207 protein-coding genes, 5 tRNA genes, 7 pseudogenes and 2 riboswitches (1 of these 221 cut by a window edge) are annotated in these 230,686 nt (G+C 58.6%); of the genes and pseudogenes, 108 read left to right on the forward strand and 111 right to left on the reverse strand.

Annotated elements, in window-relative coordinates; all coding sequences use genetic code 11:
* Positions 1-21: 21 nt before the first annotated feature.
* From NAV33_RS03495 to NAV33_RS03520, 6 genes are all read left to right on the forward strand, one after another.
* Positions 22-489, forward strand: a complete 468-nt coding sequence (locus NAV33_RS03495; RefSeq protein WP_255977032.1) for a hypothetical protein — start codon at positions 22-24, stop codon at positions 487-489.
* Between the two features lie 82 nt (positions 490-571).
* Positions 572-1,192 (forward strand): hypothetical protein, encoded by a 621-nt coding sequence (locus NAV33_RS03500; protein WP_255977034.1) that lies wholly within the window; start codon positions 572-574, stop codon positions 1,190-1,192.
* A gap of 82 nt (positions 1,193-1,274) precedes the next feature.
* Positions 1,275-1,628, forward strand: a complete 354-nt coding sequence (locus NAV33_RS03505; protein ID WP_255977036.1) for a GNAT family N-acetyltransferase — start codon at positions 1,275-1,277, stop codon at positions 1,626-1,628.
* Between the two features lie 257 nt (positions 1,629-1,885).
* Complete coding sequence (locus tag NAV33_RS03510) at positions 1,886-2,440, forward strand: YdeI/OmpD-associated family protein (protein WP_255978139.1); 555 nt, start codon at positions 1,886-1,888, stop codon at positions 2,438-2,440.
* A gap of 316 nt (positions 2,441-2,756) precedes the next feature.
* Positions 2,757-3,206 carry a DUF2231 domain-containing protein gene (locus NAV33_RS03515; protein ID WP_423836626.1) on the forward strand — a complete coding sequence of 150 codons (450 nt, stop codon included), beginning with the start codon at positions 2,757-2,759 and terminating at the stop codon, positions 3,204-3,206.
* Positions 3,203-4,498, forward strand: coding sequence for a PQQ-dependent sugar dehydrogenase (locus NAV33_RS03520; protein ID WP_255977038.1), 1,296 nt, complete (start codon positions 3,203-3,205; stop codon positions 4,496-4,498). Before NAV33_RS03515 ends, NAV33_RS03520 begins: the two co-directional genes overlap by 4 nt.
* A gap of 349 nt (positions 4,499-4,847) precedes the next feature.
* Here NAV33_RS03520 and NAV33_RS03530 read toward each other — a convergent pair whose 3' ends face one another.
* Together NAV33_RS03530 and NAV33_RS03535 are read right to left on the reverse strand one after the other, a co-directional pair.
* Entirely contained in the window at positions 4,848-5,165 is a 318-nt protein-coding gene (locus tag NAV33_RS03530; RefSeq protein WP_255977040.1) for a CcdB family protein, read from the reverse strand.
* On the reverse strand, positions 5,165-5,407 hold the full coding sequence (locus NAV33_RS03535; RefSeq protein WP_255977042.1) for a type II toxin-antitoxin system CcdA family antitoxin: 243 nt from the start codon (positions 5,405-5,407) through the stop codon (positions 5,165-5,167). The genes NAV33_RS03530 and NAV33_RS03535 overlap by 1 nt, the downstream gene beginning before the upstream one ends.
* A gap of 346 nt (positions 5,408-5,753) precedes the next feature.
* On the opposite strand from NAV33_RS03535, the gene NAV33_RS03540 reads away from it, so the two are divergent.
* From NAV33_RS03540 to zigA, 6 genes and pseudogenes are all read left to right on the forward strand, one after another.
* A complete protein-coding gene (locus NAV33_RS03540) occupies positions 5,754-6,872 on the forward strand; it encodes a PQQ-dependent sugar dehydrogenase (RefSeq protein ID WP_255977044.1) in 1,119 nt (372 codons plus the stop codon).
* 254 nt (positions 6,873-7,126) lie between these two features.
* Entirely contained in the window at positions 7,127-7,525 is a 399-nt protein-coding gene (locus NAV33_RS03545; RefSeq protein WP_255977046.1) for a GFA family protein, read from the forward strand.
* A gap of 870 nt (positions 7,526-8,395) precedes the next feature.
* Positions 8,396-9,385, forward strand: a complete 990-nt coding sequence (locus NAV33_RS03550; protein ID WP_255977048.1) for a GlxA family transcriptional regulator — start codon at positions 8,396-8,398, stop codon at positions 9,383-9,385.
* Positions 9,386-9,479: 94 nt separating this feature from the next.
* Entirely contained in the window at positions 9,480-10,676 is a 1,197-nt protein-coding gene (locus tag NAV33_RS03555) for an MFS transporter (protein ID WP_255977050.1), read from the forward strand.
* 370 nt (positions 10,677-11,046) lie between these two features.
* Entirely contained in the window at positions 11,047-11,451 is a 405-nt protein-coding gene (dksA, locus tag NAV33_RS03560) for an RNA polymerase-binding protein DksA (protein ID WP_255977052.1), read from the forward strand.
* A 9-nt stretch (positions 11,452-11,460) separates the two neighbouring features.
* Positions 11,461-12,656, forward strand: a pseudogene (gene zigA, locus NAV33_RS03565) (zinc metallochaperone GTPase ZigA).
* Positions 12,657-12,768: 112 nt separating this feature from the next.
* Here the strand turns inward: zigA and NAV33_RS03570 are convergent.
* The gene (locus NAV33_RS03570; protein ID WP_255977055.1) at positions 12,769-13,098 is read right to left on the reverse strand and encodes a four-helix bundle copper-binding protein; all 330 of its coding nucleotides are present in this window, start codon (positions 13,096-13,098) and stop codon (positions 12,769-12,771) included.
* Between the two features lie 181 nt (positions 13,099-13,279).
* Between NAV33_RS03570 and NAV33_RS03575 the strand changes: the two genes are divergently transcribed.
* The 3 genes from NAV33_RS03575 (at position 13,280) to NAV33_RS03585 (ending at position 15,742) form a co-directional block, all read left to right on the forward strand.
* A complete protein-coding gene (locus NAV33_RS03575; RefSeq protein WP_255977057.1) occupies positions 13,280-13,870 on the forward strand; it encodes an IMPACT family protein in 591 nt (196 codons plus the stop codon).
* Between the two features lie 139 nt (positions 13,871-14,009).
* The gene (locus tag NAV33_RS03580; RefSeq protein WP_255977059.1) at positions 14,010-14,285 is read left to right on the forward strand and encodes a hypothetical protein; all 276 of its coding nucleotides are present in this window, start codon (positions 14,010-14,012) and stop codon (positions 14,283-14,285) included.
* A 506-nt stretch (positions 14,286-14,791) separates the two neighbouring features.
* Positions 14,792-15,742, forward strand: coding sequence for an adenosine deaminase (locus NAV33_RS03585; protein ID WP_255977061.1), 951 nt, complete (start codon positions 14,792-14,794; stop codon positions 15,740-15,742).
* 30 nt (positions 15,743-15,772) lie between these two features.
* Here the strand turns inward: NAV33_RS03585 and NAV33_RS03590 are convergent, their stop codons facing one another.
* Positions 15,773-16,690: a LysR family transcriptional regulator gene (locus tag NAV33_RS03590; protein WP_255977063.1), complete on the reverse strand. Its 918-nt coding sequence runs from the start codon at positions 16,688-16,690 to the stop codon at positions 15,773-15,775.
* Positions 16,691-16,792: 102 nt separating this feature from the next.
* Between NAV33_RS03590 and NAV33_RS03595 the strand changes: the two genes are divergently transcribed.
* Positions 16,793-17,806 (forward strand): zinc-binding alcohol dehydrogenase family protein, encoded by a 1,014-nt coding sequence (locus NAV33_RS03595; protein ID WP_255977065.1) that lies wholly within the window; start codon positions 16,793-16,795, stop codon positions 17,804-17,806.
* A 21-nt stretch (positions 17,807-17,827) separates the two neighbouring features.
* Here the strand turns inward: NAV33_RS03595 and NAV33_RS03600 are convergent, their stop codons facing one another.
* Complete coding sequence (locus NAV33_RS03600; RefSeq protein WP_255977067.1) at positions 17,828-19,033, reverse strand: Bcr/CflA family multidrug efflux MFS transporter; 1,206 nt, start codon at positions 19,031-19,033, stop codon at positions 17,828-17,830.
* Between the two features lie 204 nt (positions 19,034-19,237).
* On the opposite strand from NAV33_RS03600, the gene NAV33_RS03605 reads away from it, so the two are divergent.
* The 3 genes from NAV33_RS03605 to cueR all read left to right on the forward strand — a co-directional run bounded on the left by NAV33_RS03605 (position 19,238) and on the right by cueR (position 23,095).
* Positions 19,238-19,867 (forward strand): TetR family transcriptional regulator, encoded by a 630-nt coding sequence (locus NAV33_RS03605; RefSeq protein ID WP_255977070.1) that lies wholly within the window; start codon positions 19,238-19,240, stop codon positions 19,865-19,867.
* A 373-nt stretch (positions 19,868-20,240) separates the two neighbouring features.
* On the forward strand, positions 20,241-22,622 hold the full coding sequence (locus NAV33_RS03610; protein ID WP_255977073.1) for a heavy metal translocating P-type ATPase: 2,382 nt from the start codon (positions 20,241-20,243) through the stop codon (positions 22,620-22,622).
* Positions 22,623-22,696: 74 nt separating this feature from the next.
* A complete protein-coding gene (gene cueR, locus NAV33_RS03615; protein ID WP_255977075.1) occupies positions 22,697-23,095 on the forward strand; it encodes a Cu(I)-responsive transcriptional regulator in 399 nt (132 codons plus the stop codon).
* 81 nt (positions 23,096-23,176) lie between these two features.
* Here cueR and bfr read toward each other — a convergent pair whose 3' ends face one another.
* Together bfr and NAV33_RS03625 are read right to left on the reverse strand one after the other, a co-directional pair.
* Entirely contained in the window at positions 23,177-23,641 is a 465-nt protein-coding gene (gene bfr, locus NAV33_RS03620; RefSeq protein ID WP_255977077.1) for a bacterioferritin, read from the reverse strand.
* A 156-nt stretch (positions 23,642-23,797) separates the two neighbouring features.
* On the reverse strand, positions 23,798-24,688 hold the full coding sequence (locus NAV33_RS03625; RefSeq protein WP_255977079.1) for a PA4780 family RIO1-like protein kinase: 891 nt from the start codon (positions 24,686-24,688) through the stop codon (positions 23,798-23,800).
* A 158-nt stretch (positions 24,689-24,846) separates the two neighbouring features.
* Between NAV33_RS03625 and ada the strand changes: the two genes are divergently transcribed.
* The 3 genes from ada to NAV33_RS03640 are packed head-to-tail and all read left to right on the forward strand — an operon-like array spanning position 24,847 to position 27,018.
* Entirely contained in the window at positions 24,847-25,884 is a 1,038-nt protein-coding gene (ada, locus tag NAV33_RS03630; protein WP_255977082.1) for a bifunctional DNA-binding transcriptional regulator/O6-methylguanine-DNA methyltransferase Ada, read from the forward strand.
* A 56-nt stretch (positions 25,885-25,940) separates the two neighbouring features.
* Positions 25,941-26,186: a hypothetical protein gene (locus tag NAV33_RS03635; RefSeq protein ID WP_255977084.1), complete on the forward strand. Its 246-nt coding sequence runs from the start codon at positions 25,941-25,943 to the stop codon at positions 26,184-26,186.
* Positions 26,187-26,238: 52 nt separating this feature from the next.
* Positions 26,239-27,018 (forward strand): TatD family hydrolase, encoded by a 780-nt coding sequence (locus tag NAV33_RS03640; protein ID WP_255977086.1) that lies wholly within the window; start codon positions 26,239-26,241, stop codon positions 27,016-27,018.
* A 136-nt stretch (positions 27,019-27,154) separates the two neighbouring features.
* Here NAV33_RS03640 and NAV33_RS03645 read toward each other — a convergent pair whose 3' ends face one another.
* The 5 genes from NAV33_RS03645 to nfi form a co-directional block, all read right to left on the reverse strand.
* Positions 27,155-27,391: a DUF3140 domain-containing protein gene (locus NAV33_RS03645; RefSeq protein WP_255977088.1), complete on the reverse strand. Its 237-nt coding sequence runs from the start codon at positions 27,389-27,391 to the stop codon at positions 27,155-27,157.
* Positions 27,392-27,636: 245 nt separating this feature from the next.
* A complete protein-coding gene (locus tag NAV33_RS03650) occupies positions 27,637-29,667 on the reverse strand; it encodes a methyl-accepting chemotaxis protein (RefSeq protein ID WP_255977090.1) in 2,031 nt (676 codons plus the stop codon).
* A gap of 259 nt (positions 29,668-29,926) precedes the next feature.
* Complete coding sequence (ampE, locus tag NAV33_RS03655) at positions 29,927-30,763, reverse strand: regulatory signaling modulator protein AmpE (RefSeq protein ID WP_255977092.1); 837 nt, start codon at positions 30,761-30,763, stop codon at positions 29,927-29,929.
* Positions 30,764-31,339: a 1,6-anhydro-N-acetylmuramyl-L-alanine amidase AmpD gene (gene ampD, locus NAV33_RS03660; RefSeq protein WP_255977094.1), complete on the reverse strand. Its 576-nt coding sequence runs from the start codon at positions 31,337-31,339 to the stop codon at positions 30,764-30,766.
* A gap of 71 nt (positions 31,340-31,410) precedes the next feature.
* Positions 31,411-32,139: a deoxyribonuclease V gene (nfi, locus tag NAV33_RS03665; RefSeq protein WP_255977096.1), complete on the reverse strand. Its 729-nt coding sequence runs from the start codon at positions 32,137-32,139 to the stop codon at positions 31,411-31,413.
* A gap of 172 nt (positions 32,140-32,311) precedes the next feature.
* Here nfi and NAV33_RS03670 point away from each other — a divergent pair, with 172 nt between their 5' ends.
* Complete coding sequence (locus NAV33_RS03670; protein ID WP_255977098.1) at positions 32,312-33,313, forward strand: GlxA family transcriptional regulator; 1,002 nt, start codon at positions 32,312-32,314, stop codon at positions 33,311-33,313.
* A gap of 62 nt (positions 33,314-33,375) precedes the next feature.
* Here the strand turns inward: NAV33_RS03670 and zapE are convergent, their stop codons facing one another.
* The 3 genes from zapE to NAV33_RS03685 all read right to left on the reverse strand — a co-directional run bounded on the left by zapE (position 33,376) and on the right by NAV33_RS03685 (position 36,650).
* On the reverse strand, positions 33,376-34,470 hold the full coding sequence (zapE, locus tag NAV33_RS03675) for a cell division protein ZapE (RefSeq protein ID WP_255977100.1): 1,095 nt from the start codon (positions 34,468-34,470) through the stop codon (positions 33,376-33,378).
* 155 nt (positions 34,471-34,625) lie between these two features.
* Complete coding sequence (locus NAV33_RS03680; protein WP_255977102.1) at positions 34,626-35,984, reverse strand: tryptophan--tRNA ligase; 1,359 nt, start codon at positions 35,982-35,984, stop codon at positions 34,626-34,628.
* A gap of 39 nt (positions 35,985-36,023) precedes the next feature.
* Entirely contained in the window at positions 36,024-36,650 is a 627-nt protein-coding gene (locus NAV33_RS03685; RefSeq protein WP_255977104.1) for an alpha/beta hydrolase, read from the reverse strand.
* A gap of 251 nt (positions 36,651-36,901) precedes the next feature.
* Between NAV33_RS03685 and NAV33_RS03690 the strand changes: the two genes are divergently transcribed.
* A complete protein-coding gene (locus tag NAV33_RS03690; RefSeq protein WP_255977106.1) occupies positions 36,902-37,333 on the forward strand; it encodes a YhcB family protein in 432 nt (143 codons plus the stop codon).
* Positions 37,334-37,369: 36 nt separating this feature from the next.
* On the opposite strand, the gene nadC is transcribed toward NAV33_RS03690, so the two are convergent.
* Positions 37,370-38,218 carry a carboxylating nicotinate-nucleotide diphosphorylase gene (gene nadC, locus NAV33_RS03695; protein WP_255977108.1) on the reverse strand — a complete coding sequence of 283 codons (849 nt, stop codon included), beginning with the start codon at positions 38,216-38,218 and terminating at the stop codon, positions 37,370-37,372.
* A gap of 346 nt (positions 38,219-38,564) precedes the next feature.
* Here nadC and NAV33_RS03700 point away from each other — a divergent pair, with 346 nt between their 5' ends.
* The 3 genes from NAV33_RS03700 (at position 38,565) to NAV33_RS03710 (ending at position 42,534) form a co-directional block, all read left to right on the forward strand.
* A complete protein-coding gene (locus NAV33_RS03700) occupies positions 38,565-40,847 on the forward strand; it encodes a DUF1631 domain-containing protein (protein ID WP_255977110.1) in 2,283 nt (760 codons plus the stop codon).
* A 158-nt stretch (positions 40,848-41,005) separates the two neighbouring features.
* Positions 41,006-41,179 carry a DUF3094 family protein gene (locus NAV33_RS03705; RefSeq protein ID WP_255977112.1) on the forward strand — a complete coding sequence of 58 codons (174 nt, stop codon included), beginning with the start codon at positions 41,006-41,008 and terminating at the stop codon, positions 41,177-41,179.
* Positions 41,180-41,238: 59 nt separating this feature from the next.
* Positions 41,239-42,534, forward strand: coding sequence for an NAD(P)/FAD-dependent oxidoreductase (locus NAV33_RS03710; RefSeq protein ID WP_255977114.1), 1,296 nt, complete (start codon positions 41,239-41,241; stop codon positions 42,532-42,534).
* 171 nt (positions 42,535-42,705) lie between these two features.
* Here NAV33_RS03710 and NAV33_RS03715 read toward each other — a convergent pair.
* From NAV33_RS03715 to rluD, 6 genes are all read right to left on the reverse strand, one after another.
* A tRNA-Lys gene (locus tag NAV33_RS03715) sits at positions 42,706-42,781 on the reverse strand.
* Between the two features lie 5 nt (positions 42,782-42,786).
* Positions 42,787-42,863: transfer RNA gene (locus NAV33_RS03720), tRNA-Pro, on the reverse strand.
* Positions 42,864-42,872: 9 nt separating this feature from the next.
* Positions 42,873-42,948, reverse strand: a tRNA-Asn gene (locus NAV33_RS03725).
* Between the two features lie 217 nt (positions 42,949-43,165).
* Positions 43,166-45,736, reverse strand: coding sequence for an ATP-dependent chaperone ClpB (gene clpB, locus NAV33_RS03730; protein ID WP_255977116.1), 2,571 nt, complete (start codon positions 45,734-45,736; stop codon positions 43,166-43,168).
* A gap of 243 nt (positions 45,737-45,979) precedes the next feature.
* Positions 45,980-46,753 carry a peptidoglycan editing factor PgeF gene (gene pgeF / locus NAV33_RS03735; protein WP_255977118.1) on the reverse strand — a complete coding sequence of 258 codons (774 nt, stop codon included), beginning with the start codon at positions 46,751-46,753 and terminating at the stop codon, positions 45,980-45,982.
* The gene (gene rluD / locus NAV33_RS03740) at positions 46,750-47,724 is read right to left on the reverse strand and encodes a 23S rRNA pseudouridine(1911/1915/1917) synthase RluD (RefSeq protein ID WP_255977120.1); all 975 of its coding nucleotides are present in this window, start codon (positions 47,722-47,724) and stop codon (positions 46,750-46,752) included. Before rluD ends, pgeF begins: the two co-directional genes overlap by 4 nt.
* 383 nt (positions 47,725-48,107) lie before the next feature.
* Between rluD and NAV33_RS03745 the strand changes: the two genes are divergently transcribed.
* The 4 genes from NAV33_RS03745 (at position 48,108) to NAV33_RS03760 (ending at position 52,478) form a co-directional block, all read left to right on the forward strand.
* Positions 48,108-49,121 (forward strand): outer membrane protein assembly factor BamD, encoded by a 1,014-nt coding sequence (locus NAV33_RS03745; protein WP_255977122.1) that lies wholly within the window; start codon positions 48,108-48,110, stop codon positions 49,119-49,121.
* 85 nt (positions 49,122-49,206) lie between these two features.
* Positions 49,207-49,443 carry a PP0621 family protein gene (locus NAV33_RS03750; protein WP_255977124.1) on the forward strand — a complete coding sequence of 79 codons (237 nt, stop codon included), beginning with the start codon at positions 49,207-49,209 and terminating at the stop codon, positions 49,441-49,443.
* A complete protein-coding gene (locus NAV33_RS03755) occupies positions 49,433-51,025 on the forward strand; it encodes a sensor histidine kinase (RefSeq protein ID WP_255977126.1) in 1,593 nt (530 codons plus the stop codon). The genes NAV33_RS03750 and NAV33_RS03755 overlap by 11 nt, the downstream gene beginning before the upstream one ends.
* Positions 51,026-51,137: 112 nt before the next feature.
* Positions 51,138-52,478 carry a sigma-54-dependent transcriptional regulator gene (locus NAV33_RS03760; RefSeq protein ID WP_255977128.1) on the forward strand — a complete coding sequence of 447 codons (1,341 nt, stop codon included), beginning with the start codon at positions 51,138-51,140 and terminating at the stop codon, positions 52,476-52,478.
* A gap of 95 nt (positions 52,479-52,573) precedes the next feature.
* Here NAV33_RS03760 and NAV33_RS03765 read toward each other — a convergent pair whose 3' ends face one another.
* Positions 52,574-53,629, reverse strand: coding sequence for a DUF2333 family protein (locus tag NAV33_RS03765; protein WP_255977130.1), 1,056 nt, complete (start codon positions 53,627-53,629; stop codon positions 52,574-52,576).
* A gap of 220 nt (positions 53,630-53,849) precedes the next feature.
* On the opposite strand from NAV33_RS03765, the gene NAV33_RS03770 reads away from it, so the two are divergent.
* Both NAV33_RS03770 and NAV33_RS03775 read left to right on the forward strand, forming a co-directional pair.
* Positions 53,850-55,463, forward strand: coding sequence for a response regulator (locus NAV33_RS03770; RefSeq protein WP_255977132.1), 1,614 nt, complete (start codon positions 53,850-53,852; stop codon positions 55,461-55,463).
* 48 nt (positions 55,464-55,511) lie between these two features.
* Positions 55,512-57,476, forward strand: coding sequence for a methyl-accepting chemotaxis protein (locus tag NAV33_RS03775; RefSeq protein WP_255977134.1), 1,965 nt, complete (start codon positions 55,512-55,514; stop codon positions 57,474-57,476).
* Positions 57,477-57,527: 51 nt separating this feature from the next.
* Here NAV33_RS03775 and NAV33_RS03780 read toward each other — a convergent pair whose 3' ends face one another.
* The 10 genes from NAV33_RS03780 to rnr all read right to left on the reverse strand — a co-directional run bounded on the left by NAV33_RS03780 (position 57,528) and on the right by rnr (position 70,494).
* Positions 57,528-59,813, reverse strand: a complete 2,286-nt coding sequence (locus NAV33_RS03780) for a YgiQ family radical SAM protein (RefSeq protein WP_255977136.1) — start codon at positions 59,811-59,813, stop codon at positions 57,528-57,530.
* Between the two features lie 110 nt (positions 59,814-59,923).
* Positions 59,924-61,003 (reverse strand): alanine racemase, encoded by a 1,080-nt coding sequence (gene alr, locus NAV33_RS03785; RefSeq protein ID WP_255977138.1) that lies wholly within the window; start codon positions 61,001-61,003, stop codon positions 59,924-59,926.
* Between the two features lie 81 nt (positions 61,004-61,084).
* Positions 61,085-62,479, reverse strand: a complete 1,395-nt coding sequence (gene dnaB / locus NAV33_RS03790; protein ID WP_255978143.1) for a replicative DNA helicase — start codon at positions 62,477-62,479, stop codon at positions 61,085-61,087.
* Positions 62,480-62,587: 108 nt separating this feature from the next.
* Positions 62,588-63,034, reverse strand: coding sequence for a 50S ribosomal protein L9 (rplI, locus tag NAV33_RS03795; RefSeq protein WP_021206774.1), 447 nt, complete (start codon positions 63,032-63,034; stop codon positions 62,588-62,590).
* A 20-nt stretch (positions 63,035-63,054) separates the two neighbouring features.
* Entirely contained in the window at positions 63,055-63,948 is an 894-nt protein-coding gene (locus NAV33_RS03800; RefSeq protein WP_255977141.1) for a hypothetical protein, read from the reverse strand.
* Positions 63,949-63,982: 34 nt separating this feature from the next.
* On the reverse strand, positions 63,983-64,213 hold the full coding sequence (gene rpsR / locus NAV33_RS03805; protein WP_019340128.1) for a 30S ribosomal protein S18: 231 nt from the start codon (positions 64,211-64,213) through the stop codon (positions 63,983-63,985).
* 28 nt (positions 64,214-64,241) lie between these two features.
* Positions 64,242-64,661, reverse strand: coding sequence for a 30S ribosomal protein S6 (gene rpsF / locus NAV33_RS03810; RefSeq protein WP_255977143.1), 420 nt, complete (start codon positions 64,659-64,661; stop codon positions 64,242-64,244).
* A 178-nt stretch (positions 64,662-64,839) separates the two neighbouring features.
* On the reverse strand, positions 64,840-67,011 hold the full coding sequence (locus NAV33_RS03815) for a PAS domain-containing protein (protein ID WP_255977146.1): 2,172 nt from the start codon (positions 67,009-67,011) through the stop codon (positions 64,840-64,842).
* Positions 67,012-67,207: 196 nt separating this feature from the next.
* Complete coding sequence (gene rlmB / locus NAV33_RS03820; protein WP_255977149.1) at positions 67,208-67,963, reverse strand: 23S rRNA (guanosine(2251)-2'-O)-methyltransferase RlmB; 756 nt, start codon at positions 67,961-67,963, stop codon at positions 67,208-67,210.
* A complete protein-coding gene (gene rnr, locus NAV33_RS03825; RefSeq protein ID WP_255977151.1) occupies positions 67,960-70,494 on the reverse strand; it encodes a ribonuclease R in 2,535 nt (844 codons plus the stop codon). The genes rlmB and rnr overlap by 4 nt, the downstream gene beginning before the upstream one ends.
* Before the next feature lie 204 nt (positions 70,495-70,698).
* Here rnr and NAV33_RS03830 point away from each other — a divergent pair.
* A tRNA-Leu gene (locus NAV33_RS03830) sits at positions 70,699-70,785 on the forward strand.
* 100 nt (positions 70,786-70,885) lie between these two features.
* Positions 70,886-70,972: transfer RNA gene (locus NAV33_RS03835), tRNA-Leu, on the forward strand.
* 189 nt (positions 70,973-71,161) lie between these two features.
* Here the strand turns inward: NAV33_RS03835 and NAV33_RS03840 are convergent.
* The 11 genes from NAV33_RS03840 to NAV33_RS03890 all read right to left on the reverse strand — a co-directional run bounded on the left by NAV33_RS03840 (position 71,162) and on the right by NAV33_RS03890 (position 84,175).
* Positions 71,162-72,457 (reverse strand): adenylosuccinate synthase, encoded by a 1,296-nt coding sequence (locus NAV33_RS03840; RefSeq protein ID WP_255977153.1) that lies wholly within the window; start codon positions 72,455-72,457, stop codon positions 71,162-71,164.
* 87 nt (positions 72,458-72,544) lie between these two features.
* Positions 72,545-73,732, reverse strand: coding sequence for an ATP phosphoribosyltransferase regulatory subunit (locus NAV33_RS03845; protein WP_255977155.1), 1,188 nt, complete (start codon positions 73,730-73,732; stop codon positions 72,545-72,547).
* Positions 73,733-74,015: 283 nt separating this feature from the next.
* Positions 74,016-74,888, reverse strand: coding sequence for a protease modulator HflC (gene hflC, locus NAV33_RS03850; RefSeq protein ID WP_255977158.1), 873 nt, complete (start codon positions 74,886-74,888; stop codon positions 74,016-74,018).
* Positions 74,888-76,066, reverse strand: coding sequence for an FtsH protease activity modulator HflK (hflK, locus tag NAV33_RS03855; protein ID WP_255977161.1), 1,179 nt, complete (start codon positions 76,064-76,066; stop codon positions 74,888-74,890). The genes hflC and hflK overlap by 1 nt, the downstream gene beginning before the upstream one ends.
* Before the next feature lie 97 nt (positions 76,067-76,163).
* A complete protein-coding gene (hflX, locus tag NAV33_RS03860) occupies positions 76,164-77,465 on the reverse strand; it encodes a ribosome rescue GTPase HflX (RefSeq protein ID WP_255977163.1) in 1,302 nt (433 codons plus the stop codon).
* Between the two features lie 13 nt (positions 77,466-77,478).
* A complete protein-coding gene (gene hfq / locus NAV33_RS03865; RefSeq protein ID WP_168425119.1) occupies positions 77,479-77,733 on the reverse strand; it encodes an RNA chaperone Hfq in 255 nt (84 codons plus the stop codon).
* Between the two features lie 84 nt (positions 77,734-77,817).
* Positions 77,818-78,789: a tRNA (adenosine(37)-N6)-dimethylallyltransferase MiaA gene (miaA, locus tag NAV33_RS03870; protein ID WP_255977166.1), complete on the reverse strand. Its 972-nt coding sequence runs from the start codon at positions 78,787-78,789 to the stop codon at positions 77,818-77,820.
* A gap of 112 nt (positions 78,790-78,901) precedes the next feature.
* Positions 78,902-80,785, reverse strand: a complete 1,884-nt coding sequence (gene mutL, locus NAV33_RS03875) for a DNA mismatch repair endonuclease MutL (protein ID WP_255977168.1) — start codon at positions 80,783-80,785, stop codon at positions 78,902-78,904.
* On the reverse strand, positions 80,782-82,200 hold the full coding sequence (locus NAV33_RS03880; RefSeq protein WP_423836627.1) for an N-acetylmuramoyl-L-alanine amidase: 1,419 nt from the start codon (positions 82,198-82,200) through the stop codon (positions 80,782-80,784). Before NAV33_RS03880 ends, mutL begins: the two co-directional genes overlap by 4 nt.
* A gap of 17 nt (positions 82,201-82,217) precedes the next feature.
* Positions 82,218-82,688, reverse strand: a complete 471-nt coding sequence (gene tsaE / locus NAV33_RS03885) for a tRNA (adenosine(37)-N6)-threonylcarbamoyltransferase complex ATPase subunit type 1 TsaE (protein WP_255977170.1) — start codon at positions 82,686-82,688, stop codon at positions 82,218-82,220.
* Positions 82,676-84,175, reverse strand: a complete 1,500-nt coding sequence (locus NAV33_RS03890; RefSeq protein WP_255977172.1) for an NAD(P)H-hydrate dehydratase — start codon at positions 84,173-84,175, stop codon at positions 82,676-82,678. Before NAV33_RS03890 ends, tsaE begins: the two co-directional genes overlap by 13 nt.
* Positions 84,176-84,348: 173 nt before the next feature.
* On the opposite strand from NAV33_RS03890, the gene queG reads away from it, so the two are divergent.
* Together queG and NAV33_RS03900 are read left to right on the forward strand one after the other, a co-directional pair.
* On the forward strand, positions 84,349-85,422 hold the full coding sequence (gene queG / locus NAV33_RS03895; RefSeq protein WP_255977174.1) for a tRNA epoxyqueuosine(34) reductase QueG: 1,074 nt from the start codon (positions 84,349-84,351) through the stop codon (positions 85,420-85,422).
* 177 nt (positions 85,423-85,599) lie between these two features.
* The gene (locus NAV33_RS03900; protein WP_255977176.1) at positions 85,600-86,748 is read left to right on the forward strand and encodes an aldose epimerase family protein; all 1,149 of its coding nucleotides are present in this window, start codon (positions 85,600-85,602) and stop codon (positions 86,746-86,748) included.
* Between the two features lie 228 nt (positions 86,749-86,976).
* On the opposite strand, the gene dgoD is transcribed toward NAV33_RS03900, so the two are convergent.
* The 11 genes from dgoD to mpl all read right to left on the reverse strand — a co-directional run bounded on the left by dgoD (position 86,977) and on the right by mpl (position 98,387).
* Positions 86,977-88,125, reverse strand: a complete 1,149-nt coding sequence (gene dgoD / locus NAV33_RS03905) for a galactonate dehydratase (RefSeq protein ID WP_255977178.1) — start codon at positions 88,123-88,125, stop codon at positions 86,977-86,979.
* Positions 88,126-88,155: 30 nt separating this feature from the next.
* Positions 88,156-89,136 carry a 2-dehydro-3-deoxygalactonokinase gene (locus tag NAV33_RS03910; RefSeq protein ID WP_255977180.1) on the reverse strand — a complete coding sequence of 327 codons (981 nt, stop codon included), beginning with the start codon at positions 89,134-89,136 and terminating at the stop codon, positions 88,156-88,158.
* A 36-nt stretch (positions 89,137-89,172) separates the two neighbouring features.
* Positions 89,173-90,141, reverse strand: a complete 969-nt coding sequence (araH, locus tag NAV33_RS03915) for an L-arabinose ABC transporter permease AraH (RefSeq protein ID WP_272887218.1) — start codon at positions 90,139-90,141, stop codon at positions 89,173-89,175.
* A 21-nt stretch (positions 90,142-90,162) separates the two neighbouring features.
* A complete protein-coding gene (gene araG / locus NAV33_RS03920; RefSeq protein ID WP_255977182.1) occupies positions 90,163-91,677 on the reverse strand; it encodes an L-arabinose ABC transporter ATP-binding protein AraG in 1,515 nt (504 codons plus the stop codon).
* Between the two features lie 85 nt (positions 91,678-91,762).
* Positions 91,763-92,767: a substrate-binding domain-containing protein gene (locus tag NAV33_RS03925; protein ID WP_255977184.1), complete on the reverse strand. Its 1,005-nt coding sequence runs from the start codon at positions 92,765-92,767 to the stop codon at positions 91,763-91,765.
* A gap of 138 nt (positions 92,768-92,905) precedes the next feature.
* A complete protein-coding gene (locus NAV33_RS03930; protein WP_255977186.1) occupies positions 92,906-93,724 on the reverse strand; it encodes an SDR family oxidoreductase in 819 nt (272 codons plus the stop codon).
* A gap of 51 nt (positions 93,725-93,775) precedes the next feature.
* On the reverse strand, positions 93,776-94,654 hold the full coding sequence (locus tag NAV33_RS03935) for an SMP-30/gluconolactonase/LRE family protein (RefSeq protein WP_255977188.1): 879 nt from the start codon (positions 94,652-94,654) through the stop codon (positions 93,776-93,778).
* Between the two features lie 21 nt (positions 94,655-94,675).
* Positions 94,676-95,401: a FadR/GntR family transcriptional regulator gene (locus tag NAV33_RS03940; RefSeq protein ID WP_255977190.1), complete on the reverse strand. Its 726-nt coding sequence runs from the start codon at positions 95,399-95,401 to the stop codon at positions 94,676-94,678.
* 504 nt (positions 95,402-95,905) lie between these two features.
* Positions 95,906-96,190: a YceK/YidQ family lipoprotein gene (locus tag NAV33_RS03945; RefSeq protein WP_255978149.1), complete on the reverse strand. Its 285-nt coding sequence runs from the start codon at positions 96,188-96,190 to the stop codon at positions 95,906-95,908.
* 89 nt (positions 96,191-96,279) lie between these two features.
* The gene (ubiX, locus tag NAV33_RS03950; protein WP_255977192.1) at positions 96,280-96,909 is read right to left on the reverse strand and encodes a flavin prenyltransferase UbiX; all 630 of its coding nucleotides are present in this window, start codon (positions 96,907-96,909) and stop codon (positions 96,280-96,282) included.
* A gap of 128 nt (positions 96,910-97,037) precedes the next feature.
* Entirely contained in the window at positions 97,038-98,387 is a 1,350-nt protein-coding gene (gene mpl / locus NAV33_RS03955) for a UDP-N-acetylmuramate:L-alanyl-gamma-D-glutamyl-meso-diaminopimelate ligase (RefSeq protein ID WP_255977194.1), read from the reverse strand.
* 215 nt (positions 98,388-98,602) lie between these two features.
* On the opposite strand from mpl, the gene exaC reads away from it, so the two are divergent.
* The 8 genes from exaC (at position 98,603) to NAV33_RS03995 (ending at position 108,197) form a co-directional block, all read left to right on the forward strand.
* On the forward strand, positions 98,603-100,123 hold the full coding sequence (gene exaC / locus NAV33_RS03960) for an acetaldehyde dehydrogenase ExaC (protein WP_255977197.1): 1,521 nt from the start codon (positions 98,603-98,605) through the stop codon (positions 100,121-100,123).
* Positions 100,124-100,291: 168 nt separating this feature from the next.
* Complete coding sequence (gene eat / locus NAV33_RS03965) at positions 100,292-101,740, forward strand: ethanolamine permease (RefSeq protein ID WP_255977199.1); 1,449 nt, start codon at positions 100,292-100,294, stop codon at positions 101,738-101,740.
* A gap of 209 nt (positions 101,741-101,949) precedes the next feature.
* On the forward strand, positions 101,950-103,344 hold the full coding sequence (locus NAV33_RS03970) for an ethanolamine ammonia-lyase subunit EutB (protein WP_255977201.1): 1,395 nt from the start codon (positions 101,950-101,952) through the stop codon (positions 103,342-103,344).
* A 134-nt stretch (positions 103,345-103,478) separates the two neighbouring features.
* Positions 103,479-104,282, forward strand: coding sequence for an ethanolamine ammonia-lyase subunit EutC (eutC, locus tag NAV33_RS03975; RefSeq protein WP_255977203.1), 804 nt, complete (start codon positions 103,479-103,481; stop codon positions 104,280-104,282).
* 175 nt (positions 104,283-104,457) lie between these two features.
* Positions 104,458-105,270, forward strand: coding sequence for a zinc-dependent peptidase (locus tag NAV33_RS03980; protein WP_255977205.1), 813 nt, complete (start codon positions 104,458-104,460; stop codon positions 105,268-105,270).
* 139 nt (positions 105,271-105,409) lie between these two features.
* Entirely contained in the window at positions 105,410-105,937 is a 528-nt protein-coding gene (gene ppa / locus NAV33_RS03985; protein WP_255977207.1) for an inorganic diphosphatase, read from the forward strand.
* Between the two features lie 214 nt (positions 105,938-106,151).
* On the forward strand, positions 106,152-107,363 hold the full coding sequence (locus NAV33_RS03990) for a tyrosine-type recombinase/integrase (protein WP_255977209.1): 1,212 nt from the start codon (positions 106,152-106,154) through the stop codon (positions 107,361-107,363).
* A 51-nt stretch (positions 107,364-107,414) separates the two neighbouring features.
* Positions 107,415-108,197, forward strand: coding sequence for a hypothetical protein (locus NAV33_RS03995; protein WP_255977212.1), 783 nt, complete (start codon positions 107,415-107,417; stop codon positions 108,195-108,197).
* Between the two features lie 83 nt (positions 108,198-108,280).
* Here NAV33_RS03995 and NAV33_RS04000 read toward each other — a convergent pair whose 3' ends face one another.
* Positions 108,281-109,339 carry a YagK/YfjJ domain-containing protein gene (locus NAV33_RS04000; RefSeq protein WP_255977214.1) on the reverse strand — a complete coding sequence of 353 codons (1,059 nt, stop codon included), beginning with the start codon at positions 109,337-109,339 and terminating at the stop codon, positions 108,281-108,283.
* A gap of 249 nt (positions 109,340-109,588) precedes the next feature.
* A complete protein-coding gene (locus NAV33_RS04005; RefSeq protein ID WP_255977216.1) occupies positions 109,589-109,816 on the reverse strand; it encodes a helix-turn-helix transcriptional regulator in 228 nt (75 codons plus the stop codon).
* 333 nt (positions 109,817-110,149) lie between these two features.
* Here NAV33_RS04005 and NAV33_RS04010 point away from each other — a divergent pair, with 333 nt between their 5' ends.
* From NAV33_RS04010 to NAV33_RS04025, 4 genes are all read left to right on the forward strand, one after another.
* The gene (locus tag NAV33_RS04010; protein WP_255977218.1) at positions 110,150-110,479 is read left to right on the forward strand and encodes a hypothetical protein; all 330 of its coding nucleotides are present in this window, start codon (positions 110,150-110,152) and stop codon (positions 110,477-110,479) included.
* A gap of 96 nt (positions 110,480-110,575) precedes the next feature.
* Positions 110,576-111,544: a DUF932 domain-containing protein gene (locus NAV33_RS04015; RefSeq protein ID WP_255977220.1), complete on the forward strand. Its 969-nt coding sequence runs from the start codon at positions 110,576-110,578 to the stop codon at positions 111,542-111,544.
* Positions 111,545-111,620: 76 nt separating this feature from the next.
* Positions 111,621-112,664 (forward strand): YqaJ viral recombinase family protein, encoded by a 1,044-nt coding sequence (locus tag NAV33_RS04020; protein ID WP_255977222.1) that lies wholly within the window; start codon positions 111,621-111,623, stop codon positions 112,662-112,664.
* 12 nt (positions 112,665-112,676) lie between these two features.
* On the forward strand, positions 112,677-112,862 hold the full coding sequence (locus NAV33_RS04025; protein ID WP_255977224.1) for a hypothetical protein: 186 nt from the start codon (positions 112,677-112,679) through the stop codon (positions 112,860-112,862).
* Between the two features lie 2 nt (positions 112,863-112,864).
* Here NAV33_RS04025 and NAV33_RS04030 read toward each other — a convergent pair whose 3' ends face one another.
* Positions 112,865-113,110: a helix-turn-helix domain-containing protein gene (locus NAV33_RS04030; protein ID WP_255977226.1), complete on the reverse strand. Its 246-nt coding sequence runs from the start codon at positions 113,108-113,110 to the stop codon at positions 112,865-112,867.
* 150 nt (positions 113,111-113,260) lie between these two features.
* On the opposite strand from NAV33_RS04030, the gene NAV33_RS04035 reads away from it, so the two are divergent.
* The 9 genes from NAV33_RS04035 (at position 113,261) to NAV33_RS04075 (ending at position 127,598) form a co-directional block, all read left to right on the forward strand.
* Positions 113,261-114,715 carry a hypothetical protein gene (locus NAV33_RS04035; RefSeq protein ID WP_255977228.1) on the forward strand — a complete coding sequence of 485 codons (1,455 nt, stop codon included), beginning with the start codon at positions 113,261-113,263 and terminating at the stop codon, positions 114,713-114,715.
* Between the two features lie 108 nt (positions 114,716-114,823).
* Positions 114,824-115,303, forward strand: a complete 480-nt coding sequence (locus NAV33_RS04040; protein ID WP_255977229.1) for a hypothetical protein — start codon at positions 114,824-114,826, stop codon at positions 115,301-115,303.
* 90 nt (positions 115,304-115,393) lie between these two features.
* A complete protein-coding gene (locus NAV33_RS04045) occupies positions 115,394-116,545 on the forward strand; it encodes a hypothetical protein (RefSeq protein WP_255977231.1) in 1,152 nt (383 codons plus the stop codon).
* A 104-nt stretch (positions 116,546-116,649) separates the two neighbouring features.
* Positions 116,650-119,838, forward strand: coding sequence for a helicase-related protein (locus NAV33_RS04050; protein ID WP_255977233.1), 3,189 nt, complete (start codon positions 116,650-116,652; stop codon positions 119,836-119,838).
* 3 nt (positions 119,839-119,841) lie between these two features.
* Positions 119,842-120,597 (forward strand): DUF4391 domain-containing protein, encoded by a 756-nt coding sequence (locus NAV33_RS04055; RefSeq protein ID WP_255977235.1) that lies wholly within the window; start codon positions 119,842-119,844, stop codon positions 120,595-120,597.
* Between the two features lie 133 nt (positions 120,598-120,730).
* On the forward strand, positions 120,731-122,761 hold the full coding sequence (locus tag NAV33_RS04060; RefSeq protein ID WP_255977238.1) for a site-specific DNA-methyltransferase: 2,031 nt from the start codon (positions 120,731-120,733) through the stop codon (positions 122,759-122,761).
* 1 nt (position 122,762) lies between these two features.
* Entirely contained in the window at positions 122,763-123,398 is a 636-nt protein-coding gene (gene darT, locus NAV33_RS04065; RefSeq protein WP_255977241.1) for a type II toxin-antitoxin system toxin DNA ADP-ribosyl transferase DarT, read from the forward strand.
* Positions 123,399-123,412: 14 nt separating this feature from the next.
* Positions 123,413-124,471: a type II toxin-antitoxin system antitoxin DNA ADP-ribosyl glycohydrolase DarG gene (gene darG / locus NAV33_RS04070; protein ID WP_255977244.1), complete on the forward strand. Its 1,059-nt coding sequence runs from the start codon at positions 123,413-123,415 to the stop codon at positions 124,469-124,471.
* A 112-nt stretch (positions 124,472-124,583) separates the two neighbouring features.
* Positions 124,584-127,598 carry a type III restriction-modification system endonuclease gene (locus NAV33_RS04075; RefSeq protein ID WP_255977246.1) on the forward strand — a complete coding sequence of 1,005 codons (3,015 nt, stop codon included), beginning with the start codon at positions 124,584-124,586 and terminating at the stop codon, positions 127,596-127,598.
* 74 nt (positions 127,599-127,672) lie between these two features.
* Here NAV33_RS04075 and NAV33_RS04080 read toward each other — a convergent pair whose 3' ends face one another.
* The 3 genes from NAV33_RS04080 to NAV33_RS04085 are packed head-to-tail and all read right to left on the reverse strand — an operon-like array spanning position 127,673 to position 131,051.
* On the reverse strand, positions 127,673-129,499 hold the full coding sequence (locus tag NAV33_RS04080; protein WP_255977248.1) for an AAA family ATPase: 1,827 nt from the start codon (positions 129,497-129,499) through the stop codon (positions 127,673-127,675).
* Complete coding sequence (locus NAV33_RS21505; protein ID WP_423836628.1) at positions 129,490-129,993, reverse strand: ABC-three component system middle component 2; 504 nt, start codon at positions 129,991-129,993, stop codon at positions 129,490-129,492. The genes NAV33_RS04080 and NAV33_RS21505 overlap by 10 nt, the downstream gene beginning before the upstream one ends.
* Positions 129,981-131,051: an ABC-three component system protein gene (locus NAV33_RS04085; protein WP_255977250.1), complete on the reverse strand. Its 1,071-nt coding sequence runs from the start codon at positions 131,049-131,051 to the stop codon at positions 129,981-129,983. The genes NAV33_RS21505 and NAV33_RS04085 overlap by 13 nt, the downstream gene beginning before the upstream one ends.
* A gap of 571 nt (positions 131,052-131,622) precedes the next feature.
* On the opposite strand from NAV33_RS04085, the gene NAV33_RS04090 reads away from it, so the two are divergent.
* Entirely contained in the window at positions 131,623-133,896 is a 2,274-nt protein-coding gene (locus tag NAV33_RS04090) for an MHYT domain-containing protein (protein ID WP_255977252.1), read from the forward strand.
* Between the two features lie 143 nt (positions 133,897-134,039).
* On the opposite strand, the gene NAV33_RS04095 is transcribed toward NAV33_RS04090, so the two are convergent.
* Positions 134,040-134,927, reverse strand: a complete 888-nt coding sequence (locus NAV33_RS04095) for a manganese catalase family protein (protein WP_255977254.1) — start codon at positions 134,925-134,927, stop codon at positions 134,040-134,042.
* Positions 134,928-135,257: 330 nt separating this feature from the next.
* On the opposite strand from NAV33_RS04095, the gene NAV33_RS04100 reads away from it, so the two are divergent.
* The 3 genes from NAV33_RS04100 to NAV33_RS04110 all read left to right on the forward strand — a co-directional run bounded on the left by NAV33_RS04100 (position 135,258) and on the right by NAV33_RS04110 (position 138,460).
* Complete coding sequence (locus NAV33_RS04100) at positions 135,258-135,752, forward strand: ATP-dependent zinc protease (RefSeq protein WP_255977256.1); 495 nt, start codon at positions 135,258-135,260, stop codon at positions 135,750-135,752.
* 225 nt (positions 135,753-135,977) lie between these two features.
* On the forward strand, positions 135,978-137,438 hold the full coding sequence (locus NAV33_RS04105) for a vitamin K epoxide reductase family protein (protein ID WP_255977258.1): 1,461 nt from the start codon (positions 135,978-135,980) through the stop codon (positions 137,436-137,438).
* A gap of 23 nt (positions 137,439-137,461) precedes the next feature.
* Positions 137,462-138,460 (forward strand): SDR family oxidoreductase, encoded by a 999-nt coding sequence (locus NAV33_RS04110; RefSeq protein WP_255977260.1) that lies wholly within the window; start codon positions 137,462-137,464, stop codon positions 138,458-138,460.
* A 6-nt stretch (positions 138,461-138,466) separates the two neighbouring features.
* Here NAV33_RS04110 and NAV33_RS04115 read toward each other — a convergent pair whose 3' ends face one another.
* The gene (locus tag NAV33_RS04115) at positions 138,467-139,084 is read right to left on the reverse strand and encodes a cation transporter (RefSeq protein ID WP_255977262.1); all 618 of its coding nucleotides are present in this window, start codon (positions 139,082-139,084) and stop codon (positions 138,467-138,469) included.
* A 107-nt stretch (positions 139,085-139,191) separates the two neighbouring features.
* Between NAV33_RS04115 and NAV33_RS04120 the strand changes: the two genes are divergently transcribed.
* The 6 genes from NAV33_RS04120 to NAV33_RS04145 all read left to right on the forward strand — a co-directional run bounded on the left by NAV33_RS04120 (position 139,192) and on the right by NAV33_RS04145 (position 146,244).
* Positions 139,192-139,617, forward strand: coding sequence for a Cd(II)/Pb(II)-responsive transcriptional regulator (locus tag NAV33_RS04120; protein WP_255977264.1), 426 nt, complete (start codon positions 139,192-139,194; stop codon positions 139,615-139,617).
* A 65-nt stretch (positions 139,618-139,682) separates the two neighbouring features.
* Entirely contained in the window at positions 139,683-140,453 is a 771-nt protein-coding gene (locus tag NAV33_RS04125) for a sulfite exporter TauE/SafE family protein (protein WP_255977266.1), read from the forward strand.
* A gap of 97 nt (positions 140,454-140,550) precedes the next feature.
* The gene (locus NAV33_RS04130) at positions 140,551-140,793 is read left to right on the forward strand and encodes an exodeoxyribonuclease VII small subunit (RefSeq protein ID WP_102837024.1); all 243 of its coding nucleotides are present in this window, start codon (positions 140,551-140,553) and stop codon (positions 140,791-140,793) included.
* Positions 140,790-141,677, forward strand: coding sequence for a polyprenyl synthetase family protein (locus NAV33_RS04135; RefSeq protein WP_255977269.1), 888 nt, complete (start codon positions 140,790-140,792; stop codon positions 141,675-141,677). The genes NAV33_RS04130 and NAV33_RS04135 overlap by 4 nt, the downstream gene beginning before the upstream one ends.
* Positions 141,678-141,795: 118 nt before the next feature.
* Entirely contained in the window at positions 141,796-143,691 is a 1,896-nt protein-coding gene (gene dxs / locus NAV33_RS04140; RefSeq protein WP_255977271.1) for a 1-deoxy-D-xylulose-5-phosphate synthase, read from the forward strand.
* 364 nt (positions 143,692-144,055) lie between these two features.
* Positions 144,056-144,271, forward strand: a riboswitch (cobalamin riboswitch).
* A 104-nt stretch (positions 144,272-144,375) separates the two neighbouring features.
* Entirely contained in the window at positions 144,376-146,244 is a 1,869-nt protein-coding gene (locus NAV33_RS04145; protein ID WP_255977273.1) for a TonB-dependent receptor domain-containing protein, read from the forward strand.
* A gap of 40 nt (positions 146,245-146,284) precedes the next feature.
* Here NAV33_RS04145 and NAV33_RS04150 read toward each other — a convergent pair whose 3' ends face one another.
* The 10 genes from NAV33_RS04150 to NAV33_RS04195 all read right to left on the reverse strand — a co-directional run bounded on the left by NAV33_RS04150 (position 146,285) and on the right by NAV33_RS04195 (position 153,286).
* Complete coding sequence (locus tag NAV33_RS04150) at positions 146,285-147,088, reverse strand: cobalamin-binding protein (protein ID WP_255977275.1); 804 nt, start codon at positions 147,086-147,088, stop codon at positions 146,285-146,287.
* On the reverse strand, positions 147,085-147,504 hold the full coding sequence (locus tag NAV33_RS04155) for a hypothetical protein (protein WP_255977277.1): 420 nt from the start codon (positions 147,502-147,504) through the stop codon (positions 147,085-147,087). Before NAV33_RS04155 ends, NAV33_RS04150 begins: the two co-directional genes overlap by 4 nt.
* Positions 147,501-148,118: a GTP cyclohydrolase II gene (gene ribA / locus NAV33_RS04160; protein WP_255977279.1), complete on the reverse strand. Its 618-nt coding sequence runs from the start codon at positions 148,116-148,118 to the stop codon at positions 147,501-147,503. The genes NAV33_RS04155 and ribA overlap by 4 nt, the downstream gene beginning before the upstream one ends.
* A 147-nt stretch (positions 148,119-148,265) precedes the next feature.
* Complete coding sequence (locus NAV33_RS04165) at positions 148,266-148,913, reverse strand: retropepsin-like aspartic protease family protein (protein ID WP_255977281.1); 648 nt, start codon at positions 148,911-148,913, stop codon at positions 148,266-148,268.
* 87 nt (positions 148,914-149,000) lie between these two features.
* Positions 149,001-149,501: a phosphatidylglycerophosphatase A family protein gene (locus NAV33_RS04170; protein ID WP_255977282.1), complete on the reverse strand. Its 501-nt coding sequence runs from the start codon at positions 149,499-149,501 to the stop codon at positions 149,001-149,003.
* A gap of 39 nt (positions 149,502-149,540) precedes the next feature.
* A complete protein-coding gene (gene thiL, locus NAV33_RS04175; protein WP_255977284.1) occupies positions 149,541-150,500 on the reverse strand; it encodes a thiamine-phosphate kinase in 960 nt (319 codons plus the stop codon).
* A 13-nt stretch (positions 150,501-150,513) separates the two neighbouring features.
* A complete protein-coding gene (gene nusB / locus NAV33_RS04180) occupies positions 150,514-150,999 on the reverse strand; it encodes a transcription antitermination factor NusB (protein ID WP_255977286.1) in 486 nt (161 codons plus the stop codon).
* Complete coding sequence (ribE, locus tag NAV33_RS04185; RefSeq protein WP_255977288.1) at positions 150,996-151,472, reverse strand: 6,7-dimethyl-8-ribityllumazine synthase; 477 nt, start codon at positions 151,470-151,472, stop codon at positions 150,996-150,998. The genes nusB and ribE overlap by 4 nt, the downstream gene beginning before the upstream one ends.
* Before the next feature lie 58 nt (positions 151,473-151,530).
* The gene (gene ribBA, locus NAV33_RS04190; RefSeq protein ID WP_255977290.1) at positions 151,531-152,610 is read right to left on the reverse strand and encodes a bifunctional 3,4-dihydroxy-2-butanone-4-phosphate synthase/GTP cyclohydrolase II; all 1,080 of its coding nucleotides are present in this window, start codon (positions 152,608-152,610) and stop codon (positions 151,531-151,533) included.
* Between the two features lie 13 nt (positions 152,611-152,623).
* A complete protein-coding gene (locus tag NAV33_RS04195) occupies positions 152,624-153,286 on the reverse strand; it encodes a riboflavin synthase (protein ID WP_255977292.1) in 663 nt (220 codons plus the stop codon).
* Positions 153,287-153,404: 118 nt separating this feature from the next.
* Positions 153,405-153,550, reverse strand: a riboswitch (FMN riboswitch).
* 399 nt (positions 153,551-153,949) lie between these two features.
* Between NAV33_RS04195 and NAV33_RS04200 the strand changes: the two genes are divergently transcribed.
* A complete protein-coding gene (locus NAV33_RS04200; protein WP_255977293.1) occupies positions 153,950-154,693 on the forward strand; it encodes a hypothetical protein in 744 nt (247 codons plus the stop codon).
* Positions 154,694-154,732: 39 nt separating this feature from the next.
* On the opposite strand, the gene ribD is transcribed toward NAV33_RS04200, so the two are convergent.
* Together ribD and nrdR are read right to left on the reverse strand one after the other, a co-directional pair.
* On the reverse strand, positions 154,733-155,842 hold the full coding sequence (gene ribD, locus NAV33_RS04205) for a bifunctional diaminohydroxyphosphoribosylaminopyrimidine deaminase/5-amino-6-(5-phosphoribosylamino)uracil reductase RibD (protein WP_255977295.1): 1,110 nt from the start codon (positions 155,840-155,842) through the stop codon (positions 154,733-154,735).
* The gene (nrdR, locus tag NAV33_RS04210; protein WP_255977298.1) at positions 155,839-156,306 is read right to left on the reverse strand and encodes a transcriptional regulator NrdR; all 468 of its coding nucleotides are present in this window, start codon (positions 156,304-156,306) and stop codon (positions 155,839-155,841) included. Before nrdR ends, ribD begins: the two co-directional genes overlap by 4 nt.
* A 114-nt stretch (positions 156,307-156,420) precedes the next feature.
* Between nrdR and NAV33_RS04215 the strand changes: the two genes are divergently transcribed.
* The 4 genes from NAV33_RS04215 to trxA all read left to right on the forward strand — a co-directional run bounded on the left by NAV33_RS04215 (position 156,421) and on the right by trxA (position 159,085).
* Positions 156,421-156,849, forward strand: coding sequence for a YbaY family lipoprotein (locus NAV33_RS04215; RefSeq protein WP_255977300.1), 429 nt, complete (start codon positions 156,421-156,423; stop codon positions 156,847-156,849).
* Complete coding sequence (locus tag NAV33_RS04220) at positions 156,846-157,529, forward strand: class I SAM-dependent methyltransferase (RefSeq protein WP_255977302.1); 684 nt, start codon at positions 156,846-156,848, stop codon at positions 157,527-157,529. The genes NAV33_RS04215 and NAV33_RS04220 overlap by 4 nt, the downstream gene beginning before the upstream one ends.
* A gap of 66 nt (positions 157,530-157,595) precedes the next feature.
* Positions 157,596-158,126 (forward strand): RNA 2',3'-cyclic phosphodiesterase, encoded by a 531-nt coding sequence (gene thpR, locus NAV33_RS04225; protein ID WP_255977304.1) that lies wholly within the window; start codon positions 157,596-157,598, stop codon positions 158,124-158,126.
* An 89-nt stretch (positions 158,127-158,215) separates the two neighbouring features.
* Complete coding sequence (gene trxA, locus NAV33_RS04230; protein WP_255977306.1) at positions 158,216-159,085, forward strand: thioredoxin; 870 nt, start codon at positions 158,216-158,218, stop codon at positions 159,083-159,085.
* A 213-nt stretch (positions 159,086-159,298) separates the two neighbouring features.
* On the opposite strand, the gene NAV33_RS04235 is transcribed toward trxA, so the two are convergent.
* The 3 genes from NAV33_RS04235 to NAV33_RS04245 all read right to left on the reverse strand — a co-directional run bounded on the left by NAV33_RS04235 (position 159,299) and on the right by NAV33_RS04245 (position 161,398).
* A complete protein-coding gene (locus NAV33_RS04235; protein WP_272887239.1) occupies positions 159,299-159,856 on the reverse strand; it encodes an HAD family hydrolase in 558 nt (185 codons plus the stop codon).
* Between the two features lie 32 nt (positions 159,857-159,888).
* The gene (gene tesB / locus NAV33_RS04240; RefSeq protein ID WP_255977311.1) at positions 159,889-160,758 is read right to left on the reverse strand and encodes an acyl-CoA thioesterase II; all 870 of its coding nucleotides are present in this window, start codon (positions 160,756-160,758) and stop codon (positions 159,889-159,891) included.
* A 76-nt stretch (positions 160,759-160,834) separates the two neighbouring features.
* Positions 160,835-161,398 (reverse strand): GNAT family N-acetyltransferase, encoded by a 564-nt coding sequence (locus NAV33_RS04245; RefSeq protein WP_255978151.1) that lies wholly within the window; start codon positions 161,396-161,398, stop codon positions 160,835-160,837.
* A 78-nt stretch (positions 161,399-161,476) separates the two neighbouring features.
* Between NAV33_RS04245 and NAV33_RS04250 the strand changes: the two genes are divergently transcribed.
* Together NAV33_RS04250 and NAV33_RS04255 are read left to right on the forward strand one after the other, a co-directional pair.
* On the forward strand, positions 161,477-162,397 hold the full coding sequence (locus NAV33_RS04250) for a histone deacetylase family protein (protein ID WP_255977313.1): 921 nt from the start codon (positions 161,477-161,479) through the stop codon (positions 162,395-162,397).
* 46 nt (positions 162,398-162,443) lie between these two features.
* Positions 162,444-163,679: a TIGR03862 family flavoprotein gene (locus NAV33_RS04255; RefSeq protein WP_255977315.1), complete on the forward strand. Its 1,236-nt coding sequence runs from the start codon at positions 162,444-162,446 to the stop codon at positions 163,677-163,679.
* 96 nt (positions 163,680-163,775) lie between these two features.
* On the opposite strand, the gene NAV33_RS04260 is transcribed toward NAV33_RS04255, so the two are convergent.
* The 3 genes from NAV33_RS04260 to NAV33_RS04270 form a co-directional block, all read right to left on the reverse strand.
* Positions 163,776-164,081, reverse strand: a complete 306-nt coding sequence (locus NAV33_RS04260) for a DUF2845 domain-containing protein (RefSeq protein WP_255977318.1) — start codon at positions 164,079-164,081, stop codon at positions 163,776-163,778.
* A gap of 231 nt (positions 164,082-164,312) precedes the next feature.
* Entirely contained in the window at positions 164,313-165,638 is a 1,326-nt protein-coding gene (locus NAV33_RS04265) for a DEAD/DEAH box helicase (RefSeq protein ID WP_255977321.1), read from the reverse strand.
* A 232-nt stretch (positions 165,639-165,870) separates the two neighbouring features.
* Positions 165,871-166,347, reverse strand: coding sequence for an NYN domain-containing protein (locus NAV33_RS04270; protein WP_255977324.1), 477 nt, complete (start codon positions 166,345-166,347; stop codon positions 165,871-165,873).
* Positions 166,348-166,610: 263 nt separating this feature from the next.
* On the opposite strand from NAV33_RS04270, the gene NAV33_RS04275 reads away from it, so the two are divergent.
* A complete protein-coding gene (locus NAV33_RS04275) occupies positions 166,611-167,291 on the forward strand; it encodes a YciC family protein (protein WP_255977327.1) in 681 nt (226 codons plus the stop codon).
* A 66-nt stretch (positions 167,292-167,357) separates the two neighbouring features.
* Complete coding sequence (locus NAV33_RS04280) at positions 167,358-167,792, forward strand: VOC family protein (RefSeq protein WP_255977330.1); 435 nt, start codon at positions 167,358-167,360, stop codon at positions 167,790-167,792.
* A 20-nt stretch (positions 167,793-167,812) separates the two neighbouring features.
* Here the strand turns inward: NAV33_RS04280 and NAV33_RS04285 are convergent, their stop codons facing one another.
* Positions 167,813-168,631 carry an SDR family oxidoreductase gene (locus NAV33_RS04285; RefSeq protein ID WP_255977334.1) on the reverse strand — a complete coding sequence of 273 codons (819 nt, stop codon included), beginning with the start codon at positions 168,629-168,631 and terminating at the stop codon, positions 167,813-167,815.
* Between the two features lie 216 nt (positions 168,632-168,847).
* Between NAV33_RS04285 and NAV33_RS04290 the strand changes: the two genes are divergently transcribed.
* Entirely contained in the window at positions 168,848-169,591 is a 744-nt protein-coding gene (locus tag NAV33_RS04290) for a substrate-binding periplasmic protein (RefSeq protein ID WP_255977336.1), read from the forward strand.
* A 76-nt stretch (positions 169,592-169,667) separates the two neighbouring features.
* On the opposite strand, the pseudogene hrpB (NAV33_RS04295) reads toward NAV33_RS04290, so the two are convergent.
* Positions 169,668-171,806: pseudogene (gene hrpB / locus NAV33_RS04295) on the reverse strand (ATP-dependent helicase HrpB); the annotation flags it as partial.
* A gap of 90 nt (positions 171,807-171,896) precedes the next feature.
* Here hrpB (NAV33_RS04295) and NAV33_RS04300 point away from each other — a divergent pair.
* The 4 genes from NAV33_RS04300 to NAV33_RS04315 are packed head-to-tail and all read left to right on the forward strand — an operon-like array spanning position 171,897 to position 178,340.
* On the forward strand, positions 171,897-174,194 hold the full coding sequence (locus tag NAV33_RS04300) for a hypothetical protein (RefSeq protein WP_255977338.1): 2,298 nt from the start codon (positions 171,897-171,899) through the stop codon (positions 174,192-174,194).
* Entirely contained in the window at positions 174,178-176,283 is a 2,106-nt protein-coding gene (locus NAV33_RS04305) for an integrase (protein ID WP_100549882.1), read from the forward strand. Before NAV33_RS04300 ends, NAV33_RS04305 begins: the two co-directional genes overlap by 17 nt.
* Entirely contained in the window at positions 176,280-176,903 is a 624-nt protein-coding gene (locus NAV33_RS04310; RefSeq protein WP_100549883.1) for a hypothetical protein, read from the forward strand. The genes NAV33_RS04305 and NAV33_RS04310 overlap by 4 nt, the downstream gene beginning before the upstream one ends.
* Before the next feature lie 3 nt (positions 176,904-176,906).
* The gene (locus NAV33_RS04315) at positions 176,907-178,340 is read left to right on the forward strand and encodes a tyrosine-type recombinase/integrase (RefSeq protein ID WP_100549884.1); all 1,434 of its coding nucleotides are present in this window, start codon (positions 176,907-176,909) and stop codon (positions 178,338-178,340) included.
* Between the two features lie 207 nt (positions 178,341-178,547).
* Here the strand turns inward: NAV33_RS04315 and NAV33_RS21445 are convergent.
* A pseudogene (locus NAV33_RS21445) lies at positions 178,548-179,235 on the reverse strand (ATP-dependent helicase C-terminal domain-containing protein); the annotation flags it as partial.
* Positions 179,236-179,321: 86 nt separating this feature from the next.
* Between NAV33_RS21445 and NAV33_RS04325 the strand changes: the two are divergent.
* Positions 179,322-179,477: a hypothetical protein gene (locus NAV33_RS04325; RefSeq protein ID WP_177429592.1), complete on the forward strand. Its 156-nt coding sequence runs from the start codon at positions 179,322-179,324 to the stop codon at positions 179,475-179,477.
* Between the two features lie 57 nt (positions 179,478-179,534).
* On the opposite strand, the gene hrpB (NAV33_RS04330) is transcribed toward NAV33_RS04325, so the two are convergent.
* The 3 genes from hrpB (NAV33_RS04330) to NAV33_RS04340 form a co-directional block, all read right to left on the reverse strand.
* A complete protein-coding gene (gene hrpB, locus NAV33_RS04330) occupies positions 179,535-182,057 on the reverse strand; it encodes an ATP-dependent helicase HrpB (RefSeq protein WP_255977343.1) in 2,523 nt (840 codons plus the stop codon).
* A 158-nt stretch (positions 182,058-182,215) separates the two neighbouring features.
* Positions 182,216-182,800 (reverse strand): DUF6088 family protein, encoded by a 585-nt coding sequence (locus NAV33_RS04335; protein ID WP_036998750.1) that lies wholly within the window; start codon positions 182,798-182,800, stop codon positions 182,216-182,218.
* A gap of 166 nt (positions 182,801-182,966) precedes the next feature.
* Positions 182,967-183,257 (reverse strand): helix-turn-helix domain-containing protein, encoded by a 291-nt coding sequence (locus tag NAV33_RS04340; RefSeq protein WP_003298996.1) that lies wholly within the window; start codon positions 183,255-183,257, stop codon positions 182,967-182,969.
* A 104-nt stretch (positions 183,258-183,361) separates the two neighbouring features.
* On the opposite strand from NAV33_RS04340, the gene NAV33_RS04345 reads away from it, so the two are divergent.
* The 4 genes from NAV33_RS04345 (at position 183,362) to NAV33_RS04360 (ending at position 185,432) form a co-directional block, all read left to right on the forward strand.
* Positions 183,362-183,808, forward strand: a complete 447-nt coding sequence (locus NAV33_RS04345; RefSeq protein WP_003298997.1) for a hypothetical protein — start codon at positions 183,362-183,364, stop codon at positions 183,806-183,808.
* Between the two features lie 181 nt (positions 183,809-183,989).
* Positions 183,990-184,448 (forward strand): antitoxin Xre-like helix-turn-helix domain-containing protein, encoded by a 459-nt coding sequence (locus NAV33_RS04350; RefSeq protein ID WP_226930359.1) that lies wholly within the window; start codon positions 183,990-183,992, stop codon positions 184,446-184,448.
* A 128-nt stretch (positions 184,449-184,576) separates the two neighbouring features.
* Positions 184,577-184,810, forward strand: coding sequence for a hypothetical protein (locus NAV33_RS04355; protein ID WP_255977346.1), 234 nt, complete (start codon positions 184,577-184,579; stop codon positions 184,808-184,810).
* A gap of 340 nt (positions 184,811-185,150) precedes the next feature.
* Positions 185,151-185,432, forward strand: coding sequence for a hypothetical protein (locus NAV33_RS04360; protein ID WP_003298752.1), 282 nt, complete (start codon positions 185,151-185,153; stop codon positions 185,430-185,432).
* 521 nt (positions 185,433-185,953) lie between these two features.
* Here NAV33_RS04360 and NAV33_RS04365 read toward each other — a convergent pair.
* Positions 185,954-186,110, reverse strand: a pseudogene (locus NAV33_RS04365) (DUF4113 domain-containing protein); the annotation flags it as partial.
* Positions 186,111-186,449: 339 nt separating this feature from the next.
* Between NAV33_RS04365 and tcmP the strand changes: the two are divergent.
* Positions 186,450-187,163 (forward strand): annotated as a pseudogene (gene tcmP / locus NAV33_RS04370) (three-Cys-motif partner protein TcmP); the annotation flags it as partial.
* Between the two features lie 65 nt (positions 187,164-187,228).
* Here the strand turns inward: tcmP and NAV33_RS04375 are convergent.
* Entirely contained in the window at positions 187,229-187,909 is a 681-nt protein-coding gene (locus tag NAV33_RS04375; RefSeq protein ID WP_046164454.1) for a heavy metal response regulator transcription factor, read from the reverse strand.
* Positions 187,910-188,321: 412 nt separating this feature from the next.
* Between NAV33_RS04375 and NAV33_RS21455 the strand changes: the two genes are divergently transcribed.
* The 6 genes from NAV33_RS21455 (at position 188,322) to NAV33_RS04400 (ending at position 193,854) form a co-directional block, all read left to right on the forward strand.
* Entirely contained in the window at positions 188,322-188,531 is a 210-nt protein-coding gene (locus NAV33_RS21455; protein WP_046164453.1) for a co-regulatory protein PtrA N-terminal domain-containing protein, read from the forward strand.
* 542 nt (positions 188,532-189,073) lie between these two features.
* Entirely contained in the window at positions 189,074-190,927 is a 1,854-nt protein-coding gene (locus NAV33_RS04380) for a copper resistance system multicopper oxidase (protein ID WP_200598892.1), read from the forward strand.
* 24 nt (positions 190,928-190,951) lie between these two features.
* Positions 190,952-191,242: a hypothetical protein gene (locus NAV33_RS04385; RefSeq protein WP_255977349.1), complete on the forward strand. Its 291-nt coding sequence runs from the start codon at positions 190,952-190,954 to the stop codon at positions 191,240-191,242.
* Positions 191,232-192,230 carry a copper resistance protein B gene (locus NAV33_RS04390; protein ID WP_212618438.1) on the forward strand — a complete coding sequence of 333 codons (999 nt, stop codon included), beginning with the start codon at positions 191,232-191,234 and terminating at the stop codon, positions 192,228-192,230. Before NAV33_RS04385 ends, NAV33_RS04390 begins: the two co-directional genes overlap by 11 nt.
* Positions 192,231-192,239: 9 nt before the next feature.
* Positions 192,240-193,049 (forward strand): c-type cytochrome, encoded by an 810-nt coding sequence (locus tag NAV33_RS04395; protein WP_212618439.1) that lies wholly within the window; start codon positions 192,240-192,242, stop codon positions 193,047-193,049.
* 475 nt (positions 193,050-193,524) lie between these two features.
* Complete coding sequence (locus tag NAV33_RS04400) at positions 193,525-193,854, forward strand: four-helix bundle copper-binding protein (protein ID WP_100550038.1); 330 nt, start codon at positions 193,525-193,527, stop codon at positions 193,852-193,854.
* A 394-nt stretch (positions 193,855-194,248) separates the two neighbouring features.
* Here NAV33_RS04400 and NAV33_RS04405 read toward each other — a convergent pair whose 3' ends face one another.
* The 13 genes from NAV33_RS04405 to NAV33_RS04470 all read right to left on the reverse strand — a co-directional run bounded on the left by NAV33_RS04405 (position 194,249) and on the right by NAV33_RS04470 (position 209,579).
* Positions 194,249-194,824 (reverse strand): DUF6692 family protein, encoded by a 576-nt coding sequence (locus tag NAV33_RS04405; protein ID WP_221103347.1) that lies wholly within the window; start codon positions 194,822-194,824, stop codon positions 194,249-194,251.
* Positions 194,824-195,279 (reverse strand): DUF305 domain-containing protein, encoded by a 456-nt coding sequence (locus NAV33_RS04410; protein ID WP_100550036.1) that lies wholly within the window; start codon positions 195,277-195,279, stop codon positions 194,824-194,826. Before NAV33_RS04410 ends, NAV33_RS04405 begins: the two co-directional genes overlap by 1 nt.
* Before the next feature lie 14 nt (positions 195,280-195,293).
* Positions 195,294-195,782 carry a c-type cytochrome gene (locus tag NAV33_RS04415; RefSeq protein ID WP_226930360.1) on the reverse strand — a complete coding sequence of 163 codons (489 nt, stop codon included), beginning with the start codon at positions 195,780-195,782 and terminating at the stop codon, positions 195,294-195,296.
* Between the two features lie 393 nt (positions 195,783-196,175).
* A complete protein-coding gene (locus NAV33_RS04420) occupies positions 196,176-197,768 on the reverse strand; it encodes a hypothetical protein (RefSeq protein WP_255977356.1) in 1,593 nt (530 codons plus the stop codon).
* Between the two features lie 204 nt (positions 197,769-197,972).
* Complete coding sequence (locus NAV33_RS04425; protein ID WP_003292645.1) at positions 197,973-199,346, reverse strand: heavy metal sensor histidine kinase; 1,374 nt, start codon at positions 199,344-199,346, stop codon at positions 197,973-197,975.
* Between the two features lie 90 nt (positions 199,347-199,436).
* Complete coding sequence (locus tag NAV33_RS04430; protein WP_003292646.1) at positions 199,437-199,667, reverse strand: hypothetical protein; 231 nt, start codon at positions 199,665-199,667, stop codon at positions 199,437-199,439.
* Between the two features lie 313 nt (positions 199,668-199,980).
* Complete coding sequence (locus tag NAV33_RS04440) at positions 199,981-200,298, reverse strand: co-regulatory protein PtrA N-terminal domain-containing protein (RefSeq protein WP_003292648.1); 318 nt, start codon at positions 200,296-200,298, stop codon at positions 199,981-199,983.
* Between the two features lie 142 nt (positions 200,299-200,440).
* Complete coding sequence (locus tag NAV33_RS04445) at positions 200,441-200,797, reverse strand: copper-binding protein (RefSeq protein WP_102829505.1); 357 nt, start codon at positions 200,795-200,797, stop codon at positions 200,441-200,443.
* Positions 200,794-203,958, reverse strand: a complete 3,165-nt coding sequence (locus NAV33_RS04450; protein WP_003292650.1) for an efflux RND transporter permease subunit — start codon at positions 203,956-203,958, stop codon at positions 200,794-200,796. Before NAV33_RS04450 ends, NAV33_RS04445 begins: the two co-directional genes overlap by 4 nt.
* Positions 203,955-205,406 carry an efflux RND transporter periplasmic adaptor subunit gene (locus NAV33_RS04455; RefSeq protein WP_200597770.1) on the reverse strand — a complete coding sequence of 484 codons (1,452 nt, stop codon included), beginning with the start codon at positions 205,404-205,406 and terminating at the stop codon, positions 203,955-203,957. The genes NAV33_RS04450 and NAV33_RS04455 overlap by 4 nt, the downstream gene beginning before the upstream one ends.
* Positions 205,403-206,656 (reverse strand): TolC family protein, encoded by a 1,254-nt coding sequence (locus NAV33_RS04460; RefSeq protein ID WP_003292652.1) that lies wholly within the window; start codon positions 206,654-206,656, stop codon positions 205,403-205,405. Before NAV33_RS04460 ends, NAV33_RS04455 begins: the two co-directional genes overlap by 4 nt.
* Before the next feature lie 92 nt (positions 206,657-206,748).
* Positions 206,749-207,129 carry a hypothetical protein gene (locus NAV33_RS04465; RefSeq protein WP_255977363.1) on the reverse strand — a complete coding sequence of 127 codons (381 nt, stop codon included), beginning with the start codon at positions 207,127-207,129 and terminating at the stop codon, positions 206,749-206,751.
* Positions 207,130-207,215: 86 nt separating this feature from the next.
* The gene (locus NAV33_RS04470) at positions 207,216-209,579 is read right to left on the reverse strand and encodes a heavy metal translocating P-type ATPase (protein WP_255977365.1); all 2,364 of its coding nucleotides are present in this window, start codon (positions 209,577-209,579) and stop codon (positions 207,216-207,218) included.
* A gap of 307 nt (positions 209,580-209,886) precedes the next feature.
* Here NAV33_RS04470 and NAV33_RS04475 point away from each other — a divergent pair, with 307 nt between their 5' ends.
* Both NAV33_RS04475 and NAV33_RS04480 read left to right on the forward strand, forming a co-directional pair.
* Positions 209,887-210,519, forward strand: a complete 633-nt coding sequence (locus NAV33_RS04475) for an HAD family hydrolase (protein WP_036998676.1) — start codon at positions 209,887-209,889, stop codon at positions 210,517-210,519.
* 34 nt (positions 210,520-210,553) lie between these two features.
* Positions 210,554-210,679: pseudogene (locus tag NAV33_RS04480) on the forward strand (arsenic resistance protein); the annotation flags it as partial.
* A 193-nt stretch (positions 210,680-210,872) separates the two neighbouring features.
* Here the strand turns inward: NAV33_RS04480 and NAV33_RS04485 are convergent.
* The gene (locus tag NAV33_RS04485) at positions 210,873-211,763 is read right to left on the reverse strand and encodes a cation transporter (RefSeq protein ID WP_021210268.1); all 891 of its coding nucleotides are present in this window, start codon (positions 211,761-211,763) and stop codon (positions 210,873-210,875) included.
* 92 nt (positions 211,764-211,855) lie between these two features.
* On the opposite strand from NAV33_RS04485, the gene cadR reads away from it, so the two are divergent.
* Entirely contained in the window at positions 211,856-212,260 is a 405-nt protein-coding gene (gene cadR / locus NAV33_RS04490) for a Cd(II)/Pb(II)-responsive transcriptional regulator (protein ID WP_003292662.1), read from the forward strand.
* A 122-nt stretch (positions 212,261-212,382) separates the two neighbouring features.
* Here the strand turns inward: cadR and NAV33_RS04495 are convergent, their stop codons facing one another.
* The 3 genes from NAV33_RS04495 to NAV33_RS04505 form a co-directional block, all read right to left on the reverse strand.
* Complete coding sequence (locus NAV33_RS04495) at positions 212,383-213,756, reverse strand: heavy metal sensor histidine kinase (protein WP_003292663.1); 1,374 nt, start codon at positions 213,754-213,756, stop codon at positions 212,383-212,385.
* Complete coding sequence (locus NAV33_RS04500; RefSeq protein WP_008569962.1) at positions 213,753-214,427, reverse strand: heavy metal response regulator transcription factor; 675 nt, start codon at positions 214,425-214,427, stop codon at positions 213,753-213,755. Before NAV33_RS04500 ends, NAV33_RS04495 begins: the two co-directional genes overlap by 4 nt.
* A gap of 320 nt (positions 214,428-214,747) precedes the next feature.
* Positions 214,748-216,067: an OprD family porin gene (locus tag NAV33_RS04505; protein WP_014822255.1), complete on the reverse strand. Its 1,320-nt coding sequence runs from the start codon at positions 216,065-216,067 to the stop codon at positions 214,748-214,750.
* A gap of 839 nt (positions 216,068-216,906) precedes the next feature.
* Here NAV33_RS04505 and NAV33_RS04510 point away from each other — a divergent pair.
* The 4 genes from NAV33_RS04510 (at position 216,907) to NAV33_RS04525 (ending at position 223,116) form a co-directional block, all read left to right on the forward strand.
* Positions 216,907-218,214 (forward strand): TolC family protein, encoded by a 1,308-nt coding sequence (locus NAV33_RS04510; protein ID WP_008569960.1) that lies wholly within the window; start codon positions 216,907-216,909, stop codon positions 218,212-218,214.
* 8 nt (positions 218,215-218,222) lie between these two features.
* Positions 218,223-219,569, forward strand: coding sequence for an efflux RND transporter periplasmic adaptor subunit (locus NAV33_RS04515; protein WP_015275575.1), 1,347 nt, complete (start codon positions 218,223-218,225; stop codon positions 219,567-219,569).
* A gap of 17 nt (positions 219,570-219,586) precedes the next feature.
* Positions 219,587-222,757 (forward strand): CusA/CzcA family heavy metal efflux RND transporter, encoded by a 3,171-nt coding sequence (locus tag NAV33_RS04520; protein WP_015275576.1) that lies wholly within the window; start codon positions 219,587-219,589, stop codon positions 222,755-222,757.
* Between the two features lie 233 nt (positions 222,758-222,990).
* Complete coding sequence (locus NAV33_RS04525; protein WP_023444716.1) at positions 222,991-223,116, forward strand: hypothetical protein; 126 nt, start codon at positions 222,991-222,993, stop codon at positions 223,114-223,116.
* A gap of 279 nt (positions 223,117-223,395) precedes the next feature.
* On the opposite strand, the gene NAV33_RS04530 is transcribed toward NAV33_RS04525, so the two are convergent.
* Positions 223,396-223,725, reverse strand: a complete 330-nt coding sequence (locus tag NAV33_RS04530; RefSeq protein ID WP_023444715.1) for a hypothetical protein — start codon at positions 223,723-223,725, stop codon at positions 223,396-223,398.
* 377 nt (positions 223,726-224,102) lie between these two features.
* Here NAV33_RS04530 and NAV33_RS04535 point away from each other — a divergent pair, with 377 nt between their 5' ends.
* Positions 224,103-225,023, forward strand: coding sequence for a cation diffusion facilitator family transporter (locus NAV33_RS04535; RefSeq protein WP_008569956.1), 921 nt, complete (start codon positions 224,103-224,105; stop codon positions 225,021-225,023).
* A gap of 214 nt (positions 225,024-225,237) precedes the next feature.
* Here NAV33_RS04535 and NAV33_RS04540 read toward each other — a convergent pair whose 3' ends face one another.
* The 4 genes from NAV33_RS04540 to merR are packed head-to-tail and all read right to left on the reverse strand — an operon-like array spanning position 225,238 to position 227,291.
* Positions 225,238-225,699 carry a methyltransferase family protein gene (locus NAV33_RS04540; RefSeq protein WP_017246351.1) on the reverse strand — a complete coding sequence of 154 codons (462 nt, stop codon included), beginning with the start codon at positions 225,697-225,699 and terminating at the stop codon, positions 225,238-225,240.
* Between the two features lie 4 nt (positions 225,700-225,703).
* Complete coding sequence (locus tag NAV33_RS04545) at positions 225,704-226,384, reverse strand: DsbA family protein (RefSeq protein ID WP_102853253.1); 681 nt, start codon at positions 226,382-226,384, stop codon at positions 225,704-225,706.
* The gene (locus NAV33_RS04550) at positions 226,381-226,815 is read right to left on the reverse strand and encodes a disulfide bond formation protein B (protein ID WP_255977370.1); all 435 of its coding nucleotides are present in this window, start codon (positions 226,813-226,815) and stop codon (positions 226,381-226,383) included. Before NAV33_RS04550 ends, NAV33_RS04545 begins: the two co-directional genes overlap by 4 nt.
* Before the next feature lie 41 nt (positions 226,816-226,856).
* On the reverse strand, positions 226,857-227,291 hold the full coding sequence (gene merR / locus NAV33_RS04555) for an Hg(II)-responsive transcriptional regulator (RefSeq protein ID WP_005303925.1): 435 nt from the start codon (positions 227,289-227,291) through the stop codon (positions 226,857-226,859).
* A gap of 71 nt (positions 227,292-227,362) precedes the next feature.
* Between merR and NAV33_RS04560 the strand changes: the two genes are divergently transcribed.
* The 6 genes and pseudogenes from NAV33_RS04560 to merE all read left to right on the forward strand — a co-directional run.
* Entirely contained in the window at positions 227,363-227,713 is a 351-nt protein-coding gene (locus NAV33_RS04560) for a mercuric transport protein MerT (RefSeq protein ID WP_001294663.1), read from the forward strand.
* A 13-nt stretch (positions 227,714-227,726) separates the two neighbouring features.
* Complete coding sequence (gene merP / locus NAV33_RS04565) at positions 227,727-228,002, forward strand: mercury resistance system periplasmic binding protein MerP (RefSeq protein WP_000732292.1); 276 nt, start codon at positions 227,727-227,729, stop codon at positions 228,000-228,002.
* A 35-nt stretch (positions 228,003-228,037) separates the two neighbouring features.
* A pseudogene (merC, locus tag NAV33_RS04570) lies at positions 228,038-228,459 on the forward strand (organomercurial transporter MerC).
* A 51-nt stretch (positions 228,460-228,510) separates the two neighbouring features.
* The gene (merA, locus tag NAV33_RS04575) at positions 228,511-230,205 is read left to right on the forward strand and encodes a mercury(II) reductase (RefSeq protein WP_255977372.1); all 1,695 of its coding nucleotides are present in this window, start codon (positions 228,511-228,513) and stop codon (positions 230,203-230,205) included.
* Positions 230,206-230,222: 17 nt separating this feature from the next.
* On the forward strand, positions 230,223-230,585 hold the full coding sequence (merD, locus tag NAV33_RS04580) for a mercury resistance co-regulator MerD (protein WP_001277456.1): 363 nt from the start codon (positions 230,223-230,225) through the stop codon (positions 230,583-230,585).
* Positions 230,582-230,686: the beginning of a broad-spectrum mercury transporter MerE gene (gene merE / locus NAV33_RS04585; RefSeq protein WP_000993386.1), read on the forward strand. The gene runs 132 nt beyond the window's last position; 105 of the gene's 237 nt are visible here — the first part of the coding sequence; its start codon is at positions 230,582-230,584; the stop codon falls past the right edge of the window. Before merD ends, merE begins: the two co-directional genes overlap by 4 nt.

The raw sequence follows: 230,686 nt of genomic DNA on the forward strand, positions 1-230,686 counted from the left end.
CGTTAGGTATCAAGGAACCTCATGGAAGAAATAATAGAAGCTATTACCGACTGGCCAGTTATCGCACAAGCAGTTTTCGGGTCAGCGCTGTTCTGGATAATTATTCAAAGTGGCCAAAAAGTAACAGAAAAAATTTCACAGTCGTTATCAAAATCCTCAAGAGAAATGCGCATAAGCTGGCTAGTAAGTCAGCAAGCAAAATACGTCGCAGCTACAACTACTGACACCGATATGCTCACTATAAAAATGAGCGTTCTTATATATCGATCTCTAAGACAACTTGTTAAAGCGTTCATCTGGCTGACACTAGGCCTAGCCCTGAACTCAATCGCAGGTCTTTCCGGAATCATTGGCTTCATGGGCTGCCTTTACCATCTATTTCGAGCCTACGAAATAATATCGCCAATCAAAGACGTTAACGATGATGAGGGCAATATTGAAAAGCTGAACAAAATAAGACAAGAGCTATCTAGCATCGAGAAAACCTAACAAGGCATTCAAAATCGTTCGCTTTGCTCACTTGGACCGGCGTACCGCCGGCCCCTTAATTTCGCGTTAGCTAGAGGTAAGGATGCCGAACATTGCATTTGGAGATATCGCTACATGGATAGCAACCCTAGTTGCAATTGCATCAGCCGTTGCTGCCGCAAAGTCCTCGAAGGCAGCAGAGAAACAACAAAAAGAAGCCACGCGCCAAGCCATATTTAATGCTGAAGTCCTTGAAAAAGAGCACGACCTAAAACTTCGCGAATGGACAGACCAATATTTTAATTCTGCGCGGATCTGGGCCGAGGAAGTATGTTCCGCCATCTCTGAAGCCAAACATATCTCAGAGCACCCAGAACTGAACGGAGAACTCAAGATGCCAATACTTATTAAGTTAAGTGCCCTCGTCGACACTGGTCGCTGGTATTTTCCAAATCAATGGGCAGATGACTACGGCACACACAAAGAGCCAGCATACCGCGGGGTACGTCAACCAGTTTTAGATTGTGTTGTTGCCGCATACGATGCACTAAATGAGTCAGGCCCCAAGTACGACGCAAAATCAGAGTTAGCAATGTGCCAGCGCGAATTTGTGAGCCATATTCAAGAAGTTCTAGATCCAAGAAAACGGGAACAAGAAATAAAGAAAATACTTATCGAGTTTGAGATTTCAGAGCGCCTTAGAATGGCTCCGGGTAAGCGCTAACAAATGGTTCAAATCGTTCGCTTCGCTCACTGGGACGGGCTAAAGCCCGCCCCTTAACCAAACGTTAGGCCATGGAGTAAAGATGATCCGCATTCGAGATGAACTTCCCTCGGACCCTGCCGCCATCGAGGCCACAATTAACTCCGGCTCGCCCGGTTGGTACGGGCTCGGTCCGGTTTCGGTTGTTCCAGATCAGCAAGGAAAGGGTATCGGCACGATGCTGATCACCCAGGCCTTGGCAAAGCTTCGTACATCGGGAGCGGTCGGCTGCGTTGTGCTCGGTGAGCCCGGTTACTACTCACGCTTCGGTTTCAAGGTGGATCCAAGGCTTGTGCTGCCGGATGTTCCGGCCGAGTACTTCCAGGCCATCGTATTCAACGGCACATTCCCGGCTGGTGAGGTTGCTTACCATGCGTCTTTCGAGGCTACGGCGTGAGTTCAACCTTGAAGTGCAGCAAAGTATCAAGCGCTTAACCCTGTGTTGCAGCCAACGGCTCCGCCGCGGCTGAGCTTTTTCGTTAAAGCCCCAAATGACTGAGCCGCAACGAATACTTGTTTGGTCGTGGTACGGAGGCGAATGCAAGGACGAAACTGCAGTTCTATTCGCGCTTGGGGACGCGCTTTCCAAGTGAAAGGGAACAGATGCATTTTTCCCTTTCCGTCTTCCTTAGGCACATCCGTACGGGTGATGAAATGACGCAAGCGGACACACGATCCCAGTTCAATGCACGATTGCTTCGCCCCAAACAGCCGGGGAGCGGCAGCTCATGGGGGTTCGTGATCCTGCCTAGAGAGGCGAGCGCGAAGCTGCCGAGGCGCGGTCGGGCAACAGTGGACGGGACTATTAATGGACAAGGCTTCAGGGCGTTGCTCGAGCCGGATGGTCAAAAAAGCCATTGGCTGCGGATCGATGAGGACCTAATCGAAGCTTCAGGCGCCGATTTTGGTGACACCGCACGATTCGACATTGTGTCCGTAGAGCTGGAGCCTGAACCGGACGTTCCCGCTGATTTGCTTGAGGCTTTGAATGCCTCCCCCGGGGCTCGGGCCACCTGGGATGGCACGACCACTATTGCCCGCCTCGACTGGATTCATTGGGTTATTTCCGCTAAGCAGGCAAAGACGCGCAACAAGCGGATCAACGATGCCTGTGACATGCTTGCCTCAGGAAAGAAGAGGGTTTGCTGTTTTGATCCGTCGGGATACTACAGTAAGGCCTTCAGTGCGCCGCAAATTGCAGATGAGTAGTCGAACTGCGATTGCGTAGCTCATCGAAACCAGGCTGATTGCCTTAACAAATCTGTATCCCATCTTTGCCCGCAGGCACGTCCTCTTCGAATTATTCGGAGCCAGTATTAACGTGCAACTTTTGGTTTTCGATAACGGAGTCACTGCCGACTTGGAGGCTCTGAGCATTCCGTTCCCGGTGGCTAGGCACATAGACGAGAGTGAACTAATTCCCCAGCGGTACGATCCCCTCTTATGCACATTCAGAGCGAACCCGGCGGGCTAGCGCATCCGCAACGGCATCAGGCCAGGGTCGCCCAGCGATGAGGAAGCCTCCGTGACCGTTATCACCCACAGCACTCACCACACGACGCACAGCATCTCCCGCCACGTACCGAACCCACTGCACGCGACACTGCTCGCCGGTACCGTCCCCCTCTTTCTCGGCGCCATGCTGAGTGATATTGCCTACTACCGCACGTACGAGATTCAGTGGAGCAATTTCTCCTCCTGGCTGATTGCGGGGGGCCTGGTTTTCTGCGGGCTGGCGATACTGTTCGCGCTGGTCAATCTGGCCCGAGCGACGGAGAAAAAGGGTCGGCCGCTGGTTTACCTTCTGCTCCTGCTGGCCACTTGGGTGCTGGGCTTCATCAATGCACTCCAGCACGCCAAGGACGCCTGGGCAGCGATGCCCTCAGGCCTGGTTCTATCGGTGATAGTCACCGTGCTGGCCTGCGTGGCGACCTGGATCGGCCTCACCAATCTGCGTGCAGGAGGTGAAGCATGAAACATACGAGCCCACTAACCGTCCTGACCGTGGCGTTGCTTTTGAGTGCATGCGGTGGCGAGGATCAGAATATCGCTCAATCGCTCGGCGCCAACCCCAAGCTCCCCGAGCCCCAGCGAGGTCTGCTGCCCAGCATGACGATCGCTGATCCGGCTAACTGGGGCGACGAGAAGCCGACGGTGCCGGAGGGTTACGCCGTCACGGCCATTGCTACCGATCTGAAGATCCCGCGCCAAACGCTCGTCTTGCCCAATGGCGACATCCTCGTGGCGGAAGGCCGGGGAGGCAACGCCGCGAAGCTCAAGCCGAAGGATGTGATCGCCGGCTATATCAAGGCGCAGGGCAACACCTCGGTCAAAAGTGGCAACCGTCTGACTTTGTTGCGAGATGCCGATGGCGACGGTACCTATGAGCTACAGACCGTGTTTGCAGAGAACCTCAACGCGCCCTACGGGCTGGCCCTGTTCGAGGGCAACCTGTATGTGGCCAATCAGGACGCGTTGGTACGCTTCGATTATCAGGAGGGCCAGACCGAGGCCAGCGGCCCGCCGACCAAAGTCACCGATCTTCCGTCCGAGATCAACCATCACTGGACCAAGTCACTGGCCGTCAGCCCCGATGGACGCTTTCTTTACGTCGGCATCGGTTCCAACAGCAATATCACCGAGCGCGGAATGGAGGCCGAAGTCGACCGCGCCCTGGTCTGGCAGATAGACGCCGAGACGGGTGCCCACAAGCCCTACGCAACCGGCCTGCGTAACCCGACCGCGCTGGCGATACAGCCCGGGTCCGACCAACTATGGGCGGTGGTGAACGAGCGGGACGAACTGGGGCCGAACCTCGTTCCCGACTACCTGACATCGGTACGCGAAGGTGCCTTCTACGGCTGGCCCTACAGCTACTGGGGTCAGAACGTCGATGATCGTGTGCGACCGCAGAACCCTGACCTGGTTGCCGCGGCGATAAAGCCGGACTACGCGCTAGGGCCCCACGTCGCCGCGCTCGGCCTGGACTTCTCCTCGCCGGTCATGGGCGAGCAGTTTGCTGAAGGCGTGTTCGTCGGTGAGCACGGTAGCTGGAACCGCGAGAGCCCGTCCGGCTACAAGGTCGTCTTCGTGCCGTTCAGCAACGGTCGGCCATCCGGGGAGCCGGTGGACTTCGTGACGGGCTTTCAGACCTCAGACGCGAAGACTCGTGGTCGGCCGGTCGGTGTAACCGTCGACCCAAGCGGTGCGCTGATCGTGGCCGACGATCTGGCGAATACTGTGTGGCGGGTGACCCGAACTCAGTGATGTTCGACTGACGCTCGAAGCGGCCAACGATCCACGTGATCGGCTGCTTCGGCATATTACCCGGCAGGTTACTCGCTACGAAATACGGCTCGAAAGCCGATCAAGCGGCTCAAGCAAATCGGTGGCGAAGCTGTGCCTGAAAGTATCGGGGTGCAAGCTTAGCCACGCCGGATGTAGCAACCGCACGTTTGAACGCGCGCTGTATGCGCTTCTCGTCCAAGTGATGACGACGTACTGATCCATTGCGTGGGTCGACAGAAATGCAGGAAACACAACTGGTTCAAACCGTTCTTTGCGATCACTGGGACGGGCTAAAGCCCGCCCCTTAACCAAACGTTGAACGCTTCTATCAGATGCCGGTGATAAGCAAATCAAGTGCAGCAATTATTTCATTGCGTTGTGCTGAGAGGTCGGCAACTTGGGTACCGAGTTGTTTTCTCGCAATACCGGCCAGTTGCGGGGTCACCATCACGTATAGCTTGTCGTCAATTTCAAACGTTGGAGTGAGGGTTCTGAGAGTTTTCCCCTTCATGGCAGTAGCCGTGTAGAGAGGCACTACGACCCGCGTGCCGAGTTCGGCAATTAAGTCGCTTTGCACATCGAGCAGGAAGGGCACGGCAGTCTTGGTGGCTGCGTTGGTGTTCTTGTGAACGGCGAACTGAGGCATCAGAAGCTCCGTAGGTCGTCACTGAACACCCCGTGGGCTTCCACGTGTTCGTTGTAGGCATTTATGGCTTTTCGGTTTTCTGCCAGCCATTGCTCGCGCTGTTTCTTCCTCAGGGCCTCGGCCAGAGCCTGCTCCAATGTCGCGGAGAGGTTGATATCCAAATCCTTGGCTTTATTGAGTAGGTCTCCGTTAACGCTGAGGTTGGCAGCCCGCTTGGGCGCATTGGGGTTGTAGGCGAGCATGAGGGTTTCCTTCCGGGCCTTGACGCGCATATGGTATGCGCATACCAGCATGCGATCAAAGGCGCGTCTAGCAGTTGGTTCAAATCGTTCACCTCGCTCACTGGGACGGGCCAAAGCCCGTTTCTTAACCAAACGTTAGGTCGCGCAATATGGAACGGTCTAACCTTCCAAGACACCGGATCCGGTGATAACGACGTTGTGCTGCGCTTCATGGGTCTTGACGATCTGCGGACCAGCTAGCACAGGCATGGACCACTTCCGCTGACGCCTCAGGTAACAAAATTGGAGTCATTTTCCTGGGCAGTGCGCAGTAAGGTCGAAGGTCTGATTCGACGGGAGGACAGTCATGAAGAGTTATCCGCTCAGCGCACTCGCACTAGGGTTCGCCTCGCTCGCCAGCTACGCAGCGCCTGAGGCCATTGACAGGGCTCAATGGCCATTCAGCGCAACACCTCGCGCCACCTTCTCCGAACCCTGGGCCATGACTTTTCTTCCGGACGGCACGGCGCTCGTCACGGAAAAACGCGGCGTGCTCAAGCACGTCGATGTGAAAACGGGCGAAACGCGTGAGATAGACGGCGTACCCGACGTGGCGTATGGCGGCCAGGGTGGGCTTGGCGACGTCATCCTTCACCCGGACTATGCGCAGAATCGTGTCGTTTACATCAGCTACGCCGAAAAAGGTGACGGCGGCAACCGTGGCGCGGCCGTCGCGCGCGCAACGCTTGAGCTGGGCGCTGACCGCGGCTCGCTTTCCGATCTGAAAGTGATCTGGCGGCAGACGCCCAAGGTGGCCGGCGGCGGGCATTATGGGCATCGCCTCGCGTTCGGCCCGGACGGCAAGCTCTGGATTTCCTCTGGCGAGCGGCAAAAGTTCACGCCGGCACAGGACATGAAAAGCACCCTCGGCAAGATCATCCGCCTGAACGAGGATGGCAGTGTGCCGTCCGACAATCCGTTTGCCGATCAGGGCGGCGTGACGGCGCAGATCTGGTCACTGGGGCATCGCAATCCACTCGGGATTGCGTTCGACGCCCAAGGTCGCTTGTGGGAGCACGAAATGGGACCGGAAGGCGGCGACGAGCTCAACCTGATCCAGAAGGGCGGCAACTACGGTTATCCAGAGGTTTCCAACGGCGATCATTACGGTGGCAAGCCCATCCCCGATCACGACACGCGCCCTGAATTCATCGCGCCCAAGATTGCCTGGACGCCGGTGATCTCCCCTGCCGGACTCGTGATCTACAGCGGTGAGCGGTTCGCCGATTGGAGAGGCGACGCATTCATTGGCGGCCTTTCAGCCAGGGGCCTGCTGCGCATCACCTTGGATGGCGAAGAAGCCACCGAGGCGGCACGCTACGACATGGACGCACGCATACGCGAAGTCGAACAAGGCCCGGACGGCAGCCTCTGGCTGCTGGAAGACGGGGACGGCGGTCGTCTGCTCGAACTTCAACCGAAGTAGAGCCAGCGCCCTGTACACGGGGAAAGGTTATTTAGCCGGTGAAGCGACGCGCTATATCCGCTCCCTTTGGCCTCCAACCTCCCCTCGACAGGCTCGACCCGCTCCTGTACATATCGCCGAAAACCATGCGGATCGAGCCCGCTTGCAGCGGTCTACACAGCCGCCATGGACACCTCGGCACGTACCATGGCTGCCCTGTTTGCAGTTCGAATGCACAGGCTGATTGACCAATCGTTATCAAGGAAGGCGAATCAATGAAGCAAGCAGGCAGTTGTCTCTGCGGCGGCATCCGATACGAGATACATGGTCCACTCACGGACGTTCTGAACTGTCATTGTTCAATGTGCCGAAAGCTGCATGCTTCTGCTTTCAGAACTCGCGCCAAGGTGCGCTCGGCGGACTGGAAGACCATCACCGGCCAAGAGCTGATCAAGTTCTATGAGTCATCCCCAGGCGAGTACAAAGGGTTCTGCTCGAACTGCGGCTCTAGCCTGTACACAAAATTCGACGCCCACCCCGAGGTGTACGGTTTTCCACTCGGAACGCTCGATACCGACCCAGGGGTAAAAGCGCAGCGCCACGTATTTGTCGACAGCAAAGCGCCGTGGTTTCAGATCACGGATGATTTGCCTCAGCATGCTGAGTACGACTGAGACAGGCTGACCGATGACCAGGCAGTGAGGCACCGCATCTTTTGGATTTGGCTCGCCAGCTGCCTTCTACATGGCTTGATGTTGGCGCTTGCGGTGTTCACGACAGCGTTTCAAGGGACGCCACTCGAGGCCTTCGGTATCACCGCGGTCATGGTCCCGTATCTCCTGCATCAAGCCGGTTTGCCTGTTTTGCAGAATGGCGGTTTAAGCGGCTGGGGAATGTCATCGCCCAATTTCCTGGGTTGGCTTCTCTCGGCCTTGGCCTGGTTTGCAGTCTATTGGCTTGTTGCCACGGGCCTTGAGCGACTCGCCCGGCGTTAAGCGAATACGCAGCACGATCACCTCGTCTAAGCGCGGCCCAGCATCCCGTCACTCGCACGTAACATCCCCGCCTAGCGTGTTTTGGCTAACCCCCAAATACGATGCCGAGGCCCGCATAAGAACACCGACCCGCCTGACCCGCACGGACGGCGTGGAAGACGCCAGCGGCGAACGCGCTTCATACGGCTTGGGACGATAAAGCGTTGAGGCGCTTCGCTAGCATCCAAAGGCATACGCCGCTTCTGTTAAGAGAAAGCGAACGCCGGCCCCCCTGTTGCCCCGTAGGAGTTAGCTTGCTGACGAAGCTTTTAAAGCTTTCGCCCGCAAGCTCGCTCCTACCCGGGTGGCGCATCGGGCCGGTGAGCATGGCGCAGGTATGCGGTTACGCCGACCAGACTCACTTCATCCGTGTTCGGCATGGCGCGTAGGTGACCGGCACATAATGCGGCAGAAGCGAACGTCAGCAGTGGCAAGATCTGTGCGAACCTTGTCATTGTGACAATGGCACCGCCGTCGCACACTGCACTCACTTTCCAGTTGAGGTGCACCATGGACGCCACCCGCACCATCGCCTGCCTGATTTATTCGGATGTCATGAGCCTTGATGTCACCGGCCCGATGCAGGTGTTCGCATCGGCCAATGTCGAGCGCCAACGACAAGGTCTGCCGCCCTGTTACGAACTTCTGCTGATTGGCGAAGAGCCCGGCCCCTGCTCGACCTCCGCGGGGCTGAAGCTGGTCGCCGACGTCGAGTGGGCCAGTACCGATCCAGTCGCGCTGGATACGCTGCTGATACCGGGAGGCAGGGGCGTCGAGCTGCAGATGCGCAACCGGCCATTGCTTGACTGGTTGCGCCGCGCCGAACCGAATGTGCGACGCCTGGGATCGGTGTGTTCCGGCGCCTTGATTCTGGCCGAAGCTGGACTGCTCGATGGGCGCAAGGCGACCACCCATTGGGCCGATATCCAGGCCCTTGGTGAATACCCGGCCGTGGAGGTGCAAGGTGACAGGTTGCACACCTATGACCCGGCGGATCCAGAAGCGGCTCACCTGTTCAGCTCTGCAGGTGTCACCGCCGGCATCGATCTCGCGCTGGCGTTGGTCGAGGCGGATCTGGGCCGCGCACTCGCTCTCTCGGTCGCCCAGCGGCTAGTGATGTTTCTCCGTCGACCGGGCGGCCAGACGCAATTCAGTCCCCTGCTGGCCGCACCGACCGGCGCCGTGGCCCGTCTCGCCGCGCTGCTCGAATGGATACCGGGTCATCTGGGCGACGATCTTTCCATCGAGGTCTTGGCCGACCAGACGCACATGACGCCGCGCACCCTGTGCCGCCTGTTCAACCAGGAAGTGGGCATGGGACCGGGGCAATATATCGAGCGAGTGCGGCTGGAGGCCGCTCGTAGCCTGCTTTTAAGTGCGCAGGCGTCGATCGCGACGGTGGCGCGCTTAACCGGTTTCGGCCACCCGGAAAATCTCAGACGCACCTTCCAGAAACACCTTTCGGTGAGCCCTCGGGACTTTTTCCAGCGTTTCGGCTGACCGAAATCCCAGCCGGACATCACTTCTCGACCACAGGCCCGGCGTCAAGCCGGGCGCGGCTGTGCCTGCTTTCTCATGACACGGGATTGACCTTATGTATCTTTTATTCAGCAACGCCCAGGTTTTCCGCTTGTTCGTCGCCCAGGCGCTGTTCTGGTCCTGCGCAATGACCGGCATCATCCTCACCTCGATCGTCGGCCTTCGCCTGGCACCTTCAGCGGGCTTGGCGACCCTGCCACTCGCGCTGCTGATGCTCGGCGGCCTGCTCGCCTTACAGCCCATCGCCTGGCTCATGCAGCGGCGCGGCCGCAAGGTCGGCTTTCTATTCGGAGCCCTGGCCGGCGTGACGGGCGGTCTTGTCAGCGCACTATCGCTCTGGTTCGACAGCTTTACCTTGCTCTGCCTCGGCGCGCTGCCGATCGGCGCCTATCAGGCCTCGGCGATGTATTACCGTTTTGCCGCCCTGGAAGCGGTGGGCGAAGCCTTCAAGGGCCGGGCTACGGCATGCGTGATCGGCGGTGGCGTGGTCGCCGCACTGGTGGCACCGACGCTCGGCACGGCAGCACGCAGCCTGGTATCCGTACCGTTCGCCGGCGCCTACTTACTGATCGCCGCGCTGGCTGCGACGGGGCTCGTCGTTCTTGCTGGGCTGAAGTCAGGCAGTGGAACAGCCGCCTCGCAACTTGCATCTTCGGCGGCGGCCCCTTCGACGGTGTCGTGGCGTGAGCTTCTCGCGCGGCCCACCGTCAGGGCAGCGGTGCTGACCACCGCTGCCGGCCATGGCCTGATGGTGCTAGTGATGAACGCGACGCCATTGGCGATGCATGGCGAAGGCCTGAATCTGCACGCCAGCGGCCAGGTGATCCAGTGGCACATGCTCGGAATGTTCCTGCCGGCGTTCGTTGCCGGACCGTTGGTGGACAGGCTGGGCAGTCGGCTGGTGGCCTGCCTTGGCGGTGGCTTGCTCATATCGAGCGCCATGGTTGCCCTGCTTGGCGTCAGCCACTGGCACTTCATGGCCAGCAGTTGCCTGCTCGGTATCGGCTGGAACCTCATGCTGGTAGCAGGCACTACCCAACTGGGCCACGGCCATGCGCCGCAAGAACGAGCTCGTGCACAAGGCCTCATGGAACTCAGCAACGGCAGCGTCGCCGCAGTGATGTCGTTCGCCTCGGGCGCGCTCATCGCTCAGGCGGGTTGGGCCGCAGTCAACATCGGACTCTTGCCGATCGTGACGCTTGTCGTGCTTGTCCAGATTGCAGAGGCCCACCGGCAGCGCCAGCCGGCGTAAACCAACGCAGGCGTTACGGGGAACAAGCGGCGTAACGCCAACACCCGGCTGGCACGGCATCACTGTCACGGTCGGCCAACGGTTGGTGTAGCGCTTCTGCGCAACGCGTTGACGACAGCCGAAGTGCGCCGGTATGACTTGCATGTAGGGTGGGCTTTAGCCCACCGGAGCGGTGCCATTGTGCGGTGGGCTGATCACTAACATCCTCACGGAACATGATCCTGCGCCCTCGCTACACCAAATTCGCGTAGCTGCAGTGCGAGTACTCCTTTCAGTCCCTATCAAGCTGCCTGCCTTCGAGATGAAGTCTTGCGCGGACAGCTAATTGTTATGTTATAACTATTATATAACCACTGTCCGCAAGCACCCCATGACCGAAGCCGAACTCCTCGCCCAACCCGCCGACGCTTATATGAACGAAGCCCAGCAAGCTTTCTTCCGCGACCTGCTGCTGCGCCAGCGTGCGGAGTTGCAGGCACGTATCGCCGAGGAATTCCAGCTGCTGCGCGAGCAGGAGCCCAGCAGCGACCCATCCGATATCGGCACCGCCGAGGAACAGCGCCAGTGGCAGCTGCGCTTGCTGGAACGTGAGAAAAAGTTGCTCGACAAGATTGACGACTCGCTCGATGGCATTGCGCGCGGTGAGTACGGCTGGTGCGCTGAAACCGGCGAGCCCATCGGCCTGAAGCGGCTACTGCTACGCCCCACCACGACGTTGTGCATCGAAGCGAAAGAACGTCAGGAACAACGCAAAAAACATCAACGAACCGCCTGAGAGATCACCATGAACCGCATCCCTGTAACCGTGCTGTCCGGCTTCCTCGGTGCCGGAAAAAGCACTCTGCTCAACCACGTCCTGAAGAATCGCGAAAGCCGTCGCGTGGCGGTGATCGTCAACGACATGAGCGAAATCAACATCGATGGCGGCGAGGTCCAGCGCGATGTCAGCCTCAACCGCGCCGAAGAAAAGTTGGTGGAAATGAGCAACGGCTGCATCTGCTGCACATTGCGTGAGGATCTGCTGGAGGAGGTCGGCAAGCTGGCCCGCGAAGGGCGTTTCGACTATTTGCTGATCGAATCCACCGGTATATCCGAGCCCTTACCAGTGGCCGAAACCTTCACCTTCCGCGACGACCAGGGCGAGAGCCTCTCAGACCTGGCGCGGCTGGACACCATGGTCACAGTGGTCGACGGGGTGAACTTTCTTCGCGACTTTCATGAAGCGGAAAGCCTGGCGAGCCGCGGCGAAACCCTCGGTGACGATGACCAGCGCTCGATCACTGACTTGCTGATCGAGCAGGTGGAATTCGCCGATGTCATCCTGATCAGCAAAGTCGATCTGATCTCCAGCGCCGAATGCGAAGAGCTCACCGCCATCCTTGGTCGTTTGAACACCCATGCCGAGATTCTGCCGATGAGTATGGGTAGCGTGCCGCTGGTGAAGATCCTCGACACCGGCCGCTTTGACTTCGAGCGTGCTGCCGAGGCGCCGGGTTGGCTCAGGGAAATGCGTGGCGAGCATGCGCCAGAAACCGAGGAATACGGCATCGCGTCCACCGCTTATCTGGCGCGACGGCCCTTTCATCCGCAACGCTTCCACGCGTTCCTCAACCGTGAGTGGAGCAATGGCCGGCTGCTGCGCTCGAAGGGTTACTTCTGGCTGGCGAGCCGCCCGCAAGAAGCAGGTAGCTGGTCACAGGCCGGCGGGCTGATGCGTTACGACTACGCCGGCCGCTGGTGGCGCTTCACTCCCGAAGCACAATGGCCGGACGACGACGATAGTCGCGCAGCGATCCGCAGCAAGTGGCACGAGGACTGCGGCGATTGCCGACAGGAACTGGTGTTCATCGGCCAGCACATCGACTTTGACCGGCTGCGCGTCGAGCTTGATGATTGCCTACTCCCGAGTGGAATCTCGGCGTGGAGCACTGGCTGCGCCTGCCGGACCCGTTCGGCACTTGGCATCAAGCCGTCGCCTGAGTTCGCGGCGGCCCAGCAGTGCAGACCGGGCAGGCAGGCGATCTGGGATTAGCTGGAAAAAGGTCACGCCGCCGCTAACAGGCTAAAGCGTGACCCTTCGATTCCGAATGAATCAGGCGGCCATGCGCTCGCATTCTTCGGCGCACTTGCGGCAGGCCTCGGCGCAAGCCTGGCAATGGTCCATCTGATGTTTACCGCATTCCTCGCCGCACTGGCGGCAAACTTGTGCGCAGAGCTTGCAAAAGGCTTGAGCATAGGCGCTGTCACGGGTCATCAACACGGCAGCCATCGCGCACATATCGGCGCAGTCGCGGTCCAGCTCGATGCAGCGAGCCATCATTTTCACATCGTCCTCGCGCAGGCAGGACGCAACGCAGGTCTCACAGACCAGCGCGCAATTGGAACAAGCCTGGATACACGCCTGATACTTGGAATTGAGCATCGCTATTTCTCCTCGGTGATTGCGGTTGGGTATGGGTCGCCATCCCGGCGAGCGTCTTTCGTTGGGGGGTGCCGAGCGCCTTAAAGTTCAGCCAGATCCACCGAGCGGCATCCCGGCGCATCAGCGCATGGCATAGGACGCCGTTACAATGCTCGCCCCACCCATAAGCCCTGTCGCTTTTATGACCTTCACGCTTGTCGCCCCCTGCGAATTCCAGGAAACCATCCGCAAGAGCCGCTTTCTGGCGAAGGCCGCTCCCGTGTCCAGCCCTGAGGAAGCCCAGGCGTTCGTTCAGGCCGCCAGCGATTCCACCGCGTCACACAGTTGCTGGGCCTGGAAGATAGGCAATCAATATCGCTTCAGCGATGACGGTGAGCCCGGCGGAACGGCGGGCCGGCCGATGCTCACCGCCATTGAAGGTCAGGATTGCGACCGGATCGTGGTGGTGGTGATTCGCTGGTTCGGTGGCATTCAGCTCGGCACTGGGGGTCTGGCCCGCGCCTACAGCGGCGCGGCGGCTAAATGCCTGCAATCCGGCGAGCGCGTCGAGCTGATATCGCGGGTTCGCTGCAGCTTTCATTGCCGCTTCGCTGAACTGGCACTGCTCAAGGCACGCCTGAGCGAATACGACGCTCTGATCGAAAGCGAAGCGTTCGATGCGGAGGGCGCCGAACTGCAGTTGGCGCTGCCTGCGGCGCAACAACCAAGGCTGCAGCAATTGCTTGCCGATATCAGCCGTGGACGAAGCGAGTTGCGTTCGCTGGACACCTGACCACCTCAACTCGTGGAACTGCCTGAAACCGGAGAAGTCCCTAATACAACGGCACTTACCGTTGGGCCGGCGTTTTGGCGCTGACCAGCTACGAGTGCAAGTGCCGAACGCACCTTCCGTTGCAAAAGAGGAGTCAAGCATGAAAAGCAATTACAAGTGGCTCATTCCAGGAGCCGTATTGCTCGCTTCCATAGGCCTGGCCGGTTGCGATGTCGAAAAAACCGAAGAAGGCGCGATGCCCGACGTAGAAGTCGAAGGCGGCAACCTGCCCGAATACGATGTAGATGCGCCGGAGGTGGACGTTGGCACCGAAGAAAAGACCGTCACCGTGCCTGACGTCGACGTGAACATGCCCGAGGACGATGAGCCGGATATGGGTGAGCCGGTCGAGCCTGCTCCTGCACCAAAGAATTGATCGCTACCTGACATGCGTGCCTTCATGGGGCGCGCTTAATGAGCCATGCCCGACCTCGGTCGAGCATGGCTTTTTTCGATATGCAAGTTTTCCACTGTTGATGTGGATCACTTTGTGGATAACCGTGGGATTAACTGGCCGACCCCAGCAGTGACGTGGTGCTAAAAGGGCCGAGCAAATTTTAACCGAAGCCGCCTAAACCCCATCTTTCGTATAGAAATAATTGATTTAAAAGCTTTTTTCCTGATCAAACGGCTAATCACGCTATAGCGTTTAAAGCTATCAAGCTGGCTCCACTTATACCCAGGTCATGTGGAAAAGGTTGTGGGTAACCTTTGGAAAGCGCGTGTTCAGGCGCGTCGGCCTTGGTGTAGGCCGCTGTGGTCGTTTTTTGCACAGCGTCGAGATGTTTTCACTTGCAGTCCAACCAAAACGCAACGGCCAAGTTGACCCTGGGGTCAGGCAACATGGTTAGAATGCAATTTTTCTTCCGGATGGGGTTTCCTATGTACGACTGGCTCAATGCCTTGCCCAAAGCCGAGCTGCACCTGCACCTCGAAGGTTCGCTGGAACCCGAGCTGCTATTCAAACTGGCCGAACGCAACAAGATTGCTCTGCCCTGGGCTGACGTCGATGCGCTACGCGGTGCCTATGCCTTCGGCAACCTGCAGGAGTTTCTCGATCTTTACTACGCAGGCGCTGACGTGCTGCGCACTGAGCAAGACTTCTACGATCTGACTTGGGCCTACCTGCAGAAGTGCAAAGAGCAGAACGTGGTCCATACCGAGCCCTTTTTCGACCCGCAAACCCATACAGACCGCGGCATTCCGTTCGAAGTGGCGATGCGTGGAATCAGCGGCGCGCTGGCCGACGGTCGCAAGCTTCTCGGCATCAGCAGCGGCCTGATCCTTAGCTTTCTGCGCCACTTGCCCGAAGAAGAGGCCTTCAAGACGCTGGAGCAGGCCATGCCGTTTCGCGATGCCTTTTTCGCGGTAGGTCTCGACAGCTCTGAGCTCGGCCACCCGCCGAGCAAATTCGAGCGCGTTTTCGCCAAAGCCCGTGCCGAAGGCTTCCTCGCCGTTGCTCACGCTGGTGAGGAAGGTCCACCGGAATACATTTGGGAGGCGTTGGATCTGCTCAAAGTCAGCCGCATCGACCATGGCGTTCGCGCCGCTGAAGACCCAAAGTTGATCGCTCGGCTGATCGAGGAGCAGATGCCGCTGACCGTCTGCCCGTTGTCGAATACCAAGCTCTGCGTGTTCGACGACATGAGCCAGCACAACATCCTGCAGCTGCTGGAGCAAGGCGTGAAGGTCACGGTGAACTCCGACGACCCGGCCTATTTCGGCGGTTACGTAACCGAGAATTTCATGGCTCTGCACGACGGCCTGGGCATGACCGAAGATCAGGCGCGGCGCCTGGCGCAGAACAGCCTCGACGCGCGCCTGGCCAACTGAATCGATCCGAGCCGATCCCAGCGGCTCGGATCAAGGCATGAACGGCGCCTGATCGATCAGCGCCCGGCAACGCTCGATCAGGTGTTCGCGCAGCAAGCGCAGGGTTTCGCCCAGGTGAGCCCGATGCGCGCAGATCAAGTTCAGCGGAGCCGGCTCTCCCAGCAGGGCCGGCAACAGTACCGTCAGCCGCCCGGCCTGCACGTCTTGAGCGACGTCCAGCCATGACTTGTAGACCAGCCCGTGCCCCGCCAAAGCCCAGCGATGCACCACATCGGCGTCGTCACTGATGCGATCACCTGCCACCACCTGCACCATCTCCCTGCGCCCGTCATGAAAACACCAGCGCTCGTGAACACGCCCGGCCAGCATGAAGCGCAGGCAATTATGCTCAGTCAGCTCCCTCAGCTCGCGCGGCGCGCCATGACGCGCCAGATAGGCTGGCGCGGCGCACAGCACACGGCGATTCGCCGTCGCCACCGGTAGCGCCACCAGACTGGAATCTTCCGGCGTGCCATAGCGCAAAGCGATGTCTACCGGCTGACGGAAAAGATCGGCATTGCGGTCTGCCAGGAGCAATCGCAGGCTGATCAGCGGATGCTGCCGCTGAAACTCGTCGAGCCAGGGCAACAACACGTTGCGGCCGAAATCAGACGGTGCGGCCAGCTGCAACTGGCCGCTGATGGATGCCTTGCCACCGGCCAGCAGCTGCTGGCCCTCGCTCAAGCTCTGCAAGGCGGCTCGTGCGTGCACCAGATACTGCTCACCCTCACCGGTCAGGCGCAGGCTGCGCGTGGAGCGCACCAGCAATCGGCATCCCAGCTCCGCCTCCAGCCGCTTGAGCGCGGCACTGGCTACTGCTGGCGATAACTCCAATGCGCGGGCCGCCGCGGACAGGCTGCCCAGGTCAGCGGTGCGAACGAAAATTTGCAGATCGTCGGTGCGTAGCATTTTCAATATTTCGTTGAAAGAGCGTCGCCTAATATGAGGTTTTTCTTCGCAACACGAAAGCCGAACATGGCATCACTTCGCACCGTCATCAAAGGAACAAACATGAAAGCCATTGCGTACCGCCAATCCCTACCCATCGATAACCCGCAATCGTTGCTGGATATCGAGCTGCCCGAGCCGACGCCAGGGCCGCGTGATCTGTTGGTCGAGGTACGTGCGATCTCGGTGAATCCAGTAGATACCAAAATCCGCATGCGCGTGCAGCCGGAGGACGGCCAGCATCAGGTACTCGGCTGGGACGTTGCAGGCGTGGTGCGTGCGGTGGGCAGCGAGGTCAGCTTGTTCAAGCCTGGCGACGAGGTGTTCTATGCCGGGGCACTGGATCGTCCGGGCGCCAACAGCGAATTGCATCTGGTCGATGAACGCATCGTCGGTCGCAAGCCGTCTTCATTGGATTTCGCTGCAGCGGCGGCTTTACCGCTAACCTCGATTACGGCCTGGGAGCTGCTCTTCGAACGGCTGCAGATCAGCGAGGGAACCGAAGACCAAAACCAACGCCTGCTGATCGTCGGTGCCGCCGGCGGTGTCGGTTCAATTCTTACTCAGTTGGCCCGCCAGCTGACCGGGCTCAAGGTGATCGGCAGCGCCTCGCGCCCCGACACCCAGGCGTGGGTCCGTGAGCACGGCGCCCACGAGGTGATCGATCACAGCCAGCCGCTCGCCGATGAACTGCAGCGCCTGGGCATCGCGGATGTCACTCACGTCGCCAGTCTGACCCACACCGACCTGCACTTGCCGCAAATCGTCGAAGCTCTTCAACCGCAGGGCCGGCTGGCGCTGATCGACGACCCAGCAAACCTCGATATCAGCCTGCTCAAGCGCAAGAGCCTGTCGTTGCACTGGGAGTTCATGTACACGCGCTCGCTGTACCAGACGCCGGACATGATCGCTCAGCACCAGTTGCTTAACCGCGTCGCCGAGCTGATCGACAGCGGTGTGCTGAAGACGACCCTGGGCGAGCATTACGGGCAAATCAACGCAAAGAATCTGCGCCGCGCCCATGCCTTTATCGAAAGCGGCAAAGCTAAGGGCAAGATCGTGCTCGAAGGCTTCTGAGCCGACCTACGCAGCGGTACTTCAGCTCGAAGATGAGGCACCGCTGTCGCGCCGTTGCGAAACCATCTGCTGTCCGGTGTACCAAGCCAGGCACGCCGACAGCAACGCACAGACGACTATCACCAAAGCCATCGGCACCGCCGTGCCGTTGTGCAACGCACCCACCGCTGCCGAAGCAGCCGCAGCGATGCCGAACTGCAGACTGCCCATCAACGCCGAGGCCATTCCAGCCTGCTGGCCTTGCCGCGCCATGGCACAGGCGGTCACGTTCGGCAGAATGCTGCCGAGCGTCGCCAGGCCCATGAACAGCGGAATCAGCAACGGCCAGAGCGCATCGGGCTCGCTCCATGCGACCACCAGCAGCACGGCACCGCAGGCGGAATAGAACCAGACGAAACGCCGCAGCCAGAATCCCGGACCACGCAGCCGCACCAGGCGCGCATTGATCTGCGAGACCAGAATGAAGCCTGCCGCATTGCTGCCGAACAGCCAGCCGTAATGCTCGGCCGGCACGCCATAAAGTTCGATGAAAACAAATGGTGATCCGGCAATGTAGGCGAACATTCCGGCCATCGCCACGCCGCCGCAGAGCGCGAAGGCGATGAATTCGCGATCACGGAACAGCTCGATATAACGCCCAAGGGTGCCGCCGAGGTGATGTTTCGGCGCATCCGCCGGAAGGGTTTCCGGCAACCACAGCGCGACCGCAAGGCCGCAGACAGCACTGAAGACCGTTAGCGAGATGAATATCGATTGCCAGCCAAAAGCGTTATTCAACAGGCCACCGGCCAGCGGCGCGAGGATCGGTGCCAGCCCCATCACCAACATCAGCTGGGAAAACACCTTGGCCGCCTGTACCGGATCGCAGCTATCCCGCACCACCGCACGCGTCACCACGATGCCGGCACAGCCACCGAGCGCCTGAACGAATCGCGCCGCGATCAGCCAGTCCAGCGTCGGCGCGAAGGAACACGCCAGAGAAGCCAGGGTAAATAGCGTCACGCCGACCAGCAGCGGCCAGCGCCGCCCGTAGCGATCAGCCAAGGGGCCATAGACCAACTGGCCGAATGCGAGCCCAATGAAGTAAGCAGCCAGCGACAGTTGCACATGCTCGACATCGGTGGCGAAATCTCGCGCCATTGCCGGAAAAGCGGGCAGATAAAAGTCGATGGCCAGCGGGCCGAAGGCACTGAGGGCGCCCAATATCAGGAGAAGCGGGAGGCGCATTGAGATAACTCACAAGCTGGAAAAAAGCAGATGCACCAGCGCACGACAAGGTCGCGGCTGAGATCGAACGTTTACAGAGAAGGTAAGATGCTGTTACATACACAGACGATTGTAAACAACCAAAGTTGCAGAAGTTGAAGACTAACTGCACACCACCACGCCCGACAGGGCCCTAACGCAGCCCGAAGCTGCCGTAGCTCAAACATGCGAAGAACCAAAGAAGACGCCGAAAAGACCCGCATTGCCCTACTGGCTTCCGCCGAGCGGTTGTTCCTGGACAAGGGGGTGGCGCATACCAGCCTCGACCAGATCGCTCGCGATGCCGGCGTTACCCGTGGCGCTGTGTATTGGCACTTCCAGAACAAGGCTCATCTGTTTCATGAAATGCTCAATCAGGTTCGCCTGCCGCCCGAGCAGATGGCTGAACGCCTCTGTAGTTGCACGCAACAGCAACCTTTGCGGGCGCTGCGTGAGCTCTGCATCGAAGGCATCACTTCGTTGGGCCGCGATGAGCAAAAGCGACGTGTGATGACCATCCTGCTTCACCGCTGCGAGTTCACCGAAGAACTGCGTGAAGCCGAAGAGCGCCACCATGCGTTTATCAATCTGTTCATCGAGCTCTGCGAAAAGTTACTGGAAAGCGCGGCCAGCCACCTTAATCCCGGAGTCACCCCTCGGCTCGCCGCCCGTACGTTGCATGCATTGATAGTTGGCTTGTTCAGCGACTGGACCCGTGACCCGACAATATTCGACCCCGAAGTCGACGGCCCCGCGCTGATCGACCCGATTTTCCGTGGCCTGGCAAAAGACTGGGAAAGCTCGCCCATCATCTGATCCGAGCGCGATAGGCGGCAGTACTCTCTGCTGCCGATCCGCTTACCGAACCTGATGCCCCTCTTTGCTCGATCACTCGGGTATCGCCGCCTCACTGAGTCTTGCCCCAACCCGCACCACGCCAGCGTCGAGATCATGTCGACGCTGGCATTGCCATCACAACCGGATCGTGTGGTCACAGCGCGCTCACAATGCGCCAGTCTTACCGCTCATTTTGACGTCTGCGTCGACACGCCCTTTTAACTGTCCTACGGATAGCTCGACTTTGGCGCATGGACAGCGTCCAACAGCTCAAATACGGCACGGGACGCCGGGGTTGACCTTGCCATAGGGTTAAGGTTGATCATCGCTGACAGGCTAATCGGGAGTGAAGATGTCCAGCTCAACCTACACCCTGCCCATCACCGGCATGACCTGCGCCAGCTGCGCCGGACGGGTCGAGCGCGCGTTGCTGAAGGTGCCCGGCGTGGAACACGCAGCCGTGAACCTGGCCGCCGAGCAAGTTCGTATCGAAACTGCCAAGGACGATCTCGCCGGGCTGATTCAGGCCGTGGAAAAGGCCGGTTATGGCGTACCGGTACAGACCCTCGAACTGGCAATCGACGGTATGACCTGCGCCAGTTGCGTAGGCCGGGTCGAGCGCGCGCTGCTAAAAGTGCCGGGCGTGCGCAGTGCATCGGTGAATCTGGCCAGCGAGCGCGCCCATATCGAGGTGCTCGGCGCAGTCGATCCGGAAATACTGATTCAGGCGGTCGAAGCAGCCGGCTACAAAGCCCAGACCAGCGGCTCGGAACAGCCAGCCTCAGACAATACCGAGCGTCGTCTACGCCGCGAACGCTGGGCGGTCATCGCCGCACTGCTTCTGGCTGCACCGCTAGTAGTGCCGATGTTTGGCGAGCTGTTCGATCAGCATTGGATGCTGCCGCCCTGGGTGCAATTCCTCCTGGCGACGCCGGTGCAGTTCATTCTTGGCGCGCGCTTCTATATCGCCGGCTGGAAGGCTGTTCGGGCCGGCGCCGGCAACATGGATTTGTTGGTCGCTATCGGCACCAGCGCTGGCTACGGCTTGAGCCTCTACCAATGGTGGGCCGTGTCTGCCGGCCAAACGCCGCATTTGTACTTCGAGGCATCGGCGGTCGTCATCGCCCTGGTGTTGCTCGGCAAATATCTCGAGAGCCGCGCCAAGCGCCAGACCAGTGCCGCCATCCGTGCCCTTGAAGCGCTACGCCCTGATCGAGCGGTGCGGGTCATTGATGGCCAGGAAGAAGATGTCGCCATTGCCATGCTGCGATTGGGCGATCTGGTGCTGGTGAAGCCCGGCGAACGTTTCCCGGTGGATGGCGAGGTGATCGACGGCGAAAGTCAGGCCGACGAGGCGCTGATCAGCGGCGAGAGCCTGCCGGTTGCCAAAGTTCCCGGCGACCGCATCACCGGCGGCGCTATCAATGGTGAAGGGCGGCTGTTGGTACGCACCACCGCGCTGGGTGGCGAGACGGTGCTGGCGCGCATCATCCGTCTGGTCGAAGACGCCCAGGCCGCCAAGGCGCCGATCCAGAAATTGGTCGACAAGGTCAGTCAGGTGTTCGTCCCGGCAGTGCTGGTGATCGCGATATGCACGGTGATCGGCTGGCTATCGGCCGGCGCGTCGGCGGAAGTCGCGTTGATCAACGCGGTCGCGGTACTGGTGATCGCCTGCCCCTGCGCCCTCGGGCTCGCCACCCCAGCGGCGATCATGGCGGGCACTGGCGTGGCGGCGCGTCACGGCATCCTGATAAAAGATGCCGAGGCGCTGGAAGTCGCCCACGCTGTCACGGCGGTAGCCTTCGACAAGACCGGCACGCTGACCTCAGGCAAGCCACGCATCGTGCACCTTCATGCAAACGATGGCGATGAGGCCGCGCTGCTGCAGCTGGCCGGCGCGCTGCAACGCGGCAGTGAACATCCGCTGGCGCGGGCAGTGCTGGACCGCTGCGAAGAGCGCGGGCTGGACGTGCCTGATGTAGAGCAGAGCCAATCGCTGACCGGGCGCGGCATCGCTGGTGATCTCGACGGCCGTTCACTGGTTCTGGGCAATCGGCGCCTGCTGGACGATAACGGCCTGCAGCCAGGCGATCTCACTGAGCAGGCGCAGGCCTGGGAAGCCGAAGGACGCACGCTGTCCTGGCTGATCGAGACGGCTCCGCAGCCGCGTGTGCTTGGCCTGTTCGCTTTCGGCGATAGCCTCAAGGACGGCGCGGCGGACGCAATCGCCGCGCTGAACACGAGAAATATCGAAAGCCACCTGATCACCGGCGACAACCGCGGCAGTGCCCGTGTGGTGGCGGAGGCGCTGCAGATCCACAGCGTGCACGCCGAGGTCTTGCCTGCGGACAAAGCCGCAACGGTCGTCGAGCTGAAGAAAGGTGGCGCGGTGGTGGCGATGGTCGGCGACGGCATCAACGATGCGCCGGCATTGGCCGCAGCCGACGTCGGCATCGCCATGGGCGGCGGCACAGACGTGGCCATGCACGCCGCCGGCATCACTCTGATGCGCGGCGATCCGCGACTGGTACCGGCGGCGCTGGAGATCAGTCGGCGCACGTATCGCAAGATCCAGCAGAACCTGTTCTGGGCGTTCATCTATAACCTGGTGGGCATTCCGCTTGCAGCCTTGGGCTTCCTTAACCCGGTGATGGCCGGCGCGGCGATGGCGCTGTCGAGCGTCAGCGTGGTCAGCAATGCGCTGCTGCTCAAGCGCTGGAAACCGGAGCAGTAGCAGCAGATGTACCCATCGCAACGAGGCCACGTTGAACGGATGCAACCTCGACCCCCGCAAGACTTGGAGGCAGCATGAATATTGGTCAGGCAGCGAAGAACACCGGCCTGTCGGCAAAGATGATTCGCTATTACGAATCCATCGACCTGATCAGCCCCGCCGGACGCAGCGCCAACGGTTATCGTCACTATGCCCAGGAAGACCTGCACCGCCTCGGCTTCATCAAGCGCTCACGCGATATGGGCTTTTCGCTTGAAGAAGTGGGCAAGCTGCTCACGCTCTGGCAGGACCGCCAGCGTGCCAGCGCCGATGTGAAGGCGCTGGCTGGTTCGCACATCGACGCGTTGAACCAGAAGATCGCCGAACTGGTAGGTCTGCGCGACACATTGCAGGAGCTAGTCGATACCTGCCACGGCGATGACCGCCCGGATTGCCCAATTCTGAAGGGCCTGGAGTCCGGCGGGTGCGATTGAGCGGCAGCTGGTTTGCTGGCTTATAAAAGTAGTAGAGATGTCTGTTTTAACTTGTAGCTTATGGCTGAAGCTTAGGTGCTTTCACGCCTGCGACTGCAGATAGTTCTGTAAACCGATGCGGTCGATCAGCCCGAGCTGCTGCTCCAGCCAGTAGGCGTGATCTTCTTCGGTATCCATCAACTGCAGCGCCAGAATATCGCGCGTCTGGTAATCGCCCTGCTGCTCGGCCAGCGCCATGCCTTTGGCGAGGGCTTCACGAACCTTGTACTCCAGCGCCAGATCGCTGCGCAGCATCTCCGGCACGGTATGTCCTGCGTTTATCGCCTCGGGGGTCATATCGGGCGTGCCTTCGAGGAACAGGATGCGTTGCAGCAACGCATCGGCGTGCTGGGTTTCCTCCTCCATCTCGTGATTGATTCGCTCGTAGAGTTTGCTGAAACCCCAATCGGCATACATACGCGAGTGCAGAAAATACTGGTCGCGCGCGGCCAGCTCTCCACGCAGCAGTTCTTTCAGATATTCGATGACTTGTGGCTGACCTTGCATTGCGACTCTCTCCTGCTCGCATTGAAACGCCGGCAATGATACGCCCAATCCACGTCGGGCGAAGCGTGCCCCTGCCATTACCGTGTAAGCGTGCCCGGTGAGTTCAGCATAGGCCGACAACTCATATTAAGCATGTCGGCACGACTCAGAGGCAGTTCAGTTGCGCATCCATGGCGGTGTCGGCGGCTCGTCGCTGGGCTCGTCCGTCGCATTGCGCAGGGCTTCCTTGCGCGCCTGGTCTGCGAGTGTCGCCTTGATCTCGCGCATCACCGCGTCCAGATCGGCGGCATCTTCCGGTTCGGCGAACTCACCGGTCAATTCGGTATCCGCCGTTAACTTGCCATCTTCGTAAAGTGCCCACATTTCCTTGGCGTAGCGAGTGAACTTGAGCTCCGGCGCGAACTGGCCAAAGTACGCCGACATGTTGCCGACGTCGCGCTCGAGCATTTCGAAGGCGTGGTTGTTACCCGCTGCGTCCACCGCCTGCGGCAGGTCGATGATCACCGGGCCGTGCTCGTCGAGCAGCACGTTGAATTCGGAAAGGTCGCCATGTACCAATCCGGCACAGAGCATTTTCACGACTTCGCCGATCATGAAGGCATGAAATTCCCGGGCATCGTCGGGATGCAGATCGACGTCGTTGAGACGCGGTGCAGCATCACCGTCTTCGCCCGATATCATTTCCATCAGCAGCACGCCGTCGAGGAAATCGTAAGGCTTAGGCACGCGCACACCGGCGTCCGCCAGGCGGAACAGTGCAGCCACTTCGGCGTTCTGCCAGTTCTCTTCCTTTTCTTTGCGCCCATGCTTCGAACCCTTGGCCATGGCACGGGCGTCGCGGCTGCTGCGGACCTTGCGGCCTTCTTGATATTTAACCGCCTGGCGGAAACTGCGGTTGTTGGCTTCTTTGTACACCTTCGCGCAGCGCAGCTCGTCACCACAGCGCACCACATATACAGCTGCTTCCTTGCCGCTCATCAGCGGCCGCAGCACTTCGTCGATCAGCCCATCCTCGACCAGCGGCTCGAGTCGTTTTGGCGTTTTCATCAGCGGCTTACAGACCCTATTCGACTATGCAGACCTGCAGGTTACGGTAATCGTCAGCACGCTTCCATGCTCGCCCGCAAGTTTGAAAGCGCAATGCGTATTGGCGTACAAGGCGATCAGGACGGACAATCGAATTCAACCCCCGATGGAGCCGCGCGATGATCGATTTCGACCGCTGCTGGCAAGCCCTCTGTGAGCGCGATGCGGGCTTCGACGGCCGCTTCGTGTTTGCCGTCCGCTCGACCCGCATCTTCTGCCGTCCGAGCTGCCCGGCGCGCCGACCACGGCGTGACGGCGTCAGCTTTTTTAGCAATGCGGCCGATGCTGAAGCCGCAGGCTATCGTGCCTGCATGCGTTGCTCGCCACACGGCCAGAGCCCGGCCGAACAGCTGGATGAACTGGTAATTGCCGCTTGTCGCCTGCTCGACGAAAGTCCTGAGCCGATAACACTGGACAAGCTGGCTGCCCGCATTGGCCTGTCCTCGTCGCATCTGGCCCGCGCCTTCAAAGCCCGCACCGGCCTTACACCCCACGCCTGGGCCGCAGCGCGTCGCCGCGAGCGGCTGGAGACGCGTCTGCCAGCAGCCGATTCGGTATTGGGTGCAGCGCTGGATGCGGGCTACGGCAGCACTCGCGGCGCCTACCAGAACGTCACGGCACTGAGCCCGGCGCAGCGCCGGCGCAAGGGTGCTGGCGAGTCGCTGCGCTATGCAATCAGCGCCTGTCCGCTGGGTCTGCTGTTGGTCGCTGCCAGCGACAAGGGAATCTGCGCGCTATTGTTCGGTAACGACGAGCAGGAATTGTTGGGCGAACTGCAGTCGCGCTTCGCCGCAGCCGTATTGCGGCGCGATCAGACTGGCCTGGGCGACTGGCTGCAGCCGATTTTGAACCAACTGGCCGAGCCATCACACGCCGTTCGGCTACCACTGGATCTACGCGGCAGTGCTTTCCAGCAGCGCGTCTGGCAGGCATTACAAGACATCCCCCCTGGCCAGACCCGCCGCTACGGCGAGCTGGCCGAAAGCCTCGGCAGCCATGCCCGCGCCGTTGCCCGTGCCTGTGCGAGTAATCCAGTCGGGCTGCTGGTGCCCTGCCATCGGGTCGTTGGGGCCAACCAAGCGCTGACCGGCTACCGCTGGGGCATCGAGCGCAAGGCGGCATTGCTTGAATCGGAGCGTGACGATTCGGGAGCCTGAGCGCGATTCGGCGGTCGGATATTGCATATCCCCGAACCAAGAAGCAGAGAGCCGCCATGACCGAACTGAAACGCTACCGCATTCACTACCTGATCAACGGAAACCCGGCCTCGCTGACGCTCAGCTCCTTCGAAGAACCCGACATGGAACAGGCCGAACTGGAAATTCTCCTGCATCATGTCCGCGAGCCGCGCGCGACGACTGACGCACCCTGGGAAATTCCGGTACGTTCGAGCGAGCACAGCCGCATGGCCGAGCTGGGCGTCAGCGACATCCAGATCGAGGAAGAAACCCTCCGCTGAGTTCCGCCACCTCCGCCTTTCAGCCTACCGATACCAGGCCAGGATATCTGCCGTGCCCCTGATCGATACCCACACTCATCTCGACTTCGACCCCTTCGACGCCGATCGCAGTGAGGTGCTGGCCCGCTGCACGGCAGTCGGTGTGGAGCGCGTGCTGGTGCTAGGCGTGCACCAGGCGAATTGGGAAAGGGTCTGGCAGCTGGCGCTGGACGAACCGGCCGTATACGCCGCGCTGGGGTTGCATCCGGTGTTTCTACAGGACCATCGATCGGAGCACATCGGTGCGTTGCGCGATTGGCTGCAACGTCTGCGAGGGGACGAAAAGCTCTGCGCAATCGGTGAGATCGGCCTGGACTATTACATCGAAAATCCAGACAAGGAGCGCCAGCAGCAATTGCTGGAAGCTCAACTCGACTTGGCCGACGAGTTCGAACTCCCGGTGCTGCTGCATGTGCGCCGTGCCCATGCCCCGATGATTGCCGCGCTGAAGCAGCGCAAGCTCAAACGTGCGGGTATCGCCCACGCGTTCAGCGGTAGTTGGGAGGAAGCGCGGGAATACATCAGACTCGGCTACAAACTCGGCCTCGGCGGCGCCGGCACCTGGCCCCAAGCGCATCGCATGCATCGGGTACTTCAGCAACTGCCGCTAGAAAGCATCGTGCTGGAAACGGATGCCCCGGATATCACGCCGCACAGCCATGCCGGCCAGCGCAACAGTCCGGAATTCCTTCCCGATATCTGCCGTGAATTGGCCGAGCTGCGTGGCATCAGTCCCGACGAACTGGCTAACGTCAGCTACCGAAACAGCTGCGAGCTGTTCGGCTGGAAGTGAGGATCAGCTGACCAAACCGGCACGTGCGTCATCGAACGCCGCATCGCCGCAACTGCCAGCGAATCACTACGATCAGACGGAACGCCCTGGCAACGTTGAAGCCGAGATCACCAGCTTCAATACGGAACAGCGGAACTCAGTCCTCCAGCGGATCGTGTCCCCAATTCATTAACGAGTGGCGCCAACGGCTATCTTGGATGTCGCCCTTTGGCCGCTGGGCCAGATGCCGATGGACGTAACCGATGACCTTGCGCATGGCTTGGTAGTCGTCTTCTTCGAGATCAGCCTGACGCCGCCCCTTGAGTTCCAGAATGCGCTCGCCCATGGCATGGCCAACCGCTTCGCCATCGCTCGGCACGGCCTCCGTAGCCACCGCCGCGCTTTTTGTATTCCTGCACGGCATATTGCGCCTTGCGCGCGGACCACTGGCCGGGCTCGCCGCCCTTGTCGCCATCGGTGACCTCTTTCTTGACCCGCTCCCATAGTTGCGGATCGGTCTTTTTCGCGGTGCTGGACATAGCGCGCTCCCGGGTTCGCCTTTTTGGCAGACCCGGGTATGCGAGGCGCTGTTCACAAGGATGCGATGGACGGTTGCGCGTCGTCGCCTGAGGCCAACGATCAGACCCGGAACGCGCCGATCAATTGTTGCAGGCGTCCAACCAGTTCGGTCAGCTCGCGGCTGGCTTGCTCGGTATGCCCTGCCCCTTCAGCAGTTCGCTGCCCGGCTTCGTTGATCGCGACGATGTTGCGATCGATGTCGTGAGCCACCGCGGTTTGTTCCTCTGCCGCCGCGGCGATCTGCTGGTTCTGGTCGACGATGACGCCGACCGCGCCAAGGATATTCTCCAGCGCCTGACGAACCTGCGCCGACTGGCTGACCGTTTCCTCGGCCATCGAATGGCTGGAATGCATGGTTTTGACCGCGGCGCCGACACCGCCCTGGAGCCGCCCGATCATCTGCTCGATTTCTTCGGTGGACTGCTGGGTGCGTTTGGCCAGGCTGCGCACTTCATCAGCGACCACAGCGAAACCACGCCCCTGTTCGCCGGCGCGTGCGGCCTCGATTGCGGCATTGAGCGCCAGCAGGTTGGTCTGCTCAGCGACACCTTTGATTACATCCAGTACCTGGCTGATGGCCTTGCTGTCACTGGCCAGCTGATTGATCACGCTGACCGATTGCTCGATCTCAGCCGCCAATCGCTCGATGCCGCCAACCTGCGCCTCGACCAGGCTGCGACCGCTAACCGTTTCTTCATTGACGCTCTGCGCGCTGCCGACCGCCGCTTCGGCGCTGGTGGCGACTCCCTGTGCGGTTGCTGACATCTGGTTCATCGCAGTAGCGACCTGCTCGATTTGTCCGCGCTGCTCGGACACCGTCTGGTTGCTTTCGCCCGAGACGGTTTCGACGCGTGAAGCTTGACGTTCCACCTCACCGACCGTCTGACCAACCCGCTCGATCAGATCACGTATCTTGGCCACGGTCTCGTTGAATACCTGACCCAGCTCACCCAACTCATCACGGCTTTGCACTTGGAAACGCGCGGTCATGTCGCCAGCAGCAACGCGGTCCATGGTTGCACCAAGGCTCTTCAGCGACGCGCGAGTGGACATGTAGAAGGCGCTGTAAAGATAGACCACAAGCACGAACACCAGGACCAGCGCGGTGAGTAGCGAGATCATCAGCAGGCGTTTCTGCTCCAGACGCTGCTCCAATTCACCGTCCAGGAAGCCGAGAATCGAATCGTTGAGTGCGTAGGTCTTCGCCATCTCGGCGCTGATCAGGTCGTAAAAATTCTCCCACGGACGATCCAGCGCTTCGGCCATGATCACCTGGTCTTGAAAGATATCGCTGCTGATCTTCAGAGAATCGCGGCTAGCGGCGGTGTAGCTTTCAAGCTGGCGCTGCGCGGAGGCGCTGCTGCCCAGCACGTCCTGCAGTTGGGCGCCGTATTGAGCCTGTTGCTTTTCCAGTTCGAGGAGCAGTTCGTCCAGCTTGTTGCTGGCGTCGGAGTTCAGGTAGCCCTGGCCAAAGGTGTAGGAGCCGATCGCCCTGCCCTCGCCGAGGATGGCCGTGATCGAGGGCGTGACCGAGGTCAGCAGTTCGGCGAGCATCCGCACATCGCGCTGGCTGTCCTGACTCAAGCCGGACTGACTGGCAATCAGCTTGATCATCACCTGCGCCTTGCCCAGCAACGCACGCGCCATGGCGGCCTTGGCCTGCAGCGATTGCTGCGCCTGCGCCTCGCGCAGGGCCGCGTCGAGTTCATCTCGGCGGGTGTTGAATTCGGCGACCTGTTCGGGGTTGTCGCTGACCGGCACCAGGCTTTGCATCCGCGACGACAACTCTCGTTCAGCGTCCGCCAGCCGGGTCACCAGCGCCTGGACTTCACCGGTCTGACCGATGATACCCTCGATTTCGACCAGGTCCTTCCAGTCCTCCATCTCGCGTCGCAGCTGCAATGCTGTACCCAGCAGCTCGAGGCTTTGCAGCTCCGTGCGGGTGCCCACGAACTCCCGGTACGAGTCGCGTACCAAATAGAAATTAGTCAGCAACATAGGAACGAAGAAAAGGACGCTGATCAGACTGAACTTCATTCCGAAGCTCAGGCGATTCATCAATGCGATAGCGGGATACAACAGGCTTTTCAAAAGACGTCTCCCAGTTTCTTGTTGTATTGCTGGCAACATCGATGGCTGCAGCAGGGCTCGTCAAAGAGGTGGCACGAGAAAACTTATACGGGATATCGGTCGCGGGTTATGTAACTTAAGGTAATGGCAGGATGGTGGCCCGACAAGTGGCAGAAGGCTCGCCGATTCCGGCATATCCACGGCATTTATACGATCAGCGGCGGTTGCCGGAACGTTGCGAGGCAGGAACACAATCGGCCGAAAGATCTGTCCGCGATCGCTAAAGAAGAATGATCCAAAGAGCGATGGCCGCGTACCAAAGCATGCGCGTGCGCACCAGCAGGGCCGCGAGACTGTCGAGTCGGGCGAGGCCCGCTTCACCTTCGAAGGCGTCGCTCAGATCGGCCGCAGCCGGGCCTACATCCGCCAGCAGCTGCCTGGCGGGAATCTCCCAGTGCAGCAAGTCATGCAACAACGCGCGATTGACCTCGACGAAGTTGCCAACCAGCCCGAAGCTGGCAAGCAGGACCCGCATGGGCAACCAGTCGAAGGCGTGCAGTAGCTGCCCGGCCCGCTCGCGCAGGGCTTCGCTCCGGGCGTGCTCGACGGTTAATGAAAGCAGGCGGTAGGCCAGTGCGGCCATGGGCCCAAGCAACACATACCAGAAGATCACAGCAAAAAAACCTTGGTGGCTGCGCCAAAGCAGTTGCGCCTCTACAGCTCGCAGCAGGCTTGGCGCGTCCGACGCATTGATGCCCAGATCGCGCTCGGCCACCAGCGCGGCCGCCTCACCATCGTCACGCCGCCAGGCATCGCGGAACGGCCCGAGCTCGCGTTTGCTTTGCCCCCGACCAAGGCTATAAAGCAGCATTAGCAAGTGCAGAGGCAGGCTGAGCCAGCCGTAGGCCAATGGCTTGAGCGCGATCAACAACAAGCCGAGCAGCAGGATCGGCAGCAGCACCGCCACCAGCAGGCTCAACCATGGTTTGGACGCCAGCGCAGGGCGACTTTCGATCCGTCGCAGCAGATGCAGCCAAGGACCATCCTGCTGCACATCGCGCCGCCAATCGGTGAGTTTGTCGATCAGCAGTACCAGCAACACCACAAGAAAAATCATCTATCTATCCTTTGCTGGGCAGTCCCACGCAACGATCGCCGTCGCGCGCAGGCGCTGCCAATCGAATGCTGGTCCCGGGTCGGTCTTGCGTCCCGGAGCGATGTCGCTGTGGCCACAGACCCGATCCGGCGTGATCGCCGGGTAGGCTTGCTGCAGCAGGTGGCAGAGCTGGATCAGGCCTTCGTACTGAGCCTCGCTGAATGGCGCGTCATCGGTGCCCTCCAATTCGATGCCAAGGGAAAAATCGTTGCAACTATCGCGCCCGTCGAAGCGCGAGATGCCTGCGTGCCAAGCACGATCCAGGCAGGAGACAAACTGGGTGATGGCGCCATCACGTTCGATAAGGAAATGCGCCGACACCTGCAGGGTCGCGATTTCTTCGAAGAAAGGGTGCTCTTCGGTGGGCAGGCAGTTCTGAAAAAACTGCTGAACCTTGCCAGTCCCGAAACAACCGGGCGGCAGGCTGATGTTGTGAATGACCAACAGCGATATTTCGCCGTCGGGGCGCTGATTGAAGTTGGGCGAGGGGCAATGGCGAATGCCTCGACACCAGCCTGTCGCATGATCCAACAGCATCGGGGCGGAACCTGGAAAACCTGCGGGTCTGCAGGCTAGCGCCTGCAAGCGGCTTACTGCAAGCCGCCGCGCTATTCGAAGCTCATCGTCTGCTGGGTGCTGGCGCGCTTTTCATTCCGGCGCGAGGCCAGGCGGTCGGCCAACCGCGTCGGTTCCGGCAGGCGATAACGGGTGACATAACGCATCACCAACTGCGGTGCGGTCGCCAGGCTTACCCGGTTGCCGGGCGAAATGATCAACGGGCGCACCTTATCCTTGCTGCGTAAAACAGCGCCGATCACCCTGCCATCCTTTGCCAACAGATCAACCTGATCGCCACGCTGCTCGCCGAGTTCCGCGTGGTGACCGGTAAGGATCTTCTTCGCCACACCGATCGTCGGCAGGCCGGTAATCACACCCAGGTGGGCGGCGATGCCAAGCCCACGCGGATGAGCGATGCCGTGCCCATCGGAGAAAATAAGATCCGGCACCTGACCAAGCGAATCGAGCGCTTGCAACACAGCGGGCAGCTCGCGAAAGGACAACAGGCCCGGAATATACGGCATGCAAGTCGGAATCCGCGCGAGTGCCTGTGCCACCGGCTCAAGTGTTTCGGCATCGAGCAGAACCACTGCAGCACGGGTGATCTTGCCGCCCTCCTCGAATCCGACATCGACGCCGGCAATCAGCCGCAGCGGACCGAAGGCATCTTCCAGCACGACCTTGCCTGCCAGTTGCTTCTGCATTTCCCGGGCGGCGGCGGTGCTGCCATCCCATCCGGAAAACGCATCGGGATGACCTGGTGGTGCGGCTGCTGTCATGAAAATCCCCTCTGATGTAACTCTGATGGGTAGCGCCGCGAGCGGTTCCGCCCCATTAGACTGATTGTGACTGGACAGTCGCGGAAAAAAATAAGACGCTCCTGCCGGATAGCGGCAGATTTACCCTACTTTGCCCCTTATAAAAATAATCGGAATAGCCAGAAGAAAACGCATGCTCACCGCACAACCATTGAAACGCATCAGCATTCTGGCCACTGAAGGGGTGTTCGCGTCCACCCTGATGCATGCCAAGGATTTCTTTCATATGGCCAGCCTGCGCTACGGCAAACAGCTCGGCCTGGGGCTCAAGCCTGCTTTCGAGACCTCATTAGTCAGCCCCGACGGCAAGCCTGTCAGCACCTTCAGCGGTACCCGCATCGAGGTAGACAGCGCATTGGATGTAACCGATGCAGTAATACTGCCGGCGTTCTGGGGCGATTTCGACGCGCTCTGCCAACAATATCCGCAGGTAACCCCGTGGTTGTTGGAGCGGCACGCGGCCGGCAGCGCAATCTGCGGCGAAGCCTCTGGAGCGTTCTGGATGGCCGCTGCAGGATTGCTCGACGATCGTGAGGCCACAACGCATTGGCGCTTTGCCGGGGAATTCGCCGAGCGCTTCCCGCGTGTGCTTTTTTCGCAGGAGAGACACCTGACCGACAGCGACAATCTCTACTGCGCGGGCGGCATCACTTCAGCCTCGGACCTTTACATGCATCTGGTCGAGCGCTTCTGCGGCTCGAATGTCGCGCAAGGCATGGCGCGTGACATTCTTTTCGAGGTGCAGCGCAACTACAGTCCGGGACGGATAGGTTTCGGTGGGCAGAAGCTGCACCTGGACACACGCGTACTGCAGATTCAGGAATGGCTGGAAGAGCACTTCGCGGAAAAATTCCGCTTCGAGGATGTGGCGCGAGAGCACGGCATGAGCATCCGCAATTTCATGCGGCGCTTCCAGACGGCGACCGGCGATAAACCGCTGCACTACCTGCAAAGGCTGCGCATTGAAACCGCCAAGAGCTTGCTCTCGACCACGCGCAAGAGCATCAAGACCATCAGTTACGAAGTTGGCTACGATGATGCGAGCTTCTTTGCGCGGCTGTTCCGCCAGCACACCGAGCTATCGCCCAATCAGTATCGGCAGCAGTATCGGCAGCAGTATCGGCACAAAAGCTGACGGCAAAAAAAAACGGCAAGTTGCGCTTACGCGCTGGCTTGCCGTTCGACGGATGAATTAGCTCAGGGCTTGTGCGGACGCGACAGATATTCGTGCGATTGCATTTCCAGCAGGCGGCTCAGGGTGCGCTGGAATTCGAACTCCAGGCGGCCACCAGCGTACAGATCCTTCAGCTCGACTTCGGCGGACAGGATCAGCTTGACGTTGCGGTCGTAGAACTCGTCCACCATATTGATGAAGCGCCGCGCCATGTCGTCTTTGGAGACATCCATCCGTTCGATATTGGAAACCAGCACCGCATCGAAGATCTTGCCCAGCTCGATGTAGTCGTTCTGGCTGCGCGGCCCATCGCACAGCTCGCGGAAGTCGAACCAGGCGACACCATTGGAAACCTTGCGCGCGACGATTTCGCGATTCTCGATCATCAAGGCTTCGTTTTCCTGCACCCGGCACTGCTCCGACAGCAGGCTGCGGAAGCTCTTTTCCAGACTCTGCTCCGCTTCGGCGTCCAGCGGGAAGTGGTAGAGCTCGGCCTGCTCTAGCGCGCGCAGACGGTAATCGATGCCGCTGTCGACGTTGACGATTTCGGTGTGCTTTTTCAGCAATTCGATAGCCGGTAGGAAGCGAGCACGCTGCAGGCCGTCCTTGTACAAGCCGTCCGGCACGATGTTAGAGGTCGCCACCAGGCTTACGCCGTTCTTGAACAGCTCTTCGAGCAGGGTCGCGAGAATCATCGCATCGGTAATATCGGAAACGAAAAATTCGTCGAAACAGATCACGCGAGACTCGTCGGCAAAGCGTTTGCCTATGATCGTCAGCGGGTTCTTCTCACCCTTGAGGGTGCGCATCTCCTCATGAACGCGCTTCATGAAGCGATGGAAGTGGGTACGTGTTTTCTGCTCGAACGGCAGGGCATCGTAGAAGGTGTCCACCAGATAGGTCTTGCCGCGACCCACTCCGCCCCAGAAATACAGACCCTTGATCGGGTCCTGACGTTTTTTGCCGAACAGCTTGCCAAGCAGACCAGATTTGTTGCGATCGTCGGCGACCAGATCGTCATACAGACGCTGCAGATGACGCACGGCAGTTTCCTGGGCGGCGTCGTGGAAAAAATCAGGACGTTTCAGGTCTGCCTGATAGCGCTCAAGAGGGGTCATGGCGGGGTCTGGGTAGTGAAACGGGGCCGACACTTTAGCCGTGCCCTCGGTGGTTGGCAATTTACGCAGATCGTTCAAGCGCTTGAGCCTCGGATGGAGTCAGGGGTCAGCCGGAACCGCCGGCCGTGCAGCGACCGGCGGGTACGGCTGGATAATTACACGGCAAGTGTCGCCAATGCCTGACGCAGGCGCAGTATGGCCGCTTCCAGCGATTTTTCATCGGTGTGGACAGGGCTGTCGGCGATGCATTCGCCATCAAGCCACAACGTAAACTGATTGCCTTCGTCGGCACGTAGCTCCAGCGCATCGACACCCTGCGCTATCAGGCGCTGGCTGATCACGCCAATCACCTTGGGGTCGCTGAATGGGCGCGACAGCAGCAGCTCTTCACCATCGGCGGCGAAAAAGCGGAAGCGGAAGCTGCCGTCGTTCTCCCGAAAGCTGGCGAAGCGGGCACTTTTTCCGCCTTTCTTTTTGGCAGGAGCCGCGCTTGTCACATCGCTGCGGAAATTGCGCAGCCCTACGGCCTCACGCAATTCTCCGAGGAACGGCGTAGCTACCTTGCGCGCCTTCGCTGCTCCGGCCTGGAGAATATCTTCCAGCTCGCCAGGACGTGTCATCAGTGCGTGATAGCGCTCGCGTGCTTCACCCAACTCGTTGTCGAGTAGCTGGAACAGGCGCTGCTTAGCCTCGCCCCAGGCAAGCCCGGCAAGCAGCTCACCACGAAACTCTGCCAACTGCGCCGGGGTGGCGAAGGCTTGATAGAGCGTGAAAAGGTGGGAATCGTCTGGGTCCTTGGGCTCGCCGGGCAGTTTGGAGTCGGTAACGATGCGGGCGATTGTGCTTTTCAGCTCCTTGGCACTGGCGAACAGCGGGATGGTGTTGTCGTAGCTCTTCGACATCTTGCGGCCATCGAGACCGGGGAGCGTCGCGACGCCTTCTTCGATCAGCGCCTCGGGAGCGGTGAACAGCTCTTTGCCGTTGCCAAACAAATGATTGAAGCGCTGGCCAATATCGCGGGCCATTTCCACGTGCTGGATCTGATCACGACCGACCGGCACCTTGTGCGCGTTGAACATCAGGATGTCGGCCGCCATCAGCACCGGGTAACTGAATAGTCCCATGGTGATGCCTGCATCCGGGTCTTCGCCCTTCTCGACATTTTTGTCCACCGACGCCTTATAGGCGTGCGCACGGTTCAACAGACCCTTGCCGGCGACGCAGGTCAGCAACCAAGTCAGCTCTGGTATTTCAGGGATGTCCGACTGGCGATAGAAGGTCACCCGATCGGCATCCAGGCCACAGGCCAGCCAGGTCGCGGCGATCTCCAGTCGCGACTGCTGAATGCGCAGCGGATCGTCGCATTTGATCAACGCGTGATAATCAGCGAGAAAGTAAAAGGAGTCGGCGTTGGCTTCGCGACTGGCCACAATCGCCGGCCGAATGGCCCCGGCGTAGTTGCCCAGATGTGGCGTGCCCGTGGTGGTGATGCCGGTAAGGATTCGGGTTTTCATACGATCGTCTCGATTCAGTCAGCGCTGGTCGCGGTGAAGCTAGCCCAGCCGCGGCGCAACCAGCTCCTTGAGTTCCACCAGTTTGCCGTGGAAAAAGTGGCCGCATTCTGCCACTTTAAGCAGCTCGTGGGGACGCTGAAGCCCAGCGGAGAAGGCATGCACCGACTCCGGATCGATCACTTCGTCATCGGCGGGCTGGATAATGGTCAGTACGCAACGCTCCGCCAATGGCTGATCCGCCAGTCGCGAGACCGCCGGCGCGACCATGAACAGATTTTCCAGCAACTCGCCACGCGCCTCGACCCGCCCGGCCAATGCCGCCGCCACGAAACCACCAAAGGAAAAGCCCAGCAATGTCAGCGGTAGCCCGGGGTGCTGCGCCTGCAGCCAGCGCAATGCAGCTTCGGCGTCGTCGATTTCGCCAATGTTCATGTCATGACTACCGGCACTACCACCCACTCCACGAAAATTGAAGCGCAGCGTGATGTAGCCAGCATCGCGCGCGGTGCGCTGCAAGGTCGACACCACCTTGTTGAGCATCGTCCCCCCTTTGACCGGATTGGGATGACAGATCAGCGCCAGCCCGCGCGCATCGGGCTGATCGAAATACAGACCTTCCAGCACACCGGCCGGACCCTCTATGGAAATTGGGATTTCACGTTTCAACTAAGTAACTCCGTGACCTTGGGGCAAATCGACTCGTCTTGCTACACGCTGACTCATAATCACCGCATCGTGTCGCGGTATACAGGGCAGGTACGAGACGTTAACGTATCAGGCCGTGGAAAAACCACTGCACCAGGCGTGCAGAGCCCGGCTATCAGCTGCGTCCTGACCTGATAGCCGTCCTGTCCGCCCGTCACCGCATGGTTTTCCGCGGTCTGAACAGCACAGCCGTTTATATAGAGGAAGTACTCGTGGAACAGACCCTCGCGACCTGGTTGCTCCCGATCGTCGGTGTGATTGCCGGCATCGCTATTGGTTATCTAATCGCACGAAACAGCGCGCCGAACAGCACGCAGCGTCAGGTAGATGAACTGCAGGAGCGCCTCGACACCTATCAAAGCGAAGTGGTTACCCATTTCAATACAACCGCCAGCCTGCTGCGCAAGCTGACCAACAGCTACCAGGACATGCAGAATCATCTGTCCGAAGGCGCCGACAAGCTCGCGTTGGACGAGCAGACCCGTCAGCGCCTGCTCGCCGCGCTGCACAGCGAGGAGAGCCATAGCCACCGGGAACGCCTCAATTCACCAACCTTCACGGAGCCGCCGAAAGACTACGCACCAAAGGACACCGACGTCCCCGGCACGCTGCACGAGAACTTCGGTCTGAAAAGCAAGCACTGAGCTGAATGGCGGTACACGTTGTGGCCGCCTGCTAGATCATTGCTTTAGACGCATCGACAGATCAATTGCCCGGACATGTTTGGTCAGGGCACCGATCGAAATGTAGTCCACGCCAGTTTCAGCAACCGCGCGCAGCGTCTCGTCACTGATTCCTCCTGATGCCTCCAGCTTCGCCCGGCGCGCCGCAAGGTTTACTGCGGTGCGCATGTCTTCCAGACTCAGCTCGTCCAGCATGACGATATCGACTCCAGCTCGTAGCGCCTGCTCCAACTCGTCAAGACTCTCTACCTCGACCTCTACCGGCTTGCCCGGCGCGATGCGATGAGCAGCCGCAACAGCCTCGGCAATCCCGCCACAGGCGGCGATGTGGTTCTCCTTAATCAGGAATGCGTCGTACAGACCGATTCGATGGTTATGACAACCACCACAAGTGACCGCGTATTTCTGCGCCAGACGCAAGCCGGGAATGGTTTTTCGCGTGTCGAGCAGCTGGACGCCAGTGCCTTCGACGAGATCGGCGTAGTGTTGGCAGCGCGTGGCAACACCCGACAGCGACTGCAAAAAATTCAACGCCGTACGTTCACCGCTGAGCAGTGCCCGCGCCGGTCCTTCTAGATGGAACAGGACACGATCGGCAGCAACACGCTCGCCGTCGGTTACCTGCCAGTGCACCGCAACCCGCGGATCGAGCTGGCGAAACACAGCATCCACCCAAGCCGTGCCACTAATAACAGCCGCCTCGCGAGTAATGACCGAAGCATGGGCGAGCCGTTCGGCAGGGATCAGCTGCGCCGTGATGTCGCCGGTACCGATATCCTCGGCCAATGCTTTACGTACATTGGTTTCAATTTCGGCGGAAAGGTCCGCAAGAGTGAGATTGGTCACGACGCGCTCCCATTGAGTTCGGCGACAGTATAAGGCTTCGCCCGGCGATCGCGCAGAGGCGCACCGCTTCGAGAAGATGTCACGCCTGACTGATCTGGGTTCTGCCTGCGGCACTTTTCTGACCGCCTGTAGGAATTGCAGGAAGTATCTGTGAGCCGCATCATGTCCAAAACAAATCCGGGCTTGGCTGCTGAACTAGATGCCTATAATGGCCTCATAAATTGGCGCCACTGAAATGGCGATGATTTACCAAAACTTGACAAGCCGTTGTCCCGATCCATGATCAGCGGCATGCTATGTGTTGTTTGAGCACCTGAATCAGTAGGGTGACCCGGAGAGAGTCTCGATGCGAACCGATGCGAAAGTGGTGCACCTCAAGGCTGCCCCTGAGCAAAAGCCGACCTCACCGGCAGGTAGACTGCCTGTCGCGCTTATTAGCGTGCGCGACAAGGCTGCACAACAGCTGCGACTGGCGCTACAGACTCTATTCGACAATGCTGACGACTCGCTTTTCGAGATAGCCGACCGCGCCACCAGTAACGCCGAGCAGAACGCGTTCTTCGAAGCCATGCGCGACTTGCGTATGAAGCGTCGCAGTATCGAGCGCGGCTTTCTGCAGCAAGTCTTCGAATCCTTCGCAAAGCTCAATCAGTATGAGATTGGCAAACCTGCGCAGCAGGAAGCATCCTTCGATAGCCTGGCCCTGGTGCAGAACGACGAGCTCGAAGAATCCGTTGCGATAGATACCATGGTCGCCAAGGTGATGAGCCGCGCCACCCAGCCGCTGAGCCACCTGACCACCCGAATGAATGCACTGGTGAGCAAGAAGCTCGACGACAAGAGCAATCCGCTCGGTCCGCAGCAGCTTTGCGAGTACTTCCTGGAGGCCTGCCGCAGCCTGGGCGTGGACATCAAGGTCAAACTGATCATCCTAAAATTGTTCGAGCGCTACGTGCTAACGGATCTCGATCAGCTTTACGCCGAATCGAACCAGACACTGGTTGCAGCCGGCATATTACCGGAGCTGCAGTCGGCCCAGCCGCGCCGGGCGCCCAGCCGCCCTGCCGCACCGGGAAACAGCGCACCGCGACAAGGCTTCAGCGAATCGCCAGGATATATGGACGAGGGTGTCCACGAAGCGTTCGGCGCCTTGCAGACTCTCCTTTCGGAGCTGCGCGGAAGCGCCCTTCCAGCACGCAACGCTCCCATCGACGCGGTGCCGATTTCCAGCAACGACCTGATGCGCCTGCTCTCCCACCTTCAATCACGGACGCCGCAGCAGGTCGATGAAGTCGACCTACAAGGTCAACTTGAGCAACTATTGCATCGCGTTAGCGCCAAGAGCGGTAAATCCCGCGTGGTCGGTGAAGTCGACGAGGACGTCATAAACCTTGTGTCGATGCTGTTCGAGTTCATTCTCGACGACCGCACGCTGCCTGACTCCCTGAAAGCACTGATTGGCCGCCTGCAAATCCCGGTGTTGAAAGTCGCTGTTTTGGACAAGACCTTCTTCAGCCGCGGTAGCCACCCGGCCCGCCGCCTGCTCAACGAAATCGCCTCCGCCGCAATGGGCTGGGGCGATCAGGATGAAGCCCAGCGAGACAGCCTGTATCAAAAAATCGAGCAGGTCGTGGCTCGCCTGCTGAACGACTTCGTCGATGACCCCTCAATCTTCTCTGAGCTGCTTGCAGATTTCCTCGCCTTCACCGGCGACGAGCGCCGTCGTAGCGAGCTCCTTGAACAGCGCACTCGCGATGCGGAAGAAGGACGCGCCAAGGCCGAAATGGCTCGCCAGGAAGTCGAACATGCACTCAATCAACGTTTGCTCGGCAAAATTCTTCCCGAAGTTGTGGTACGCCTGCTCCAGGAGGCCTGGAGCAAGGTTCTGCTGCTGACCTGTCTGAAACACGGCACTCAGTCCGAGCAATGGCAAGCAGCCCTGGCAACAATGGACGATTTGATCTGGAGCGTCGCACCGCACGACGATCCGGAGTCTCGAGCACGGCTTTTGGAACTGGTCCCGAGCCTGCTGAAAAATCTTCGTGAAGGCTTGGTCAGTGCAGCATTCGACCCCTTTTCTACCAGCGACTTCTTCACCCAGCTCGAAGCGCTGCATGTACAGACGCTGCAGCAATTCAAGCAGCCGACTCAACCTGCACCGACTCATGACCCGCTCGCCCGCGGGGAAATTGTCACCGAACAGAAGCTGGAATTGCCTCCACGCGAAGAGCACGCCGATGAAGCCGAAGCTCCTGCAATGGTTGAGGTTGTTGCGGAAATCGTGCTGCTTGCCCCTGGCGAGAGCCGCGAGCAGGAGCCCGAGATAAACCTGGCAGACAATGACGAGGCATTGACTCAGGTGGACAATCTGCGTGTCGGCAGCTGGGTTGAGTTCCAGGAAGACGAAGATCACAAGCTGCGTTGCAAACTGGCCGCAGTGATCAAGCCCACGGGCAAATATATCTTCGTCAACCGCACCGGCATGAAAGTACTCGAGAAGACGCGCATGGGGCTCGCCATCGAGTTCCGTCGTGGCGCCATCCGCCTGCTCAACGATGCCCTGCTGTTCGACCGCGCGCTGGAATCGGTAATCGGTAACCTGCGCAGCCTGAAGAACAACGGCCGCTAACCATTTTCCAAATTCGGGGGCGTATATCGCCCCGCCACCACGCTAGCTGCCACAACTAGCTGCCGGCACGCCTGACCCACTGCAGTTATCGGCCAGCTACGCGCTTGGCTTTTACTGTCGCGCCGCTAGAATGCCTGCATCCCCCTTTCGAGGTGCGTATGCCCAGCCGTCTGAAACCTGAAGACCAGAAACGCGTTGATCAATACCTCAGCGCACCGCAGCACCAAGTCGAGCGTCGGCCTTTTAGGCCCTGGCTGCTCCTTGTGCTGGTGCTGGTCGTGGTGATTGGCCTGGGCCTGCTGAGTCGCCTCCTGAGTCGCCTGGTGTTATGAGTATTTCTACGCTCACACCGGCGCAGGCAGAATTTCGCAAAGCCTTATGAGTTCATTCCATGACACATCGCATCGTAATCGTCGGCGGCGGCGCTGGCGGCCTGGAGCTTGCCACCCGCCTGGGTAGAACCCTGGGCAAGCGCGGCAAGGCCCGTATCACCCTAATCGACGCCAACCTGACGCATATCTGGAAGCCTCTGCTACACGAGGTCGCTGCCGGCTCGCTGAACTCGTCCGCCGATGAGCTTAACTATGTCGCGCAGGCCAAATGGAACCATTTCGAGTTCCAGATGGGCCGCATGACCGGCCTGGAAAGTGAAAGCAAGTGCGTACACCTTGCCGCCTCATTCGATGAGCAAGGCGTCGAGCTAGTACCTGCGCGCGCTCTCAGTTATGACACGCTGGTGATTGCAGTCGGCAGCACCACCAATGATTTCGGGACCAAGGGCGCAGCCGAGCACTGTATTTTCCTCGATACGCGCGCGCAGGCTGAACGCTTCCACCGCCACCTACTCAGCCACTATATGCGCGCCCACGCCAGCGAGGGACGCCACAGCACCATCAACATGGCCATCGTTGGCGCTGGCGCAACCGGTGTCGAACTGGCCGCAGAGCTTCACCATGCTGCACGCGAACTAGCCGCCTATGGCCTGGACGGAATCAAACCCGAAAACGTCCATATCAGCCTTATCGAAGCAGGCCCGCGAGTTCTGCCAGCGCTACCGGAGCGCATCAGTCAGCCAGTACATCAGACACTCCAAAGCCTTGGCGTGACCGTACTCACCAACGCTGCAGTCAGCGAAGTCACGGAAGAGGGGCTGCATACCAAGAACGGCGACTTCGTGCCCGCTACGCTGAAGGTTTGGGCCGCCGGTATCAGAGCGCCTGGCTTCCTCCATGAAATAGGTGGATTGGAAACCAACCGGATCAATCAGTTGGTGGTATTGCCGACACTCCAAACAACCCGCAACGAGAACATCTTCGCCTTCGGTGACTGCGCCGCCTGCCCGCAACCGGGCAGCGACCACAATGTGCCGCCGCGAGCGCAGGCGGCGCACCAGCAGGCCTCGCTATTGGCCAAGTCGATCGCCCGACGGCTCGAAGGCAAAAACCTGCTCGATTATCGGTACCGCGATTACGGCTCGCTGATTTCTTTATCGAGCTTCTCCGCCGTGGGCAATCTGATGGGCAATCTCACCGGCAATGTCATGCTCGAAGGTTGGCTGGCACGCATGTTTTATGTCTCGCTGTACCGAATGCACCAGATCGCACTGTATGGAATCGCCCGTACCACGCTGATGATGATTGGCGACAAGCTCAGCACTAGCACCGTACCGCGCCTTAAACTTCATTGATTAGCCTGCCGCCGCGCCTCCCGCGAACCGCATAGGGGAAGGCGCTGGCGCGGCAGTGGAAAACGATTGATGGCGGCGTGACATGAACGCCGAAGAGAAAAACGTAGACAAGAAAAAACCGGAAGGCCCTCGCGGACCTTCCGGCTTCTTACGCCTCTTGCGAAGCGGTTTTGGTGGGTCGTGTGGGATTCGAACCTACGACCAATTGGTTAAAAGCCAACTGCTCTACCAACTGAGCTAACGACCCAAAAATGGTCGGGGTAGGGGGATTCGAACTCCCGACATCCTGCTCCCAAAGCAGGCGCGCTACCGGACTGCGCTATACCCCGATTGGAATTTGGCTCCGCGACCAGGACTCGAACCTGGGACCCAATGATTAACAGTCATTTGCTCTACCGACTGAGCTATCGCGGAACTACTACTTCCAGCTCATTGGATTGTCTGCGATGCTGCTTTGCAAACCCCCCTCAGAGGCGCGCCATTTTACGGTTCTCGGCGCGCCTGTCAACAGAAAAAATGCGATTTACTACAATGCGTTGCGCGACACCATGACCCGCGCGGACAACCATGTTCTGGACCCCGCCAGCACAACCGCGAAGCCGCCCCGTTCGAGCGGCTCTGCGAAGCGAGGTCAAGCACTGGCGAAGCGGATCTCGCCGGCCTCTACCTTGCCAACGATGGCTGAACCTGGCCCGAACTCACCAGACAGTATGTTCTGAGCAAGCGGGTTTTCAATCCAACGCTGGATGGCGCGTTTCAGCGGACGTGCGCCATAGACCGGGTCATAGCCAACGGCAACCAGTTTATCCATAGCCTCGTCACTCAGTTCGAGGCTCAGCTCGCGCTCGGTCAGACGCTGCCGCAAGCGACCCAGCTGGATCTGAGCGATGCCGGCGATCTGCTCGCGCGCCAGCGGGTCGAATACCACCACCTCATCGATGCGGTTGATAAATTCCGGCCGGAAATGGCTGCTCACCGCGTCCATCACCGCCGCGCGTTGCGCATCCGGGTCGCCCACCAACTCCTGGATTTGCGTCGATCCCAGGTTCGACGTCATGACGATCACGGTGTTGCGGAAATCCACCGTACGACCATGGCTATCGGTCAGGCGCCCATCTTCTAGGACCTGCAAGAGGATATTGAACACGTCAGGATGAGCCTTCTCAACCTCATCCAGCAGCACCACTGAATATGGCTTGCGGCGCACTGCCTCGGTCAGGTAACCGCCCTCTTCGTAGCCCACATAGCCCGGCGGCGCGCCAATCAGACGGGCTACCGAGTGTTTCTCCATGAACTCGGACATGTCGATACGAATCATTGCCTCTTCTGTATCGAAGAGGAACTCCGCCAAGGCCTTGCACAGCTCGGTCTTACCCACGCCGGTCGGCCCTAGAAAAAGGAACGAGCCACTGGGACGATTCGGATCGGCCAGCCCGGCACGCGAGCGGCGGACCGCATTGGCGACGGAAACAACAGCTTCGTGCTGGCCGATCACGCGCTGGTGCAGCAGGTCTTCCATCTTTAGCAGCTTCTCGCGCTCACCCTCGAGCATCTTCGATACGGGAATTCCGGTCCACTTCGAGACGACCTCGGCGATCTCCTCGTCGGTCACCTTGTTGCGCAGCAACTGGTTCTCCGACTTGCCATGCTGGTCGACCATCTGCAGGCTGCGCTCGAGATCGGGGATGATGCCGTATTGCAACTCAGCCATGCGCGCCAGGTCGCCCTTGCGCCGTGCCGCCTCGAGATCGGCCTTGGCCTGCTCAATCTTCTGCTGCATCTGAGCGGAGCCCTGCACCTCGGCCTTTTCCGATTTCCAGATCTCATCGAGGTCGGCGTATTCGCGCTCCAGCTTGACGATTTCCTCGTCAAGCTTGGCCAAGCGCTTCCGGGTTGCCTCGTCGTCTTCGTTCTTCAACGCTTCGCGCTCGATCTTCAGCTGAATGAGGCGGCGATCGAGGCGATCCAGTTCCTCGGGCTTGGAGTCGATTTCCATGCGGATGCGGCTGCCGGCCTCGTCGATCAGATCGATGGCCTTGTCCGGCAATTGGCGGTCAGTGATGTAGCGGTGCGATAGCTTCGCCGCGGCGATAATCGCGCCATCGGTAATGGAGACGCCGTGGTGCACCTCGTAGCGCTCCTTCAGCCCGCGCAGAATGGCGATGGTATCTTCCTCGCTCGGCTCATCGACCTGCACGCGCTGGAAGCGTCGCTCCAGCGCCGCATCCTTTTCGATGTACTGTCGATATTCGTCGAGCGTGGTTGCGCCGACGCAATGCAGTTCGCCACGGGCAAGCGCCGGCTTGAGCATATTCCCGGCGTCCATGGCACCCTCGGCCTTGCCGGCGCCAACCATGGTGTGCAATTCATCGATAAACAGAATGACTCGACCTTCCTGCTTGCCCAACTCGTTGAGCACAGCCTTGAGCCGCTCCTCGAACTCGCCGCGAAACTTGGCGCCAGCAATCAGCGCGCCCATGTCCAGTGCCAGCAAACGTTTGTCTTTGAGCCCGTCCGGCACCTCTCCGTTGACGATGCGCTGAGCCAGACCTTCAACAATGGCGGTCTTACCCACACCCGGCTCACCAATGAGTACGGGGTTGTTCTTGGTTCGACGCTGCAGCACTTGAATGGTCCGACGGATTTCATCATCGCGCCCGATAACCGGATCGAGCTTGCCATCCTCGGCACGCTTGGTCATGTCGACGGTGTATTTATCCAGCGCCTGGCGCGACTCCTCGGCATTGGGGTCGTTGACCGCATCGCCACCGCGCAGATTGCTGATGGCATTTTCCAATGCTTTCTTGCTCACGCCCTGTGCCAGCAGCAGCTTGCCCAGACGGGTGTTGCTATCTAGCGCGGCGAGTAGTACCAGTTCGCTGGAGATGTACTGGTCGCCTTTCTGCTGTGCCAGGCGATCAGCCTGGTTCAACAAGCGCGCCAGATCCTGCGACATGTTCATGTCGCCCGTAGGATTCTGCAGCTTGGGCAGCTGATCCAGCTCCTTGGTCAGTGCCTGGCGCAAGCCGTTGATATCGAAACCCACCTGCATCAGCAGCGGCCTGATCGAGCCACCCTGCTGGTCGAGCAGCGCCTGCATCAGGTGCAGCGGCTCGATGGACGGATGATCAAGACCAACCGCGATGGACTGGGCATCGGAAAGCGCAAGCTGCAGCTTGCTGGTCAGACGATCGATACGCATGTAATCACCTCTAGTAAGGCAGGCCGGCGCACTCAAATCGCACCTCGACAAAGCCTGCGTGATGAAACTTAGATGAGGTTGATCGATGGAGATTCAAGTCGAAGCGCTGGACGCGTTCCGAACCGGAAGCCAGAAGGACCATCAGGCGCGGCGTCAACGCCGTCAGGCTTTCCGTATACCTTGAAGCTTGCAACCTATTGCCGCCCTTGCCGTCCAGCCTTCAGCGCTTTCTCGGCTTTTTACTTACGGCTTGCAGCTTGAGGCTTGAAGCTTGCCGCTGCTTTTATCTATCCAGATAAGACTGGCGAAGCGCCCGGTGCGGGCGGTGCGGCGATAGGAGTAGAAGCGCGGATCGCTGAAAGTGCAGAGCTCACCGCCGAACACCGCGGTAACGCCGCAAGCGGCGAGGTGGATACGGGCAAGATGGTAGAGATCAGCCATGTAGCGCCCGGCGTTGTGGCTTGGCCGAAAGGCTTCTGCCGCCACCGCGTGCTGCTCGATGAATGCTTCACGGACCTCAGGGCCAACCTCGAACGCATCCGGCCCTATCGCCGGCCCCAGCCAAACCAGCAACTGTTCGCCCGGCGACTGCATGGCCGCCACGGTCGATTCCAGCATGCCACTCGCCAGCCCTCGCCAGCCGGCATGCGCAGCGGCCACACGAGTACCGGCCCGATTGCAGAAGAGCACCGGCAGGCAATCGGCCGTCAGCACGGTGCAGGCGATACCGGTGGCATCCGTCCAGCTGGCATCTGCGGTCGGGACAAGAGCCGGATCGGCCTTGACGGTTGTGGCCGAATGCACCTGGCTCAGCCAGGCGGGTTCGCAACCGAGTAAATTTCGTAGGCGCTGCCTGTTGGCCATCACCGCCGCAGGGTCATCACCGACGTGATCGCCCAGATTGAAACTGTCGAAAGGTGGCTGACTCAGCCCTTCGTTACGCGTCGTAACGCAAGCCCGCACATGCAGAGGCGCCGGCCAATCCGGGGTGATCCAGTCGTCAGGCCAGCGATTCACCCGACGAAGGCCTCGCGATCCTGCTGCAGCAGCGTCAACAGCCAGACGAAATCATCCGGTAATGGCGACTCCCACTTCATCCGTTCACCAGTGACCGGATGGTCCAACTCGAGGAAGCGCGCATGCAACGCCTGACGCGGGAAATCTCGCAGGGTCTGCACCATGGTTGGATTCGCCGCGGGCGGAATGCGGAAACGGCCGCTGTACAGCGGGTCGCCAACCAGCGGATAACCGATATGGGTCATATGCACGCGAATCTGGTGAGTGCGGCCGGTTTCAAGTTTGACTCTGACATGAGTGTGCGAGCGAAAGCGCTCAAGCACTCGATAATGGCTGACAGCCGGCTTGCCGCCTTCGACCACCGCCATGCGTTGGCGCTGTTGGCCGTGCCGCCCGATCGGCGCATTGACCGTGCCACCCGTAATGATCACGCCAATGACGATGGCTTCGTAGATGCGGCTGACGCTGCGTGCCTGCAGCTGCTCGACCAGACGCGTCTGCGCCTGCAGCGTCTTGGCGACCACCATCAGACCCGTCGTGTCCTTGTCCAGGCGATGCACGATGCCAGCGCGCGGCACATTGATCAGATCCGGCACGTGGTGCAGTAAGGCATTGAGCAGCGTACCGTCGGCATGACCAGCCGCCGGGTGCACCACCAGACCGGATGGCTTGTTCAGCACCAGGATGTGCTCATCCTCGAAGACGATATCCAGCGGTATGTCCTGCGCGACCCACTCCCCCTGCGCCTGCTGTTCAGCGGAAAGCTCCAGAACGGCACCGGCATGCACGGTATCGCGGGGACGCAACGAGGCGCCGTCGACGGTCAGCTGACCGTCCTTGATCCATGCAGCGAGACGCGAGCGGGAGTGCTCCGAGAAAAGCTGAGCCGCGACCTGATCGAGACGCTGCCCACCGAGATCGAACGGCACCTCGGCGCGAAGTTGAATGGCCTGCGTGGAGATCGTGGACATAATTATGAGCGCTTCATAGTAAGGGGGAGCTAGCGGCGTGGCCGTCTTGCTAAGTAAGACACAGCAGGCGAGCGCCGCCGTATTCGATAGCTGGCCGTGTCATCGACGAAGGCAGCCATGGGATTCAAGAACTGCAACCTAGCTGCAGGTCGCTCATTAGCCATAGGCAGCAGATCGGTACAAACTACCGATTGACCTCAGGCGCGCGCCGAGGCTGTTTACCACGATGAACATAGCCTTTGGCTGCAGCACAGGTGGAGCCTTTGGTTTCGGCAACACGCTTGTGTTTAAATACGGCGTCTTTGTCCCGGCCAGCCGGGACGCTCATCATAACAGGACGGCTCAGCGCGAGACAGCCAGCCGTCACAGGGACGCAAGCCGCCATGCAAGTGAAACACCTGCTGCTGATCGCCATTTTCGCCCTCACCGCTGCCTGCTCATCCAACGAAACCATCAGCGAAAACCTCGGCGAAGCGGAACTGTACCGGCAGGCGCAGACCGACCTGGACAACAAGAGCTACACCAGCGCCATCAACAAGCTGAAGACGCTGGAGTCTCGCTATCCTTTCGGTCGCTTCGCCGAACAGGCGCAGCTGGAGCTGATCTACGCGTACTACCGGAACTCCGAGCCGGAAGCCGCCCGCTCTTCCGCCGAGCGATTCATTCGTCTGCACCCTCAGCATCCCAGTGTCGACTACGCCTATTACCTGAAGGGATTGGCCTCCTTCGACCAAGACCGCGGGCTGCTCGCGCGCTTTCTGCCGCTGGATATGACCAAACGTGATCCAGGCGCCGCTCGCGACTCTTTCAATGAGTTCGCGCAACTGACCACTCGCTTTCCGAACAGCCGCTACGCCCCGGACGCCAAGGCGCGAATGGTCTATCTGCGTAACTTGCTGGCGGCCAACGAAATTCACGTTGCCGACTACTACCTGCGCCGCCAGGCCTATGTTGCCGCGGCCAATCGCGGGCGTTACGTAGTGGAAAACTTTCAGGGCACGCCAGCTGTCGGCGATGGGCTCGCGGTGATGACAGAGGCCTATCAACGACTGGAGCTGGACGATCTCGCCAGTACCAGTCTGGAAACCCTCAGGCTCAACTACCCGGAACATCCCAGCCTGGAAGATGGCGAATTCGTGCCACGGGAAAAGGAAGCCGACAATCGCAGTTGGCTATCCCGCGCCACCCTCGGCCTGATTGAAACGGAAAACGCAGTCCCCGACAGTTCGCAATCCAACCGTGACGTGGTGCGCCAGTACGAAAACGCCGCGCAGGATCTGCCTGATGAGCTGCGCCCGGTCTTGAGGGAGGCGGAAGCCGAAGCAGAAGCCGAAGATGAACAGCAAAGCGAAGGCCGCTCCTGGTGGAGCTATCTGACCTTCGGTCTGTTCGACTGAGATAGTGGCCCAACGCAAAAGGCCGGTCCGATCAGAGCACAGCCTGCCAGATCGACGGGTTACGGTTTAGCCAGGAACTAGAAATATGGGTCTGTTTCGTCTGTTGTTCTGGATCATCTTGATTGCTGCGGCGTTCTGGCTCTGGCGTCGCTTGGTAAGCAAACCTGCAAATATCAACAAACCGCAACAGACCACTGTGACGATGGTTCGCTGTGCCCAGTGCGGTGTGCATCTGCCACGCGAGCAAGCATTACAAGACCACGACCAGTGGTACTGCAGCCAGACGCATCTAGAACAGGACAGCAAGTCGGGTGGGCACTGAAGGGCTGACATTCTTCGGCTACCAGGGTCGACGAATCCTTCGCATTTATCATCTTTATCGCGTCGCGATCGGGCTAGTGCTGGTCCTGCTGATCAGCAGCGATCTGCACAATGACCTGATGCGCATGAGCAATCCGGCGGCGTTCCAATACGGCGCCTGGCTCTATCTGATCCTCAATATCGTTATCGCCGTCCTGCTACAAAACCCGAAACGGGAGCTACCCGTTCTCGCCCTCGCGCTGATGGACGTAACGCTACTCGCAGCGCTGTTCTATTTCGCCGGTGGCACGCCAAGCGGTATCGGCAATTTGCTGATCATCGCCGTTGCCATTGCGAACGTTCTGCTACATGGGCGCATCGGTTTTTTCATTGCAGCGGTAGCTGCTACCGGCCTTATCTACCTGACCTTCTATCTCAGCCTCAGCGATACCACCGCGAGCAATCAATATATCCAGGCTGCAGCGCTAGGGACGTTATGCTTCGCCGCAGCGCTGTTGGTACAAGGTCTGACGCGTCGGCTGCAGGTCAGTGAAACCCTGGCCCACCAGCGCGCAGAGGAAGTCGCCAATCTCGAAGCGCTGAATGCGCAGATCCTGCAGCGCATGCGGACCGGGATTCTCGTGCTAGACCCACAGCAGCGAGTGCTACTTGCCAATCAAGGCGCACTCGAACTGCTCGGCCAACAAGCGCTGACCGGCGAAAGACTGGCACCCCGCTGCCCCGAATTAATCAAAGGGTTACAGCAATGGCGTGATAATCCAACGATGCGCCCCCCCACCTTCAAGGCAACGCCGAGCGGCGCCACCCTGCAACCGAGCTTCGCCGCCCTGCAGCACGGTGTGACGCAGGACACGCTGGTCTTCCTTGAGGACATCTCGCAAATTGCACAAAAGGCCCAGCAACTCAAGCTGGCATCGCTCGGCCGGTTGACGGCGAGCATCGCCCACGAAATCCGCAACCCGCTCGGGGCGATCAGCCATGCAGCGCAGCTGTTACAGGAATCCGAAGCGCTAGACCCCGCGGACCTTCGCCTGACGCAGATCATCCAGGATCATTCGCGACGGATGAATCTGGTTATCGAGAACGTGCTGCAACTTTCGCGCAGACGCCAGGCTGAACCGCAACTATTGGATCTGAAATACTGGGCGCATCGATTCGCCAGTGAATTTCGCGGGGCGCTCCCGCCCCACCAGAGCGTGCATGTTGAAACCAGGGGTAGATCGCTGCAGACCCGCATGGACCCCAACCAATTGATCCAGATCCTGACTAACCTGGTGCAGAATGGTCTGCGTTACAGCGGCCAGACGCATGACCACGCACAGGTATGGCTACATTTGTTCCGCGACGAGACCAGTGATCTGCCAGTGCTGGAAGTGCTTGATGATGGACCCGGCGTGCCGACCGAGCAGGTGCAAAACATCTTTGAGCCGTTCTTTACCACGGAGAACAAGGGCACCGGGCTCGGGCTGTACATTTCACGAGAGCTGTGCGAAAGCAATCAGGCGCGTCTGGACTATCGTGAAAGAGACGAGGGTGGCAGTTGTTTCCGTATCGTTTTTGCTCATCCACGCAAGCTGGGCTGAGGCCTGCGAGCCGGCACAGGTCACACATCGGTGATGGCCACGGTACAAAGCGCGCGCGGTAGCGTTAACATTGCAGACCTTCGCCAACCGTCGTAATTGAAAGACCGAGACCATGACCACCCGCCAGAAAGCGTTGATCATCGATGACGAACCCGACATCCGGGAGCTCCTGGAGATCACCCTTGGGCGAATGAAGTTGGACACCCGCAGCGCCCGCAACCTCAAGGAAGCCCGAGAGTGTCTGGCGCGCGAGCATTACGATCTGTGCCTCACCGACATGCGTTTGCCAGACGGCTGTGGGCTGGAACTGGTGCAGTTCATCCAGCAACAGTATCCGCAACTCCCGGTGGCTATGATCACCGCATACGGCAGCCTCGATACCGCCATTGGCGCGCTGAAAGCCGGGGCGTTCGATTTCCTGACCAAGCCGGTCGACCTCGGACGGCTACGCGAGCTGGTCAATACTGCGTTGCGATTACGCAACCCGAACCCTAATGACCTGAGCGTCGATAGCCGTTTGCTCGGCGCCTCGCCACCGATGAACGTACTGCGCAAACAGATCAGTAAACTGGCGCGCAGCCAGGCTCCGGTGTATATCAGCGGCGAGTCCGGCAGCGGAAAGGAGCTGGTGGCGCGACTGATCCATGAACAAGGGCCACGTCACGAACGTCCTTTCGTGCCGGTCAACTGCGGCGCGATCCCATCGGAGCTGATGGAAAGTGAGTTCTTCGGCCACAAGAAGGGCAGCTTTACCGGGGCCATCGAAGACAAGCTAGGGCTGTTCCAGGCGGCCAATGGCGGCACACTGTTCCTCGACGAAGTAGCCGATCTTCCGCTTCCGATGCAAGTGAAGCTGCTACGCGCCATCCAGGAAAAGGCCGTGCGCTCGGTCGGCGGTGCAAAGGAAGTGATTGTGGACGTACGGATTCTTTGTGCTACCCACAAGGATCTCGCCAGCGAAGTCGCAGCCGGCCGTTTCCGCCAGGACCTGTACTATCGCCTGAACGTTATTGAACTGCGCGTACCACCGTTGCGTGAACGACGCGAAGACATCACCCAGCTTGCTGATGTCATGCTGCGTCGGCTCGCCCAGGAATGTAGCGACAGCCCGGCGCGCCTGCATCCCGATGCACTGGCCAAACTGCAGAACTATCGCTTTCCGGGCAACGTGCGCGAGCTTGAAAACATGCTGGAGCGCGCTTATACACTTTGCGAAGGCGAGGAGATCAAGCCCAGCGATTTGCGCTTGTCCGACGCACCAGCCATTTCCGAGAACGGCGAAGCAAGCCTGGCGCAGATTGATAATCTCGAAGACCACCTCGAGGAGGTCGAGCGCAAGCTGATCATGCAAGCACTGGAAGAGACTCGCTGGAATCGCACGGCGGCTGCCCAGCGGCTGGGCTTATCGTTCCGCTCAATGCGTTATCGATTGAAGAAGCTCGGTTTGGACTGACAACAAGCTGCAAGCTAGGCCGAGCGCGACATCGCTGTGTCAGTCGCGCAATGCTATCCATTTGAAGCTTGTCGCTAAGGCTTTCAGCCGTTTTCTTATCCCTGCGACAGTAAATTGCGCAGATCGATGATCGCCGCGTTCGCGCGCGATATGTAGTTCGCCATTACAAGGGAATGGTTGGCTAGCACGCCATAGCCGCTTCCGTTGAGCACCATCGGGCTCCAGAGCGGCTCCTGCGCAGCCTCTAGCTCGCGAATGATTTGTCTAACACTGATGGTGGCGTTCTTCTTGGCCAACACATCGGCAAAATCCACCTCAACGGCGCGCAGCAAATGCGATAACGCCCAGGCCTGTCCGCGCGCTTCGTAGAAAACATTATCGATCTGCAACCAAGTCGTCTCGACGCGCTCTTCTTCTAACACTTGATTTACGCCGTCACGCTCCAGCTCCGGCGCCACCTGCGCATCCAGGCGCACACGCCCGACGCTGGCTGATAGCCGCTGAGAGAGTGATCCCAAGCGAGTGCCCACATCTCCCAGCCAATTATTGAGGTTGTCAGCACGCGAATAAAATTGTGCCTTGGGCGCCGGATCGCTCAAACGCGCCAAGTAGCGATCCAGAAAACGGATCCCGTTGCGGTACTCTGATTCGCTCGCGGGAAGCGCCCAACTGCGATTGTCGAAATTGAACAACGGCTCGGCCTTGGAAAGATCCGGATCCTCGGTCGACTGGGATTGCGAGCGAGCAAAATCTTTGCGCAACGCTCGGCTGAGGTCACGCACTTGAACCAGCACGCCATACTCCCAGCTGGGCATGTTATCCAGCCATAGGCCAGGGGGTGCAATGTCGTTGGTCAGATAGCCGCCTGGTTTGTCCAACAGGGTGGTAGCCACCTGCTTGAGCGTCTCGACAGTGGTATAGCCGTTGACGATCTGCCGCTGCGAAGCCTCCGCCGCCTGCCGAACATGCTGCTGTACCGGGAACCGGTCAGGCTCGGAGCTCCAATACCAGCCAAGAATCAGCGCCACCAACAGGCAAAGGCCAACCAGCACGGCAAATGTCAGCAATAGCGGATTGCGAGCTGCCCCCTCCGTTGTGGCTGCATTTCCCGACGAGCCGAGGCGGCCGAAGCGGTTCTTCCAATCCAACATGGGCATCTTTCCTTTCTTTTTCTCGGAGTTCAGGGATTCGACCGCCGGTCACTCGGAGCGTTGCGGCAAGAGAACCACTATAACGCAGCCAGTCCATGGCAAGCGTCATAATGAGAACCAGACCGCTTATGCAATCGCCTTGCAACGGCCGGATCGGTGGTAGCATGCCGCCACTAGCGCCCTCTGACAGGACTGCCGCAGCGGGGCCAGGGAACCGGACATGTCGGACCAGGAAGAACTCAAACAGCACTTCGCGCAGCGGGTCATTCACCAAGCACGAGAAGTGCTCGAAGTTTGGCAGCAACTGCAGCGCAGCGAATGGAGCGATGCCTATCGAGCCGCTCTTTCCGACGCCAATCACCGCTTGCGGCGTTTCGCCGAGCGCTTCGAGCAGAACGAGCACAGGCAACTCGCGCTCGGCATCGAAGACTGTCTTAGTGATATCAAAGACAACCGCGGGCGGCTGTCAAGCGACACCATCGCTACCCTCAGCCAACTGATCTATCGCCTCGCTCGTACCGGCCTGCGCCACAGCGATCCGCGCGGGCAGTCCGGCTACGTTCCGCCCTTAAGCAAGCCTGTCTACATCGCTCTCGAGGATCATCAGCGCGCCAACCACGTGGTCCGTCAGCTCGAATTTTTCAGCATGACCGCTCAGGCTTTCGCCAGCGATAGGGAGTTTCGTGCAGCCATGCATGAGCGCCATCCCGCGGCTTTGGTCATGGATGTCGACTTCAATGGACCCGGTGAGGGATTGAAACTAGCTGAACGCGTGCAACAGGGCTTGGAAGAAAAACTGCCGTTGATTTTCTTCAGCCATCAGGAAACCGACACCCCCATGCGCCTGGCCGCCGTGCGCGCCGGTGGGCTGGAATTCTTCACCAGCGCCATCGATGCATCGAGTCTGCTTGAAAAGATCGAGATTTTCACCCGCACCGCCCATTACGAGCCGTTCCGAGTGCTTATCATCGACGATTCACGAGCTCAGGCGACGCATACCGAGCGAGTCCTGAATAATGCGGGGATCATCACCCAGACGCTTAACGAGCCGATTCAGGCCATTGCCTATCTGGCTGAGTTTCAGCCCGACCTGATCATTCTCGACATGTACATGCCCGAATGCATGGGCACCGAACTGGCCAAGGTGATTCGCCAGCATGAGCGCTACGTAAGCGTACCGATCATCTATCTTTCGGCTGAAGACGATCTCGACAAACAGCTCGATGCAATGAATGAAGGAGGCGATGATTTCCTGACCAAACCGATCAAACCCAGCCACCTGATCGCAACAGTACGGACCCGTGCCGAGCGAGCGCGCAATCTCAAAGCACGAATCGTTCGTGACAGCCTCACCGGCCTCTACAACCATACGCATAGCCTGCAGCTGCTCGAGGATGCCAGCTCGCGAGCCCTCCGCGACGGCAAGCCCCTATGTTTTGCCATGATCGATATCGATCATTTCAAGAAGGTCAACGATACCTACGGGCATCCGATGGGGGATCGGGTAATCAAAAGCCTCGCCCTGTTCCTCAAACAGCGCCTGCGCAAGACCGACCATATCGGCCGTTACGGTGGAGAGGAATTTGCCGTGATACTGCCGGATACCTGCGCCGAGGATGCACTCAAGGTCCTGAACGATATCCGTCAGCGCTTCGCCGAAATCCGTTATCCGGCACAACCAACCGATCTCTCTTGCACATTCAGCTGCGGCATTGCAGAGCTGACGCCCCATGCCGACATCAAGTCGCTTACCCAACAGGCCGACGAAGCCCTTTACCGTGCCAAGCACGGGGGCCGTAATCGAGTCGAGCGGTTCACCCTGTCACGCGAGTGACATCAAATAGCCATACATTGCTGACCTCCCAACCCACTGGAGGTCAGGATGCACCTGAAGTCGCTCACCACGCTCAACACATTCCTGCTCGTTGCGATCTGTCTCGCATTGGGCGTCACGCTCTGGTGGTCGGAGCGTGCACTGGCGCGCCCCTATCAACTGATGGAGCGCTATCTTGGCCTTTCTCAGCAGTTTCAGCATCAGGCCGCAAGCAATATCCATGGTTACTTGGCCAGCGGCAATGCGGTGCGCCACAGCGCAGCATTGCGGGCGCTGGACGATCTCTCAACAAACATCGCTGCCTTACCGAACCAATTCGCCGACCGGCTACGACCGAGCCTGGAGCAACTCCGCCAGTTCACCGCCACCGAGCTCTTGGCCGCGGGCAAACTCGCCGGGGATCCGCAGGGCCTGCTGCTGCAAGCTGAACGGGAGATGGCCGGCGCGCTGGAACAGTTACAACGCTACGTCACGCAGAGCACCCAGCCTGTTGCGGCCGAATATCAGACACCTCTGTTCGAAGCCAGCCGCCAGCTGCTGCGTCTGAGTCATGCGCGCGGAAAACTGGTAAGCAGTGGACGAGACGATCTGGCGGCGGAAGTGGAGCAAGCCTTGCAGGCGTTGGGTAAGGAGGCGGCTGCACTCAATACACTTCCCTTGCTCGGGATCGCAACCGAGCAGCGCTCTGGTGCCAGTGCCTTCGCCGCATTGCTGGATCTCAACAATCAGGAGCAGAAACAACCTGACGAAGACCAAGGCATTGCAATCAAGCGCGACCTTTCCAGCCTGATCAAGCGCTACCCCGCCGAGCTTCAACGCACCCGCGCACTTATCCGTCAGCGTAGCGAGCTGATGACCAGCAGCGAACAGAAGATGGCGTCTCTGCAGCTGGCGCTCGCACAGCTGGAGCCCGTGATTCGCGCTGAACATGGGCGCATCCAACTGGAAGTAGGCCTGATCCAGGGAACGATCATCGCCCTGATACTATTGATCGCGCTGGCCATCGACCGCCTGCAGCGCCGGCTGACGCGCGCGCTGGGCCAATTGGCTCCCGCTCTCTCCGCCTGGGCTCGGGGTGATTTCGGCACAGCGGTGCAGATCAATTCGAAAACGCCCGAAATTATCGAGATTGCAGCATCGCTGAACCAATTGCGCAGCTACCTGCTGACGCTTGTCGATACGCTGCATCAGCATGCTCAAGAGGTCACGAGCAGCAGCCGCAGACTGGCGGAAATGAGCAGTGACCTTCACCACGGCGCCAGCCATCAGACCGGAGACACAGCGCAGATCCGCGACTCACTGGGCGAACTGGAAGCAACCATTCAGGATGTGGCTAACGGTGCCGGCCAGACAGCTGAAGCCAGCCGGGCGGCAGGCCAAGCAGTCAGCGAAGGGCAGCGAGTCATCAGTCAGAGCCTTGCCGGCCTGCACGCCCTCGTCAACGAAGTACAGCACAACGCGCTGGATATCGAGCGCTTGGCGGACGAAACCAGCACCATCGGCAAGGTGCTGACCGTGATTCGCTCGATCGCCGAGCAAACCAATCTGCTCGCTCTGAATGCAGCGATCGAGGCCGCCCGAGCAGGCGAACAGGGCCGCGGTTTCGCCGTGGTTGCCGACGAAGTGCGTACTTTGGCGCAACGTACCAGCGGTGCTACTGAGGATATCCAACAGCTGATCGGCAACTTGCAGACGACTGCCCATCAGTCTGTGGAAGCGATGCGCGTACAGGTCAATCATGCCGAAGCGACCGCCGAACTCGCCGAAACAGCCGACTCGGCGCTGAATCAGATCGTCGCCACCATCAGCACTATCGAAATGATGGCGGAGCAGATCGCATTGGCCACTGCACAGCAGAGCGAGGCCGTAAGTGAAATACGCGGCCACAGCGAGCGTATCCATCAACTGGGGGACAGCAATCTGGCACACATCAGCCGAGGGCGTGAGCAGAGCGAACAAATGCTGCGCCTAGCCAGCGAGTTGAACCAGGCGACGCTTGCTTTTAAAAGTTAACAGCAGCCCCTCAGCCAGAAGATGCGAGAGGCAGCTTGTCGACGTTTTCTATCAGCGCGGCACGGCGGGACGCTGGGACGGTTTACGGCTCTTGCCGGACGGTTTGCTACCACCGGCAGCGGCCTTGCGTCGAGCTTCCGCAGCCGCCTTGGCCTGTTCGCGCTTGTCCCAGGCATTGCCGTCATGACTGCGAGGCGGCAGACCATTGTGCTGAGTGAGAATCTTGCCGCCCTGCCCGGCCTTTTTGCTGCCTACCGGCGTCGAATTCTTGCGCCTAGCGCTCTGATAGCCCTCGGTTGCCGGCTGATGAGTTGGTATCAGCTGATGCTTGCCGTTGCCGATCAGATCGGCGCGCCCCATGCGCTGCAAGGCTTCGCGCAGCATCGGCCAGCCTTTGGGATCGTGATAGCGCAGGAAGGCCTTGTGCAGACGGCGCTGTTCCTCACTCTTGACGATGGTGACGCCTTCGCTCTTGTAGGTCACTTTGCGCAACGGGTTCTTGCCACTGTGGTACATCGCCGTGGCACTGGCCATTGGTGACGGGTAAAAGGCCTGGACCTGATCGGCACGGAAACCGTTGGCCTTGAGCCACAGCGCAAGGTTCATCATGTCCTCGTCGGTAGTACCGGGATGCGCGGCGATGAAGTACGGGATCAGGTATTGCTCCTTGCCCGCCTCCTTCGAATACTTGTCGAACATCCGCTTGAACTTGTCGTAACTGCCAATCCCCGGCTTCATCATCTTGTCCAGCGGACCGCGCTCGGTGTGCTCCGGGGCGATCTTCAGATAGCCGCCGACATGATGGGTGACCAGTTCTTTTACATATTCCGGCGACTCGACGGCCAGGTCGTAACGCAGCCCGGATGCAATCAGGATCTTCTTCACGCCCGGCAGCGCACGCGCCTTGCGGTACAGCTCGATCAACGAACTGTGGTCGGTGTTGAGGTTCTCGCAGATGCCTGGATAGACGCACGATGGCTTGCGGCAATGCTTTTCGATCTCCGGACTTTTGCAGGCGATGCGGTACATGTTCGCCGTCGGCCCGCCAAGGTCCGAGACCACGCCGGTGAAGCCCGGCAGCTTTTTCATCTCCTCAATCTCGTGCAGGATCGACTCATGCGAGCGGTTCTGAATGATCCGGCCTTCGTGCTCGGTGATCGAGCAGAAGGTGCAGCCGCCAAAACAGCCGCGCATGATGTTCACCGAGAAGCGAATCATGTCGTAGGCAGGGATTTTCTCACCGCCGTAGGACGGATGCGGCACGCGCGCGTATGGCGAGGCGAACACGTAGTCCATCTCTTCAGTGGTCAATGGGATCGGCGGCGGGTTCAGCCAGATGTCATGCTCGCCATGACGCTGCACCAGGGCGCGGGCGTTGCCCGGGTTGGTTTCCAGATGCAGAACGCGGTTGGCGTGCGCGTAGAGCGCCGGATCGTTGCGCACCTTCTCGAACGAGGGCAGGCGAATTACCGTTTTGTCTCGTTCGATCGCCGGATTCGGCAACAGCTGAACGACTTTGGCCTCGTTCGGGTCCTCTGCCGGGCCTTTCTCTTGCTCGATGGCGCAGGCTTGCAGATCCTGAGTGTTGACGTAGGGGTTGATGATCTTGTCGACCTTACCCGGACGGTCGATGCGGGTGGAGTCGATTTCGAACCAGCCCTCAGGCGCATCCCGGCGGATAAAGGCTGTGCCGCGGACGTCTGTGATCTGCTCGACCTGCTCGCCGCGTGAAAGGCGCTGCGCCACTTCGACGATGGCGCGCTCTGCATTGCCGTAGAGCAGGATATCGGCGGTCGCGTCCATGAGGATCGAGCGACGGACCTTGTCCTGCCAGTAATCGTAATGCGCGATGCGCCGCAGCGAGGCCTCGATGCCACCAAGAACCACTGGGGTGTCCTTGTAGGCTTCCTTGCAGCGCTGGCTGTAAACCAGGCTCGCACGATCCGGGCGCTTGCCGGCCAGGCCACCTGCTGTGTAGGCGTCATCGGAGCGAATCTTGCGATCGGCCGTGTAGCGGTTGATCATCGAGTCCATGTTGCCCGCGGCAATGCCGAAGAACAGATTGGGCTGGCCGAGCTTCATGAAGTCGTCTTTGCTTTGCCAGTCCGGCTGGCTGATGATGCCGACGCGAAAGCCCTGGGCTTCCAGCAGCCGCCCAATGATCGCCATGCCGAACGACGGATGGTCGACATAGGCATCACCCGTGACGATGATCACGTCGCACGAATCCCAGCCGAGCTGATCCATCTCCTCCCTGCTCATCGGCAGGAACGGCGCCGGACCGAAACACTCGGCCCAGTACTTGGGATAGTCGAACAATGGCTTGGCTGCGTGCATGGCTAGAAACCGGGGCAACGAAAACGGGCGCGGAATATAGCACAAAAAATGATCAGGAAGGCCGACCACGTTGGTCGGCTTTTACGGATTGCAAGCAGACGAAACGGCAGTCAGTCGTTGATATAGCGCCGCGGAACGCGTTGAGTAACTTTGGTCAGCAGTTCGTAGCCGATGGTGCCGCAGGCTTGCGCCAGTTCATCGATAGGGATCTGTGTGCCCCACAGCTCCACTGCGTCATTAAGGCCCGCCTGCGGCAGGTCAGTGATGTCGACGGCGAGCATGTCCATCGAGACCCGCCCAGCCAGGGGAACCCGCTGCCCGCGGATCGCCACGCAAGTACCGGGCGGCGCCGTACGCGGATAACCATCGGCATAACCACAGCTGACCGTGGCGATACGCGAAGGCCGCTGCGCGACCCAGCCGGCACCATAGCCCACGCTTTCGCCCACGGGGACATCACGCACCGCGATGACCGAAGCGGTTAGGGTCATCACCGGCTTCAGTCCCAGCGTCTCTGCGCTCAGCTCGGCAAACGGAGATGCGCCGTACAGCATGATCCCAGGTCGCAGCCAATCCATATGCGCAGCGGACAGAGTCAACACTGCAGCCGAATTGGCAAATGAGCGGTTGTCGAATTGCAGATCCAGAAGACTGGCGAACTGTTCCAGCTGCGTCTCGTTGAGCGGGTGACCCCGCTCGTCGGCGCAAGCGAAATGACTCATCAGATTTAGTTCTGCCACCGATGCCGCACCCTGCAGGCGAGCATGAGTGCGGCGCAACGCATCGGCACTGAAGCCCAGGCGATGCATGCCCGAGTCCAGCTTCAACCATACCCTCAAGGGCCGCTCAATCGTGGCGTCCAGCAGCGCAGCCGCCTGGACCTCGCCCTGGATCGCGACGTCCAGACCAAGTTTGGCCGCTACCGAATACTCCTTGGGCTCGAAGCAGCCCTCAAGCAGTAGCAGCCGCGTACCGGCGTCAACCGCTCGAACCTGCTCAGCCTCTTCCAGCGACGCCACCGCGAAGCCGTCAGCCAGATCACGCAGGCATTCGACCGCTGCTTGCGCACCATGCCCGTACGCATCGGCCTTGACCACAGCAAACGCCTTGCGCCCGGGCGCGCATTGCTTTGCGAGCTGATAGTTGTGGCGAAGCGCGGCAAGATCGACCGTGGCAACGAGGGGACGCATGGAATGTCCTTCGAGGGGAAAGTTGGGACGCTATTGTCCGGTGCTTTCCGCCAGCCCCGCAAGCAGCTGAACGCCAGCCGGTTATTCGTCGTCGAACTGGTAGCTGCCCGGCGCCAGGTTCTCGAAGCGAGAGTATTTGCCGAGAAACGCCAGTCGCGTGGTCCCGATCGGGCCGTTCCGCTGCTTGCCGATGATGATTTCGGCAACGCCCTTGTACTCCGTTTCCGGGTGATACACCTCGTCCCGGTAGACAAACATGATGATGTCGGCGTCCTGCTCGATGGCGCCGGATTCACGGAGGTCGGAGTTGACCGGACGTTTATTGGGGCGCTGCTCAAGCGAACGGTTGAGCTGCGACAGGGCGACTACCGGACAGTTGAACTCCTTGGCCAGGCCTTTCAACGAACGGGATATTTCGGAAATCTCGTTGGTGCGGTTGTCGCCGCTGGAGCCGGGAATCTGCATCAGTTGCAGATAGTCGACCATGATCATGCCGATTTCGCCGTGCTCGCGCGCCAAGCGCCGCGTACGTGCACGCATTTCCGAAGGACTGATGCCAGCGGTATCGTCGATGAACAGCTTGCGGTCGTTGAGCAGATTGACCGCCGAGGTCAGTCGCGGCCAGTCGTCGTCGCTGAGTTTGCCGGTCCGCACCTTGGTCTGGTCGATGCGGCCAAGCGAGGCAAGCATACGAATCACAATGGAGTCCGCGGGCATTTCGAGCGAGTAGACCAGGATCGCCTTGTCGGAACGCAGCACAGCGTTCTCGACCAAGTTCATGGCAAATGTAGTTTTGCCCATCGAAGGACGACCGGCGACGATAATCAGGTCGGCCGGTTGCAGGCCGCTGGTTTGTTCGTCGAGATCGGTAAATCCGGTGGAAATGCCTGTGATCGCCTCGCCCGCATTGAACAACGAGTCGATGCGGTCGATTGCCTTCACCAAAATGTCATTGATGCCGATAGGCCCGCCGGTTTTCGGTCGTGCTTCGGCGATCTGGAAGATCATCCGCTCGGCTTCGTCGAGGATCTCCTCGCCCGTACGGCCCTGCGGCGCATAAGCACTGTCGGCGATCTCGTTGCTGATACCGATCAGCTGACGCAGCGTCGCCCGCTCGCGAATGATTTGCGCGTAGGCCTTGATATTGGCCACGGACGGCGTGTTCTTTGCCAGCTCGCCCAAATATGCGAGCCCACCGACCTGCGGCAGATGACCTTCCTTATCCAGTTGTTCGGAAAGGGTCACCACATCGAACGGCGAGTTGCGCTCGGCCAGAACGAAAATGGCTCGGAAGATCAGGCGGTGATCATGACGATAGAAGTCGCCGTCGGAGACTTGGTCGAGCACACGTTCCCAGGCATTGTTGTCCAGCATCAGCCCGCCAAGCACGGCCTGTTCGGCCTCGATGGAATGCGGCGGCACCTTGAGCGCGGCGGTTTCCAGGTCGTACTGCTGAGGGATGCTGATGTCGTTCATGGCACTCGGAATATTGATGTTCAGAAAGACAAAGGGCACGTTCCACTCGCGTGGAAACGTGCCCGATGTTACCCGTCAGGCACCCGAGGTGCCAGACGACAGCCGGTATCAGCCAGCGATCACGATCAGCTTCACGGTCGCTTCGACGTCGGTGTGCAGGTGCACGGCTACGTCGTACTCACCAACCTGACGGATGGTGCCGTTCGGCAGACGAATTTCGCTCTTGGCCACTTCCACGCCAGAGGCGGTCAGGGCATCGGCGATGTCGTGAGTACCGATGGAACCGAACAGCTTGCCCTCATCGCCCGCGGTAGCGGTGATAGTGACTTCCAGTTCGGCCAACTGGGCAGCGCGAGTTTCAGCAGAAGCCTTGCGCTCGGCAGCAGCTTTTTCCAGCTCGGCACGGCGAGCTTCGAACTCGGCGATGTTGGCCGGGGTTGCAGCAGTAGCCTTGCGCTGCGGCAGCAGGTAGTTGCGGCCGTAACCAGACTTGACGTTTACCTTGTCGCCCAGGTTGCCCAGGTTTGCGACTTTTTCCAGCAGGATGACTTCCATTTGAGTCTTACCTCTCTAACTTAACCTTCACCGTTCGCAGGTCCCGCATCGTCATCACGAGATGCCCGACCGCGAAAATCAAACAAACTGTCGACAATGGCCAAGACGGCCAGTAGCGGATAGATCAATTGCATGAACAGCACCAGCGTGACGTAAAGCCCCACCAGCCAGAACCGCGACATCCGATTCTTTGCCACCAGCCCGTGCACCAGTGCGATGCCGGCAAACACCAGCGGAACACTGCAGAGCGGAGCCAGCATCGCCAACTGCGCACCAAGGCTCGGCCCGAGCAACATGCCCATCAGGAGCACCATCGCCAGCGCTGGCGAAAAACGCAGCGCCCGGAATTCGAGCCCGAAGCCACCCGGGTTATATAACAGCGCCTGCCAGTACCGCCCGAGCATCAAGCTGAGCAAGGTGGTGATTTGTAGCAGCGCCGCCAACAGACCGGTCAGAACCGGTATTAGCAACGCCCCCAACCGCGCCTGCTCTTCCTCCGAAAGCTGCTGATAGGCATCCGACAGCATGTCGGGCAACACATTCTGCAACTCGGTAGCCAGCGCCGTGATCGGCTCGCCAAAAACCACTCCGAGCGCCCAGGCGTACAGCATCCCGAGCCCTACGCTGCACAGCATCACACGGGACCAGGAGTTCTGGCTGCGCAACAACAGCGCCAACCCGAACGATCCCAGCAGCACCAACAGAGTCCGTGGATCACCGAAGTACCACCAGGCCAGTGCCGGTAATACAGCCCAGACCAACACACCCAGCGCATCATTCAATCCACGGCGCAACAACACCAGGCTACCCGCAGCGGCACACAGCCAGAACAACATTGGCAGTGCCGCAGAGCCAGCTACTACAGCAATCGCTTGCATACGGCCGCGCATGATGAAGTCAGCCAGGGCGCGCATGCGATCTATCCTTTACTTCTGCCGAACAGTTCGATCAACGGCCGTGGCTGTCGGTGTAGGGCAACAGGGCCAGAAAACGGGCGCGCTTGATAGCGGTAGCCAGCTGGCGCTGATAGCGTGCTTTGGTTCCGGTGATACGGCTAGGAACGATCTTGCCGGTTTCGGAAATATAGGCTTTCAGTGTGTTGAGATCCTTGTAGTCGATCTCTTTCACGTTTTCTGCGGTGAAACGGCAGAACTTACGACGACGGAAAAAACGTGCCATGAATAGGCTCCTTCAATAGGTCCGTGGATTACTCGTCAGCGTTGTTGTCGCGGCTGTCACTGTCGCTGTCATCGTTGACATTGTCAGATTCAGGGCGATCACGACGCTCACGGCGCTCGCTACGGTTTTCCTCAGCCTTCAGCATCTCGGACTGTTCAGTCTCGGCTGCGTCGCGACGGATGACCAGGTTACGGATGACGGCGTCGTTGTAGCGGAAGTTATCTTCTAGCTCAGCCAGTGCCTTACCGCTGCACTCGACGTTCAGCATCACGTAATGTGCCTTGTGCACGTTGTTGATGGCGTAAGCCAGCTGACGACGGCCCCAGTCTTCTAGGCGATGAATTTTGCCGCCGTCTTCTTCGATCAGCTTGGTGTAACGCTCCACCATGCCGCCAACCTGCTCGCTCTGGTCGGGGTGGACCAGAAAGATGATTTCGTAATGACGCATTGTTGCTCCTTACGGGTTGCAGCCTGCCGCACAACGCGGGTCAGGCAAGGAGTGAATGAGTTGTTTCTTGCCAGCCAGAGAGGCGCGCAAACACCTGCCATCCGGGCAAGGGGCGCAATTCTAGAGAAGGCCGGCCGGCCGTGCAAGGCGATTTGGTGATTATTTAACCAGCCGGCGCTCAACCGCGCCCGTCAGCGGACCGCTCGGCCTGGATGCTCTCAAGCAAGGTCCTGACTTGGTGAATATCGTAGGGCTTGAGCATCGTCCTTAGATTCTCGAGCCCTACCTCATGCGCATTGACGGCGTAACCGGAGGCGATAACGACGCTCAGCGCGGCGTCGCGCAACTTGGCTTGACGCACCAACTCGATACCACTTATTCCAGCCAGACCGACATCTGTCAGCAGCACGTCGAAGCGACCTTGATCGAGCCGCTCCAGCGCGGTTTCCGCCGACTCGCAAAGGCTCACCTCGTGACCAAGTTCTTCCATCACCTCCCCAGTAAGCATGCGCAGCGTGGGATCATCCTCGACGAACAGGATCTTCAGCCCACTGAAACCCTCTGCGGCCCCGGGCGCACCGAATGTTTTCGCAGGCGCCGGATGTCGGCCATATCCAGCCACCGTCTCCTGCACGCCCGCCTCACTCTGTGTAGCGCTGCGCGGCAAATACACACGAACCGAAGTCCCGCTGCCCTCTTCGCTCTCCAACTCGACGAAACCGCCGCTCTGCTTGACGAAACCGTAAACCATACTCAAACCCAGGCCAGACGCATTGGCGTCTTTGCGTGTCGTGAAGAATGGTTCGAATGCGCGCTCTAGTATTTCGGGGCGCATCCCTTCACCCTCGTCGATAACGCTCAGTTCCACGTAAGGGCCGGCCACGACACCTGGCTGCCCACCGAGCTGCGCGGTATTCAGAGACCGGTTGCGCAGACGTATGCACAACGCGCCGCCACCTGTCATTGCGTCACGCGCATTGGCTGCAAGGTTGAGGATCGTCGCTTGCAGATTGCCCATGTCAGCGAAAACCGGCCATAGGTCTGGCTGCACATCGACGTTCACTTGCGTGGCTCGACCAAGCGCACCGCTCAGCAATTCGCTCATCTGCCCGAGCAGCTCTCCAAGGTCTACCGATTGCGGCTGAAGCGGTTGGCGGCTAGCAAAAGCAAGCAACTGGGACGCCAAACGCGCACCTTTCTCCACGCCACCAACAGCCGATTCCAGTCGGCGCTGAGCCGTCTCGTCAGTACCTAGATTGCGCCGCAACAGCTGCAGGTTGCCGCCGATGATCTGCAGCATGTTGTTGAAGTCATGGGCTATGCCGCCGGTCAGCTTGCCCACCGCCTCGAGCTTCTGCGATTGCATCAGAGCCGCCTGTGCCACGCGACGCTCGGACTCGCTATGCAGCAACTCGCGCGTGCGTTCGCGGACCAACTCTTCGAGATGTTCACGATGCTCGCGCAACTCCTGCTGGCTGCGATGCCGCTCGGTCACATCACTGCCTTGCACGAAAATGCCCGACGTTCGCCCGTCACGCTCGATGATTGGCTGGAACACAAAGTCAACGTAGACCTCCTCCGGCTTTACGTCGGAGCGGCGCTGCAAAAGCGCTCGCATGCCCCTGCCAATATAAGGCTCGCCAGTGAGGTAAACCTGGTCTAGCAGACCAATGAACGCTTGCCCCGCCAGCTCGGGTAAACCATCGCGCACCGCCTTGCCTAACAATTGCCGATGACCGGTGAGCTGCTGATAAGCCTCGTTGACCAGCTCGAATACATGCTCGGGACCGCGCAGGAAGCAGACGAAGCCCGGCGCCTGAGCAAACAGTTGGCGCAACTGGTTGCCTTCATCCTGCATCATCTTGGCGCGCGACAAAATCGCCGCCTCGATCTGCTGCGATGGCTGTTCAGGGAACTCGGCCGAACGCAAGGAAGCCTTCAGCAATTGCAACTCGGTGATATCAACGGTGTGCTGCAGGATGGCGGTCACCTCACCCTGCTCATCCAGCACCGGCGTATGCGTCGCACTCCAGTAACGATCCTCGTATGCGGCACCGCCTTCGGAGCTGACCGCTATCGAGTAGTGAATTACCGGCAGCGTATCCACCGTTTTGGTGCGCAGTACGCGGCCAAAAGATTCAAGCAGCTCCTCGACATGGCTCGCGTCCGGGAATTGGGGATCAGCCGCGAACGCCTCATGTATGCGCCGTCCAACGATATCTTCAAGTGCACGAGCGGTGAGTTTCAGATAAGCCGAGTTGGCATCCAGGATGGCCAGCTCTCGATCAAGCAATAAATAGGCGTTCGGTGAAACTCTGAATAGCGTCTCGAACGACGGGCGTTGCGGCATACGACCTCCATGATGGGAGCCTGCGCCAGCTCTAATCAATAGCTGGCCCAGGCTCGCATCCGAACACACAACCAAACCAAAAACACGATGGAGCCGACAGTAAGCCTCAGAACGGACAATTGACCGCTAACGGGGCGATCCGTTTCGAGATGAGCAGCAGCTTTGCAGTAGATCGGCGCCTGACGGCACCGCCTTACTACCTCGCAGCCTTGCCCGAGCGGCGTTGACGCAGCGCCTCGAACAGGCAGACGCCGGTGGCGACGGATACGTTTAAGCTACTGACGCTCCCACCCATTGGCAGCCGAACCAGATAATCGCAATGCTCGCGAGTCAGACGCCGCATGCCCTTGCCCTCGGCCCCCATCACCAACACGATGGGCCCGCTGAGGTCCTGATCGTAGAGCTCTTGGTCGGCTTCACCGGCCGTGCCGACGATCCACAAGCCTCGCTGCTGTAGCTTTTCCAACGTTCGCGCAAGGTTGGTGACCGCAACCAGTGGAATGACTTCCGCAGCACCGCAGGCCACCTTGCGCACCGTGGCGTTCAGCGTCGCTGATTTGTCCTTGGGGATGATCACCGCCAGCGCCCCGGCAGCATCAGCGGTACGCAAACAGGCGCCGAGATTGTGCGGATCCGTGACGCCATCGAGCACCAGCAACAAAGGCGCTCCCTCGGCCCGATCCAGAAGCTCCTCGAGCATCGCATCGCCCCAGACCTGGCTGGGACTGACATCGGCTACCACGCCCTGATGCACCCCCTCGACCCAGGCATCCATCTCGCGGCGCTCGCACTGGCCAACGCGAACTTTCGACTGCTCGGCCAATTGCACCAGCGCCTGCACCCGCGGATCGTCGCGCCCCTCGGCCAGCCAGACCTGTTTGACTCGTTTCGGATGATGGCGAAGCAAAGCCTCCACGGCATGCAAGCCGTAGATTTTTTCGAGATCGCTCATGTCTTGGCCTTACGCTTGCGCGACGCGCTGCCGTCGGTCTTGGTGGCCGGCTTGCTGACCGTCTTTGGCTTCGACGAGCTGCGCTTGGGCTTAGCCCTCGCCGACCTGCCCTCTTTTGCATCGGCGAGCAGCGCCTTCTTCACTTCACGGCTTTTGCGAACATCGGCACTGACAGGCTCCCGCTCTTTGAACGAGGTATCGGCGCCCTTCTTGCCGCGCCCATCCTTACGAGCGGCGCCCTTGGTATCAGCCACGGTACGCTCGCCAATGCCGATCTTGCTGCCGCCACTGATCAGCTCGAAGTCGATCTTGCGTTCGTCGAGATCGACGCGCATCACCCGCACTTCAACGCTGTCGCCGAGACGGAAGCTGCGCCCACTGCGCTCGCCGGAGAGGCGATGGTGCAGGGGATCGAAATGGTAGTAATCGCCGGGCATGGCGGTCACGTGCACTAGGCCTTCGACATAGATATCGGTCAGCTCGACAAACAGGCCAAATCCCGTTACCGCCGTGATGACACCAGGGAAGCTCTCGCCGACCCGGTCTTTCATGAACTCGCACTTCAGCCAGTTCACCACGTCACGGGTCGCTTCATCGGCGCGGCGCTCGGTCATCGAGCACTGCTCGCCCAACTGCTCCAGCGCGGCCTCATCGTACGGATAGATTCGCGCTTTGGGCATGCTGGTCGCCCCTTCTCGACGCACATGCGAGGTATCGCGGCGAGAGCGAATCACGCTGCGAATCGCACGATGGATCAGCAGGTCCGGATAGCGACGGATCGGCGATGTAAAGTGCGCATAAGCCTCGTAGTTGAGACCGAAATGCCCGTTATTGTCCGGACTGTAGACCGCCTGACTGAGCGACCGCAGCATCACAGTCTGGATCACGTGGAAATCGGGACGCCCCTGGATGCGCTCCAGCAACGCCTGATAGTCCTTAGGCGTCGGTCCCTCCTTACCCTTGTGCAAGGTCAGGCCCAACTCGCCGAGGAACGCACGCAGTTTTTCCTGACGCTCCAGCGGCGGACCATCGTGAACGCGATACAAACCGGGAATGTCGTGATCCTGAAGGAAGCGTGCGGTGGCCACGTTGGCGCAGAGCATGCATTCTTCGATCAGCTTGTGCGCGTCGTTGCGCTCGGTGGGCTTAATTGCCGAGATCTTGCGCTCCGCGCCAAAGACGATGCGCGTCTCCTGGGTTTCGAAGTCGATCGCACCGCGGGCATGACGCGCTTTTAGCAACACCTTGTACAGCGCGTACAGCTGCTTGAGGTCCGGCAGTACCTCCGCATACTCACCAATCAGGCGCTTGCCTTCAGCCGAAGACGGCTGTTCCAGCATGCTGCTGACCTTGTTGTAGGTCAGCCGGGCATGGGAATGAATGACTGCTTCGTAGAATTGATAGTCCGTCATCCTCCCTGATTTGCTCAGAGTGATTTCGCAGACCATTGCCAGACGATCGACATGTGGATTCAGGGAGCAGAGACCGTTGGAAAGCTCTTCCGGGAGCATCGGCACCACCCGCTCGGGGAAGTATACCGAGGTGCCGCGCAGCTCGGCTTCCTGGTCCAGCGCCGACCCCACCTTCACATAGTGCGATACGTCCGCGATCGCAACGTACAAGCGGAAGCCACCCGAAAAAAGCTTCCAGCCGCTGAGCTTCTCGCAATACACCGCATCGTCGAAATCTCGCGCATCTTCGCCATCGATGGTGACGAAGGGTAGATGGCGCAGGTCGACACGCTTGTGCTTGTCCCTCTCTTCCACTTCGGGCTTGAGTTTGGCGGCTTCGCGTTTTACGGCGTCAGGCCAGACGTGAGGAATATCGAAGCTGCGCAGCGCGACGTCGATCTCCATGCCCGGAGCCATGTAGTTGCCAATCACCTCGACCACATCACCCTGAGGCTGGAAACGCTGAGTAGGCCAGTGGGTAATCTTGATTTCGACGAACTGACCGGGCTTGGCATCCATTGATCGGCCAGGTGTTACCAATACTTCCTGCTGGATTTTGGGGTTGTCGGCCATGACGAAACCGATGCCGCTTTCTTCCTGATAGCGCCCGACGATCGTTTCATGAGCCCGGCTGATCACTTCGACGATCGCGCCTTCGCGGCGACCGCGACGATCGAGGCCAGCGACCCTTGCCAGGCAGCGGTCTCCGTCGAATACCAGGCGCATCTGTGCAGGGCTGAGGAACAGGTCATCACTGCCATCATCAGGGATCAGGAAACCGAAGCCATCGCGATGGCCGCTGACACGACCGCGAACCAGGTCCAGCTTGTCCACCGGGGCATAAGCGCCGCGCCGGGTATAGATCAGCTGACCGTCACGCTCCATCGCGCGCAAACGGCGGCGCAGAGCTTCAATATCGTCTTCGGATGCCAGTTCGAACTCTTCTACCAGCTGTTCACGCGCCGCTGGCGAGCCGCGCTCGCTCAGGTGCTGGAGAATCAGCTCACGGCTGGGGATGGGGTTTTCGTACTTTTCCGCTTCACGTGCGGCCTCGGGGTCGAGGGATTGCCAATCGGCCATTAAGAGATGTCACCTTTCATTCATTTATAGAGGCAGAACGCCCTATACCTATTGAAGCGCGAAACGCCTGCTGACGGCAGCTTTCGAGCGAATTATTTTTCCCCTGCGGGCCTTTACAAGGCATAACCCCGCCCGTATAGTTCGCGCCCACAATGTCTGGTAGACGTTGTAGCACGGAAACGATGAACTATCATCGTTTGCAGTGCCCAGGTGGCGGAATTGGTAGACGCACTAGGTTCAGGTCCTAGCGATGGCAACATCGTGGAAGTTCGAGTCTTCTCCTGGGCACCATTTATTTGATGAGATTTCTCTTCCGGAGAATCTTGTAGACACGAGGTTTGTCGGCCTCGACCAGCAATCGACAGAAGTCGGTGAGCAATCATCGCAATGTGCCCAGGTGGCGGAATTGGTAGACGCACTAGGTTCAGGTCCTAGCGATGGCAACATCGTGGAAGTTCGAGTCTTCTCCTGGGCACCACTCTTCAGAAAAAACCGAGCCACTGGCTCGGTTTTTTCGTTTCTGCGCTTGAAAACCAATTAGCCGCCGAGCAACAGCACGATTGCGAAAGGATGAACCCTTTCCGAGCCTAAGGCTCGTTCATTCGCAATCAACCCGAACCCAAATAAGAAGGCCGCCCTTGGGCGGCCTGTTTGTATAGGCGAGCTATCAGGCGTAAGGATGACGCAACACTATCGTCTCGTTGCGATCCGGCCCGGTGGAAATGATGTCGATCGGCGCCTCGACGAGCTCTTCGATTCGCTTGATGTAAGCGCGCGCATTGGCTGGCAGCTCTTCTAGCGTCTTGACTCCGATGGTGGATTCGCTCCAACCCGGCATTTCTTCATATACCGGCTGCAAACCTTGGTAACTGTCCGCATCGGTCGGCGCATCAACCAACACCTCGCCGTTGCGATCTTTATACGCAACGCAGATTCGAATAGTTTCCAGCCCATCGAGCACATCCAGCTTGGTCAGGCAGATACCAGAAACGCTGTTGATCTCAATGGCGCGACGCAGAATCACCGCATCAAACCAGCCGCAACGCCGAGCACGACCGGTCGTAGAGCCGAACTCGTGACCACGCTCCGCCAGACGCGCACCGATATCATCGAACAGCTCAGTCGGAAACGGACCAGAACCAACACGAGTCGTATAGGCCTTGGTGATACCCAGAATGTAGTCCAGATACAGCGGACCGAAGCCGGAACCGGTAGCCGTACCACCAGCCGTGGTGCTTGAGCTTGTAACATACGGATAGGTACCGTGATCGATGTCCAGCAGCGAGCCTTGGGCCCCCTCGAACATGATGCGCGCGCCCTGCTTACGCAGCTCATGCAGGCGAGCCGACACGTCAGCCATCATCGGCTTGAGAATTTCGGCATAACCCAGCGCTTCGTCCAGGGTTTTCTGGAAATCGACAGGCTCTACTTTGTAGAAATTCTGCAGAATGAAGTTGTGATATTCGAGTAGTTCACGCAGCTTGACGGCGAAGCGCTCCGGGTTGAACAGATCGCCAATGCGTAGCCCCCGACGGGCAACTTTGTCCTCATAGGCCGGCCCGATCCCACGCCCCGTGGTGCCGATCTTGCCTTCTGAGCGTGACGCTTCGCGCGCCTGGTCCAGGGCTACGTGATACGGCAGAATCAATGTACAGGCTGGACTGATACGCAGGCGCTCGCGTACCGGCACGCCCTTTTCTTCCAGCTTGGTGATTTCGCGCATCAGCGCATCCGGAGCAACGACTACACCGTTGCCGATCAGGCATTGCACGTTTTCGCGCAAAATGCCGGACGGAATCAGATGCAGCACGGTTTTTTCGCCATCGATAACCAGCGTATGACCCGCATTGTGACCGCCCTGGAAACGAACCACGGCAGCTGCCTGGTCGGTCAGCAGATCGACGATCTTGCCCTTGCCCTCATCACCCCACTGGGTGCCCAGGACCACGACATTCTTACCCATAAATCTTTGTCCTCTTCGGCGAAGCATACCGGTCACAACCGGCGAAAAAACTTGAAAACCAGCCTAGCGCATTCAGCGCGACCCGGATCAGCGCGCCAGCGGTGTCACAGTCCAGAAATCATCTTTCAACAGCAACTGGCGGTCACAGCCGACACTCGACGCGGCATCGCTCTGCTGTCCATCCAAGGCCTGCACGACCCGCTCGCCCTGCTTGCGCAGTCGACAGATCGTCTGCCATAACGCTGGATCAGTGCTGTGCGGCGCCCAAACACCAACCACGGGAGCCACGAGCTCGGCATTACCCAGGGCGACCAGGGTCTTCAGATCCGTCGAAAAACCGGTCGCTGGCCGCGCACGACCGAAATCCGCACCGATGTCGTCATAACGTCCACCCTGTGCGATCGACTGCCCTACGCCCGGAACGAACACCGCGAATACGACGCCGGTGTGGTAGTGATAACCGCGCAACTCGCCCAGATCAAAGTACAGCGGCAGGGTCGGATACCGTATCGCCAATTGATCAGCGATATGAACTAGGCCTTCGAGCGCCTCGCGCACCTCAACCGGTGCGTCGGCAAGCGCGGCACGCGCAGCATCGAGCGTCTCGCGGCCGCCGCAGAGCCGGGCCAAGGCGCGCAGCATGCTTGCAAGCGCCGGCTCGACACCGGCGGTCAAGGCAGCTATCTCATCCATCGCCTTGCGCTGCAGCGCATCGAACAGGCGCTGCTCGGCATCGCCAGACAAGCCGGCCGCGCGAGCCAAGCCGCGGTAGATGCCGACATGCCCAAGATCCATATGCACATCAGGCACATCCGCGAGAGCGAGCGTTTCCAGCATCAGACTGATCACTTCAATATCGCTGGAAGTGCTGCCATCGCCATAAAGCTCGGCACCCAACTGAATCGGGCTACGCGAGGTGGCAAGCGCCTGGGGCTTGGCGTGCAGCACGCTACCGGCATAGCAAAGACGGCTGGGCCCTTCGCGGCGCAAGGTGTGAGCATCCACTCTCGCCACTTGCGGCGTGATATCTGCACGCAAGCCCATCTGCCTACCCGACAACGGATCGATGACCTTGAATGTTTTGAGATCAAGATCCTGCCCCGCGCCGGTGAGCAGCGAATCGAGAAATTCCACGTGAGGGGTAATGACCAACTCGTAGCCCCAGCGCTGGAACAGATCCAGCACGCGACGTCGCGCGGTTTCGATACGCGCCGCCTCAGGCGGCAGCACCTCTTCGATGCCATCTGGCAGGAGCCAGCGGTCTACCGTTGCCATTTCGCCAATCACCTCTCGATACGGCAAGCCTAGTCAAGCAGACGAACACCGAGGCTACAGCCTGAGCCGGCCATCGGTCGCGTGCGATTGTGTTTGAACCATGGCGCCAGTGCCATGCCCCGCAAGGGAATCAGCATGGCTGACCATGCTCGGATAAGCCTGCTTTCCACAAGGGCGCAGACGCAAAAAAGCCGGGTTTTCCCCGGCTGGCGGATCATAGCAATCTTTTGCCAGGGGGTCACCCGGCGGACCACATCGTCCTACCGGGTAATTGCCCTTGCAGCTATTGTGCTGTTGCGGATTCCAGGTAGCGGAAGAAATCGCTATTGGGATCCAACACCAAGACATCTTCTTTGTTGGCGAAACTATCGCGATAAGCCTGCAAACTACGATGGAACGAGTAGAACTCGCGATCCTGCTCGTACGCAGCGGCATAGATCGCAGCAGCCTGCGCATCACCATCACCACGCAGCTCCTCGGACTCACGGAAGGCTTCGGCGAGCAATACCCGGCGCTGGCGATCAGCGTCAGCCCGAATACCCTCGGCTAGTTCCTTACCCTTCGCACGATGCTCACGAGCTTCACGCTCACGCTCGGAGCTCATGCGCTCGAACACGCTTCGATTCACTTCGCGAGGTAAGTCGATGCCCTTGACGCGCACATCAACAACCTCGATACCGAGCTCCCGCTGCGCAGCCTGATTCAGACTATTGGTAACCAAGGCCATTAGTTCGTCTCGCTGGCCGGATACCGACTCGTGCAGCGTGCGCTTACCGAACTGGTCGCGCAGTGCCGCTTCCAGACGACGCGCAAGACGCTCATCGGCAATCTGTTTCATACCGGAGGTAGCTGTGTAGAAACGCTCAGCGTTGTCGACCCGCCATTTGGCATAGGAATCGACCATCAATGCCTTCTTTTCCAGCGTCAGGTATCGCGCGGTGGCTGTATCGAGCGTCATCAAGCGCGCATCGAACTTGCGAACGCTGTTTACGTACGGAATCTTCATATGAAGACCCGGCTTCACATCCGGCTCGACGATACGACCGAAGCGCAAAAGCACCGCACGCTCGGTCTGCGAAACGATGTAAAAGCTGTTCCATAGAACGATCGCTAGCACCACGCCCACGATAAGCGCCGTCAGGGACTTATTGCTCATTAGCGAACCTCCCGTGTACGCACTTCACGCGGATCGAGTTCCGGCGGCAGACGCGTGGCCTGAGTCGAGGCCGCCGATGCGGGCGCCGCTGAAGATCGCTCGGTGCCATTGCGGCTATTGATCATCTTGTCCAACGGTAAATAGAGCAGGTTGTTCTGTCCGCTCTCGCCGGTAACAAGAACCTTGCTGGTATTGCTCATGACTTCCTGGATGGTTTCCAGATACAAGCGTTCGCGAGTTACGTCAGGCGCCTTGCGATACTCGGCAAGCAGCTTGGTAAAGCGATCCGCCTCACCCTGAGCGCGGGAAATCACCGCATCTCGATAACCGCTGGCCTCTTCCAGCATGCGCTGGGCCTGACCACGGGCCTCAGGAATAACGCCGTTGGCGTAGGATTCGGCCTGATTTTTCTCACGCTGCTCATCTTCCCGTGCACGAATTACGTCATCGAAGGCTTCCTGCACTTCACGAGGCGCTGCCGCACTCTGAAGGTTGACCTGCGTGACGACGATGCCAGTGCCGTAGTTATCGAGGAAGCGCTGTAGCCGCTCTTCGACCTCGTTCGCCATCGCCTCACGGCCTTCGGTCAATACTTGATCCATCGCAGTCGAGCCCACCACATGACGAACCGCACTATCGGTTGCATGCTGCAGCGAGGCCTCTGGGTCTTCGACGTTGAGTACGAAGGCCTGCAGGTCGCTGATCTTGTATTGCACCGTTAGCGGTACTTCGATGATGTTCTCGTCTTCGGTCAACATCTGACCCTGCTTGCTGTAAGAGCGCTCGCGAGTGACGTTAGCCTGGAACTTGCGATCGAACGGCGGGAAATAGATATTCAGACCCGGCCCGACGGTTTCGTGATACTTGCCGAAACGCAGCACAACCGCCTGCTCCTGCTCGTCGACGATATAGATCGCATTGAACAGCCAGACGACAAGCAGCACCACCAGACCGATCCAGACAAGCCCGAAACCGCCACGTTTGCCGCTGCCACCACCTGACGAACCACCACCACGCTTCTTGCCACCGAACATGCCGTTAAGGCTGTCCTGCAACTTGCGGAAAGCCTCATCCAGGTCCGGCGGACCTTTCTGATCGCCACCACCGCGACGACCACCGCCACCACTACCCCAGGGATCCTGGTTATTCGAGTTGCCACCCGGCTCATTCCAAGCCATAGCGCTCTCCATTCAGATAAAGCTAAAGGCGCGCCAACGGCGCGCCCGCCAATGCTACCGAAAGCCCGAAACAAACGGCTTAAATGCCTTCCAAGCTTTATTGCAAAGTATGTTGGTCGAAGAACTGCTCCGAATCGAGGCCTTCGCGGCTAATCAACCGGTGCAGCTCGACACGCTGCAGCCTTACATCGAGCAAGCTACCGCCCTCTTCATCATGGGATTCGGACTGCACCGCCCCTAGCTCGAATAGCTGCGCCCGCATACGCCCAAGACGCTGCGGGAGTCGAATCGTCCCCACGAACAGATCATTTCCGAGCAGTTCGGCCACGGCTTGCTTCAGCAGATCGAGACCCAACCCCTGCTGCGCCGAAACCCATACCCGCTGCGGAACGCCGTCGGCGTTACGCTGAATCTGCGGCTCGATACCTTCGAGCAGATCCACCTTGTTATAGATTTCAAGGATCGGCAGCTCATTTGCACCAATCTCTGCCAGCACCGCCAATACCTGCTCGATCTGCTGATCACGCTCAGGCTCATGCGCATCGATAACATGCAGCAACAAGTCGGCATTACTCGACTCTTCGAGCGTAGCCCGGAAGGATTCGACCAACTTATGCGGCAAATGCCGAATAAAACCTACCGTATCGGCAAGCACCACCGGTCCAAGATCGACCAGTTCGAGGCGGCGCAAGGTTGGATCGAGCGTTGCGAACAGCTGGTTGGCGGCGTAGACATCGGATTCGGTCAGGGCATTGAACAGCGTCGACTTACCGGCGTTGGTGTACCCCACCAAGGAAATCAACGGAATATCGGCACGCCGCCGGCCACGACGCGCCTGTTCGCGCTGGCCGCGGACCTTTTCCAGACGCTGTTTGATCTGACGAATGCGTACACGCAGAAGGCGTCGGTCCGTTTCAAGCTGCGTCTCACCCGGACCACGCAGACCGATACCGCCTTTTTGCCGCTCAAGGTGTGTCCAGCCGCGAACCAGGCGCGTACTCATGTGCTCGAGCTGTGCCAGTTCGACCTGCAGCTTGCCTTCGTGGGTACGTGCTCGCTGGGCGAAGATATCCAGAATTAGGCCGGTCCGATCGAGCACGCGGCATTCGAGAGCACGTTCGAGGTTGCGCTCCTGACTGGGTGTCAGCGTGTGATTGAAAATGACCAATTCGATCTCGCCATCCTTGACGAGATCGTGCAGTTCCTCAACCTTGCCGCTGCCGATCAGGAACTTGGCGGAAGGCTGATGCCTGGCTACATTGACGAAGCCAACGGTTTCAGCGCCAGCAGACCGTGCCAGTTCCTGAAACTCTTGAGGGTCTTCACGCGCCGCTGGATCCTGACCATCCAAGTGAACCAGGATAGCCCGCTCTCCACCACCGGGACGTTCGAAGAACAATGACGGCCCCCTTTTAGTCGTTACCCGACTCGGACTGCTCCGCATCGCCGGTCGCAGGCAAACGCACCGGGCGCCCGGGGACAACCGTCGAGATGGCGTGCTTGTAAACCATCTGGCTAACGGTGTTCTTCAGAAGAATGACGAATTGATCGAATGACTCGATTTGCCCTTGGAGCTTGATACCATTGACCAGGTAAATGGAAACCGGAACGCGTTCCTTACGCAAAGTGTTCAGGTAAGGGTCTTGTAGCGAATGCCCTTTTGACATGTGCCGCACTCCTTAGAGGATCATTTTCATTAGTAAAATCAAACACGGCTGGTCTATCTGAGAATAGCCGGTCAAATTGCAGTGTCAGCTCAATATGGTGAGCGTCTTCAAGTATTTCAATGCTCGCGGCAGATTGTCGCAGGCCGAGCTTTCCAGCCAGTGAACCTCTTCCCATCCGCGCAACCAGGTCAATTGACGCTTGGCCAGTTGCCGGGTCGCGATAACGCCACGCTGAACCATCTCAGTCCTCGAGTAGGCGCCATCCAGATAACTCCAGACCTGGCGATAACCTACGGCGCGCATGGAGGGAAGTTCAGGATTCAAATCGCTACGTCTACGAAGTGCTTCGACCTCTTCGACAAATCCCTGTTCAACCATCTCTACGAAGCGCTGCTCGATACGCTGATGCAGGACCTGTCGCTGCGCGGGCGCAATGGACAGCTGCGCGACAGTATAAGGTAAGACGCCGGCCTCTGGCGTGCCTGCTCCGGCTTTTTGCAACCTTTGTCGGACACGGTGCTCAGTCATGCTGACACCGCTGACCCGATAGACCTCCAGCGCTCTGATAAGGCGTTGAGGATCGTTGGGATGAATACGCGCGGCCGACTCCGGATCGACCTCGGTAAGCTGCCGATGGAGCGCTGCTAGCCCCTCTGCCTGCGCCTGCGCTTCCAGCTCAGCGCGCACTACGGCATTGGCCGCGGGCATATCGGCCAAACCTTCGCTAAGGGCCTTGAAGTAAAGCATGGTGCCACCGACCAGTAGTGGAATCCGCCCCGCGGCAGTACTTTCCGCCATCGCCGCCAGAGCGTCGCTGACGAATTCCGCAGCCGAGTAACTTTGCGCCGGGTCACGGATATCGATCAGCCGATGGGGAAACTCCTGGAGCAGCTCAGCTGACGGTTTGGCGGTACCGATGTCCATTCCCCGGTACACCAATGCTGAATCGACACTGATCAGATCGCACGGCAACACTCGAGAAAGCGCAACTGCCAAGTCAGTCTTGCCAGCCGCGGTAGGGCCCATGAGAAAGATGGCGGGGGGAAACGGGGGCATGCTGGGATCCATCAGAAAAGAGCTGGAAGCGTGGAAGCGAATCAGTCTAAAGGGGCCGGTAACCGAAAGCTTTACTTCAAGCTTAGGGCTTTCAGCTTCAGGCTCATGCCCCCTATCTACCACGCAAAAATAACTTATCCAGCTCACCCATCCCCATCTGAGTCCAGGTCGGGCGACCGTGATTGCATTGGCCGCTGCGCTCAGTCTGTTCCATATCGCGCAACAGACCATTCATCTCCGGCAAGGTCAGACGCCGATTGGCGCGAACCGCACCGTGGCAGGCCATCGTGCCCAGTAGTTCGTTGAGGTGCGCCTGGATTCGATCGCTAGTTCCATATTCCAGCAGATCGGCAAGAACATCCTGCACCAACCGGGTTGCCTCGGCCTGCTTGAGCAACGACGGAGCCTGACGAATCGCCAGACTCTCCGGGCCAAGCCGCTGCAGCTCGAACCCGAGCATCTGAAACCAATGGCCATGCTCTTCAGCGCAGTCCGCCTCGCGCTGGCTAACGGCGATCGATTCGGGTACCAGCAACGGCTGGCCTCGTAGCCCTTCGCTGGCCATCGCCGTTTTCAGCCGCTCATACATGATCCGCTCATGGGCGGCATGCATGTCCACAAGCACCAACCCCTGAGCATTTTCGGCGAGGATGTAGATACCTTTAAGCTGGGCCAATGCGTAGCCCAGCGGGGGGACGTCATCCTGGCTCTCCGGCAAGGCCACAGGACTCAGACTCGCTTCGGCTAGCGGCGAAAAGAACTCGCGATAGGCGCCCTGCGCTTCTGCAATATTGCCGGTCGGCATTGATCGAGGCGCCTGGTAGCCGGCCCCGGCGCCACGCCAGGCAGGTTGCGACGCCTGCGGCTGTTCCAGCGCATTGGCAGCGAGGCTCATTTCGTTCTGCCCCGCAAACTCACCCGCGGCAAGACCAGTGACCTGGGTCATCGGCGTCACACTGGCCGGCGCAGCCAGTTGATCTTCTGGGCGCACATCGCCCAGCGCTCGATGCAGGGTTCCGTAGAGGAAGTCATGCACCATCCGGTTATCGCGGAAGCGCACTTCGTGCTTGGTCGGATGGACATTGACGTCGACCACCGATGGATCCACATCGAGGAATAACACGAAGGTCGGATGGCGACCGTTGAACAACACGTCGCGGTAAGCCTGGCGCACCGCATGGGCGACCAGCTTGTCGCGCACCATCCGCCCGTTCACGTAGAAATACTGTAGATCTGCCTGACTGCGGGAAAATGTCGGCAAACCAACCCAGCCCCAGAGATGCAGGCCGTTGCGCTCTATCTCGACCGGCAGCGCCTGCTCGAGAAAGGCAGGCCCGCACACCGAAGCTACGCGCCGCGCCCGGGAGGCGGCATCGCTGGCCTGATGCAGCGCCAACACAACCTTGCCGTTGTGACGCAGATGAAAAGCCACATCGAAACGCGCCAGAGCCAGACGCTTGATAACTTCCTGCAGATGATCGAATTCCGTCTTCTCGGTACGCAAAAATTTACGGCGCGCCGGCGTATTAAAGAACAGATCGCGAACCTCGACCGAGCTGCCGACCGGGTGTGCCGCCGGTTGAACACGCGCCTCCATATCGCGACCCTCGGTTTCCACCTGCCAGGCCTCGGCGGCATCGGCGGTGCGCGAGGTCAACGTCAGGCGCGATACCGAACTGATCGACGCCAGGGCCTCGCCGCGGAAGCCCAGGCTCATCACACGCTCAAGATCTTCCAGGTCGCGGATTTTGCTGGTGGCGTGCCGAGCCAAGGCAAGCGGCAAATCATCTGCCGGAATACCGCAACCATCGTCACGCACGCGCAGCAGTTTCATGCCACCCTGCTCGACATCTATCTCAATTCGCGTGGCGCCCGAATCCAGGCTGTTTTCCAGCAGTTCCTTGATCACTGAAGCAGGCCGCTCGACTACTTCCCCGGCCGCAATCTGATTCGCCAGCCGCGGGCTCAGCAGTTGGATGCGGGCAGCTTCGGTCATGGCTGCGACGCCAATGTGGTCGCAGGAATATTCAGCGTCTGGCCGACCTTGATCAGGTCGCTCTTCAGGCTATTGGCGTTGCGCAACGCCGGCAGACTGATTTGATAGCGCTCTGCAAGTAACGCCAGACTTTCGCCGGAACGAACCACATGCTCGCGCGGGCCACTAGCGATTTTTCCGGAGTCACGCATCCAGGCTACATAAGTGCCTGGCGGCGGATTTTCATGGAAGAACTGCCGCACGCCGCTGTGAATCGAGCGCGCCAGCGACTGCTGATGAGAAGCGGTCTGCAGCTTGCGCGCCTCGGACGGATTAGAGATGAAACCAGTTTCCACGAGAATCGATGGAATATCCGGCGATTTCAACACCATGAACCCCGCCTGCTCCACCCTGCGTTTGTGCAGCGGCGTAATGCGGCCCATATTGCTCAGCACCTTCTGCCCAACGTTGAGGCTGGAGGACAGCGATGCGGTCATCGACAGATCCAACAGCACGCCAGCGAGCATCTGGTCCTTGTCATCGAGGCTGACGTTGCCCGCGCCGCCGATCAAGTCCGAACGGTTCTCGCTGTCGGCCAGCCAACGTGCGGTTTCCGATGTAGCGCCACGGTCCGACAGCGCGAACACGGACGCCCCATAGGCGGCCGAGCGCGGCGCGGCGTCGGCGTGTATCGAAACGAAAAGGTCGGCGCCTTTCTTCCGCGCGATCTCGGTACGCTTACGCAGAGGGATGAAGTAGTCGCCAGTGCGCACCAACTCGGCGCGGAAGCCTTTTTCAGTATTGATCTGTCGCTGCAGTTCCTTGGCTATCTGCAATACCACACCCTTCTCGTAGACCTTGCCCGGCCCGATCGCACCAGGGTCTTCGCCACCATGGCCAGCATCGATGGCGATGACGATGTCACGCTTGCTCGTTGGCAACGGCGGCAGCTTCAACGCCGGAAGGGCCGGCGAAACTGGCGTAGCAGGAGTACTCGGAGTAATGGTGGCGGGAACACTGGCGGTGGCCGCCGAAGCATCAGCCTCGTCATCGTACAGATCGACGACGAGGCGATGCCCGTATTGCTGGTTGGGTGTCAGCGTGAAGCTCTTTGGGGAAACCTGTGCAGAAAGATCGATGACCACGCGCAGCGTATCGGCGTCGAACTTTGCCGCCCGCAGGCCAGAAATGGGCGTGTTCTTTAGCGGTAGTTGTTCGAACGGCTTCGGCAGGCTGCCGCCATCGACATCGATGACGATGCGATCCGGTGACGTCAGGGTGAAAACCTTGTGCTGTACCGGGCCGGAGAGATCGAATACCAACCGCGTATTATCCGGCGCTCGCCACAGACGCACGCTCTGCACGTCGGAAGCAGCCAGGACCTGTACGGCCGCGAGCATTAATGCCAAACCACTTACCAGCGCGCGCATGCGCATACCCAACCCCATGTTTTTCATTGATTACTAATGGTCAGGACGGAACACCAGCCTTCACCGCGCTTGCCCCGTGGCGTCAAACGCAGCGTACGACCGGCCCCGTGCGGCGTAATGGTAATGTCCAGGTCGGCCTTTGGCAAAATACCGGCGCCACGTTCCGGCCACTCTACCAGGCACAGGGCGTCTCCTTCGAAATAGTCGCGAATGCCTAGAAATTCCAGTTCTTCCGGATCGACGAGCCGGTACAGATCGAAATGAAAGACGCGCGCGTGCGGCGTCTCGTATGGCTCGACCAGGGTAAAAGTCGGACTCTTGACCTTGCCCTCGTGGCCGAAACCGCGGATCAGCCCGCGCGATAATGTGGTTTTGCCCGCCCCTAGATCACCGTGCAGGTAGATCACGCCCCGACCAGCGGTCGCCTCAGCGATGCGCGCACCGAGCGCCAGCATCGCCTCTTCATCTGCTGCAAACAGCGTCACTTCCGACATGGCGATTGTTCCTCGAGCAATTGGCGGACAGCAGGGATCAGATCAGCTGCAGCAAGTCCTCGACCTTGCACACCCAGACGTTCGCCCGCCGCAGCATGCAACCAGACGGAGAGACAAGCCGCTTCGAACGGCGCCAGCCCCTGCGCAAGCAATGCGCCAGCGACACCAGCCAGCACATCGCCGAGGCCAGCGCTGGCCATCGCCGGATGCCCGCGATCACATAGCGCCAGTCGGCCATCGCGGTCGGCGATCAGGGTTCCGGCGCCCTTGAGCAGCACGGCACAATCGAAACGTACAGCCAGGGCGCGCGCAGCGGCGGGTCGATCGGTCTGGACCTCGGCTACCGAAATATTCAGCAGTCGCGCGGCCTCGCCGGGATGTGGCGTCAACAGGCAATTGCTCGGCAGCTCGACCGCACCGGCTGCCAGTAAATTCAGCGCATCGGCGTCCCACACCTGAGGTACACGACACTGAGGCGACAGCGACAGCAAACTGCGCCCCCACGGTGCCTGCCCCAGGCCAGGTCCGATTACCAGCACATCGGCGCGCTGGGCCAGCGCTGTCAGCGCATAGGTGGATTCGACACCGCTGCACATGATTTCCGGGCGCCGCACCAGCGCGGCGGTGACATGCTCGGGGCGTGTCGCCAGGGTCACCATGCCGGCACCGCAGCGCAGCGCAGCTTCGGCTGACAGCAGTGCGGCGCCGCCGGTACCGAGATCGCCGCCGATCACCAGCACCTGACCAAAGCTGCCTTTATGAGCAGTCGCAGAACGGGGCGCGAGCGCCGGCAGATTCGCTTCGGACAAGCGCACTGCCGAAGGCTCGATCTGCTCGACTACCACCGCATCGGCTTGCAGATCGTCGAAAACCAAAGCACCCACCCGATCCGGCCCCTCACCCGTAAATAGACCGACCTTGAGACCGATGAAAGACACCGTCAGGTCGGCGCGCACCGCTTGTCCGAGCACGCGGCCGGTATCGGCGCACAGGCCAGACGGCAAATCGACCGCCAATACCGGCAGGGTACTTTCATTGATCGAGTGGATCGCAGCCGCATAAGGCTCTCGGACATCGCCAGAGATACCCGTGCCCAGCAGCGCATCGACCAATACGCCCCGCAACCTTGCTTCCTGCGTCCATTGCCGAATGGCCACTCCGGCGCTCTGCGCCTCAGCGAAGGCTTGCGCAGCGTCGCCCTGTAATTGCTGCGGGTCACCGATCGCAAACACCTCGACCCGACGACCGGCACGCTGCGCCAACGCCGCTATCAGGTAGCCGTCACCGGCATTATTGCCGCGCCCCGCCAACACCGTGATTGGCTCTTCATCAGGCCAGCGCTTGCGCAGCGCGCGCCAAGAAGCGTGAGCCGCGCGCTGCATCAACTCGAAACCAGGCGTTCCAGCAGCGATCAGACGGGTATCCAGCTCGCGCACCTGAGCCGCGGAATATAAAGAGGTAGGCAGAGTATCGGTGGTCTGAGACATGAATCACCCGAGCGAATATCTGGCAGAATTATACGCATGCGACCGCCGTGCCGCCCGCGGCACATCCAGCCTCATGGCGACCGCGCAAGGTTCGACGGCAGCAAACTAGAAGCTTCCGCGGGCGCACCGCACAAACGACGCCGCACGCCGCGAATTCTCGAAGATCCGATTCAATGTCCAGCAACGCTCCCGACCCCGCTGCCCTCGCCCAATCCATCAAGGAATGGGGCCGTGAGCTCGGCTTCCAGCAAGTCGGCGTTACCGGTGTCGATCTGGCTGAGCACGAAGCGCACCTCGAGCGCTGGCTAGAAGCCGGTTATCACGGCGAGATGGACTATATGGCTGCCCATGGCAGCAAACGTTCCCATCCGGATCAGCTGGTTCCTGGCACGCTGCGGGTCATCTCGCTGCGCATGGATTATCTGCCGGGCGACACACGCATGACCGAGCAACTGGCGCATCCCGAAAAGGCCTATGTGTCCCGCTACGCGCTGGGCCGTGACTATCACAAGCTGATCCGCAAGCGCCTGCAGCATCTGGCCGAGCGCATTCAGCAAGTGATCGGCCCCTTCGGCTTTCGTGCGTTCGTCGACAGCGCACCGGTACTGGAGAAGGCCGTGGCGCAGCAGGCCGGCCTCGGCTGGATCGGCAAGAACACCCTGGTGCTCAACCGCAAGGCTGGCAGCTGGTTCTTTCTCGGCGAACTTTTCGTCGATATCGCCCTGCCGGTCGACGAACCTACCGCGCGGGATCATTGCGGCAGTTGCCGTGCCTGTCTGGACATCTGCCCGACGGAGGCTTTCGTCGGTGAACGCGTGCTGGATGCGCGGCGCTGCATTTCCTACCTCACCATCGAGCTGAAAGGCCCGATCCCCGTCGAGCTGCGGTCGAAAATCGGCAACCGCGTATTCGGCTGCGATGACTGCCAGATCGTCTGCCCCTGGAACCGCTTCGCCCGGCCGACCGAGCAGACCGACTTCCAGCCGCGCCATAGCCTGGACAATGCCGAACTAGCGAGCCTGTTTCGCTGGACCGAAGACGAATTCCTCAGCCGTACCGAAGGCTCGCCGCTGCGTCGGACGGGATATCAGAACTGGTTGCGCAACCTGGCGGTCGGGCTGGGCAACGCCCCGTCCAGCATTCCCGTGCTTGAAGCGCTCCAGGCGCGTCGCGACGACCCCTCGGAGCTGGTGCGCGAGCATGTGCACTGGGCGCTCGCACAACATGAAGCCCGCCAGAACAGCTGACCGCCCCGGCTATCCGCACTGCAGGCATATCGTTTTGCGTATGACCAACACCTGAATTGGTATTGGGAGGGAATGGCTCGGCTGTCTAGGCTTCAGCCGGCGCAGCGCCGCCCTGCATCCGTACAGCCCTGGCGACGTGCGTTCACGCAAAAAACAACAACAATGTCAGGTGAAGCCATGCAACACAGACTGTTACTCAACGGAATTGCCCTTGCTCTTATGATCAGCACATTCGGCGCCCAGGCCGCAGGCCTGTCCAACCAGCACAGCAGCTTCGGCAAGATGCCGGACGGCACGTCCATCGAAAAATACACCCTGAAGAACAGCCAAGGGGTCGAGGCCGTTGTGATCACCTATGGCGGCGTGCTGCAATCGCTGCTGGTACCGGACAAGAACGGCAAGCTCGAGGACATCGTGCTCGGCTTCGATGACGTCGACGGGTACATCAAGAACGGCAACGTCTATTTCGGCGCCACCATTGGGCGCTTCGGCAACCGCATCGCCGATGGCCGCTTCGAACTCGACGGCACGACGTACCAGATCCCGCAGAACGATGGCAGCAATGCACTGCACGGCGGGCCGCAGGGCTTCGATAAGCGGGTCTGGAAGGCCAAACCCGCCGATGAAGACGGCTGGGTCGGTGTCGAGCTGAGCTATGTATCTCCCGACGGTGAGATGGGCTTTCCCGGCACTTTGACCACCCACGTGACCTACAGCCTCAACGAAGACAACGAGCTGCGCATCCAGTACAGCGCCACCACCGATAAACCCACCGTGCTCAACCTGACCAACCACAGCTACTTCAATCTGGCCGGGGCCGGCAGCCCGAGTGTGCTCGATCAGGTCGCCACGCTTCACGCGTCGCGCTATACGCCGGTGACCAAGAAGCTGATCCCCACCGGCGAGCTGGCTGAGGTCAAGGGCACGCCGATGGATTTCCTCCGGCCGACCAGCTTTGGCGCACATATCAAAGATGATCACCAACAACTGAAATTCGCCGAACCCAAGGCCGGCGGCTTCGATTTCAACTGGGTGCTGGATACCGATGGAGACCTGAGCAAGCTGGCCGCCGAAGTGCTAGATCCCGAGTCCGGTCGGCGGCTGCTGATGTACACCACCGAGCCCGGCGTCCAGCTCTATACCGGCAACTTCCTCGACGGCAGCATCCACGGAAAAGGTGGTAAGGCGTACCCGCACTGGAGCGCCTTTACCCTCGAAACGCAGCACTACCCGGACTCGCCCAATCAGCCGAACTTTCCAAGCACCCGCCTCGACCCGGGCGAAACCTATACCCAGACCACTATCTATCAATTTCCCAAGCCCTGAAGCGGAAGGCCCCGCATGGGGCCTTTTGCCTGGTTCCGGCCGCCCACCTCAACGGTTATGCGTTCGCGGCCGTTTTTCTGGTGGGCTAAAGCTCACCCTACATTTTTTGCATTCCCCGTGCGGGTACGTGCGCCACCCCTGAGTATCGTAGGGTGGGCTTCAGCCCACCGGTTCCGGCACGACGCGGTGACTAAAGCGGAACGCCACCGCGCTCCAAAAATCCCTGCCCTACCACTCCGCCACGCTGCCGTCGGCGTGACGCCAGATCGGGTTGCGCCAGCGATGACCGATGCGCGCCTGTTCCAGCACATAGGTCTCGTTGACCTCAATGCCCAGGCCCGGCCCGTTCGGAATCGCAACGAAGCCATCCTCATAATCGAACACCTGCCGATTGCTGATGTAGTCGAGCAGGTCGTTGCCCTGGTTGTAATGAATACCCAGGCTCTGCTCTTGAATGAACGCGTTGTAACAGACGCCATCCAGTTGCAAGCAGGCAGCTAGCGCGATCGGCCCCAGCGGACAATGTAACGCCAGCGCGACGTCGTAGGCCTCGGCCATGCTGGCGATCTTGCGCGTCTCGGTGATGCCGCCAGCGTGAGAGGTGTCCGGTTGAATGATGTCGACGTAGCCCTCGGCGAGGATGCGTTTGAAATCCCAGCGCGAGTACAGCCGCTCGCCTAAGGCAATCGGTGCGCAGGACAGCGGCGCCAGCTCCTTGAGCGCCTCGTAGTTATCGCTGAGCACCGGCTCCTCGATGAACATCGGCCGATACGGCTCGAGTTCCTTGATCAGAATCTTCGCCATGGGCTTGTGCACACGGCCGTGAAAATCGACGCCAATACCGATGTTCTTGCCCACCGCATCGCGCACCGCGGCCATATTCGCCAGCACCGCATCGACCTTGGCGTGGCTGTCGACGAACTGCATTTCCTCGCTGGCATTCATCTTCACCGCGCTGAAGCCGCGCGCCACGGCGTCACGAGCGGCATTGGCGGTATCCGCCGGACGATCGCCGCCGATCCAGGAATACACGCGGATGCGCTCGCGCACCCGACCACCCAACAACTCGCTGACCGAGACACCCAACGCCTTGCCCTTGATATCCCACAGCGCTTGATCGATGCCGGCAATGGCGCTCATGAGGATGGGCCCGCCGCGATAGAAGCCGCCGCGGTACATCACCGTCCAGAGGTCTTCGACGTTGCGCGGGTCGCGGCCGATGAGGTAGTCGGCCAGCTCTTCCACCGCCGCGGCGACGCTGTGCGCGCGGCCTTCGACGACAGGCTCGCCCCAGCCGGTGACGCCTTCATCGGTTTCGATCTTGAGGAACAGCCAGCGTGGCGGCACGACCAGTGTGGTGAGGCGAGTTATCTTCATTCGGTAGTCTCTAAGGTTGCGGTCAGCCCGTTAATGGCCAGCGTGGTGTCGAACATGCGGCTCTCCTGCTGCCTCGGCAGCGACCAGACCAGCCCCTTCGGCGATCTTCCAGAGCCCGGCGGCCGTCGCCTCGGGTGCGAAGCGCAGCGACTCGAAGCCGCAATATTCCAGCGCCCACAGGTAACGGGCGCACAGGGTTGAATTACCGATGAGGACGATGGGCTGCGACGGCAGCACCTGCAGCGTTGATGTCATGGCGGCCAGCTCGTGGCCGATCAGCAGCCCGGACAGATAGTCGGCCTGGGCCGTGCCGCTGAGTTCGCCAGTCAGCACCAGCGTGCGGCTGCTGAAAATGGTGGCCAGCGGGCCGCCCTGCCCCTCGTGCAATCTGGCCACGCAAAGACCGCGCTCGAACGCGGCGGCATTGAAGGCGTCATTGGCAACCGCCGTGCGTCCGAGAATGGTGTGGCCGAGCAGCGCCTGATAAACCTCACCGGTCATGAAGGTCTGGAAATGGCGGAGCCGGCCGCCTTCCATCGTGACCCATTTGCTGTGACTGCCCGGCAAGCCAATCAGCAATGGCGCAGCGTGATCGGCATCGCCATCGAGCAGACCGAACACCTGGGTCTCTTCGCCACGCATCACGTTGGGCAGCGTGCCGCGCTGAATCACGCCGGGCACCAGCCACAGCGGCATGCCGCGCGGTCGCTTGATCGGCAGCAGCGCCGAACCCAGTTTTTCGGCGCCAAGCGGCGCCTCGACATAGGTCGCTTCGCGCCAACCCTGGGCACTGCCGATCATGCCGCAGGCGATCATTGGGATATCCCGATCGGCCGCCTGCCAGTCGCCGCAGGCCTGTTCCAGCGCGCTTTCAAAGTCGGCCTCGCTGCCATCGAGCTGCATGATGCCCAGCGGCAGGCTGCGCTCTTCCAACGTTTCGCCGGCCGCACCGAGCCGATAGGCGCTCAGTGAACTGGTGCCCCAGTCCAGCGCGATCAGATGTGTCTTCACAGGTTCTCCAGCGCGCCGCCATCGGCGCGATTGGGATCAGCGCTGCTTCAGCCGATCGATGATCACCGCCAGCAGCAGAATCGTGCCGCGGATGACGTACTGGTAGAAGGTGTCGATGTTTTTCAGGTTCATCGCATTCTCGATGATGGCCAGAATCAACACCCCCGCGATCACATGGCGAATCATGCCGATGCCGCCGCTGAGCGAGACGCCACCGAGCACGCAGGCGGAGATCACGGTCAGCTCGAAGCCCTGGCCGATCATCGGCTGCCCCGAGGTCATCCGCGACGCCAGCACCACGCCGGCCAGCGCACCGATCAATCCGTGCACGGCGAAGATGATGATCTTGGTGCGGTCGACATTGACCCCAGCCAGCCGCGCCGCCTCTTCGTTGCCGCCGATGGCCATCGTGTTGCGGCCGTAGGTGGTGTAGTTGAGCAACCAGCCGAAGAAGACGAAGCAGAGGATGGTGATCAGGATGGGCACCGGTACGCCGAACAGCCCGCCGTTACCGAACAGGAAGAATTCCTCCTGCATTACCCCCACGGCCTTGCCATCGGAAAAGATGTAGGCCAGCCCGCGCACAATCTGCATGGTCGCCAACGTCGCAATCAGTGCGTTGATGCGCAGCTTAGCGATTACGATGCCGTTGATCAGCCCGACCACCAGGCCCATCGCCAACGCTGCCGAGACACCTAGCATCACGCTTTCGGTGTCGCGCATCACCACCGCTGCCACCACGCCGGCGCAGGCGATCACCGAGCCGACCGACAGGTCGAAGTGGCCGGACGCCAGGCAGAACAGCATGGTGCAGGCCGCGATGCCGACAGTGGATATGGCGAGACCGAGGCCGCGCATATTCAATGGCGATAGAAAATTATCGATGAAGATCGCCGACAGTACGAAGATGCCGAGCGCGGCCAGCACCATGACCCAGTCATCGAGGAAGCGGCGCATGTTGAGACCCTGCCGCGGCGCGGACAGAGCGTTTTGTTGAGCAGACATAAAGCACCTCATCATTGTTGTTCAGCCGCGCGAACGCGGGAGTGCCAGTTGCAGCAAGCGCGATTCTTCAGCCTGATCGCGGGCGACCTCTCCGGTGATCGCGCCCTCGCTCATGACCAGAATGCGGTCGGAGATGCCGATGACCTCCATCAGATCGCTGGAGACGACGATGACCGCGATGCCGCTCGCCGCGAGGTCATGGATGATCTGGTAGATCTCGGCCTTGGCGCCGATGTCGATGCCACGGGTGGGCTCGTCGAGTAGCAGCACCTTCATTGGCATCGACAGCCAGCGACCCAGGATCACCTTTTGCTGGTTGCCGCCCGAGAGATAAACGATCTGCTGATCGGGCGAAGGCGTCTTGATGTTCAGCGCACGGATCTGACGGTCGGCGTTTTCGCGTTCCCAGCGGCCCTGTACCAGGCAGCCCAAGCGGGCATTGCGGCCGCGCGCGCCGATGTTGATGTTCTCCGCCACGCTGCCCAGCGGCACGATGCCTTCCTTCTTGCGGTCCTCGGGGCAGAGCAGGATTCCCGACGCGATGGCGTCGCGCGCGGATTTCAACTTCACCGGCTGGCCATCGAGCTGTACCGTTCCGGCCTTGTGCGGAGCCAGTCCGGCTAGCAGGCGCAGCAGTTCGGTACGCCCGGCGCCGACCAGGCCGAAGAAACCGAGCACCTCGCCACGGCTGACCGAGAAACTCACCGGCTCCTGCAAACCGTGGCCAAGCAGGCCTTCGACGCGCAGGGCCTCGCCTTGCTGCTCGCGGGGCCGGTAGTTGTAGATGTCCTGGATATCGCGGCCAACCATGCAGGTCACCAGCGCGTCGTGAGTCAGCTCGCTTATGTCGTCGAAGGTGCAGACGAAGCGGCCATCCTTGAACACCGTTACCGCGTCGCAAATGCGGAAGATCTCTTCCATCCGGTGCGAGACGTAAAGCACCACCCGTCCCTCGTCCCGCAACCGACCGATAATCGCCATCAGCCGCTCGATTTCCCGCGCCGACAGGCTGCTGGTGGGCTCGTCGAACGCGATCACATGGGCGTTGCGCGACATCGCCTTGGCGATTTCCACCAGTTGGCGCTGCCCCAGCGACAGGCTGCCCAGACGCGCGGCTGGGTCTATCTCATCCGCCAGCCCTTTGAGCAGTTCACGCGCCTGACGCTGCATCGCGCGACGGTTGACCAATCCGAAGCGCGACGGCATGTGCCCGAGCATCAGGTTTTCGGCCACGCTCATTTCCGGTACCAGGTGCAGCTCCTGATGGATCACCGCGACGCCGCTGGCGATGCTCTCACCGGCTGACTTGAATGCCAGGCTGCGCTCGCCGATCTGCAGGTCGCCGCTGCTCGGCTGGTAGGCGCCGCCCAGAATCTTCAGCAGTGTGGACTTGCCGGCACCGTTCTCACCCATCAGGGCGTGCACGGTGCCGGGTCGAGCCACGAAGCTGATCTCCGACAATGCACGCACGCCTGGGAAGTTCTTGCCGATGCCATTGAATCGCAGGCTGTCGCCCGCTTTGACTTGTTGAAGCATGGAGCGTCTCCACCCTCGCCCGAAAGACCGGGCGAGTTCGATGCTGAAATCGGCCTGGCAACAGGCCTCCCACGAATGAACCGGCTTATTTCCAGAGACCGATCTTTTCCAGTTCTTCCTGGAAGTTCTCGCGGGTGATCAGGGTGACTTCGTCCATTGCGGTGTACTTCGGCGGTTCTTTCCCGGTGGTTACCCACTCGTACATCATCCGCGCGGTTTCGTAGCCTTCGATATGCGGACTGGGCAGCATCGAACCGTAGAAGCCGCTGTTGTCCTTCTTCAACTCACCAATCGCATCGGTGCCGTTAATGCCGATACCGATTACGTTCTCGGCACTGAAGCCGGCGCTTTCGGTTGCGCGTACGCCACCCAGCACCGTGTTGTCATTCATACCGCCGATGATCAGGTTCTTCGCGCCGCGCGGTAGCTTCACCAACGCCGAGGTGGTGGCGTTCATGCTGCCCGGTACGTCGAGCGTCTTCTGTGGGGTATAAAGGATGTGGTCCTCGGGAAAGCCAGCCTTCTTCAGGGCGTCGACCGAGCCATCGGTGCGCTTCTTGCCGGTGTCGAGCTCGTTGTAGGTGTTGATCACCGCGTACGTCTCGCTCCAGTCCCAACCACGCTTCTTGGCTTCTTCGGCCATGGCCGCGCCCTGCTTCTGGCCGACTTCGAACGCAGCCATGCCGAGGTACGGCACGTCTTCCATGAACTGGCCCTTGGCATCGACGAAGCGGTCGTCGACGGCCATGACCTTGAGATCGTTGAACTTGGATTTGGCGACGATGGCCGGGCCGAGCGCCACGTCAGGCGGGCAGATGACGAAGCCCTTGGCGCCGTTGGCCGCCAGGCTGTCGATGGCGGAGAGAGTTTTCTCGCCGTCCGGCACGGCGATCTTGAGCAGGGTGAAACCGTGCTCCTTAGCGGCCTTCTCGGCGAACGCCCACTCGGTCTGGAACCAAGGTTCCTCGGGCTGTTTGACTAGAAAGCCGATCTTCACATCTTCTTCGGCCAGGGTTGCACCGGCAAAACTCATCGCGCCGACAGTCAGCGCGGCACAGCAAAGCGAACGGATTCCGAAAGACCGGAACATAGCTACCTCCATTGTTCTTATTGAATAGCTTTTATGATTCGTCAGGTGCTCATCGCCCTGATAAGTCACCACCGAATGCTTTGCTGGCGGCTACCGCAGGGCCGCGTGCAGCCCTTTTGAATCGAAATCTCGTCGCACTCAATCGTGGTAAAGCACCGAACGGCCGCCATCGATGGTGATGCAGGCGGCATTGATAAAAGGCGCCTCGTCTGTGGCAAGAAACAGCGCCGTCATCGCCACCTCGATCGGCTGGCCGATGCGCCGCGGCGGGTGCATGTCGAAGGCGCGCTGGCGCTCGGCATGCGGGTCGGCAAAATCGTTCCAGTAATCGACGTTGAGCTGCGTCTCGATGTAGCCCGGCGCGATGGCGTTCACGCGAATGCCCTTGGGCGCATATTCGATGCCCAGCGCGCGGGTCAGCCCGAGCAGGCCGTGCTTGGCGACCGGATAGGGAAAGCAGCCGGGAATGATGTTGGTCGAGTGCACCGAAGCGATGTTGATGATGTTGCCGACGCCGCGCTGCACCATGTGCGGCAACGCGGCCTTGCAACCGAACCAGACGCCGTCAAGGTCGATTGCGAAGCAGCGCCGCCAGTCTTCCTCGGTCATTTCCAGCGGATCGCGGAACACGTTGACGCCGGCGCAGTTGACCAGCACATCGACCTGGCCGTAGTGCTCGAGCGCCAGCCCGACCAGCGCTTCCAACTCGGCAGGCTTTGTGACGTCGGTTTTCAGCGCACGCACTTCACCGCCCCGCTCGCACCAGCCAGCGGCGACCCGCTCGGCCTTTTCGCCCTGGATGTCACCGATGACAACCTTAGCCTGCTGCGCTTGGAAGCAGGCCACGATGGCCTCGCCAATGCCCTGGGCGCCGCCGGTGACGACCACCACCTTGTCCTTCAGGCGTTCGCCGCGTGGGGGTTCGGGTGTCGGTGGCAATGTGAGCGGTGAAGCCATGTGAACAACTCCTGAGCAAATAGAGGGCCGCGCCGCGGCCGGATTAACGGGTCAACCCGCGAAGCGTGTGCAGGGCATACCGGAGATGCCGACATCGGCCATCAGCACGGCACCGTCCAGCTCGTTCGCCGTCTCGCCTGGCGTGGCCGAGGTGACGTACAAATGGGTCAGGTTCGGCCCGCCGAATACGCAGCTGGAGGGATGGCTGACGGGCAGTTCGACGATGCGATCCAGGCAGCCGTCGGGAGCGAAGCGCAGCAGGCAATGTCCGCCCCAGCGCGCATTCCAGACGTAACCCTGGGCATCCATCGCCGAACCGTCAGGCGCGCCACGGGGATGCGGGCCAGCCCAGGCGTCACGGTCGACCAGCCTCCCATCGTCGGCGACACGGTGGACGTACAGCGATTCATCCAGCGTGTCGCCGCAGATGACTCGGTCGCCCGCCTCGCTCCACAGCAACGTATTGACGATGCCCAAATCACTGAGCAGCTGCGTGACCGAGCCGTCCGGGTCGACCCGAAACAGCCCGCCGGAGCGCCGCGTAATCGGCAGGTCACCACCGTTTTCGGCGATGTTGTTCTGCATGGTGCCCAGCCAGAGCCGCCCTTGGGCGTCGCAGCGCGCCTCGTTGGCGCGATTGCCAGGCGTGGCGTCAGCAACGCAGAACCGTTCGAGAACGGGTTCAGCCTCAGCGGAGGCGAGATCGAGGCGGTAGACGCCGCTGGTCAGGGTCACCAGCGCATCGCCACGATTGCAGGGAATGAAGGCCGATACCGGCTCGGCCAGCTGCCATTGCCGGTAGCCGTCGGGGCTCAGCCGACAGGCCATTCGACCGACGATGTCGGCCCAGTAGAGCGTCTGACCCTCGGCATCCCAGAAAGGGCCCTCGGCCAGGCTGTAACGTTGTTGCGAGATGGGCAGCCATTGCATGGTCGCGCTCCGCGATTATTGTTATGGCGCTGTCTGCTCGCCGCGTAATACGACCAGCTCCGGGTAATGACGTGAAATGGTCAGGGCGGCGCGCTCGATCAGCGTCATGCACGCCCAGACGCCGCGAGCGGCATCGCGGGTGGCGATGGCGTCGGCAATTTCCTTGTGCAGCGGCAGGGTCAGCCCGAGTTCATCGGGGACCGTTGATGAGACTTCGAAGGACACCGCCAGCAAGGCGCCCAGCGCCGGCACCATGCGCTCGATGAACTGGTTATGGCTGGCCGCGAGCACCGCTTCATGGAACAGCTTGTCGGCGCGGTTGTAGTCGTCCTTGTCACCCAGGGAAGCGGCAAGCGCCTGATAGGCAGCCTGGATTTCGGCGATCTGCTGCGGCGTAGCACGCTCGCAGGCCCAGCGCACCGCGGTCGGCTCGATGGTCCGGCGCAGATCGAGCAGGTCCATCACGAAGCTTTCCGGCAGGCCGTTTTCGGCCAGCCAGCCTACAACCTGTACGTCAAAAAGATTCCAGGAGCGCACCGGGGTCACCCGCGTACCGACCTTCGGGCCGACGTCGAGCATGCCCTTGGCCACCAACGTCTTGATCGCCTCGCGGATCACGGTACGGCTGACACCCAGTTCCTCGCAAAGGCCGGCTTCGACCTTCAGCGCCTCACCAGGCTGAACCTTGCCCGACGCGATCCAAGAACCCAGCCATTCAACCGTTGCGCTGTGATAGTTGTTCGACATGCGAGCCTCCGCTCGGCTGCCATTGGTTCTACTGAACCCTATCATCATATGATTGGCTGTCAAATTTACCCGGCCAGTTTCGTATCGAATTCGCCCGAAAGATGTCATCGGCGCCGCGAGAACGATGGAAATCCGCTCCGGCATACGCTGTATAACTGAAGATACAGAGCGGCAGGGACGCGCTTTGCAGAGCTTAAACAGACGCAACCGACCGGCGCGCATAGACGCGCGCGATACAGACTCGCCTCGGATCAGATCATATGAATGATAACTGGCGGACGCTTGAATGTTCCGCTGACGGCTCGCGATCAGGCCAGGCCTCATCGTCTTCCCTCGCTTTTCTTGTTCTTCATGGTGGCCAAGGTGGCCCCTGCACGTCGCCACTCTAAGAACCGCCATGCGTGCTGCCTAATGACAGCCACTGATCTAGCGATAACCGTTTCTTATCGGTACGGAAGCGAACAGCTAATGCGGGGCGGCAGGCGTATGGTTCGGGCTGAAGAACTAGAGACCGCCCTGCACGTTCAGGCCCAACCCGAGCACGGCAGCAAGCGAGAACGGCAGCAGGAGTGTGTCGAGTAGCAAGCTGGCTGGCAGATCGAGTGCGGCATGTTTAGGTGCCTGGGCACCGAAACGGTCAAGCGGGCAGCAGCCGCCGTTGAGGCTGTACCAGTCCAGGCGTGTGCCGGAGTAGACGATCGGTGCGCCGGGCTTGGCCGCATCGAGGGTGCGCACTGTGGCGCAGCCGGAAAGCAGCAGAACGGTCAATAGCGTCGAGCAGAGTCGCATCGCTAAACGTTTCACAACCGCTCTCCTTAATTCGTTCTTCGCAGCACTTGATGAACATTGCTGCGCTCACCAGCCCTACGAAGCGATGCTCAGTCGTCACTGACGATATGGTGTTCGCCCCAACGCGGCAGCATGTCCTGCGGAATATTGAGCAGATTGAGTATCCGCGCCACGACGAAGTCGATCAGGTCATCGATGGTCTGCGGTTGATGATAGAAGCCCGGCGACGCCGGCAGGATGGTCGCACCGATATTGGACAGCTTGAGCATGTTCTCCAGATGAATGCTCGAATACGGCGCCTCGCGCGGCACCAGGATCAACTGACGGCGCTCCTTGAGGGCGACGTCAGCGGCGCGCTCGATCAGGTTGTTGCAGGCGCCGGTGGCAATCGCCGAGAGGGTTCCGGTCGAGCACGGCACCACTACCATGGCCGTCGGCGCGCCGGAGCCGGAGGCCGGCGGCGCCATCCAGTCTTCCTTGGCGAACACGCGGATCTGTCCAACCGCAGCGCCGGTGTATTCGGAGAGAAACGCTTGCATCGCCTGTGGCTTGGCTGGCAGCACGACGTCGGTCTCGGTGGCCATCACCAGCTGTGCAGCCTTGGAGATCAGGAAGTGCACCTCGCGGTCTTCCTGGATCAGGCAATCCAGCAGGCGCAGGCCGTATTGAGCGCCAGAGGCGCCGGTCATGGCCAGGGTGATGCGTTCCGGTCCGCTCATTCGTCGTTCTCTCGCGCTATTGCGTTGTTTTTGGTGGGCTGAAGCCCACCCTACCCCGGCTCTGTGCATCACCAGGTCCGGAGCCGCCCGAATACCCGTAGAGTGGGCTTCAGTCCACCAATCAGACCCTATGCCAGCGCCTCAGCCAACTTGCTGTGCAACCCACCAAAGCCACCATTGCTCATCACCACCACCTGCGTACCCGGCGTGGCGTCGGCCTTGACCTTGGCGATGATCGCCTCCAGCGAATCGCACACCGTCGTAGCAACCGGCGAGCCGGCGACCGTCGCCGCCAGATCCCAACCGAGATTGGCCGGCGCGTACCAGATCGCCTGATCCGCCAGCACCACCGACTCGGCCAGACCCTCACGGTGGGCGCCGAGTTTCATGGAATTGGAACGCGGCTCGATCACGGCAATGATCGGCGTATCGCCGACACGCTTGCGTAGACCATCAAGCGTGGTCGCGATAGCGGTCGGGTGATGGGCGAAGTCGTCATAGATGGTCACGCCGTTGACCTCGGCAACCTTCTCCATGCGCCGCTTGACGCTGCGGAATTCGCTCAGCGCCTCGGCACCCTGCTTCGGCAACACGCCGACATGACGCGCCGCGGCGAGCGTGGCCAGCGCGTTATTAACGTTGTGCTGGCCGGTCAGCTCCCAGTCCACCACGCCTTGCACGGCGCCGTCGAAGATCACCTCGAAGCGCGAACCATCGGCACTGAGCAGGTTCGCCTGCCATTGGCCGCCCTCACCGGTGGTCTGCACCGGCGTCCAGCAGCCCATGCCGATCACGCGCTTGAGCGCTTCTTCGGATTGCGGATGGATGACTAGCCCTTCGCTCGGCACGGTGCGCACCAGATGGTGGAACTGCCTTTCGATAGCCGCTAGGTCCGGAAAAATATCGGCGTGGTCGAACTCGAGGTTATTGAGGATCGCCGTACGCGGGCGGTAATGGACGAACTTGCTGCGCTTGTCGAAGAAGGCGCTGTCATATTCATCCGCCTCGACCACGAAGAACGGCGTGCCGCCCAGGCGCGCCGAGATGCCGAAATTCTGCGGCACCCCGCCGATGAGAAAGCCCGGGCTCATGCCCGCGTGCTCCAGCACCCAGGCGAGCATGCTGCTGGTGGTGGTCTTCCCGTGAGTACCGGCAGCGGCCAGTACCCAACGGCCCTGCAGGACGTGATCGGCCAGCCACTGCGGACCGGACACGTAGGGCAGGCCCTTGTTCAGCACGTACTCAACCGCAGGGTTGCCACGCGACAGCGCATTGCCGATCACCACCAGATCCGGTGCCGGCTCGAGCTGGCTCGGCTCGTACCCTTGGGTCAACTCGATGCCCTGGGCTTCGAGCTGCGTGCTCATCGGTGGGTAGACGTTGGCGTCGGAACCGGTAACGCGATGGCCCAGTTCCTTGGCGAGAACGGCCAGCGAACCCATGAAGGTGCCGCAGATACCGAGAATATGGATATGCATGAATGACCTCTGAAAAAGCCGCGCCGGCAGACATGAGAGACGACTTCAGCCGTGATCGCCAGCACCGAAAACTGCGCGGCAGATTAGCACAGCGATGCCGCTGGCAGCCCCCGCCACGGACACCACCGCACGTCGCCTCGCCAACCGACGAACGGGCGTTGATCTACGCTCAATTTCAGTAGTCCCAGCACAATTAAAAGACCCGGAGACCCACCATGCGTTACGCCCATCCCGGCAGCGACGGCGCTGTCGTTTCCTTCAAATCCCGTTACGGCAACTACATCGGCGGCCAGTTCGTCGAACCGGTCAACGGCCAGTACTTCACCAACTTATCCCCGGTCAATGGCCAGCCCATCGCCGAATTCCCCCGTTCCGACGCAGCGGATATCGAGAAGGCGCTTGACGCCGCCCACGCCGCGGCCGACGCCTGGGGCAAAACCAGCGTGCAAGCGCGGTCAATGATCCTGCTGAAGATTGCCGATCGCATCGAGCAGAACCTCGAAATGCTCGCCATCACCGAAACCTGGGACAACGGCAAGGCGGTGCGTGAAACCCTGAACGCCGATATCCCGCTGGCAGCCGATCACTTCCGCTATTTCGCCGGCTGCATCCGCGCCCAGGAAGGCACCAGCGCAGAGATTGACGAGCACACCGCGGCCTATCACTTCCACGAGCCGCTGGGTGTGGTCGGGCAGATCATCCCGTGGAATTTCCCGATCCTGATGGCCGCCTGGAAGCTTGCCCCGGCGCTGGCCGCCGGCAACTGCGTGATACTCAAGCCAGCAGAGCAGACGCCGCTGGGCATCGCGGTACTGATGGAGCTGGTGGGTGACCTGCTGCCGCCCGGCGTGCTCAATATCGTTCAGGGCTACGGCAAGGAAGCCGGCGAGGCGCTGGCCAGCAGCAAGCGCATCGCCAAGATCGCCTTTACCGGCTCCACCCCGGTGGGCTCTCACATCATGCAGCGCGCCGCCGAGAGCATCATCCCGAGCACCGTCGAGCTGGGCGGCAAGTCGCCGAACATCTACTTCGAAGACATCATGCAGGCCGAGCCGACCTTCATCGAAAAAGCCGCCGAAGGGCTGGTGCTGGGCTTCTTCAACCAGGGCGAAGTCTGCACCTGCCCGTCGCGGGCGCTGGTGCAGGAGTCGATCTACGGGCCGTTCATGGAAGCGGTGATGAAGAAGGTCTCGCAGATCAAGCGCGGCGACCCGCTAGACACCGACACCATGGTTGGCGCCCAGGCCAGCCAGCAGCAGTTCGACAAGATCATGTCCTACCTGGAAATCGCCCAGCAGGAAGGCGCCGAAGTGCTGGCCGGCGGCGGCGTGGAGAAACTCGAAGGCAGCCTGGCCACGGGCTATTACATCCAACCGACCCTGCTCAAGGGCACCAACAAAATGCGCGTGTTCCAGGAGGAAATCTTCGGGCCGGTGATTGGCGTCACCACCTTCAAGGACGAGGAAGAGGCCTTGGCCATTGCCAACGACACCGAATACGGCCTCGGCGCGGGCGTCTGGACTCGCGACATCAACCGCGCTTACCGCATGGGCCGGGCTATCAAGGCCGGTCGCGTGTGGACCAACTGCTACCACCTTTACCCCGCCCATGCGGCGTTCGGTGGTTACAAGAAGTCCGGCGTGGGTCGCGAGACTCACAAGATGATCCTCGACCACTATCAGCAAACCAAGAATCTGCTGGTGAGCTACGACATCAATCCACTGGGGTTCTTCTAGCACCCACAACGCTCTGAAAAAGTGCCCGCCCGCGCCGAACGGCGTCGGGCTGGTGCGCCTGTGTCTCCGTCACTGCCTGTCGTACGCCGCAATCAGCGGTCTTTCGCGAAGGCACAGCGCTTGCTTTACCGATCCTGCCGTACCCGAACCCATCAAAGGATGATTCCCATGGCTCTCGAACACAGCAGTGCGACACCCCCGACACACGCCATCGATTTCGAAGCAGTTGGCAGCACCTATTTCAAGGAACGCGAACTCAAGAAAGGCGCCGCCGGTTGGGTGCTGCTGGTCGGTCTCGGCGTTGCCTACGTGATTTCCGGCGACTATGCCGGCTGGAACTTCGGCCTCGCCCAAGGCGGCTGGGGCGGGCTGTTCATCGCCACGCTGCTGATGGCGACCATGTACCTGTGCATGTGCTTTTCGCTGGCCGAGCTGTCCTCGATGATCCCGACCGCAGGCGGCGGTTATGGCTTCGCCCGCAGCGCCTTCGGCCCGCTGGGCGGGTTTCTCACCGGCACGGCGATCCTCATCGAATACGCCATCGCTCCGGCCGCCATCGCCGTGTTCATCGGCGCCTATTGCGAGTCGCTGTTCGGTATCGGCGGTTGGGCGATTTACCTCGCGTTCTACATCATTTTCATCGGCATCCACATCTTCGGCGTCGGCGAGGCGTTGAAGCTGATGTTCATCATCACCGCCGTGGCGGCGCTGGCGCTGGGTGTGTTCATCGTGGCGATGGTGCCGCACTTCTCCGTCGATAAACTGCTGGACATCGCACCGACCACCGCCGCTGGCGCCAGCAGCTTCCTGCCCTACGGCTACGTCGGCATCTGGGCGGCGATTCCCTACGCGATCTGGTTCTTCCTCGCCGTCGAGGGCGTACCGCTGGCCGCCGAGGAAACCAAGAACCCACAGCGCGACATGCCCCGCGGACTGATTGGCGCCATGCTGATTCTGGCGGCTTTCGCCGGGCTGATCTTGCTGGTCGGACCCGGTGGCGCCGGCTCCAGCACGCTTATCGAGTCCGGCAACCCGCTAGTGGAAGCGCTGACCACCGCCTATGGCTCGTCGACCTGGATGAGCAGCTTCGTCAATCTGGTGGGCCTGGCCGGGCTGATCGCCAGCTTCTTCTCGATCATCTATGCCTACTCGCGGCAGATTTTCGCGCTGTCGCGTGCCGGTTACCTGCCGCGCAAGCTGTCGCTGACCAACAAGAACAAGGCGCCGGTAATGGCGCTGGTGGTACCGGGCATCATCGGCTTCGTGCTCTCGCTGACCGGCCAGGGCGACTTGCTGATTCTCGTGGCGGTGTTCGGCGCGACCATTTCCTACGTGCTGATGATGGCATCGCATATCGCCTTGCGCCTGCGGCGCCCGGAGATGCCTCGGCCCTACAAAACGCCCGGCGGCATCGTCACGTCCGGCATCGCATTGGTGCTGGCCTGCATCGCAGTCGTCGCCGGTTTCCTGGTGGATCCGCGCGTGGTGATCGCCGCAGCGGTCATCTACGGAATCTTCATCGCCTATTTCGCGATGTACAGCCGGCACCATCTGGTAGCCGGCACGCCGGAAGAGGAATTCGCGGCGATTGAAAATGCCGAAGCATCGTTGAACTAGCAGTGCCGTCGAAACGTAGGCTCGTATACGAGCCCGGTCCGTTTTGTCAGCGTCATGACTCGCGACGCTCGCCCTTCGGTCTCCGTAGGGTGGGCTTCAGCCCACCAATGAAGTGCAGGGCTCGGTGGGCTGAAGCGGAGCGCCGGCTGCTTTCAACGCAGTAATGCCAACGCAGGTAATTTTCAACGATCCGCCAATGGGAGACGAGCATGACGGGATACGCACACAGCGTAGGCGGCACCAACTGGCGCTTCGACAGCCTGCGCGAGGTGATGGCCAAGGCCAGCCCGGCGCGTTCCGGCGACTACCTCGCCGAAGTCGCGGCGGGCAGTGATGCCGAGCGGGTTGCCGCGCAGATGTGCCTGGCGCAGATCCCGCTAAAGCTGTTCCTAACCGAAGCGCTGATTCCTTATGAAACCGATGAAGTCACCCGTCTGATCATCGACAGCCACGACGCCGAAGCCTTCGCCCCGGTCAGTCATCTGACCGTCGGCGATTTTCGCAACTGGCTGCTCGGTGACGACGCCAACGAAGCATCGTTAAGGGTGTTGGCGCCAGGGCTGACTCCGGAGATGGTTGCCGCCGTCTCGAAGATCATGCGGGTGCAGGACCTTATTCTGGCGGCACAAAAAGTCCGAGTGGTCAGTCGGTTCCGCAACACCATCGGGCTGCGCGGAAGGATGTCGACGCGCCTGCAGCCCAATCACCCCACCGACGAAGCAGCCGGTATTGCCGCGAGCATCGTCGACGGCCTGCTCTACGGCAACGGCGACGCGGTGATCGGCATCAACCCGGCCACCGACAGCACGGCCGGCATCTGCGAACTGCTGAAGATGCTCGACGCCATCATCCAGCGCTACGAGATCCCGACCCAGGGCTGCATCCTCACCCACGTCACCACGTCCATCGAAGCGATCAACCGTGGCGCCCCGCTGGATCTGGTGTTCCAGTCGATTGCCGGCACAGAGGCGGCCAACGCCAGCTTCGGCATCAACCTTGCCGTGCTCCAGGAGGGCTACGAGGCGGGGCTGTCGCAAAAGCGCGGCACGGTGGGCGACAACCTGATGTACTTCGAAACCGGTCAGGGCAGCGCCCTATCAGCCAACGCGCATCACGGCGTTGACCAGCAAACCTGCGAAGCGCGCGCCTATGCCGTGGCACGTAAATTCAAACCACTGCTGGTGAACACCGTGGTCGGCTTCATCGGGCCGGAGTATCTCTACAACGGCAAACAGATCATCCGCGCCGGGCTGGAAGATCACTTCTGCGCCAAGCTGCTCGGCGTACCCATGGGCTGCGACATCTGCTACACCAACCACGCCGAAGCCGATCAGGACGACATGGACACGCTGCTGACCCTGCTCGGCACCGCCGGCATCAACTTCATCATGGGCATCCCCGGCTCCGACGACGTGATGCTCAACTACCAGACCACTTCCTTTCACGACGCGCTCTACCTGCGCCAAAGCCTCGGACTCAGACCCGCTCCGGAGTTCGAGGAATGGCTGATGAAGATGGAGATCCTGCGCCAGGACGGCGGGCGATTGCAGATGGGTGAGCAACTTCCGCCGGCCTTTCGCCGGGCGCTGGAGCGAATGGCATGAAACGGTCGTCGGCCGTTATAACGAGCCGCTCATCCCGCTTCGCAGCAAGCTGGTTCCTACAAAAAAGCGCCAGCCCCCTTCCGTAGGAGCGAGCTTGCTCGCGAATAACGCTTGCCCACCATTCGGAGGTCGCTATGTCCGATAGGCCCACCACCATCACCAACCCTTGGAACCACCTGCGCCAACTCACGCCCGCCCGCATCGCTTTGGGCCGGGCTGGCGCCAGCCTTCCTACGGGCGCTCAGCTGGATTTCCAGTTCGCCCATGCCCAGGCGCGCGATGCTGTGCACCTCGCCTTAAACATTGACGACCTGGCCGCGCAACTGGAGCAGCGCGGCTATCGCTGCTTGCAACTGCACAGCGCCGCACCGGATCGAAATACCTACCTTCAACGTCCCGATCTCGGCCGGCGGCTGAGCGATGAATCCGCTGAGTTGCTCAAAAATCATGCGCGGCAAAACGAGACAGGCTACGACCTGGCGATCGTTATTGCCGACGGCCTTTCCGCATTGGCCGTACAGCGTCACGCCCTGCCCTTGCTGCAGCGCATCGAAGAACAGATCGAGAAAGAGGGCTGGAGCCTCGCGCCGATAAGCCTGGTGCAGCAGGGCCGCGTCGCGCTCGGCGACGAAGTGGGTGAGCGACTCAAGGCGAAAATGGTGGTGATGCTGCTGGGCGAACGCCCAGGCCTGAGTTCACCGGACAGCCTCGGTCTGTATTTCACCTATGCGCCAAAAGTCGGGCGCACCGATGCCGACCGCAATTGCATCTCCAACATCCGCCTCGAAGGCCTGAGCTACAACCTCGCCGCGCACCGCCTGATCCACCTGATGCGCGAGGCCTGTCGACGTCAGCTCTCGGGCGTCAACCTAAAGGACGAAGCGGAGATGCTTAGCCTCGGCGCCGCGCCGAAGGTCGGCAACTTCCTGCTGGGTTGAGTCGAAGCGCTTTACGGTCAGCGCGGCGACAAAAAACAAGACACGACGCTCTGCACGCGAATGCGCTGCTCAGCTACTCCACCATAGCGGCGTGACGCCCGTGCTACGGCCTCGACCGCTTGCCGATGGTCAGCGCCCCGCTTAAGGTTGTCGGCCCCAGGCTGGAACCTTTCCCATGTGGTCATTTCGCGACTGGCGCCGCAAGCGCATCCTCGCCCGCCTCGCCATCGAGCCCGCACTCTGGCAACGCGTTCTGAACAGCCTGCCGATTCTCGACGGTCTGAGCCTTGAGGAAACCGAGCGCCTTCGTGACCGTAGCCTGCTGTTTCTACATGCCAAGCGTCTGACGGCCCTGCCCGGGGTCGGCCTGGAGCTGGTCGACCGCCTGCGTCTGGCCGCTCAGGCACAACTGCCATTGCTGCATCTTTCCGATTTGGACTGGTATCAAGGCTTCCACGAAATCGTCATTTACCCGGATGACTTTCACAGCCCGCAAAAGCACCGTGACTCGGCCGGTGTGGTGCATGAATGGGATGGCGAGCACAGCGGCGAGGCCTGGCTACAGGGCCCTGTGATTCTGGCCTGGCCGGGTGTGCAGGAAAGCGGCGGCTGGGAAGGTTACAACCTGGTGATCCACGAACTCGCGCACAAGCTGGACATGCTCAACGGCGACGCCAATGGCCTGCCCCCGCTGCACCGGAACATGCGCATCGACACCTGGGCGAGCGTGATGCAGGGCGCCTACGACTCGCTCAATGCCACGCTGGACGCCGCCCCCGATGCTCACACAGCTATCGATCCCTATGCCGCCGAAAATCCCGCCGAGTTCTTTGCCGTCACCAGCGAGTATTTCTTCAGCGCGCCGGACCTGTTGCACGAGACCTACCCCGAGGTTTACCACCAACTCGCGGCCTTCTATCGGCAGGACCCGCTGACGCGCCTGCGACAGCTACAGCACAGCCATCCGCAGTACGCGGAACCTCAATGACTTCGGACCGTCGAATACGCGCATCACTACGCCAGCAACGGCCCACCACGGCCGGCATGGCAAAACGCCCGACAGTGCGCCTATAATCGCGCCCACTTTTTCGCCCCTGGCCGCGCTGGCCGATCACGGAGCAATGTTCATGAGCTACAGCAAAGTCCCGGCCGGCAAAGACCTGCCCAACGATATCTATGTCGCCATCGAAATCCCGGCCAACCATGCGCCGATCAAGTATGAGATCGATCACGACACCGACTGCCTGTTCGTCGACCGCTTCATGGCCACGCCGATGTTCTATCCGGCCAACTACGGCTTCATTCCGCACACCCTCGCCGACGATGGCGACCCGCTCGACGTACTGGTCGTAACGCCCTACCCGGTCGCGCCAGGTTCGGTCATCCGCGCCCGCCCGGTCGGCGTGCTGAACATGACCGATGAAGCCGGCGGCGACGCCAAGCTGATCGCCGTTCCGCACGACAAGCTGACCCAGCTCTACAAAGACGTGAAGGAATACACCGACCTGCCGCCGCTGCTGATCGAGCAGATCAAGCACTTCTTCGAGAACTACAAGGATCTGGAGAAAGGCAAATGGGTCAAGGTCGAAGGCTGGGAAGGCGCCGACGCCGCCCGTGCAGCAATCACCAAGGCAGTGGCGGCTTACCAAAAATAAGCCAATACCGCTAACGGAAAGCCGGCCACAAGCCGGCTTTTTTATTGCCTAAAAAAACCTCACCAAACATAAAACTTATGCTGCTAGCCTACAGAGAAAGCAGGCTGTAGTCATTTTCTCATCCAACCGCGTTCAAAGCGGAACAACCTCATCCGACGGGAGGATGGGGGGACAGGTGGGGGGACAGAGAGACTGGAACCAATAGAGGATTGCGATGGGTAAGCTGAATCCGAAACAGGTCGAAAATCTGACAGAACCCGGCACCTATGAAGATGGAGACGGGCTTCGGCTAGTGGTCAAGCCCACAGGGCGCAAGTCTTGGTTGCTACGATTCCAACTCGCTGGCCGCCGTCGAGAAATGGGCCTTGGTTCGTACCCCGAGATCAGCCTCAAAAGCGCACGTCTCGAAGCGAGTTCAAAACGCCGTTTGTTGATAGACGGTGTGGACCCACTTGCCGCTCGTGACCGTGAGCGCCTAGCCCAGCGCGAGGCTCAGCGAGTCCAAGAGGCTAAACAACTCAAATTCAGGACACTGGCTACAGAGTACTGGGAGGCACACGGCGGGGCTTGGTCTGAACGATGGCGCAGAGGCTGGATACGCAAGCTAGAGCTGTATGCGTTTCCGCATATAGGCAACCATGCTGCCGAGCAGATAGATACAGAGCACGTCCTTAAAGTTCTTCAGCCTATCTGGTCGACAAAAACGCGCACCGCTGACGAGGTTCGCGGGCAAATTGAGCAGATTTTGGACGCTGCCAAAGCACGAGGTCTTAGAAAAGGAGAAAACCCTGCTCGATGGCGCGGGCATCTGGATAACCTGCTCAGCCGAGCGGAAAAGAAAAAAGCAAGAAAGCGCGAGCACTTTCCCGCGATGGCTTGGCAAGAAGTGCCAAAGCTAATGCATCAGTTGAAAGCGAACCCGACCGCGCCATCTCTTGCCGCACAATTGTTGATACTGACCGCCGCCCGCGCGCACATGGTGCGATTCGCACGCTGGGATGAATTCGATATCAAGGCTCGCACGTGGTCGCTTCCAAACGAGCGCATGAAAACACGTATCGCCTTCACGATACCACTTGCTGAAGAAGTGATTGAATGTCTTCAAGCGATCCCACGCATCGATGACAGCCCTTTACTGTTTCCTGGCCAAGGAAAAAGCGGTGTAATGCATGCAAATGCCGTCCGCAATCTATTGCATGAGATGGGGTATGAATATATTACTCGACACGGCTTTCGCTCATCGTTCCGTGACTGGGCAGGTGAGTGCACCAACCACCCACGGGAAGTCTGCGAAATGGCATTGGCGCACGATGAACGGGATCAAACTGAAGGGGCCTACTCTCGAACTAATTTCTTAGATAAACGCAGGACCCTAATGAGCGACTGGGCTACGTATCTAGCACACACAACGAGAAACCCTGAGTAATCTAATACATAGAAACGTACATAAAGCCTTCCCGGCAGACGCAGGCACTCAATGAGCATAAATCTGGAAGATATCCCTACCGATCTCGCAGAACATGTACAACCCTGGACCAAAACATCTTTTGAAGATGCGGTAGCTCTTATTGAGAGCTGGCTCGATTATGCACTAAAGAAGATGTACGGCCAAGCAAAAGGCCTGGAAATTAAAGAAGAGATCGAACAGAAGATTCGCAACGGGAAGATTACTAACGACAAATTAAATACATATTGGGAAATAATCGAAGATGGAGACAGGGATACAAGATATCTCTTCCCATACCTAATCACTCTTTATTTTGTCGCAAAAGCGAAAGCAGAAGATCTCTATAGAAAGGGATTAATAATCGAGGCATTCTCAACGACCTCGCTTATGTCCTTCTGCGTAGGCTCACTCACAGAAAATGTAGAGACAAGCATCGTTGGGATACCTGACTACGTGGAAGACCCATTAAGAGCGAAAATTGCCAATCGAGCAGCAAGTGCAACGCACGCGGGGAGCAAAATAGTTCAAAAAATGGTAGCAGACCTGATATGGAAAGAAAGCCCAAATGGTGGGTGGCCGTCAAAGAAAGCCGCCGCAACACACATTGAAAAAGTATTGATCAAACAACTTTACATGCCGGCTTCCTCTTCCGCCGATAGAGAATCATACGAACCAAGGCCTGACTTAGACTTCAAGCTTAATTTAAACGCCACATCGCTACACGAGCGAATTCTAAAATGGATGAGCGCAGGCAAGGAAGGAGTTGGGGAAATAAACAAAGCCATGGAAAAAACGCTAAAAAGAAATAACTAAAACATTATCTAACAAACTTGAGGAAACGGAGAGGCCAGAAATACAATTGCGTGTGAGCCACTCCTACTACGAAAGGCGACCGCTTAAGCGGTCGCCTTTCTGGGCCGCCCCATTTTCCTCCCTTCAGTTGAAACAAATGATTTACCAAACATCCTCTCTTTGTCACTTAGATTGGGCCTGATGAGTAAATCCTTCTTCACAAGATACTTTCCAGCCCACTTTAGGTTCTCAATCATTGCTACATCATTCCAAGACACCATACCAATGCCTCGTCTGCCATACATTTCTTTTTTCCGATTACAATTAAAATAGCAACCCTCGCCATTAGTTACCCTTTTTGACCATATCTCTCCAATCTCTTCGCATAAACTCACATCTTCCTGGTGTTTAGAACCATCAAGAAATATCATCAGGTGGTAATGGTATTGCTTTGTCGGCCCAAACTCCAACTTCCACACATACCCATAGAGAGACTCTTTAAGCCTGCCTCTACGCAGGAACCTCAGAAACACCGAAAAGTCCTTCTTTACCCTATCCAAGCTCATTATGATTCCTTGGCTTTGCAGATAAGCCAGCGAATACCCTAAATCAAGCCTTATAACCAACATTCTAGAATTTCGAATAAAAAGCGAATCAATAAATCTCTCTAGTCCCTTAGCATTCTTTGCGACTGCTCGCTGACAGTTCCTCCAATGTGATTTAAACTCACCAGAAGCAGTTTCTTGTCTGATCCCAATGATCGCTTTCCTGACGACATCAACCTCTTTGCTCGAAGAAATAGAATCACCGGTAAAACTTTCGCCTTTATCTTCCTCCTGTAGCTGGTTCTTGACCTTTTGAAAAACCTGGAGATAGGGGCTTAGCCGTCCTCCTGCATAAATTCCTTGCAAGTATTCAACGTCAATCCGTAACGCCGACAGCAGCTGTCGCCCCATCTTAGTTAGACGAGCCTGGCGCCCATATGCAACCTCGTCGATAAAGGCACTCCCTTGAACCACCGCCATTAAAAGCTTTACAATTTCCGATATATCCTGAACGTGATTAATCTCGGGTAGAGCGACCATTAACTCACCACCTCTACCATTTTCGAAGTAGTACTGATCCTGCACTAGAAATTCATTAAACTTCTCACTGACCAACATAGACTATCCTCATTAGCAATACCACGCTTAGCAACTCACCCTCGATTCATCCAATATTAGTCAGCTACTATCAAGCACCTATAGTAAACAAGCTAAACTGATACTCATTACTTAATACTCATTACTTAATAGATATATATACCAATACTCACTCTCCTTAAACGCTTCGTGAGGGCCGGAGAAGAGCAGCCATTTCCGAACCATATCGATCAAGAAACGCAACCAACGCTTTGTAAAGTTATGGCATATTTATTTAGCTCTTGATTGCTCAACCTGCCGCTCAATCCATAGATCAATCTCATCCTCCAACCATGCAACGCTGTTTTTACCAATCTTAATTTTTTTGGGGAATGTTTCGTCATATCTCGTCGATGCAGGGTTAAGGCGATCCTCTATTGCACCTTTTTTTAACCCAACGCGCTCTACAACAGTGGGAAGCCGTATCAATCTTTTAGGCTTATACTCTTTATCGTGCATATCTCTTTCGCCAAGTAGACCGTTCGACGCTCAGTTTATGAGTAACCGAGAAATGTGATAGGCGGCTGCTTAGCAGACGCTAATTTTTGCCCCATCCAAAGCGAAAGCATCGTTATCATCAGCGCACCAGGCTTTCCTCTGGTGCGCCGCTCCCAGCCATCTAGTACAGGCACTGGAACCAACGTGAACAACGGAGGAACCAACTTTTCAGCCGTAGGAACTAACTTTCAAGCGTTTATCCCCGCACCTGAGGGAGGCGAAATCGAAAGTCCATTCGATTACTTTTGGACCACACATAACTGCCATGACAAACCCACCAAGGAGGATTACCCCATGTCATTGCAGTGCCCACGCTGTCGCTCCCCCAAAGTCGCTTCCTTCCATCACGCCATGAAGATCACCGCTGCAGTCGGCACAGTTGGCGGTGCCGCACGCGGCGTCAGTGCTGCATTGGCCGGTGGTCAGGCTGGAGCAGCTATTGGCGCTCTCGCCGGCCCTGTTGGCATCACTATCGGCTCCATCTCCGGCGCCATCCTTGGAGGCCTGGCTGGAGGTGTGAGCGGTTGCGCCCTCGGCGCCCAGCTTGGCCACAAGCTCGACCGCCACGTCTTGGCTAACAACCTCTGCCTGCTCTGCGGGCATCGCTTCAACCTGCCGGCCTAATCCGTCCGCACCTTTTTAACATTCTTATATCCCTACCGCTGGTGCTGCGCTCTGCGCGGCGCTTTATGCCGGCGTGCATCCAAAGGAATAGTTCTCATGGCTCATCTCATCGAACAAATGGCCTATGTCGGCGCTACCCCGTGGCACGGACTGGGTAACAACCTGCCGCGCAAACAACCTATCGAAATCTGGCAGCGTGAAGCCGGCATGGACTGGCAGATTCTGGAAAGCCCGGTCCATTTCAAATCCGATGCGACGGGTCACTTGGGCGCTATTCATTCCTACCCCGAGCAGAAAGTCCTGTACCGCTCCGATACGAAGGCTCCCCTATCAGTCGTCTCCAACCGCTACCACACAGTGCAGCCACGCGAAGTGCTGGAGTTCTACCGGGACCTGACCGAGGTCTCCGGCTATGAGCTGGAAACAGCAGGCGTGCTGAAGGGCGGCCGCAAGTTCTGGGCGCTGGCGCGCACCGGACAAGGCACGGCGATCAGAGGGAACGACCAGGTCAACGGCTATCTGCTGCTTGCCACCTCCTGCGATGGCACCCTGGCGACAACCGCAACGCCGACCACGGTTCGCGTGGTCTGCAACAACACCCTGGCCATCGCCGTGGACGGCACCAGCCGAGCCATCAAGGTGCCGCACAACACTCGCTTCGATCCCTACACGGTGAAGAAGCAGCTCGGGATCGCGGTATCACAATGGGATGATTTCATGTATCGCATGCGTCATCTGGCCGAGCGCAAGGTGCAGTGGCATGAAGCAATGGGCTTCTTCATGAACGTCATGTGCGAAGTGAGCCCAACCGGCCAACTACCCGAACAGCTGCCCAACGAACGCGCCTTGCGCAAGGTCCAGGAGCTGTACGAAGTCCGTGGCCGAGGCAGTCACCTGGAATCGGCACGCGGCACCGCCTGGGGCCTGCTCAATGCCGTAACCGAGTATGTAGATCACGAACGACGAGCACGCAGCACCGAATACCGGCTGGACTCGGCCTGGTTCGGTCAGGGCGCGCAGATCAAGCAGCGCGCACTGGACGCCGCCCTGCAGCTCACCGCATAAGCGCTCATCCCTCTCAATCGTATCGCCCGGTCAGCTTCGCGCTGATCGGGCTTTTTTATGACCGCAAGGTGACGCAATGACAACGACCTCATTGAACAGCAACACCAGCAAACCCCGCTCGGCCCTGCGACTGATCAGTACCAAGGAACTTCCCCGCGAGGAGTGGCTGGAGGTACGCAAACGGGGCATTGGCAGTTCGGATGCCGCTGCGGCCGTCGGCCTTAATCCCTACAAGTCGCAGCTGGAGCTATGGCTAGAAAAGACCGGACGCGACACCGGATTGCCGAAAACCGATCCCGATGACGAAGAAAGCGCTATGTACTGGGGCAACGTACTGGAACCGATTGTGGCCTGGCATTACAGCAAGCGCACCGGCAATAAGGTTCGCCGCATCAACGCCGTGCTGCAGCATCCGGATGCTGAATTGTCCTGGATGCTGGCCAACATCGATCGCGAGGTAATCGGTGTGGCCGATGTGCAGATCCTCGAATGCAAGACAGCCGGCATAAACGGGGCACGCCTCTGGAAAGAAGGCGTGCCTGAGCATGTACAGCTGCAGGTGATGCATCAGCTCGCAGTGACTGGCAAGCAGGCTGCGGACGTTGCAGTGGTGCTCGGAGGCCAGCATCTGGAAATCTATCGTATCGAGCGTGACGAGCAGATGATTGCTCGCTTGATTGAGCTGGAGCGCAAGTTCTGGCAGTACGTCGAATCTGATACGCCGCCACCAGCCAATGGCACTGCCTCTGCTGAAACTGCCCTGCGGTCCTTGTTCCCAACGGATTCGGGCGAGACCGTGGAATTCAGCGGACATGCTGGATTGTCAGCGGCTTACATTGAGCTTAAGGCCCTGCGCCAGTCGATTGCCGACAAGAAAACGCGCGAAGCCCAGCTTAAGCAGATGCTGCAGCAGGCTATGGGCGACGCCAGTCGAGCGGAGTTCACCAACGGTTACATCAGTTGGCGCAAGGCCAAGGATAGACGACACGCCCACCACCATCTATCCAAGGCCCATCCCGGTTGCGAGCCTCATGAAGGTTCGCTGTCAGCAGAAGCTCGTTCCATGGCACCACGAACTCAGAGCCGCCCCGTCTCCCTGTCTAAACGTGGCCAACTGTAAGGAGAACTCATCATGAATCTATTTCGCTTCGTGATCTTGCTGTTCATGTTCATCGGCGTGCTGGCCAGTTGCGCGGTTGCTGTAGCACTATTGATGCTCATGCTGCGTTTCTGGCCAGTGTTAATTGCAGTCTTACTTGGGTGCGGTGTGTTCGGGTGGCTGCTAAGCCGATCCGGAAAATATAAGGGCTGCTCTTGAACTCAAAGCTCTGCATCAATGAGCAAATCCGATGGCTTGCACTGAATGGCTGCAGCTATCCGACAAATGTTCAAAAAAGTGACGTTTCGCTCGCCGCGCTCGATTTTCCCCATGTGAGAACGATCAATTGACGCCGCATCAGCGAGAGCCTCTTGAGATAACTGAAGCGCCAAGCGACGCGCTCGCACAGCAGCTCCCAGCTTGACGAGGTTACGATCTTTGTCTTGGTTTGCGGAGATTCTTGCCATGGCAAAAATCGTCGCGCTATGATGCCAAAACGACCACGGTATTTACGACCCAATAAATAATGCAATAGAGAATAATCCGACACCAAAAAGCCTAACAAACGAATCTCTAATTCTAAAACCTGCCAACACAGCAAAACAGAGGGAACTGAAATGAAGCGAGTAGCACTACTTTCTGCACTTATAATAACACAAGGCTGCAACTCATCAGATGATACTGCACCCTACATGAGCACCGACTCAACATTTAATTGCAGAGATGTAAACCTGAGCCAATTCCATAACGACACAGGCAAAGCACTGCGGATGATTGACACTGGACTCGGTCAATTAAAGTCCGCATACAATGAAGAAACCGCGATACAGACATTCTTTAGAGAGGCCGCAACCAAAAACGCCACCTACCTTCTTCTTCTCAGGCAGAAGGCCATCGAAGCATGTGCCGCAAATCCTGAGCTAAGCGTGAGCCATGCGTTAACAGACGGACTCAATGCCTTATACAAAGAAAGCTTTGAAGACATGCGCATAGCAACATGCCGCTCGTTCGGAAAAGAATTTGACAACGAAATTATTTTGCAGGAAATGCAAAATCCGAGCAAACAGCTACCATATGGTGACGAAGCGGCTATTAGCGTAAAACATGTCCTTGATGATAAACGTTATGGCGCAGCTTATTTTGAAACAGAGGTCCATGCTTACTGCGAAGAAAATCCTAACGAACGCATCTGGAGCGCCTACTCAGCAGTTGCACGCCCAGCCCTGAACATAATTTCCAGCGAGCAGCAAGCTGCGCATCAGCTTAAAAAAGAACAAGATGCTGCTGAGGAGAAACGCTTGTCAGAAGAGCTGCATCAGGCAAATCTCAGGAAATACGGTAAAGATCTCTACCAATCAGGCACGCCAGACTGCGATGACTTTATAGCATTACATGAGCTAAGCATTTTTGCTGAGAATGATCGCAGCATATTTCAAAGCGCCCTAAACGCTACAACCAACTCGATCCCCAAGCCCAGTATTCCACATCAACGCGAAGCCTTTCAGCACGTGCTTAAGTCTAATTACGAGCATACGGTCCGCACAATTGCGAGCAACTGCTCATCCAGCATTGAGCAAGCCATATTAACTATACCGGCAGTCATGGACTCTGAAAGTAACATAATGAGCGAGTTGATAAGTTTATCTCAGGAACACAGGTGGGGAACAGAAGGAAAAGCAGCCGAACTTGCTCTTAAACATGCAAAAGAGTGCGCGCAGGGGGCAAAAGACCAAAACCTAGTCTGCCCCAATAACGCACAAGACTTCTTCAACTATAGCCTCGCTGCGCTGCAGATAAAAGAGCTAGAACAGAAACTCAACAAGCTAGAAGCACAACGACAAAACAAACCAAGCGACTTCGAGCTGAGCTCATATGGCAAAGACTGCAAGCAGCGGCTTCTAAACCAAGGCCTTCGCGACAAACAATACGATGATGCAGTCCAAGAAAAATGTATTCCTGAGGCATTTACCGAATACTTTTCGCCACTCAACAAAGAGATAGAGTCGGTAACGGAAGACATATCACAGGCAAACAACTATATAATGTCAATTGAGACGAAGTTCAAGAATTAAAGCAGAGTCTACCAGACGACCAAACCCAAAACGGGGGCCTGCTGCCTCTTCCTTCGCTCTGAAGCTTATGAAGCTCAGCAGCAATTTCTTCAAAGTGGAAACATAGCAATGAAATCAGTTATTACAATAATTATTTTAACGGCGTTATTTTCAACGTACATCCAAGCAAATTCTTACTGCAACAGCAGGCCCACAATAAAAGACAGAGACAACTGTTATCGAGTCAGCATTGAAGCCCAAGCAAACATCTTAAAGGATAACTACAAAACACTAACAAACCTACCAAGCTATTCCGAACAGGAGGCCAGCCTGCTTAGGCAGGAGCACGCAACCTGGGAAGATCAAGTGCAACAACAGTGTCAGACAGAGGCTTGTGTATTGCAATCGCTCATGAACAGAAACAGTCATCTCCATAAGCTAATCACTGCAAAAAAAGAAAACACCACAACGGTATCTGAAGAACAGATAGAGAAATGTCAAACACTCTGGATCTCGGCATATCGCGCCGAACTTGGAGAAGAAGCAATGGTGAACGCAGAACAGCTTGATGAGTGGAATAACTGGTGTATAGAGGGCAAGACTCCTTAACTAGTCTGAGCTAAGGATGCGCTGATTGTTAGCAAGCGCCTGATGTTGCCAGCTATGATCAGCGCAGACTGAGATTGCTTTGAGCGAAGCATGGACTATGCCCGGACCAAGATTCCCTTCGGAGAACGTGACGGCACCCTCTTTCGCGCCCACGAGGTCGAAAACGGACTGCGTTGCGGATGCGTCTGCCCCGGATGTCGGCAACCGTTGAATGCAGCCAACAACGGCGAGAAGGTCATCCCACACTTCCGCCATGCGAAATCGAATGACTGCGTTGATGGCTTCCGCGAAGGCGTCAGACGTGCTGCGGTCGCGCTAATCGCTCAACACAAGCAGCTCATGCTCCCAGCACTGATCGAAACAGTCAGGGTGGCCACACAAGGTGGCCGGCTGCTGGAGGAAAAGGTAGAGCTGCAGCCCTTGGTCACCACTGCAGATACCGTTGAGCGCTTCGTCGACCTGGACGGTTTAAGGGGTCATGCAGTCCTGCATCAATCCGATAGGCAACTGATCATCCGGATCAAGCTCTCCGCACGGATGGAGCATGAGCGTTATCGCCTGCTCAAAGGCCTTGAGCACTCCAGCATGGAGATCGATCTCAATCACTTGACACTGGAGCAAATCAATGATCCGGCCAGCTTCGAGCACGCTGTTCTACGCGACCCAGCAAACCGCAATTGGATCCGATCTGTACGAGGTGAAAGGCTAACGGCAATCGCGCGGCAAAAGCTTCAGTCACTTGCAGCCGAACTGAGCACTCAGTGGCAACACGAACAGGCCGAGCGCGAGGCAACCGAGAAAGCTCGGCAAATTGAGCTCGACCAAAAGAAAGCCGAATTGCAGTGTGCACTCGAAGCCCATAGAGCCAGACAGCTCCAAATCGCCGCCGAGCAATCGGCCACAGAGCAGGACAACACTGCGCAGGGCCGAGCCGAGCTGATCGCGGGAACCATGCTGAAGGCTCTACATGTCTGGGGAGGGAAAGCCGTTGAATGCACGGCCTGCCACTTGCTCAGCCCACCTGAGTCCCAGTTCTGCCTTTACTGCGACGCGTCTACCAGCAAGGTAAACCTCGTGACGTTATCGCCGGATATACCCTCAACCATTCACAAACGCATGCGCTGCTCAGCGAAGCCCACTATGTCGATGAAAGCAGTACCTCGCTTACTTCTAAGGCCCGATCTGGAGGCAAGCGCAGGCGCCCCAATCACACCCGCCTTACAGAAAGATGCCCCACAGTAGTAGCCAGCTGCGTGCTGGCGCGCGGCCTTTTAGACGCTGCGCCACACATCCAAACGCGTTTATGATGCCGAAGAAATTTGAATCACAGCGCAAGGGAGCACGCAATGAGGTTGATCCAGAACGCTGGCCAAGACCGAGTTATCGATTTGCTCAATGAGCGAATGAAACCGGATCACCAGCTGGCCTGTGCATCCCCGGCGCTGTCCTTGTTCGCTTTCTCTGAGCTAGCCAAATCCCTCGGCCAGCTCCGCAAGGTCCAACTGATCCTGCCATCCAGCAGCGAGAGTCTGGAGTTGCTCGGCGGTGAAGCAGACCGCGCCGCACGCAATTGCCTCATTGCCCGAAGCCTTGCCCGGCGCTGCCACCAGTGGCTGAACGCCAAGGTAGAACTGAAGCGCGCAAGCTCTGTCATTCCGCAAGGTATCGGTTTGCTGAGAGATGCCGCTGGCACTCCCGATCAGGTGGTCATGGGCTCCTTCGCCCTAACCACCGATGGCCTCGGTATTACGCCGGGCAACCCCATGAGCCTGATCCAGGCCAGCGAGTCTGCCCAGGAGGCGGCCATGTTTGCACCTTGGTTTGATAGCCAATGGCAAACCCTGATCGCCCGCCCCGGCGATAAAACCGAGCTGCTGAATGCGCTGCGCGAAATTGCCGAGCAGCGTTCACCGGCCACCCTGTACAACCTGATGCTCCATCAGCTCTTCAAGGAAAAGGACGACGGGCTGGATGAAGAGCGCGTTGTGAAGTCCGCCACAGGCATCCGCAACACTGTGGTCTGGAACAAGCTCTTCAAATTCCAACGAGATGGAGTAGTCGGTGCCATCGACAAGCTCAACCGCTTTGGCGGCTGCATCATTGCCGACAGCGTTGGCTTGGGGAAAACTTTCGAAGCACTCGCCGTGATCAAGTACCACGAGCTGCGCAACGACCGCGTGCTGGTGCTGTGTCCAAAGCGCTTGCGCGACAACTGGACGCTCTACAAGGCAAATGACCGGCGCAACGTGCTGGCGTCAGACCGTTTCAACTACGACGTCCTCAATCACACCGACCTTTCTCGCGAGGCCGGACTTTCCGGCGACCTTGATCTGTCCCACATCAACTGGGGCAACTATGACCTGGTCGTGATCGACGAATCGCATAACTTCCGCAACAAGAAAGCTCCGCGCCAAGGCCAAGAAACACGCTACGACCGCCTCATGCGCAGAATTATCCGCGAAGGTGTAAAAACCCGAGTCCTGATGCTGTCCGCCACCCCGGTCAACAACCGGCTGGCTGACCTGCGTAACCAGATCGCTTTCGTGACCGAGGGCGACGACAACGCTCTGTTTGAGCACGGCATCAGCAGCATCGAAGCCACCACCCGCAAAGCCCAGCTACAGTTCAATCGCTGGCTGGAGCTGCATGAGCGTGAGAAGACGCCAGAACGCCTGGTCGAAATGCTTGGCTTCGACTACTTCACCCTTCTCGACCTGCTGACCATCGCCCGCTCCCGCCGGCATATCGAGAAGTACTACGGCACAACCGAAACCGGCCGTTTCCCCACACGCCTGCCCCCGATCAACATCAAGGCTGACGTGGATGCTGCTGGGCAATTTCGCGCGATTCGCGAAATCAACCAAGAGATTCGCCGGCTCAACCTCGCCAGCTATGCGCCGCTGCGCTACGTCCTGCAGCACAAGCAAGCGGCTTACGACGCCAAATACAGCACCGAGATCCGCGGTGGCGAAAGCTTCTTCCGCCAGGCTGACCGCGAGGAAAGCCTAATCCACCTGCTGCGCATCAACGTCCTCAAGCGCATGGAAAGCGCGGTGTCTTCGTTTGCGCTGACCCTCGAACGGCAGCTTAAGGATGTCGAACGCACGCTCGAACGTATCGAGCAACACGCCCACGAAATTGAAGAAATCGACATCGCTGATGTCGACATCGACGATCCAGCGTTCGAAGCACTGTTGGTCGGACGCAAGGTCAAGGTGCTGCTGAGTGACGTCGACCTGGTGCGCTGGAAGCAAGATCTGCTGGAGGATCGCAATCGCCTGGCCACGCTGCTATCTGCTGCACAACAAGTACAACCCCAGCGTGATGCCAAACTGGCAGAGCTGCGCAAGATGCTCGCTGAGAAGTGCCAGAGCCCGATCAATCCTGGCAATCGCAAGGTCATCATCTTCACCGCCTTTGCCGACACGGCGCGCTACCTGTACGAGCAGCTCGCCTCCTGGGCCAATGAAACCTTGGGTGTGCAAACGGCCTTGGTCACCGGCTCCGGCCGCAACCAAACTACGATCCCCGGTCTGCGTACCGATCTGGCATCCATACTGACGACCTTCTCTCCACGCTCGAAAGAGCGCCCTGCCGACATGACCGAGGAAGGAGAGCTGGATCTGCTGATTGCCACCGACTGCATTTCCGAAGGTCAAAACCTGCAGGACTGCGACTGGCTGATCAACTACGACATTCACTGGAACCCGGTGCGAATCATCCAGCGCTTTGGTCGTATCGACCGTATCGGCTCGCCTAACCAGCACATCCAGTTGGTCAATTTCTGGCCCAACATGGAGCTGGAGGAATACATCAACTTGGAGCAGCGTGTCAGCGGCCGCATGGTCTTGCTAGACGTATCCGCCACCGGGGAAGAGAACCTGATCGAAGCGCAATCCGGCGATGCGATGAACGATCTGGAATACCGCCGTAAGCAACTGCTCAAATTGCAGGATGCCGTTATCGACCTGGAAGACCTGTCCAGCGGCGTGTCGATCACCGACCTCACCCTCACCGACTTCCGTATCGACCTCGCCCAGTACCTAAAGGCCCATCCCGGCGTGCTGGAGAACATGCCGCTGGGTGCCTGTGCCATCACTACAACGCGTGACGAGGACATACCGCCCGGCATTATTTTTTGCCTGCGAGCAGAGGGAGAAGCCGCCGACAAAATCAGCGATGGCTACCCACTTGCGCCCCACTACCTCATCCATGTGGCAGAAGATGAAACCGTGCTACTGCCCTTCCCTCAGGCCAAACGCATTCTGGATCGCCTCAAACGCCTGGCCCTTGGCCGCGAACTGCCTGATGCCACCGCTGGCAACCGATTCGATGAGCTCACCAAACAGGGCGAGGATATGCGCGATGCGCAGAGCCTGCTGGCAACTGCAGTATCATCCGTGGCAGGCAAGAGCGAAGAGCGGGCCATAGCCAGCCTATTCAACCCAGCCGGTAGCCATGCGATGAAGGGCGAGTTCGCCGGCAGCAAGGACTTCGAAGTGATCGCCTTCATGGTCATACTGCCCCAGGAGTAAGCCGTGGTTGCCGAGGACCTCATTGCAGCCCTGCAACTGCCTGAGCAGGCACGGGTCAATCAGCGCGTATCCAAAAAGCTGCTGATCGAAAACCTGGCCCCTACAGCAGCGGATCGACAGCAGATCAATGAAAGCATTGAAGAGGTTCAGTGGGTTGCCGCGCTAAAGCCCGGCAATTGCGGCATACCCGCTTACCGCGACGGCCAACGCGAATACGTGGAAGTCGCTGTGCTGCACCTCACCCTGCGCCCGTCTGCTCGACCAGCCAGGCTCATAGAACTGCTGCACCGCGCTATACCTCACCCAACCCTGCTTATGATCAGCACGCCCGAGTCGGTACAGCTCTCCCTGAGCCACAAACGTTGGGCTCAGAACGAAGCCGGCAAGACCGTGCTCGATGGTGAAATCACGACTGCTACGGTGCTGCCAGCCGCCCCTCAGATCACCACAGCCTTTCTCGAAGCGGTCAGTCTCGAGCGACAACCGCGTAGTGATCTGAGCGTTTTTTATCAGGGCTGGATAGATACCCTGCTGGCCCTACAGGCAGCGCAGCATACGGGAAGTTTTCGCACGGCCAACAGCACGCTCGATGCCACTGCCCGACGCCAAACCCTGCAAGCCTGTATCGAGCTGCAAGGGCAGATCGCCACATTGCGCGCCCAGGCGAAAAAGGCTCAGCAGATTGCCCGTCAGGTGGAGCTAAACCTGCAACTGAAGCAGCTACAGCAAGCGCTCAGCGAAGCCCAAACCAGACTGTAGGTCAATGGTTTCAGCAAGTACCAAAACCTAGCCAACAAACATTAAAAGGCTGTCGAAATGGAATACCATGCCAGCCGGGATACACCGCGCCTGCAAACAGGTACATGCAGGTAGATCGTGAAGGAAATAGCGAATGACCATGCAAATAATCGACGCACAGTCGCCGGAAGCGCACAGCGCCGACCTCAAGGCCGAAAACATCGACAAACTCAAAGCCTTGTTCCCTGAGCTGATCACCGAAGGCCCCATTGGCGTGGCCATCAACCAGGACGTACTCAAACAGCTCGTGGGCGACTCCACCGTAACGGACGCCGACGAGAAGTACGGTCTGAACTGGCACGGCAAGCGCGCCGCGCGCCAACTGGCGCTCACGCCCAGCAACGGCACACTTCTACCGTGCCCCGACGAAAGCGTGGATTGGGACACTACACAGAACTTGATGATCGAGGGCGATAACCTCGAAGTTCTAAAGTTGCTGCAAAAGAGCTATGCGGGCAAGGTCAAGCTGATCTATATCGATCCACCTTACAACACCGGCAAAGACTTTGTTTATCCCGACAACTTCCAAAACAACATAAACAACTACTTGGAGCTGACGGGCCAGATAGAAAGCGGGCAACGTATTAGCAGCAACACTGAAAGCAGTGGTCGCTTTCATACTGACTGGCTCAACATGTTCTACCCCCGACTAAAGTTAGCACGCTCACTACTCAAAAGTGATGGCGTCATTTTTATCTCAATTGACGACAGAGAACTTAACAATCTACGAACACTAGCAAACGAGATACTTGGCGAAGAAAACTTTATCGCAACAATAACGGTCGTCACCAACCTTAAAGGCCGCAACGACAAGAAACATGTAGCAGCCTGTCACGAGTACGCCGTCGTTTACGCCGGAGCTAACTTTAGATCTAACGGCTTACCACTCACAGATGAGCAGCGAGCAGCGTTTAAACACACTGACGAGAATGGTTTCAAATATGCTCTACGCGATCTTCGCAAACGCGGCGGTCCGGATAAAAGACAAGACCGCCCAAATATGTTCTTCGCTATCTACTGGAACGAAGAGTCTGGCCGGGTATCACTTGAGCGTTTAACAGCTAACGATCTTGAAATCTTCCCCATGCGAGGAGACGGGACAGAGGGTCGTTGGCGCTGGGGTCAGGACAGAGTTAAAAAGCATCTTTCCTGGATGCACCCCAAGCGCTCAGACCGAAACGGTAGATTAGACGTCGAGCATCGAGTGTATCTCGACCCTTCAATTGCAGTAGACGATCTTGATGAAGATGATGAAGACGACGAAGGCGCAGTCGAGAGAACATCAAAACCCAAATCCATCTGGATTGGCGGAGAATTCTCAACTGACCACGGTAAGCGAGCATTGAAAGAACTCCTACCGGGCGAATCTTTTGACTTCCCTAAGTCTATTGACTTTCTACGAACCTGCTTTTTGTTGGGAACAAGTGGAAATGAAATAATTCTCGATCTATTTTCAGGCTCGGGATCTACTGCACAGGCCGTGATGCAGCAAAACGCAATCGATGGGCACTCTCGCCGTTTTATTTGTGTCCAGCTCCCAGAACCCCTTGATCCATCCGAAAAAACTCAAAAAGAAGCTGCAGCTGTCTGTAGAAAGCTAGGTGTTGCCGAAAATATTGCAGAGTTAACCAAAGAGCGGATTCGTCGAGCAGCCGAAAAAGTCAAAGCAGAGAACTCGATGTTTTCTGGAGACACAGGCTTCCGAGTTTTCAAGCTCAACACCTCGAATATACAAGCCTGGAACCCTAACCCGGAAAATCTTGATCAAGCTCTCTTCAATCATCAGGATCACCTGGTTACTGGGCGGACTGAGACTGACATTCTCTACGAACTGCTGCTAAAGCTCGGTCTAGAGCTGTGCGTACCCATCGAGCAGCAGCAGATCGCCGGCAAAACGGTGCACAGCATCGGCGGTGGCGTCCTGCTGGCCTGCCTTGCGGAGCGAATTACTCGCGATCAGGTGGAAGACCTGGCGCTGGGGATTGTTGCCTGGCACAAGGCGCAAGCCCCAGCCAGCGACAGCACCTGCGTGTTCCGTGACAGCGCCTTTGCCGATGACATTGCCAAAACCAACCTGGCCGCCATCCTCAACCAGGCTGGCATCAAAAACGTGCGGAGCCTATAAAATGGCCATTCCCGCGCAGCCGAAGATTTACCATATCTGCCATGTGGACCGTTTGCCATCCATCATCGCCAGCGCTGGCTTGCTGTCCGATGCGGTACTGTTGAATCAGGCGTTGCCGGGCACGACCATCGGAATGAACCATATCAAGCAGCGCCGCCTGCAACTGGAACTGGATAGCCATCCGGGCCTGCATGTCGGTGAATGTGTGCCGTTCTACTTCTGCCCGCGCTCGGTGATGCTGTTCCTGATCAGCCGGGGCCATCAAGACCTTGCCTACAACGGCGGCCAAGGGCCTATCGTGCATTTGGAGGCTGACCTGCATGCGACCGTACAGTGGGCTAATGCCCAAGCCAGACGCTGGGCATTCACATTGTCCAATGCAGGTTCGAAATACTTCGAAGATCGTGCAGATCTGGCGCAACTGAACGAGATCAATTGGGATGCCGTAGCAGCGCGGATCTGGCACCAGTGCAAAGATCCTAAGCAAGCAGAGTTCCTGCTTGAACAGAGCTTTCCATGGCACCTGGTCGAGCGCATCGGCGTACAGTCGCGGCAAATTTACACGCAGGTAGCGAATGCACTGCCTGCACAGGGGCATAGACCAGGGGTCGAGCTTCGCCCTGAGTGGTATTACTGAGTGAAGAGCCTGTCATGATCGAATTTACCAGCGGCGACATCCTGCGGGATGACTCCGAAGCCATCATCAACACCGTGAACTGTGTCGGTGTTATGGGCCGTGGCATTGCCTTGCAGTTCAAGAATATGTGGCCTGAGAACTTCAAGGCTTACGAGGCGGCCTGCAAGCGTGAAGAGGTGCAGCCTGGCCGGATGTTCGTGTTCGACACCAACCAGCTCACGTCGCCACGCTACATCATCAACTTCCCTACCAAGCGCCACTGGCGCGGCAAAAGCCGCTTGCAGGACATAGACGCAGGGCTCAGCGCCCTGGTGGCCGAAATTCACAACCGTGGTATCCGCTCCATCGCCATCCCACCGTTGGGCAGCGGTTTGGGTGGGCTTGACTGGGCTGAGGTGCGACCGCGTATTGAAGCAGCTATGGCCGATCTGCCGGACGTGCACGTGCGCGTTTACGAGCCCAAGGGCGCCCCCGCTGCAGACACCATGCACCACAGCCGCGAAGTGCCGAGCATGACCGCTGGCCGCGCCGCACTGGTGGAGCTAATGAATCGCTATGTGCGTGGGCTGCTTGACCCAACGATTAGCCTGCTGGAAGTACACAAGCTGATGTACTTCATGCAGGCAGCGGGCGAGCCGCTGCGCCTCAAGTACGTCCAAGCCGCCTATGGCCCTTACGCCGAGAATCTTCGCCACGTACTGCGCGCGATTGAAGGTCACTTGGTAGCGGGCTATGCCGATGGGGGTGATGCACCCGACAAACCCCTAACGCTGGTGCCTGGCGCAGTCGATGAAGCTAATGCCTTCCTGGAAGCGAATGCTGAAACCCGCGCCCGATTCGACCGGGTCGGAGAGCTGGTGGAAGGCTTTGAAACGCCCTTCGGCTTGGAGCTGCTTGCGACCGTGCACTGGATCGTCAAAGAGGGTGATCCTGTTTCCAGCATCGAAGACGTAGTCGCCCGCACCTACGCCTGGAACACCCGCAAGAAGCAATTCACGCCACGCCAGATCGGTATCGCCGTAGATGTACTGGCAAGCAAAGGCTGGATCGAGCCCATAGCCCTGAGCGCCTGAAAAGCCCCTGAATCTGACTCCCCCATGCCGCCTCGCAGCATGAGGGAGTCGAGCAGCTAACTGACAGTATTTCTCGCCCTTGCCTGAAGGCGAGCTTGAAAATGGATTGAACATGAAACTGCACTTCGAGCCGGATCTCGACTATCAACTACAGGCTATCGAAGCGGTATGCGATCTGTTCCGTGGCCAGGAGGCGTGCCGTACCGAGTTCACGGTCACCATGAAGGCCCCTGCCCCGTCCGAAAGCGACCCGAGCGACGCACCACAGCAGTTCGCCCTAGGCATTGCTGAATCCGACCTGGGCGTCGGCAACCGCCTGACGCTGCTTGACGACGAACTGCACAAGAACCTCAGTGACATCCAGTTGCGCGGTGGGCTACCGCCTTCCGGCATGCTCACCTCTGGCGACTTTACCGTCGAAATGGAGACAGGTACTGGGAAGACCTACGTTTATCTGCGCAGCATCTTCGAGCTGAATAAACGCTACGGCTTTACCAAGTTTGTCATCGTGGTGCCGTCGGTTGCGATCAAGGAAGGCGTCTATAAGTCCCTGCAGATCACCGAGGAACACTTCAAAAGCCTTTATGCCGGCGTGCCCTATGACTACTTCCTGTACGACTCGAACAAGCTCGGCGAAGTACGCAACTTTGCTACCAGCTCAACCATCCAGATCATGGTGGTGACCGTAGGTGCGATCAACAAGAAGGACGTCAACAACCTCTACAAGGACAGCGAAAAAACCGGCGGCGAAAAGCCCATCGACCTAATCAAAGCAACCCGCCCGACCCTGATTGTCGACGAGCCGCAGAGCGTCGATGGGGGCCTTAAAGGGGCCGGCAAGACCGCATTGGATGCCATGAACCCGCTGTGCACCCTGCGCTATTCCGCAACCCACGTAGACAAGCACCACATGGTCTACCGGCTGGATGCGGTTGACGCCTACGAGCGCCGCCTGGTCAAACAGATCGAAGTGGCCTCGGCAACGATAGACGATGCCCACAACAAGCCGTTTGTGCGGCTGGTAGCGGCCAGCAACAAGCGCGGCACGATTTCAGCCAAAGTCGAGCTGGATCTGGGCACAGCCACAGGTGGCGTATCCACCCAAGAGGTCACGGTTTACGACGGCGACGATCTGGAGCAGGCAACCAAGCGCGCCGTCTATAAAGACCTTCGCATCGGCGAAATCAACACCGCCAAAGGCGAGGAGTTCGTCGAGCTGCGCTACCCAGGTGGCGAGAAGTACCTGCGCATTGGTGAGGTCCATGGCGGCGTGGAACCGTTGGCGATTCAGCGCGAAATGATCCGCCGCACGATCAAGGAGCACCTGGACAAGGAAAAGCGCTTCCGCCCCATGGGCATCAAGGTGCTGTCGCTATTTTTCATCGATACGGTCGAGCGTTATCGCCAGTACGACGCTGACGGCAATCCAGTGAAAGGCGTGTACGCGACCATCTTCGAAGAAGAATACAAACGTTTCGCCAAGCACCCGGACTACCAAAGCCTGTTCAGCGAGGTCGACTTCAACCACAGCGCTGAAGAGGTGCACAACGGCTACTTCTCCATCGACAAAAAGGGCGGCTGGTCTGACACCGCTGAGAATAACGCCGGCAACCGAGAAAACGCTGAGCGCGCCTACAACCTGATCATGAAGGACAAAGAAAAGCTGCTTACCTTCAGCACACCGCTGAAATTCATCTTTTCCCACTCGGCACTCAAGGAAGGCTGGGACAACCCCAACGTGTTCCAGATCTGCACGCTGCGTGACATTCAATCCGAGCGTGAGCGCCGACAGACCATCGGTCGCGGCCTGCGGCTGTGCGTCAACCAGAACGGTGAGCGAGTGCGTGGCTTTGAGGTGAATACCCTTACAGTCATAGCTACAGAGAACTACGAGGCCTTTGCCGAGAACCTGCAGAAAGAAATTGAGGCAGACACCGGCATCCGCTTCGGTATTGTCGAGCATCACCAGTTCGCAGCAGTCGTAGTCACCAATGCTAACGGCGAGTCAAAGCCACTTGGTTTTGAGCAGTCGAAGATACTGTGGGATTTCTTGCGAGCACAGCATTACGTCGATGCCAAGGGCAAGGTACAAGACTCGCTCAAACAGGCACTCAAAGACGGCCTGTTGCAGCTACCGCCTGAATTCGAGGCCCAGCGCTTGCAGATCATCGAACAGTTGAAAAAGGTCTCTGGCCGCCTGGAGATCAAGAATGCAGACGAGCGCCGTGCTATCCCTGCCCGCCAGGCCGTGCTGCAGAGCGAAGAGTTCAAAGCCCTGTGGGGTCGGATAAAGCATCAGACAACCTATCGCGTTGACTTCGATAACGAAAAACTGATCACCGATTGCATCGACAACTTGCAGAAGGCCCCCGCGGTATTCCGCCCTCGCCTTCAATGGCGTAAAGCAAATCTAGCCATCGGCAAGTCAGGCATAGAAGCTAGCGAGAAGAAAGGTGCTTATACCGTCAACCTGGACGAGAGCAATATCGAGCTGCCGGACATTCTGACCGACCTCCAAGATCGAACGCACCTGACTCGCCGGACGCTGGTACGCATCCTCAGGGAAAGCAAGCGCCTGGACGATTTCAAGCGCAACCCTCAGCAATTTATCGAGCTGGCCGGCGAAATCATCAACCGCTGCAAGCGCCTGGCGTTGGTCGATGGCATCAAGTACGTGAAGCTGGGCGATGAAAGTTTCTACGCCCAGGAACTGTTTGAGCAGCAGGAGCTGACCGGCTACCTGAAAAACATGCTGCTCAACACCGAGAAATCCGTCTACGAGCATGTAGTGTACGACTCAGCCATCGAGCGCGACTTCGCCCAAGCGCTGGAGCACAACGATGCCGTGAAGGTTTACGCAAAGCTGCCAGGCTGGTTCCGTATCCCCACCCCGCTCGGCAGCTATAACCCTGACTGGGCAATACTGGTAGAGCAAGACGGTGCCGAACGCGTCTACTTCGTGGTGGAAACCAAAAGCAGCCTGTTCAATGATGACCTACGCCCAATTGAGCAAGCCAAGATCGACTGCGGCGCTTCTCATTTCAGATTGCTTGCAACAAGTGAGGCCGGCTTGCGCTTTGGCCGAGCGAGTAGCGTGGATGACGTGATCGCGGGTGCGCTGGATTAGATACTTGGTCAGCACATAGACCCTGCCTAGTATCTGATGGCGCTTAAAGATTAAAGCAAGTAGCTGGATGTTCTCTAATCCGCATCGCCTTCGTCGGTTGCATCATCGCGTAGGGGATAAAAGCCGTATCGCCCCTTGCTAAAGATACGTGTGAATGTAATAGGTTTGAGCTCTGCCGCCGTTTCTGGCTTGATCGGTTCGTTCTCGAGAACGATGACTTGACCACGCCCATGCCAAGTCGACATCCAGCTATAGAACCGGTCAACGATCGTCTTAGGCGGCACCTCATGCTCTTCGGTGGAGTCAGGATCCGCGTACGTCTTCAGTGGCGAGTCGAGGACGACTACGCCGAGATGGGGATGTCCTTTCTCAAGCGCGTGCTCCATCAGTGCAACCGCCAAAGAGGACAGGAACAAGCCCCTCACACCAGCGCCATAGCTCAGGCGTGAACGATCATCGATCCGCAGGTCACAGGACGGATCATCAAGAGAGATGTTCTGGATAAAACTGAACCCCCAAGTGTTCAGCAATTCCTTGGCGCGATTGGCGACCTCACGACCAAATGCACCACCCTCGCGAACTACAGTAATACGTTTGCGCACGGTCGCCTTCTTTAGGCGATCAATCTCGGCAACAAAATGTTGTATTTCGTCGAAATAGCTTAGTTGTTCAGACAGCTCTGAACGTCTCAACGCCAATATCTTCGGATTGGCAGAGAATTCAACACGGGTGTTATTTAGCACCATAGCTTCGCGGTTCTGCAGCACGTTGAGCTCAGCAGCAAGTGTCGAAGCGCGCGCGTTGAGATTACCGTGGCGGTCTCGCTCATGCTGTAGGGCTGCGAGCAAGCCCACTCGGAGCGAACGAATTTTTTCTGCTTCAGCAGCGATAGCTGCTCGATAGCGGCTCGGCGCCGCAGGGCGCAAATCGTCAGGATCCACCTGGCTTTCTGCTGGGGTTCCGCACAACGGGCAGTCTACCGTCGGGAGCTCCTGAAAGAACGCCACTCCCTCGCTGGTACCTCCGAGGCGCGCCTGGTCGTTTGCATATTTCTCGTCAAGCAGTTCGAAGCGACCAATCATGGACCGCGAGTGGTTCCGCTCATTCTCAACCTGGCGCAATTCGTCGGAAACGTTCGTAAGCTGCCTGCGCAAGTCTTTCAGGGTAGAAGCACGCGCGTCGTACTGGCTCGTCATCGCCGACAGAGTCGTATCCACCCGCTCCAGCGCCTCTTCCACCTCGTTGCGTTTTAAGTCTTTTGGCATAAGGGCTTCGATGCGCTTCAGGGCAGTCTCGGCAGCCTGTAATTCGCCTCGGGCGCGTTCAGTTTCGGTTGCGGACTTCCGAAGTTGGATGGCTGAATCATCAGTACCTGTCAAAAATAAATGGAACGCCGCTTCATGCTTCGATGCTGCATAGGCGCTCCCCGCGATGGGCAGCTTGGCAGGAATGTTGGACTGCGACCACAACGACCAGTGGCGAAGATCGTCACCCGTCACGACGCCACGCTTGCTGTGGTTGCGAAGAATTTGTTTGCCACTCGCCCCGCACAACTCAACGAGCAACTCCCCGAGCTCCCGGTCTAGCGGCTCGAACGATTGATCCTTGTCATCACCGAGCACGCGCGTGTAGACGGCGGCGCCTCCGCCGGCTAGCCCCCGGCGTACTTCGTACTCATCCTCCGCGGTCTTGAACCGCAAGCGAAACTCCTGGTAGCCCTGCGTGAGCGGAAATGATTCGGGAAGGTCGTTACCTCCTAGCATGTACCAGAGACAGTCGTAGATATAGGACTTGCCGGTCTCGCTAGGGCCTCGAATCAGTTGCCGCCCGGGATGGAATAGGACCTCGGCGACCTCACGGTCTGGTCCATGGACGGACAGCGACGTGAGAATTATGCCCATGCACCACCTCCATCCCGCGCCATTAGCTCGAGTTCCGCTCCCCACAGGTGGCCGCTCGCAGCGAACTTAGAAGTCAGCTCGGAGGAGTCAACGTGTCCATAGCGCTCGGCTGCCCACGCGCAGCGCTGCTCTAACTCACGCAAGTACTTGGACGTCAGAGCTCCAGTCATAGCCCTAGCGATTTCTCCCGCATAGTAAGTGATGCCATCTGTGCCCCATATCGCCGTTACTAAGCCCCGTGTGCTCATGAGATAGAGGCCTTGCTCAATCAGCTCGCGCCTACTCATGAGCTCTGCGCCACGGAATGGGATGGGTGTATGTAGGCTGCTCGGGCCGTTCAGGTCAGCCGAATACACGATGGCATAGTCCAAAAGCACCAGCTTCTGAAGGTCCGCACCATGCGGCATGAGAGCCTGCAGGAGGTAGACCATGCGAATGCCGAGCTCGAACGGGGAGTTGAACACAGGCAAAGGGCGCCGTTTTACTTGACCCACCTGAGCCTCCTTTGGTTTACCAAATGGTGGCAGGTGCCTGGCAGATCCCCAGGCCGCAGCTTAGGAGTCAGATTACTGTCATTGACGACTAACTGTTGCGCTCCTTCGGTACCGGCCTCGAGCCGGTCTAGACTGCCCTTATGTCGAGGGCTATTGACCTTCGACTTGATGCCAACAAGCACCATGTCCAACAGCGCGTCGAACTCTGCTTCACCGTAGGTGTCTCGACTGAATATCTTCAGGCCTTCAGCACAGTAGAAAAATGCGCGCTGACTCTGGAAATGCTCCCCGCAGGAGTCTGAGTCCATCAGCTCGTCCAGCGTCAGATCATCGCCGGTCAGCTCGGAATAGACCTTCAACAATTCTTCGACGTAGATTTGCTCCTGTGCGGTGGGCGTGTCGGGTGCCAAGGGATCATCACCGCGCTCGCCCTCAAAACCGAACAGCTCGAAGTGCGCCTTTTGATCCAACGCATGCCACTCAAGTATGTCTCGCGTCTGGCACTCCAAGATGTTCTTGAAATCGAAGTCCATCACAAGTTGTTCGATTGCCGGGGTTATCTCTTTAGCACGCCCCTTGAGTCCGGTCTTTTCCGCTCTCCAGTCATCCAGTAATCGCTGCTTAAACTCGTCGGGCTTGCTCAGAAGGTTATGAAGGTCGTTGCCCACGCCGCGTGGCGCGCAGAGGTAGTAATACCGTGGCGCCGGATATGTCTTCGCCTCCAGGTGCTTGAAAAACTTGATTAACTCTTTGAAAACATCGGTGGGCATCAATGCATGGTCGTAATGTTTACCTTGAAAAAGATCCCACTGATGCTCAGACAAAGCTGGAACCAGGCGCGCTTCGACGTCACGCCCGCCATCGCCGGCGCCGCCCAGCTGCTTGACGAACACGTATTTCGCCCCGTCGCCCAAAGGACGGTTTCGGCAAGCATGCTCAATGAGCTTTTCCCACTGATCGGAGTGAAATAGTAAGACCTGCGATGACGGCGGAATGACGCCGCGCTTGACCGCAAAGCCATTTTTCCGCTTCGATTTCCGGGGTGGATTGGTTTCCATACCATCAGGGCCGCACGTTTGGCGGAGGCTGACGCCCCCGCATTCAATTACTAGGCACATAGCAGGCCCTAAGCCGACCAGCTTCCGCCGTTGTAGTTATCTCCAGCGATAGTGCCATAAGTTTGAGATTTCCACAGAGTCCTTCAGTGCAAGCAGAGATATGGTGCTTGGACCACGCAACGCAGAATTGGGGGGACAAGCGGGGGTACAAAAAAATACGATATGTAAATTAACTATAGAATCAAGCACTTAAATATAGTAAAACGCCGGCCACAAGCCGGCTTTTTTATGCCTTTTGTTTTCGCAGCTTGGCAACTGATCCGCTTCCGAATGGCCACGTACCTGCCGCTCCCCTCATGCTAGCTTCCGGTCAGCTAGCACCGAGCACCATTGATGACAGGTGACAGGCTGTGCCGTCAGCTGCCACGTTTACCAGGCCTAACCGATCGTCGTGAAAGTCGCCCGCCCCAGCATCCGTCGATCGCACCTATAGACCAGCGACCTGGCGCTCATCGACGACTCGTGTAATACATAAAGGGCGACAGCCTCGAATGTCTCAACGGATCTTGCGATGCCTACCACCTACAACACCGCATTGGTGAGCCTGTCCATCCTGATTGCCATTGCCGGCTCCTTCACGGCGCTCGACCTAGCCAGCCGCGCACGAGCTGCAACAGGCTGGATGCAACACGCCTGGTTGTGCGCAGCAGCTGTATGCATGGGCGGCAGCATTTGGTCGATGCACTTTGTCGGGATGCTTGCGTTCGGCATGCCCGGCATGGAGATCCAATACGATCTGGCGCTTACCCTCTGGTCGCTGGTCGTGCCGATTGTGGTGACGGCGATCAGCTTTTTCGCAGTCGGCACCCAAGGGCTGGGCCGCAGGACGCTCGGGATCGGCGGACTGTTCATGGGTCTTGGAATTGGCGCAATGCACTACATGGGCATGGCCGCCATGACGATGCATGCCGAACTGTCCTATGACCCGCTGTGGGTCATCACTTCCTTCATCATTGCAATCGGCGCGGCCACCGTAGCGCTCTGGCTCTCCGCGCGGGGACGACGATTGTCGTTGCAGACTGTCTCCGCCGTGGCCATGGGGTTTGCCGTGGCCGGCATGCACTACTCGGCCATGGCAGGGGCGCGCTTCACGCCGATGGACGATGCGATGCCCGCAGCCTCCGGCAGCGGCCTGGACCTGATGACAATGGCGCTATCGGTCGCCGGCTCGACCTTCATCGTGCTGTTTTTCGGCCTTGCCGCCTCGATGCACGACAGGCGCATGGCGATCATCAGCGAGCGGGAAGCGGCGGCATTGCGCCAGAGCGAAGAACGGTTCCGCGAACTCTATAGCAAGACACCGTTGCCCCTGCATTCGCTGGACGAAGAAGGCCGACTGGAGTCGGTCAGCGATGCCTGGCTGGTGTTGATGGGCCATCGCCGAGCGGACGTGATCGGCCGGCCATTGATCAACTTCATGACCGAAAACTCTGCGCGTCAGATGCTAAGCCAGGATTGGCCTGTACTGCTCGAAACCGGCGAATGCCTCAACGCCGAATACCGCCTGGTGGCCAGGGCTGGCGCGTTCATCGATGTGCTGGCCTCCACGCGTCTCGAGCAGACCAATCGCGGCGCGCTCATTATCGGCGGTCTGGTGAACATCACCGAACGTCGGCATGCAGAGGCCGCGCTCCGTCAGGCCCAGAAAATGGAAGCGATCGGCAAGCTCACCGGCGGTATCGCTCATGACTTCAATAACCTGCTCGCGGTAGTAGGTGGAAATCTCGAACTGCTTCGCAAACGGTTGCCGAACGACACAGCTCGTGTCGGTAGCCTGATCGAGAACGCGCTGCAGGCGACGCAACGCGGCTCAGGTCTGGTTCAACGCATGCTGGCCTTTGCCCGCAAGCAGGAGCTGAAACCTAGTTCCGTCGTGCTACCGGACGTGGTGTTGAACATGCGGGGGCTGCTGCAGCGCTCGGTCGAGGCCAACATCAACATTGAAACGCGGTTCCCTCTCAGCCTTCCGCCTGCTTACGTCGACGCGAATCAGCTCGAAATGGTGCTGATCAACCTAGTCGTCAACGCAAGAGACGCCATGCAGGCAGGCGGCACGATCTGCATTGAAGGCCAACTGCGTGCATTCAGCCCATCGCCGGAACACCCGACGCAGGAGTTCGTCGCCTTGATCGTGCGCGACGACGGTGCCGGCATGAGCCCGGAGACGCTTGCCCGGGCAACCGAACCGTTCTACACGACCAAAGGACCAGGCAAGGGCACGGGCCTAGGCCTTTCAATGGCTCACGGCTTAGCCGAGCAGTCAGGGGGGCGACTAGTGATCGAGAGCAGCCTAGGCAAAGGGACAACAGTCGAGCTGTGGCTACCGCTGGGTGTTCACGCTTCAGCAACCACGCCGTCACCGGAGGTGGCAAACGAGCCCATCGTGACATCCGTACCCGCGTTGTCGATTCTCGTCGTGGATGACGATCCCCTCGTGCTCGCCAACACGGCCGAGCTCCTGGAGGACCTGGGCCATCGGGTCACCGCAGTGAATGGCGGCGAAGCGGCCCTGACGATCCTTCGCCAGCAGGGGACTTTCGATATCCTGGTCACCGATCAGATGATGCCTGGAATGACTGGAACCCAGCTGGCCAAGATTGTAAAAGCTGAAAGGTCCGATCTGCCGGTCCTGTTGGTCAGCGGCTATGCGGAACTGTCGGAGGAAGGTCGCCCACTGCACACGCTGGCCAAGCCGTTCACACAGCATTCGCTCAACGTAGCGATCAGCGACACGCTCCGGCGTCCGAATTCGGGTGTCGTGGTGCCGCTGCACAACCGTCATTGAACGCGCCCACTCGGCATCGGCACATTTCGACAATGCGGCACAAAAAAGCCGGCTCGAGGCCGGCTTCGAACGAGTATCAGCCACAAACGAAACGCAGCGTCGAGGCGCCCTGTCACAGACGTATCAGCACTGCGTTTCGCCCGTCAGGCTTTGCCTTTTTTTACCGCTTTGCCCGAGCCGAGGTCGGCTCCTGTCATGGGGTCTACAGAGACATCGGATTGGGTCCGTACCGCCATTTGTTGCAGCACCTTCTGTTGATCTTTACTCAGATCCACAGACGGCTTGCCATCGCCACCGTCCACCGCCGGCTGCGGGTTCTCGACAAATTCCCATTCAGGCCCCTGGTTCCAAGGCCCGCGCAGGTCGCCCTCGCCTTGCGACAGGTTGTAGTAGACGTTGGCAAATTCTGGCTCACCCGGCAGTTTGCCCTGAGGGAAATTGGGCTGAATGGCGTGCAGTGCTTTCTCGAACGATTTCTGGTGAGCGATTTCACGGGTCATCAAAAACTTAAGCGCGTCTTTAATACCTGGATCATCGGTCACGTTGATCAAGCGCTCGTAGACGATCTTGGCCCGCGCCTCGGCGGCAATGTTGGAACGCAGGTCCGCCGTCGGTTCGCCAATGGAGTCAACGTAGGCCGCCGTCCAGGGAACTCCGGCCGAGTTGGTCAGCGCCGGGCCGCCGCCGTACAGCAGCGATGTGATGTGCGAGTCGTTGCCGCCGCCGGTCAGGGAGCGATACAGGTCAGCTTCCTTCTCCACACCCTCAGCCAAATCACCTTTGGCACCCTTGTTGAGCATGCCGACGATGGAGCCGATGACCTCAAGGTGGCTTAGCTCTTCTGTAGAAATGTCCATGAGCATGTCTTTGCGACCTGGATCATCCTCAGATAAGCCTTGGACGAAATAGCGCATGGCAGCGGCTAACTCGCCCTGCGGTCCGCCGAATTGCTCAAGCATCAAGTTGGCCAGCCCGGGGTTCGGAGCAGCCACGCGCACGGTGTATTGAAGTCGTTTGTTATGGACGAACATGGTTCACCTCTCAATTTTGGACTTCCCTAGAAACAGCCTCCTTTTTGGTCAGTTGGGACCCAGCGCACTTACCGCTGTAATCGCAGGCGACCCTATTGATGGAGTGCAACAAGCGGCAGCCGTCCGATTGTGTTTTTTAATAAGGGTGATGGAATTTGCCAATAGACCATCTCCGCCAGTTTGTTGTCGCTTGCGCCTCTCCTTGGTCTCAATCAGAGGAAGGCAAAAACCTGAACGTATTCAGACGGGGCGACTCTATCGTGATCACAGCAATTGCCACTTTTGAGGTAATCGATGCTCCAGCCCCAACGATTTTCCATAAGCCGATGCATGGCTGCGAAGCTTGCAGTACTGCTCCTATCGCTTGGCAGCGCGGCGGTTTTTGCCGATTCGCCGAAGGTTTTCGGTTGGGTTGAAGAAGGGCTGATTTTCCCGGAGAAGGTCGCCGTGAAGTTCAAGCTCGATACCGGGGCGCTGACTTCATCGATGCATGCTGAAAACATCGACCGATTCGAAAAGAATGGGGACGACTGGGTGCGCTTTACCCTCGAGATGGAAGACATCGATACCGAGAAGAAGATCGAGAAACGCCTAGAGCGCGAGGTGGTCCGCGACATCAAGGTACGCGGTGCCGGCGGCGCCGAGAAACGGCCTGTGGTGATGATGAAGGTATGCCTGGGCAACACTATCTACGAAGAGCAATTTTCACTGAATGATCGCGACAAGATGAATTACCCGGTACTCGTTGGCCGCCGCACGTTGGAAACTGTCGGTCTCGTGGATTCGACCAAGACCTTTACGGTCGAGCCGGATTGCTCCGAATAGATAAGCCGACCCGCAAGCTCCGCCTACCTCCATCGGTAGCACAACGAGAATGAAGACCCCGAAAGCGCCACGATCCGTGCCGCTCGGTTCGCCTGCTAGCGTCCGTTTTCTGCAACTCACCCAAGCCATCCCTGTCAATTGAGCACGACCCTGTCGCAGCCGTTGACGGAACGCCCGCTCGCAGCTGGTCGCGGAACCCAACCCATCTTCGTATGAGGAGAGTTCGTGGAGCATCAAGGGGAATACTTGAGACAGGCCGCCATGCCGTCGGATATGAGCATGGACGCGCACATGCAAATGATGGAGCGGCGCCGTCTCGCCACCCTGTGGTGCCATTTCGCTAACGCCTTGCTCGGTTTATGGGTGCTTAGCGCGCCGTTCATTTTCGGTTATACGAACATTTCGGCAAGCGACCTTGATCTCGCCCGTTTGACGACCGAGCGCGATTTGCCAGACGTGGCCACTCGCGCGCTGCTGATGACCTGGAGTGACGTCATCAGCGGTGCCCTGATCGTGTTGTTCTCGGTCCTTTCGCTGAAGCGAATCGCTTGGGCTCAGTGGGCGAACACGACGATGGGACTGTGGCTGATGTTCGCCCCGCTACTGTTCTGGACGCCGTCGCCGGCCAGCTATGGGAACGCTCTGTTGGTCGGCGGGCTGGTGATAGCCTTCTCCACGCTGGTGCCGATGATGCCCGGCATGAGCATGTCCGGGATGATGCAGAAGGCCGCGGTGCCACCGGGCTGGGATTACAACCCGTCGACCTGGCTGCAGCGACTGCCGATCGCGATTCTCGCCGTGATCGGCATTCTGCTGGCGCGCTATCTCGCCGCCTACCAACTCGGTCATACCGCCAATGCCTGGGACCCGTTCTTTGGCAGTCAGCCCAACGGCACGGAAACCATAATCACCTCCGATATGTCCCGCGCCTGGCCGGTGCCCGACGCCGGAGTCGGCGTCATGGCTTACATGATCGAGCTGCTGATGGCGGTGATGGGCGATGCACGCCGCTGGCGGACCATGCCCTGGATGGTCGCCGCGTTCGGCGTGGTGGTAGTACCGCTGGGCGCGGTGAGCATCTTCTTCATCATCGCCCAGCCGATCTTCATCAATACCTGGTGCACCCTGTGCCTGATCCAGGCCTTGGCGATGCTGGTGATGATGCCCTACGCGCTGGATGAACTCGTCGCCATGGGGCAGTTTCTGAAGGATGCTCGCCGCCGCGGCAAACCGTTCTGGAAAACATTTTTCCAGGGCGATGCCATGGACGGTGCGCGCGAAGACAACACGCCCGAGTTCGATGGCAGCCTGTCGGCCATGACATTGAAGGGGCTTCGCGGGGTCAACTTGCCTTGGGGGCTCACGCTGCTTTGTGCAATCGGCGTCTGGCTGATGTGCACGCGGCTGATCTTCGGTACCGAAGGTGCGATGGCTAACAGCGACCACCTCATGGGCTCGTTGCTGATCACCGTCTCGGTGCTGGCCTTCGCCGAGGTCGCGCGACCGCTGCGTTTCCTCAATTTCCCGATTGGCGCCTGGTTGATCGCCGCGCCCTCATTTCTCGAGGGCGCCGGTTTTGCCGCCACCGTTGGTAGCTTGATCGCCGGTGTGCTGGTGATCGGCATGAGCCTGCCGCGCGGGCCGATTCGTCATCGCTATGCCGGCTGGAACAGGCTGCTGCGTTAACTCGATCCAGACAGGAGTTTTTTATGAGCGACCGCGGACTGGCTGCTGTGGTTTGTGGAGGCACCGCTGGCGTGGGCCGCGCAACGGCCCATGCATTGGCGCGGGCAGGCTTTCGCGTTGCCGTGATTGCGCGCGGCGAACAGGGCCTGTCTGACACGCGCGACGAACTTGAAGCTGCCGGCGCCAAGGTCCTGGCCATTTCCGCCGACGTTGCCGACGCTGGAGCGATCGATCAGGCGGCCGAACGAATCGAGGCAGAACTGGGGCCGATTGAAATCTGGGTCAACGCCGCCATGGCGACTGTATTCGGACCGGTCAACAAGATCAGCGCCGCGGAATTCAAGCGCGTGACCGAAGTGACCTATCTGGGCTTCGTTCACGGCACGCTGGCCGCGCTGCGATATATGGAGGCGCGCAATCGCGGCACCATCGTCCAGGTGGGTTCGGCATTGTCCTATCGGGCGATTCCCCTGCAGTCGGCCTATTGCGCGGCCAAGTTCGCCATTCGCGGTTTTACCGATTCGCTGCGTTGCGAACTGATCCATACCAACAGCCGGGTGCGGCTGACAATGGTCCAGTTACCGGCGCACAACACGCCGCAGTTCGACTGGTCGCGTAACAAAATGCAAAAACGTCCACAGCCGGTCCCGCCGATCCATACGCCCGAGGTCGCGGCTCGCGCGATTGTCCGCGCTGCAACCGATGCGCCGCGCGAATTGTGGCTCGGACGCGCGTCGTTCCAGGCGATCATCGGCAATATGTTCATGCCCGGCCTGCTCGATAGGATGATGGCCAAACAAGCCTGGAGCGGCCAGATGACCGATGAGCCGACCACCGCCGAGCAGCCAGACAATCTGTTCCAGCCTGTAGAAGGCTTGCATCGTCTCGAAGGCCGTTTCGGCGATCAGGCGAAGGGCAAGGCGCTGGCCATGAGCGCCGAAACGGTAGGCAAGCTGGCCGCCGCCGGACTGGCGCTGGTGGCTGTGGCTGCCGTGGTGCTGGTTGCAGCCATTGCCAACTAGGCGTGCCTAGCGGGACGTACGCAACTCCTGCCGTGCCTGACGTACCACCGAGAAACCGGCAGACAACGCCAGCCCGGCCATGATCAGCGCCACAACAAAATCAGGCCAGCCAGAACCGGTACCGAACACACCGGCCGCTGCGATCATCACGGCGATGTTACCGATTGCGTCGTTGCGGCTGCACAACCAGACGGAACGCATGTTGGAGTCGCCCTCACGAAAGGCGTAAAGCATCAGCGCCACGACGACATTGGCAACCAACGCCAGCGCGCCGATGACGCCCATAGTGAGTGGCTCCGGCACGACGTCGGCATAGATCGACCAACCGGCGCGGGCGACGACGAAAACCCCGAAGGCGAGCATCGACAACCCCTTCACCATTGCGGCGCGTGAGCGCCACACCAGCCCCATCGACAGCACGACCAGGGTGATGCCGTAGTTGGCGGCGTCGCCGGCGAAATCGATGGCATCGGCCAGCAGCGAGACCGAGCCAGCGCGTAAGCCACTGACGATTTCCACGACAAACATGGACAGGTTGATCGCCAGCGCAATCCACAGGGCATTGCGAAAGCGCGGGCTGACCGCCTGGGTTGAACAACCGGAATCACAGCATCTCGACGACATGGAATGCCTCCTGAACTATATTCGGAGCCATTGCACACCCTGGAGCGGCTCCAGGGTCAAGCCCATTTCGGTCAGTCAACGATCGCAGCATTAAGAAGGAGGCCATGATGCGCATAGGTGAGCTGAGCACGGCGGCAGACGTCGATGTCGAGACGATCCGCTACTACGAGAAGGTCGGCTTGATGCCGGCCCCGGAACGGGGAGCCAACGGCTACCGGTCCTACTCATCGAAGCAACTCGCGCATTTGGTATTCATCCGTCATTGCCGGGCGCTGGACATCGGACTGGCCGATGTCCGACGACTGCTGGAATTCTCCAGCCATCCGGATGCCAGCTGTAGCGATATCAATCTGCTGATCGATGAGCAGCTCGAGCGCGTCCGCACGCGTCTGGAAAGCCTCCATGCGCTGGAGCGACAGCTCCAGGACCTACGTAGCTGCTGCGCCGGTAGTCAATCGTCCGGTGGCTGCGGCATCCTCGACGAACTGGCCAGTACCCGCCTGGATGAAGCTCGAAGTCCATCCGACAAATAGAGCCGCACGCTTGGCTCAGCGGGACGGCAGCGATAATCTGCGTCCTTTTGCCGCGAGCCCATCCGATGCCCCTGTTCGACATATTGCTGCTCATCGCCGCCGGTTTCGCAGCGGGTGGAATGAATGCCCTGGCGGGCGGCGGTACCTTCTTCTCCTTCCCTGCGCTGCTGGCAACGGGTCTTCCTCCGGTCACGGCGAACGCGACCAACGCCGTGGCGCTCTGGCCCGCCAGCGTCGCCGCCGCCTGGGCCGCGCGCTCGGCGCTGCGTCCGCTGGGCCGCTATTTGATCCCACTGTTGCTGGCCGGATTGGGCGGCGGCCTGCTCGGTGGTCTGTTATTGCTGGCCAGCGGCGACGACGTGTTCAGCCTGCTGATCCCCTGGTTGCTGCTGCTCGCCACCGCACTGTTCGCCGCAAGTCCCTGGCTGAGCCGCTGGCTGGCGGCACGGCGCAAGGAAGAAAACGCAGTGCCTCCGCACGCTCCGGCATCGCTCGCCGCACATGGCCTGGTTTCGATCTACGGTGGTTATTTCGGTGCAGGCATGGGCATTTTGCAGTTGGCGGCATTTTCCATCGAAGGTCATCAGTTGGTTCGCGCCAACGCGCTGAAGAACCTTATATCGGCCGTGATCTACAGCGTCGCCACGGCCACCTTCATCATCGCCGGTCGGGTGAGCGGGTACGAACTGGCGATCCTGCTGATCGGCACCGCGCTCGGCGGCTACGCTGGCGGCGCGCTGAGCAAGAAGCTACCCGCCAATTGGTTGCGGGTCTTCGTCATCCTGGTTGGCAGCTTCATGACGCTCTATTACTTCCAGGCGGTTTACTGGCGGTAACCGACAGGCGCGTAGCCCGCTTGGTGTATGGCTTATGCCGCCCAGCTCTGCTAGTGTCGCGACCGTTTTACAGCCGCCGCAAAGAACAGGTTCCGCCATGGCCCGCAAGAAAGTCGCCCTCGATTTCGAACAATCCCTCGCCGAGCTGCAACAGCTGGTCGAGCGTCTGGAAAGCGGCGAGCTGTCGCTGGAAGACTCGCTGACCTGTTTCGAACAGGGAATCGGCTTGACCCGCGACTGTCAGGCCGCGCTCAGCCAGGCCGAACAGAAAGTACAGATCCTGCTCGAACGCGACGGCAAGCTGCAAGAAGCGCCGTTCGAGGTGGATCCCGAAGCATGATCGGCGACTACCAGAAACACTGTCAGCAACGCGTCGACAACTGCCTCGAGACGCTCTTCGCCCCCCCCCGCCCGCAACTCGAACGCCTTTACCAAGCCATGCGCTACAGCGTCATGAACGGTGGCAAGCGCGTGCGCCCGCTGCTGGTCTATGCCGCCTGCGAGGCGCTTGAAGGAGACAGTGCACAGGCCGATGGCGCAGCCTGCGCCGTCGAGCTGATCCACGCCTATTCGCTGGTTCACGATGACCTGCCGGCCATGGACGACGACGATCTGCGCCGCGGCCAGCCGACGACGCACAAGGCCTTCGACGAAGCCTGCGCGATCCTTGCCGGCGATGGCCTGCAAAGCCTTGCGTTCGAAGCGCTGGCAGCCGATGTACGCAATCCGCAGGACCCCGCGCTGCGCCTGGAGATGGTTATCAGCCTCGCTCGCGCAGCCGGCCCGGCCGGTATGGTCGGTGGGCAGGCCATCGACCTGGGTTCGGTGGGCCGCAAGCTCGACCGCAGCGCGTTGGAACTGATGCATCGGCACAAAACCGGCGCGCTGATCGAGGCCAGCGTTCGTCTCGGCGCCCTCGCCAGCGGCCGTGCCGATGCCGACAAGCTGGCCGCTCTGCAGCAATACGCGCAGGCAATCGGTCTGGCCTTTCAGGTGCAGGACGACATTCTCGACGTGGAAAGCGACACCGCCACTCTAGGCAAACACCAAGGCGCCGATATCGCCCGCGACAAACCCACCTACCCCGCGCTGCTCGGCATGGACGCGGCAAAGGCCTATGCAGTGGAGTTGCGCGATCTTGCACTCGAAGCCGTCGTTTCCTTCGGTAGAAGCGCCGAACCGTTGCGCCAGCTGGCCCGCTTTATCGTCGAACGCCGCAACTGAGCCACACGGATCGTTGCGCTGGCACGACCTGGCGGCAACCGTTGATGCTTGAGTCGTTCTTCTCGCTGTAACCATCGGGTAAACTGCGGCTCTTTTTTCAGCCAAAACGACTCGTTCGATGCCCAAGACGTTCCATGAGATTCCTCGGGTCCGCCCTGCGACGCCCGTTCTAGATCGCGCGGCCACTCCCGAGCAACTGCGCCGGCTGGGCGAAGCGGAACTTGAAGAACTCGCCAACGAACTGCGGCAGGACTTGCTTTATAGCGTAGGCCGCACCGGCGGACACTTCGGCGCCGGGCTCGGCGTAATCGAGCTGACCATCGCCCTGCACTACGTTTACGACACGCCCGGCGACCGTCTGGTCTGGGACGTCGGCCATCAAGCCTATCCACACAAGATCCTCACCGGTCGCCGCGAACGCATGGCCAGCCTGCGCCAGAAAGACGGTCTGGCAGCCTTTCCGCGCCGCAGCGAAAGCGAGTACGACACCTTTGGCGTCGGCCATTCCAGCACCTCGATCAGTGCCGCCCTGGGTATGGCCATCGCTGCTCGCCTGCAGGGGAAAAAGCGCAAGTCGATCGCCGTGATCGGCGACGGCGCGCTCACCGCCGGCATGGCCTTCGAGGCCCTGAACCACGCCCCTGAAGTCGGCGCCGACATGCTGGTCGTGCTCAACGACAACGACATGTCGATCTCGCGCAACGTTGGCGGTCTGTCCAACTATCTCGCCAAGATCCTCTCCAGCCGCACCTACTCGAGCATGCGCGAGGGCAGTAAGAAGGTCCTGTCGCGTCTGCCAGGCGCCTGGGAAATCGCCCGCCGCACCGAGGAATATGCCAAGGGCATGTTGGTCCCCGGCACGCTTTTCGAGGAGCTTGGCTGGAACTACATCGGCCCCATCGATGGCCACGACCTACCGACCCTGATCGCCACCCTGCGCAACATGCGCGACCTCTCCGGGCCGCAGTTTCTGCACGTGGTGACCAAGAAGGGCAAAGGCTTCGCCCCGGCGGAAGTCGATCCGATTACCTGGCATGCCATTAGCAAGCTGGAACCCGTCGGCGCTCCAGCGGCCCCTAAAAAGCCCAGCGGCCCGAAATACTCCAACGTCTTCGGTCAATGGCTATGCGACATGGCCGCCGCTGATCCGCGCTTGGCAGGCATTACTCCGGCCATGAAGGAAGGCTCCGACCTGGTCGACTTCAGCGAGCGCTACCCGGATCGCTACTTCGATGTCGCCATCGCCGAGCAGCACGCCGTGACATTGGCGGCCGGCATGGCCTGTGAAGGCGCCAAACCGGTGGTAGCGATCTATTCGACGTTCCTGCAGCGTGCCTACGATCAACTGATCCATGACGTCGCCGTGCAGAACCTGGACGTGCTGTTCGCCATCGACCGCGCCGGCTTGGTCGGCGAAGACGGCCCAACCCACGCCGGCAGTTTCGACCTCACCTATTTGCGCTGCATCCCCGGCATGCTGGTGATGACCCCGAGCGACGAGAACGAGATGCGCCGAATGCTCACCACTGGCTATCACTTCGAAGGTCCCGCCGCGGTGCGTTATCCACGCGGCACCGGCCCGAACGCGATGATCGAGCCCGGCCTCGAACCGCTGGAAATCGGCAAGGGTGTGGTTCGTCGCGAAGGCAAGCGAGTTGCCCTGCTGGTGTTTGGCGTGCAACTGCCGGAAGCCCTCCAGGTTGCTGAAACCCTGGACGCAACCGTCGTCGACATGCGCTTCGTCAAACCGCTGGATGAGGCTCTGGTACGCCAACTAGCTGCCGATCACGAACTGCTGGTGACCGTCGAGGAAAATAGCATCACAGGCGGTGCCGGCAGCGCGGTGGGCGAGTTTCTCGCCGCTGAAAACCTGCAGAAGCCCATCCTGCATCTAGGCTTGCCGGACTATTACGTCGAGCACGCCAAGCCCAGCGAAATGCTCGCGGAGTGCGGGCTGGACGCCGCGGGTATCGAGGCATCGATACGCGCACGCCTGGCGGCTTTGGGCGCGTAGCCTCAGAGCCATCACGTCGCCACGGATGGCTGCGAAGCGGGTTGCTCGCCTTTACTATGCTCGGTAGGTAAAGGGTTTGTGTAGGGTGGGCTTCAGCCCACCAATGCTTTGACAACCCTATGTGGCGGGCATCTGATTGAACTGCCGCGCTCGTTCATAGTGAACGCAACCGGACGTTGAGCCGGTGGGCTGAAGCGGACCGCCGCCCGGCCCACCCTACGCTCACATCCTGACCAAGCGGACCAATCCACTAGCGCCGAAAGCCGCATCCAGACCCAAACGGTCTGCTCTGATCAACAACGCCTTGCTCTGAGGCGCCCATTCTATCGCTTGTCTTTCACCACTCCAGGCCGTAAGGTTCGCGCGTTTTTCCTATCCGCCCAGGTGTGCACGACCGCAAGGTCCGCATTAAACGGGAAGCCGGTGCGCTCGAACGAGCAAGGCCGGCGCTGCCCCCGCAACGGTAATCGACCGTGATCCATGGATCACCGCCCGCTCAACCGCCACTGTGTCCAGACACGGGAAGGCGAGCGCGGTGCGCGTCGAAAGCCCGGAGACCGGCCTGACGGATTCGACTGGTGTTGCGGAGGGCAGCACCGTCAAGCGCGGTCGCCTGTCACTACGCCCCGTCGCTTGTTCCTGCCCTCCTCAAAAGCTCTGTTCTTTTGAGGATTCGATAAAAAAATGAAGTATTCCCGTCTCGCTCTGACCGTTGCGCTTATACCAACCGCTCACGTATTGGCCGATACCCTCGACGCCGGATATCAGCTGCCAGGCATGGTCATCACCTCAGCGCGCCAGGCCGAACGGCGTGAACTAGCAATCGCTGCCAATACTGTATTCACGCGCAATGACATCGAGCGTTTGCAGGCACGTAGCGTGCCGGAACTCCTTCGGCGCGTACCGGGTGTCAGCATATCCACCGCCGGAGGGCTGCCGTCGCTGTCCGTGCGCGGCACCGGAACGGCGCAAACCCTGGTTCTGCTGGATGGACAGCGCATCGCTTCTTCGACCAGTGGCTTCGCCCGGCTCGATTATTTAGCGATAGACAACATCGACCGCGTGGAGGTTATTCGTGGCCCACGCTCGGCACTCTACGGCGCAGACGCCGTCGGCGGCGTGATTCAGGTATTCACCCGAGGCGGAAAACCAGGTCTGCATCCAGAAATACGGGTGACGGCCGGAAGCGACCAGACATTCCAACGTAGCCTCAATCTATCAACCGGCACCGAGCAGACTCGCGTCCATATCGGTGCCAGTCTCGATGAGACGGCCGGCTTCGACATCACTCGTGATGGCCAGGGCGCAGATAGCGACCACGACGGCCAGCGTAATCGCGCGCTACACCTCAAACTCGATCATGAGCTAAACCGCGACTGGAAAGCCGGCCTTAGCCTCAACGACCAACGCGGCGAGAACGAATACGACGATGCTTACGAATTCGCTCCTGGCACTCCGCAAGACGAGTTCCGCCTCAGCAGCTACAGCGGCTACCTCGACGGTCAGTTGGGCGAACGTTGGAGCAGCCGCCTGGAGCTCGGTCGCAGCTTCGACCGCAACAAGGTGGTCGGTGCAGCCAGCGATTGGAACAACGGGCAGCTTGAAACTACGCGCCACTCCGCTGCTTGGATCAACCGCATCAACCTCGCCGGAGGGCAACAGCTCACGCTCGGCAGCGACTGGTACGAAGACCGCCTCGACGCAACCACCGCCTACGAAGAGGACAGCCGCGACAACTTGGCCTTCTTCGCCCAGCACAGCTATCAAGGTGATCGTTTCGGCACTGAACTGGGCTTGCGCCATGACGACAACCAGCAGTTCGGCAGCCATAACAGTTTGAATGCGGCCTTCAGCTTGCCAGTCGGCGAGTCGCAGCGTTGGATTCTCAGCTACGGCGAAGGCTTCCGTGCACCTACCTTCTCTGATCTCTATTACCCCGGAGCGGGCAATCCCGACCTGGCACCCGAGACCTCGAAAACTTACGAATTGCAATGGCGCGGCGACTTCGAGCCGGCCCGGCTAGAGGTCGCGCTCTATCGCACCGACGTGGAAGACATGATTGCCTGGGATGGCGCTGCCAACCGCCCGGAGAACATCGCCCAGGCGCGCATCAACGGCTTCGAGGCAAGTGTGGCGCGCGAACTGCTCGGATGGCAGGGCAGCCTGGCCCTCAGCCTGATCGACCCGCGCGACCGAGATAGCGGCCGAACCCTGGCCCGCCGGGCGAAACGCTCGCTGAGTCTCGACCTGGATCGTACGTTCAATGCGCTTTCGGCTGGCGCCAGCTGGCATGTTTCGAGCAGCCGTTACGATGACGCAGCCAACTCCAGGCAGCTGTCCGGCTACGGCGTCGTCGACTTGCGGGCTGGTTGGCAAAGCCATGCCGAGCTGCGCTGGGAAGCGAAGCTAAATAACCTGTTCGACCGTGAATACGCTCTGGCGACCTATGACCGCCCCACCGGCCCGTCCTGGATGGACCCGGTGCAGAACTACGCTTATCGCGAGGCCGGCCGCACCGTCTTATTCGCGGTCACGTGGTCGCCTTATTTATAAGCAAGAACAACGCTGAACCGGACAGGGTAACCGACCCGGTTCAGCGGTCCGCTCCAGCCATCAAACGGCAGAGCTTTTCGATCGCGCCGAGCATCTGGAAGCTCGGCCGCTCCAGTCCCTTGTCAGGCACTTCCCACAGCTGGCCCTTTCGCACCGCTGCAAGCTGCGGCCAGTCCTTCCATTCGGATAACTGCGCGCCGCTGCCAGCGAAGATCACGTCCGGATTGCGCGAAAGCACCGACTCGATGCTGACCTGCGGCGCCGGCAGACGAAGATCGGCGAACACATTGCGGCCGCCGCAGACTTCGATAGCGTCACTGATGATTTGCCGCCCGCCGACTGTATACAGCGGGCGATTCCAGATTTGATAGAACACCGCCAGCGGCTGCTCGCGGTGATAGCGCTGGCGCAGTTGATCCAGGCCCTCGGCGAACTGCTTCTGTAATTTGCGGCCCTGCTCGGCCCGCCCGACCCGCTCGCCGATCAGCGCGAACTGCCCAGCCAATTGCTCGAGCGAGGTCGGTTGCGCAACGAGCACCGGAATGTCGAATTGCGTAAGCTGGTCGCGTTGCGCGCGGCTGATGCTGTCGGGCCAGAGCAGTACCAAGGTGGGTTGCAGCGCGAGAAGGCTTTCCATTTCCAGCTGACCGATCCGCCCTACCGAAGGCACTCCGGTCAGCGCTGTCGGTCGATGCCCACCGTCGAGCACGCCGACCAACAGATCGGCTGAGTCCAGCTCCAACATGATTTCGCTAAGAGAAGGTGCCAGGCTGACAACCCGCTCCGCCGCGATCAGCAAAGGCGAAATCAGTAACGCAACGAACAGCAGCAGCGCGCGCGTCATTGCAACTGACGCGGAACGCGATAAAGCACCAGCAATGCGAGGCTGCCACAGACCAACAGCAACTGGGCGACGGGTTCGAGTCCGAATGGCGCGCCGATCGCAGCCAGCCAGGCCGGCAAGGCCGCGACCCGCAAGGCGCGCAGCCGGGTGGCACGCAATACGGTCCAAGCCGTGGGCTCGGCATCGCTGCTCAAAACCTTCTCAGTAGCGATCAACGCATGCTTGTAGGCGGTAAAACGGGGCAGATTGAGAAATAGCGTAGCAAGGCCGATTACGAACAACGGCAAGGCGAGACGTTCACCGAGGCGGCCAGCCAGTTCGGGAAGCTGGCTGGTGATCAACACGGGTATGACGATAAATAACAGATACAGCCAACCATCACGTGACAGCTGGCGGCGCGCGGCAGTGCGGTTCACGACTGCTCGGCTTCGCCCTGGTGAATCTCGCCGAGCATATGGCCGAGCTTGCCGGCTTTGGTGGCGAGGTATTTGCGGTTGTGCGGGTTGTGCGCAACCTCCAGCGGCATGCGTTCGGCAACGCGGATGCCGAAGCCCTGCAACGCCTTCACTTTGCGCGGGTTATTGGTCATCAACTTGATCTCGGCAATACCCAAATGTTCGAGCATTGGCAGGCAGATCGCGTAGTCGCGCATGTCGGGGGCAAAGCCGAGACGCTCGTTGGCTTCGACAGTGTCGGCGCCGGCATCCTGCAGTTCGTAGGCGCGGATCTTGTTCAGCAGGCCGATACCGCGGCCTTCCTGGCGCAGATAAAGCAGCGCGCCGCGTCCTTCTTCGGAAATCGCACGCAGCGCAGCCTCAAGCTGAAATCCGCAATCGCAGCGCAGACTGAACAGAGCATCGCCCGTCAGGCATTCTGAATGCAGACGACCCAGTACAGGCTTGCCGTCTGCGACATCACCCAGCGTCAGTACGACATGTTCCTTACCAGTGTCCTGATCGAGAAAACCATGCATGGTGAACACGCCGAACGGCGTCGGCAGTTTGGAAGCGGCGACGAACACGACAGACACCGGAGAGACTCCAGAAAGGGGAAAAGCGGACATTGTAACAGCAGATACAAGCTTGAAGCTCAGGCCAGCCCAAGGATTCGCCGATACGCCATTTATTACAAAGCTCGTCCGTAGCGATGCTTCAAGCTACCGACTTTCCTTCAACTTTCAAATTTTGGATTCGAGCTTCAGCACACCCTGATCCTCGCGCCAGCTAACCCTCCCGAGAAAGCTCATTCCGAGCAACGCCTCGGACGGCGACGCGCCTTCGACTACCACGGCTTCGACGCCCAGCACATCAATCGCGCCGACCTTTACGCTGTTGAAATTCACCCGCCAGGCTTTTGCCGTCCCGCTGGCAGTACTGACTACCATCTGCTTGCCATCGACGCGGTAATCGATGCCCAGACGCCGCGCCTGAATTTCATTGATCGCCACCGAGGTGGCGCCGGTATCGACGAGAAACTGCACCGGCTGGCCATTGATCGAGCCGGCGACCCAGTAGTGGCCGCCCTGCCCCTGGGCGATGCTTAGCTGCCTGCGATCAGGCTCGGCAAAGCCGGCACTCAGCTCACGGCTGAGCCCATAACTACGCTCGACACCCTCGATGCGCAACACCGCACCCCTCGAGTCGGCGCTGACTACTTCGACGCCTCCCGGACCTACCTGGCCGACCCGGACCAATTTGCGCTGACCATCCACGTTCACCACGGCGGCACCTGGAAATAGCCCGACCACCTGAACCCGTGGCGCGGCCGCGCCGGCAAACGAGAGCAATGACAAGGTAGAAATTAATATGAGGGCAACGGAACGCATGGGCGGCGGCTTCCTTGAAACGAGGCAGAGCGGCATTCTTCCATGAGCCCTATCGTCGATACAGCGATCAGACGCACAGGTCGAACCTCAGCTCAGCAACATCACCGCAAGATGCATCAGGCCGCACGCAGCGAAGCCGGCCAGAATATCGTCGAGCATGATTCCCAGGCCGCCGTGCACATCGCGATCGACCCAACTGATCGGCCATGGCTTGGCGATATCCAGCAGGCGAAACACGACGAATCCAAGCACCAGCCAGTACCAGCCTTCTGGTACCAGCCAGAAGGTGATCCAGATACCCGCGAATTCGTCCCAAACGATGCCTTCATGATCATGCACGCCCAGATCCTGGGCAACCTTGCCGCACAACCAGACCCCGAACAGCATGCTGGCGAGAATCAACAGCCCGTAAGCCCAAGGCGGCAACATCTGCCACAGCGGTACGAAAGCCAGCGCCAGCAGCGAACCCCAGGTGCCGGGCGCTTTGGGTAATGTTCCGGAGCCCAATCCGAACGCCAAGTTGTGCCAGGGATTGCTCCACACCGATAGCGGAATCGGCTCGGCAGTAGACTGCAGGGAATCAGTCAAGCGGCTGTCCTCTCTGTTTTGACGGAGCTATCGAGCCGCTCAGCCACTGAAATGGTTGTAACCCTGACTGGCGAACGTGATGGCTCTGCCATCGGCAGCCAGCAGCTGCACGCCATCGCCCGTCGCAACGCGACCGATCGCGTGAATCGGCCAGCCGGCGGCCAGCAATGCAGGCAGCTCATCGCTGGGTAAGGTAAATGCGAGCACGTAATCATCACCGCCGGCCAGCCCGTACTGCAGCGCCTGGTTGCGCCCGCAGAACCGCACCAGCGCATCCGACACCGGCAGTTTTTCCTGTTCGATGCACAACAGGACACCGGACGCGGTGGCGATATGCCCGCAATCGGCCAATAGACCATCGGAAATATCCAGCGCCGAAGTCGCCTTGCCGCGCAACGCTTGACCCAGCGCCAGCTGCGGTTGTGGCAACCAGTAGTGCCGAAGCAATATCGCCGCCTCGGCCGTCCCCTGCTTTCGCTCGCCCAATATGATCGGCAGCGCGCCGGCCGCATCGCCAAGAGTTCCGCCTACACAGAGCAAATCCCCCGGCTGCGCGCCGCTGCGCACCAGCGCCTCACCAGCCGGCACCCGACCGAACACCGTCAACGTCATACTCAGCGGGCCGCGCGTGGTATCGCCGCCAATCAGGCGCATGGCGCAGCCAGTCGCCATCGCGTCCAGACCGCGAGCAAACTCGGAAAGCCAGCCGGAGTCGGCCGTAGGAAGCGTCAGCGCTAGGGTAAAACCGATCGGTGTAGCGCCCATCCCGGCAAGATCGCTGGTCGATACAGCGAGCGCGCGTTGACCAAGGAGATAGGGGTCGCAAGGGTCGGGGAAATGTACTCCAGCGACCAGGGTGTCAGTAGATACCGTGAGTTGCTCACCAGCCGAAAGCGCCAGCAAGGCGCAATCATCACCGATACCCAACACGACATCGCCGCCAGCCCTGGCACAAGCGGCGGCGGCGAAATAGTGGCGGATCAGCTCGAACTCACCCATCGCTCGGGCAGGCTCAGCGCTTGTGAGCGCTGACCTCGGCGCTACGCAGGCTGGGTGCCAGCTTGTCCAGTACGCCATTGACGAACTTATGCCCGTCGGTTGCCCCGAACACTTTCGCCAACTCGATACCTTCGTTGATCACCACGCGGTAGGGCACATCGATGCGCTGCATCAGCTCGTAAGTGGACAGACGCAGGATTGCGAGCTCCACCGGATCGAGCTCTTCCAGCGGGCGATCGAGGTGCGGCACGATGGCGCCGTCGACTTCGGTCTTGGCACGCGCAACACCGGTCAGCAGCTCGTGAAAATAGTTGCCATCGACGCCGGAAAAATCGTTGTCGACGCGAAACTGCGCCTCGATTTCGTTCAAGCTCTGGCCCGCCATGTGCCACTGGTACAGCGCCTGCATCGCCAGGCTGCGCGCGACGCGGCGCGTCGCGATCTTGCCCTTGGCCTTCGGCTGCGGGGCGTCCTGGCTGTCGTCGTGATTGAGGCTCACTTGGCCTCCAGCTGCGCCAGCAGGCTCACCATTTCCAGAGCGGAGAGCGCGGCTTCGGCGCCCTTGTTGCCAGCCTTGGTGCCGGAACGCTCGATTGCCTGCTCGATGGAATCGACAGTCAGCACGCCGAAGGCGACCGGCACGCCGAACTCCATGGAAACCTGGGCCAGGCCTTTGGTGCATTCGCCGGCGACGTATTCGAAGTGCGGAGTGCCGCCACGAATGACCGCGCCGAGGGCGATGATGGCGTCGTATTCACCCTGCTGGGCGACTTTCTGCGCCACCAGCGGAATTTCGAAGGCACCCGGCGCACGGATGATGGTGATGGCGTCTTCCGGGATACCGTGGCGCACCAGCGCATCGACAGCGCCGCTCACCAGACTTTCGACGACGAAGCTGTTGAAACGGCCCACTACGAGGGCGAATTTGCCCTGCGGGGCGATGAAGGTACCTTCGATGGTCTTCAGGGACATGGGTGATTTCTCATCTCTTTAAAGAACGAAGGCGCCGCGACTCGCGCGGCGCCTCTGATTATTCGGCAGGCAGGTATTCTACAACTTCCAGATCAAAGCCGGATATCGCATTGAACTTCATCGGCGAACTCATCAGGCGCATCTTGCGCACGCCGAGGTCACGGAGGATCTGCGAACCGGCACCGACGGTGCTGTAGGTTGCCGGAGTCGGCAGTTGTTGACGGTTGAGTTGCGCCAGCAACTGCGGACCGGTCAGCGGGTTGCCCAGCAGCAGCACCACGCCGCTACCGGCTTTGGCCACTTCGCTCATTGCCGCTCGCAGGCTCCAGCGTCCCGGCACGGTCACCAGCAGCAGATCGCGCAGCGGCTCCATGTTATGCACGCGCACCAACGTCGGATTCTCCGGCGAAATATCGCCACGGGTCAGCGCCATGTGCACCGTATCCTCGACACCGTCGCGGTAGGTGACCAGCTTGAACTGACCCAACTCGGTTTCCAGCGGCTGCTCGGAAACCCGCTCGACGGTGCGTTCGTGAATCATGCGGTAGTGGATCAGGTCAGCGATGGTGCCGATCTTCAGCCCATGTTGCTCGGCGAACAGCTCCAGCTCCGGGCGACGCGCCATGGTGCCGTCGTCGTTCATGATTTCGCAGATCACGCCGGACGGTTCGAAACCGGCCATACGCGCCAGATCACAGGCGGCTTCGGTGTGACCGGCACGCGCCAGTACGCCGCCGGGCTGAGCCATCAGCGGGAATATGTGACCGGGGCTGACAATGTCCTCGGCCTGGGCATCCTTCGCCACCGCGGCCTGTACGGTGCGCGCGCGGTCGGCGGCGGAGATGCCGGTGGTCACGCCAACCGCGGCCTCAATGGATACGGTGAATTTGGTGCCGAACCCGGAGCCATTGCGCGGCGCCATCAGCGGCAGCTGAAGGAGTTCGCAACGCTCGCGAGTCATCGGCATGCAGATCAGACCACGTGCGAAACGGGCCATGAAGTTGATGTGCTCGGCGGTCACGCATTCGGAGGCGACGATGATGTCGCCCTCGTTCTCGCGATCCTCGTCATCCATGAGGATGACCATCTTGCCAGCGCGGATGTCTTCGATCAGTTCTTCAGCGGTGTTCAGAGCCATGGTGGCCGAGTCCTTATTTATTCAGGTAGCCGTGTTCGGCCAGGAAGCTTTCCGTCAGGCCCGAGGCATTCGGCTCGGTCGCCTTGTCACCCATCAGCAGGCGCTCCAGATAACGCGCCAGTAGATCCACTTCCAGATTTACCTGCCGCCCGGGGCGGTAGTCGACCATGATGGTTTCGGCCAGCGTGTGCGGGACGATGGTGAGCTCGAACTCCGCGCCGTTCACGGTATTTACCGTCAGGCTGGTGCCGTCGACCGTGATCGAACCTTTAAGCGCGATGTACTTGGCCAACTCACGCGGCGCGCGGATGCGGAATTGAACGGCGCGGGCATTTTCCTCACGCGCAACTACTTCGCCGACGCCGTCGACATGGCCACTAACGAGATGCCCGCCGAGGCGGCTGGACGGCGTCAGGGCCTTTTCCAGGTTCACCCGGCTGCCAGCCTTGAGATCGACGAAGGCAGTACGGGCCAAGGTTTCGCGACTGACGTCAGCCCAGAATCCATTGCCGGGCAATTCCACGGCAGTCAGGCAGACGCCATTGACCGCGATGCTGTCGCCGAGCTTGACGTCGGCCAGATCCAGCTTGCCGGTTTCGACCAGCACACGGACGTCGCCGCCCTTTGGCGTCATCGCACGAATGGTCCCGATGGACTCGATTATTCCTGTGAACATGCGGCCTCCCGTGGAAGGCTGTTGAAACGATGCATATGACCAACTCCTGTTTTGGATAAAACAGGGCGCTGCAGATCGATAGGGAGTGGACGCGCGCACGGAAGGCGCCGTCAAGGCATCCCGCTCTCTCTTTATCCGGACTATACCGTCGGCCCCGGAATCACACCGGGTCTGCTGACCTTGCCTGAGCAAGCGCTCGCGGGCTAGACACTTGACAGCGCCATTACCGCCGGTGGGGAATCTCACCCCGCCCTGAGAACGTGGGTCGGTTAGGACCCGGCGCAGTTTTTACCACAGATGAGCCGGCTCTGCAGCCGGCAAACGACCGTTTGACTGTGCAGCAGAAAAAATAATCGAGCTCGATCCGAGCCAGCGATGCTGTCCAAACAACTTTCAAGCGCAACGTGAAACTCCCGTTGTGCTTGTTTGTCCATAAGCATCGCATCGCCCCATACGGAAGCGGCCGCCGCGACGGTCCAGGCGATGACAGCAAGACGATCAGGATGGAACGTCGCTCCGGCATTACGTCGTACCGATACGCCGAGCCAGGATCAGCTCGTAATTTGGCGATCCCCCGTGCAGATCAGGCCGCGATCAGGAACACGCTCCGGACCAGTACATGTGCCGAGAGGGATGGGTATGTCAGGGGTTACGGCTATGGATATGTCGGCTACGCAACGGGCGGTCGAAGTCGACGACAACGGCTTTGCGGTTCTGGAAAATTTCTTGTCCCCGGAGCTGCTCGAACAAGGCCGGGCCTTTATTGAGCAACAGGCAGAAATCCGCCTGGGTGAATATTTCGCCGTTCACGGCATTGAGGCAATGAACGGCAGCGTGCTGGCGACACTTGCCGCTTCCGCGCCACTCAGAGAAATGCTCGTTGATCTCTACCGAGCGCAGACCGGTAAGGAGCCGTCACCAACCGAACAGGTTTTCCCGGTGATTCGCTGTCTGCAAGGCACAAGCGGCCTCAAACAATCGCATTTCTACCACTTCGACGCGACAGCGATCACCGCCCTGCTTCCATTGTTCATTCCGACCGAGGGCGAGCATTGTGGTGACCTGATCATCTTCCCGAACATCCGGCGGGTTCGCTTCAACGCACTGCGTAACGTGATCGAAAAGGCACTGATGCATAACACTGCCAGCCAGAAAATGATTGCGTTGGCCGTCAGGCGCGGGTGGTTGCGGCCGATCCGGCTGAAGTTGATACCGGGCAATCTCTATCTGTTCTGGGGCTACCGCAGTCTGCATGCCAACGACCAATGCGACCCCAACATGCTCCGCGCCACCGCCCTGTTTCACTTCGGCAACCCTCACCATGACAGCCTGCTCGCCCGGCTGGTGCTCGGAACGAACAAGCGGCGCGCCAAGCTGGATCACAACGGGTTGCGACCGGCAAACTGAGTACCGGATGACCGAAAGTGCTCGGTCGTCTACGCGGGGTCAGCCAGCCGGACGGGCGATAATCCGCCAGTCATCACCGAACGCGCGGATATCCTCAATCTTCAGCTCGCGCGCCTCGCTCATGCGCGCCAGTGGCAGGTCGAGCAGCGGCCGAGCCGACGAGCCGAGAAACTTGGCAGCGACAAATATCTGGTATTCGTCGATCAGGCCCAAAGCAGCGAAGGCGCCAGCCAGGCGCGGGCCGGCTTCGAGCAGCACTTCGTTGGTTCCACGACTGGCCAGTTCGCTCAGTAGGCCGCGCAGATCCACGCGGCCATCGGGGCTCGCCAGCGTCAATAGCTCGTGGCCAGAAGCAACGTAATCCTCGGTGCGCCCGGTAGCGGAGGTCGCCACCAATGCTGGACCGGCCTGAAAAAAAGGCGCATCCAGCGGCACTCGCAAACGACCGTCGACCAGCACGCGTAGCGGCGGGCGCTGCAAGGCCAGCGCGGTTAGCTCGCTATCCAGCCCCAACTCAGCGGCACGTACCGTCAGCCGTGCATTATCCACCAGCACCGTGTCGGCACCTGTCAGCACCACGCTGGACTGTGCACGCAGGCGCTGCACCTCCGCACGAGCTGCCGGGCCGGTGATCCATTGGCTTTCGCCACTGGCCATGGCGGTGCGGCCATCGAGGCTCATCGCAAGTTTCGCGCGCAGGTAAGGCAGACCGGTTTCCATACGCTTGACGAAGCCGGCGTTCAGTGCCCGCACTTCGTTTTCCAGTACGCCGCTGGTGACCTCGATGCCAACGCTACGTAACCGAGCCAGACCGCGGCCGGCCACCTGCGGATTGGGGTCCTGCATGGCAGCGACTACGCGTGCGACACCAGCCGTGACCAACGCTTCGGCGCAGGGCGGCGTCCGTCCGTGGTGGCTGCAAGGTTCGAGCGTGACATAAGCGGTAGCGCCGCGCGCGCGTTCACCGGCCTGACGCAGCGCATGTACTTCGGCGTGTGGCTCGCCAGCACGCACATGCCAGCCTTCACCAACCAGCTCGCCGTCGGCAACGATCACACAGCCGACGCGGGGATTGGGATGCGTCGAATACAGTCCCTTACGCGCCAATTGCAGCGCGCGAGCCATCCAGGCGTGATCGGACGTGTTCATTCGCTCTTTGCGGGCTCGCGGGATATACGTTCGATTTCCTCTCGGAACTCGTTGAGGTCCTGGAAGCGCCGATAAACCGAGGCGAAGCGGATATAGGCGACTTCATCGAGCTTTTGCAGCTCGACCATCACCAGCTCGCCCAGCACCCGTGACTTGATCTCGCGTTCACCCGTGGCGCGCAGCCTGTGTTTGATGTGCGCGATCGCTTCTTCCAGGCGCTCGACGCTGACCGGACGTTTTTCCAGCGCGCGCTGCATGCCGGCGCGCAGCTTTTCCTCGTCGAACGGCTGGCGGCTGCCGTCCTGTTTGATCAGCCGCGGCATCACCAGTTCAGCGGTTTCGAAGGTGGTAAAGCGCTCGCCGCAGGCGAGGCATTCACGGCGGCGGCGCACCTGATCGCCCTCGGCCACAAGGCGCGAATCGATGACTTTGGTGTCATGTGCACCACAGAAGGGACAATGCATGGTTTAGAGCTGTCAGACGTCGGGAGAGCCATGGTAGCGCATCCCGTCGGCAAGACAAATCGAGCGGATTGTTGCTATACAGGCGCGTGTTAAAGCCATCTTCAGGAGCTGTCCGTGCGGTTACGCCCCTTTGTTTTGCCCGCTTTGCTGTTGCTGCTGGCTGGCTGTTCGAGCCAGGAGGCCCAGCGCCCCACCGCGCCTGTCACCTTCGAGGACCCGCCTCGGGCGACCACCCCGATGCACGAGCTGCATGGCAGCCTGATCGGCGTCCCGGCCGACAGCGAAGTCGAACTGGCCCTGCTGGAAGTCAACCGCCGTGACCAACCCGATCGTTTATTAAGCAACGTGAAATTGAAAGGTCGTGGCGGTGAGTTGCCGTTCATTCTCAAGTTCAACGCTGAGAATTTCCCTAAGGACCAACAGGTCGAACTGCGAGGTCGCGTAACCCGCTCCGGGCAGCTGATCATGCGCCTGCCGGCCGTGCTCGTGAGCAGCCCAGCCAGCCAATCTCTGGGCCCGCTACGACTGGTACCCGCACCTTGACGCCACCCGCTGCGCTGCAGAAGGCGCTGGCCGAACTACTCGGCGAGGCCCGTTTAAGCGTCGAGAGCTTGCCTGACACCGATATTCGCCTGTGGCTGATCGATGCCGCGAACATGGACCGTGCTTTCAGCCCAGAGGAAACCCGGCGAATCCTGAACGAGCCGCCCTATTGGTGTTTCTGCTGGGCCAGCGGCCTGGTGCTGTCGCGCTGGATCGCGGAGCGCCCCGAGTGGGTGCGCGGCAAGCGTGTGTTGGATTTCGGCGCGGGCTCCGGCGTCGCGGCGATCGCCGCAGCCAAGGCGGGCGCGGCGGAAGTGGTCGCGTGCGATCTCGATCCACTGGCCCTGGCTGCTTGTCGCGCGAATGCCGAGCTCAACGGCGTCCAGTTGAGTTATTCCGATGATTTTTTCGCCGAGGCCGATCGCTACGACCTAATCATCGTCGCCGACGTACTCTACGACCGCGCCAACCTGCCACTGCTGGACCAGTTCCTGAGCCGCGGCCGCGAAGCGCTGGTTGCAGATTCACGGGTGCGCGACTTCAAGCACCCGTTGTACAGCCGACTGGAAATACTCGATGCATGCACCTGGCCAGATTTGGCCGAGCCAGCGGAATTCCGCCGGGTCAGCCTTTACCACGCCGAGAGACACGCCGAGGCTAAATCCCTGGCTGTCGGCTGAGGTCTACCGCTGGCAGTCGGCGTCTTTCGTCACTGCTGCATAAGGCGAGCACCAAAGGAGGACGTCATGACCACCGAGAAGCCCCTGCGTCTGTTCTTCGCGCTCCCCTGCCCGCCCGCGCTAGTGGAGGCCATCTGTAGTTGGCGCGACAGCCAACACTTCGACGGTCGCCCCGTCGCGCCGGCCAACCTGCACCTCACGCTGGCCTTTCTCGGCGGCCAGCCGGCTGCGAAGCTGGACGGCCTGAAGCAGCTCGGCAGTCATCTGCGCGCCGACGCATTCATGCTGCGGCTGGACCAGTTGCAGACGATCGGCCATGGCTTTACCTGCCTGATACCGAGCCAGGTACCGCCACCGTTGAGCCAACTGGTCGAGCAGTTGCATGCTGGGCTCTGCGTCCACGGTTTCGCCCTCGATTCGCGGCCTTTTCTGCCGCACGTGACGCTGTCGCGCGAGGCGCAGGTGCGGCCAGACGCCAATCCCCCCGCATTCAAATGGTCGGTGGAACGCTTCGGTCTCTTCCTGTCTGAAAACACCGAAAACGGCGTGCACTACCGCGAGCTGGAGAACTGGCCGCTGACGGCGCCGAGCGGCTGAAGACCGGCTCGCGCCACTTGCTTCCGCTTCGGCGCGCCCCCACTTAACATGCACGCCTCTATTCGCATGCGCCCATTCCGAGACCTCCGATGAGCCAGACCCCTTACATTTTCGACGTCAGCAGCGCCAACTTCGAGCAACTGGTGCTGGAAAACTCCTTTCACAAGCCGGTGCTGGTGGACTTCTGGGCCGAGTGGTGCGCGCCCTGCAAAGCGCTGATGCCACTGCTGGCGAAGATCACCGAGGAGTATCAGGGCGAGCTGCTGCTGGCGAAGGTCAACTGCGATATCGAGCAGGATGTCGTGGCCCGCTTCGGCGTGCGCAGCCTGCCAACCGTGGTGCTATTCAAGGACGGTCAACCGGTCGACGGTTTCGCCGGAGCTCAACCGGAGTCGGCCATCCGCGCCATGCTCGAACCCCACGTGCAACTACCAGCTGCGCCGGATGCCGATCTGCTGGAAGCTGCCCAGGCGCTGTTCGCCGAGGGCCGCATCGGTGAGGCTGAAAGCCTGCTCAAGCAGCTCCTCGCCGAGGACAACGAGAACGCTGCCGCGCTGATTCTTTACGCGCGCTGTCTGGCCGAACGCGGCGAGCTGGGCGAGGCGGAAACGGTGCTCGGCGCGGTCAAGGGCGACGAGCATAAACAGGCGCTGGCTGGCGCCCGCGCTCAGCTGGCATTCCTTCGCCAAGCCAATGACCTACCGGAAGTCGCCGACCTCAAGAGCCGTCTGGCGCAGAACGACGAAGATGACGAGGCGGCCTACCAGCTGGCGATCCAGCAGCTGGCACGCCAGCAACACGAAGCGGCTTTGGACGGCTTGCTAAAGTTGTTCGTGCGCAATCGCAATTACGCCGACGGCCTGCCGCACAAGACGCTGCTGCAGGTGTTCGACCTGCTGGGCACCGACCACCCGCTGGTCACGACTTACCGGCGCAAGCTGTATCAGGCGATTTATTGAACTGAAATGCTTGCGTACATGAGCGCGGCAGGCTTGTTCGTAGAAGTTACGTGCTGACGATGCCGATGATGCTGCGTCTTAAATCGCGAGCAAGCTCGCTCCTACAAGACAACAACCATACTCTTTCCTAGGAGCGAGCTTGCTCGCGAACGCAGCCCCCGCAGGATCGCTGGTGAGCCAGGGCCTACTGACTACGCCGATACTCGCCCTGTTCTAGATTCCCATCTTTCGAAGCAGCTCCGCACAATCACGGGCATGCAAATCGGTCAGCTCGGGCCAAGGATTTTCCGGGACGTTGACCAGCACGCCACGAGCGCCAGCCGCCTTTGCACATTCGAGATCGAAGCGGTAGTCCCCCACCATCACCAGTTCGCGCTGCGGCACCGACCATTTTTCGGCGAGGTGCAACAAACCGCCCGGATCGGGTTTGGGTGGTGCCTCGTCACGGCCGAGGATGTCTTCGGACGCAAAGCAGTCGCCCATGCCCACCGCCTGCAAAGTCACTAAGGCCAGCTCGTGAGCATTGCGCGTCAGCACACCGAGGCGGCAGCCACGATCACGTAGCGCATGTAGCAGTTCGAGCGCGCCCGGTGCAGGCGTGGCGGCGTAGGCCAATTCCCGTTCGTGTTCCAGCAGCCAAGCGCGCTTGGCTGCCGCTTCGTCAGCCGGCAGTGCGGCGAGGTGATGAAGGATGTCGTCGTCTTCGGGAATGTCCAGCGCCCGCTTGATTGCCGGAAAGTCATGCACGGCGATGGTCAGGGTGCCGTCCATATCGAACACCCAATGCCGCGCCTGAGCAAAATTCACTTCCAGTCCTCACGCACGCGAATCAGCCCTTCCTGAGCCACCGAAGCAACCAATTGGCCGGCGCGGTTGAAGATGCTGCCACGGGCGAATCCGCGGGCGTTGCCGGCCCATGGGCTGTCCATCGAATATAGCAGCCAGTCGTCGGCGCGGACTTCGCGGTGGAACCAGAGCGCATGGTCGAGGCTCGCCAGCTGGATAAACTTGCTCCACGAACTGACACCGTGGGGCTGCAGCGCGGTGCCGATGAAGCTGAAGTCCGAGGCATAGGCCATCAGATATTTGTGCAGCGCCGGATTCTCCGGCAGCGAGCCATCGGCACGGAACCAGACGTGACGGATCGGCTCGATCGGCTGAGGGTTGGTTGGGTCCTGCAATGTCACAGGACGGATTTCGATGGGCTTGGGCCGACGCAGTTTTTCGGCGACTCGCTCGGGCACCAGCGGCGCCAACTTGTGCATCAGTTCCCACTCGCTTAGCAGGTTCTCCGGACCGACTACCTCAGGCATCTGCAACTGATGCTCGAAACCCGTCTCGTCCGCCTGGAACGAGGCACTGCACGTAAAGATGGTCTGGCCTTTCTGAATGGCACTCACGCGGCGGGTGGTGAAACTGCCGCCGTCGCGCACCCGGTCGACGTCGTAGACCACCGGCAGATGGGAATCGCCGGGACGAAGAAAATACCCGTGCATCGAATGCACATGCCGTTCCGGCGCGACCGTCTGACTGGCGGCAGACAGCGCCTGACCGACCACCTGGCCGCCGAACAGCTGCGGAAAACCCAGATCCTGGCTAGCGCCGCGAAACAGGTTTTCCTCGATGCGTTCCAGCGACAGCAGGTTCACCAGGGTATCGAGTGTGTCGGTCATGGGTTCTTCCTTTATACGGGCACGGGGCAAGCCGGCAATGTTACGGATTCCTCCGGATGCGCTCCAGCAATTGCGCTTATCGTCGCGTATCTATCCAATTGTCGCGCTGTAATCGATACAACACGTGGGGGCGCAACGGATGCCCCTCTGCAAGTGCTGGATGCTCGAAGTCGCCTAGCGGGTCCTTTTGCATGCCGAGCGCGCACATCAACTGACAGGACGGTTCGTTGAGCCCAGCGGTATACGCAACCACTTCAGGAAGCCGTAGCCGCTCGAATGCGCAGGCCAGCGCCGCCCCGGCCGCTTCGCGCGCCAGACCCTGCCCCCAATATTCATGAGCAAGCCGCCAGCCGATTTCCACTGCCGGGCAAAAGGCCAATTGTAGGCGGCTCCAGGCCAACCCCGTCATACCGACGAAGCGCCCGTCATCCTTGCGCTCCAGCGCCCAGTAACCGAAGCCGTGGCGAGCAAAATGTATACGGCAGCGCGCCATCGTTGCCGCACTTTCGTCGCGTGAAAGCGGCGCCGGAAAATAACGCATCACCAGCGGATCGCCGCACATTTGCGCCAATGAATCGAGATCAGCGTCTCGCCAGCCACGTAGTCGCAGGCGTGGCGTTTCCAGGTCAATGCGCTCCATCGGTCCTTCCATGCTGTTTCCTTGAGGGGTTTGCTGCCGAATCGGCATACTTGCGGCTGACCATTCGGGCGCCGATCAATGTCTTTACCGTTGGTGTTCCACGACGACTACAGCCCACCGCTGCCGCCAGGGCATCGCTTCCCCATGGAGAAATTCCGGCTGCTGCGCGATCACCTGGTCGATAGCGGTTTGACCACAGACGAAGCGCTGTTGCGCCCTGAACTTTGTCCGATTGATGTTCTCGCGCTGGCCCATGATCGGGCGTACGTCGAACGCTACTGCAGTGGCGACATGAGCCGCGACGAGCTGCGTCGCCTGGGCCTGCCCTGGAGTCCGCAATTGGCGCAGCGCACCGTCCGCGCTGTGGGCGGCTCGCTGCTGGCTGCGGAACTCGCGTTGAAACACGGGCTGGCCTGTCATCTGGCCGGCGGCACGCACCATGCCCATTACGATCACGCTTCGGGCTTCTGCATCTTCAATGATTTGGCGGTGATCGCGTTGTCGCTGCTCGAAAGCGGCCGGGTCGGTCGCGTGCTGATCTTCGATTGCGACGTGCATCAGGGCGACGGCACCGCGCGGATTCTCGAAAATATCGCCGACGCCGTAACGGTTTCACTGCACTGCGAGAAGAACTTCCCAACACGCAAGGCGCGAAGCGATTGGGACGTCGGTCTGGCTGCCGGGCTCGGCGACGCCGACTATCTAAAGGTAGTCGACGACACGCTCAATTACCTGCTGCCGCTGTATCAGCCGGATCTGGTGCTCTATGACGCGGGCGTCGACGTACACCGTGACGATGCGCTGGGTCTGCTCAACCTCAGCGACGAAGGCCTGGCGATGCGCGACAGTGCGGTGATCGAGCATTGCCTGGGTCGTGGCATTCCGGTGGTCGGCGTGATCGGCGGCGGCTACGACAAGGACCGCGCCTTGCTCGCCCGACGCCATGCACAGCTGAATTTCAGCGCGGCCGAGGCATGGCAGCGCTACGGGCTGGGCTGAACAGCCGCTACAATGCCCGTCCCGTGACGTTCGCCAGGCCACTGCCATGACACCGCCAGCCCCTTCCTCCCGCATCGCCATCATCGGCGGCGGCCCCGCCGGCCTGATGGCGGCCGAGGTGCTGAGCCAGGCCGGCGTGGCGGTGGACCTGTACGACGCCATGCCCTCGGTGGGCCGCAAGTTCCTGCTGGCCGGCGTCGGCGGCATGAACATCACCCATGCCGAGGATTTCACCGCGTTCATCGGCCGCTACCGCGAACGGGCCGGCGAGCTGCGCCCGTTGCTCGAAGCCTTCGGCCCCAACGCGTTGCGCGACTGGATACACGGCCTGGGTATCGACACCTTCGTCGGCAGCTCCGGCCGCGTCTTCCCCACCGATATGAAGGCTGCGCCGCTGCTACGCGCCTGGCTCAAGCGCCTGCGCGAAAACAGCGTGCATATCCATACTCGCCAGCGCTGGCTGGGCTGGAGCGAAGACGGACGGCTGCGTATCTCCGGTCCCAATGGCGAAAGCCTGCTCGCCCCGGATGCCACGCTGCTCGCCCTGGGCGGCGGCAGCTGGGCGCGGCTGGGTTCCGACGGCGCCTGGGTGCCGCTGCTGCAGGCTCGCGGCATCGCCATCGCACCGCTGCAGCCAGCCAACTGTGGTTTCGAGGTGGCCGGCTGGAGTGCGCATCTGGTCGAACGCTTCGCTGGCGCCCCGCTGAAGACCGTCACTCTCGCGCTGCTCGGCGAAACCCCGCGCAAGGGCGAATTCGTTCTCACCGCAAAGGGCATCGAAGGCAGCCTGGTCTACGCACTCTCGGCGCAAATCCGCGAGCGCATAAACCAGCAAGGCTCGGCCTGCATCCTGCTCGACCTGCTGCCGGATCGTTCGCAGCAACAGATCGCCACCGCCCTGGCCAAACCGCGCGGCTCGCATTCCATGGCCAAGCACCTGCACCGCCAGCTGCGCCTGGATGGCGCCAAGGCCGCCCTGTTGCGCGAACTGGCGCCAGCGGACGCCTTCGACGACCCGCAACGCCTGGCGAACGCAATAAAAGCGTTGCCAATCACGCTGCTGCGCCCGCGCCCATTGGATGAAGCCATCAGCAGCGCGGGCGGCGTACAGTTCGGAGCGCTGGACGAAAATCTGATGCTGCGCCAGCTCCCGGGCATGTTCTGCGCTGGCGAAATGATGAACTGGGAAGCCCCCACTGGCGGCTATCTGCTCACCGCCTGCTTCGCCAGCGGACGTGCGGCGGCCGAGGGGATATTGCGTTGGCTGCGCGCACGCGGGTAGACCAGCGCAAACGCCGCAGAACTCACCCCGTAGGGTGGGTTTTAACCCACCACAAATACGTTATCCAACGTCACCCCGCTGCGCCATTTCCACGGTCTACCTCTCCCGTTCCATCCGGATTTCAACCAGTCGCTCGTCGATAAAGCGCAGATGGTAGTACGCGCCATTTCTCGGCCCATATACCCAGCGATCAACCTTGACGGCGCCCCACTGAGGAACGCCGTCGCTTCGCAGCACTGGCCCCTCGGAGGTTTGATCGTCGGCGGAGCCGCACTTGGCCTCGACCTGCTCGCTCGTATCATCCAGCTGAACCAGGCCGGTGCCACATCTCATGGATGCTTGTGCACCGGTGCAGAAGAACGAGCCGGATAACAGGATCACCGCTATCGTCTTGCTTCCCATATCTCATCACCTCGAACCCTGACCTCGGTGCATCGTCCCACAAATACTCGGCTCGTAGGGTGGGTCGGGCGGCGTTCCGCTTCAGCCCACCGCCAAGAAGAGCTATCGGAACAGGACTTATGGGTGGGTTGAAGCAGAGCGCGACCGGGGGGCCTACAGATTGATCGCCGCCCCGGCTCCGCGTGAAAGTCATGCCGCGACTGGCATCGCCATTCAACCTGTCCGAATTTACTAGCGCTTCTTCGCGGGCTTCGCCCCGCCCAGGCTCGGCACCTTGCGGATCGGTTTGGCGTTGGGCTTCTCGCTTTCATCGAACCAGTTGCCCAGGTGGATACGGCCTTTGCCGGCGGCTTCCTTGGGCTTTTTCGGTTTCTTCGGCTTCTTGATGATCAGCCCGCCGGGCTGTGTCGTAGGTACTCGATGATCAGGAACGAAGCCCGGTTCGTCGTGCCGCGGTAAGACCTGTTGAATTAGCGTCTCGATTGCCGCGAGCTGATCGACTTCGTCGGCGGCGACCAGCGATACCGCTTCACCTGTAGCACCGGCACGGCCGGTGCGGCCAATCCGGTGCACGTAGTCTTCAGCGACGATAGGCAGGTCGAAGTTGACTACTTGCGGCAGATCGTGGATATCCAACCCGCGCGCCGCCACGTCAGTTGCGACCAATACCTGCACCTCACCCGCCTTGAAACGTTCCAGTGCGCGCAATCGTGAAGCCTGCGGCTTGTCGCCATGGATCGCATCGCTGGAAATCCCCTGCGCCTGCAACTCATCCACGAGCTGATCGACACCCTTGCGCGTCTTGACGAACACCAGCACCTGGCCCCAGCGCTTTTCCGCCAGAAGATGCAGGAACAGCTCGGACTTGCGCCTCTTGTCCACCGGCACCAGCCACTGCTTGACCGTCTTTGCGGCAGCGTTGCGCGGGCTGACTTCGATCGATAGCGGGTCGCGCAGCAACTCGCCAGCCATCTGCCGGATCGCATCGGAGAAGGTCGCGGAGAACAGCAGGGTCTGGCGCTTTTTCGGCAGCGCGCTGAACAGCGCGTCCAACTCTTCCGAGAAGCCGAGGTCGAGCATGCGATCGGCTTCATCCAACACCAATGCCTGCACCTGAGCGAACTTCACCGCGTTCTGTCGATACAGATCCAGCAACCGCCCCGGGGTCGCCACCAGCACGTCGATACCCTTGCGCAGGGCCATCATCTGCGGATTGATGCTGACGCCGCCATAGACTGCATAGGTGCGCAGCGGCAGGTTCTGCCCGTAAACGCGGAAGCTTTCGTGTACCTGTTCGGCCAGTTCACGGGTCGGCACCAGCACCAGCGCGCGGATCGAGTTGCTGGTCACCTGAGCGCCTTCCTGGGTCAGGCGCTGCAACAACGGCAGCGCGAAGCCAGCAGTCTTGCCGGTACCGGTCTGCGCGGCGGCCATCAGATCGCGGCCCTTGAGCACGGCCGGGATCGCCTTGGTCTGAACCGGCGTCGGCTTGGTGTAATCGAGTGATTCGAGGGTACGCAGCAGCGGATCGATCAGGCCCAGGGAGGCGAAGGTCATGAGGGTAACCGGACGATAAAAAACGAGGTTGGCAGTTTACCCGAGGCAGGACATATCTACGGAAGCGGAATGCGTGACAGCGGCAGATTCGCGAGTAGGGTTCGGGCTGGATTTGTAGGAGCCAGCTTGCTGGCGAAGGCCGCAGCACGCCATGAGACCTGGCACGTTTCGCGAGCAAGCTCGCTCCTACGGATTGCGAATGGACGCCGTAGCCGCCCTCCAACTTGCAACCTCAACCGCGCAACAGCAACCTGCCCTCGATCGGCACGTAACGCGTGGCGGCGCGGATCAGCGAGTTTGCCGTCAGGCCCGGGGCGCCGTAGGCCGTGGCTTCTGCACCACCGGCACGCACGCGATCGAGCAGCAGGTCGAAGTCGCCATCGCCGGAGGCCAGCACCACTTCGTCTACGCGCCCCGCGGCGTCCAGCACATCGATGGTGATGCCGACATCCCAGTCGCCCTTGGCCGAGCCATCGCTGCGCTGGATGTAGGGTTTCAGTTTCACGGTGAAGCCGAGGTTGCGCAGGATCTGCTGGAATTGCTGCTGTTTGGCGTCGCCGCGGTCGATGGCATAGGCATAGGCCTCGACGATCTCGCCGCGCTCGCTGACCTCGGCCCACAGGGCGGAATAGTTGAAATGGCAGCCGTGGGCCTGGCGCACCGTGTAATAGAGGTTCTGCACATCGGCAAACAAGGCGATCTTTTTCACGCAGCGGCCTGAACGATTGGGAGGTCGGCCAGTATGGACGGCAAAATCGTTGCTGTCGTCGGTACCCTGCAGTTGCAGCCTATGGGCAAAATGGCTATGTGTCCGCCCTGCATCTGACCGAGTCACGATCACGTGCGCTTATGGAAAAAGAGCACGACTCAAACCTATAGAGAGCATCTTGAGACGCGGCATAGCCCAGCGCAGTCGCTATCGACGACCTGCTAAAGTGCGCGCCTTGATTTTCCGAGATTGTTTCGACTGCAATGAATGTCCTATCGATCCTCCGCGACGCCTGGTTCTTCTATTCCCGCAATCTAGCTTCCATCGCACGCCTCTGCCTGCCGCTGATCGCGCTGGAGAGTTGCACCAGGCTGATTGTCGAGCACTGGTTCGGCAAGGGTGCGTTGCCGGCGCAGGAGTTGCTGGTCGGCATGATCTTTTATCCGCTGTACATCGGCGCGTTGATTCTGTTTCTCGACGCACGTAGCCGCGGCCATGCGCCCCCGCTGCGCGAGGTGCTGGCTCGTGCGCTGCCGCTCTGGCCGTCCTTGGCGGTGCTGGCCGGGCTGGGCACGCTGCTGATCATGCTTGGTGCTTCGCTGTTCGTGCTGCCTGGGCTCTGGATCATGGTCAAGATCGCCTTTGCCGAGTATCTCCTGGTGCTGCGCGGCTTGAACCCGCTGGCCGCGCTGAAAGAGAGTTTCCTGCAGACTCGCGGGCATTTTCTGCTGCTGCTCGGCTGCATCCTCGCCGTGCTGCTGCCGCTATGGATTCTCGAAGCCTGGCTTGCCGCACATTTCTGGGCCGGCGAGACGCCGCCCGGATTGCTTGCCGTGCTGGTCGATAGCGCCGTCGGGCTGGTGCAACTGCTGGCGACGGTGGTGCTGTTCCGCTGCTTCATGCTGTGCAGCGGGCCAGCCGTCAGCCTTGAGGAAAAAAACTAGCGACCAGACGGCAAGCGGCAATCTACCGAGCTAGGCTTGGCTGTCCACGCCTCAGAGGACCCCGCCATGGCCGAACAGAATCCCAGCATCCTTTCCCACGTCTCCCTCGGCAGCAACCGCTTCGAGCAGGCCTGCGCCTTCTATGACGAGGCGCTCGCAACGCTTGGCTGCAAACGCATCCTGGCCCATCCAGGCGCGGTAGCCTGGGGCCGCGAATATCCGGAGTTCTGGGTGCAAACGCCCATAGACGGCCAGCCGGCCAATGTCGGCAACGGTACGCATATCGGCTTCTTCGCCCCGGACAAGGCATCCGTCGATGCATTCCATCGTGCCGCGCTGGCCGCGGGCGCAACCGACGAAGGCGCCCCTGGACCGAGAGAGGAATACGGTGCGCCCTATTACGGCTGCTTCCTGCGCGACCTCGACGGTCACAAGATCGAAGCGGCGTATTGGGATATGGAGCTGGTCCAGCAGCTGTACGGCGACGCCACGACGAGTTAACTGGCGCCTTGTGAGACCTTCTAACCGGCCAGACGTGGCAGCAGCAGGTGTTCGAACACCCTTGGAAAACAGCGCGCCACCAGCCGTGCGCGCCAGTCGAGGTTCGACATCACTAACAGACGACGACGCTTCAGCGCGCCTTGGTAGATGGCCTCGGCAACATCCTGCGGCGCCGCCACACGGCCCATGGTCAGCGCCGGCTGCGGCGCAGTGGAGCCGTCGCCGACCAGCACGTTCTTGCGCAGACCAGTGGCGGTGTAGCCCGGACAAACCAGCATCACATTCACACCGGTATCCGTCAGCTCGCTACGCAGCGTTTCGAACAGGCCATGCAGTGCATGTTTGCTGGCGTTGTAAGCGCCGCGATCGGGTACCGGTGCGTATTGCGAAAGCGAGCTGAGCACGATGATCTGCCCACGACGCGCCAGCAGGCTTGGTAGTGCGGCCTGGGTGCAATGCAGGGCGCCGTAGAAATTCACCGCCATGATCCGCTCGAACACCGCCAAGTGGGTGTCGGCGACACGGCTGCGGTGTGTGATGCCCGCATTGTTGACCAGCACGTCGATACCGCCGAAGCGCTCGACCACCAGCGCCACCGCCTGCTGAACGGCGATCACGTCTGATACATCGCAGCGCAGTCCCAGTGCGTCGGCGTTGTGGTGGTCGGCCAGATGCTGCACCAAGCCATCGAGTGCGTTCTGATCGAGATCGAAGATCACCAGCCGCGCGCCAGCCTGGGCCATCCGCTCGGCCAGGGCGCGGCCGATCCCCGCGCAGCCGCCTGTGATCAGTACGACCTTGCGATCGAACACCTTGCTGGCGAATACCTTGCGATACATAAACCACTCCATCCGGGGCTGAACAGGGCGCTAGAGCTGGGTGCCCTCATACTTCAGCATAGTCAGCCTGGCGATGCCCCGCCCCGCCTGCTGGCAATCACCCGGCTCGGTGTGCAGCGGAATTGACTAACGGGACTAGCCAAACAGGCCACTAGACAGCGCAGCACCTGCCAACCATGCTTGGTTGGCGCAAATCACAAGGGGCAGCGAATTACCTTGAAGCCTTTACTCTGCATATTGTTCGCACTCTTTCTGTGGGGGCCTTGCTTCGCGGCATCCGAGCCTGGAACCCCGCGAACCCTAACCGTCGGTTATTACGATTTTCCGCCGGCCATCTACAGCGATGCGCAAGGCCGACCGCAGGGGCCGCTGGTTGACCTCGTCCACCGTGTGTTTACCCAGTCCGGTTATCGAGCGCGGTTCCGCGCGCTGCCGAGTGCGCGCCTGTATGCGGCGTTGAAGGAAGGCACCATCGATCTCTGGCCGGGTGCGCCGGGCAAACCTGAGCTCGCTGCCGACACGCTCGTGGGTCAGGAAACGCTCGCGCAGATCAGCCTCAATCTTTATCACCGGCCCGACACTCCACCGCCCCAAGTGCCGAAAAGCCTCGCCAAGCGTGGCGTCATCGTCATCAATGGCTATAACTACTGGCCCGCCGTGAACCAGATGCTGCACGACCCGCAGCTGGATATTCGCCTGCACCGCACCAGCAGCCATGCCTCCGCGCTGGAGATGCTGCGGCACCGACGCGCTAACTATCTGCTCGACTACCAGATTCCGGTGAACCAGGCGCTGCAGCGCCTCGGTATGCAGACGCTACCGCACGTGGAGATCCACAAGATGCCGATTCGCTTCATCGTGTCGCGTCGGTTGACCGACAGCCAGGCCGTCATCGACGCGCTGGATCGCGCCTACGCCGAAATGGCCGCGGCTGGCGAAGACCTGAGTTTGCCGGAATGATCCAGCGGGAAGCGGGTAAGCATGAATGACCGCTGGGAAGCGGCAAGCTTTTCGCTTCTAGCTTCAAGATTCTTTTTTATGTCCCGCGCGGCTTGGCTCGCGCGGTAGGCTCGGCGACCAGCGGATCGTCCGGCCAATAATGTTTGGGGTAGCGACCCTTGAGGTTTTTCTTCACTTCGACGTAGGTATTGGCCCAGAAGCTGGCCAGATCCTGAGTCACCTGCACTGGTCGGCGCGCCGGCGACAACAGGTGCAGCTTGACCGCTTGGCGCCCGCCGGCGATGCGTGGCGTGTCGCCCAGCCCGAACAGCTCTTGTAGCCGCACCGCCAGTACCGGTGGCGACTCGCTGTAATCGAGCCGCACCCGCGAACCGGAAGGCACGGCGATGGCGACCGGCGCCAGCTCGTCGAGACGCTGCGACAACGGCCAAGGCAACAGGCTGGCGAGCATGCTTCGCAGGTCCAACTGAGCGAAGTGAGCCAGCCGCGAAACCTTGCCCAGGTACGGCAGCAGCCAATCCTCCAGCCGCGCCAGCAGCGCGGCGTCGCTGACGTCGGGCCACTCGCTGGCGCCGCTGGTATCCAGATCGATCTGCCGGAGCAAGGCAATGCGCGCCTGCCACTGGCGCAGTTCCGGCGTCCACGGCAGCAGCTCCAGCCCCTTACGGCGGACCAGCCCGAGCAGGGCGCGGCCTCGCGCTTCGTCATCCAGCCCAGGCAAGGGCTCACGGCTGAGCACCAGCTCGCCAACCCGCCGCTGCCGCTCGGCACGCAGCACACCCTCGCGCTCGTCCCATTCCAGCTCGTCGCGTTGGCTGACCTGCTCGGCCAGCACGTCTTCGAACAATTTCGGATCCAGCGCCGCGGCGCGGTAGATGCGTTCCTCGCGCTGGCCCTGGCGACTGCCCAGCTCAGCAATCACCAGCCAGGGCTCCTTCATCAGCGCATCCGGTTCGCCGAATACCGCTGCCCGACCGTTGGCCAGGCGATATTCGCCACCGCCCTCACGGCGCTGCCGAGCGATCCGGTCGGGATAGGCGAACGCAAGCAGCGCGCCGTGCCAGCGATGATCGGTGGGATCGGCCGACGCCGCCCCCGATGCGCCACGTAGCAGGCCACGAAACTGCCGGGCGAGCTGGCGCACCCGCTGCGCACCGGCATGCCGTCCCGCGCTGCCGTCGAGCAGCCCGAGACGCGTAGAGATGTCCGTACCGCCGCCGCGCTGGATGTCACGCTCGACCAGCAATGCGGAGAGGTCGGCCGCCAGCTGTGCGAGACCCAGCGCCTGTCCGCGCAACAGCAAATGGGCGATGCGCGGATGCGCTGGCAGCTCGGCCATGGCCTGGCCGTGGGCAGTCAATTGCCAACTGCCGCGAGCGTTACGGCTGAGCGCGCCCAGGCGCTGAAGCAGGTCCTGCGCCTGCGCATAAGCGGCAGCCGGCGGCGCATCCAGCCAGGCAAGTTCATCCGGCTCGACGCCCCAACGCGCCAGCTGCAGCGCCACCCCGGCCAGATCGGCCTGCAGAATCTCCGCTTCGCCATAGACGGCCAGCTGCGCATGCTGATCCTCCGACCACAGCCGGTAACACGCACCCGGTTCCAGGCGTCCGGCACGGCCGGCACGCTGTGTCGCCGAAGCGCGGGAGATGCGTCGAGTTTCCAGGCGGGTCATACCGCTGCCGGGATCAAAACGCGGCACGCGCGCCAATCCGGCATCGACCACCACCCGCACGCCTTCTATGGTCAGGCTGGTTTCGGCGATGTTGGTCGCCAGCACAACCTTGCGCTTGCCGACAGGCGCCGGTTCGATAGCCGCACGCTGGGTGGCCAGCTCCAGTTCGCCATGCAAGGGGCACAGCATTACCTCGCTTCGATCCGCCAGTTGCTCGGCCAGGGCGTCGTTCACGCGGCGGATTTCGGCCTGGCCGGGCAGGAAGACCAGCACGCTGCCGGTTTCTTCATCCAGCGCCTGCAGGACCGTTTGCACCACTCTCGGCTCGATGCGCTCGCCTGGCTGGAACGGCCGCCCCCAACGTTGGACGACGGGATACATGCGCCCTTCGCTGCGCACCACAGGCGCATCATCGAGCAGGCTGGATAGCCGTGCGCCTTCCAGCGTGGCGGACATCAGCAGAAGCTTGAGCGGCTCATCGCGCAGTAACACGCGGGCGTTGAGCGTCAGCGCCAGGGCCAGATCGGCATCCAGACTGCGCTCAAGCACTTTGCCACTTGCCAGATGTTGTCAAACTCTTCCAGTATCCTTCTATTCCGGGCATTTCATGGAAATAATCTCAAGGATAAATCTTTGACAGTCATCAAACATATGCAGTCGTTGGTGAACTATCGCTTTAGCGTCATACCTCCAGATGTCGTGGACCTCATGCAGCGTTGCGCCGCGATCAACGCTGCGGAAAAAGCTAATCACCTCGTGAAGGTCTTCGAAGCCTACTGCCAAGTCACCGGCACCGTGATCACTTATCTGTCTCTCTCCTCCCCATCATTTCTTAATGTCATGAAAGGCTTTCTCGGATCGTTAGCCGACCAATCTCTGCTCGTCCTAAACGGTACGAGCAGACAGCGCTACGCCAGGGGATTCGTCATGCTGTTGGATGAAATGCGTAAGGAGATCCCACTTTTGCCCTCCTTATCTCGAATGGAGGTTTATCCCCGTTACAACCAGCACGTTTGGGAGCAGGAAAAGCAGCACCTCGACGCAAAGTCAGTTCGCTACTGGAATGGCTGGCCTGTTCAAGGCCGCAAAGAAGCAATCAGCTTCATTCCGATCAACCTAATCTGGAACTCCCACGGCGAGGAGTTTGCCGAAGAGATTTATAAGAACTATCGCCAGAATGCGCAAAAACATCTTGCACCTGCGCACTCTGACTTCAATTTGTTTTTGCTCTTTCTCTCACAAAATGCTGAGCGCTGGCCCAGTACCAGTTTCCAGCACCCTATGCAGATCAAGAATCTCTTCATCGATTACTTACTCTTCAACTTCAAGCAAGCACTGGAAGTAGGTACTGACATCGCAAATCGGACGCGTTCCTATGCGAAGTTCATCCATACTATAGATGAGGCGTTCATCCAATCGGGAATTTGGACCCGGCCATTCGCTGGTGAGTTACCGCGCCCGACTTCCGCCTCTACGCCTGGCTCCCATACCAATCTCAGAACGACAGCTGATGGCACCATTGTTAAAGACAAGCTCATAACTTCCGTACCGCTGCAGCTAACCGACTCCGAAGCAATAGAAATAATATTTAAAAGAATCCTAGAAGATAACCAGATAGTAGTGAAATGGGCTGAAAAACGACTCTTTAGCATCCGCAAGAAACAAATCAATCGAGATCAACTTTCGCTCACAGGGACACCAATCACAAAAATAAGCCGACGACTTGCAAGCATCAATGAAGTCGGAGAGAACAACTTATGTGCAACATTCAAAAAATTTGGGCTAGCTTATCTTAGAGAGCATGCAAACAAGATTCTTTGGCAAACAACGAAAGATGATGCAGCCAAATTATTTGCCCTCCCCAAACCCAGCGACTTCTTCGCCCTGCAGTTGCTACTCACTTACCATCATCCCTGCTTGACAGAAAGCTTCTTCGATAACCTCGAGCTCTACGACAAACGGGGAAATCTTTCTGGATTCCTGAAGACAGACAGCGGCTATCAACTTATTGGATACAAAGATCGCAAAGGAGGCAAATTGAGTGAGCAAAAAATCGACCTTACTCCTCGGCAGGCCGTATGGGTTCGCCGAGTAATTTCACTAACTGAACCCCTTCGGGAAGAACTTCGCAATGCAGACGATAATGCATGGCGGTATTTATTTATTCACTGCCAGCGAGCCATCTGTTATCCAAAAAAGCCGAAGATATTCAAGATCAAGCCATGCATGATAGATCGTCACCAGCAGATAATTGACGAATTTTCAACTATTTCTGGCCGAGACGAAAACACCATCCGAGAGTTTATTTCACGTGTTTCGGTGACATCGCTGCGAGCATCCAGTGGAGTTGAAGTTTACCTAAAGACTAACAGCGTAGAAACTATGGCTAAGGCTATCGGGCATACTGGATATAACTCTTCTTTGCTGAGTAGTTACCTACCGGAACCTATCCTTGCATTTTTCCAGACCCGATGGATTCGAATTTTCCAGCGCGGCATTATTTGCGAAGCCATGAAGGACAGCCCTCGCTTACTAGAAGTCGCAAGATTCCAAAACATGGAGGAACTTCATGAGTTCCTAAAACACCATGCTCTACGAGAAATTCCAGATCATATCCGGAACCCCGAGCACATGAAAATGGCGGATTCAAAACAGCGGGACATCCAGCATATTGACCAGGCTGATCGTGTACTTATCTCGATCGACAGCGGAGTGCTTACTGCCCTCCTTTCATTAAAAGAAGCCGTTTGCAGCGCTAGCACCCCGTCCAAACTGTGCTCTAAAGCTATTTACTGGTCGAATTTCACCGACTTGGTAGTACGAGAGATTGAAGATGGCTACAACAGTGACCTTCAAGATCACCTACACATCGCGCGAAAGCACGTCAGCGCTTCACACATGGAGAATCTGATCTATGCATCTACCCCCTGAACTCGATTTTCTTTCGCCTTTTCTAATCAAGGCTAAAGAAGAATATCGATCGGCCTGTTGGCTTCTCAGCGACTTCGATGATCCAGTGTGGAGGATTAGCTTTGAATTCAAAACATATAAAGAGCTTGACTGGAGGGTAGTATTGGATGACGGAAGCACTCTTACGGAATCCAGACACAAACAACTGCTCGACAGCTTCAAGTATTACTTGACGTCTTGCACACGCATTTCTTCCAGTTTTCTTGCAGAAGCGAAAGGTCAGCGACAGCAGCACAAGCGCTTTCGCGCTGCATGTCATATCATTGACTTACTGCTCATAAATAGCAAACGCTACAAGCTATCCTCTCATGGACTTGGCGGGCTTACGAGTGGTAACTTAATTGAAATTCTAGAGACGATAGCATCAACCCCACATACTACAGAGTCAATATACAATTGGACTAATCGAGCACGCGAATACTGCCTTGATTTAGTTAAACGCACCGATTCCAACGAGATCTCAATCGTACTGAAGAGCCTTCCAGAAATTGGATTGATCACTAATGAGCAATTGGACGATGACATACTAGGAATATCTTATGACCTAATTCCTCAGGTACGGGCGGCTCTATACTTAAGAAATTTCTATCACAACCAAGTTCCCTATGGCAAACAGCCGAATACCTTTTTGCTCGCCCAGGATATTTACCATGATACCCTACGAGGCAAGAGCCTCGCCAAGCCCGTTCACCCAATCCTCTGCTTCAACAGTGACACCAGTACTTTTAAAAAGGAATACCGAAGTGCGCCCGTAAAAAGTGGGCAGCATGAGAGAATGATAGACAATACCTACTATTTCTATCGTTCAACTTTATACAGCCTTGGGTTGTTACATGAAATCCCGCTTCCAAGCCCTCCCCTAGAGGCCCTAATTGAGGCTGAACGCTATATGCCTGATTTGTCGACCCTGGGTAGGTTTCGCACTGTTCCGTCCGACATCGTATTCAAGGCTGTACGTCAAGCGATAGAGTTCCACCTCGATCACGGACAAGAAATCACTAAAGCTTTCTGTCGAGTTGCACTCGAGTGCCGCAAGCGCAACATATCTCCAAGCTCTCTTACGCATGAAGAGGTACAATATCTAGTTGGTCAAAAACTGGCATCTCTGGGAGTAAATAGACTATGTCTTTCGACTCGTGTGCGTGGTTCAGCCAAGTCCAAAACTCGCTCCAACGTGAAGGGTAAAAAAAACGAGTATTTCGAAAACCTAAGACGCAATTCTGGTCTATATGAACTCATAATGGTTTACATCGGGTGCATACAGTTGACTATTGGCGTGCTTATGGCCCGACGCGCTAGCGAGTTGTATGAATTAAAAGCAGCCGATTGCCTTGACGAAACTGAGACGTGGCTCATGTTTAAAAACGCAAAGAGCACTCGCCACCTCTTCGGTCATCGTCGCAGGCAAGCGCGCCCCATCGAACCCATAGCCGTAGACATGGTAAAGACTCTCATTAGGATGCAGAAGGTTCTGCAACGGATAGGTTACATCCGTAAGCTTAAAACCCTTTTCGCCGTTCCTACTGTAACAGGCGCACCGAATCTCACGGAATCGTCCGTTACCGTGTACAACCGCAACCTCGACATGTTCTGTGACTATTTCGAAACACCTCTAAACGCAGCTGGTGAGCGATACTATTTCCGCCAGCACCAAATGCGTCGTTTTTTTGCAATGTTGTTCTTTTACTGCGGCAGTTTCGCCAAACTCGACACGCTGCAATGGATGCTGGGACATGCGGATCCAAAGCATGTCTACCATTACATTACCGAATCAACCGACGGATCCGTGTTAGCCAGTGCCAAGGCACACTATGTAGCCGAACAACTGCATATGGGCAATGTTGAGAATTACCTCGCCCTCGCCGAATTACTCAAGAAACGGCACGGGACAGAAGACTTCAATCTGATAGATACCCATGATCTAGAAGACCAGATTCAAGACTTGCTAGTTGAGGGCTGGGTGGAAATCGAGCCGGAATTCTTCACGGATCACCAGGGCCACAAGTTCAAGGTAGTGGCCCGCCTGATTTTAACTGAGGAAACAGCATGAGCAGGGCGTCGCGAGCAAGCCTAGTGGCTGCCGGCGTCAAGGCGCTTCATGTTCTGCTTGTGCAGATCATTCAACGGCCAGTGCAATTCAGTAAGGATGCCGATCTCCACCTCGCCCTAAAAAGCCAAGGAAGTCTCGCAAAACTCGAGCGATCTATAGCGAGCGAGAAAGACGAGCCACTAATAACTTACCCTATGAGCTTGAACAGCCTGAAGACACATGCTAATGAAAACCTAGTTGGTGGCTTCAAAGCACTAAATGATCTACGCCTCAAAGCTCTCGAGGCGCTTGAATTTGCGGAGAAACGGCAGCAACACGCCAATAAACGAAGCAAGTCAGGGTTAACAAGAAAGGTCGAGCAGCTGGAACAGGAACTGGAGATGCAGCGGCAGACGAATGTGATATTGCTTCGCGCACTATCCGAGTCAATGACTCAGCTCACCAACATACGCGACGCAGCGGACGACAAGATCCGAGCAAAGCGGACCCACGATGCCCTCCACACTTTACGGGCCATATTGAGCATGGGCATGCCACCGTTCAATCAAGTAGAAAATTATTCCGAAGCTCACGCTCCGATAGCGGACGTTGCCAATATCTCGGACTACCGCAAAGGCTAGCGCATGAATAGTCGATTAACCCGTAAGCTTTACAGCCTCTTGGGCGAATTCAAGACATTCAGCCACTTTTCGGTCGACCGCTTGAGTACCCGTGATGCCACTAACATGCCGTTTATGATCTGGCCAAACGGTTCGCCCTGTTTAATTGGCAACCTGTATATGCAATCCCTGTTGAGTCGCAAGGGACGTGGAAAGCAAGGGCTATCGCGAAAGGGACAGAAAGGCGGATCAATGGGAGAGTACGCCTCAAAATTGAGTCAACTGCTACGAAAGTGCTATCGAGATAGTCTCGACCCCATCACCCTGCAAGATGGAAAGTTTACTGATTACATTGATGAGATTCGAAAGGAGACCTCGAGTTTCAATCCGGCGGTAACAAAGAAATCGGAGACCTCAGTAGTTGCCACGGGAAAAGTTTGGCTAGATTTTCTAGGCTTCGTTGGCCGGTTATATGGCATTCCTAACTTTGTTTCTCCTGAAGGGTCAATACGGGCCAGGGAGGAAAAGTATGTCGCCGCGTCCCGAAATGGGAGAAATATCTATCGGACTTACTTGACGCATCACTCGTTCGGAGAGTCGCACAGAGAACACCGCAGAAACCCGATCACGAAAGAGCAGATTCAGCAACTGAAAGCCGCCATCCGGAAGGATAAGAGCCCTGCGTTTGTGAAGGTAAGACGTGCCTGCATGATTGAACTTTTCAGCGATACAGGTGGAAGGCGCACCGAAGTTGCAAACCTTAAGGTGGATGATGTACTGAGAGCATTGGAAATGGAACATCCCGTACTACGCCTGGACACGCTCAAACAGGCCGAGGGAGCCGAGCGCTACGTTCCCGTCTTTTCTACTGCGCTAAAAAAACTCAAACAGTACATAGAAGTGGAGCGACGCAAAATCATGCGCACTGTGTACAAAGGCGTAAAGGATCATGGGTATTTCTTCGTCTCTGCGACAACGGGTCGCCCGCTCACAAGCGGCGCAATATCAAACGAGATCAATCATCTGCGCAAAGTAGCCGGCATCGAGTCCCAAGTCTGCGCGCACATGTTCCGTCATGCCTTCATCACCAATCTCTTCATTCGCTTCATCAAACGCCACCAACTCACCAATGAAGACGACTTCCGGCGTGCGCTACTTGATAGCCAGACATTCCTGGCTGAGGTAATCAGTTGGACAGGTCATCTCACATCACAATCGGCCGAGTACTACATCAACTTGGCCTTCCGCGATTTGGCTGGATACACGGAAACAGTAAGTTCAGTTCACCTGGTCATGGCGATGGACAAGTACTTCTCAGAGGAGAACGAATTGCTCGCCCTCCTTGAAGAAGGTATGCCGGTCACCGAGTACATTCAGCGACTCAAAGTGCTGCAGAAGATGGCGAATAAGGACTTTGAGATTGCTCGCCAGCGGGAGTCTTCACTCACTCGCACATGAGGGGCGGGCCGTGGGATCTACGCCAGTTCTGTCATGCACGGTTGCGCTTTTCGTAAGGTCTAATCGGAGCGTTGAAGGATGGTATAAATTTCTAGAATCGCACGCAGCCTAGCATGAGCCAGTTGTTCTATTTCTAATCTTTTGCTTGCAGTACCCAACAAAGTAACTTACTTTTTTAATTCACCAGCATTAACATTAAGGCAATACCTATGGCTTTCTCGGCTTAGCTCTTGCAGTAGCCTCGGCCACAAGTGGATCCTCAGGCCAGTAATGCTTGGGGTACCTACCTCGTAAATCTTTCTTCACTTCCGCGTAGGTATTGCGCCAGAAGCTCGCCAGGTCCTGGGTGACCTGCACAGCAGGTGCAGCTTGACGCCTGGCGACCGTTGGCGATGCGCGGGGTATCGGCCAGGCCGAACAGCTCCTGCAGGCGCACGGCGAGTACCGGCATCTCGTCGCTGTAGTCCAGGCGGATACGGGAACCGGACGGCACTTCCAGCGTACGCGGCGCCAGTTCGGCCAGCGGCCCCTCGAACAGCGCCGGGTCGAGGTCGGCGGCGAGGTAGATGCGCTCCTCGCGCTGGCCCTGGCGACTGCCGAGGTCGGCGATCACCAGCCAGGGCTGTTTCATCAACGCATCCGGCTCGCCAAAGGTCGCCGCGCTGCCGTTGGCCAGGCGGTAATCGGCACCGCCCGCGCGGCGTTGCTGGGCGATGCGGTCCGGGTAGGCGAAGGCCAGCAGGCAGCCGAGCCAGCGCGGGTAATCCGGATCGGCCACCGGCTCGCTGGCCGGGCCGCGCAGCTAGGAGCGGAACTGCCGCGCCAGCTGGCGGGCGCGCTGCACGCCGCCACGAGCGCCGCGCGCGGCCTTGTCGTCACCGGCCAACAGGGCCAGGGGGTTGTCCTGACTCTGTAGAGCGCTACATTCACCTAGCCTTCGAGAAGGTATCGAACTATCACACTACGGTTTCCTCGGTTTACATGATCAAGGCGATTGAAGTCTTTGACCAAAGCCAAGAGAAACTTCTGAACGACTTGAAGGCAGGAATGCCTGTTGCCGAGTACGCAACAAAGCTTGCAAAGCTCAAGAAGTTTCGTAATGAAGACTTTGAAATTGCCAAGGCACGCGCCACGTAAACTTGGTCGCTTCTTATCTCGATCTCTAGATTTTTCTTGGCTTCGCTCGGGCGGCAGTCATTGCTTTCTAGGCTTACTCCTAGCGGTTGGTTCTGCTTCCATAGGGTTATCAGGCCACCAGTGTTTGGGGTATCGACCCTTTAGATCTTTCTTTACTTCAATGTAAGTGTTGGCCCAAAAGCTGGCGAGATCTTGAGTAACCTGTACGGGTCTGCGGGCTGGAGACAGTAGATGCAGTAGCACCCCCTGACGGCCTCCTGCTACACGTGGAGTGTCAGCCAGGCCAAACAGCTCCTGTAGCCTCACAGCAAGCACGGGTGGGTGTTCTGAGTAATCAATCGCAATGCGCGAGCCAGAAGGCACCTGCAGCGCTTTGGGGGCAAGTTCATCGAGGCGTGCAGGTAACGGCCAAGGCAGTAAACCAAAAAGGATGCTTCGGAGATCCAAGTCGGCGAAATGACTGAGTCGGCTGACTTTATCCAGATACGGTCCCAGCCACTCTTCAAGTGAGCTCAGGAGTGCGGTATCTGACAGATCAGGCCACTCACTTTCACCCTTTTGCTCGAGATCCAGACCACGAAGAAGAGACACTCGTGCCTGCCACTGACGAAGATCCGGTGTCCACGGTAGCAGCTCCATGCCCTTGCGACGTACGAGGCCGACCAAGGCCTTAAAACGAGCCTCTTCATCAAGCCCAGGAATGGCCGCTCGACTCAGTACCAGCTCACCCACACGCTGCTGACGCTCGGCTTTCAATACACCTTCGCGTTCATCCCACTCGAGTTCATCACGCTGGCTTACCTGCTCGGCAAGCAGAGTGTCGAATAGCTGGGGATCAAGTGCTGCGGCAATGTAGATGCGCTCCTCTCTCTGACCTTGTCTGCTCCCAAGATCTGCAATGACTAGCCAAGGTTCTTTCATCAGTGCGTCAGGCTCGCCAAACTGAGCGGCACGACCATTTGCCAATCGGTACTCAGCTCCACCATCGCGTCGCTGACGAGCAACTCGGTCGGGATAAGCGAAGGCCAAGAGCCCCCCTTGCCACCGTGGATGATCAGGGTCTGCCACAGGCTCAGATACCGGGCCGCGTAGATATCCCCTGAACTGTCTCGCTAGCTGACGGGTTCGTTGAACAGCCCCTCGACTAGCGCGTGAGGACGCTTCATTACCCAATACACTAATACGATCATGAAGGTCGGCGCCGGTACCGCGGAGGATATCCTTTTCTCCAAGCAGCGCCGCGATGTCACAGGCGAGGTTACCAAGTCCGAATGCCTGGCCACGGAGCAACAGATGCGCGATTCGAGGATGTGCAGGTAACTCAGCCATAGCTTGGCCATGGGCAGTAATAACACCACGCTCATCTAATGCTCCTAGCCGGATGAGCAGGTCACGAGCTTGCGCATAAGCTGCTACAGGAGGCGAATCTAACCAAGCCAAATCGTCAGGCTGCACGCCCCATCGTGCTAGCTGCAGCGCGAGTCCAGATAGGTCTGCCTGCAAAATTTCGGCAGCGTCGTATGCAGCAAGCTGGTCATGTTGCGATTCCGACCAGAGTCGATAGCAAACACCTGGTTCGAGGCGTCCTGCGCGGCCAGCACGTTGCGTAGCTGCCGCTCGAGAAACACGTTGCGTATCCAGGCGAGTCATACCACTGACAGGGTCAAAGCGCGGCACGCGGGCCAGTCCAGCGTCCACTACGACGCGAACGCCGTCGATGGTTAAGCTTGTTTCGGCTATGTTGGTGGCAAGCACCACTTTGCGTTTGCCTTGTGGCGCGGGTTCGATAGCAGCTCGCTGGGACGATAGGTCAAGTTCGCCATGGAGCGGACAAAGCATAATGTTCTCTTGGCCCTTCAGTTGATCTTTCAACTGCTCGTTAACCCGGCGTATTTCAGCCTGACCGGGAAGGAATACAAGGATGCTCCCGCTTTGTTCAGATAGGGCCTGCAGGCAGATCTGAATCACGCGTGGCTCGACGAACTCACCGAGTTGATAAGGTCTCCCCCAATACGTGGTGACCGGGAACATACGACCGTCGCTCGTCACTATTGGAGCGTCGTTCAGGAGCTTAGAAAGGCGATCCCCCTCAAGCGTTGCAGACATGAGAAGGATCTTAAGAGGTTGGCTTTCGTCCCTCAGAAGCTCACGGCCGTTAAGGCAAAGTGCTAAGGCTAAATCTGCGTCGAGCGTACGAAGATGGTATTCATCGAAGATGACAACCCCAACACCGTCGAGGGCAGGATCCTCTTGTAAACGACGGGACAGGATGCCCTCGGTGACGACTTCAACTCGGGTTTTCGGACCGACTTTGCTTTCCAAGCGAATCCGGTACCCGATGGTTTCACCTACTCTCTCACCCAATTCGCTAGCTAGACGCTCAGCCGCAGCTCGAGCAGCAAGACGCCTCGGCTCGAGCATCAAGATGGTTTGGGTTCCAAGCCATGCCTCATTCAATAGAGCGAGGGGAACTCGGGTTGTCTTACCCGCTCCTGGAGGAGCTTCAAGGACAGCTTCATTTCGCTCTGCCAATGCTGAGCGAAGGGCAGGCAGAGCAACGTCGATAGGGAGAAAGCTCATACGAATTTTACAGTACACAAGGAGGACTGACAGAGATGATCACGCATATCAGAGCGAATGGCTCCTTTCTTGTGAAAAGTGCTGGAAGGTCTGATCGCCACACACATCATCACCATCGAGGCCGAGTGATCGAGTACGCAAGTCGCATCCACGTACGCTCACACAAGGCTCAATGTCGACCGCATCCATGCCGGCATCTTGCAGGCCCGGAGCTTCATCAGCTCTTCGCCGCTCAGCGCTCTAACAATCTTGGAAACCACATTAGCGGACAGCCCTTCTTTCCCGATGTAGTAGAGAGCAGTAAGCGCCACACCTACCGTCGTGCCGGCGTGCTGCAAGCGATCCTTGGATACGTGGCGGAGGCGAACCACCGCATTGCCAACCTTGATCTCGCGAGTAGATCCGCTGGTGTAAAAGGTCGGCAACACCTGCATCTGTGTGCTGAGGCCCAACCTCCGAACAGCCTCCGCGCCGTGTATCTGGATCGTCTCGCCGCTCGCCTTCGTGATGACCTCCATGACAGCCAGCGGACTCGGGCGCACCACCCTGCCGGTGTACTTGCTCATTTTGGGGCGCATGTAGACACCGCGAGCTACTCGCTCCAGCGTGCCTGATTGCACCAGCCTAGAAAGCGCTTTATCAATCGACGCACGGGAACCGATCTGCGCGAACACCGCGCCGGCAAAGGGCCTCCCCTTTGGCATGTGCTTGACTCGATTTAAAATAGCTTGTGCGACGGACATATGAGCCCCAAAAAGTCAGAATCCACATATTTTCTGACGCCCACAAAAACTATAAGCCCTGCCAAAAACGGGACCTCCAGGCCAGCCACAGGGCACAGAGGGACAGCAAGGTCAACACTCACTGTGCGGCCACGGAACCGGTCCCTCACACAGCCTCGCTGAGTAATCAGTCAGGTTCGACTAGAGCTCTCAACTCCTCACCAACCTTCTCCAGGAGCTGCTCAAAACTTTCAGGAGCTTCGGATCCAAGCAAGTAGGTCAGGGCCAAGAGGGTGACCGGATGAGTGTCGAGCACCGTGCAGAGGCTATCGAGCTTTTCGAGAGTCGGGCTCGTTGCCCCGCGCTCCAGCATGCTGACGAAGGTACGGCTGCTAACGAGCGAGAAATCTTCCTGCGCCAGCCCCCTACGGTGCCGCACGAATCTCAACGCTTTCCCGAACGAATCCCGGACTTCCATTTTGCTGCTCCGCAAAATGGAAAGATGAAGCGCGATTGAACAATATATGACTACAAAATATATTGTGCACCAATCAAACACAATTCTCATTAGGTGATTGCCGCGTGTTCAAGACCAGCCGAAATGCGGAGCTGCTCCCCGGGCTCTCAACAGCGCCAGATGGCGTCCAGTTCTGGTCATATGTCGAGCTAGAGGTGACCTGGCTCTGGTTCTATTTGCAGATCGTTGAGGACGATGGAAACGAGGCCTTTCGAAGCATGCTAATGGTCCCGTCGGTTCCATTGCTGGAACAGGTCATAGCTGCGCAGACTGAGCACGCCTGGCTGGAGCAGGCGTATCTTGTGAATCCAGGGCACATGAACAAGGCTGGTCGTTGGATGATGGAGCCATTGCTGGAGATTAGCTCCATTCGAGACGCTCAAGGTAATGTGCTTGGGCATCAGTACAGAGTGGAAGGCGATCGCACGTACTCAACCTCAGCGAGTCAGCCTCTCGATACTCGGATGAGTACCCACGTGATCTTCTCTGCGGCATTGCATCTGCGAGGCTAGGTGCGTATTTCGGCCCATCGTGACCGGCCTTTTCGCTAACGCATGACCACTCATTTCGCTAACAACGTGACCAATTTCCAGCCTACTTCGAAACAGGCGGTCACGGTTTAGCGAAATACTTCCCCCCGTTGCGCATGACCTGACTCGACCGCCATGTTGCGTAGATACAGGAGCTACCACCATGCATGCAGCATCCAAAACCCTTGCATTCTCAAAGGATCAGGGCAGCGTGATTCTCCGAACGGCACTGAGAATCCTAGAGAAATGGAAGTCTACTACTGAGCAGGTGTGCAGTATTCTTCGTGTCTCGCGCAGCAGCATTTCCCATGCTCAGCAGGGCAAGGGCGTGGAACTCGACTTCGATCAACTGGAGCGGGCCAGCATCGTATTGAACTGCCACGCCAGCTTGCGACTGGTCTTTGATAACCCTGAGAACGTCTACGGTTTTGCGGGCAAGGAAAACCACAACGATTTCTTTAATGGCCGTAAACCGTTGGAAATCATGGCGCAGGGCGACCTCATGTCCCTGTTCGAGACTTACAAGGGGATTGACGCCCTTTGTAGGGCTGGTGAGCTTAACCAAGAGGGGATAGGTCGAATGCAAACGGTGGTCAGCAACAAAGCAAGTGCTGATCAGTGAAAGAGGAACCCCGCCGCGTCAGGATAGTTGTCGTGTGAGCGTGTCATGCTGCCTTTGATGATTGCGGCAGTACCGCCTCCCGTTCCGGATTGGCGCAGCAAAAGACTTGATTCGAATTCGGAGGAAACATGGGTATTTCGTATTACCGTGCATGTTTGGAGACCCGGCAATATGTCTGGGTTGGCAGGCTTGAGCCACAGGGGGCGGTGCCGGTGGCGGACGCCGGAGGCTCCATCGCCATGTTCGCGCTGGAGAATCGGAACAAACCGTTGATCGTCGTGAGCGAAAGCCATCCGATCCTCGAAGAGGGAATGGAGTGGTCGCCGCCGGCAACGCAAGAAACGTGCAGGGGACAACCTTGACAAACCAAAGCCAACCGCATCTCCAGACACTCGTCGCATTTCCAATCATGGCACAGGTCGTCGATGGACAGCTTGAAGTGTTGGCGCTGATGGGAAATTGACCCAGTCGGATTGCTGATTTCTGCATCTGCAACTGTCGATAAGTTTATCAGCGCAGTTGCTTTTGAATCCTCCCTTCGATAGCCCAGTTCAGTTGTCGAAGACCTGCCACATCCACCGCTGGCATGGTGCACCAGACCATGCTTGAGCTGACGCAGCGGCGCTTGCAAATTGGCAAAAGGCACTCCGTTGTGCAGTGCCCCCCCGCCGCCCTCTTTAATACGAACACGAGAACTGCCCGATGACAGAGCCCCATAAAGACACCATTTGCGATGTATGCGCTACCAGTACGAGGGTGCCGGGATACGGCGAGCAGTTCGGGACGCTCCAGGCGCTCTGGGGCTATGGCGCAGGGCATGATGGCGAGCGCTATCGAGTCAATCTATGCGAAAGTTGCTTTTTCGCGGCGCTAGCGTTTTTGAAGCAGGAGCGCCGCACGCAGAATCTGTTCAGCGATGAGCAGCCCTGCGAGGAACGCCCATTCGGACTAGTCGCCTGTGATGACTACTTTGGTGATTCGTAGCCATATCGCAGAGATGAGGTTGTTGGCTCGCCAGCATCGAACTCAGGCCATGTCAGCACCACTCCTCGCTACAATGGCGTCACCCGCAATCGCTCTAGGGATCTCGCTTGACTGACGCAAAACTCATTGAAGCCGAGATGCGGCGCGCACTTGGCCTAGACCCCGCTCCTTCGAAATCGAAGCAGCCAATACCCAAACAGCACTCCACCTTCACACTCGTTGAATTGAGCGTGCGCAAGAACGGTGGCTCGCCATTCCGCTTCGAGCACAGCTCCCGCTCCATCAGTACACTCGCTGCCCAACTCGAGGCCGAGAAAGCGGCTCGAGAGAAAGGGTATGAAGTCTGGGTCGTGTTGGATATCAGGCAGGTTTCATCATAGAACTGAAACAGTCGCCAGTCAGGCCAATCTCGCTGACTGCTCTGGGGCAATGAACGCCTGAATCAACTAGAGCGAATCAATTCGCACTCGGGCAGCTCTTGGCTTATACCTGTTTCTTCCAGGGTAGGCTGCCTCAAGCGCTTACGTTACCGTCCATAACTGATCAATCCGCGTCGTATTGCTCGGGCTCATCATCTCCCGCCGCATGCCCTCAGTCCGGTTTCACCGGCACCCCTGCAGATCGCATGGTTCCCCGTCCCCATCGCGCATTGATCGCATCCATCACGCCCATCACCCGCTCGGCAGTCACTGGCGGTGTAGCGACGCACGGGTCGTCCAGAGACAGGGTGACCTCGATGTGATCCTCGGCCGGCGAGGGGAAGCCAGAGGCGATCGGACTCAGGAACAGGGGCAGCCGCTGGATGGACGCGCGCAGCGGGCCGAGCGGTGTCAAACTCATGATGACGGCTTCAAAAATACTGTATCTGTTGCTGCCGATGCATTTTTGACCCACATGCCGGTATTTCATTGCCCCAGTTTCGAACGCTGAACTCGCTGTTGCATTTCAACTTTTAAGACTGCTGGGTTGGGTCTGCATAGCGTCGGCACCCGGGTCAAAAAATCATCGGCGGAAACAGTTACGTATCTAGCCGACCGCCAAGCGAACCGGAAAGCCATTGCAAATATCGGCTTGGATCAGCATGTGCCATGGGACATGCTTAAACAGCTGAAGGCCCATCAGCCGCGAAACTGGCAATACCTGATCCAACGCCATCTGTCCGAGGGGATCAAGCAGGAAAGCGGTGCCCAGTACATGACCGTCTTCTTCATTCGTCCGGCCGGCAGCAACCCGATGGCCTATTGGTTTATCCATCTGGCGAACAACTACCGCGCTAATGATGTGATGAAGAAGATCCACTGGAAATACGGCAACAACTTTTCCCATATGCTGTCGCCTTCCAGCTTTTTTGGTTACGACGCCAATCGGGATATCGCCGTGACAGGTCAGCACGATTTGCTGCTGGATGAGCACCACTTCGACGATGCCACGGATGACCGCATCCGTGGCGAGCTTTCAGAGCTCTTGCCTAAGCAGGTCTACGAGGTTGAACGGCAACCTTTTCTGGGCCTGATGAGTGGATTGACCAATTACACCATGGCTGACGAGCTTCGTGTAAAGCAGGCGCTCGGTATGGCTGTCGCGACCGGTGATCTGCTGGCGATCGGCAAAGATGGCAAAACTAAGCGCCGCAAGGGCACAAGCATCAAATCTACTGACATTTTGATAGCGCCCCCGCAGCGACCCATCTTCTTCCTGCCGCCACTGAATAAGTATAACTCAGAAGGCTAGGCTCGGCCCGGGACAGACCAGGTAGAGTAGTTGGCCCATCGAGAGAAGATAGCTGCTATTACACTCTAGGCGTCTGGCGCGTCGATCAAATAGCCCATCCCACGAGCTGTTTGTATGAGCTTCGGCTCGAATTCATCATCAATTTTCGCTCTCAGCCGCCGTACCGCCACCTCGATCACATTGGTGTCGCTATCGAAGTTCATGTCCCATACCTGGGAGGCAATGAGCGATTTGGACAGGACTTCCCCGCGACGCCTAAGCAATAGCTCAAGAAGTGCGAATTCCTTGGCGGTTAGGTCTATGCGTTTCCCCGAGCGCGTAACCCGACGTCTCAGCAGATCCATCTCAAGGTCGAGGAGCTTGAGTATCGTTTGGTTGGGAGCATGGTTGCCGCGGCGAAGCAACGTACGGATCCTGGCGAGCAATTCGGAGAATGCAAACGGCTTGATAAGATAATCATCAGCGCCCAGCTCCAACCCCTTTACGCGATCCTGTACCCCATCTCTGGCGGTGAGGAAAAGCACGGGGACCTCATTACCGGCCGCGCGGACTTTCTGTAAAACCTGCCACCCATCCAAACCAGGCATCATCACATCTAAGATGAGCAGGTCGTATGCCGCATTAAGCGCATGCTGAGCAGCATCGGTCCCATTCAGAACCCGATCGACAGTGAAGCCCGCCTCAGTGAGCCCCTGCTGTAGGTAGGTGCCCGTTTTCGGCTCATCTTCAGCAACAAGAAGCTTCATTGAAAGTACTCCGCCTGCATTGAGATCACAGTGTGCCGACTCTCAGATCTTGCAGCCAGTACCTTACAGAAACGTAATGCCCGCATCATCTGTCTGACAGCTTGTAGCGCTAACGTCTACATCAGCAGTTGCTCCCACACTCTGCTTTTTGGCCTTTTCCATGCTCCTTTGGCCTATCGGCGCCTAGATGGCGCCTTTTTTTTGCCGGCAGGAAACAAGGCCTATTGTCAGAACGAAAAGCGCATACACGCTTTCGCTTTCGCTAACTGCTTGCCTGCATTACTGACGAAACCGTAATGTCTAGATCAGGGATCTGACAGGAACGCTCGGTTAGCTTAGACACAAGCCCTAGCCCAAGACTCTGCTTAGAGCGGTGCTGGGTAGTTCATGTCTTTCAACGAGGTAACAAGCGATGAAACTTTTCAGATTTCTTTCCGTACTGCTCGCCATCGCGGCAAGCTCTACCTATGCGATGGCAGAGGGTGGTGGTGATCGTACCTTTGCTCGTCTGGAGCAGGCTCGCCAGCTAGCGATCGCTAGTTATCAGGCTGACAAGAAGGACCAATCTCAGGAGGTAGTCTCAAAGGCAGCTTCAACGAAGCACGCTCACGCTAACTGCTAATGCGAAGCCTTATGCAAATTTAACCATGCGGCTCTGGTAACTATGGCAGCTTCTACGAACGTTGTAGCTGCCATGGTGTTGCCACTTGCAGCCTCAGTTGGAATAACTAGCGAAGTCGTATTAGCCGCTCACATTTTTAAGCGGCATCGCCAACTATGCGACATAAATTGGAAACAATAGAAGCGTGGTCGAAATATAGTGATTGGAAGGCAGCCGCTATTAGATTTCTGATGTTCGACTTTCAATGAGCATCATTGCAGCCACATCCTTCAAATAAATCAAAAGTTCCGTCCCAAGGTAAAGCTATTGCGCAGCCTCCATACAGAAATCGACGTGGTCAGGTGATTTCTTGATCGCTTTTGATGCGTTTTAAGCTTACAAAAATGTAATCACGCATCTTTCTCAGGCATGCCATATTTACGAATAAAGGCGAGTCGCTTGATAAGACACCGTGCCCGAGCTTTTAAGATCAATTAACGCTGGCAACATCAACCCTCAGGGCTGGTTTCGGCTTGGCTCCTTAGCTTGATTGGAACGTACACATGCAACGTAAAACCTCTAGGCGAACCTTTGTTAAAGGCTTGACTGCCGCAGGCCTCCTTGGCGGTCTTGGTTTGTGGAGAGCTCCGGTCTGGGCAGTGAGTAGCCCCGGCCAGCCCAGCGTACTAACCGGCACGGAGTTCGATCTACTGATTGGGGAGACGCCGGTCAACATCACCGGCGCGGCTCGGACGGCAATGACCATCAACGGCACTATTCCAGGACCGCTTCTTCGTTGGCGTGAAGGGGATACGGTCACGCTGCGGGTCAGGAATAAGCTGAGCGAAGATACATCCATTCACTGGCACGGCATGATCCTGCCGGCCAACATGGATGGCGTGCCTGGACTGAGCTTCCACGGCATCGCTCCCGATGGCATGTATGTCTACAAGTTTCAGGTTAAACAGAACGGTACCTATTGGTACCACAGTCATTCAGGCCTACAAGAGCAGCTTGGTGTCTATGGTCCGTTGGTCATCGATGCGAAGGATCCCGAACCGTTCAGCTATGACCGCGACTATGTGGTGATGTTGACTGATTGGTCCGATGAGGATCCTGCTCGAATCCTTTCTAAGCTCAAGAAGCAGTCCGATTATTACAACTTCCATAAGCGCACTGTCGGAGACTTCATTAACGATGTGAGCGAAGACGGGTGGGCCGCAACGATTGCAAATCGGAAGATGTGGGCTCAGATGAAGATGAGCCCCACCGACCTCGCCGACGTAAGTGGCTACACCTATACCTACTTAATGAACGGCCAAGCACCCGACGGGAACTGGACCGGTATCTTTAAGCCCGGCGAGAAGCTTCGTCTGCGGTTCATCAACGGCTCGGCCATGAGCTATTTCGATGTCCGCATTCCAGGGCTGAAGATGACTGTAGTCGCAGCCGACGGCCAATACGTCAACCCCGTTAGCGTCGACGAATTCCGCATTGCCGTGGCAGAGACCTACGATGTGATTGTCGAGCCTGCAACCGAGCAGGCTTACACGATCTTCGCCCAATCGATGGACCGCACAGGGTACGCCCGTGGCACGCTAGCGGTTGCCGAAGGGCTGAGCGCTCCTGTTCCAGAAACCGATCCTCGACCGCTAATCACCATGGACGATATGGGGATGGATCACGGCAGTATGGGCGGTATGGCGGGCATGGACCATGGCGGCGGCATGCAGGGCGACATGGGTGCGATGGACCATAGCAACATGTCCGGTATGAACCACGGTGACATGCAGGGAATGGGCGGCATGGGCGCAATGTCCGGAATGGATCACAGCAAAATGGCTGGGATGTCAGGGATGGACCACTCTGGGATGGCGGGTATGAGCGGAGGTATGCAATCGCACCCGCCCTCAGAGTCCAATAACCCACTGGTGGATATGCAGACCATGAGCCCGACTCATAGGCTAAACGATCCCGGTATTGGCTTACGAGACAACGGCCGCCGAGTCCTGACCTATGGCGACTTGAGCAGCACTTTCCCGGATCCGGACGGCCGCGAGCCAAGTCGGACGATCGAACTCCATCTCACCGGCCACATGGAGAAGTTCTCCTGGTCATTTGACGGCATAGAGTTCTCTGATTCGGAGCCCCTGCGGCTCAAATATGGCGAGCGAGTACGCATCACGTTGGTTAACGACACCATGATGACCCATCCGATTCATCTGCATGGTATGTGGAGCGATCTTGAAGATGAGAACGGAAACTTCATGGTTCGCAAGCACACGATCGACATGCCTCCAGGTTCAAAGCGCAGCTACCGCGTGACAGCTGATGCACTCGGGCGTTGGGCTTATCACTGTCACCTACTGCTTCACATGGAAATGGGCATGTTTCGTGAAGTCCGAGTGGATGAGTAAGAGGAACTTTATATGGGAAATTTTATGAAGCGTAAGACTCTTATCGGCAGCGCGTTTATATTCAGTTTGCTGGGCATAATGAATATGTCAGCTGCGTTTGCAGAGCAAACGCATGATCAGCACAAGCAACCATCGGCTTCGTCGCAAAATTCAGGCAACAAGCCGGCATCTCAGACACAAGGCTCCTCTAACTCAGAAATGGACCACGGCGACATGGGTCATGGCTCGATGGACCATGGTGAAATGGACCATGGCAAGATGGATCATGACCCGAAGGCTACTGGTACTGAGGTGGATTCGCACCATGACCACTAGATCTTCTCGCTTTGCTCTTATTGCGCTCGGAGTTTCGTTGAGCGCAGCGGCTGGACGGATAGCCAACGCCGCCGAGATGATGGATCACTCGATGCATCAAACCCCTCCTATTCCGGCAGCTCAAGCCCCTGCATCTTCTGCCAAGCCCGCGGCAATGAATCATGGCTCCGGTGGGCAAATGGACCATTCTGCAATGGGTCATGGTGCGATGGACCATAGCAAGATGAACCATGGCCAAATGAAGCATGACGATACGCTCGAAATGCCCGGCATGGTTCATCCCTCGTTCATTCCAGTATTGACCGATGCGGATAGAGAAGCGGCTTTCCCTGGTCTTCAAGGTCATACGGTCCATGACAAGTATCTGGCCTGGTTCCTTCTGCTAGATCAACTTGAGTACCAGGACGCAAATGAAGGTAGCACCCTCAGTTGGGAAGCTACTGCCTGGATTGGTGGCGATATCAATCGGTTCTGGTTTCGCTCGGAAGGTGAGCGAACGAATGGCGTTACTGAAGACGCGGAAATTCAGGCGCTTTACGGGCGTGCAATCAGTCCCTGGTGGGATGTAGTAGCAGGTGTTCGCCAGGACTTTAAGCCCGAGTCGCCGCAGACGTGGGCGGCTTTAGGCGTCCAGGGGATGGCGCTGTATGGGTTTGAGGCGGAAGCCACCGCCTTCGTCGGTGAAGGTGGGCAGACAGCAGCACGTTTTGAAGGCGAGTACGACATTCTCCTAACTAACCGGCTCATCCTCCAACCGACTGCCGAGCTCAATTTCTATGGCAAGGACGATCCTGCACGCGGAGTGGGCGCTGGTCTAGCAAATACAGAGGTGGGGCTCCGCCTCCGATACGAAATCGTTCGTGAGTTCGCACCGTACATCGGCGTCACGTGGAGCCGGGCATACGGTAATACCGCTGATATGGCGAGAGATGAGGGCGAAGACCTAGATGAGGCGCGGTTCGTTGCTGGCATCAGGCTTTGGTTTTAAGGACCTTCGATGAAAAGAATAATTATTAGCTTCGCTGCCTTCTGTGCTCTGGGCCTGTTGGTAGTGGCCGGAGTTGTTTTCTCAGGACTGATTAGCGTTGCCGCGGATGATCCTCATACGGGAGTCGTGCACGCATTTCTGGAAACTGCTCGCAATCGCTCGATTGAGGTTCGTTCCGAAGACATAGTCGTGCCATCTCTCGACGATGAAGACCAAATCCGCGCCGGGGCGGGGAACTACGACTCGATGTGTGTGGGTTGTCATTTGGCGCCAGGCATGGCTGAGACCGAGCTAAGCAATGGCCTTTATCCCGCTCCACCCAGCCTGGCTGAAGCGGGGCTATACGGTGACCCAGCAAAAACATTTTGGGTCATCAAGCATGGCATCAAGGCCACTGGGATGCCCGCGTGGGGTAAAAGCATGGCTGACCCGTACATCTGGGGAATGGTGGCTTTTCTGCAGAAGCTTCCTGAGTTAGATGAAGGAGCGTATCGAGCACTCGTTGCGTCTAGCGGTGGTCACCAGCATGGTGGTGGGGAGACCCCAGCTGGGCATAGTGAGCAACACGGCGAGATGGCCTCGGGCGACCACCATCAGGGCGACAGTGGCGGCTCGGATCACCATGGCTCCAGCAGCACAGGTGGAGCATCCGGCCAATCAGGCTCCGGTCATCATGGTAATAACGAAAGCGATGACCATCATGCGTCCGAGGAGCCCCAGGCGGTTGAGCACAGCAATGGCAGTGACAGTGCCGATGCGGAAGGCAAATCCCCTTCAAAAAACCATGTGCACGCAGACGGGAAGCAACACGAGCACTAACATCCGGTATGTGTGCCTACGCGGTTCTGACCAGGCTCTTAGAAAGGCGCCTCAGCACAAGCAGAGGGGGCGGCCCTAGGCCATCCTAGTCGACGCAACGGTACCGGAGGGCTCTGCGATTGATTCCCAAGACGCTAGGCCGCAGGGCTAGTAACTCACGTAGTTAAGCGGCTTTCGCTCCGGCGGTTCCCCAGTAAGGGCTCCCAGTCGTGGCGACAGGGAGCTTGCCATACCCCACTCATCATCTAGAACAGGCTAGCGAAGCCGGCCAGGCAATCTATTGGCTTGTCGCCCCCCAACCGCGCCCGCATAGATCCCCGGTGCGGTTGGACGAACCTTACAGCATTGTAATGAAGTTGGTCGAAACGGGTTAGATAGGAGCCTGTCGTATTTTTTGTGCCTGCTTAATACGCTTATGGGTGTATTCGGCTAGTAGGCACCGGCGACATACAACTTTCGAAACCTGGAGAACACAATGACAAACTCAATGTTCGCTTCCTGTATCCAAGCTTGTTCGAACTGTGCCCTAGTATGCGAAACGTGCGCCTCTGCTTGCCTGCGTGAGGATGACGTAAAAATGATGGCTCGCTGCATCGAGCTTGACCGCGATTGCGCGGACATTTGTAGGTTGGCCGCCACACTGATGAGTCGCGAAAGTGAGTACGCTAAAGAATTTTGTGCTCTTTGCGCCAAGATCTGCCGTGCATGCGGAGAGGAATGCGCAAAACATCAAGTGGATCACTGCCAAGAGTGTGCCAAAGCGTGTATGAAGTGCGCTGAAGAATGCGAGCGCATGGCTGCGTAACGCCTATCTACTCCTGCTCTGGCACAACCGAGATTGGTGTGCCAGAGCCGCTTGGGGAGAACAATAAGAAACTTCGCGCGCTTGATATCAGACGTACAAGGCTTATCAAAAAAGCGCATACGAAACTCGCAATAGCCAAGATCGAATCGATCTGTGTCCAGCAGCATTTCGTTTAGCAGATAGACTTGCTCACCCTCAAAGCGCAAGGCATTCCCCTTGAGGAGGATCGAGCCAGCTATGTCCTACAACCGCCGGTAGCGCAACGCCGCGTTTTTTTCAGCCTTGCTATGCCGCGATGGGTGGTCTTTGCTTCGGGTCTATGGGGATGAAACGGGCGTGGAGAGCCGGCTGCGCCTCCATGTGGAGCCCGTCGACCTGCGTGACGCGTTAGTACTTAACTCCGCGGCGGTTTCTCGCAGGCGTACCATCCGCGATAGCCAATCATCAGGCCCTGATCAAGCTCAAAATTCAGATCTGCGATAGATTTTTCGCCTGTAGGCTTTTGCACGGCCCCGTCTTTCCCCAACGCTACATTGACGTTGATGCTTTCGGCGGCGAGGGAGGCCCCGCCAAAGAGCGCAGAATAGCCTTGAGTTGGTTCGCTGGACAGCTGTACCAACTTGCCATGAATTTTTATAACCCCCTTGGCGCCCCCGCTTTCCCCATCATGCTTGATCGCGACTACGGGTGGGCTTTCCGCGGTATAAACGAAAGTGCAGTAAGGGCCTGAGCCGAGTACCTTGTCTACTTCCGCTTGATCAAGGGTTTGCGGGTCAATAGACGGAATGTCGGGACTTCCTATAGCGTCACGGGCGCTTACCACTTCAGGTAGGGGGGGCCGCATTGTTGGCTTATCCAGGCCTTCACCAGGAGCCGGGTCACCACAAGCAGTGAGTGCCAGAGCGAAGGTCGTCATGATGGTCTTGGGAAGAATGGCCCGGGCTATAGCGGGTGCTCGATACAGTTGCATCAGTTAGCCCTCTCTAGATCATGGATGAGAAACTTCATCTCAGCTATTTCTCGGCGCTGAGCCTCAATGATTTCGTCAGCCAGTTTGCGGACCCGAGGGTCTGAAATCTGAGCGCGCTCGCTTGTCATGATAGCTATGGAATGGTGGGGAACCATCGCCTTCATGTATTCCGTGTCGCCTACCGTTGCCTGGCTACGAACAAGCCACAGCGCAATAGCAAAGGCCGCTGCACTGCCTGCGAATATGGCAATATTAACCGATTTTCGTTTATACATATTAAGCATGAATGCGAGCATAACTACGGCCATCACCGCGCCCATCACTAACGCCATCCAAACGCGGGTCTCGCTCCATAGAACATGTTCAAATGCGTATGTATTTAAATACATAACGCCATACATGATGAGGGTCGAAGTTGCTATCATCGCTGCAAAGCGCCAGTAAGACATTTGCATGAACTAGTTCCTCTTTAATGGGGGGCTACGGCCGAATCGTTTTTTCCAAACTCAGCGTATTTTTGCGCAGTCATGCCTGGAAGCTGCATCACGAATGCTGTTATCGCCCAGATTTCGTCGTCGTTGTGGGTCGGGCCGAACGCGGGCATTGCGCTCATTCGAACGCCGTGCTTCACCAGCCAGAACACCTCATTGGCTTTCCATTCAGGAACTACGTCGGGAAGGTGTGGGGGCTGCGGCAGCATTCCCCGAGCCCACTCGCTTTTCTCAACACCGGGTGCCCCATGGCAATGCTGGCACATGGCTTGATAAGCACTGCCACCTTCAGAAACCGTTTTTGCACTGAATTGCGCGGGCGGTTTAATGGAAGATGCACCATCCGCAACCGACGATTTCATAGTCGTGTCCAAAGCCCAGCGCACTAATGGTTGATGGTCTTCCGTCGCTGCGACGTTATAGGCCCCCGTGTAAACAACGGTAATCCCGACAATAGCACCCAGCAACAGGGTTCCAGCGATCCCAGCGGCTACACCAGTAGCTATACATTTCTTGTTCGACCTCACTGTGTACCTCGCCCATTGGTTTGTTTGAGGAAGAGAAACCAGCCTGCGGTGTCACTTAAAAAGGACAAGTCGAGAGTTGTGAGGTTTCGATTTTTTTGGAAGCTTACAGAAATGTAATCATCACCCAGCTTAAGCGCCCATTAGGTAGCGCGGGTTTGATAAGTGGACTTGACGCGCTGACGCTATCGAAGAATGAACCAATAGGGCGTTAAATTAATTATAAGAAAGCAGACGAAACATGGGCATGGAGTCGAGTCTGACCGGCCTGAGCGGCATGAATCATTGGACGGTACAATTCTGATGGGCCTGCTCGCTGAGACGAGCGCCCTAGGCCTATCTCAGGGGCTTGCAAGACAGGCCATTATTCGCTTGAAACAACAATCTCTCGATTCGATCGTGCTCTTCCGGTGTCGGTAGTGCGGATGAGTCTATATTGCCTGCACTGTCTGACTTGCAGTTCGGCGAATCAGCTTCAGGGTGGTAACCACCAGCTTCGTCGAACGCTACCCAGCCGTACCATTCTCGGATGACTTTGGAAGGACGGCCATCTTCTATTGCCACATACCAGTCGGCCAATCGGAAACGTTTACCGGCAAGCTTAGAAGTAGCCATTTCGGCTCGAACCAACGCGAGATAGAGCGGGTGCGGCAGCTTTTCTATGGCTCCGGTTTCGTCGAGCAAGAAAGTGAACGAGGCGTGCGATAGTTGCTTCGTGGAACCGGCCAGCTCCTCTTCCTCGCCTAAGGTAAACACAGGAGCAAAGCCGCCCCCCTCCGTTCGAAAGTTGGTCGTTTGGCCTTGGTAGACCCTGGCAGCGTTCCACTGCACCTCGCCAGCATAAGCGTACGCGCGCAGGTCAAACTTCATTGGTCGTACCTGAGGGTCGGCGACGGTTCTACGCTCGCCAGGAGCTATAAGGGACTGGGCCAAGTAGTTTCCGCCAATGATTTCTTCCCAAACCCGCTTGGTGAGCTTGTCTCCTCGGTACGCACCGCGACTACCAAACCCGCTGACAGGCTTGAAAAAGAGGCTACGGCGGTTTTGCCAGAGGTGCTCCGCATTGCGATGCTCGACAGGAACCGTAAGCGGGACGTACTGGGCCAATACGGCTCGGACTTGCTGATCGACGCCAATCTCTTCCAAAAAACGTGCGTTGGTTAGGTCAACCAACCGGCGTTTGTCGGCATAAAGGGCATAGGCCTGAGGATGTGGCGTTACCGTCACGACATCAGCCAAATAAGCGCTGCGCAGCGCGCTGCAATTGTCGCCTTCCAGATAGAAATCGGTGAGTCGGTTGTAGACGAGATCCACAGGCTTCCCGTCGACCAAGAGGCACTCGTTGTGAAAGGCCAGATCGGCTGGGTCCGCGATTAGGCAGTCGATTCCTGCTGACTCGAATAACCGCTGAAAAAGAAGGAACTCCGGATACAGGTATTGGGCTTGTGGGCTTTCATCCAAGATCAACACGCGCGTGAGCGGACGTGGCTCGCCGCTCGTAGACCATTCCTGGGCGAACATATCCAGAATCGAACGCTCGAAGCCGCCGGGTCCTTCCTGACCTGGCGAAAGCCCGACTACGCCGCTGCAACAACTACGCTGCGCGCGGGCGAGCAATACGTTTAGCATCGCTCCGCCCGCATTTGTGTTTATTTCGATGAGCCCAAGCTTGTCATCATCCAGATGGAAGTCGTAGCCAAAGAAGACGCCGCGCGCGCCCCGAGGATCGTGTCGGGCAATAGGAGGTGCAGAATCCAGAGCATGCTCACGCCAACCGGGCGAGCTCACGGTCTGCTCGATGGCCTGAATAACCTCATTAACCTGGCGCAGCCGCAAGGATGAAACAAAGACCGGTCGTGCTGCAAACACATGAGGGCAACGTGACTTCAATAGCTCCGACAGCTCTGAATTCCCAAGCTGTTCGGTCAATGAGTTTACGAGCGCAGCTTGATCTAGGCTTACGCAGAAGCACGCTTCGTTGAGCGCTGCGGCTGTCGTACCGCATTTTCTCGATGAGGACGCTTGCACGGGAACCTCCAGAACCAAACATACAGCTTCGAAAGTCTCGGCCTCTTTCGGTTCAGCCTGGCGTTTCTATGAGCGTAGGTCAGGGTCGTTGCTGGCACTCTGCCATTAACTAGACATAAGCTTTGGAAGCGTCATTGTGAAAGTCGTATGCCCCTCAGCTGATTCGCAAGCGATGCGCCCTTTGTGCGCTTCGACTATCGAACGAGTGATAGCCATGCCGAGGCCCGCATTCATGGTGGTTCCTTCGCGCCTTGCGGTGTCGACCCTATAGAATCGATCAAACACTCGGGCCTGAAGCTCGGCTGGAATCGTTGTGCCTCGGTTGGATATGGCTGTGCAAACCGAGCCACCGCTCTCGCTTATTTCAACGCTGATGGTGCTGCCTTCCTCTGCATATCGAACTGCGTTAGAGACTATGTTTGAGACGGCCCGTCTCAGCATCGATTTATCGCCATGTACCGATCCATCGCCTGAAAGCGCGATTTCTACCTTTTTGTCCTCGGCTGCAAGCTCGTAATATTCGATAACGCTCGCGGTAATCTCAGCCATGCTGGCATCTTCGGCATTGGGCGTAATCTTCCCGTTGTCCGCCTTGGCGAGGAATAGCATGTCATCGACCATCTTTGACATGCGCCTAAGTTCTTCGAGGGCGGAATACAAAATGTCTTTGTAGTCGGTATTCTCGCGGTCGCGCAAGAGCGCGACCTCCATTTGGGTAAGCATGCTGTTCAGCGGCGTTCTTAGCTCATGCGCGATATCCGCTGAGAAACCTGACAATCTGAGAAAAGAGTCGTCCAAGCGCGAAAGCATTTCGTTGAAGTTGTCTACGAGTTCATGCAGCTCGCCTGGCACCGACTCGGTTGGAATTCTGGTATCTAAGCAGTGGGCGGTTACCGTAGAAGAAGTCTTGGACAGTTCGTCTATTGGTTTTAAGCCTTTCCTGATCAGAACAACACCTAACGCGCCACTCAGAAGTGCACTAACGACAAGCGTATAAGCAAACCACTGCTGAATCATATCGAAGAAGTGGATTCGGTGCGTTACATCCAAAGCCAAATAGATAACAGTGTCCTGCCCTTCTACCCACCGATTTACTTTTCTGGTAATTCCGCTGTACTGGTGGCCACCGAAACTTACCGTCCAGCGTTCCTCTTGGATGTCTGTGACAAGAGGTAGCAAGCTCTCAGACAGATTGTGATGGGAGTAAACCGTCTTACCGTCTACTACAACCGCAGTCGCGAAGCCAAAGGAGTGCTCAATAACGGCATCGATCCTTGAAGCGGTCTCAGGCCCGAATGCTGAGCTGTTGAGTAGCGTACGCTCTACTGCAGCGGCCTTTTCATTAAGCACTTGTGCATCTTTGCGTTCGAAATGGAGCTGACAAAAATAATTAAAGCTGATTGCGGCCGCCAGCAGCACAACCGTAACCACGAGCATGAAAGCTATCGCCATTCTGCTCGTCAGTGACACTTTTCCCATCAGTACGGTCCTGGTTAGGCCATCAAGCACAAAAAAGCAGGTGGGGCACCCCCCACCTGCTTCGATCATTGTTACTCACACCCTCATATCCTATGCTGCGTCTGGATTTTCGCCATTTTGCGAGTGGTCGGCTTTGGCGGCCCCCATCATCTCACGACACTCTTTCATCATTCCACGCATGTCACCCATCATTTCCATATGCTTGTCGCCGCTCATCATGCCGGTTTCTGAATGGCTTTGGTCCGCTTTATCTGCCGCTGCGAAACTCAGTCCGCTCGCCAAGGTGATTGCGATTGCTGTAACGGTGATGGCCTTTCGCATGTTAAATCTCCAAGTTCAGTGGGTTATTCGCTTTTGCTTAACAAGGTGTTTTCGCCAACGTTGGGCTCCTTGGGCTTGTCGCACTTACCGCTAGACATATGCTTCATGCATACGACCATCATCAACAAGCAGGGCAAGAGAAAGAGCAGGCTTGGCAGCGTTGTTGCCAACGCCGCAGTGCTTTGGTTCAGTAGCATGTAGCCAACCACAGCTGCGGTTAACCCCGTTACGACCGGATTGCGCTGCAGTACGCTTTTAATCTTGGATATTATGCTGCTCATCTAACTATCCCTCGGATATTAAGCTTGGCAGATTAGCCATTGTTCACGCCAACTGGGGTGCTCAGGAACTCTACCGTATGGATCTTCCCGTCGGGGGTCTTGACCTTCATCTCATACGTCTGGACTTGGGCACTAGTTCTATAGTTTTGAATCATTCGAGTCGTGCCGGTCGCCCCTGCAGGTGCGATGCTCAGCACTTGACCCTCTTTGACAAGCTCCTTAAGGGTGGGCTTTGCTCCTGCCGAGTCATTTAAGCGATTCAGCGTACGTTCGCTTCCGCCTTCGGCCATTGCAAGCGAGGAAGCAACGGTCAGAATAAAAGGAACGATTACTTTGGTTATGCGGTTCATGGTTTGCACCTCTTGGTTAGTTGATGCCTTTAGATTAAAGGCTTGCTACTTACAAGAAGCTGTTGCCAAGGTTACAAAGCGGTAATCGCTTCATTCTCGTGTTGGTACGACCGCCGCGCCTGCGGCGGTCGCTTTCTGCTCTTCACTGCTTTTCGATGCGCGTAATGGTGGAATCCATACCTTTCGAGGAGAACTCGAATTCGACCTGGTCCCCTTCTTTCAGCGTTTGGAGCTGATCAGGCTTCGCTTTGAAGCCCATCGTCATAGAAGGCCAACCCAGCGCTTCGACCGGGCCGTGTGCAATGGTCACGGTGCCGCTCTCGGTGTTTACTTTCTTGACTGTGCCGATGGCTGTAGCGGTCTGTCCCGCCGACTTCTGGTCCATTGGCATGTTCATGCCTTTGTGATCCATCGGCATGCCGTCCATTGGCTCCTTGTCGGCGGCATAGGCGACTGGCACCAGGAAGAGTGAGGCAAGGGTGATGTGCTTAATGTTCATGGATGTTCTCCAGTGGGGTTGGTTGCTTGCTGGGTGGTAACTCGCAATTGCCGGCGGCGCATCAGCAGGTAAGCTGCCGGCAGAACGAACAGGGAGAGCAAAGGGGCGGTGATCATCCCGCCCACCATGGGCGCGGCGATGCGGCTCATGATTTCGCTGCCGGTTCCGCTACCCCAGAGGATGGGCAGCAGACCGGCGATAATCACTGCTACGGTCATGGCCTTGGGGCGCACCCGCTGCACAGCGCCTTCGCGGATTGCGTCGAGCAGTACGCCTTCGCCATGGGCTCCAGCGTTAACCCGATCTGTCCATGCGTTCTTCAAATACAGCAGCATAATGACGCCGAACTCAGCAGAAACGCCTGCCAGTGCGATGAAACCGATTCCTGTCGCTACGGATAGGTTGTACCCGAGCAAATAGAGGAACCAGACGCCACCGGTTAGGGCGAATGGCAGCGTGGCCATGATCAGCAACGCCTCCCCAAAGCGCCCAAACGTGAGGTAGAGCAAGACAAAAATGATGAGCAAGGTAGCCGGCACGACGAGCTTCAGCTTCGCGTTAGCTCGCTCCATGAATTCGAATTGGCCGGAATAGCTGATGCTCATGCCGGATTCGAGCTGGACCCCTTTGCTGATCTTTTCCCTCAGATCGCCCACCACAGCCGCCATGTCGCGGCCACGAACATCGACGTAAACCCAGCCCGACAGCCTTGCGTTTTCGCTTTTAAGCATGGGCGGTCCGTCTGTCACCTGTACTTTGGCCACGGTCCCCAACGTGATCTGGCTGCCTTGCGGCGTGTAGATCGGTAGGTTGCGCAGATCGGATATCGAGTCGCGCCACTCGCGGCCATAGCGGAGGTTGATCGGATACCTGGCGAGCCCTTCCACGGTTTCACCAATGGTTTGACCACCGATGGCACCGGCCACGATCGATTGCACGTCCGCGATATTCAGGCCGTAGCGTGCGGCGGCGACACGATCGATATCCACATCGATATACCTGCCGCCGGTCAGTCTCTCAGCAAGCGCCGAACTGACCCCAGGCACCGTTTTGGCGATTTTTTCCACTGCCTGGGTGGCTTTGTCGATCTGTGCCAAGTCAGTGCCATACACTTTCACCCCGATCGGGCTCTTGATACCCGTCGCCAGCATATCGATACGGTTTCGAATCGGCGGGATCCACAGATTGGCTAATCCAGGTACCTGTACGGTGCGATCCAACTCCTCAACCAGCTTGTCAGGCGTCATCCCAGGGCGCCATTGATCCTTCGGCTTGAACTGAATGGTCGTCTCGAACATTTCCAGCGGGGCGGGATCTGTAGCGGTGTCGGCTCGACCAGCCTTACCGAACACGTGTGCAACTTCTGGAACCGTTTTTATGAGCCGGTCCGTCTGCTGCAGTAGCTCAGAAGCCTTCTGAGCGGAGAGGCCTGGAAGCGCAGTGGGCATATAAAGGAGGTCACCTTCATCCAGCGGGGGCAAGAACTCCCCACCAAGGCGAGAGGCCGGCCACAAGCCTGTCAGGAAGACCAGAACAGCCACCAGCAGAGTCATCTTGGGCCAGCGCAGTACCGCGTCCAGGGCCGGCTTGTAGATCCAGATGAGGCCACGGTTGAGTGGATTACGGTGTTCGTCAGGGATTTTGCCCCTGATCCAATACCCCATGAGCACCGGAACCAGCGTGACAGACAGGCCCGCGGCGGCTGCCATTGCATAGGTTTTGGTGAACGCCAGTGGACCGAACAGCCGGCCTTCCTGCGCCTCCAGGGTGAACACTGGTATGAACGACAGCGTGATGATCAGCAGGCTGAAGAACAGTGCCGGCCCCACTTCAACAGCCGCGTCAGTAATGACCTTCCAGTGCTCCTGGCCCTTCAAGGTGGAGTCAGGATGCCGCTTGTGCCAGGCCTCAATGTGCTTGTGGGCGTTTTCGATCATGACGATTGCTGCATCGACCATCGCTCCGATGGCGATCGCGATGCCACCCAACGACATGATGTTGGCGTTGATGCCTTGCCGCTGCATGATCACAAAAGCAATCAGGATGCCGATCGGCAACGACACGATGGCGACCAACGACGAGCGCAGATGCCACAGAAAAATCGCGCAAACCAACGCAACGACAATGAACTCCTCGATGAGCTTGTGCGTGAGGTTTTCAACGGCACTGTCGATCAGCTTGCTACGGTCGTACGTCGTGACGATTTCGACGCCTTGGGGCAGGCTCGCTTTCAGCTCATCCAGTTTGGTCTGAACGGCAGCGATGGTTTCCCGAGCGTTCTTGCCGCTCCGCAGGATCACCACGCCGCCGACTACCTCACCTTCACCGTCAAGCTCGCTGATGCCCCGGCGCATTTCCGGGCCGAGCTGGATATGCGCAACGTCCCCTAGCGTCACAGGCACGCCGCCGTCGAGACGCAAAGGAATGGCTCGAAAGTCTTTGAGTGTCTTGAGATACCCGGTCGCACGGACCATGAACTCGGTTTCTGCGAGTTCCAGAACACTCCCGCCGGTTTCACGGTTGGCTTCATCGATCGCCTTTGCAATCTGCTGCTGCGTCACGCCCCTGCTTGCCATGCGCACGGGATCCAGTACGACCTGATACTGCTTGACCATCCCGCCTATGGGCGCGACTTCCGCCACGTTGGGCAGTGTCTTGAGCTCATAGCGCAGGAACCAATCTTGCAAAGAGCGCAGCTGCGAGAGGTCATGTTTGCCCGTTCGGTCTACCAAAGCATATTGGTAGATCCAGCCGACACCTGTGGCGTCAGGGCCCAAAGCGGGTTTGGCGGCGGCGGGAAGCCGACTCTGCACCTGACTCAGGTACTCCAGCACCCGAGAACGGGCCCAATAGAGGTCGGTGCCGTCCTCAAACAGGACGTACACGTAGCTATCCCCGAAGAAGGAGTAGCCGCGGACCGTCTTTGCGCCGGGGACAGACAGCATGGTCGTCGTCAGTGGGTAGGTGACCTGATTCTCAACGATCCGGGGCGCCTGCCCGGGGTATGGCGTGCGGATGATGACCTGAACGTCGGAAAGGTCTGGCAATGCATCAACAGCGGTGTTTTTGACCGACCAGACACCCCAAGCCACCGCGAACACAGTAGCCAGCAGGATCAGAAAGCGGTTGGCCACTGACCAGCGAATTATGGCTGCGATCATGGCTGGCCCCCCAGCTTCTCGATGTGCTCAATGACCAGGCCCTCTTCGCTTTCACGCGCGCCGACACGGACGTGATCGCCGGTCTGCAACTTTGTTAGGAGCGATTGATCTGCAACCGGAAAGGACATTGTCATCCCAGGCATGTTCAGCGTCTTGAACGGCCCATGCGACAGGCCAACCATGCCATCTTCCAGGCTGACGATCGTACCTTCAGCCTCGTGCAGCGCAGGTTCTGTAGAAGTTGCAGGCTCCTCCAAACCCTGAGCGGTCAGCCCGCGTAGGCTCGCCTCTGAATCCAGGAGAAACTGACCGGACGCCACGACCTTCTGACCGGCTTCCAGCCCTTCAAGCACCTCTGTCTGGTCATCGAATTCCCGGCCTGTGCGAACCTCAATCGGGCGGTAACGGCCTTGATCCTCGGCCAGCATCACCAATGCGCGCCGACCGGTGCGAATGACCGCCTCGGACGGGATGACCAAGACATCTTCGACGTTGCGACTCAACGTCACCTCGGCCGTCATGCCGGGACGAAGCCGTTGTTGCGGATTAGGCAGTTCAACCCGGACGCGCACAGTACGGCTATCCAAGTTGGCTTGTGGTAGTACGGCCTGGATCGTCCCTTCCAGAACTTCACCTGCAAAGGCCGGGAGGCGCGCGTTGACCAGCTGCCCAGGCGCCACATTTGCAACCTGCGCTTCAGGCACCGCAACCTCTAACCATACCTTTTCCAGCCCATTAACACGTGCCAGAGACGCACCAGTGGATACGGTCATGCCCTCGCGAACGTCGAGGCTGTTCAGCACGCCGCCTATTGGACTCCTCACTGTCCAAACAGGGCGCGCTTTACCAGTTCGTTCTAGCTGCACTATGACTTCTGGCGGCATGCCAGCAAGGCGCAACCGCTGGCGAGCCGCTGCGAGCAGCTGGGGTTCGCCAATCCCTTTGAGCGCCAGGTACTCTTCCTGTGCGGCAACCCATTCGGGAACCAGCAGATCGGCTAACGGCGCGCCTTTTTCGATGACATCCTCCGGTGCTCGGTCGTAAACGCGCTCGACAAAGCCACCGGCACGCGCCTGCACAACCGCCACGTCTCGCTCGTCGAACATCAATGCGCCTGTCGCTTCGAGCGACTGGCTGATCGATTCACGCGTTACGGTTGCAAAGCGCACGCCGAGATTCTGCGTCACGCTCGGGTCGATACTGATCGATGCCCCGTCGCTTCCCTCATCTGCATAGCGTGGAATCAATTCCATATCCATGAATGGCGACTTGCCCGGCTTATCGAACTTTTGCTGGGGGACCATAGGGTCATACCAATAGAGCACTTCCTTGTCTTCTTCTGCAGGCGATTGTCCGAAGGCTGCGGTAGGCAGACCGATTAGCGCTGCAGCGCTAATCATCAGAGGCAGACTGAAGGCGAGTACCAGCCGCTTGTGTTGGAATGTCATGGTCGGGTATCTCCAAAGGCGAAATGCAGGCGGGCATTGCTCAACGATCGATCGCGGGCGACGTCAATACGCCGTAGCCGGGTCTCCACAAGCTGTCGTCGCGCTTCGATCACAGCGGTCAGCTCACCGCTTCCGGAGCGGTAATCGGCCATGGCAAGGCGGACCTTCTCTTCAGCGAGGGGTAGTAAGGTTTTGTCGAGGCGGATGAGTGCGCGGTCCAGACGCTGATACTCAGCGAGGTCAGTACTCAGCTCTTGGTTGTACAGGCGCAAGGTCGCTTGGCGCTGAGCCTCGATCTGGGCAAGGCGAGCTCGTTCGGCCGCGATCTTCGGATCCTGCCGAGAGCTGGTAAACAGCGGCAGGTCGAAGCTGACGCTGAGGTTCACCATGTCGCCGTACTCACGGCCACGTCGCAGGTAGTCGATCCCCCAACTCCAATCCGGTGTTTTCTCTGCGATGGCCTGGTGAACCTTTGCCTCCGCTTCACGAGTCATCGGGTCGAAGGCGAGTAACGCCGGGTGCCGGTTCAGGTTGTGCTGATAGTTATCAACGGCGGCAAGCCATTGCGGCCAGTCACCTGTAAGCGGCTGGCCTGCTAGCTCGCCTATCCAGCGCCGGAGGCCGGCCCGCGCAACAGCCTGGTTACGCAGCAGCTCATCCTCTTGTTCAGCCAGCAATGCTGCCTCTTGCCTCGGAAGTACGCTGTCTGCGGTTTGTCCGCTGCCGCCAGCAATGCGGGCCTGAACAGCCCGCGAAAGGAGCTGATTCTCGCTGTAAAGCTGCTTGAAAAGGCTTAGCTTCTGCTCGACCGCGAAGCTAGCGATCCATGCCTCGGCGGTTGCTTGGCGCACACCGAGACGTTCAACCGTTTGCTGGGCGTTTGCGAGCGCAACACTAGCCTGCGCGGCCTCGACACGAGCGCGCCTTTTCGCTCGGTTTGGCACATCTTGCATGACCCCAACCATTTGCATGGTCATGGCCTCTTGCTCCAACTGCCAGCGAGCGTCACCTTCGATGGGCACGCTTTGCAGTCCAAGCTTAAGTTTAGGGTCAGGAAGCTCGCCGGCAGGGATTGCAGCGCTGCGTGCGGCCACCAGGTTGGCGGCTTGCGCATGCAGCGAAGGCGCGTCTTGCTCGGCCACGCTCAGAGCTTGTTCTAAGGTCAAAGCGGACGCTAACCCTGGAAACGAGAGCGCGCCCATGATCAAGGCGGCCACGTACGGCGGCGCCCAATAAATACGGGGTTTCATTTGCGAAGGATTCCTGATCTTTCATGCGAGCCAAAGGCGCGCAGTAGCCGGCCCGAATGCTCACTCGGGCGGTTCCTATAATTTGATCGGAATTAGACGCGGGGTGGACGCCAGACGGCGTCTAAAAGGCTAGAGGGGATCAGGCCGTTATAGGGAGTGGTCACGGGTTTAGCAGCAGGCATCAGCTGGGCTTTTATTGAGACAAGCTGAAGGATACTTGCAGTTTTGCATTCTTGGCCCGTCTTGCAGACGGTCGCCGTTCCATGCTCATTCGCTTCACAGCACTCGTGTTCAGCACCGTCATCGGCGCCAACCATCGAAGCGTGGTCGGTCGTCATGGCGCCCACACCTTCCATATCGGACATCATGTGATGCCCGGACGATCCAACCGTCATGAGCATTTCCGCTATCCCATTGATCGGAAGCGCAAGCACTAGCAGCAGGATAAGGAAGGAGCGCATGTAGGACGTCATATTTCCAGCTTACGGGGCAATTCATGAGCAATCAATGAGGCAATCGGTCGCTTCGCAACCGAAGCCTAAGCCTAAGCCGACAGGCTTCAAACTACACGCGTTTGACGGAGCCGGAGTGCGTTGAACACAACCGATGCTGAGCTGAGGCTCATGGCCAGGGCAGCAATCATCGGAGACAGCAACAGTCCGAAGAACGGATAGAGCAGACCTGCGGCAATCGGGATGCTCAACCCGTTGTACATAAAGGCAAACAGAAGGTTCTGACGCATATTGCGAACCGTCGCCACCGAAAGCGTGCGCGCGCGCAGTATCCCCATCAGGTCACCTTTAACGAGCGTAACTTGGGCGCTGTTCATGGCGACGTCAGTGCCCGTGCCCATCGCTATGCCGACATCAGCCCTGGCGAGCGCCGGCGCATCATTTATTCCGTCGCCTGCCATGGCGACTACTTTACCTAGGGCTTGTAGCTTAACCACCAGCGCCTCCTTGTCCTGCGGCTTCACTTCGCCATGCACCTCATCGAGCGATAGCTCACGAGCCACCGCGCGGGCAGTGGTAAGCCCGTCGCCGGTGGCCATGATGACTTGCACGCCCTCCGCTTGGAGCCGCGCTACAGCTTCCTTGGACGTCGGTTTGATTGGGTCCGATACGGCCAGCAAGCCGGCAAGTGCCCCATCAACAGCCAGGTAAACAATGCTGGTACCGCTCTCGCGCATTTTTTCTGCCTGATATTTCAACGGCTCGACGCTCACACCCGCATCTTCCATAAGCGCGGTGTTGCCTAGCTGTAGCTGCTTGCCTTCCACCAGACCACGGACTCCGATCCCTGACCCTGACTCGAAGGTCTCTGGCTTCGCCAGCTGGATACCTTCGCTTCTGGCATGGTCTACGATCGCGTGGGCTAGGGGATGCTCACTACCTTGATCCAAGCTGGCAGACAAACGGATGACTTCCTGCGAGTCAAACGGCGTGACGCCTATGGCCCGATCGAAGACAGGTCGGCCCTCGGTCAAGGTTCCTGTTTTATCGACAATCAGCGTGTCTACCTTACGGACATTTTCGATGGCGCCTGCGTCTCTGAAAAGCACTCCACTTCCAGCCGCTTTGCCTGTGGCAACCATGATCGACATAGGCGTTGCCAGGCCAAGTGCGCAAGGGCAAGCAATGATCAAAACCGCAACTGCATTGATCAGGCCGAATACCCAGCCCTGGTCAGGCCCGAACAGGCCCCATGCAAAGAATGTCAGCAAGGCGATACCGATGACCGTCAGCACGAAATAACCTGCAACCGTGTCTGCCATTCGCTGCATGGGTGCTTTGGAGCGTTGCGCATTCGCAACCATCTGGACGATTTGTGAAAGCATAGTCCCGGAGCCAACCCTGGTGGCTCGCATGACAAGCGAGCCGCTCGTGTTCATCGTCGCGCCGATGAGCGCATCGCCTGCTCGCTTCGTCACTGGGACGGGCTCGCCCGTAAGCATGGACTCGTCGACGGCGCTCTCGCCCTCTAATACCTCTCCATCAACGGGTACCTTTTCACCAGGACGAACGCGCAGATGGTCGCCCTCGTGAACATGTGTGAGCGGGATGTCCTCCTCGGAACCATCCTTGGCGATACGGCGAGCTGTTTTGGGTGATAAGCCAAGCAGGGACTTGATTGCGGAAGATGTCTGAGAGCGGGCCTTCAGTTCGAGCAGCTGACCTAAAAGCGTCAGTGAAATGATGACCGCTGCGGCTTCGTAGTAAACGCCTATCCGGCCGCCCACAGTGAATGACTCTGGAAATATGCTCGGTAAGACGGTTGCTACGATGCTGTAAATATACGCAGCCCCTGTGCCAAGCCCGATCAACGTCCACATGTTTGGGCTGCGATGCTTAACTGATGCGAAACCGCGCACGAAAAATGGCCAACCTGCCCACAAGACAACCGGGGTCGTAAGGGCTAGTTCAACCCAGTTCTGGCTAGCGCCGTGAAACAGCGGTATCGCATGTCCCGCCATTGCCAACAGGGTTACTGCTACGGTCAGGGGCAGAGACCACCAGAATCGCTTCGAGAAGTCCTTGAGTTCGGGATTCTCCTCCTCGTCGAGTTCAGGGATCAGCGGTTCTAATGACATCCCGCAGATAGGGCAATCACCTGGCCCCATTTGGCGAATCTCAGGGTGCATTGGACAGGTGTACTCGGTCGTTACATCACCGTCGGGTGCCTTCTGTGCCGCCGACGTAGAAGCCTGAGACGACGCCCTATGATCCTGCTGTGCAGTGAGATATCTAGCAGGATCAGAACGAAACTTGGTCTGGCAACCCTGGCTGCAGAAGCGGTAAGTGCTTCCCTGATAGTGCTCTTGATGCTCGCTGTCCTCTTTCACCTTCATCCCGCAGACGGGGTCTGTGAGTCCTGCAGAGCCTTTCGTTTGGTCAGGCTGATGATGGCAATGCGAGGAGGTCATGCGGGCTCCTTATGGATTGGTTAGCAACGAACAGCCTACTGCGGGGACGTTTGTGGTTTTTCCGATGCTTACAGCGTCCGACAACCAATATATGCAAAGCGTCCTGACCAAAGGCTGAAGTAACCATTACATTTCTGTCAGGTTCTCCGGTATGTCAGGTCGTACGAATGCTGAAGCGAGCTGCTGAAAAAAGTAGCTCGCGCGAATACCGCTTGCTGGCCTAGCCTATGCCTCCCTTATCCGAAGCCCGGCCGCTTTCTTTTAATGAATACCGAACCGTGCAAAGCCTAAGCGCAGGTGCTCTGTTTTGATAGAAGCCGTAATTTTTGATGTCTACGGCACACTCCTGCAAATCAGTGAACGACGGCGGCCATTTCGCAAGCTCTTAAAACAGGTACGCAGCCAAGGTCGTCAACCTAGGGCCGATGATGCCAGGACATTGATGACACGAAACTTGGGGCTGGCCGGCGCCGCCGACCTGTTTGGTACACAACTAGGTAACGATGAGCTTGCTATTTTGGAGCTTGATCTCTACGCGGAACTGGCCAGCGTGCGTCCCTATGATGATGCCCTGCGGGCACTGGAAAGCCTTAAGAGAGCGGGGCTGAAAGTGGCGCTGTGCTCCAACTTGGCTACCCCCTATGCCATACCTGCCAAGTTGCTACTGCCTGAGTTTGACGCCTATGCCTGGAGCTTCGAGGTGGGCGCGATCAAACCGGAGCCAGCGATCTACGAACATCTGCTAAAGCGGTTGGGTTGCAAAGCGTCTTCCATTGCAATGATCGGCGATACATTGGAGGCCGATGTGTTCGGTCCCGAAAGGCTGGGAATGCATGGCTTCCACCTCCAGCGCGATGCCATCCGTGGTCCTGACCGATTAGCTAGCCTGATCGAATTTGCAGACCACATTTTGGGCACGGGGACTGTCACTAGAACGTAGCACTAGCGCACATCGAGGTCGCCTCCAGCTATCGGCCTTCAGTTCAAGCACTCACAACTCGCTTGTAGTGCTTTTCCTGACGATGGCGCTCCCAAAGTCCGTTCGCGCATTGGCCGCAGCGGTTGTGATCACTCAGGCATTCGTAGAGCTGATTGGTTAAGCGGGGCTACCACCAACAGCGTGAAGGAAAGCCGATCAGTGCGGCTTCGTCTCGCTGATGGACTTTGCAGCCCACGTTCTACAATACCCACCATCCGCTAACGGCTAAAGCTGCGTCGCCAGTTTTAGCTGACGCCGCTAGACCCGGATGGCTTAGAGGCATGACGACGCCTTTTTCTGTAACGGGAGCTTCTTTAGCTCTTGAGCGCCAGAATACGCCGAGCGCCGTTTAGAACGATGAATCCCACAACGGTACCGATAATCAGGTCTGGGTAGTTTGACCCAGTCCAAGCGACGAGCGCTCCGGCGACTATAACCCCCATGTTGATGACCACATCATTGGCGGAGAATATCCAGCTCGCTTTCATGTGAGCACCACCTTCCCGGTGTTTGGAAATCAGCAGCAAACAACCCGTGTTGGCGAGCAATGCCAGGAACGCGACGGCCATCATTATCAGCGACTCGGGCTCGCTGCCGAATATAAAGCGTCTGACCACCTCTACGAGCACGCCGAGGGCCAAAATCAGCTGGAGCACACCAGCAAGGTGTGCAGCACGCACCTGCAGATTGACGCTGCGCCCAACCGCATAAAGGGCCAGGCCGTACACTGCCGCGTCAGCGAACATGTCGAGCGAATCGGCAATCAGACCTGCGGACCTGGCGATCAGGCCAGCAGTCATCTCTACCACGAACATGAAGGCGTTGATGCCTAGCAGTAAACGTAGGGAGCGGGATTCCTGTGTAGAGTTCGCCGGATTCTCGGCGGCTTTGATCATCTCTGGGTCTGCCGCGACAGTTTTCTGAAGAGTGGCGCCTAGCCCTAACGTCGCCAGCTTTTTGGTTATGGGCTCAACGGCACTGTCATGCATGACATCTAACCGACGGTCCGACAGATCAAAAGTCAGCTTCCGAACTCCGTCCAAACCATTCAGCGCCAAGCGGATCATTCGCTCTTCTGATGGACAATCCATCTTGGGCACGGCGTAAACACTGACCCATTGCCCCGTCGTATCGGAAGGGTTTTGCACATCGGCATCAGCGGCTGGCGTCGCATCGCAGCCGCAGGGACCATCGGACTTGCTCATGATACGGCTCCACTTGAAATCGAAGATGGGATCATTAAAAGCCTTATAGCTACTATAAGGTCAATAACGCAGAGCCGATGAGGATTCACACGATGCGCATTGGTCAGTTAGCAAGGCTAATAGGGATTGATACACAGACGATCCGCTTCTATGAGCAGCAGGGCTTGTTGCCACCGCCTGATCGCCAGGCGAACGGCTATCGTGTCTACACCGAGAAGCATGGCGAGCGGCTAGCTTTCATCCGGCGCTGCCGAATCTTGAATCTGTCACTTCCAGAGATTCACGCACTCCAAAGCTACCAGGATGACCCTCGCCAGCCTTGTACGGCCGTCAATGCCTTACTCGATGATCACATTTCTCAAGTCAGATCCCAGATAACCGCTCTGCAATCACTCGAACGACAACTCGTTTCACTGCGGGCTAATTGCAACGATGGGCGGGAAGTTGAGGCTTGCGGCATTCTCGCCGGAATTAGCGAGGACGCATGCATTAAATGAACGGCGTTGGGGCTTGCGGGCCTGGTTACCCGGCCAACGCGCATGCCCTCGAAATGGTTGTTTGTCCCTGTGGTTTTTGCCCCTTCGTAGTGATGGCTGTCTCCGTGCGGTATCACTTTGAGTCAGGCCTGCCGAGGAAACGTGAGTTCAAACGTGGTCCGACCGTCTTTGCTGGCGACGGCCACGTGGCCTTTGTGGAGGTTCATCACTGAGCGGACAATCGCTAGCCCCAATCCTGCCCCGCGAGGTTGTATGCCGTTAACGCGGTAAAAGCGGTCGAACAGATGTGGGAGATGATCCGATTCGATAGTCGCGCCATGATTGGTGACAGCCAGCGAGACGATGTCTACGTCCTCCTCAAGGATCTTAAGTTCGACCGTACTGCCAGTATTTGAATGCCGCAGCGCGTTGGATAGCAGGTTGGAAATGGCCCGCTGGACCATAAGTCGATTTCCCAAAATCATGGCATCGCCCGTTACTGTCGTAGCGACTCCCGCTTCTTCGGCAAGGACTTCGAAGTATTCACATACGCGCCTCGCCTCGCTTCCTAAAGATAATTGTTCGAGCTTCAGTGCTGGGCTGGCGTGGCTGGCCTGGGCGAGAAACAGCATGTCTGACACGATTCGATCCATGCGTTCGAGTTCTTCAACCGACGACTCGATCACCTCCCGATAATGCTCCTTGCTTCGCTCACGCACCAAAGTCACCTGCGCCTTGCCTATCAGGTTGTTCAGCGGAGTTTTTAACTCATGAGCCACATCGTCCGAGAATTGTGACAGTTGCTGAACGCCGTCATCGAGTCGATGAAGCATTACGTTGAGGCTGTGCGCCAATGCCTGGAGCTCTTGCGGAAGCCGATCGGTGCGGATTCGAGGTGATAGATCCTGTGTAGATACCTTAGTCGCCAAGGCCCGGAACTTGCGAAGCGGCCGCAAGCCATTTTGGGCGATTAGCCATCCAGCCAATCCGATCAATATCAGTAGCATCGGCACGGTCACTAAGGCCGAGCGCAGGAATGCAGCCACCAGCCGTTGATCGGCACTGCGATCTTGCGAAAGTAAAAGCGTCATTGGAGCCAGTCCCGGGACTTGGATTTGCTTGCGCCCGGTTAGCATCTGCACGCCATCTTTCGTTGTCCAGCCAAGATAGTCGCCGTCCCTGCTCACGAGATCCAGCTGCTGCGGCGCATTGGCGAATCGGCCGATACTGAAAATGGGTGATTTCGCTGTATCGCCGATGACCGTAATCGAAAGGTTGTCATGGCCGAGTACGGTATCGCTCAATGCGTGTTGCCAGGAGCGGCCCATACGGGCTTTGGTGTCTTCGAGGAGTCCATGATCGATCTGAGAGAGCTTGGCCGTCACTTCCTCCTGGGCGCGCAGTTCCAGTTGGCGCACCAGTACCCAGTAGCTCAGTGCAATCAGCAGCGCGACCAAAGCGGCGCCGGTCAGTGTGATTTGAAGCGCGAGACGCGATGCGAGGCTGAGTGGCTTCAAGGCCGCGCCTCCAGCACGTAGCCCACACCCCGGATGGTGTGTATCAGGCGATCGCCGAAGGGTTCGTCCACTTTCATCCGCAGGCGACGAATCGCAACATCCACCACATTGGTATCGCAGTCGAAATTGATGTCCCACACCATGGCAGTTATTTCCGTACGCGTGAGGACTTCGCCAGTCCGGCGCATGAGCAGATGCAATAACGCAAATTCTTTGCTGGTGAGGTCGATACGCTGACCGCTCCGGTAAGCCCTATGCCGGGCCGGGTCCAGTTCGAGGTCGGCTACACGCAGGTTGCTCGGAAGTGTGACTGCCTCGCCTCGCCGCAACAGTGTCCGGATACGGGCAAGCAGCTCGGGGAACTGGAACGGCTTGACCAGATAGTCGTCGGCGCCCGATTCCAAGCCGCGGACTTTTTGCTCTAAGCGGCCATTGGCAGTCAGCATGATGACGCGTGTCTGCTTACGCCGCCTGATGAGTTCGAGAACCTCCCACCCATCCATGGTTGGCAGATTCACATCTAGCAGCACGATGTCATAGTCGTTCTGCAGTGCCAGGTGAAACCCATCGAGGCCATCACTTACGCAATCGACCAAGTAACCACATTCGATAAGACCCTGCTGCAAGTATTCCGCAGCTTTGATCTCGTCTTCGACAACCAGGATGCGCATGTTTTGAGGTAACTCGGCAAGGAGGTGCGCGGTAAGCGGAACCAAAAAAATCCATGTAGTAACTAGGTCAAGACGAAAGCGGCTTGGCTCTAGCGTGAAAGGCAGAGGCGAAAAGATCTGCCCAGGGAAGCGGGAAGCACTTTAACGCGGTAAAAGCCCTGTGAGGGCTATCTTGCGAATTTGTAATCTACCGGTCATTTGGTTGACCCGCAGCGCGAGCGGGTGCACCAAACGAAAAAAGGCGCCCTGATGGGCGCCTGAAACACATCTTCAAACCAAGGGAGCAAAACTAAAGAAGATGTGGTGTTGCTCATGGTGTTTCACAAGATCGAGAGAGGGTACTCGGCGATGAATCGGACCTCATCGAGGTCGGACTCGAAAGCAGTCGCCCGCGTGGTAGCCTGGCGCACCCGCAGAGACAAATCCTTGAGAGAGCCAGTCTGTACAACGTAGCGGGCTTCGACGTCGCGTTCCCAGCGGTTCTGTCCCGTCAGCGGCGCACCGTTATCGTCTTGGCGCATGTACACCTCGTTCGCGTTGCTGTAATCGGCGCCCCAACCGCGGGCGTAGCGGGTCATGAAAGTAAGCCCGGGTATGCCGTACTCCGCCATGTTCAGGTCGTAGCGCAGCATCCAGGACTGCTCTTTAGGTGAGTTGAAATCACTGTACTGAATGGAGTTGTTCAGGTAGATCGAGTCCGCCTGGCGCAAGTAGTCAAAGTCGTTGTTACCGTTGTTTCGCTGATACGACGCCGTGACGGTGTGCGCGCCGAAGGCGACACCCAGGCTGGAGCTCCAGATGTTGTTGTTGAACTCGCCCAGCAACTCACGGCCTTCGTCGGTTGCCTTGTAATAGTTGAAGCTGGCCAGCAGCGCGACGATATCGGAGAGCGGATAGGTGGCCGACGCACCGAAGTAATGCTGGTTCCAGGCATCTTTGAGGCGGCTGGTGTACAGGCTAAGACTGATATTTTCATTCACGCTGTAGTCACCGCCTGCGTAGCCGAGCCAAGGCGCGTCTACGCCCCCGCCGTAGAAGGTGACGAAGTCTTCGTTCATGTTACTGGTGTTGGGCTGGCTCATCGCGTGCAAGCGGCCTCCCTGAAGGGTGAGGTCGTCCAGCGAGTTGTTCACAACGGTGACACCCTTGAAAGACTCCGGCAGCAGCCGAGAGTCGCCGAAGTGCACGACAGGTGTAGTGGGAAATACATCGCCGGCCTTGATCTCGGTGTCCAGCAAGCGTGCTTTCACCGCGCCCCCCACCCGTGTGAAGTCATCCTCAGGATCGCCAGCGCTGTCGTGGGGAAGCAGGTCGATGCTGCCGCCCACACCGGAGCGCCCCGAACCGGAGTCGAGCTTGAGGCCGAGCATGGCGAAAGCGTCGAAGCCAATCCCTACCGAGCCTTGGGTATATCCGGACTCGAAGAAGGCCATCAATCCGTGGGCCCATTCCTCGGAGTAGCCATTGCCGGCGGCACTCTCACCGTCGCGAAAATCCCGATTGAAATAGAAGTTGCGATTTATCAGCGATAGCGTGCTGCCTTCGATGAAGCCCTCGGCTGTTTCCGATTGGGCAAAGACCGGGGCGCTGCCCAATGCCAGTGAAAGGGCTGTCAGCGAAAAAACGGCCTTTTTGCTCATGATGATGCTCCTTATGTACGGCAGGTCAGTGCTCGAATGACGCCTTTCGCCTTTTTGTTTTTAGCGCTTGGCCATGTTCTTCCCCTAGAGATGACGGCAGGATTAGCGGCAAATGACTATTTTGTAATCTGAGGAAGCCCAATCGCGCACTCCTTCGATTACAGATTTGTAATGTTGCGGTCACCAGGTCGTTATCCACACTTATTTAAAGTCACCACCCCATAGCCATCAGCTATCTCGCCGGCTTGGCAAGGCTGATAAAAACGCTTTCGTGTATTTGTCTACTAAATTCAGGGCGAATCACTATCGCAGTAGAGGCGCATGTGTTTCGCGTCTTGGCGGGGGTAGTTCTTATGATTGGATTCGACATCTAAACCAGGAAGTCATCGTTTTGCCTTGGATGAGAAAAATAGTTTTGCTGATGTTGCTAGCCTTGTTCCCATTGCAATCATCATGGGCAGTTGTTAGCACGAGCTGCAGTCATGAGGATGGTTCGGCAGCAAATCATCTTGGACATCACGAACATCCGCACGAGTCTCTGGGTACTGACGAGGAAGGATCGTCAAAAGCCGCAAAAAAAATCAGTCTGGATGGAGACTGTGTCTTTCATGGCGACCATATCAAGCCGCTTATAACGAAAGGGATCTGTCCTGGTTCGGTATTATCAATGAGCTTGAAACCGTTTCCTTCTGCTAGCTACGCATCGGCTGAAGCGGGGCGTCCTGAGAAACCTAATTGGCGCATCGGTGCAAAACCGGTGGGACGCCAAAGTAACCAGTAAGCGCCATTTATCTGTATCTGACGTCTCACCGAACCTTCCCTTTTTTTAGGAGATTTCGGTGCGAAAAGCTCTTTTCTCGCTGGGGTTGACGACGTTGTCGTGCAATCTCGCCTTTGCGCAACCCTTAGAGTTGCCGACCTTCACACAGACCTTACCTGTCGGTGTGTCAAATACATTCCCCGTTGAGTCTGTCGAATCCATAAGCTTTCTACGCGCCTTGGAACTCGCTAGCTCTGCAAGCCCTGAACTGGCTGTTGCAAGACGTGAGCTGGCTGCTTCTCGCGCATTAATTAGCCAAGCCGGAGCACGTCCGAATCCAATATTGTCCGCTAGCCAGGAGGGAATCCGGGGCGATGCCCCGGAGACCACGCTTGAACTGAGCCAAGAAATAGAGCTGGGTGGTAAACGTTCGGCTCGTATTGAGGCGGCGCAACGAGCCTTGGACGTAGCAGCTGCTGACCTACAGGACGCCCAAGCTCGACTGAGGGGGGCAGTGATGGGCGCGTACTACGATGTGCTTACTGCTCAAGAACGGCTGGACCTCGCTCAGGCTGCTTCAAAGCTTGCGAAGCAAGCAGTGAACGTGGCCAATCGACGTGTGAGGGCCGGCATGGTTTCTCCCGTAGAGGAAACCCGGGCGCGGGTTGCGGCTACTGGAGTGCAAGTAGAGCTTGCCCAGGCCACAGCTGAACTCGAAGCTGCGCGCACTCGGCTGGCGGCCAACTGGGGAAATCCACAGCCACGCTTTGAGCGAGTAAAAGAGCCGGCAGAGGCAGTGCCTCCTCTTCCCGAGCTAGCTGAGCTTTATAGCCGTTTGAACGATTCCGCCCAACTAACCCGCGCGCGTCGGGAGGCTGAAAGACGTCGGGCTGCGTTAAAGCTGGAAAGGACGAATCGCTTTTCTAACGTGACGGTTAGCGTAGGTGCCCAACGCTCAGATGAATATAACGGCACGCTGGGATTGGTGAGTATCTCGATGCCCCTGCCGTTGTTTGATCGAAACCAAGGCAACATCGGAGCAGCGCAGGAACGGGCCTACCAGGCGCAGGACGAGCTCAACGCCGTCCATATACGCCTGAAAAGCGAACTTTCCCAAGCGCACATGCGGCTGCGCACTGCTCGCCAGCAGTTTGAACTGTTGCGCAACGATATGCTCCCCAGTGCCCAAAGCGCTTATGAAGCTGCCAGCAAGGGGTTCGAACTTGGAAAATTCACGTTCCTTGACGTACTGGATGCTCAACGCACGCTTTTCCAAGCCCGATCTCAGTATCTGTCTGCGCTATCACAAGCTAACCAGGCGGCGGCAGAAATCTCGCGAATTGTCGGAGATGGGTCGGCCGTTATCACCTCGGCCACTCAGCCATAGGAATCCATATGAAAAGTAAATCGAATACATCTTCCTTGGCTGGTCACAAGAAGCAGATTTTTTGGATCGTCGTCATATTAAGCGTGGCACTTATGCTTGGCGGATTGCTTCTTCGCAGTAGTCCAGCTGTGCCCGATGCGGGCGACGCACATAGCGAGCATGGTGACGAATCGGAGCATGAGGATGAAGGGCATTCGGATGAGGATGCAGAAGCCGAAGGAGATCATGGCCATGATGAAGGAGGCGCCGATAGCGATCACGAGGTCGGTGCGGCAGAGAAAGATGAGCATGAAGATGAGCCCGAGGGAGCGGAGCATACTGAAACAGCAGAGGTAGAACTCTCAGAGACACAAATCCTAGCCGCCGGCATCTCACTGGCAACTGCTCAGCCCGCAAAGATAAAAAGCGCAATTGAGCTGCCTGGCGAAATTACATTCAACCAAGACCGCACAGCGCAAGTTGTGCCTCGTCTCTCAGGTGTCGTTGAAGCGGTCAAAGTCGATTTGGGCGAACAGGTGAAACAGGGGCAAGTACTTGCTGTGATCGCGAGTACAGACCTGTCGGAACGTAGAAGCGAGTTCTACGCGGCGCAAAAACGTCTTGCATTGGCTCAAAAAACCTATCGACGCGAAAAGGAGCTATGGGAAGAGCGTATTTCTGCGGAACAGGATTATTTACAGGCACAACAGGCTTTACGGGAAGCAGAGCTGACTGTTGCGAATGCAAACGCACAGCTACAAGCGCTTGGCAGTGATGCTGGCAAGCCAGACGCATTGAGCCGCTACGAACTCAGGGCGCCGTTCGATGGGATGATCGTTGAGAAGGACATCACGCTCGGTGAGTCAGTCAATACCGATGACCAGATATTCATCATTTCCGATCTCTCCACCGTGTGGGCAGATATCAGCGTTCCTGCCAATGCACTCAGCGCGGTACGAGTAGGCAGCAATGCCGTTATCGAGGCCACAGCATTCGAGTCCAGTGCCAATGGAACCGTTTCTTATGTCGGCTCACTTGTTGGTCAGCAAAGCCGCGCCGCTACCGCCCGGGTCACACTTCCCAACCCTGAAGGGGTTTGGCGCCCCGGCCTGTTCGTCAAAGTGCAGGTAGGCGCTGGCGAAGCATCCGTGCCAGTCGCAGTAAGTCCTGATGCGATCCACACATTGGAAGAAAAGCCGGTGGTGTTTGTACGGACCGACCATGGCTTTGCTGCTCAGCCAATCGTGAGTGGCCGCAGCGATAGTGACGCGGTCGAAATCAAGGAAGGCCTCCAGCCCGGAGCGCGCTATGCCTTGGATAACAGCTTCATCATCAAGTCCGAGCTTGGCAAAGCCAGCGCCTCGCATGCTCACTGATACGGAGTTATAGAATCGTGTTCGAACGTATCATTCGTTTTTCTATCGAGCATCGCTGGTTGGTTATGCTAGCCGTGCTTGGCATGGCAGCGTTAGGAGCTTACAGCTACCAAAAGCTGCCTATCGATGCTGTCCCGGATATCACCAACGTACAGGTGCAAATCAACACTGCGGCGCCAGGTTATTCCCCGCTGGAAGTGGAGCAGCGTATTACCTACCCGCTCGAGACGGTAATGGCTGGGCTGCCCAAGCTCGAGCAGACACGATCCTTGTCTCGATATGGACTTTCTCAGATCACAGTTATTTTTGAGGAAGGCACTGACATCTATTTTGCCCGCCAACTTGTGAACGAGCGCCTGGGAGGGGCCAAAGATCAGCTCCCAGATGGCGTCACTCCAACACTTGGCCCTATTTCCACTGGGCTTGGCGAAATCTATTTTTGGACGGTTGAAGCTGAGGAAGGTGCCACCAAATCGGACGGTACGCCGTATACCCCTGCTGACTTGCGTGAGATTCAAGATTGGATCATCAAACCGCAAGTCCGAAATGTACCTGGTGTTACTGAGATCAATACGATCGGAGGATATGCAAAGGAATATCAGATCGCCCCCAACCCAGACACTTTGCGGTCGTTTGGACTAACACTACAAGATTTGATCGAGGCGGTTGAGCAAAACAATAACAATCTAGGTGCCGGATATATTGAAAAGCGCGGCGAGCAGTATCTTGTTCGCGCTCCAGGGCAAATGCAGTCTGTGGAGGACATCCGCGATACCCTTATTAGCAACGTTGACGGTACCCCAGTGCGTATCCGCGACGTTGCGACGGTCGAGGTTGGAAAGGAGCTCCGCACTGGCGCAGCCACCGAGAATGGCCGCGAAGTGGTACTAGGTACGGCCTTCATGCTTATCGGTGAAAATAGCCGAGTAGTTTCAAGGGCTGTCGACGACAAGATGAAAGAGATAAACCTTTCGCTTCCGGAAGGCGTAAAGGCAATTACTGTCTACGATCGAACTGTACTCGTAGACAAAGCTATATCCACCGTTAAGAAGAACCTCACTGAGGGTGCCATTCTTGTTGTGGTTATACTTTTTCTCTTCTTAGGCAATATCCGGGCGGCGATCCTAACCGCGCTTGTGATACCGCTTTCTATGCTCTTCACGTTCACCGGCATGGTAGCCAATCAGGTCAGCGCCAACCTGATGAGCCTAGGCGCATTGGATTTCGGCATCATTATCGATGGAGCCGTGGTGATTGTTGAGAACTGCGTGCGTCGACTTGCACACGCTCAGTCCCATCACGGACGGGCATTAACACTGTCCGAACGGCTTCATGAAGTATTCGCTGCGGCAAAGGAAGTGCGTCGGCCTCTATTGTATGGGCAGCTGATCATTATGATCGTGTATCTGCCGATATTCGCCCTTACAGGGGTAGAAGGTAAGATGTTCACGCCCATGGCGTTTACCGTAGTGACAGCGCTATTCGGGGCGATAATCCTTTCGGTGACGTTCGTCCCGGCGGCCGTTGCGCTCTTTATCGGTAAGCGGGTTACGGAAAAGGAAAACTTTCTAATCCGCAATGCTAAACGGGCCTACGCACCTGCGCTCGATGCGGTAATGGCCAACAAGCCAGCAGTGCTCACCTTTGCGGTAGTTGTAGTCATACTTTCTGGCCTCGTAGGGTCACGTATGGGCAGTGAATTCGTGCCTAGCCTCAACGAGGGAGACTTCGCTATCCAAGCCCTTCGTGTACCAGCTACCAGTCTTAGTCAGTCTGTAGAGATGCAGCAGCAGCTGGAGCGAAAGCTTATGGATGAGTTTCCGGAGATTGAACGCATATTTGCGCGAACTGGCACTGCGGAAGTGGCATCGGATGCTATGCCTCCAAATATCTCTGACGGGTACGTCATGCTGAAGCCACAAGAACAGTGGCCGGATCCAGGCAAGTCGCGTAATCAGCTCTTAAGCGAGGTGCAAGCATCCGCCGCTGAGTTGCCGGGCAATAACTACGAGTTTTCCCAGCCGATTCAGCTGCGTTTCAACGAGCTGATTTCCGGAGTTCGTGCCGCGGTAGCCGTGAAAATCTATGGTGATGACATGGACGTTCTTAACAGCACGGCGGCGGAAGTATCCGAGGTGCTAGGACAAGTACCAGGCGCTTCAGAGGTTACGGTCGAGCAGACGACTGGCCTTCCCATGCTCACGATTGATATCGATCGCGATCAGATCGCACGATACGGCCTGAGTCTAGATACCGTCCAGCAAGCGGTTGCAGTAGCTATCGGTGGCCGAGAGGCAGGCACCTTGTTTCAAGGAGATCGGCGTTTCGATATCGTGGTTCGTTTACCGGACGAGATACGCAGCGATCTCGCCGCAATTGAGCGGCTTCCAATTGCCCTTCCAAGGGAATTAAACAGCACCATAAGTTATATCCCCCTCGGCGAGGTGGCCACCCTGGATTTGGCCCCCGGTCCGAATCAGATCAGTAGAGAAGAAGGGAAACGGCGAATTGTCGTCAGTGCAAACGTCCGTGGTCGTGACATTGGATCATTCGTATCTGAGGCAGAACAGAAAATCCAGGCCCAGGTAGATATCCCGGCAGGTTATTGGATCGACTGGGGCGGTACCTTTGAGCAGCTTGAATCGGCAACGAAGCGGCTGCAGATTGTCGTCCCCGTGGCGCTGCTCCTGGTCTTCATTCTGCTTTTCATGATGTTCAACAATGTCAAAGACGGTTTGTTGGTCTTTACAGGGATTCCATTTGCGCTCACCGGAGGCATTGTTGCGCTGTGGCTCAGAGATATCCCATTGTCCATTTCAGCAGGTGTTGGCTTTATTGCTCTGTCAGGCGTCGCCGTTCTAAATGGCCTGGTAATGATCTCCTTCATCCGTAGCCTACGGGAGCAAGGTTTACCTCTGGACACTGCGATCCGCGAAGGTGCCCTTACCCGGCTACGACCGGTATTGATGACAGCCTTAGTGGCTTCACTCGGGTTCGTTCCAATGGCCTTGAATGTGGGTACCGGTGCAGAGGTACAACGTCCCCTTGCGACGGTGGTGATCGGGGGGATTCTCTCCTCAACGGTGCTAACGCTATTAGTTTTGCCGTTGCTCTACCAGATGGCTCATCGACGCGAAGACGAATTGGAGGAGCAAGAAATCGCGTTGGCCGCTGACAGAACAAGCTAGAGATTGGATGGCGGCACACAACGCCCCGTTCTTGCTAGCTAGCGAGAACGGGGCGCGTTAATTATCGGAGCGCAGTTTCATTAGCGGCGCAGCGGACAGCACAGCCTTTGTGGCGCAGTCTGATGCATCTAAGCGGTAAATAAAAAATTGCTCAGCGCTTAGTGCGTATGACTTTCGCTACATACGCGTCCTTGACCTGATGGCTTTCACCCACGGTGAGCTGACGAAGGATTATGCAAACAGCGACTGACCTGCCCCGGTCGGCAGCAAAGGGCGATAGCTACGACAAAGCCCTGGCTGGAACGATCAGCGGGCTGTGCAAGGCCGAGCTGACACCGTCAATCATGGGCGAACCGTGAGGCCTTTGAGATAGCGACCCAGACATGGGTGCGCTGTACGCCACAGCGTCTGTTCAGCTCACTCGGACATGATCCTTGCGAAGGCTAATAACAACAGATCAGGCAATGGCGGCCTGACTTAAACGAAACGGCTTATATAAATTCCGGGCGATTCGCTGGTAGCGATGTTGCGGGCAAGTTATGGAAACAAAAAAGCGCCCCGAAGGGCGCTTAGAGTGCAACTGCTTCCAAAGGAGATTGGAAGCTGCCGGAGGCGAATATCGTTCAGATATGAAGCGGTTAGTCAGCTTTGGTTTCTTTCTTGCTTTCCGTATTGTTCTGATCTTGGCGGGTATCCTTAATCTGTAATTCGTCTATTTTTCGTTTGGCGGATTCGGTTCCGTGAATTCGTTTTTGATCTGCTCGGAATTTTTCATTAAATTTAATTGAGCGGTCGTAACCATCTTCTGCATAAGACAATGCGGAGCCGCAGATTACCAAACCAACAACAATAGCTTTCAACAGATTCATAGGGCAGTCCTCGCTAAATTCAAAGGTGGCTTGCTGAGCTTTCTCGCTGAGCCCTGCAGGTTCGAATGAATTTTGCGTGATTGAAGTTAACAGCAGCATGAGCCAAGCATTACATTATTGAAATGTAATGCTTCCATTGCGCGGTGACATGAGCGCCTTGCTTCGTCATGTCAGCACCGAGGCGCACCAATCTGCAAGGGCCTATCCTACGAAAAGAATGATTGGAAGATTACAATTTTGTCATCTTCGGATTGACGCCGCATCATCTATCATTAGCGAGCAACGTCGTTTAACGTTTGAGAGGGATCGGCCAGTTATCGGCAAGTTTCAGACGATAATGCACGAACTCGCTTGAGAGTGGTCGCATTTCTGTCAGTGTGGCTTGGAAGGCCAGATGGTATTGGTGCTAGTATTATCTATTACTTTTTTGGGCTCCCTATCCTTGTCTTATGTTATTTAAGGACGGTTAAAAACCAATGGCTCACGAACATAACCATAACACCGAAGCCATAGGCGATAAGCGTTTAATCGCTGCCATTGGCGTTAATACTGTGCTAACTCTGGCACAAGTTGTTGGAGGAATACTTTCTGGCAGTTTATCGCTCATAGCTGACGCGCTACATAACTTGAGCGATGCCGCATCACTGGTTATTGCGCTCATCGCACGTAAAATCGGTCGCAAACCGCCAGATGCTTTTAAAACCTTCGGCTACCGACGCAGTGAAACCATAGCGGCTTTGATTAATTTGGTCACGCTGATTATCGTTGGTCTCTACCTCATCTACGAAGCTATAGGTCGGTTTTTTGCCCCACAGCCCATTGAAGGATGGACAGTGGTCGTGGTGGCGGGAATAGCCTTGATTGTAGATGTCGTCACGGCCTTGCTCACCTACACAATGTCTAAGAATAGCATGAATATAAAGGCGGCATTCTTGCACAATGTGTCGGATGCGCTGGCCTCCGTCGGTGTTATTATTGCCGGAACATTAATCCTTCTGTATGACTGGTATTGGACAGATACTGTACTGACGCTGATGATTGCTGGTTACGTGCTATGGCAGGGCTTTAGCATGCTACCTAAAACCATTCACTTGTTAATGGAGGGCGCACCAGAAGGAGTTTCCATCACTGATATAATCAATGTCATGGAGCAAGTGGACGACGTTGTGAGTGTTCACCACGTACATGTCTGGGAAATTGCCGAACATTCAACTGCATTGGAAGCTCACGTTGTCATCAAGAAGGCTAGCCTGCCCGAAATTGAACGAGTGAAGACTGATTTAAAACGTGTACTTCATGAGCGATTCAAAGTCAGCCACTCGACACTTGAAATGGAGCTAGACGGCAGTGTTTGTATCGACACCAGGCAGGCCGACAGTCATCGCAGCGAAGCATAAGCCTGCTTTGCGCTCACCGCTGTTGCTAGACAGTTATCTCGATATCAACGGAGTGAACTTGCGACATCACTCGTTGGCGCTATGTCTTCGACCAGAGACATGCTAGCGGCATGTGGCCAAAGCAGCTCGTCACGAGGAGATCAGGCTAGGTCGTGGCACCTTCGGCAGGCTGCCGCGACGAGCAAGCCCCGCCAGTCGCTACCGCCGCGGACGCTCAGAGCCAGCGGCGGACTCGTGCGCGGTAGCGAGCGAATGATTCGCCGAACAGCGCTTCCAGCGCCGACTCTTCGGGTTCGATTTGGAAACGATTCATGTAAAGCACGAAGGCAACCACGCCCAGCAGGGTAAAAGGCGAGGCCAGGGCCAGCGCGCAGGCCGTCAGGCTGATGGCGAAGCCCAAATACATGGGGTTGCGGCTGTACTGATAGATGCCAGCCTCCACCAACACCGAAGCCTGCTGCGGCTGCAATGGATTGACAGTAGTACGTGCGCGGCGAAACGACAGTACGCCGGCGAAACACACGCCGAGCCCCAGGAACAGTACCGGCAAAGCGAAGGTCAGCCGCGCGGTCCATGCCAGTTCGATGCTCGGTAATCTGGGCCCCGACAAACCCATCAGCAGAGCGATCAGGCCAGCTACGAGCAGCGGTGGCACGCGGTTCTCCAGCGCGCTCATAGTGTCATTCCCGTGCCTTGGCCACTTCGCTGCTCACTAATCGGCGCAGCGGCTCCGGGCCGAACTCGCTGAGCGCTCGACCATTGACAAAAAAGGTCGGGGTGCCACGAATCCCAACGGCCTTGACGTCCTGCATGTCCGTTTCAAGCACGGCGTTGACGCTAGGCGTATGCATGTCCTGGCGGGCCTGCTCCAAGTTCAAACCGACGCGCTCGGCAGCAGCCCATGCCTGCGTTACCTTGGGGTCGTCGTGCCAACCGGGCTGGGTCTCCAGCACAGCCTCCAGCACTTGTTCATGGAGATTTTGCTTGCGCGCCGCCTCAAGCATCCGCGCCACTTCTTCCGAACCTTGATGAAACAGTACATAGCGCAGCACCAGACGTACATCTTCCGGGTTCTCGGCGAGGATCTGCTTCACAAAGGGATGGAAGGCGCGGCATGCCTCGCATGAAGGATCGAAGAACTCGACAATGGTTACTGGCGCTTGCGCCGGGCCGAACACCGGCGAGTGGAAGCGAACCAGTTGGCCTCCGTTCTGTTTGGGTTGTGTCGCGGTCTCTTGGGCTGTCGAACTGGGAGCCTGGGCCTGTTGAGGCGACTGCGAGGGGGAATAGAAGAATGCGGCGGCGGCAAAAACGGCCAGGATCACGGCACTGATGATCAGGACCACGGAACGGCGATTCATGGAGTTGTTCTCCGACGGATGAGAATGAGCAGGATGGCGATCAGGATAAAGGCGAACAAGGCGAGTGCCGGCAGGGGCACCACGCCGAAGAGGGTCATTCCGGCGCCTGAGCAGGATGGACCGGTGGCCGTGCAGGGCTGGATCGGCTGTGGAATCAGCCCTGCATAGAGCAGCGTGTGAACAAATGCCAGCGCCGCACCGATAGCGGTCAGCGGTAGGGCGTAACGCCAGACTGTGAAATCCGAGCGGTAGCAGGCGATGGCCAGGATCACCGCCAGCGGAAACATAAAGGCGCGCTGGAACCAGCACAAAACACAGGGTGCCTGGCCCATCACCTCGCCAATGAACAGCGCGGATAGGGTCGATACCAGTGCGACCAGCCAGGTTAGCAGCAGCAGGTTCCAGGTCATGCCTGAACGTTGAGGATTCATTGCGGTTAGGGGGCACCTCAGAAAACGGAAAATAAAGCACGCTAAGGCATAGCTGACCTTGCCAGGCCTGCTTCGCCCTGTAGTGACGCGATCAACGGGCAGGAAACATTCCCCTTTCGTGCATGGCAGGCGCACACGAGTTCAGACAGCACGGTTTCCATGCGCGCCAAGTCGGCCATCTTCTCGCGCACGTCCTTGAGCTTGTGTTCGGCCAGGCTGCTGGCCTCCTCGCAGTGGGTGCCATCGTCGAGCCGCAACAGCTCGGCAATCTCGTCCAGACTGAACCCCAGCCGCTGTGCCGATTTCACGAATTTCACCCGAACCACGTCCGCCTCCCCATAGCGGCGGATGCTGCCGTAAGGCTTGTCCGGTTCCGGCAACAGGCCCTTGCGCTGATAGAAGCGGATTGTCTCCACGTTGACCCCGGCCGCCTTGGCAAAAACGCCAATGGTCAGGTTTTCCAAATTATTTTCCATATCGCTTGACTCCGTACATGAGTACGGAAGTAAGGTTACGCTATCCAATCCAAATTCAAAAGGGCCAACGTATGTCTGAACCACAAAACGGGCGCGGTGCGCTCTTCGCCGGCGGGCTGGCCGCCATTCTTGCATCGACCTGCTGCCTGGGGCCGCTAGTACTGGTCGCCCTGGGCTTCTCCGGTGCTTGGATCGGCAACCTGACGGTGCTGGAACCCTATCGACCGTTGTTCATCGGCGCGGCGCTAGTGGCGCTGTTCTTCGCCTGGAAGCGGATTTACCGGCCCGTGCAGGCATGCAAGCCAGGTGAGGTCTGCGCGATTCCGCAGGTGCGCGCCACCTACAAGCTGATTTTCTGGATCGTGGCCGTGCTGGTCCTGGTCGCGCTTGGATTTCCCTATGTCGTTCCATTTTTCTATTAACCAGGAGTTCATCATGAAGAAACTGTTTGCCTCCCTTGCCCTCGCCGCCGCTGTTGCCCCGGTGTGGGCCGCTACCCAGACCGTCACGCTAGCGGTTCCCGGCATGACTTGCGCCGCCTGCCCGATCACAGTCAAGAAAGCGCTCTCCAAGGTCGAAGGCGTGAGCAAGGTCGATGTGGGCTTCGAGAAGCGCGAGGCCGTCGTCACTTTTGACGACACCAAGGCCAGCGTACAGAAGCTGACCAAGGCCACCGCAGACGCCGGCTATCCGTCCAGCGTCAAGCAGTGAGCCAGCAAGCCAACGACAACAGCGAGAGCCGCTTCATGGGACTGATGACACGCATTGCCGATAAAACCGGCGCGCTCGGCAGCGTCGTTTCCGCGATGGGCTGCGCCGCCTGCTTTCCAGCCCTCGCCAGCTTCGGCGCGGCCATCGGGCTGGGCTTCTTGAGCCAGTACGAGGGACTGTTCATCAGCCGCCTGCTGCCGCTGTTTGCCGCGCTGGCCTTCCTGGCGAACGCGCTGGGTTGGTTCAGTCATCGGCAATGGCTGCGCAGTCTGCTCGGCATGATCGGCCCGGCCATCTGTTTGCGGCCACGGTCTGGCTGCTCGGCAACTGGTGGACGGCGAACCTGATGTACGTCGGCCTGGCCTTGATGATTGGGGTGTCGATCTGGGACTTCGTGTCGCCGGCGCATCGCCGTTGCGGACCGGACGGCTGCGAACTCCCCGCCAAGCGCTTGTGAAAGACGGCTGACCGTGCGACACGGCGGCCCACACGAATAAGGAACGATGGTATGAGCACTCTCAAAATCACCGGCATGACTTGCGACTCGTGCGCAGTGCATGTCAAGGACGCCCTGGAGAAAGTGCCCGGCGTGCAATCAGCGGATGTCTCCTACGCCAAGGGCAGCGCCAAGCTCGCCATTGAGCTCGGCACGTCACCCGACGCGCTGACGGCCGCTGTAGCTGGACTCGGTTATCGGGCCACGCTGGCCGATGCCCCCTCAGTTTCGACGCCGGGCGGATTGCTCGACAAGATGCGCGATCTGCTGGGCAGAAACGACAAGACGGGTAGCAGCGGCGCATTGCATATCGCCGTCATCGGCAGCGGCGGGGCCGCGATGGCAGCGGCGCTGAAGGCCGTCGAGCAAGGCGCACGTGTCACGCTGATCGAGCGCGGCACCATCGGCGGCACCTGCGTCAATGTCGGTTGTGTGCCGTCCAAGATCATGATCCGCGCCGCCCATATCGCCCATCTGCGCCGGGAAAGCCCGTTCGATGGCGGCATCGCCGCTACCACGCCGACCATCCAGCGCACGGCGCTGCTGGCCCAGCAGCAGGCCCGCGTCGATGAACTGCGCCACGCCAAGTACGAAGGCATCTTGGAGGGCAATCCGGCGATCACTGTGCTGCACGGCTCCGCCCGCTTTAAGGACAATCGCAACCTGATCGTGCAACTCAACGACGGCGGCGAGCGCGTGGTGGCATTCGACCGCTGCCTGATCGCCACCGGCGCGAGCCCGGCCGTGCCGCCGATTCCCGGCCTGAAAGACACTCCGTACTGGACTTCCACTGAAGCGCTGGTCAGCGAGACGATTCCTAAGCGCCTGGCCGTGATTGGCTCATCAGTGGTGGCGCTGGAGCTGGCGCAGGCGTTCGCCCGACTCGGAGCGAAGGTGACGATCCTGGCTCGCAGCACGCTGTTCTTCCGCGAAGACCCAGCTATAGGCGAAGCCGTCACGGCCGCATTCCGCATGGAGGGCATCGAGGTGAGGGAACACACCCAGGCCAGCCAGGTCGCGTATATCAATGGTGAAGGGGACGGCGAATTCGTGCTCACCACGGCGCACGGCGAACTGCGCGCCGACAAGCTGCTGGTCGCCACCGGCCGCGCGCCCAACACACGCAAGCTGGCACTGGATGCGACGGGCGTCACGCTCACCCCGCAAGGCGCTATCGTCATCGACCCCGGCATGCGTACAAGCGTGGAACACATCTACGCCGCAGGCGACTGCACCGACCAGCCGCAGTTCGTCTATGTGGCGGCAGCGGCCGGCACTCGCGCCGCGATCAACATGACCGGCGGTGACGCGGCCCTGAACCTGACCGCGATGCCGGCCGTGGTGTTCACCGACCCGCAAGTGGCGACCGTAGGCTACAGCGAGGCGGAAGCGCACCATGACGGCATCAAAACTGATAGTCGCACGCTAACGCTGGACAACGTGCCGCGCGCGCTCGCCAACTTCGACACGCGCGGCTTCATCAAACTGGTGGTTGAAGAAGGCAGCGGACGACTGATCGGCGTGCAGGCAGTGGCCCCGGAAGCGGGCGAACTGATCCAGACGGCCGCACTGGCGATTCGCAACCGGATGACGGTGCAGGAACTGGCCGACCAGTTGTTCCCCTACCTGACGATGGTCGAAGGGTTGAAGCTCGCGGCGCAGACCTTCAACAAGGATGTGAAGCAGCTTTCCTGCTGCGCCGGGTGAGGACAAGGAGGTGTGCGATGAGCGCCTACACGGTATCGCAACTGGCCCATAACGCTGGGGTGAGCGTACATATCGTGCGCGACTACCTGGTGCGCGGCTTGTTACGGCCGGTGGCCTGCACCACGGGCGGCTACGGCGTGTTCGACGATGCGGCCTTGCAACGGCTGTGCTTCGTGCGCGCGGCCTTCGAGGCGGGTATCGGCCTGGATGCCCTGGCGCGGCTGTGCCGTGCGCTCGACGCAGCGGACGGCGCACAAGCCGCAGCGCAGCTTGCCGTGCTGCGCCAGTTGGTCGAGCGGCGGCGCGCGGCGTTGGCCCATCTGGACGCGCAACTGGCCTCCATGCCAGCCGAGCGGGCGCACGAGGAGGCATTGCCGTGAACGCCCCTGACAAACTGCCGCCCGAGACGCGCCAACCCGTTTCCGGCTACCTGTGGGGTGCGCTGGCCGTGTTGACCTGCCCCTGCCATCTGCCGATTCTC

The organism is Stutzerimonas stutzeri, from assembly GCF_024448715.1.
GTDB lineage: Bacteria > Pseudomonadota > Gammaproteobacteria > Pseudomonadales > Pseudomonadaceae > Stutzerimonas > Stutzerimonas stutzeri_AR.

Excerpts from the sequence above, each read along its gene's own strand:
- NAV33_RS03495 (WP_255977032.1), top strand. The coding sequence starts at position 22 with ATGGAAGAAATAATAGAAGCTATTACCGACTGGCCAGTTATCGCACAA.
- NAV33_RS03500 (WP_255977034.1), top strand. The coding sequence starts at position 572 with ATGCCGAACATTGCATTTGGAGATATCGCTACATGGATAGCAACCCTA.
- NAV33_RS03505 (WP_255977036.1), top strand. The coding sequence starts at position 1,275 with ATGATCCGCATTCGAGATGAACTTCCCTCGGACCCTGCCGCCATCGAG.
- NAV33_RS03510 (WP_255978139.1), top strand. The coding sequence starts at position 1,886 with ATGACGCAAGCGGACACACGATCCCAGTTCAATGCACGATTGCTTCGC.
- NAV33_RS03520 (WP_255977038.1), top strand. The coding sequence starts at position 3,203 with ATGAAACATACGAGCCCACTAACCGTCCTGACCGTGGCGTTGCTTTTG.
- NAV33_RS03530 (WP_255977040.1), bottom strand. The coding sequence starts at position 5,165 with ATGCCTCAGTTCGCCGTTCACAAGAACACCAACGCAGCCACCAAGACT.
- NAV33_RS03535 (WP_255977042.1), bottom strand. The coding sequence starts at position 5,407 with ATGCTCGCCTACAACCCCAATGCGCCCAAGCGGGCTGCCAACCTCAGC.
- NAV33_RS03540 (WP_255977044.1), top strand. The coding sequence starts at position 5,754 with ATGAAGAGTTATCCGCTCAGCGCACTCGCACTAGGGTTCGCCTCGCTC.
- NAV33_RS03545 (WP_255977046.1), top strand. The coding sequence starts at position 7,127 with ATGAAGCAAGCAGGCAGTTGTCTCTGCGGCGGCATCCGATACGAGATA.
- NAV33_RS03550 (WP_255977048.1), top strand. The coding sequence starts at position 8,396 with ATGGACGCCACCCGCACCATCGCCTGCCTGATTTATTCGGATGTCATG.
- NAV33_RS03555 (WP_255977050.1), top strand. The coding sequence starts at position 9,480 with ATGTATCTTTTATTCAGCAACGCCCAGGTTTTCCGCTTGTTCGTCGCC.
- dksA (WP_255977052.1), top strand. The coding sequence starts at position 11,047 with ATGACCGAAGCCGAACTCCTCGCCCAACCCGCCGACGCTTATATGAAC.
- NAV33_RS03570 (WP_255977055.1), bottom strand. The coding sequence starts at position 13,098 with ATGCTCAATTCCAAGTATCAGGCGTGTATCCAGGCTTGTTCCAATTGC.
- NAV33_RS03575 (WP_255977057.1), top strand. The coding sequence starts at position 13,280 with ATGACCTTCACGCTTGTCGCCCCCTGCGAATTCCAGGAAACCATCCGC.
- NAV33_RS03580 (WP_255977059.1), top strand. The coding sequence starts at position 14,010 with ATGAAAAGCAATTACAAGTGGCTCATTCCAGGAGCCGTATTGCTCGCT.
- NAV33_RS03585 (WP_255977061.1), top strand. The coding sequence starts at position 14,792 with ATGTACGACTGGCTCAATGCCTTGCCCAAAGCCGAGCTGCACCTGCAC.
- NAV33_RS03590 (WP_255977063.1), bottom strand. The coding sequence starts at position 16,690 with ATGCTACGCACCGACGATCTGCAAATTTTCGTTCGCACCGCTGACCTG.
- NAV33_RS03595 (WP_255977065.1), top strand. The coding sequence starts at position 16,793 with ATGAAAGCCATTGCGTACCGCCAATCCCTACCCATCGATAACCCGCAA.
- NAV33_RS03600 (WP_255977067.1), bottom strand. The coding sequence starts at position 19,033 with ATGCGCCTCCCGCTTCTCCTGATATTGGGCGCCCTCAGTGCCTTCGGC.
- NAV33_RS03605 (WP_255977070.1), top strand. The coding sequence starts at position 19,238 with ATGCGAAGAACCAAAGAAGACGCCGAAAAGACCCGCATTGCCCTACTG.
- NAV33_RS03610 (WP_255977073.1), top strand. The coding sequence starts at position 20,241 with ATGTCCAGCTCAACCTACACCCTGCCCATCACCGGCATGACCTGCGCC.
- cueR (WP_255977075.1), top strand. The coding sequence starts at position 22,697 with ATGAATATTGGTCAGGCAGCGAAGAACACCGGCCTGTCGGCAAAGATG.
- bfr (WP_255977077.1), bottom strand. The coding sequence starts at position 23,641 with ATGCAAGGTCAGCCACAAGTCATCGAATATCTGAAAGAACTGCTGCGT.
- NAV33_RS03625 (WP_255977079.1), bottom strand. The coding sequence starts at position 24,688 with ATGAAAACGCCAAAACGACTCGAGCCGCTGGTCGAGGATGGGCTGATC.
- ada (WP_255977082.1), top strand. The coding sequence starts at position 24,847 with ATGATCGATTTCGACCGCTGCTGGCAAGCCCTCTGTGAGCGCGATGCG.
- NAV33_RS03635 (WP_255977084.1), top strand. The coding sequence starts at position 25,941 with ATGACCGAACTGAAACGCTACCGCATTCACTACCTGATCAACGGAAAC.
- ampE (WP_255977092.1), bottom strand. The coding sequence starts at position 30,763 with ATGATTTTTCTTGTGGTGTTGCTGGTACTGCTGATCGACAAACTCACC.
- ampD (WP_255977094.1), bottom strand. The coding sequence starts at position 31,339 with ATGCTGTTGGATCATGCGACAGGCTGGTGTCGAGGCATTCGCCATTGC.
- nfi (WP_255977096.1), bottom strand. The coding sequence starts at position 32,139 with ATGACAGCAGCCGCACCACCAGGTCATCCCGATGCGTTTTCCGGATGG.
- NAV33_RS03670 (WP_255977098.1), top strand. The coding sequence starts at position 32,312 with ATGCTCACCGCACAACCATTGAAACGCATCAGCATTCTGGCCACTGAA.
- zapE (WP_255977100.1), bottom strand. The coding sequence starts at position 34,470 with ATGACCCCTCTTGAGCGCTATCAGGCAGACCTGAAACGTCCTGATTTT.
- NAV33_RS03680 (WP_255977102.1), bottom strand. The coding sequence starts at position 35,984 with ATGAAAACCCGAATCCTTACCGGCATCACCACCACGGGCACGCCACAT.
- NAV33_RS03700 (WP_255977110.1), top strand. The coding sequence starts at position 38,565 with ATGCGAACCGATGCGAAAGTGGTGCACCTCAAGGCTGCCCCTGAGCAA.
- NAV33_RS03705 (WP_255977112.1), top strand. The coding sequence starts at position 41,006 with ATGCCCAGCCGTCTGAAACCTGAAGACCAGAAACGCGTTGATCAATAC.
- NAV33_RS03710 (WP_255977114.1), top strand. The coding sequence starts at position 41,239 with ATGACACATCGCATCGTAATCGTCGGCGGCGGCGCTGGCGGCCTGGAG.
- clpB (WP_255977116.1), bottom strand. The coding sequence starts at position 45,736 with ATGCGTATCGATCGTCTGACCAGCAAGCTGCAGCTTGCGCTTTCCGAT.
- rluD (WP_255977120.1), bottom strand. The coding sequence starts at position 47,724 with ATGTCCACGATCTCCACGCAGGCCATTCAACTTCGCGCCGAGGTGCCG.
- NAV33_RS03745 (WP_255977122.1), top strand. The coding sequence starts at position 48,108 with ATGCAAGTGAAACACCTGCTGCTGATCGCCATTTTCGCCCTCACCGCT.
- NAV33_RS03750 (WP_255977124.1), top strand. The coding sequence starts at position 49,207 with ATGGGTCTGTTTCGTCTGTTGTTCTGGATCATCTTGATTGCTGCGGCG.
- NAV33_RS03760 (WP_255977128.1), top strand. The coding sequence starts at position 51,138 with ATGACCACCCGCCAGAAAGCGTTGATCATCGATGACGAACCCGACATC.
- NAV33_RS03765 (WP_255977130.1), bottom strand. The coding sequence starts at position 53,629 with ATGTTGGATTGGAAGAACCGCTTCGGCCGCCTCGGCTCGTCGGGAAAT.
- NAV33_RS03770 (WP_255977132.1), top strand. The coding sequence starts at position 53,850 with ATGTCGGACCAGGAAGAACTCAAACAGCACTTCGCGCAGCGGGTCATT.
- NAV33_RS03775 (WP_255977134.1), top strand. The coding sequence starts at position 55,512 with ATGCACCTGAAGTCGCTCACCACGCTCAACACATTCCTGCTCGTTGCG.
- NAV33_RS03780 (WP_255977136.1), bottom strand. The coding sequence starts at position 59,813 with ATGCACGCAGCCAAGCCATTGTTCGACTATCCCAAGTACTGGGCCGAG.
- alr (WP_255977138.1), bottom strand. The coding sequence starts at position 61,003 with ATGCGTCCCCTCGTTGCCACGGTCGATCTTGCCGCGCTTCGCCACAAC.
- dnaB (WP_255978143.1), bottom strand. The coding sequence starts at position 62,479 with ATGAACGACATCAGCATCCCTCAGCAGTACGACCTGGAAACCGCCGCG.
- rplI (WP_021206774.1), bottom strand. The coding sequence starts at position 63,034 with ATGGAAGTCATCCTGCTGGAAAAAGTCGCAAACCTGGGCAACCTGGGC.
- NAV33_RS03800 (WP_255977141.1), bottom strand. The coding sequence starts at position 63,948 with ATGCGCGCCCTGGCTGACTTCATCATGCGCGGCCGTATGCAAGCGATT.
- rpsR (WP_019340128.1), bottom strand. The coding sequence starts at position 64,213 with ATGGCACGTTTTTTCCGTCGTCGTAAGTTCTGCCGTTTCACCGCAGAA.
- rpsF (WP_255977143.1), bottom strand. The coding sequence starts at position 64,661 with ATGCGTCATTACGAAATCATCTTTCTGGTCCACCCCGACCAGAGCGAG.
- NAV33_RS03815 (WP_255977146.1), bottom strand. The coding sequence starts at position 67,011 with ATGCCGCAACGCCCGTCGTTCGAGACGCTATTCAGAGTTTCACCGAAC.
- rlmB (WP_255977149.1), bottom strand. The coding sequence starts at position 67,963 with ATGAGCGATCTCGAAAAAATCTACGGCTTGCATGCCGTGGAGGCTTTG.
- rnr (WP_255977151.1), bottom strand. The coding sequence starts at position 70,494 with ATGGCCGATTGGCAATCCCTCGACCCCGAGGCCGCACGTGAAGCGGAA.
- NAV33_RS03840 (WP_255977153.1), bottom strand. The coding sequence starts at position 72,457 with ATGGGTAAGAATGTCGTGGTCCTGGGCACCCAGTGGGGTGATGAGGGC.
- NAV33_RS03845 (WP_255977155.1), bottom strand. The coding sequence starts at position 73,732 with ATGGCAACGGTAGACCGCTGGCTCCTGCCAGATGGCATCGAAGAGGTG.
- hflC (WP_255977158.1), bottom strand. The coding sequence starts at position 74,888 with ATGAGCAATAAGTCCCTGACGGCGCTTATCGTGGGCGTGGTGCTAGCG.
- hflK (WP_255977161.1), bottom strand. The coding sequence starts at position 76,066 with ATGGCTTGGAATGAGCCGGGTGGCAACTCGAATAACCAGGATCCCTGG.
- hfq (WP_168425119.1), bottom strand. The coding sequence starts at position 77,733 with ATGTCAAAAGGGCATTCGCTACAAGACCCTTACCTGAACACTTTGCGT.
- miaA (WP_255977166.1), bottom strand. The coding sequence starts at position 78,789 with ATGCCCCCGTTTCCCCCCGCCATCTTTCTCATGGGCCCTACCGCGGCT.
- mutL (WP_255977168.1), bottom strand. The coding sequence starts at position 80,785 with ATGACCGAAGCTGCCCGCATCCAACTGCTGAGCCCGCGGCTGGCGAAT.
- NAV33_RS03880 (WP_423836627.1), bottom strand. The coding sequence starts at position 82,200 with ATGCGCATGCGCGCGCTGGTAAGTGGTTTGGCATTAATGCTCGCGGCC.
- tsaE (WP_255977170.1), bottom strand. The coding sequence starts at position 82,688 with ATGTCGGAAGTGACGCTGTTTGCAGCAGATGAAGAGGCGATGCTGGCG.
- NAV33_RS03890 (WP_255977172.1), bottom strand. The coding sequence starts at position 84,175 with ATGTCTCAGACCACCGATACTCTGCCTACCTCTTTATATTCCGCGGCT.
- queG (WP_255977174.1), top strand. The coding sequence starts at position 84,349 with ATGTCCAGCAACGCTCCCGACCCCGCTGCCCTCGCCCAATCCATCAAG.
- NAV33_RS03900 (WP_255977176.1), top strand. The coding sequence starts at position 85,600 with ATGCAACACAGACTGTTACTCAACGGAATTGCCCTTGCTCTTATGATC.
- dgoD (WP_255977178.1), bottom strand. The coding sequence starts at position 88,125 with ATGAAGATAACTCGCCTCACCACACTGGTCGTGCCGCCACGCTGGCTG.
- araH (WP_272887218.1), bottom strand. The coding sequence starts at position 90,141 with ATGTCTGCTCAACAAAACGCTCTGTCCGCGCCGCGGCAGGGTCTCAAC.
- araG (WP_255977182.1), bottom strand. The coding sequence starts at position 91,677 with ATGCTTCAACAAGTCAAAGCGGGCGACAGCCTGCGATTCAATGGCATC.
- NAV33_RS03925 (WP_255977184.1), bottom strand. The coding sequence starts at position 92,767 with ATGTTCCGGTCTTTCGGAATCCGTTCGCTTTGCTGTGCCGCGCTGACT.
- NAV33_RS03930 (WP_255977186.1), bottom strand. The coding sequence starts at position 93,724 with ATGGCTTCACCGCTCACATTGCCACCGACACCCGAACCCCCACGCGGC.
- NAV33_RS03935 (WP_255977188.1), bottom strand. The coding sequence starts at position 94,654 with ATGCAATGGCTGCCCATCTCGCAACAACGTTACAGCCTGGCCGAGGGC.
- NAV33_RS03940 (WP_255977190.1), bottom strand. The coding sequence starts at position 95,401 with ATGTCGAACAACTATCACAGCGCAACGGTTGAATGGCTGGGTTCTTGG.
- NAV33_RS03945 (WP_255978149.1), bottom strand. The coding sequence starts at position 96,190 with ATGCGACTCTGCTCGACGCTATTGACCGTTCTGCTGCTTTCCGGCTGC.
- ubiX (WP_255977192.1), bottom strand. The coding sequence starts at position 96,909 with ATGAGCGGACCGGAACGCATCACCCTGGCCATGACCGGCGCCTCTGGC.
- mpl (WP_255977194.1), bottom strand. The coding sequence starts at position 98,387 with ATGCATATCCATATTCTCGGTATCTGCGGCACCTTCATGGGTTCGCTG.
- exaC (WP_255977197.1), top strand. The coding sequence starts at position 98,603 with ATGCGTTACGCCCATCCCGGCAGCGACGGCGCTGTCGTTTCCTTCAAA.
- eat (WP_255977199.1), top strand. The coding sequence starts at position 100,292 with ATGGCTCTCGAACACAGCAGTGCGACACCCCCGACACACGCCATCGAT.
- NAV33_RS03970 (WP_255977201.1), top strand. The coding sequence starts at position 101,950 with ATGACGGGATACGCACACAGCGTAGGCGGCACCAACTGGCGCTTCGAC.
- eutC (WP_255977203.1), top strand. The coding sequence starts at position 103,479 with ATGTCCGATAGGCCCACCACCATCACCAACCCTTGGAACCACCTGCGC.
- NAV33_RS03980 (WP_255977205.1), top strand. The coding sequence starts at position 104,458 with ATGTGGTCATTTCGCGACTGGCGCCGCAAGCGCATCCTCGCCCGCCTC.
- ppa (WP_255977207.1), top strand. The coding sequence starts at position 105,410 with ATGAGCTACAGCAAAGTCCCGGCCGGCAAAGACCTGCCCAACGATATC.
- NAV33_RS03990 (WP_255977209.1), top strand. The coding sequence starts at position 106,152 with ATGGGTAAGCTGAATCCGAAACAGGTCGAAAATCTGACAGAACCCGGC.
- NAV33_RS03995 (WP_255977212.1), top strand. The coding sequence starts at position 107,415 with ATGAGCATAAATCTGGAAGATATCCCTACCGATCTCGCAGAACATGTA.
- NAV33_RS04000 (WP_255977214.1), bottom strand. The coding sequence starts at position 109,339 with ATGTTGGTCAGTGAGAAGTTTAATGAATTTCTAGTGCAGGATCAGTAC.
- NAV33_RS04005 (WP_255977216.1), bottom strand. The coding sequence starts at position 109,816 with ATGCACGATAAAGAGTATAAGCCTAAAAGATTGATACGGCTTCCCACT.
- NAV33_RS04010 (WP_255977218.1), top strand. The coding sequence starts at position 110,150 with ATGTCATTGCAGTGCCCACGCTGTCGCTCCCCCAAAGTCGCTTCCTTC.
- NAV33_RS04015 (WP_255977220.1), top strand. The coding sequence starts at position 110,576 with ATGGCTCATCTCATCGAACAAATGGCCTATGTCGGCGCTACCCCGTGG.
- NAV33_RS04020 (WP_255977222.1), top strand. The coding sequence starts at position 111,621 with ATGACAACGACCTCATTGAACAGCAACACCAGCAAACCCCGCTCGGCC.
- NAV33_RS04025 (WP_255977224.1), top strand. The coding sequence starts at position 112,677 with ATGAATCTATTTCGCTTCGTGATCTTGCTGTTCATGTTCATCGGCGTG.
- NAV33_RS04030 (WP_255977226.1), bottom strand. The coding sequence starts at position 113,110 with ATGGCAAGAATCTCCGCAAACCAAGACAAAGATCGTAACCTCGTCAAG.
- NAV33_RS04035 (WP_255977228.1), top strand. The coding sequence starts at position 113,261 with ATGAAGCGAGTAGCACTACTTTCTGCACTTATAATAACACAAGGCTGC.
- NAV33_RS04040 (WP_255977229.1), top strand. The coding sequence starts at position 114,824 with ATGAAATCAGTTATTACAATAATTATTTTAACGGCGTTATTTTCAACG.
- NAV33_RS04045 (WP_255977231.1), top strand. The coding sequence starts at position 115,394 with ATGGACTATGCCCGGACCAAGATTCCCTTCGGAGAACGTGACGGCACC.
- NAV33_RS04050 (WP_255977233.1), top strand. The coding sequence starts at position 116,650 with ATGAGGTTGATCCAGAACGCTGGCCAAGACCGAGTTATCGATTTGCTC.
- NAV33_RS04060 (WP_255977238.1), top strand. The coding sequence starts at position 120,731 with ATGACCATGCAAATAATCGACGCACAGTCGCCGGAAGCGCACAGCGCC.
- darT (WP_255977241.1), top strand. The coding sequence starts at position 122,763 with ATGGCCATTCCCGCGCAGCCGAAGATTTACCATATCTGCCATGTGGAC.
- darG (WP_255977244.1), top strand. The coding sequence starts at position 123,413 with ATGATCGAATTTACCAGCGGCGACATCCTGCGGGATGACTCCGAAGCC.
- NAV33_RS04075 (WP_255977246.1), top strand. The coding sequence starts at position 124,584 with ATGAAACTGCACTTCGAGCCGGATCTCGACTATCAACTACAGGCTATC.
- NAV33_RS04080 (WP_255977248.1), bottom strand. The coding sequence starts at position 129,499 with ATGGGCATAATTCTCACGTCGCTGTCCGTCCATGGACCAGACCGTGAG.
- NAV33_RS04085 (WP_255977250.1), bottom strand. The coding sequence starts at position 131,051 with ATGGAAACCAATCCACCCCGGAAATCGAAGCGGAAAAATGGCTTTGCG.
- NAV33_RS04090 (WP_255977252.1), top strand. The coding sequence starts at position 131,623 with ATGCCTACCACCTACAACACCGCATTGGTGAGCCTGTCCATCCTGATT.
- NAV33_RS04095 (WP_255977254.1), bottom strand. The coding sequence starts at position 134,927 with ATGTTCGTCCATAACAAACGACTTCAATACACCGTGCGCGTGGCTGCT.
- NAV33_RS04100 (WP_255977256.1), top strand. The coding sequence starts at position 135,258 with ATGGCTGCGAAGCTTGCAGTACTGCTCCTATCGCTTGGCAGCGCGGCG.
- NAV33_RS04110 (WP_255977260.1), top strand. The coding sequence starts at position 137,462 with ATGAGCGACCGCGGACTGGCTGCTGTGGTTTGTGGAGGCACCGCTGGC.
- NAV33_RS04115 (WP_255977262.1), bottom strand. The coding sequence starts at position 139,084 with ATGTCGTCGAGATGCTGTGATTCCGGTTGTTCAACCCAGGCGGTCAGC.
- NAV33_RS04120 (WP_255977264.1), top strand. The coding sequence starts at position 139,192 with ATGCGCATAGGTGAGCTGAGCACGGCGGCAGACGTCGATGTCGAGACG.
- NAV33_RS04125 (WP_255977266.1), top strand. The coding sequence starts at position 139,683 with ATGCCCCTGTTCGACATATTGCTGCTCATCGCCGCCGGTTTCGCAGCG.
- NAV33_RS04130 (WP_102837024.1), top strand. The coding sequence starts at position 140,551 with ATGGCCCGCAAGAAAGTCGCCCTCGATTTCGAACAATCCCTCGCCGAG.
- NAV33_RS04135 (WP_255977269.1), top strand. The coding sequence starts at position 140,790 with ATGATCGGCGACTACCAGAAACACTGTCAGCAACGCGTCGACAACTGC.
- dxs (WP_255977271.1), top strand. The coding sequence starts at position 141,796 with ATGCCCAAGACGTTCCATGAGATTCCTCGGGTCCGCCCTGCGACGCCC.
- NAV33_RS04145 (WP_255977273.1), top strand. The coding sequence starts at position 144,376 with ATGAAGTATTCCCGTCTCGCTCTGACCGTTGCGCTTATACCAACCGCT.
- NAV33_RS04150 (WP_255977275.1), bottom strand. The coding sequence starts at position 147,088 with ATGACGCGCGCGCTGCTGCTGTTCGTTGCGTTACTGATTTCGCCTTTG.
- NAV33_RS04165 (WP_255977281.1), bottom strand. The coding sequence starts at position 148,913 with ATGCGTTCCGTTGCCCTCATATTAATTTCTACCTTGTCATTGCTCTCG.
- thiL (WP_255977284.1), bottom strand. The coding sequence starts at position 150,500 with ATGGGTGAGTTCGAGCTGATCCGCCACTATTTCGCCGCCGCCGCTTGT.
- ribE (WP_255977288.1), bottom strand. The coding sequence starts at position 151,472 with ATGTCCCTGAAGACCATCGAAGGTACCTTCATCGCCCCGCAGGGCAAA.
- ribBA (WP_255977290.1), bottom strand. The coding sequence starts at position 152,610 with ATGGCTCTGAACACCGCTGAAGAACTGATCGAAGACATCCGCGCTGGC.
- NAV33_RS04195 (WP_255977292.1), bottom strand. The coding sequence starts at position 153,286 with ATGTTCACAGGAATAATCGAGTCCATCGGGACCATTCGTGCGATGACG.
- NAV33_RS04200 (WP_255977293.1), top strand. The coding sequence starts at position 153,950 with ATGTCGGCTACGCAACGGGCGGTCGAAGTCGACGACAACGGCTTTGCG.
- ribD (WP_255977295.1), bottom strand. The coding sequence starts at position 155,842 with ATGAACACGTCCGATCACGCCTGGATGGCTCGCGCGCTGCAATTGGCG.
- nrdR (WP_255977298.1), bottom strand. The coding sequence starts at position 156,306 with ATGCATTGTCCCTTCTGTGGTGCACATGACACCAAAGTCATCGATTCG.
- thpR (WP_255977304.1), top strand. The coding sequence starts at position 157,596 with ATGACCACCGAGAAGCCCCTGCGTCTGTTCTTCGCGCTCCCCTGCCCG.
- trxA (WP_255977306.1), top strand. The coding sequence starts at position 158,216 with ATGAGCCAGACCCCTTACATTTTCGACGTCAGCAGCGCCAACTTCGAG.
- NAV33_RS04235 (WP_272887239.1), bottom strand. The coding sequence starts at position 159,856 with ATGGACGGCACCCTGACCATCGCCGTGCATGACTTTCCGGCAATCAAG.
- tesB (WP_255977311.1), bottom strand. The coding sequence starts at position 160,758 with ATGACCGACACACTCGATACCCTGGTGAACCTGCTGTCGCTGGAACGC.
- NAV33_RS04245 (WP_255978151.1), bottom strand. The coding sequence starts at position 161,398 with ATGGAGCGCATTGACCTGGAAACGCCACGCCTGCGACTACGTGGCTGG.
- NAV33_RS04250 (WP_255977313.1), top strand. The coding sequence starts at position 161,477 with ATGTCTTTACCGTTGGTGTTCCACGACGACTACAGCCCACCGCTGCCG.
- NAV33_RS04255 (WP_255977315.1), top strand. The coding sequence starts at position 162,444 with ATGACACCGCCAGCCCCTTCCTCCCGCATCGCCATCATCGGCGGCGGC.
- NAV33_RS04260 (WP_255977318.1), bottom strand. The coding sequence starts at position 164,081 with ATGGGAAGCAAGACGATAGCGGTGATCCTGTTATCCGGCTCGTTCTTC.
- NAV33_RS04265 (WP_255977321.1), bottom strand. The coding sequence starts at position 165,638 with ATGACCTTCGCCTCCCTGGGCCTGATCGATCCGCTGCTGCGTACCCTC.
- NAV33_RS04275 (WP_255977327.1), top strand. The coding sequence starts at position 166,611 with ATGAATGTCCTATCGATCCTCCGCGACGCCTGGTTCTTCTATTCCCGC.
- NAV33_RS04280 (WP_255977330.1), top strand. The coding sequence starts at position 167,358 with ATGGCCGAACAGAATCCCAGCATCCTTTCCCACGTCTCCCTCGGCAGC.
- NAV33_RS04285 (WP_255977334.1), bottom strand. The coding sequence starts at position 168,631 with ATGTATCGCAAGGTATTCGCCAGCAAGGTGTTCGATCGCAAGGTCGTA.
- NAV33_RS04305 (WP_100549882.1), top strand. The coding sequence starts at position 174,178 with ATGCATCTACCCCCTGAACTCGATTTTCTTTCGCCTTTTCTAATCAAG.
- NAV33_RS04310 (WP_100549883.1), top strand. The coding sequence starts at position 176,280 with ATGAGCAGGGCGTCGCGAGCAAGCCTAGTGGCTGCCGGCGTCAAGGCG.
- NAV33_RS04315 (WP_100549884.1), top strand. The coding sequence starts at position 176,907 with ATGAATAGTCGATTAACCCGTAAGCTTTACAGCCTCTTGGGCGAATTC.
- NAV33_RS04325 (WP_177429592.1), top strand. The coding sequence starts at position 179,322 with ATGATCAAGGCGATTGAAGTCTTTGACCAAAGCCAAGAGAAACTTCTG.
- hrpB (WP_255977343.1), bottom strand. The coding sequence starts at position 182,057 with ATGAGCTTTCTCCCTATCGACGTTGCTCTGCCTGCCCTTCGCTCAGCA.
- NAV33_RS04335 (WP_036998750.1), bottom strand. The coding sequence starts at position 182,800 with ATGTCCGTCGCACAAGCTATTTTAAATCGAGTCAAGCACATGCCAAAG.
- NAV33_RS04340 (WP_003298996.1), bottom strand. The coding sequence starts at position 183,257 with ATGGAAGTCCGGGATTCGTTCGGGAAAGCGTTGAGATTCGTGCGGCAC.
- NAV33_RS04350 (WP_226930359.1), top strand. The coding sequence starts at position 183,990 with ATGCATGCAGCATCCAAAACCCTTGCATTCTCAAAGGATCAGGGCAGC.
- NAV33_RS04355 (WP_255977346.1), top strand. The coding sequence starts at position 184,577 with ATGGGTATTTCGTATTACCGTGCATGTTTGGAGACCCGGCAATATGTC.
- NAV33_RS04360 (WP_003298752.1), top strand. The coding sequence starts at position 185,151 with ATGACAGAGCCCCATAAAGACACCATTTGCGATGTATGCGCTACCAGT.
- NAV33_RS04375 (WP_046164454.1), bottom strand. The coding sequence starts at position 187,909 with ATGAAGCTTCTTGTTGCTGAAGATGAGCCGAAAACGGGCACCTACCTA.
- NAV33_RS21455 (WP_046164453.1), top strand. The coding sequence starts at position 188,322 with ATGAAACTTTTCAGATTTCTTTCCGTACTGCTCGCCATCGCGGCAAGC.
- NAV33_RS04380 (WP_200598892.1), top strand. The coding sequence starts at position 189,074 with ATGCAACGTAAAACCTCTAGGCGAACCTTTGTTAAAGGCTTGACTGCC.
- NAV33_RS04385 (WP_255977349.1), top strand. The coding sequence starts at position 190,952 with ATGAAGCGTAAGACTCTTATCGGCAGCGCGTTTATATTCAGTTTGCTG.
- NAV33_RS04390 (WP_212618438.1), top strand. The coding sequence starts at position 191,232 with ATGACCACTAGATCTTCTCGCTTTGCTCTTATTGCGCTCGGAGTTTCG.
- NAV33_RS04395 (WP_212618439.1), top strand. The coding sequence starts at position 192,240 with ATGAAAAGAATAATTATTAGCTTCGCTGCCTTCTGTGCTCTGGGCCTG.
- NAV33_RS04400 (WP_100550038.1), top strand. The coding sequence starts at position 193,525 with ATGACAAACTCAATGTTCGCTTCCTGTATCCAAGCTTGTTCGAACTGT.
- NAV33_RS04405 (WP_221103347.1), bottom strand. The coding sequence starts at position 194,824 with ATGCAACTGTATCGAGCACCCGCTATAGCCCGGGCCATTCTTCCCAAG.
- NAV33_RS04410 (WP_100550036.1), bottom strand. The coding sequence starts at position 195,279 with ATGCAAATGTCTTACTGGCGCTTTGCAGCGATGATAGCAACTTCGACC.
- NAV33_RS04425 (WP_003292645.1), bottom strand. The coding sequence starts at position 199,346 with ATGGGAAAAGTGTCACTGACGAGCAGAATGGCGATAGCTTTCATGCTC.
- NAV33_RS04430 (WP_003292646.1), bottom strand. The coding sequence starts at position 199,667 with ATGCGAAAGGCCATCACCGTTACAGCAATCGCAATCACCTTGGCGAGC.
- NAV33_RS04440 (WP_003292648.1), bottom strand. The coding sequence starts at position 200,298 with ATGAACCGCATAACCAAAGTAATCGTTCCTTTTATTCTGACCGTTGCT.
- NAV33_RS04445 (WP_102829505.1), bottom strand. The coding sequence starts at position 200,797 with ATGAACATTAAGCACATCACCCTTGCCTCACTCTTCCTGGTGCCAGTC.
- NAV33_RS04450 (WP_003292650.1), bottom strand. The coding sequence starts at position 203,958 with ATGATCGCAGCCATAATTCGCTGGTCAGTGGCCAACCGCTTTCTGATC.
- NAV33_RS04455 (WP_200597770.1), bottom strand. The coding sequence starts at position 205,406 with ATGACATTCCAACACAAGCGGCTGGTACTCGCCTTCAGTCTGCCTCTG.
- NAV33_RS04460 (WP_003292652.1), bottom strand. The coding sequence starts at position 206,656 with ATGAAACCCCGTATTTATTGGGCGCCGCCGTACGTGGCCGCCTTGATC.
- NAV33_RS04465 (WP_255977363.1), bottom strand. The coding sequence starts at position 207,129 with ATGACGTCCTACATGCGCTCCTTCCTTATCCTGCTGCTAGTGCTTGCG.
- NAV33_RS04470 (WP_255977365.1), bottom strand. The coding sequence starts at position 209,579 with ATGACCTCCTCGCATTGCCATCATCAGCCTGACCAAACGAAAGGCTCT.
- NAV33_RS04485 (WP_021210268.1), bottom strand. The coding sequence starts at position 211,763 with ATGAGCAAGTCCGATGGTCCCTGCGGCTGCGATGCGACGCCAGCCGCT.
- cadR (WP_003292662.1), top strand. The coding sequence starts at position 211,856 with ATGCGCATTGGTCAGTTAGCAAGGCTAATAGGGATTGATACACAGACG.
- NAV33_RS04500 (WP_008569962.1), bottom strand. The coding sequence starts at position 214,427 with ATGCGCATCCTGGTTGTCGAAGACGAGATCAAAGCTGCGGAATACTTG.
- NAV33_RS04505 (WP_014822255.1), bottom strand. The coding sequence starts at position 216,067 with ATGAGCAAAAAGGCCGTTTTTTCGCTGACAGCCCTTTCACTGGCATTG.
- NAV33_RS04515 (WP_015275575.1), top strand. The coding sequence starts at position 218,223 with ATGAAAAGTAAATCGAATACATCTTCCTTGGCTGGTCACAAGAAGCAG.
- NAV33_RS04525 (WP_023444716.1), top strand. The coding sequence starts at position 222,991 with ATGCAAACAGCGACTGACCTGCCCCGGTCGGCAGCAAAGGGCGATAGC.
- NAV33_RS04530 (WP_023444715.1), bottom strand. The coding sequence starts at position 223,725 with ATGCTGCTGTTAACTTCAATCACGCAAAATTCATTCGAACCTGCAGGG.
- NAV33_RS04535 (WP_008569956.1), top strand. The coding sequence starts at position 224,103 with ATGGCTCACGAACATAACCATAACACCGAAGCCATAGGCGATAAGCGT.
- NAV33_RS04540 (WP_017246351.1), bottom strand. The coding sequence starts at position 225,699 with ATGAGCGCGCTGGAGAACCGCGTGCCACCGCTGCTCGTAGCTGGCCTG.
- NAV33_RS04545 (WP_102853253.1), bottom strand. The coding sequence starts at position 226,384 with ATGAATCGCCGTTCCGTGGTCCTGATCATCAGTGCCGTGATCCTGGCC.
- NAV33_RS04550 (WP_255977370.1), bottom strand. The coding sequence starts at position 226,815 with ATGAATCCTCAACGTTCAGGCATGACCTGGAACCTGCTGCTGCTAACC.
- merR (WP_005303925.1), bottom strand. The coding sequence starts at position 227,291 with ATGGAAAATAATTTGGAAAACCTGACCATTGGCGTTTTTGCCAAGGCG.
- NAV33_RS04560 (WP_001294663.1), top strand. The coding sequence starts at position 227,363 with ATGTCTGAACCACAAAACGGGCGCGGTGCGCTCTTCGCCGGCGGGCTG.
- merP (WP_000732292.1), top strand. The coding sequence starts at position 227,727 with ATGAAGAAACTGTTTGCCTCCCTTGCCCTCGCCGCCGCTGTTGCCCCG.
- merA (WP_255977372.1), top strand. The coding sequence starts at position 228,511 with ATGAGCACTCTCAAAATCACCGGCATGACTTGCGACTCGTGCGCAGTG.
- merD (WP_001277456.1), top strand. The coding sequence starts at position 230,223 with ATGAGCGCCTACACGGTATCGCAACTGGCCCATAACGCTGGGGTGAGC.